Below are 220,858 nucleotides of genomic sequence, written 5' to 3'. Positions count from 1 at the left end.
GTTGTGCCCTCCTGCTGAGTATGTAATGCGGTGATAAGTCCTAGGACACGTTAGGTGTCCACTGCGCGAGCATCTTGTGGGAAACCCTGTGTGTACCTGCCCGCGCAGGGCATCAATTTTCTCGAGAAGTTTTATTGAAACATGCAGGCTACAGTGCTGCCCAGGCTGTTTCCACAGCTGTGGAAACAGCCTGGGGGTACAGGATACGGGATATCCACAGGCTACTAGTGCTCGACCATTGACAAAGTCAATTAAGGTCATGAAACCTGCTGCTCAGGTGGGTATTTGACGAAGTATTAAGGGCAGTGTTTGCATGTGGATGCCCTGTGGGAATCTCTCTCGCTTAGGTTTTCGGGTCACTTGGCCGTTGGAAAATAGACAGCGAGTCGTGCTGGCTAGTCGTAAGCAGAATCTGTCAATCGGGTCGGTGGATAGGTTTGCGTTCAAATGCACGAACTCATCGGCCGCTGGGTGAACTGCCAGATGAGGTAGCTGTATTCGCTGTGGTTCGAGTAAGTTAGCCCAGCAAGTTTGACCTCTATTTCCTATTTCACGTAACGTGGTGTGTCAGTCGGTTTCGACGGGCGGTTTCGTGTGCCCGTCTCCAAGCTGTGGTAGTCAAGACGTAACGTGCGCAGAAGTCATGAGTTTCTCTCGCGCGCGTAGTGACTAGAATGAGAGTGGAGACGGACCTTCGATCCCGACCGTCGGCGGCGAGGCTTTCTCAATCGTTCGAGATTTGCGTCGCGTCATGGTCGAGCCGACTTAACCGACTCGTCGACGAGACCCAACGGAGTTCAACGTGAGCAAGCGCACTTTTCAGCCCAACAACCGTCGTCGCGCTAAAAAGCACGGCTTCCGCAGTCGTATGGCCACTCGTGCTGGCCGCGCTATTCTTGCCTGCCGTCGCCGTAAAGGCCGCGCCAGCATTTCCGCCTGAATCTCCCGGGCAGGATCGTGCTCTCCGCATGTAACCGGCTATGTGAACCTACAGATTTTCACGTAGCGGTAAAAGGCAAGAGAGCAGGTGGAAAACTGCTTGTTATTCATGTTGCTCAGCCTGAGGGCAGACGAAGCCGACCCCCGCGGGTCGGCTTCGTTGTGTCGAAAGCGGTGGGCATTGCTGTTGTGCGAAACAGAGTAAAGCGCCGTCTACGCCATTCTTTGCGTGCACGTATTCCTTCTCTCCCCCAAGGTGTCGACCTCGTCGTTCGAGCTAACCCTGCGTCCGCGCAAGTAGACTTTCTACGCCTTGAGACTGAGCTAGAACGTCTTCTCACTAGGGTGATGAAAGACTTGAATGAAGTTTCAGTGGGTCACAAAAAATCAGTGATGGGTCGATCTGTGTGAGCCCCCTACTAGTCGATCGCTTACGTGGCCTGCTAGCTAGGCCGTTTTTATGGGCGATTCGGGGGTATCAGCTATTTATTTCTCCCCTGATACCCCCTAGATGCCGTTTCTATCCCAGTTGTTCCACGTACATGCTTGTGTCTATTCAGCGTTTTGGTGTGGTCAGGGGGCTTGGGCTGGGGGTCAGACGTTTGGGGCGTTGTCATCCTTGGAATCCAGGTGGTGTTGATCATGTACCTGCGCGAGACGCTAAAAGACGCTCGGTGCGTCAGAATGGAACTATCTCAGACACCACCGACAGGTGATGAAACTTTGACAATAAACTTCGGTCATATCTGGTCTGTAGAGATACCCGAAGATGGAACGAAGAGACCGTAGAGGAAAATATGGAGAGGTCCTTTTTCGAGACGCTGATGCTTCCACTTGAATGGTTTGTCGAGTGGGTGCTGGTTGCTTTCCACAGTCTCTTCTCGTGGGTTGGAATGCCTGCAGAGTCAGGGTGGACGTGGGCGCTATCCATTGGTGGATTGGTTATTGTCATCCGCGTCCTGTTGATGCCCTTGTTCTTTAAACAAATCCAGTCGTCACGTCGTCTGCAGCTCATTCAGCCTGAGATGCAGAAGATTCAAGCAAAATACAAGGGAAAAACTGATCCAGAATCTCGGCAGCGAATGTCTGAAGAAACAATGGATCTGTATCGTCGAACAGGGACCAACCCTTTTGCATCTTGTCTGCCGATTCTTGTTCAGATGCCTTTCTTCTTTGCGTTGTTTAGCGTTTTGAACAACCTTGGTCGAGTTGCTTATGGACAGCGTTTGTCTGCAGGGCCATTGAATCCACAGCTAGCAGGTCAGGCAGATGCATCGACTCTTTTCGGAGCCCCGCTGTCAGCCACATTTATGACCTCTCATTCCATTGAGGCAAAAATTCTTACAATTGTGCTGATTCTGTTGATGTCAGCCACTACGTTTATCACGCAGCATCAGCTGACGATGAAAAATATGCCTGCTTCGGCACTTGACAATCCGATGGCTCGGCAACAAAAAGTAATGTTGTATGTTTTCCCCTTGATTTTTGCGGTTACAGGTGTCAATTTTCCTGTAGGTGTTCTTATCTACTGGTTCACCACGAACGTCTGGTCAATGGGGCAGCAGTTTTGGGTGATTCGCCGGATGCCAACTCCTGGATCGGAAGCAGAAAAAGCATTCCAAGAAAGACGCCGTCGTCAAGGAAAACTGCCGGCAGAAAATCGCATGGATGCAGTAGAAAAAAATATTGCATCAGAGAAAAAACGTTCGTGGTTCAAAAACAACACAGATGTCTCAAACATTGCAGGTGAGTATCGCGATAGCCCTGTAGCGGACAAGCTTCGACAAGGTGGTCAGCGTCAGCAGCCTCGCAGGACCAGCCGTTCGCGGCGAAAATAACTTGTATTCCCGCGCTTTGCGCGGCCAGGCCACACATAATCGATCTGGCAGCGGATAGAACTGCCTATTCATTGGAGGGACAGCATGAGCGAGGGAATTAGTGCTAGCCGCACAGAGGAGCTAGAGCGTGAAGGTGAAATTGCGGCAGACTTCCTCGAGCGTTTACTTGATATTGCCGACTTGGACGGTGACATTGATGTAGATATCGATGGCGACCGGGCTTCAGTTGCCATCGTAGATTCAGAAGATGGTCGAGTACCACGTCGTTTAGTCGGGCAAGATGGCAAAGTTCTCGAAGCATTACAAGAATTAACTCGTATGGCAGTACAGGCTGAAACTGGTGAGCGTAGCCGGGTAATGCTTGATGTAGCTGGCCACCGTGCTGAGAGGCGCGAAGCAGTTATATCTACTGCACGAAAAGTGATCGCTGAGGTAAAAAAATACGGCGAGGCTCGATCGCTCGAACCTATGTCTGCATTTGAACGTAAAGTAGTTCACGACGAGGTGCTTCGCGCAGGACTCGAATCAGAATCCGAAGGCAGTGAGCCTCACCGTTTCGTTGTTGTACTTCCCCTGGTTTAAATCACACCTTCTCTGATGGCAGTGGCAGCTAGGCGCGGCCACTGCCATCATTCGCCTTCTTAACGATGGATCAACCAACCGTGGACAATTCGTTTTCCTCTGAACTTTCCCTTCCTCCCAGGATTGCTCATCTGATCTATAAAGATCGCCTAGATATAGCTGTTAAGTTTTCAGAATTATTAGCTACAACGGGAGTGACTCACGGACTAATAGGTCCTCGCGAAGTTCCACGATTGTGGAGTAGGCACATTCTAAATTGTGCAATTGTGCAAGGTGTACTGGAACCTGGTGTCGCCGTGGCAGATATTGGCTCTGGTGCTGGGCTGCCAGGATTAGCTTTAGCTATTGCACGGCCTGACCTGCAACTACATCTGATTGAGCCACTTGCGCGACGCACAACATGGCTTTCATCTGCTGTTGAGGAATTGGGACTTACAAATGTGGTAATTCATCATGCGCGCGCCGAAGCTTTAGCCGGCCAGCTCGCTGTTCCTGTTGTAACTGCACGAGCAGTCGCTCGTCTTGCAAAACTGGCAATGTGGGCTGCCCCCCTATTGAGCCCGGGAGGCGAACTGGTTGCTCTCAAAGGCGCATCTGCTTATCGTGAACTGGAAGAGGACCGTCAGCAAATAGCTGTCTCTGGTGGCTGTGATAGCAAAGTTGAGCTTCTTGGAGAAGGAACTTTAGAAGATCCTACGACGCTTGTACGTATTCGTTTTATCTCAGCCCAGAAGGGAAATGTTCGAGTGAAAACTTCTGGCAAGAAAAAGTCACGCCATAGTCGCAGAACTCAAAATCAGTAAGGTCTCAGTTAACCTCTCGGCCCACCTAGGTGAGTCGAGAGGTTTTTGATATCCCGAATCTCTCTGTTCCGTAATTGTCATGTCGTCATGTCACCAGAGCTAGCTCTGAGGGTACCGTAGGTCCTTGAAGGCATCGTTCTACGCATGTTTCACGTGAAACTTCTTGTCGGAGGTCTGTTTCTCGTGAAACGCGTTGACGTTAGAGACAAGGAGGAGCTGTGCCCCAGGAGTCACCAGTACTGGCAGTAAAAGATCCTGCTGACCCCTTAGACGAAAAGGAACCAGATGAATCAGCGCCGAACAGGGTCGTTTCCCAGCCGAAGCGGCGTTTGATTCGACCTAAAGGATCTCCCTGGAAGAAACCTGCGCATACCAGGATCATCACTATCGCAAATCAAAAAGGAGGCGTTGGGAAAACAACTACAGCAGTCAATCTTGCAACAGCTCTGGCACTTGGAGGGCAACGAGTATTACTTATAGATTCGGACCCACAGGGCAATGCAAGCACCGCACTAGGAATCGAGCATTCCTCAGAGGTCGACAGTATTTATGATGTTCTGATTGAAGATGCTTCGCTGATTGATGTTGAGCAACCTTCTGCGTTAACCCAAGGACTAACGTGCGTACCTGCCACGATTGAGTTAGCTGGTGCTGAGATAGAACTAGTTTCATTCGTTGCACGTGAAACACGACTGCAAAGAGCAATTGAGTCTTATCTGCTGCAAAAAAATAAAGACAAAGATCCAGTTGATTATGTGATTATCGACTGTCCCCCAAGCTTAGGACTTCTCACGCTTAATGCTTTTGTGGCTGCTCGCGAAGTGCTCATTCCGATTCAGTGTGAATACTACGCTCTGGAAGGTTTGTCGATGTTGATCCGCAATATCGACATGATCCGGCGACACCTCAACCCTGTGCTTCACATTTCGACGATCTTGCTCACGATGTATGACGGGCGCACCAAGCTTTCATCGCAGGTAGCAGAAGAAGTTCGCTCAGTTTTCCCAGATCAGGTACTCAATGCGATGGTGCCGCGATCTGTTCGGATATCTGAAGCTCCAAGCCACGGCGAAACCGTTTTGACTTACGATCCGATGAGTACGGGATCCTTAGCGTATCTAGGTGCTGCTCGAGAGTTTGTTGAACGCGATCCAAGTTTTCAATCGTAAGTAATGTTTCACGGGAAACATATATAGCAGCGAGTTTAGTGAAACGGCTATTAGCTGGTAGTGGGCATGAGGAGGAGGAAGAACGTATGAGTAGTGATCGGCAGCGTGGTTTAGGGCGGGGGTTGGGGGCTTTGATTCCCACTGATGTCCCGCGAGAATCACTTGCAGCTAAACCACGAAGTACAAGGCCCTTGACTGAGTCAGTTCCTGCAGTGCAAACCAGGCCAGCAGATTTATTCTTTGAAAGCGACGTTACTCGGCGCACACGAGAATCTGCTTCTTCATCAGCAGCTGCATCTGGACGAAAAAATAAGTCGAGTGCTCCTACAGATAGTCAGGGACGTCGTGCTGCTTTAGATAAAGCTTTCGAGAGTGTAGGACGCGCAGGGGCTGATGTCAGTTCTTCAGAATCTGATGTAGTTCAAAGTAGTTCTGATGTTTCACGGGAAACCAAAGAACTAAGTAAAATTCATCTCGAATCTGAAGGAGAAATAGCCATAACTTCTACAGAGCCCCGAGAGGGAGTCGTGGTGAAGGATGACTTGTCTCCTGTTCCAGGGATTGAGCTTGCTCAGATTGATATTGATGCAATTCACCCGAATGCGAAGCAACCTCGAACAGTTTTTGATGAGCAAGAGCTAGATGAACTTGTTGCCAGCATCAAAGAAATTGGAATACTCCAACCAATTGTTGTTCGGCATAGTCAAGAAATTGAATCTGGCTATGAGTTAATTATGGGTGAGAGGCGTTGGCGCGCTTCCCGAATAGCGGGGCTGCAATCAGTGCCTGCAATCATCAAAAGCACACCTGATGACGCAATGCTGCGTGATGCGCTTTTGGAAAACTTGCATCGAGTTCAGCTCAATCCTTTGGAAGAAGCCGCTGCCTATCAGCAACTCCTTGATGATTTTGGTTGCACCCACGAAGAACTCGCAGATCGTGTAGCTCGATCACGCCCTCAGATTAGTAATACATTGCGACTTCTGAGGCTTCCGCCTCTTGTTGCGCGGCGTGTAGCAGCTGGTGTTTTAACTGCAGGCCATGCTCGTGCCTTGTTGGGTCTTTCAGATGCAGCAGCGATAGAGCGTCTAGCTCAGCGAATAGTGGCAGAAGGCCTATCTGTGCGAACAGTAGAAGAAATTGTTGCCGTTTCGTCAAATAATGCTAGTAGTAAACCTCGTCGTCCGCGCAGTTCTCAACATAATCAGGGATATGAAGATTTGGCAGCAAGACTTACAGATCGCCTTGATACTCATGTGACCATAAATATGGGGAGAAAAAAAGGGAAACTAACGGTTGAGTTTGCTGGTCGAGAGGACTTAGACCGAATCTTGAAGGCAATTGACTCGACCTGTTTAGCTGAAGAGAGCGAATCTATCCAGGAAACTTAAAATTAACAAGGGTTGGGGTGTTGTTTCACATGAAACAACACCCCAACCCTTGTTATCAGACAATGAAGTCTGCGATTTCGCGGAGCAACTTTGGCTTAGGGTGGGCTCCGACAATTGTTTTCACAATTTCCCCGCCCTGGAAGACGTTCATCGTAGGAATACTTACGATTCCGTACTTAGCTGCAGTTTTCGGGTTCTCATCAGTGTTGAGTTTGATAATTTCGATCGAACCAGCATTCTCGGCTGCGATTTCTTCGAGGATTGGAGCTACAGCACGGCAAGGACCGCACCATGGTGCCCAAAAATCGACAAGAACGGTTTTTTCATTCTTGAGAACGTCAGCTTCGAAATCAGCATCACTGGTCTCTTTAATAGCTGCCATGAAATCTCCTGGTTGATTAACTGACTGAAAGTCAGACTAAAGTGTTATCACTTACCCACGACTGATAGGTCTCATGTATGAGATTAGATAGTTTCCAGATAACGTTCTGCGTCGAGTGCAGCTGCGCATCCGCTACCTGCTGCTGTAATTGCCTGTCGATAAGTGTGGTCTACAAGGTCACCACAGGCGAAAACGCCAGGAATATTAGTGACACTGCTCCGACCTTGCGTTAACACATATCCTCCCTCATCGATCTCAACAGCGTCACAGACGAGTTCATTGCGAGGATCGTGACCAATAGCTACAAAAACAGCACGAGTTTCCATCTCGCGGGTCACCCCAGTTATTGTATCTTTGAGGGTAATAGATTCGACTTTATCGACTCCGTTAATTGATGTAACCGCAGAGTTCCAAAGGAATTCAATTTTCGGGTTATTCATGGCTCTTTGTGCCATGATGGCACTTCCCCTGAGCTGATCACGCCGGTGTATCACTTTGACTGACTTGGCAAATTTTGTAAGAAAAGTTGCTTCTTCAAGTGCTGAGTCACCGCCACCGACTACCACGATGTCTTGATCACGGAAGAAGAAACCGTCACAGGTGGCACACCAAGAAACACCTTTTCCTGAGAGTTCTTTTTCACCAGGAACATGGAGCTCGCGGTAAGCAGAACCCATGGCAAGAATCACAGCTCGAGCACGGTATGAGTTACCGCTTCCATCTGTAGCTGTTTTTATGTCGCCGGATAGATCAAGAGAAACTACATCATCGATGATGAGTTCTGCTCCGAAATGTTCTGCTTGTTTCTGCATTTTTTCCATGAGGTCAGGCCCCAGTATTCCATCGGGAAAACCTGGAAAATTCTCCACCTCAGTGGTATTCATTAGAGCGCCGCCGGCTGCAACTGATCCTGTGATTACGACAGGAGAAAGATTGGCACGCGCTGCGTATATGGCTGCGGTGTAGCCTGCAGGTCCGGAACCAACAATCAAGACGTTGTGGATATCCTCGCTCATGGAAGTCCTCTCAAATAGAAGTATAGCTAGTCAGCGTTTGAACTGTCGAATACTTACAACGCGCTGTAAAAGTTATTTACCCGCTCAACGATTATGAGGGTAGACCTATTCCAGGCGTCTGTTAGATGCGGTGTTCTTACTGTTGGAGACAGGATCTGCTGTTGTTTCCTCTTCCAAAAGGACAGGGCTTCTGAAAACAGGGCATGCTGGATCGATCACGCGCAGGCGTCGTTGCCCTTGGGTGTTTGTGGTGACAAAAGCAGCTGTGATGCCGTTGTACGGTGCGATCTCTACCTGCTCAACTTCATTAACGTCAATACGAAGATGTCTGAGGCAATTAAGTATTTGTCTCGAAAGGATTTGACTATCTTTTGTTGGGGTTGATTGAGAAGTCTCGACAGGTGGAGAGTTATGAGGTGCAGATAGCGCAGCCACAGCTTTGGAAGGTTCCGGGATGGGGGCAGAGCGCTCGGTGAGTGGAATGCCTTCTTGCGCGAGCGTTGTCGTCATGCGACTTTGAGTATCTAACTGAGTCATCCCCGCAGTGACAAGCAGAGTTGTTCCGATAGCTGCAAGTAGTAGTGAAAAGCTCACCAGGAGAGGGACCGGTAACCTAGATCTGCCGTGCAAACGGTTAGGAATAGGTGGTGGTGGGATTTTTCGATTTTGTGAGGATAACTGTTCCTGTGAAACAGCTTTTTTTAGACGTTGGGTGAGGCCTGCGGGCGTTTGAGGCGTGTGTGCTGACGCCAGAAGTCGGCGGATTTCCTCGTCTTCGGGGTAATTGTGCCTCATTCCGTCCTCCTCCCGGTGGTGGTAAGTTTGGGGATTTTCCCCGATCGGTTTCACATGAAGGACGTACAGGCTCTATTCCGGGTTCCCCGAGAAGTGTGCGTGTTAGTAGACCGTGATTTCTGAGATGCTGCCGCGGTATCGGCCGTCTTCTCCTTGGGGCAACTTAGTGAGGAGCACAATCAGGTATTGGGCAGGTTCAGTGCTGCTAGCACGAATATCGCTTTCACCTTTTGGTGCATTTTCTACTTTCCCGATTTCCGTGGCTCCTTCGAGGGAGCTTGAGTTATTCGATAATACAGTGATTGATTGCCCCTGGCGGCCGTTGATTTTTACGCCTTTAATTGATCTCTGATCTTGTAATTTAAGTACAAGTCCTACTCCACGTTTGTTTCCACCAATAATGTCAGGAGAGTCATATCCTTCGGTATGCCACTCAGATGACGTATTTTGATCAGTTGCTCGATGTGTTTGATTTTCGTTCTCTGCCCCGTCGCCTTGGGGATCAAAAGATCTTACATGTGATATAGCGATAGGAGTTGAGTTATCGGTATGAGTAGCTGAAGCATTAGGGGTTGCAGGTTTCGCTGGTGCAGGTGTCGTTGGTGTTGCACTAGTAGTGGATTCCGGAATCGTGTTAATAAGTACGGGTATAGCTGCGGCAGTAGCAAGGAGTATTCCTGCTAAAACTACCGCGACGATAGGGCGCGCATATTTTCCGTCTTTGTATGAGGGCGCAGCAAAACCTGGAGCGATGGCATTTTCGTTGTCGGTGCCAGTGCCGACCGCGAGTGCTTCGCGGATGTTTAGATATGAAGGGTCAGATCGTCGTTCTTCAAGGTCACGTCGTTCTGCAGCAATACGTTCATTTTTTCGGTCTTTTAGGCGAGTGGTGATTGAGGAAGCGCTCTTGTTAGATGGCGTTGCGTCTGGTGTGGTTTCGGTTGTTTTTTCCGTGTTTTTGGAATGAGAAGCTTTAGTGACGCGAACGCTGGACCAAGGACGTAATTGTGCTGCGACTTCAGCAGGAGTTACAGGGCCAGAATTGTGGTTGAGAGTACTTCGGCAGACCGCATCGATTTCAGGAGGCACCGCGCTTACTAGTTCGGAGGGCACTGCGATCGCTGTTCCGACGCGGGGAGCTGTGTCAAGTCCTCGTACAGGACTGGGAAGAGGCCACCGTGCAGTGATGGCTGCATACATGAGGGCAACGATGGCGCAAGCATCAGTGCGTTGTGCATCTTCGGTGTTGAAGTTTTCGTTTCCGCCAGCGATAGCGTCAGCGACTGCAAGTCCCACAATTTTTACGAGTCCGCTGTCTGTGATGCGAATAGCGTGAGGGGTGAGGTGGAGATGGTGAACATTGCGGCGTGCGGCTGTGGTGAGTGCGGTAGCGATTTCACCGGCAATGCGACGTCCCTCTTCGGGGGGAAGAGGACCAGTTTCTAGAAGCTGGGCGAGGGTACGCATGTCTGCGAGAGATTCTTCGACGACCCAACTCATGCGGATATCGGAACCAACATCAAGTACGCGCACAAGTCGGTGATCGGCAATTGCGGCTGAATTGCGTGCGGCTTTGACGATTTCTTGGGCTTGAGGATGCGAGGTTGGAAGAACAGTGACTTCGACTTCTCGTCCTAGGGTGTCATCAGTGGCGGCCCATACATCTATGTCGCCGATTCGGGCTCGACGGTTGTTGAGCCGATACCGTCCTGCAACGACTTGTCCTGCTCCTACGCCCTGCACGGCACCTGCCTTGTCCTAGGTCGATTTCTTCACGGTGCCGCGTCTTGCGGCGGTGTCTTTTTCGACCGCATTGTGGCGGTGGGCCGGAATGGGCGGTCGCGTCCCCTTGCTGGGCTTGTGGGACAGTCTAGGCCTGGCCGTGTGTTGGCTTGCGTTTTGGTAGGCGAGTCGTGATCAGCTGAGTGATTTGTTTTACTTCGTCGATGCGCATCCGGTGTGCCCCGATGAGGTATATCGGGATAAAGATCGCGGAACCCAGGGCGACTTTCAAGGTGGATTCGAGGGCCCGGATGGGGATGATGTTTTCGATAGCCAAGAAAGCAGCGTAACTAGCGAGCGTTGCGGGTATACACGCGACTATGACGCGTACCCATGTGCGGGTAATGCGGTACATGCGGAGACGGCCCATGCGTTGTTGGACCCACATGGTCGCGATGATTGCGCTAATGATGTTGGCAATTGCTTGGGCTCCAGCTGCTGCTACTCCGCGCCATTCATCAGTGAGGAGTAGAGCGGCGATAGTGAGCACTGTTCCGATGCTGGTGTTGAGAACTTGCATACGAAAAGGAGTTCGGGCATCGCTGTGTGCAAGGAAAGCTCGTTGGCAAAGGTAGTAGACGCCGTAAGCGGGCAGGCCGAGCATCATGGCCATGGTGAGGTATCCGATTGCGTCAGTGGCTTCTCGTGAATTTCCGAGGAAGATCAGTCCGGTGAGTGCAGTTCCGATAGCAAGGGTGCCGAACGCGATGGGGATCGTTGTTACGCCGATGAGGTTGGCACCTCGCCGGAGGTCACTTCGGATTGTGTCTCTGTCGTCGATGGCTACGGCTTTGGCCATAGAGGTGAAAAGCGCGGTGGCTAAGGAGACAGTGATGAGTCCGTGGGGAGTCATGAAGAGGAGAAATGCCTGGTCGTAGGCAATTTTTCCTGGATAGTACTGGGCGACTGAAGTGAGGACTCGTGTTTGAATGATGAGGCCAAGTTGGGCGACGGCCAAGGAGGCAAATGTCCATCCGGCGACGCGTCCGACTGCTCCGAGGCCGACTCCTCTGAAACCAAAGCGGGGGCGGTAGCGGAATCCACTTCGGTGGAGAGGCCATATGAGGACGATTGCTTGGAGCGCGACACCGAGTGTGAGGGAGCCTCCCAGAAGGGCGATCATGGCGGGAGTGAAGGTGGTGGGGTCACCGTTTCCGCGCCCGTAGGCGTTGATGAACCATCCCAGGGCGACGATCCAGACAATGTTGCAAAGCACTGGTGACCACATGAACCACCCGAATTTTTCTCGGGCGTTGAGGACTTGACCGAGGATGGCGTAGAGGCCGTAAAAAAAGATGGCTGGCATACAGATGTAGCTGAATGCCACGGAGAGGCCGTAGGTGGGTTCGTCCCAGTTAGCGCTGGAGAGGAGGTTAACGAGGAAGGGAATGAGGGGTATGCAGATGGCGGTTACGCCGAGAAGTACGAGGATAGACAGAGTGATGAGTTTATCGAGGTATTCCTGTCCACCGTCGGGGTTTTTTTGTGCTGCTGCGATTTGTGGAACGAGGACAGCGTTGATAACGCCGCCAGCTAAGAGTGTGTAGATGGTGTTGGGCAGCATGTTGGCGACGGCCCAGGAGTCTCCGGCGAGGGTGAGCCCAAAGACTGCGAGGATCATGGATTGACGAGCGAGTCCGAGTACGCGGGAGACGAGGCTTCCTGATGCCATGAGGGCGCTGGCGCGTGCGAGGCTGCCGTTGGAGCTGCTCATTCCAGGTCGACCCCTTTGATGTCGGCGTCGGTGACGCGTGTGCGGCCTCGGCGGATGGTTCGTGCGAGGCCGAAGGTAAATATGAGCGCAACGAGTATGGCGCCGATAGTGATAGTGATGCCGCCGCTGGGTTGGACTCGTACTTTGACGGTGGCGTCGGTGCCGAGCCTAGTTCCGGCTGCGGTTTGTAAGTGGGTGGAGATGGGGACGAGTCCTGCTGCTATTGCTTCGACGGGTACTTTGACGGTGGTGCGGCTTTTGGGAGAGATAGACAGGGGAGTTGGTTGGGTTATGTGGAGTCTGGGTGTTCGTTGGTCAGGTTCGAGGATGAGTCGTACGTCGTGAACAGCTACGTCGAGGTTGTTGACTATGGTGACTTGGAGTACGCCGGAGTCTGCAAGGAAGTTGACGGTACTTGGTAGGACGTTGACGCCGGTGGTAAGGGTGTGGATGCGGTCGGTGGTTGTGGTGAGTGCGGTGTCGTGTTGTGTGGGGTGTCCTCGCCAGCGGGCTGAGGCGAGGGCGTGTGTGGTGGTCGTGGTGGGAATGAGGGTGGATTTGTTGGTTGGGGTGAGGACGGTTTCGAGGCCGTTGAGGTGGCGCTTGGCGTCGAGAATGTCCTCGATGGTGTTTGGAGTGATGGGGCTGTTGTTGTTGGGGGTGTGGTTGGGGGGTTCTGTGGTTGGTGTTTGGGGCTCGTTGGTGCGGTGAAGGAAGTCGTTGGTGTTGGTGAGGGTGATCCAGGGGGTGTTGGATATGTCGGTTAGGAGGGTGTGGAGGGTGTTGGGGTTTGGGTTGAACCCTCGGGGGGCTGTGACGAGGACGTCGCGGGGTTTGCTTGGGTTTTGGGAGAGGAGGGTGAGTGTTTCGGCGAGGAATTGTTGGGTGATTTCGCCGGTGTGTGTGGGGTTGGTGGCGCGGTTGAAAAGGTTGTTGAGGCCGCTGTCTGATACGAGGAGGGGGTTTCCCTTGGGGGTGCGGCGGGAGGCTGGGCCTGTGCGGTCTGGGTCGGGGTCTATGTGTGTGTTGTCGGTGATGTAGGTGGTGGGATTCTGTTTGTTGCGGGGGTGTAGCGCGTTATTGATGGTGGTTCGCTGTTGAGTGGTGAGGGCGTTGTCGATAGGCCAGGCAAGTAGGGGGGCGGTGTCTGCTGCGCGTGCTTGTTCGGGGGGTGCGCCAGTTTCGGTGAGGAGTTTGCCGAGTTGGGGGTTGGTTTTTCCGATCGCTTTGAGGAGGTTGGGGTTTGCGTCGGTTGTGGTGAGTGGGTCGATGTCTGGGTCGGTGGGGGGGAGTTGCCAGATGGTTGAGGTTGGGGTGGTGATGTTTTTGGTGATGTTTTTGGTGAGTTGTGTTGGTGTGTCGGGGGTGTCTGTGTTTTTTGTGGCTGGTGGGGTGGTGTTTGGGGCTAGGAGGGTGGGGTCGAGTGCGTAGGTGGTGGTGTGTCCTTTGGTGCCGTTGAGGATGTTATCGATACGGCTTCCTGGGCCTGCGAATTCCGTCCAGGCTTTGTCGAGTTCTTCTCCTGTTGCGGTGACGAGGTGGGGGTCTGGGTCGGTGGTGAGTGGTATGAGGAATCCGAGTTGGAGAGGTTGGTATTCCTTGCGGGTGTGGGTGGGCAGGAATGAGCGTGTGGTTGTGGTTGTGGTGGGGTTGGCGGCTTCGAGGATGAGGGGACGTATGTCGTAGGCGTTGGTGGTGGTGATGTTGTTGCCGTCGATGGTGAGGGTGGCGGTTTGGGTTTTGCCAGGTGGGAGGGTGATGGGGGTTTTGCTTGTGGCTACGTGGGTGGTGTCGAGGGGTTTGTTGCTTGTGGTGTAGGTATTGATTTCGCTGCGTGTGGTGAGTTTCTGGTTGCCGAGGAGTGCGCGTATTTGGATGTTGGGTAGTGGTTTGTTTCCGCGGTTTGTCAGTGTTGCGCGGATAGTAATGGGTTCTCCGGGGGTGGCGATGGTGGGAGTGACTCGTGTGAGGGCGAGTTCGAGGGGGTTTTGGGTGCTGTTGCGTTCGTTGGGTGTGGCCGCTGGTGTGGAAATGCTGGTGAAGATGGTGGCCAGGATGAGTGCGGTGAGTGCGCGGTGTGTGTGTTTGCTCATGGGGTTCCGGCGAGTCGTTCCCAGGCGAGTTGGGCGATTCGGCGTTCGTTGGGGAACGTGAGTTGTTCTTGTACGCGGTGGAGGGGGAACCATGCGACGGCGAATGCTTCGTGGTCTGGGTCGTTTTCGACGGTGAGTCCGCCTCCTGTGGCTTCGAGGAGGTAGTGGTGGACTACTTTGTGTACGCGGCGGTCATGGGTGGAGAACCAGTAGTCAATGGTGCCCAAGGTTGTTAGGACGCGTCCTTGGATTCCTGTTTCTTCAGCAACTTCGCGCTCCGCTGTTTGTTCTAGTGTTTCGTCACCTTCTTGGTGCCCTTTGGGAAGGCACCATTCGACGCGTCCTGCGCGGTTGCGGCGTGCGATAACGGCGATATGGGCTTGGCCTTGTTGGACGTCGACGACTATGCCTCCGGCGGAGCGTTCGAGCACTGCGGGGACGCGCCGCACGGGGCGGCTCGGTCGCGGTGCGGTGGTCATCTTTTGATTCTAACGAGGTATTTGGCAACCGCACTCATACGGGCTCTTTGGTGATGAGTTAGTGGCGTATTGGTTGTTGACCTGCTGTTTTGTGGTGGCGTGTGACGCGGTGATTGTGTGTGTTTGTGTATTGAGGCTGTTGAACGGGGCTGGAGTCTGGCTTTGTTGAGGATGTGCTGAGGGGCGGGGGTGGTGTGGCTGCGGCTATCCTTGCGTGCCGTGTCGGTCCACCATATTGATCCTGCTTTGCGCGAGGCCATTTCTCGGCTGACGCCGCATTTGCCTGTTCTTCTCGACCTCGGTGGGAGGTTTGCGGCTGAGGGGTTCGAGTTAGCACTGGTTGGGGGGCCGGTGCGGGATGCTTTTTTGGGGCGTGATGCTCCTGATTTGGATTTGACGACTTCGGCGCGTCCTGATGATTCGGAAAGAATTCTTCGTGCGTGGGGTGATGGTACGTGGGATTTGGGGCGTGAATTCGGCACTATTGCTGCGCGTTTGGGTGATGTGACGGTTGAGGTGACGACGTATCGGGCTGATGCGTATGACCATGAGTCGCGTAAGCCGGTGGTGTGTTTTGGTGACAGTTTGGTGGAGGATTTGGTTCGTCGTGATTTCACGGTGAACGCGATGGCTTTGCGGTTGCCTGGGCTGGAGTTTGTTGATCCGCACGGTGGGTTGGATGACTTACTGGCAAAGCGTTTACGGACGCCATCAGCACCGGAGGTGTCTTTTGCGGATGATCCATTGCGGATGATGCGTGGGGCTCGTTTTGTTGCGCAGTTGGGTTTTGAGCTGGATGAGGGTGTTCGTTCGGCGATGGTGGAGGCTGCTGATTCTTTGGAGATTGTCTCTGCTGAGAGAATTCGTGATGAGTTCTGCAAGTTGGTATTGGCAGAGCATCCGGTTGCGGGGTTGCGGGTTTTAGTTGAGACAGGTTTGGCAGACCGCATGCTTCCGGAGTTTTCGGTTTTGCGGTCGACGGTGGATGAGCATCGGCGTCATAAGGATGTGTATGAGCACACGTTGATGGTGTTGCAGCAGGCGGTGGATTTGGAGCAGGAACCTGGGGAGGGGTCTGTGGTTCCTCGTCCGGATTTGGTTTTGCGGTTGGCAGCGATTTTTCACGATATTGGTAAGCCGCCAACGAGGAAATTTGAGGAGGGTGGGGGCGTTAGCTTCCACCATCATGAAATTGTCGGGGCGAAAATGACGCGTAAACGTATGCGTGCATTGAGGTTCGATAAGGAGACGATTAAGGCAGTTGCTCGGTTGGTGGAGTTGCATTTGCGGTTCCATGGATATGCCGACGGTGAGTGGACCGACTCTGCTGTACGGCGCTATGTGACGGATGCGGGCTCTCTGTTGCAAAGGTTGCATCGGTTGACTCGGGCTGATTGCACTACGCGTAATCGTCGTAAGGCGGCGCGTTTGCGGCAGGCTTATGACGCTCTTGAGTCTCGTATTGAAAAGTTGATGGCCGAGGAGGAATTGAAGGCTGTTCGGCCGGAGCTGAATGGTAATGAGATTGCTGAGTTGTTGGGAATTGAGCCGGGCCCGTTGCTGGGCAGGGCGTATAAGCAGGCTTTGGAGATTCGGCTGGAGGAAGGGCTGATTGGCCGCGAGGCTGTGTCTGAGCGGCTTCGTTTGTGGTGGGCAGATCAGCCAGAGAACCGTGATTGATTTGTGTGAAGTGTGGTGATTATTACTCAAGGATGGCGATGACGTCGCCTTCTTGGATGACGTCTCCTGCTATGACCTTGACTGCGGTGATAGTTCCGTTGTGTTCTGCGATGACGGGGATCTCCATCTTCATGGATTCTAGGAGTGCGATTTCTTGTCCTGCAGTTACCTTGTCGCCTTCATGGATGTTGATGTGAAGGACGTGGGCAACGAGGTCAGAAGAGATTACGAATGTCATGTGATGGAGTCTTCCGTGAGAGGGAGTTACCGCCAAGTATGTGCTGGAGGGCTCCTTTGAGAATGTGGGTTTTCTTGTGTGACGTGTTGTTGGCTGAGTTGCTTTGGGAGGAAGAAGAATAAACGTGGGCGTGCGTTGTCATGATTCGCCGGTCATACTGGGGCGGTTAAGGTAGTTGATCCCTACCTGGGGGTCCGGAGGGGAGTGACGTGAGATCTCGCGTCGTCGTCGGTAGAGGCGGCAAGGTCCGCAAGGGTCGTTTCCGTGCCCTTAAGGTGTTTTCTGCTCTTGTTCTGAGCCTGATTGTTCTTGCAATTGCAGGAGTGGTTTTCGCCTTCGTGGCTATTAAGGTGCCTAATGCCAACGAAGTTGCTAAGCAGGAAACGTCGATTTTCTACTATTCGGATGGTAAGACTGAGATTGGTCGTACCAGTAGCGTAAACCGTGTCTCGGTTACGCAGGACCAGATGCCAAAGCTTCTGCAGAAAGCTGTCTTGGCTGCTGAGGATCGTAGTTTTTATGAAAACCCAGGTGTCTCTTTTATTGGCCTTGGTCGCGCAGTAGTGGCGATGGTTACAGGTGGGCCGACCCAGGGTGGATCTACTATTACCCAGCAGTATGTCAAAAATTATTTCTTGACGCACGATCAGACTTTTGCTCGTAAGGGTAAGGAGCTGGTTATTGCATTAAAGCTTGAGCAGGAGATGTCCAAAGATCAGATCCTGACTGACTATCTAAACACTATTTATTTTGGTCGACTTTCTTACGGTGTTCAGGCTGCATCGCAGGCGTACTTCAACAAAGATGTCAAGAATTTGTCTACTTCTGAAGCGATCTTCTTGGCTTCGATTATTCAGTCTCCGGGAAACTTTGATCCTTCAAATGGGGAGAAGACTGTTGGGCGCCTGAAGAGCCGTATGAAGTATGTGGTTGATGGAATGCTTGAAGAGGGGTGGATATCGGCTGAGGAGGCGCGGAATGTGTCTGTTCCTCAGACAGTTGCCCCTAAGCGCAAGGTTTCTTTGGGTGGCCCGGGTGGGTACCTGGTTGCGTTGGCCCGTGATGAGCTGGTGAGTAAGGCTGGTATTGGAGAGGCAGAGCTGGAGCGTGGTGGCCTTCGTGTAGTGACCACTATCGATAAGAAGGCTCAGGACAATGCTATTCAATCGGTGGAGAATAATAAGCCAGGTGAGGCTCGTATTCGCACGGGTCTGGTGAGCATTAAGCCTGGTGACGGTGCAATTCAAGCTTTGTATGGCGGTTCGAACTTCTCGAAGAACCCATACTCTGCTGCGCATCAGGCGCAGTTGCAGGCTGGATCTACATTCAAGGTTTTTGCTGTCGCTGCGGCTTTGGAGCAGGAAATCAGTACGCGGACAGTGCTTCATGGAGACAGTCCGCATACTTTTGGCTCGGAAATCACGGGCGCGGAGCCGTGGGATGTTCGGAACTATGCAAATGTCAGTTATGGAAATGTTTCTGTTCGGCAGGCCTTGGCTCACTCTGTGAATACAGCGTTTGCTGAATTGAACTTTAAGGTTGGTCCACAAAAGACAAAAGACATGATGGTAAAGCTCGGGATCCCTGAGAATTCTCCAGACTTGGTTGCTTCAGGTTCGAATGTCTTTGGAACAGCTTCCATCCGTGTTATTGACCTGGCGAACGCATATGCAACTATTGCTGCGAAAGGCATGAAGGCGGAGCCGTACATTGTAAAGTCGGTTAACGACAATGTTGGAGTCATGAAAGAGTATGTGGCTTCACCTTCGCCGACTCGGGTGATTAGTGAAGCTGTGGCTGCAGACACGATCGAAGCTATGCGGCGGGTTTTGTCTGACGAAGGTACGGCTAAGAAAGCATCTGGCCTTTGGTTCCCGGCTGCTGGGAAAACAGGAACCACGGATAATTCGAAGGCAGTTTGGTTCGGTGGATTTACTCCACAGGCATCTACAGCTGTGGCTCTGTATATGCCTGATGAGAAGGGTATTCCGCAGCCGATGCATGGAATCGGCGGCAAGGCCGAGCTAACGGGTGGAACTTATCCAGTGAGTATCTGGATGGGCTATATGCGCCGTTTCATGGAAGGGAAACATGTCATTGCTTTCCCTGAACGTGTAGGAATTGGTGACTCTCAGGTGCCGTCTTGGTCGGAGAGCACTCCGCCTGCCACTCCGACAGGGACCGCGACTACTGCTACGACTAAGCCGGGTGAAAGCCCGACAACGGACGACAGCAACGGGAAAGAGCCCAAGCCGACGGGTGTTCCTACAGGAACGCATTCTCCAGCACCGACACGTGGCGGTAGCAGCTCTGACCGCGGTCGAGGTAAAGACAGACCTAGTCGTCCGGACCCGGGTGATTCTGATGGCGAACAGTCACCGCGTGAGCCGGGAGGCTATATCAGCGGTGGGGCCTCCCATTTGGAGGAGTAGTGCTTTGGCTCCGGTCGAGATATCTCGACCGGAGCCAAAGCACTACTGGGGGCTTCTTTGTTAGCAAGTAGGGTTCTTCTATGAGCTCTCAGGGTGATGCGAGCGCCTCGGCGCCTGAGCAGTTGTCATCGGTGCAGGGTTCTCGTGATGAGAACTCGGTGTTAGGTGGTCCACTTGGTCGCTATGCCAGATTGCCTGTTGTTGAAGTGAAGAAGGGGCGATGGTCTGGGCGTTTAGTCCCAGCATGGCAGCCAGTAGCTGCGGTGTTGAGCTTTGTGGCTGCGGTGATGGTGGCTCTGGGAGTGTTGCAGAAGGCGCATTGCTTTACTCATGGCTGGGCTGGGTCGTCGGTTTTTTGGCGTGCGTGCTATTCGGATTTGCCGACGATGTTTGTGACTAGTGGTTTGTCTTCGGCGGCTTTTCCTTATGAAGGTGAGCTGTCGCTGTCAGAACCTTTGGGAACGGGGGTGCTGTTGTGGCTGCTGTCCTTTTTTGCGGTTTCTAGTGGCAGATCGGTGGATTTTGTCGCGGCTTGGTCTGTTGTGGCATCGACCTTGGCGATGGGGTTGGTGGTTGTCACTGTGCTGACAGCGCGGCGCGACCCATGGCGGGTATGGATGGTTGCGTTTAGTCCTTTGCTGATCACTGTGGTTCTTGTTGGGCCGGAGTTGGTCGGGGTGTTTTTGGTTTCGGTTGCTTTGTTTTTTTGGAGTCGTGAGAGAGTTGTCCTCTCGGGGGCAGTGTTTGCTCTTGCAATTTGTTCGCGTAGTTATGCCTTGATTGTGTTGGCGGCGGTGGTGTTCTCTGCTGTGCGGGCGGGAGCTTACGCTGCTGCTCGACGCTTAAGTTTTGTGGCTGTCGTGGGTGCAGCGGCTGGTCTGGGTGTTTTCGCTGTGTGTGGTTTCAGGGTTTTCGGTCCCTATGAGTGGTGGCTTGGTGCTGAGGCAGAGTTTGGTTCATTGCAGTATCTCTTCACTCTTCTTCATGTGCCTTTGTCGCCAGTAGTCGCGTCGGTGGTGGCGATTACAGGATGGGTATGCGCGCTTACGGTAGGGGCTTTCATGATGTTGTCGCTGCCACGGCGTCCCATGATCGCTGAGGTTGCTGCGGTAATGATGGTCGTGGTGGCGTTGTTTTCTAAGGCGCTTTCTCCTCAATGGGCTTTGCTGTTGTTGCCATTGGTTGCTTTGGCGCGTTTGCCCTGGAAGGTCTTTGCGGCGTGGTCTTTGTCTGAGTGCGTGTATTTCGTCATGGTATGGATGCACTTACCATTGCAAACTGAGCCATCGCGGGCTTTGCCTGAGGGGTGGTATGCCTTGTTTTTAGTGGTTCGCGTGGCAGTTCTTCTTCTGGTTGGTTGGTCATGTTTTTCGCGGGCTATCACGCGTCGTTCAGTGCGCCAGGCTCCTGCGAACGATGCTTTGGTGACGGAGCCAGATGATGTTGCTGGTGTGGCAGCGGGGCGTTCAGACAGGCTCGTGATTACTTTTTGAGCCAACGAGGAAATGAGGAGTAGTCAGTTCCCTTGTGGGGTTGTGTGTTTTTCACATGGGGGTGCCGGATTCGTCCGTGGCTGTCTAAGCCAGGTATTCTGGTGATGTTCACTCGTCTCCCTGCCCTTAGGGCCCGGTTGCTTACTCTTCGAATAGGTTGCGCGTGTCGGTAGTCGGAGGTGGCGGCCTCTTCAGTTTTTCTGGTGGGGCTCGGTGCTGATGCTTGTTGGTGCGTCGGTACAGGTGAACAACGCACTCAACCCTCCTGTCACGGATCGACCGTGACCGAACAAGACCAAAGGAGGTGGGTTAACGAGCATGCGTAAGTACGAAATCATGATCATCGTGGACCCCGAGATCGACGAGCGTTCGATCACCGCTTCGCTAGAGCGTTACATCAACGTGATTAAGGCTGGTGGCACCGTCGATAACGTCGATGTGTGGGGCCGTCGTCGTCTTGCCTACGACATTAAGAAGCACTCTGAGGGTGTCTACGTCGTCATCGACTTCACGTCGGAGTCGGCTGTTGCGCAGGAGCTTGACCGTCAGCTCGGCTTGTCTGAGTCGATTCTGCGTACCAAGTTGCTGCGTCGCGACGCAGCCTGAATCGATTCGAAAGGAACCCGCCCATGGCCGGCGAAACAGTAATCACGCTCATCGGCAACCTAACGGCCGACCCCGAGCTGCGTTTCACTCCGTCCGGGGCCGCGGTCGCCAGTTTTACCGTTGCATCTACTCCTCGCACGTTTGATCGCAACAACAATGAATGGCGTGATGGTGAAACGTTGTTCATGCGTTGTTCGGTTTGGCGCGACGCTGCTGAGAACGTTGCCGAATCCTTGGAGAAGGGGCATCGGGTGATTGTTACTGGTCGCCTGCAGTCTCGCTCTTGGGATGACAAAGAAACCGGTGCACGTCGCACTGCACTAGAGCTGCAGGTAGATGAGGTCGCTCCCTCTCTTCGTTATGCTACGGCTAAGGTCACGAAGACCAGCCGCGGTGGCGGTGGCGGTTTTAATAACGGTGGTGGTTTTCAAGGTGGTCACAATGGTGGTGGCGGATTTTCGCAGCCTAGCCGTGGCCCTGTAGACAACGACCCTTGGGCGACGGGTGGTCAGGGTTCTGGTGGGGGTCAGCAGGCTCCTTCCGGTGGCAACCGTGGTGGCTGGAGTAATGGTCCGGCTTACGACGAGCCACCGTTCTGATCGACACTCAATTATTCGTAGTATCCATCCCGGACTGCTATGTCCGGGCTCACCCAGAAGGGAGAGCACCACGATGGCTAAGCCCGTAGTGCGTAAGCCGAAGCGCAAGGCAAATCCGCTTAAGGCGGCGAAGGTCGAGAACATCGACTACAAGGACACAGCGCTTCTTCGTAAGTTCATCTCGGACCGCGGCAAGATCCGTGCTCGTCGCGTCACAGGTGTGAGCGTGCAGGAACAGCGCCTCATCGCGAAAGCAGTGAAGAATGCTCGCGAAATGGCTCTTCTGCCCTACACGAGCTCGGCTCGCTGAGCGAGAGTAAGGGAGGAATAGCTATGAAGCTCATTTTGACGCACGAGGTTTCTGGTCTCGGCGCTGCTGGTGACATTGTCACTGTCAAGGACGGCTATGGCCGTAACTACCTGCTTCCTCGTGGTCTGGCTACGCCGTGGACCAAGGGTGGCGCTAAAGAAGTTGAGCAGCTTCGCGCTGGCCGTGAGGCCCGTGCGATTAAAGATCTTGACCAGGCAAAGAGTGTGAAGGGGCAGCTTGAGGCAACTCCGCTGAACCTGATTGCGCAATCGACAAAGTCTGGTCGTCTTTTCGGTTCTATCACGCAGGCTGATGTTGCTGAGGCGGCTAAGGCACAGCGTGGTATTTCGATTGACAAGCGCAAGGTTGAGTTCGCTACGCCTGTTAAGTCTGTTGGCATGCACACAGCTACAGTGTCGCTGCATCCGGAAGTTAAGGCGACTGTGAAGCTGAACGTTAAAGCTTGATTTATTGCAGCGAGGGGCGTGTCTCTGTCAGCAGGGACACGCCCCTCGTTATGCGGTTTAAGCTCCAGTGATCATCCATGTGTCGGAGTGTGCTCGTGCGTGGAGTGTAGCCGCGCGAGCGGCCATAAAAATCGAGTAGATAACCCACAGTGCTGCGAGTGAAACAGGTGGGCCTGCAGCCTGTAGACCATTTCGGAAAGCAATGAGCAGAAAGATCAGGGGTAGGTAACTAATGAGAAGCAGTATTTGTGTGCGAGCAAGCCATGGGGTGTCTCCTGCTCCGATAAGTATTCCGTCAAGTAAGTAGGCATATGCGGCGATTGGCTGCAGGGCGGCTATAACTAGTAATCCTGCTTGTGCGGCTGTATGAATGTTGTAGTCGGGTGTGAAAAGTGTGGGGACAAATGGTGCGGCGATAAAAGTAAGCACGCTGAAGGTGAGTCCAAGGCGCAGTGCTGCTCGAGTGAGAAGACTAACGGTGTGACGCGCTTTTCGCGTTTCGCTAGCTCCGAGATCTTGGCTGACAAGTGTTTGTCCTGCGATGGCCAAGGAGTCAAGGGCGAACATTAGGAATGTCCATATGGATGTTATGAGTTGGTGAGCGGCTAAGGTGGTGTCACCGAGTTGTGCTGCACTCCAGGTGGTTGCGAGAAGAACTCCCCTCAGTGCGAGTGTTCGAACAAGTAGGGGTGTTCCAGCGAGAGCAGCCTTCAATACGCGTCCAAGGTGGGGTTTTAATGAGATTTTTTCGCCGCTGGTTGTTTTGAAAGATGCATAGACGAGTCCGATTGCCATACCAGTCTGGGATATAACGGTTCCGCAAGCTGCGCCTGCGATGCCCATTTTTAGGCCGTGGACGAAAGTGATATTGAGGATGATGTTGGCGGTGAAAGCGACGGTTGAAGCCACTAGCGGTGTTTGGGTGTCTTTAAAACCTCGAAGTAGGCCTGTTACTGCCAGTATGACGAGCATGCTAGGTAAGCCCCAGGCGGATATCTGCAGATAGATGCTGCTTTGATCTGTGGCAGCGGGAGAAGCGCCAAAAGCGCCACTGATGGGTGCTGCGAAGATGTTGAGAAAGAGACCTGTAGCTATACCAAGTAACAGTGCGAGCCAGATGCCGTCGACACCGCTGTGAAGTGCTTGGTTTATTTTCCCAGCTCCGATGTTTCTCGCCACGACAGATGTAGTTGCATATGCCAAGAAAACAAAAGTTCCTACGGCTGTTGATAGGACAGTAGTGGCAACAGCTAAGCCTGCCAGTGGAGTAGTTCCCAGATGTCCGATGATCGCGGAATCTGCGAGAAGAAAGAGCGGTTCGGCTACGAGGGTGAGAAAGGCTGGGAAAGAGAGTCGCCAAATATCGCGTTTGAGTGCGGCGTCGGAAAGAGGTGGCACGATCCCAGGTTATGTGTGCTTGGCCCGGAGCAGCTGGGTGGATCAGTCAGCGTTGTAGGTAAAGGACGGGTCCTGGGGTAGGAGGCTGTTGATGCCCTGTGGATAAGATGCAATGCTTGTGGGGCTTCAAGGCAGGTATAGAGAAAGACACGCCAGCATCGAAGTTCAGTCTTAAATTCTTGTATTTATGTTTCCCACAAGCTTTTGGGGACATTTATGCACTTGAATGCGTTGTTACTTCGTCTAAGTCAGATGTTTGTCCCACAGACATCCACACTATGTGCACCGAAAGCTGCCGTTACTCCACATGGTATCCACAGCCTTTTCCACAACTGTGGGTGGTTTGTGATGTTGCGTGCTTGAACGGGTGTGGATTGTGCGCCTAAGTTGACGGGGGCGGTTGTTCCCCGCCGTGGTTTGGAGGGTGGTTGTGTCGTTGTCCAAGGTGGGCGAGTCTGCTTTTGATACCGCATCGACAGGTGATGCGGATCGTTTGCCTCCTCAAGACGTGCATGCAGAGTCGAGCGTGCTTGGCAGCATGATGCTTAGCAAGGATGCTATTGCTGACTGCATTGAGGTGGTCAAAGGGGCTGATTTCTATCGGCCCAGCCATGAGATTGTTTATGACGCGATCATTGACCTGTATGGTCGAGGAGAACCTGCAGACGCTATTACCGTCGCGGACGAACTTGGGAAGCGTAATGACTTGGCGCGTATTGGTGGCCAGTCATATCTACATGAGTTGATTTCGTCTGTACCGACCGCTGCTAATGCCTCGTACTATGCCGAGATTGTCGCTGAGCGTGCTGTTCTTCGTCGGCTTGTGAATGCCGGAACTAAGATCGTTCAACTTGGTTATGGACAAGAGGGTGGGGATGTCGAGGAGATCGTCAACGCTGCTCAAGCCGAGGTATATGCCGTAGCAGATAAGCGTGGCGGCGAAGATTATGTAGTTCTTGGTGATTTGCTTGAGGCTGCAGCGGATGAAATCGATAACAATTCAGGGCGGAGTGGTGAGCTTGTCGGCGTTCCTACGGGATTCACTGATTTAGATGAATTGACGAATGGTCTGCATCCCGGACAGATGATCGTTATCGCTGCCCGGCCTGCGATGGGTAAATCTACATTGGCCTTGGATATTGCTCGGGCTGCGGCTATTCATAATGGATTGGCTGCTGTGGTTTTCTCGTTGGAGATGAGTCGCAACGAGATCACAATGCGACTTTTGTCTGCGGAGGCTGGGATTCAGCTTCAGCACATGCGTAAGGGCACGATGCGTGATGAGGATTGGGTAAAGCTGACTCGGACGATGGGAGAGGTCTCCGAGGCACCTCTGTTTATCGATGACTCTCCCAACATGTCGTTGATGGAAATTCGTGCAAAGTGCCGACGGTTGAAGCAGAGGCACAACCTCAAGTTGGTGATTATTGACTATTTGCAGTTGATGAGCTCTGGCAAGCGGGTGGAATCGCGTCAGCAGGAGGTATCGGAGTTTTCGCGTGCATTGAAGTTGTTGGCGAAAGAAATTGAGGTTCCTGTTATTGCGTTGTCACAGTTGAACCGTGGCCCGGAGCAACGTCAGGACAAGAAGCCTCAGGTAAGTGATCTGCGCGAATCAGGTTGTTTAACTGCTGATACGAGAGTGCTTCGTGCTGATACTGGTGCTGAAGTCACACTGGGGTATTTATTTGCTTCGGGTGCGAAAGATGTGCCGGTATGGGCGTTAGATGACAAGTGTCGTTATGTGGTACGGCCGATGACACATGTCTTTTCCACGGGAATTAAGCCTGTGTATCGGTTAACGACATCGAGCGGTAAGACGATTCGTGCTACGGAAAATCACCCGTTTTTGACATACTCAGGTTGGTCATCGTTGGGGCAGTTGGTGTCGGGTGAGCGGATTGCGGTACCGCGGCATGTTCCTGCGCCAGAAGTGGTGGATGCCTCTTGGCAGGACGCTGAGGTAGTTGATCTAGCTGTGGTTGTTTCTGGTCATGTGGATGCTTTGGTGCCTGCTGCGGTTTTTTCGTTGCCTAAGCGTCAGATTGCGCTATTCTGCCGATCCTTTTTTTCCTGTTCGGGTGGAGTCACTTTGTCCGATACGAATCCAGGGGGTGAGATTTTTGCGTTTGCAGATGAGCGTTCGTCGTTGGATTCGGTGTCGCGGCTGTTGTTGCGTTTCGGGATTGAGACTGTGATTTCTGGCGATGAGTCTGGGTGGGTATTAGACGTGGTGGGTGTGGATTCGCAGCGGCGTTTTTTGCAGGAAGTAGGTATTGAGGGGCCGGCAGCTGATGACGCTGGGCGGTTGCTAGAGATTGTGCGTGATGTTTCTGGTGCGAGGGATCCTGGCCCAGGGCAGTTGCCGTTGTGGGGTGAGGTAGCTGAGGTCTTGAAAGGCGAAGATCCTGTTGTTTCGACGAAGGTGGGGGTGAGTGCACCTCTTGGGCGAGTTGTATCAGTGCTTGATGCGGTCGATATGGATCTTGAGGCAGTAAATGATGTGGCTTGGGAAATAGTCACGGGCATTGAGCTGTGTGGGGAAGAAGAGGTTTTTGATGCCACGGTAGTGGGAGCCCACAATTTTGTTGCTGATGGGATAGCAGTTCATAACTCGATTGAGCAGGATGCTGACATGGTGATGCTGTTGCATCGAGAGTCCGTGTATGAGCCAGACTCTCCGCGTGAAGGTGAGGCTGACATCATTGTGGCAAAGCATCGTAATGGTCCTACTGCCACGATTACGGTGGCTTTCCAGGGGCATTTCAGCCGCTTCACCAATATGGCGACAAATTTCTGATCGGTCTTGGGGTCCTCTAGTTATTAGGCGAGGGGCGGGCATATTTGCGCAGGTCGTGGTGTGTGTCAATGAGTCTTTCGGGTGCGATGTGTGCCTGGCGGTGGATTAGACGACGTGCAGCCCGGTTTGTGCGGGGTTGTTGACGGATATGGCGCCTGTGAGAATCCCATTGGTTGCGGCGAAGACAGTGAAGGGTGGTCCGCCGAATGTGTCTCGTGTGATGTGTGCGGTGGATGGATTATGAGGGTGTAGATCGCCTGTGATCTCTATGTGGTAGCCGTCTCGGTCTGTCCCGGACCAGGGTCTTTGTTCTTGTGGTGGTGGTATTCCTGTGATGTCAGCTGCTGCTTGTATTGCGTCGTGTATGGCGCTTTCCCAGTGTTCGTTTGGATGTAACAAGGTTCCGTTGGGGGCGGAGAGTCGGGTGCAGCCGCCGATGGCCCAGATGTTGGGGCAGCTAGTGCGTTGATTGGGGGTGACGATAATGCCGTTATTGGTGGCTATTCCTGCTTTTTCTGCGAGTGTTGTTTCAGGTGTGAACCCTATGCAGGTGATTGCGATGTCGGTGGTGATGGAATAAGTGGTGTTGTCGTTTGCGTGGATGTCAGCGGTGATGTGGGTGTCTGAAGTGGTTATGTGGGTTACGCGCCCGTGGATGAGGTGAGCACCGGCTTGGGCGTGTTGTTTATGTAGCCAGGTTGAAATGGTGGTTCCCAGAAGATTTTCGAGAGGGAGGGTGGGGTCTACAAGCGTGACTTGAGTTCCAGTTGCGCTTGCTGGGGAAGCGGCCTCAGAACCGATCAGACCTGCGCCAATAATGGGATATGTGTCGGTCTTTGCCGAGATATGGTTGCAGCCGCCGGGCGTCTTCGAGTGTGCGGAGAGAGTGGAAAAAGGTGAGTGTGTGTTGAGACTGTGAAGCGGGGTGGGCTGTCCCGCCAGTGGCGAGGACGGTGATGTCACAAGCGAGGTGTGTTCCGTCTGCGAGCCTGACGTGATTTTTTCTAGCGCAGTGACGTGAGTTTGGGTGAGTAAACGGATTTTGTTTGTAGCGAACCACTCTTTTGGTCGCAGCGCTAGCTGCGTTTCTGGTACGTGGCCTAGTAGATATTCCTTTGACAAGGGTGGCCGGTCGTAGAGAAGTTTCCCGGTTTCGATGATGACGATGGGGCCTGAATATTTACGTCTGCGCAGTTCTTACGTCTGCGCAGTTCTTCTGCAAGGGTCACTCCCGCGATGCCCCCGCCGATGATGATGACGTTGCTGTCTCTGTTCATGCAGGCATCTTGCTGACCTTTTTGGGGTGGGTAGCTGTGGAAGCTGGTGAAACGTGAGTGGCTGGGGTAGGGGTGCTGGTGGGAAGTGATCGATGGCCATGCAGTAGTGATCGCTGTAGGTAGGCAGGATTCACGAGTTAGCTATCGAGATCGCTCCAGGTCGTGTGCATCTTGGGATAGAACGACGCACAGGGTGCTGGCATGCTCTGTGCCACCGCGTCGTTAAAAAAGTCGCATCTTGCGATTTGGTGTTCACCGCTAGGTCACTCTAGAGTAGTGATCGTTCGCCCGGCAGGGAGGAACGGAAACGGCTTCTCGGCTGTGGTTAGTCTCGCTTCGAAGTTACCTTCGAGAAAAGCGGGAAGTTGCACCGAGCTGAGTGGCCTGGTAAGATTGCTTCTCGGCTCAAGCGCTTAAGTAGCGCTGGTCGAAGATAGTCGATCGCCTCTGATGGGGAAATTCTTGTACTAGAGTTTCTTAGTCGTGTGCGTCCGATGCTTGAGAACTCAACAGCGTGCCATGAATAATCGATGCCAATTGTTTGTTGGTTGAAGTCAATTCGGACAATAGTCGCTATAAGGAATGTAGTGACATTAATTGTCAGTGTTGTTTCGGCCAGGATTTTCCTGCGTTCGTGGTAACTAGTTTTCTAGTTACGTGTACGTGGGTGTGATTTCTTTTTGGAGAGTTTGATCCTGGCTCAGGACGAACGCTGGCGGCGTGCTTAACACATGCAAGTCGAACGATGAAGCCCAGCTTGCTGGGTGGATTAGTGGCGAACGGGTGAGTAACACGTGAGTAATCTGCCCCTCACTTTGGGATAAGCCCCGGAAACGGGGTCTAATACTGAATATGACCTTTCCTCGCATGAGGTTTGGTGGAAAGTTTTTTCGGTGGGGGATGTGCTCGCGGCCTATCAGCTTGTTGGTGAGGTAACGGCTCACCAAGGCGACGACGGGTAGCCGGCCTGAGAGGGTGAACGGCCACACTGGGACTGAGACACGGCCCAGACTCCTACGGGAGGCAGCAGTGGGGAATATTGCACAATGGGCGAAAGCCTGATGCAGCGACGCCGCGTGAGGGATGAAGGCCTTCGGGTTGTAAACCTCTTTCAGCAGGGGAGAAGCGAAAGTGACGGTACCTGCAGAAGAAGCACCGGCTAACTACGTGCCAGCAGCCGCGGTAATACGTAGGGTGCGAGCGTTGTCCGGAATTATTGGGCGTAAAGAGCTTGTAGGCGGTTTGTCGCGTCTGCTGTGAAAATCCAGGGCTTAACCCTGGACGTGCAGTGGGTACGGGCAGGCTAGAGTGTGGTAGGGGAGACTGGAATTCCTGGTGTAGCGGTGAAATGCGCAGATATCAGGAGGAACACCGATGGCGAAGGCAGGTCTCTGGGCCATTACTGACGCTGAGAAGCGAAAGCATGGGTAGCGAACAGGATTAGATACCCTGGTAGTCCATGCCGTAAACGTTGGGCGCTGGGTGTGGGGTCCATTCCACGGATTCTGCGCCGTAGCTAACGCATTAAGCGCCCCGCCTGGGGAGTACGGCCGCAAGGCTAAAACTCAAAGGAATTGACGGGGGCCCGCACAAGCGGCGGAGCATGCGGATTAATTCGATGCAACGCGAAGAACCTTACCAAGGCTTGACATACACCGGAAAAGTGCAGAGATGTACTCCCCTTTTTGGTCGGTGTACAGGTGGTGCATGGTTGTCGTCAGCTCGTGTCGTGAGATGTTGGGTTAAGTCCCGCAACGAGCGCAACCCTCGTTGCATGTTGCCAGCACGTAATGGTGGGGACTCATGTGAGACTGCCGGGGTCAACTCGGAGGAAGGTGGGGATGACGTCAAATCATCATGCCCCTTATGTCTTGGGCTTCACGCATGCTACAATGGCCGGTACAGAGTGCTGCGATACCGTGAGGTGGAGCGAATCACTTAAAGCCGGTCTCAGTTCGGATTGGGGTCTGCAACTCGACCCCATGAAGTCGGAGTCGCTAGTAATCGCAGATCAGCAACGCTGCGGTGAATACGTTCCCGGGCCTTGTACACACCGCCCGTCAAGTCACGAAAGTTGGTAACACCCGAAGCCGGTGGCCTAACCCTTGTGGGGGGAGCCGTCGAAGGTGGGACTGGCGATTGGGACTAAGTCGTAACAAGGTAGCCGTACCGGAAGGTGCGGCTGGATCACCTCCTTTCTAAGGAGCCCCTCTTAATAGAGGCACCCTTTATGTTCGTCGAGTGTACGAACTGGGGTGTTGCTCATGGGTGGAACATCGATTATGTGGCTTACCTGTTTTTGGTTTTGGAGTACTGCTTCTGTTTCTTTATTGAGACGTATGAGCGTGGAAACAAAGACAGTTTCGGTTAGGTCACGTTTGGCGCGTTGTTGGGTTTTGAGGTATCGGCCGTATAGCTGGTAACTCTACGAATGTGCCTCTCTCGAAAACGGGTAGGTTTTCTACTTGGATTCGGGTGTGGGCTGGTGTTTTGAGAACTGCACAGTGGACGCGAGCATCTGATTCTTTGTGTGTCAAGTTTTTAAGGGCGCACGGTGGATGCCTTGGTACCAGGAACCGATGAAGGACGTAGTAATCTGCGATAAGCCTCGGGTAGTCGATAAACAGGCTGTGATCCGAGGATTTCCGAATGGGGAAACCCGGCTGGAGTCATGTCCAGTCACCTACACCTGAACACATAGGGTGTGTGGAGGGAACGCGGGGAAGTGAAACATCTCAGTACCTGCAGGAAGAGAAAACAATAGTGATTCCGTGAGTAGTGGCGAGCGAAAGCGGATGAGGCTAAACCGATTGCATGTGATAGCTGTCAGGCGTTGTGTGATCGGGGTTGTGGGATCGTGCGTGCACCACTGACATGGTGCGGCGGAGTGATAAATACGTGTCATAGTCGAAACGTCTTGAATGGCGTGGCGTAGAGGGTGCGACCCCCGTAGACGAAATGGCGTGTACTCCGTGTGCGTTTCCCGAGTAGCACGGGGCCCGTGAAATCCTGTGTGAATCTGTCGGGACCACCCGATAAGCCTAAATATTACCTGGTGACCGATAGCGGACTAGTACCGTGAGGGAAAGGTGAAAAGTACCCCGGGAGGGGAGTGAAATAGTACCTGAAACCGTGTGCCTACAATCCGTTGGAGCCTCTTTGTGGGGTGACAGCGTGCCTTTTGAAGAATGAGCCTGCGAGTTAGTGCTTCGTGGCGAGGTTAACCCGTGTGGGGTAGCCGTAGCGAAAGCGAGTCTGAATAGGGCGTTTGAGTCGCGGGGTCTAGACCCGAAGCGGAGTGATCTACCCATGGCCAGGTTGAAGCGACGGTAAGACGTCGTGGAGGACCGAACCCACTTAGGTTGAAAACTGAGGGGATGAGCTGTGGGTAGGGGTGAAAGGCCAATCAAACTCCGTGATAGCTGGTTCTCCCCGAAATGCATTTAGGTGCAGCGTCACGTGTTTCTTGCCGGAGGTAGAGCTACTGGATAGCTGATGGGCCTTACCAGGTTACTGACGTTAGCCAAACTCCGAATGCCGGTAAGTGAAGCGTGGCAGTGAGACTGCGGGGGATAAGCTTCGTAGTCGAGAGGGAAACAGCCCAGATCATCAGCTAAGGTCCCTAAGCGTGTGCTAAGTGGAAAAGGATGTGGAGTTGCAGTGACAACCAGGAGGTTGGCTTAGAAGCAGCCATCCTTGAAAGAGTGCGTAATAGCTCACTGGTCAAGTGATTCCGCGCCGACAATGTAGCGGGGCTCAAGTACACCACCGAAGCTGTGGCAACGAAAGTTGGGTAGGGGAGCGTCGTGTAGCGTGTGAAGCTGCGGAGTGATCCAGTGGTGGATGCTACACGAGTGAGAATGCAGGCATGAGTAGCGAATGACGGGTGAGAAACCCGTCCGCCGAATAACCAAGGGTTCCAGGGTCAAGCTAATCTGCCCTGGGTAAGTCGGGGCCTAAGGCGAGGCCGACAGGCGTAGTCGATGGATAACGGGTTGATATTCCCGTACCGGCGAAACACCGCCAATACTGAGGCCTTTGATGCTAAGCGTGTGATGCTTGCTTATGGCCCTTCGGGGTTGTTTGCGGGTTGAGTGCGTGATCCGATTTGGTAGTAGGTAAGCGATGGAGTGACGCAGGAAGGTAGCCTCCGCGTGGCGATGGTTGTCCACGTTCAAGCATGTGAGGTGCCGGGTAGGTAAATCCGCCCGGTGTGTCCTGAGGTGTGATGATGACCCCTTTTGGGGGAAGTAGGGTGATCCTATGCTGCCTAGAAAAACTTCTAGCGAGGTGTGAGCCGCCCGTACCCTAAACCGACTCAGGTGGTTTGGTAGAGTATACCGAGGCGATCGAGTGAATCATGGTTAAGGAATTCGGCAAAATGCCCCCGTAACTTTGGGAGAAGGGGGGCCGGAGCCCTGAAGACTTTTCTGTCTAGGGGTGATGGCCGCAGAGACCAGGGAGAAGCGACTGTTTACTAAAAACACAGGTCCGTGCGAACATGTAAGTGGATGTATACGGACTGACGCCTGCCCGGTGCTGGAACGTTAAGGGGACCGGTTAGCCCTTCGGGGTGAAGCTGAGAACTTAAGCGCCAGTAAACGGCGGTGGTAACTATAACCATCCTAAGGTAGCGAAATTCCTTGTCGGGTAAGTTCCGACCTGCACGAATGGCGTAACGACTTCTCTACTGTCTCGACCATGAGCTCGGCGAAATTGCAATACGAGTAAAGATGCTCGTTTCGCGCAGAAGGACGGAAAGACCCCGGGACCTTTACTATAGCTTGGTATTGGTGTTCGGTGCGGCTTGTGTAGGATAGGTGGGAGACTGTGAAGCATGCACGCTAGTGTGTGTGGAGTCGTTGTTGAAATACCACTCTGGTCGTATTGGATGTCTAACTTCGAACCATGATCTGGTTCAGGGACAGTGCCTGGTGGGTAGTTTAACTGGGGCGGTTGCCTCCTAAAAGGTAACGGAGGCGCCCAAAGGTTCCCTCAGCCTGGTTGGTAATCAGGTGTTGAGTGTAAGTGCACAAGGGAGCTTGACTGTGAGACGGACGTGTCGAGCAGGGACGAAAGTCGGGACTAGTGATCCGGCCGTGGTTAGTGGATACGCGGTCGCTCAACGGATAAAAGGTACCCCGGGGATAACAGGCTGATCTTGCCCAAGAGTCCATATCGACGGCATGGTTTGGCACCTCGATGTCGGCTCGTCGCATCCTGGGGCTGGAGTTGGTCCCAAGGGTTGGGCTGTTCGCCCATTAAAGCGGTACGCGAGCTGGGTTTAGAACGTCGTGAGACAGTTCGGTCCCTATCCTCTGCGCGCGTGTGAGATTTGAGAAGGGCTGTCCCTAGTACGAGAGGACCGGGATGGACGAACCTCTGGTGTGTCAGTTGTCCTGCCAAGGGCATGGCTGATTGGCTACGTTCGGGAGCGATAACCGCTGAAAGCATCTAAGCGGGAAGCGTGCTTCAAGATGAGATCTCGATGCCTCCTTGCGAGGTGTGAGGCTCCCACTAGACGAGTGGGTTGATAGGCCAGGTGTGGAAGCGCAGTGATGTGTGGAGCTGACTGGTACTAATTGGCCGATGGCTTGATACACACTTTTAAGAGTTTTGTTCGCGTCGACTGTGCGGTTCTTGGGGCATCAGCCCTACGGGATCATGAAGGATGTTTTTCTGATTGGTTCTGTTGGTTTTTCGGTGGTTATAGCGTTGGGGAAACGCCCGGTTACATTCCGAACCCGGTAGCTAAGCCCTTCAGCGCCGATGGTACTGCACTGGGGACGGTGTGGGAGAGTAGGTCACCGCCGGAATATATGTGATGGAAAGGGTCTGGAACATTGTTCCAGGCCCTTTCCCCATACCCAAAAACACTAGTTAAGGGGGTGAGGGGTAAAGCATCTGATGCTTTACCCCTCACCCCCTTAACTCTTCTTCTATTCTGCGTGAGTCGCCTCATCGTAGTGAGTCTTCAAAATATTCACACTCTGTTCGAAAGCGGCGCGCTCTTCCTCATCCAAGTCCAACTCCACAATGTGTTTCACCCCACCACGAGACAAAATGGCAGGCACACCAACAGCCACGCCTTCCTGCCCATACTCACCATCAAGAATTGCGCTCACAGGCATCGTCGCTTTTTCATTCTTCAAAATCGCACGCGTCACCCGAGCCAACGACATGCCAATTCCGTAGCTAGTCGAACCCTTCGCATCAATAATCTCGTAAGCAGACTTCCGCGTCCGCTCAAAAATTTCATCCAAGTCCGACTTCAACTGTGGATCATTCTTAAACTGACGACTCAAAGAACGACCTGCAACCGAAGCTGAACTCCACACAGGCAACTCAGAATCGCCGTGCTCACCAATGATCGTCGCATGTACATTCGCGGTCGACACCTCAAAGTGACGTCCCAAGTGGAACCGCAAACGAGCAGTATCCAACGTAGTACCCGACCCCAAAACCTGCTCACGAGGCAGGCCACTAAAACGATACGTAGCAAAAGTTAAAATATCGACAGGGTTCGTAGCCACCAAGAAAATACCGTCAAACCCAGAAGCCATTACCTGAGAAACAACACTCGAATAAATCTTCAAATTAGTGTCAATCAAATCAAGACGCGTCTGACCAGGCTTCTGCGCCGCACCAGCACAAATAACTACCATGGCTGCGTCTTTACATGCACTGTAATCACCAAAAGTCACATGTACCGGCGCCGGGGCCCACGCCTCGCCATGGTTCAAATCCAACACATCGGCACGCGACTTAGTCTCATTCAAATCAATCAAAACAAGATCTTCACAGATCCCCTGATTTACCACTGCATACGCATACGCCATTCCCACAGCGCCCGTACCAATAAGCACAACCCGATTCGGCACATACTTCACTGCCAAAACCTCCATAACGAAGACACAAATACGATCACCAGCATCCCCCACCCCCCATCATCAAAGCCACCCAGACCACCACCCCACCCACGCCAAATACGCCACATCCCACCCCAGCGCACCCCCGCACTCCCAACAAACAACCACATAAAATGCGGCATTCTGGAACCGGAAGCGCCACGCCAATGAAGGGAACACCCATGACGCTCACCGAGATGCTCGCCAACACCATCGCGACACACGGTGATTGCCCAGCCCTCAGCGACAACACCACCACCCTCACCTACACCCAACTAGGCGAACGCGCCGACACCATCGCACAACACCTCATCAACGCCGGCATCAAACCCGACGACCGCATCGTCCTATCAATCCCAAACACCGTCGAATTCGCAGACTGGTACTACGGAACCCTCCGCGCAGGAGCCATCGCAGTTCCACTCAACCCCGCCCTACACACAACCGAAATCGAAGCACAACTACGCCACGTAACCCCCGCCCTCCTCATCACCCACCCCGACACCCCCAACAGCCACCAAGCCGCCCACAACACACAAACCCCCACCATCACCATCACCCCCGGCCAACCACCCACCACCTACCTCAACACCACCAAACCCGTCACCACCTACCCCCACCGCAGCACAAACGACCTCGCAGTCCTACTCTTCACATCCGGCACCACATCCACACCCAAAGCCGCGATGCTCACCCACAACAACCTCGTCACCAACGCCACCATCTGTGCCGACATCATCAAACTCACCCCCAACGACACCATGCTCGGCTCCTTGCCCCTATTTCACGCCTTCGGCCAAACCGTCTGCCTCAACGTCGTCCTCGCCACCGGCGCACACACCATCCTCCAACCCCAATTCAACCCCCGCCAAGCCCTCAACCTCATCACCAAACACGCCATCACCTGCATCACCGCAGTCCCATCCATGTACAACGCCCTCGCTTTCGTCCACAACCACCCCAACCACACCTACAACCTCAACACCATCAAATGGGGAATCAGCGGCGGCGCACCCCTAGCCCCCGAACTCCACGACCGCCTCACTCACACCCTCGGATTCCCCATCATCGAAGGCTACGGACTCTCCGAAACCTCACCCGTCGTCCTACTCAACCAAGGCACACACAACCGCCCCGGAAGCGTCGGAACCCCACTACCCGGAATCACCATCAACATCATCAACCCCGAAACCGGCGAAACACTACCCATCGGCCACGCCGGCGAACTCACAGTCCACGGGCATGCAGTCATGCGCGGCTACTGGAACGACCCACAAGCCACCAACGAAACCCTCCACAACGGCACCCTCCGCACCGGAGACATCGCCCGCATCAACCACGATGGATACGTCGAAATAGTCGACCGCCGCAAAGACCTCATCATCGTCGGCGGCGAAAACGTCTATCCCCGCGAAATCGAAGACACCCTCTACACCCACCCCGCCGTTGCCGAATGCGCCGTCCTAGGCATCCCCGACCCCACACGCGGCGAAGCAATCATCGCCGCCATCACCACCCACGACAACATCACCACCAACGAACAAGAACTCCGCGACCACGTACGCAAACACCTAGCCCCCTTCAAAGTCCCTCGCCACATCTGGTTCACCACAGAAATCCCCAAAGGAAGCACCGGAAAAATCCTCAAACGCGCTATCGCCATCCCCAAAGAAATACACCCCAACAACTAAAACCCCACACCACCAACCAGAAATAAAAAAACATGAACAACAAAGAACTCCAACAACACATCATCAACGAACTCCACGTAACCAACCCAGCAACATTTGACCCCGCCGAACAAGCCGAAAAACGCATCACATTCCTCACCAACTACCTTCAACACACCCAAGCACGCGGATACGTCCTAGGAATCAGCGGCGGAATCGACTCCACCCTCGCCGGACGCCTATGCCAACTCGCCGTCGAACGCACCCGCAACACCGGCACAGACGCCACCTTCATCGCCATGCGACTGCCCTACAACACCCAAGCCGACGAACCAGACGCCCAAGATGCCCTCACCTTCATCAACCCCGACCAAACCCTCACCGTCGACATCGCCCCCGCCACCGACGCCATGTGGAACACCTGCACCCACGCCGGAATGACCCAACTCACCAACCCCCACTTCATCCGCGGCAACATCAAAGCCCGCCAACGCATGATCGCCCAATACACCATCGCCGCAGCCCACAACATGCTCGTCATCGGCACCGACCACGCCGCCGAAGCACTCGTCGGCTTCTACACCAAACACGGCGACGGAGCCTGCGACCTCACCCCCCTCGCCGGCCTACCCAAACGCCGCGTCCGACAAATCGCCCACCACCTCGGCGCACCCGAACACATCATCAACAAAATCCCCACCGCCGACCTCGAAACAGACAAACCCCTCAACCCAGACGAAACCGCACTCGGCGTCACCTACGACCACATCGACGACTACCTCGAAGGCCACACCATCCCCCCCCACGCCGAAACCACTATCACCAACTGGTACACCCGCACCGCACACAAACGTGCCCTGCCCCTCACCCCAACCAACACCCACTAACCCCACCCCCACCCAAAAACCATCCCCACCACACCCCAACCCTCCCCCCAAAACGCCGCCACTGGGAGTAGACAAGAAACATGACAAACCCCACCCCCACCAAAAACCTCCGAGCCGGCAACACCACCATCCTCATGCCCCAACTCGGCTACGGCACCTGGGAAGTCCCCAACCAAGACGCCACAGACTGCGTCCTGCACGCCCTCAACACCGGCTACCGCAGCATCGACACTGCCGCCATCTATGGCAACGAAGAAGCAGTCGGGCGCGCACTACGCCAAACCCCCATACCCCGCGACCAAATCTTCCTCACCACCAAAGTCTGGAACGACGCCCAAGGCACCCACACCACCAAAAAAGCCCTCGAAGAATCCCTCCGCAAACTCGACACCGACTACGTCGACCTCTACCTCATCCACTGGCCCACCCCCGCCAAAGACGCCTACGTCGACACCTGGAAAACCCTCATCGAACTACGCGACAGCGGAAAAACCCGCGCCATCGGCGTATGCAACTTCAAAGAACACCACCTCCAACGCCTCGCCGAGGAAACCGGAGAACTACCCGCCATCAACCAAATCGAACTCCACCCCTACCTCACGCAAAACCCCATGCGCGCCTACCACGACGCCCACGACATCATCACCGAAGACTGGTCCCCCCTAGGCGCACGCCTCAACATCATCGACGACCCCACTATCACCTCCATCGCCCAAGCACACAACGTCACCCCCGGCCAAATCATCCTGCGCTGGCACCTCCAAATCGGATCCATCGTCATCCCCCGATCCGTCAAAACCACCCGCATCGAAACCAACTTCGACCTCTTCAGCTTCGAACTCAACAACGAACAAATGAACGCCATCAACGCCCTCGACCAAGGAAAACGCTCCGGCCCAGACCCCGACGACATGAACATCGGCGCCTAAAAACCACCCAACCAGGCGGGCCGCCCCCACCCCACCCCACAGCCGCGGCCCGCCTGGCCCATGTCCCCAAACATCAACCCACCACCCCAGCACAAGTACAGTGAACTCCCGAATCGCAGACCCAAAAGACAACCCGTCACAAACCAGGACAGCGATACGTAACAAGCAGCAACAGGCCACACACCAGGAAGGCCACCCACGTGACCACCCACACACCAACAACAGGCCCCACGGCCAAAGAGCTCACCCTCCGCGGCATCATCATCGGTGGCATCATCACCCTCGTCTTCACCGCCGCCAACGTCTACCTCGGACTCAAAGTCGGCCTCACCTTCGCCACCTCAATCCCCGCCGCAGTCATCTCCATGGCGATCCTGCGCTACTTCGCTGACCACACCGTCACCGAAAACAACATCGTCCAGACCATCGCCTCCGCCGCAGGAACCCTCTCCGCCATCATCTTCGTCCTACCCGGCCTCGTCATGCTCGGTTACTGGTCCGGCTTCCCCTACTGGACAACCGCCGCAGTCTGCTTCTTCGGCGGAGTACTCGGCGTCATGTACTCCATCCCCCTACGACGCGCCCTCGTCACAGGCTCCGACCTGCCCTACCCCGAAGGCGTCGCAGCAGCAGAAGTGCTCCGCGTCGGCGACACCGCCTCCGGAGCCCAAGAAAACCAACGCGGACTCACCGTCATCAGCGCCGGTGCACTCTCCGCCATGGGGTACATCCTCCTCGGCAAACTCCGCCTCGTCTCCGAATCCATCTCCCGCACCATCCGCATCGGATCAGGCGGCACCATCATCGGAAGCAGCCTCTCCCTGGCCCTCATCGGCGTCGGCCACCTCGTCGGCATCACCGTCGGCATCGCCATGATCATCGGGCTCATCACCTCCCACGGCATCCTCCTACCAATTCTGAGCCCCGAAGCCATCGCCAACGCAGGCAACGAGCCCCTCGCCGACACCCTTCAACACGTCTTCAAAAACGACGTCCGCATGATTGGCGCCGGCGCCATGGCCGTCGCCGCCCTATGGACCCTCCTGAAAATCATCGGCCCCATCATCAAAGGAATCACAGGAGCCCTCGCAGCCAGCAACGCCCGCGCACTCGGCGAAGAACTACCCCTGACCGAACGCGACATCCCCATCAAACTCGTCGCCACCGTCACCATGGCCTCCATGCTCCCCATCGGCGCGATCCTGTGGCTCTTCACCCGCGGCACCCCCCTCCAAGACAACGCAACCGGCCTGATCATCACCTCCATCCTCTTCATCCTCATCATCGGACTCTTCGTCGCCTCCGTCTGCGGCTACATGGCCGGCCTCATCGGCGCATCCAACTCACCCATCTCCGGCGTAGGCATCATCGTCGCCATCGCCATCGCCTTACTCATCAAAACCGTCCACGGCGCAGGCACCGGAGACACCACCGCAGCCCTCGTCGGCTACACCCTCTTCACCACTGCCATCGTCTTCGGCGTCGCCACCATCTCCAACGACAACCTCCAAGACCTCAAAACAGGACAACTCGTTGGAGCCACCCCCTGGAAACAACAAGTCGCCCTCATCATCGGCGTCGCCTTCGGCTCCCTAGTCATCCCGCCCATCCTCCACATCATGAACACCAGCTTCGGATTCGTCGGAGCCCCCGGAGCCGGACCAGACGCCCTAGCCGCCCCCCAAGCCTCCCTCATCTCCACCCTCGCCAAAGGCGTCCTCGGTGGAGACCTCAACTGGGGACACATCGGACTGGGAGCCGCGCTAGGCGTTGCAGTCGTCATCATTGACGAAACACTCCGCGCTACCAGCAAAAACCGTCTCTCACTACCGCCACTTGCCACAGGCATGGGCATGTACCTACCCATCAGCCTCACCCTCATGATCCCCATCGGTGCACTCCTGGGAATGATCTACGACCGCTGGGCCGAACGCCGAGGAAACCCCGAAAGCGCCAAACGACTCGGCGTCCTCATGGCAACCGGCCTCATCGTCGGAGAATCCCTCTTCGGAGTTCTCTTCGCCGGAATCGTCGCCACCACCAACAATGAAGATGCACTAGCCATCCTTCCCAAGAGCTTCGAACCCGTCGCAGACATCATCGGCGTCGCCCTCTTCGCCATCATCATCGTCGCCGCCTACACCTGGATTCGCTCCGTAGCACTCAAAAACGACGTCCCTACCCCCACCACAAACAACACCCCCACATAACCACCCCCCAAACACCAGCGGCCCGCCACAACAACGTGGCGGGCCGCTGACACATCACCCCAAACTCAGCCGTCAGCCTCTTCCTTCGTGGCATGCCCACCAAACTGTTTACGCATAGCCGCAACCATCTTCATCGCCGGACTATCCTTCTGCTGCGACACAAACCGCGCAAACAACGCCGCCGAAATAGTCGGAACCGGAACACCCAAATCCACCGCAGCATTCACCGTCCAACGCCCCTCACCCGAATCCGCCGCATACCCCTCAATCTTGTCCAAATGCGGATCCGCATCCATAGCGTTATCCATCAAATCAAGCAACCACGAACGAATAACCGTTCCCTCACGCCAACTCTTGAAAACCTCAGGAACATTCACCACCTGCGGAGCCTTCTCCAGCAACTCCCAACCCTCGGCATACGCCTGCATCAACCCATACTCAATGCCGTTATGCACCATCTTCGCGAAATGCCCTGCACCATGCCCACCAGCATGCACAAACCCAAACTCACCCTGCGGGCGCAACGCATCAAAAATCGGCTGAGCCAACGCCACCGCCTCATCCGGCCCACCCACCATCAACGCATAACCGTTCTGCAAACCCCACACACCACCCGAAACACCACAATCCACAAAATGCGCACCCTTCTGCGCCAACAACGCCGCATGCGCCTCATCGTTGTACCAAGGTGAATTACCCCCATCAATCACCAGATCACCCGAGGACAAAAACCCCGCAACCTCCTCAATAACCTGACCCGTCACAGCATCAGGAACCATCACCCACACCACCCGAGGAGACGGAAGCTCAGCAATCATCTCCTCCACCGACGACACATCAGCGATCTGCGGATTTGTGTCAAAACCGACTACCTCATGGCCAGCACGGCGAAGACGCTCCCGCATATTGCCACCCATTTTTCCCAACCCGATCAAACCCAGCTTCATCGCAATCTCCTGTCCGCCTGGCCAAGCACACGAACCACAACCCGCGACACCGCAGTGAACGAGCCCGACCCGTACAACCCACCAACGGCATTGTCGGCAAAATCACATGTGGCAGGATGCGCCACATCCTCCATAAATGATAAAGGGGCCTTGTCAAAGACAGCTCATCCGGACGTTCATAACCGTCCCCGACATCCAAACGAAACACCCCGCGCCGTAACCCAACAGCACCCCAAACAGCACCAATACTGGAACCGTGCCCCCCGCAACACCCACCCCCCGCCACCGCAGTCAACTACTACGCACTGAAGCCGTCCTAGCAACCCGCTTCCTCGTCACCGCCGCCGCGCTCCTGCTCATCATCTGGATCGCCGTTCACATCTACATCGTCACCATCGCAGCATTCCTCGCCTTCGTCCTGGCCTCCCTCCTCTGGCCCATCACCAAGCCCCTCAGCCGCCCCCTCAGCCGCCCCGTCGCTGCCATTCTCGTCGTTCTCACCACAGGACTGCTCGTTGCCGGACTCCTCTGGGCCACCATCATCCAACTCATCAACGCCGCCCCCACCATCTCCACCGCCGCCGTCGGCAGCGTCGAAGCCACCAACAAATGGCTCATCAAACAAGGCTGGGTCCTACCCCAACACACAGTCGACAACCTCCAAAACCAAGTCGCCTCCCGAACAGACCAACTCATCACCAGCCTCAGCGGAGCCGCAATCACCAGCCTCAACATCGCCACCGCCACAGCATCCATCACCGCCCTCGCCCTGGCCGCCACCGTCTTTACCCTCATCGGCGCCGAACAACTCACCAACGCCATCACCCACATCGCCCCACCCCGCTACCAAAACGCAGCCCGCAACGCCCTCCACGAAGCCACCATCACCGCCCGCTGGTGGACATTCGCCTCCACCCTCACCGGACTCGTCAACGGCATTCTCATCGGCATCGGTCTCGAATGGCTGGGAGTCCCTCTCGCAATCCCCCTCGGACTTGTCACCTTCATCCTTGGCTACGTCCCCATGATCGGATCAACCATCGCCGGCGCCATCTGCATTGCCATATCCCTCTTCTTTGGCGGTATCAACCTCGGCCTCGAAACACTCATCCTGGTCACCATCGTCATCGCCACCGAAAGCAACCTCCTCTCCCCACTCCTTATGTCACGCGCCGTCCGCTTCCCACCCGTCATCACCCTCTTCCTCTCCACCGCCGGCGCCGCCGCCCTCGGAATGATCGGACTCTTCCTCTCTATCCCCGTCGTCGGCATCACCGTCGCCGCATACAAAGGCTTCCACCACACAGTGCACACCGCCGCCGACACCATGCCCATCGCCATCCCAGCCATCGAAACCCACCCCCAACCACCACACACCCCCTAAAACGACCTCGCCGCCTCCACAAACGCAAATACCTTCTCCGGATCCTTCACACCCGGACGAACCTCCGCACCACTGGCCACATCCACCCCCCACGGCGAAACCACCCGCACCGCCTCAGCCACATTCCCCGGATGCAGACCACCCGCCAACATCCACTCACCTACCGGGCACTGCGACCCCAACACCGACCAATCCCACGCCAGCCCCTCACCTGGCCGCGGCGCATCCAACACCAACACCTCCGCCCCCCAAGCCCGTGCGTCCAACACCCCCGCCTGCGAAAAAGACGTCGCCCGCCACACCCGCGGAAAAACCTCCGCAGCTGCCACGAAATCCTCAAAACCATATGCACTGCCATGCAACTGCAAAACCGAAAACCCCAATCTCTGCGCAACATCAACAGCCACACGCACAGGCAAATCATTTGTCACCAACACCGTCGACACACGCCCACCCACCGTCTCCACCACCTGACCAGCCACCTCCATACTCACCCCACGCACGCTTGTCCCACTCATCACCACACCCACCGCATCAGCCCCCGCCTCCACCACCACACAGGCATCAACCACCGACGTAATCCCACAAATCTTCACGAACACGACTGCAACGCCTTCTCCAACGCAGGCTTATCCGCCCGATCAAGCTTCAAACCGTACGCCTTAGTCACCTTGATGAACTTCACCGCATAAGCACAATGAAACCCCTTATTCGGCGGCATCCAATCACCCGGCGTCTTATCACCCTTCGACCCATTCGCCGGACCATCAGCCGCCAACAAATTCAACACCGGATCATTCGCGAACTTCGCCCGCTTCGCCGCAGACCACGACGACGCTCCCAAGTCATAGCTGGCAGACAACGGAAAAACATGGTCGATCTGCACCGCCGAAGCCTTCTGCTTAGAGAACCGAATCGTCTTACCCGTATACGGATCATCCAAAACACCCGTCAACACAGTGCAGCCTCGCGCATCCTCCTTAAACGTCACATCACGCAACTGCTGCGCCAACACGTCATTACGCGTATCACAACTGTTGTGCCCCAACTCAGCATCCGTGTTATCACTCCACGCAGGCCCAAATACCTCCCGCGAATACCCCTCCACCCGCCGCCGCGTCACCACAGGCAACTGCTCCAACGCACCCTTAGCCTCCGCCACCTCCGCAGCAGAAACCTTCGCCTGCGCACCCCCCGCCGAACCCACCCCACCCGGAAGCCAATCCTCAATCCCAGGCACCACCACAACTGCCACCCGCCGAAACGCAGCAAACGCCGCAGCTACCCGCGGATTATGCGAAAACAACGACAACCCAATCCCAACCACCACAACCGCCACCACAATGACACTCCACGCCCGCTTACCCACCAAACGCTGCACATACGTCACTTCAGGACACCGGCCCCATCACAAAACCAACACCAAACATGGCCGTGATCTTTTCACCTTCCCGCCATGTGGGCCCTCCAACGTGGGAGTCAAACCCCAATCACCACAACGCCTCCCACACGCGCACACCCCCAACACAACAGCCAACGAATGTGCTTGCCTGTGCAAATGACTTCTCTAATCAACAACCCCGCAGACGTGGTTCCCGAACTGTTGGAAGGAGTCGCGCTCACCCAGCCAGGACTAGCCCTGCTCAAAGACCGCACCATCGCCGTACACGCCGCCACCGCCCACGCCATCGCCCAAGGACGCCGCGACCAAGTACCTGTCGCCATCATCTCCGGCGGCGGCGCCGGCCACGAACCCGCCCACGCTGGATACGTCGCCGACGGAATGCTCACCGCCGCCATCGCCGGAGGAATCTTCGCTTCCCCCAGCGTTGACGCCATCCTCGATGGCATCCGCGCCGTCACCGGCGAGGCAGGCGCACTCCTTGTCGTCAAGAACTACACCGGCGACCGCCTCAACTTCGGTATGGCCGCCGAAGTCGCCCGAAGCGAAGGCCTCAAAATCGAAGTCGTCACCGTCGCCGATGACGTCGCCCTCGCCACCTCCGCAGACAACGCAGGCCGCCGCGGCCTGGCCGGCACCGTGCTTGTCCACAAAATCGCAGGAGCCCTCGCCGCCGCAGGCGCACCCCTCAACGAGGTTGCCGCCACCGCGCGACGCGTCGCCGAATCTGTAGGAACCATGGGCGTCGCCCTCACCGGCGCCACCGTCCCCGGCGCCACCGACGCCGGATTCGACCTGCCCACCGGCGAAGTTGAACTCGGACTAGGAATCCACGGAGAACCCGGCGTCAGTCGCGAGAAACTCACCAACGCAGACGAACTCGTTAAAACCCTCGTTACGCGCATCGCCGCTGATCGCGGCTACGCTCCCGGGCAAAAAGTCGTAGCCCTCATCGGCTCAGCAGGCGCCACATCCGCCCTCGAACTCGACATCGCTACCCGTGCCGCCGCCAAAGCCATCAACAACCTCGACCTCGACCTCACCCGCATCTGGGCCGGACCCGTCATGACAAGCATCAACATGATCGGCATCTCCGTCACCCTCCTAGCCATCGACGAGGAACTCCTCCCCCACCTCGACGCCCCCACAACCTCCATCGCCTGGCCAGGAGCCGGACCCCACAACGCCCGCATTACCTGGATCGAAGCACCCGAAGACCCCACCAGCGACCACTGCGAAAACAACACCGACGAACGAATCCACAACGCCATCGACACCGCTTGCGCGATGCTCCTGGACAACCGCGAAAAACTCGACCACGCCGACCGCAACGTAGGAGACGGAGACCTCGGCTCCACCCTCGCCCGCGGAGCCGCCGCCTGGCAAAAAAACCCAGGAAAAGGCAGCGGAGCAGACCAACTCCGCCGCCTTTGCCACATAGCCCGACGTGACGTCGGCGGAACCTCCGGACCGCTCTACGCCATCATGTTCCTACGCGCAGCCGAAGCCCTCGACCAAGGAACCCCCTGGCCTGAAGCATTCTCCGCAGGCGTACACGCCATGTGTGAACTGGGAGGAGCCAAACTCGGCGACGGAACCATGGTTGACGCCCTCCTGCCCGCAGCCACCGCTGCATGCGAAAAACGCACCTGGAACGATGTCGTCACCGCAGCTGAAGAAGGCGCTGCCTCCACAGAAGAAGGCGTCTCCCGCAAAGGGCGGGCCAGCTACGTCGGTGAACGAGGACGCGGCTACACCGACCCCGGCGCTGTTGCCGTTGCCATGTGGCTCGCCTCGCTACGCGACAGCCTCTCCTAACAAACATGTCCGCGTGGCAAGACCACAACGTCATGCCAACAGCCTTGCCACGCGGACGCACTCACTGATGCGGGGGAGTGGACCCATCATCGAAAACACTCACCGGCCTCACCGACCGCACAATCTGATCCGCGAACGCCGTCACTTCCGGATCAGAAACCTCAATACCCAACACAGACAAGCGCGAGCGCAGCTCTTTTTCCGCTGCATCCGTGGAGGTGAAACCAGCGGCGGTCAGCTCGGTGAGCGTACTTCGAAGCTGCTCAGCTTTCTCGACCCCCACCTCGTCAATAAACGCCTGGTTGAGCTCAAATTGGGTGGCGATGTTTGCGTCGTGGCGCTCGCCCTCGTCACACAGGTCAGGTTTATCCGGCACGGCTAGCTCCTTGCAGTTTGGGGGCAGCGGCAAAACTCCACGACGGGACACCCGCCGCAGAGACGCAGTACATCTCCGACCATCCCATGCCGCAGGGCACCTAGCCGTGATGACGTGGCCGAATGGCACCAGGCATACACATACAAAAAACCAATCTCGGACAAACTTGTGTCAAATAATAAGACGACACTGCTCAGTGAGCTATGAAAACGCATACATGCGTACCGTGTAAGCAAGCGGCACCGTAGCCGCGATACCTAACGACGCAAACTGAGGACGGTCGACAACGTGGTTGATGTAGTTGCAGCGATGGACAAGGCCGGATTGACGAACGCGTCCGTGCGCGAATTCGTCAGTCACTGGGCAGAAATTACCGGAGCGAAAAACGTCGAAGTGGTCAGCGCATCCGACGATGCCCGCCTCATCCAAGAAGCACTCGACGCCGGCGAACTTCAACCCGCAGGCCAAGGGCGTTACTACTCACGCAGCTACTCCAAAGACACCGCCCGATCAGAATCACGCACCATCGTCGCCACTGCCGATGAAAAAGATAAAGGCGTCTACAACAACTGGCGTCACTCCAGTGAGATGAAGCCACTGCTCGAAAACCTCATGCGCGGTGCGAGCGAAGGCAAAACCATGTACGTGATCCCCTACCTCATGGCACAGCCCGGATCACCCCTGGAAAAATACGCCGCCGGAGTCGAACTCACCGACAACCGTGCAGTCGTACTCCACATGATCCGCATGGCCCGTGTCGGCGTTGACCTCATCAACAACCTCGAAGACCCCGACACCTTCGTCCGCGCCGTTCATGTCACCGGCGACCTGGAAAACCTCGGCCAAGGAACCCCAGAAGACAAGCGATACTTCGTCACCGTCGCCGATGAACGACTCATCCTGCACTTCGGATCCTCCTATGGCGGCAACGCCCTCCTGGGAAAAATCGCCCACGGCCTACGCCAAGCCGCCTACGACGGCTGGGCCAGCAAAAAATTCCTTGGCGAGCAGTATCTCCTCCTAGGAATTGAAGACAAAGAAACCGGCAAGAAGTACCACATCACCGGTGGATTCCCCAGCGCATCTGGCAAAACCAACCTCGCCATGACATTGCCGCCAGATGCACTCGGCGACCGCTACAGCGTCAAGTTCTACGGCGACGACATCGCCTGGCTCTGGGTTGACGAAAAGAGCGGAAAACTCATGGGCCTCAACCCCGAAAACGGTGTCTTCGGTGTCGCAAAAGACACCAACGAAAAAACCAACCCCACCGCCATCGCAGCCGTCCAAGAAGGCAGCGGCGCGATCTTCACAAACATTGCCTACAACACCAAAACTCACGAAGTCTGGTGGGAAGGCCGCACCCCAACCCCACCAGCCGACCTCGACGGCTGGTACGACTGGAAAGGCCAGGCCATCGCCGAACGCAGCGAGGCCGAAAAAGACGAACCCTGGGCCCACCCAAACAGCCGCTTCACCAGCACCCTAGCCAACGTTCCCAACGTTGCGCCTGACTACAACGACCCCGTCGGCGTTGAAATCGACGCCATCATCTTCGGCGGCCGTACCCGTGACCGCGAACCCCTCATTCGCGCCATCACCGATCTGGCCGAAGGCGTCTACGACGGCCTCACCCTCGGAGCCGAAGCCACCTTCGCCGCCGAAGGTGTCGACGGGCAACTGCGCTACGACCCCATGTCCAACCGACCCTTCATGTCTTACTCCGAAGGTGACTACGCCCGCCACTACCTCGACGTCATCGGTCGAGCCACAGACAAACCGCTATTCGCCCACGTCAACTGGTTTGCCCGTGACCCTGAAGACGGCCACTACCTTTGGCCCGGATTCCGCGAAAACCTGCGCGCACTGTTGTGGCTAATGGACCTCAAAGCAGGTAAAGCCAAAGGCTGTAAGACCGCCGTCGGGGTCCTCCCCACCCAAGATGAGCTCAACCTGGAAGGACTTGACATTCCCCAGGAAGACCTCGACCGCATCCTTTCCATCGACGTGCCTCGCTGGAAGCAAGAGATGGGCTTCCGTGCCGAGCACCTCGAACAATTCCCCAACCTGCCCGAAGAAATTTGGGAAGCCCACCGCCGCGTCGAAGCAGACCTCAATAAAGAGGACTAAGTAGGCACGCGCGGTACTGGTTCACCTCGTAACTGGAGGTGCGAGGTGAACCATGCGGTGGTCTGCACGGTGCGTTCGAGGAGCCGTGTCGTGCAGACCACCAACTCACTAAGCACCCAAACCCAGAAAGACAGATGCTCGACTCCCGTCACGACACCATCTGGCGAGCCCGACACAGTGTATGGATGCTGCCCATCCTGCTCGGCGCAGGCCTCATCGCCTGGTCAGGGTTCGCCTGGATCGCATTCCGTGCTCGTCGGAAAAGCTGGTGGATCATCGCCGCCGCATACCTGCTAGGCGCGGCCGCGGTTCTGCTTTGGCCTGCAACAGCACGTGGAAAACAAAGCACAGCGCTCCTAGCTCTGTGGGCTTCAGCCATCGTCGTCGCAGCCATTCTGCGCAACCCCTACCTTGAATGCGCCTATAAGCGCCAGGTCAGCTGCGTCTACCACACCTACATATAACAATCTGGCAAGCGCTCTACATGACGAGACCGTCGGCGACACATGTCGCCGACGGTCAGTTCTCCCTCATGCGGGAGGCGTTACTTCTCAGTGATAGTGACCTTCTCTACCTTGTGCACCTTGCTCGGTACACCAGCCTGGTCGCCAGCCTCACCGCCGTCTGCCTCGATTTTCTTCACGACATCCATTCCCTTAGTGACCTGACCAAACAGGGAGTAATTCGGAGGCAGACCCACACCTGCCTCACCAGTCACCACAAAGAACTGGCTCCCGCCAGAGTTGGGCTCGCCTGTATTCGCCATCGCAATCGAGCCAACTTTGTACTCGCCTTGCTGCGGGAACTCATCTTCAATTCGATACCCCGGGCCACCTCGACCAGTTCCTTCATGGTCACCACCTTGGATCATGAAGTCTTTGATTACGCGGTGGAAAGGTGTGGTGTCGTAGTACTTGTTCCGTGCGAGGAACACGAAGTTATTCACCGTTTTTGGTGCTTTCTTCTGATCCAGCAGTACATCGAACTCACCTACGTCAGTTTTCACCGTCGCGGTATACGTCTTTTTGTCATCGATGCATTGCGGCGCTGGCCCAGGGAACTGGGTAGTCCGCTTCTCTGCGCCATCGGCAGGAGGACATTCCACCTTTCCCGTAGGGGCAGCACTGGCTGGTTGCGACGCTGAGGCGCTCTGGGAGGACGAATCTGCTCCGGCATTGTTAGACGACGAGCCGCACGCCGTGAGGGTCAATGCGGCCAAGGACACGACAAGGGCTGTAGTCGAGATACGCACAAAACAAAGGTAGTTGCTGGCAGCGGCCCACGCCGTATAAGCCAGCTACGACGCGCCTGATCTGTTCAGCTAAGAGAAGACTCTCTTGTATTTCATACACGATGAAATACAAGAGACACCTCCCGGCAGAAAACTTGTCCATACACGGTGAGAAAAACTCGATTACCTCAACAAAAAGACCCACGATCTTCGAAAATGAGCGCCCTCAATGCGGTGAAAATAGAGGGTTTGACCTGCGTGTTCACCGGATAAAACAGTTCGTCCACAATGTGGAGAAGGTATGTGGATAGAACAGACTTACGGGATCATTCCGCATCCAGCACAGTTGCCCTGAAAAACCGTCCTGGTCGACTGTCTGTAGCGGCCCAACGCGTGACGCTCACAAATATGCACCCATCGCAGCTAAAGCTTCATTCCCGTATGAACCCCCAAACATGATGGTGTGTACCAACAAAGGAGGAAGCTGATACCACCGCACGCGCGACTTCCAACCGTCCGCTAATGGCGCAACTTCTTCATAAGCAGCAAAAGCCCGCGAACCAAACCCACCAAACAACATCATCATCGCCACGTCGTACTCTCGGTGCCCCCAAAAAACAGCCGGATCCACCAACCAATTCCTGCCATTCACATCAACAAGACGATTCCCCGCCCATAAATCCCCATGCAATAAAGCAGGCGGCTCCACAGCCCCACATAATTCATCTGCCCTTTGTGCCAACCGCTCCACCAAGCCCCGCGCACGTGGATCTAACCTGCCTACCGCTACTGCCTGCTCCGTCAAAGGCACCAGCCTGCGTTCTGCAAAAAACTCCGACCACCGGTCACAGGGGCGCTCATCCAGGCCGACCGTCCCTAAAACCCCCCGAGTATCGTCACTGACCCCACCAAAAAACTCATTCGATGAACCATGCAGCCCCGCCAATCCTCGACCAAACTCCTCCTCAATCGCTGCCGACCCGCGCTCACCTTCATTAACCCACTCCAACACCAACCCCCGCCGCGATGAAGACAGCACCCGCGGCACATTCAAAGATGCCGGAACATGCTCCCGCAATGCCTGTAGTCCCAATGCTTCATGCTCAAACATCCCCGGCACCGGATCTGGCAATACCTTGATAAACACAGCACCATCGGGAGTCTGAGCCCGAAAAGACCTCGCCACATCTCCGCCGCGCACCGCAGTCACATCGAAAAGACGAAATCCTTCCCACACATCCCTGAAATCCCGCAAGCCATCAGGGATAACCCCAATACTCATTCGACTTCCTACCTCGTCTAAGCCGATCAACGCCCACAGCGAGCAACCCTCCGCCCCGCTATGCTGTCCCGATACGCTAAACCGATGGCGGAGAACAGCACAGTACGGATTGACGTGTGGCTATGGGCTGTCCGCGTCTATAAAACACGTTCACTCGCAGCCAGCGCCTGCAAAAACGGGCGAGTCACCATTGATGGAAACAAAGCCAAACCATCCTCCAACGTCAAAATCGGCAGCAAAGTCGAAGTTCGTAAGATTGAAGGCACGCGCATTCTGCAAGCCGTGCAGCTGCTCAATAAACGCGTCGGTGCGCCAGCAGCTGCCGAAGCGGTCATTGATACTTCCCCGCCCGCGCCCCCACGCCAATTCCGCCCCGCTGCAGTAGCCGTCCGGGAACCCGGCGCGGGACGTCCCACCAAACGCGAACGCCGCGAACTTGATCGCCTCCGTGGTCGCACTGGCAACCGCATCCGATAGAGCCCCAATTTCACTGTGCCTGGCGCTTCTTTGCTGCCAACAGGGTGCCGATTGTTTTCCTAAAGCACCCCACCTCAATAGTTGCAGTTTCAACTAAAATGAGATGGAATCCACCCCAACCACCAAGGACACCCCATGGAAAACACCAACCAAGGAAGCTACGTCACCGCAGGAAAACCCTACGAGCGCGACACCCGATACATCACCACCCGCATCACCCGCGACGGCCGCGACGGATACCCCGTCGAACCACACCGCTACCGCCTCATCGTCTCCAGAGCCTGCCCCTGGGCCAACCGCACCATGATCGCCCGACGCATCTACGGACTCGAAAACGTCCTTAGCATGGGGATCGCCGGCCCCACCCACGACAAACACAGCTGGACCTTCGACCTCGACCCCGAAGGCAAAGACCCCATCCTGGGCATCCACCACCTCAAAGACGCCTACGAAAAACGCCACCCCAACTACCCACGCGGAATCACCGTCCCCGCCATCGTCGACACCCACAACGGCGCCGTCGTCACCAACGACTACAACCAAATCACCCTCGACCTCGGCGAAGAATGGCGCCACCTCCACCGCGAAGGCTCACCCAACCTCTACCCCCACCACCAACAACACGAACTCGACCAACTCATCAAATACATCTACACAGAAATCAACAACGGCGTATACCGCGCCGGATTTGCAGGCAGCCAAGAACAATACGAAGCCGCCTACAACCGACTCTGGACAGCCCTAGACACCCTCGAAGAACGCCTCGCCACCACCCGCTACCTCATGGGCCCCCAGCTGACCGAAGCCGACCTACGCCTCTACCCCACCCTCATCCGATTCGACCTGGCCTACCACGGCCACTTCAAATGCAACCGCCAACCCCTCTCCACCATGCACAACCTCTGGAACTACCTCAAAGACCTATTCCAAACCCCCGGATTTGGCGACACCAACGACCTCCTGCACATCAAACAGCACTACTACGGCGTCCACACCGACATCAACCCCACCCAAATCATCCCCAGCGGACCCGACATGAGCGCTCTCCTAGACCCCCACGACCGAGACCGCTTCGACACCAACACCTGGGGAGACCACGGCACCCCACCACCCCCACCACCTGCCACCGAAATCGTTGACCCCACCCATACACCACTCCACATCACAAAAAGATGAAACCTCAAACTTCCACGCAGCCACATGCTGAATACTTACTCAACGTGACCGCCCCGAACCCCGGACCCAACCGCACAGCCGCACGCGAACGAGCCCGGCTCCTCGGAATCAACATCGGAGTTCTACTCCTCGTCGCCGCGATCGTGCTCATCGTCGCCCAACTCCTCCCAGCCCTACCCGCACCCATCTACCCAACCGTCTTCACCGCCGTTGCCGCCATCCTCATCACAACAGGAATCCGCAATGCCCGCCGCGGCAACACCGAAATCGCCCACACCCTCGGCGGCTGGGCCGGCATCCTCACCCTCCTGCTCACCCTCACCTGGTCATCACTCCTAGGCTGGGGCGGCGCACTCACCTCAACCCTGCTCATCGCCATCACCCTCAACCTAGCCATCGCCGCCACCCTCCGCTCACCCATCCACCTAGCCATCACCATCCTCACCGCCCTGCCCTGGGCCGCCATCGCCCACCTCTACGAAATCCCACCCATCCCCGCACTCATCCTCAGCGCCATCGGACTCTTCTGGCTCACCAACATCCAGTACTCCCACATCCTGGCCATCACCACCACACTCACCTTGCCCGTCAGCCTCACTCTCCTCCTACACCCCTGGACCCACGACACCATCGCCATCGACGGCGCCGACATCGCAACCATGGCCGGACTCATCCTCCTGTGCTCCACCCTGGCCGGACTCACCACCAAAAAAACCCCCGACGAGCGCCTCTGGCCCACCACACGCACCACCATCCTCACCGCCCTCATCATCCAAACCCTCGCCGGGGCCGTGCCCGCCATCTCCAGCCATCTCACCCCCACCCACCCCTGGCCAGGCCTACTCCTCGGCGCCGCCTGCGCCCTCGCCGCCTGCGCCCTCGCAGTTCACCACGGCACCCGAACCGGCTGGTGGACCCTCACCGCCCACGCCGCCCTCCTATGGGGATCAGTCCTGACCACCCTGACCACCCCCACCCCCTGGACCACCCTCATCATCGCCATGGCCTACGGAACCCTCCTCATCCGCATCACCCGCCACGCTGGCGCAGACACCCGCACCGGAATTGCCGCCCTCGCCGCCCTCGCCGCCCTCGCCACCGCAACAACCCTCATCACCCAACCTGCCCCCTACACCGCCGCACTCATCCTCGCCCTCATCGGCGCCCTCATCATCACCACAGCCCTAAGCCGCGGCCCCGTACCACCCACCGGCCGCACCGACGGACGAGAGGTCACCCCATGATGATCCCCCGCCGAAACCTCCTCACAGCAGGACTCACCGCCGGAGCGACCCTCGCCGCAGCCAGCGCCGCAGCCCTACGCCACGACTGGGTCCCCACCCCCAACGCCGGCCCCCGACGCCCCACCATCGACAGCTCCGCCACCGACAACCGCACCGAATACGACTACATCATCATCGGCTCCGGAGCAGGCGGCGGCCCCCTCGCCGTCCGACTCGCCGAAGCAGGACACACCGTCCTCGTCGTCGACGCAGGCCCCGCCACCTCATCCCGCGACGTCTACGACGTCCCAGCCTTCCACCTCTTCGCCTCCTCCGACCCAGAAATCAGCTGGGACTTCTGGGTCAAGCACTACACCGACCCAACCAAACACGGCAGCGCATACATCCCCCAACACGGCGGAGTCCTCTACCCCCGAGCCTCCACCCTCGGCGGATGTACCACCCACCACGCCCTGCTCATGCTCGCCCCCGAACTCGAAGACTGGAACTACATCGCACGCCACACCGGCGACCCGTCCTGGAACGCCGCCATCATGAACAAATACCTCCAACGCGTCCGCGAATGGCTCCCCATCGAAACCAGCCCCGCAGCCCTGCTCGCCCGCGACACCACCCTCGCCCGCATCGTCACCGCAACCATCACCCAACACCCAACCCACAACCTCACCCCCGCAGACATCGACCTCAACAACCTCACTGCCAAAGGCACCCTCTTCGACCCCAACGACCCCGCCGCCGTCGAAGCAACACGAACCGGTGCATGCCTCGTACCCCAATCCAGCCGCAACGGACACAGATACGGCACCCGAGACCGTCTCCTCGACGCCGCCCCACGCCTCACCAGACACCTCTTCTTCCAAACCGACGCCCTCGTCGAACGCATCACCTTCGACCGCGGCCGCACCAACCGCCCCCGCGCCACCGGCATCGACCTGGTCATCTCACCCCGCGCCTACGGCGCCAGCCCCATCCAACACCGCATCAACACCGACCAACGCAACAAAAATCGCCGACACATCACCGCCCGCCGCGAAGTCATTGTCGCCGCCGGCGCATTCAACACCCCACAACTGCTCATGCTCTCCGGCATTGGCGACCCCAAACAACTGCAACGCCACGGCATCCAAACCATCATCGCCTTACCCGGCGTTGGCGAAAACCTCCAAGACCGATACGAAATGACCGTCGTCACAGAATTCGACCGCCGATTCGCCCTCCTACGCGACGCAGCCTTCGGCGCCCCCGGCGACCTCGAACTCCAACGCTGGCGCTCCGGCGACCCCAACGCCCTCTATCGTTCCAACGGCCTACTCATCGGACTCAAAGAAAAATTCGACGGCGGCTCCGACCACCCAGAACTCTTCATCTTCGGTGCACCCTCCCACTTCACCGGTTACCGACCCAACTTCGCCGAAGACGGAGTCCGCAGCCGCCGCCACTTCAACTGGGCCATCATCCGCGGATACCAACAAAGCATGTCCGGATACGTCCGCCTCCGCTCCGCTGACCCCACCACCACACCCGACATCAACTTCCGCTACTTCGACGACGGAACCAACACCCCCGGCGCACAAGCCGACCTCGCAGCCATGCGACAAGGCTTCCGCCACGCCCGCTCCGTCAACGACCTCGCCCGCAAACTCCGCTTTACAGACGCCGCCCGCGACCACGAAATCTACCCAGGACCCACCATCAACGGACCCGACCTCGACAACCTCATCCGCCGCGACGCCTGGGGCCACCACGCCTCATGCACCGCACCCATGGGCCCAGACAACAACCCCAAAGCAGTCCTAGACTCCCGCTTCCGTGTCCGCGGCGCCGAAAACCTCCGCGTCGTCGACGCATCCGCCTTTCCTAAAATCCCCGCACTCTTCCCACTCATGGCCATCTACGCCGCCAGCGAACGCGCCGCCGATGTCATCCTCAACGACGCCCGAACTACCCACATCGCATAACCATGACCACAACACCAACAACACCCAACACACACACCACCGGCCCCCACCCCACCTGGCCACGACTCGAAACCGAACACCTCCCCACCGACGCCGACACCGTCATCATCGGCTCCGGATTCGGTGGCTCCGTCGCCGCCGCACGCCTAGCCCAAGCAGGAAAAGACATCCTTCTACTCGAACGTGGCCGCGAATGGATACCCGGCGAATTCCCCGACGACTTCGCCAGCGTCCGCCGCAACATCCGCACCCGCCACAACCCCATGGGCCTATTCGACCTCGCCCTAGGCCTAGACGTAGACCGCCTCATCGCCAACGGTCTCGGCGGCGGATCCCTCATCTACGCCAACGTCATGCTCCCCCCAGAACCAGAAGTCTTCAACGACCCCCACTGGCCCGAAGGCATCAACCTACGCACCCTCACCCCCTACATCGGGCGAGTCCGAGCCATGCTCCGCCCCGAACACGTCCAACGAGCCCCCAAACACGTCGAACCCCTCACCGGCCTAGCCCACCACCACAAACTCCCCGTCAAACCCGTCCCCGTAGCCGTCAACCTCACCCGCCCCAACGAACCCAACCCCCACGGAATCCAACAAAACACCTGCACACACTGCGGAAACTGCGTCACCGGATGCAACGTTGGCGCAAAAACCACCATGCGAGCCAGCTACCTACCCCTAGCCCACAGCGCAGGCGCCCGCATCGTCACCCGCACCGAAGTCCGCACCATCGAACCCTCACCCAACCCCCACCATCGCTGGCGCCTACGCGGATGGCGCCTCAACTACGTCGGCGCCCACTACGAACGCACACCCTTCACCCTCGACTGCACCACCGTCATCCTCTCCGCCGGAGCACTAGGAACCACCGCCCTGCTCCTACGCAGCTCCGCCGCTGGCCTCGCCCTCTCACCCAACCTCGGACACCGATTCTCCGGCAATGCCGACTCCCTCGCCCTCTCCTACAACGCAGGTATCACCCGCCAAGCAGGAATCGGTGCCCGCGACCAATTCGCCCCTGACAGCGAATACGGCCCCACTATCGCCCGCATGATCGACCGCCGAAACGGTGCCCACGGCCACCTCATCCAAGACGCAGTCATCCCATACCCCATCGCAACCATGTTGCGCCGCCTCCTCGCTGGACGCTTTGCCCTCAGCGGAGACGAACGCATCTACTGCGACCTACGCCCTGGCGGATGCCCACCCGGCTGCAGCGCCATCGAACACTCTCAACTCTGGCTAGCAATGGGAACAGACGAAGCCAACGGCACCGTCCGACTCGGACCCCGCGGCGAACCCACCGTCCACTGGCCCGACGCCCACCGCCAAAACATCTACCGCCAACAACAAGACGACTTCGCCCACCTAAGCGAAACCGGAGAATCCATCCACATCTCCAACCCTCGACACCTCGTCCGACGCAGCGGAATCCCCGCACAATCCCCCGTCACAGTCCACGCCCTTGGCGGAGCAGCCATGGGGCCCAACGTCGATACAGGCGTCATCGACCGCGACCACCGCGTCTACACAGGACACGGCAACACCACAGGTACCGCCGTTCACCCCGGCCTCTACGTCATCGACGGTGCAGCCAGCCCAACATCCCTGGGCGCCAACCCCGCACTCACTATCGCTGCACTCGCAGAACGCGCAGCCGAACGCCTCCTCCACCACGAGAACGAGACCCCATGAACACCTTCCTCAACGCCATACGCAACTGCCTACGCGGCAGCTTCCTCGTCCTCGCCCTCATCATCTCCATCATCGCCACAATCCTTCTCGACGCCCGCGACCTGCGCAGCCCAGCCAACGCAAAAACCGACATGCCACCGGCATCAGTCGCCCCCTGGCACGACCCCTCTTGGACACCTTCTACCACCGTCCCCGGATTACACACCCGCCAACTCGACATAGGCGACCTTGCTGGCGGCGGAACCACCCGCGTCGGTGTCCTCGAACCCACCATTCCAGCCGTCGCCGATGTTCTCTTCATCCACGGCCACGCCGACCGACTCGACAACCACCGCGCACTCTTCACCAGCCTCGCGCAACGCGGCATGCGCGTCATCTCCTACGACCTGCCCTCCCACGGCAAATCCCGCCTAGCTCCCATTGACCGCTGGAGCATCGACGACCTCACCGAACTCACAGCCCGAGTCGAACACGCCACCCACACCAAACACCCACTCATCCTCTCCGGATGGTCCTTCGGCGGACTCATCGCCACCCGCATCGCACAAGAACCAACCCGCCTACATCGATTCTCCCGCCCCATTCGCGCACTTATCCTCGAAACCCCCGCCGTCGCCCCTCTGCCCTTCGTCGGAGGCGACGGCATCGCTCGAGCACGCACCCTCACCCACGACACAGACGCTCCCGTAGCCGCCCCACCCACACCCGCATCACCCTTCTATAACCCTCTCTTCGCCACCCGACTTCTCACCGAAGCCACCATTGCTGCAGCACACCCCCTTCCGGTCGGGCTACCTACGCTCATCATCGGATCCGACCCCGAACACGACCGCTATATCGACGCTAAAAAAGTTGCCACGTGGGCTACAGGTGTAGCTAAAAAGACCGGTGCCAACATCACCTTCCGAACCTGCCACGGTGCTCGCCATGGCGTTGACATCGAAGCCTGGCCAATCGGACCAGCCGCCAATCACCACATCACCAACTTCATCGCCAAAACTCTCACCCTCGCTACTGCTGCTACCCGCACCAGCAACTCAACCCCCACACCCACGGAAGTGACCACAGCATGTCGGTGACCACCTTCACAGAAACCATGCGCGGACAAGGGTTCGACCTCTGCCACTTGCGCGTTCGCCTCAACCACCCCGAAAACCATGACCAAGGGTTCACCGGAATCATTGAAAGTGGGAAAGCAACTGGCCCAGGTTTCTCCGGTCCCATCACCGGAGGAGATGTCACCATCCTCGCCCGCGAAGGCAACGCCCGTGTAATGCGTTATCGACTCGACGTAGCCGACCTAAACGGGCCAGTCGAACTTCACGGTGTCAAAACGCTACGAGCTACCCGCCGGCTCCTGCCTAACCCCCTGCGTGTGTGGAAATCCACGACCACCATCACTCTTGAAGCCACACAGAACGGGACCAGAATTTCTACCGGGACCGCACGCGTTCACGTCAGCGACCTTCTGCCCCAACTTTGTTCACTTCACGGTGCAGTACCGAGATTCATTCTCGGATTTCTCACCCGCGTCATTCGCTGACAGTATTTTCAACCCGAAAAATTTGTCACCACGCGAGCCTGTTTGTAGTAGCGTCATACACGAACTATCGCTCGTTATCAGGCTTGTAACTTTCGGCAAAACCTGAGGCGCGCAATCGAGCCGTGCTGCCCGATTAACGTCGTCAACGTCGCCGAGGAAACATGTCCCCCGTACTGCTCCGCCACTCTGCAGGTGTCACCACCCCTGACTGCGATCCCGCCCAGGCAATAGGCACATCCCTGGGATGAGCAGAAGCAGGCGTTTCACCCCCTCATCGCGCATGGCAACGCCCCACCTCGCGGGAGTCGATGCCCCCTTCACAACACCTCACACAGTGCGTTCATATCGCGCCTGATTTTTAAGCCCCAGAGCTGGCTCTTACGCCGCGGCTTCAAGGACCAACAATGTGCACCCATCTCCACACGAGCGATCACATCCCTGAGCGCTTTATCTCGCCCCGAAAATCTGTTTATCGCATTCATCGATCATGAGCAGCTCATGTTGCTCTGTGTCGACGCCGTATGTGAGGACGTGGCCAAGGAACACATCAGCTACGCCGTAATCCCGAAAGCGCTAAAGCATTCACGAATGCGCTCAGTTTCGATGACTGAGCCTGAGAAAGGACAGACAAATGTTGGACCTGCTGCGTAAATGGAAACGACAGATCGTCGGAGAGACGCACATGGAGCCGCACGTTGCGCATGAAGCTTTATATCGGCCGGTACAAGGCCGAGCTGTTGATATCACGGAGGTGCCGGACCCCGTATTCGCTCAAAAAATTATGGGAGATGGCTTCGCAGTTCTTCCGGATGAGGGTGTGTTCCGTGCTCCGGTGGCAGGTGAGCTTGTGCTGGTAGCTGAGACCATGCACGCGTTTGCGATTCGCACGGACGCTGGTGCAGAAGTATTGGTTCACATCGGTATCGACACAGTGGGTCTTAAAGGTGAGGGATTTACGGCGCATGCTCAGGCTGGGCGGTGGGTGCAAGCTGGGGAACCGATCATCTCCTGTGACCTTAGGTCACAGGAGGCAAAGGTTCCATCGATGATTACGCCCGTAGTTGTGACAAACGGTGACCGTTTCACAATGACAGGACGCAATTTGAGCGCTGCGAACGATGGTGCTGTTGCAGTCATCGTGTCGAACTGAGGCGTTCTCTACCGATGGGGTCACAGGTAACAGTTCGGCGGGTTTACAACAACAATGTCGTCCTCGGCGTTGAGGATGGCGCGGAGGTTGTTCTTCTCGGTAAAGGCATTGGATTTGGGCGTAAGCCAGGCGATGAGGTTGACACCGAGGGGGTACAGCGTTTCGTTGAGGAGCTGCCATATAAGGCGGCGCGTGTTGCCGATGTGCTCAGCGGGGCGACGATGGAAGAGACAGAGGTTGCGCGTGCCATCGTCGCCATCGGTAGAGATGCGTTGGGGCTTTCGGTAGGGCAGGCGCTGTTGTTGCCAGTGCTGGACCACCTGTCGGTTGCGGTGAAGCGAGTGAAGATGGGTATCACGGTCGACTTCCCGTTGCGGTGGGAGGTTGGGCATGTGTTTCCGGAGGAGAGCGCGGCAGGCCGTGAGGCGATGCATTTGGCGAATGCGCGCCTGGGGGTGGTGTTACAGGAAGACGAGTGGGTGGCGTTTGCTTTGCACTTTGTGAATCATCGGTGGGCTGGTGGTGATTTGAGTCGGACGTTGAGCATGACTGAAACGATTCGGCGGTCGTTCTCGCTATTGGAGGAGTCGTGGGGGAGGGCAATTGACGAGAACTCGATGAATGCTGCTCGGTTTGTGACGCATATGCGTTATTTATTTGTGCGGGCTTTGGAGAGCCGGCAGTTAGATGATGTGGGTGTGGATTTGTTGGCGCCGGTGCGGGCGCGTTCGCCGGAGGCGGTGCGGGCTGCGTTGGGGTTACGTGAGTTGGTAGAGGAGGCGTTGGGGGTGTCTCTGACTGAGGGAGAGGTGGGTTATTTGGTGTTGCATACGGTGCGTTTGTATGCGGAGTTAGGGATGGAACGTCCAGGTTCTGGTGGGTGAGTTGGGCGTGGTTGGGGTGGTTTTTTCGTGTGTGAGAAGCCATTTTTTGGCTTCGGTGCCGCCTCGGTACTGTCCGGGGTTGCCGTTGGCGCGGATGATGCGGTGACAGGGCAGGAGGAGAGGTAGCGGGTTGGTAGCGCATGCGGTGGCTGCGGCGCGGATAGCTGTGGGGTGTCCTGCTTGGGTGGCGAGTTGGGTGTAGGTGAGGGTGGTTCCGTAGGGGATGGTGGTGAGGTGAGTTTGGATGGTGCGTCGGAAGGGCGTGCTCATGCGGTGGTCTAGGGGGAGGGTGAAGTGGTGGCGTGTGCCGGTGAAGTATTCGGTGAGTTGGGTTCTGGCGGTGTGGAGGATGGGTGTTTCGTGATGTGTGCCGGGGCCGGTGGTGTCGGTAATGCGGGTGAGGGCGGTGGTGTGGTTTTCGCTGCCGAAGGCGATGTAGATGATGCGTTCTTGGGCTTGTGCGATGAGTAGTTCGCCGATGGGGGTGTTGATGGTTATGTAGGTGAAGTGGTGAGTGGTCATGGTGTCAGTGTGCTGGTGGGGTCGGGGTGGTTGGTAGGGGCGGGCGAAGTGGCATGCTAGTCCGGGTAGCCTGGGTGTGTCGGTCATCACCGCACCCGAGAAAGGCCGCAGCATGTCTTCGCCGTCTGTTCCTTCCGCATCATTGTTGAGCGCTGGCTCTGCGTTGGAGGGAAGTTCTGATCCTGTGTATGAAGTTACTTTTATTCCTGGTGGGTCGGCGCTTTCTGATTTTCGGGCAGCTGCGCTGCTTCGCCGTTTGCGTAATGTTGATGAGCGCATTGTTGGTGTTGATGCGCAGTTTGTGCATGTGGTGGCTTCTGATTTGCCGTTGGATGAGGCGGGTTGTGAGCGGTTGGCGTCGATTCTTGAGTACGGGGATGCGTATTCAGGGCCATCAGTGGGTGAGGGCCGGGTTGGTGTGGTTGTGGCGCCGCGGTTTGGAACTATTTCGCCGTGGGCGAGTAAGGCCACGGATATCGTGCACAACTGCGGGATTGCTATTCACCGTGTGGAGCGGGTGACTCAGTTTGTTTTGACGTTGAGTGGGGTGGGTGCAGAGGCTGGTTTGGCTGATGAGCAGTGGGTTGATGCTGCTGGGGTGTTGCATGACCGTATGACGGAGACGGTTTTGCGGGGGGTGGATGAGGCGAGGTTGGTGTTTGCTGAGCGTGAGCCTGCCGATTTGGGGCGGGTTGATGTGTTGGGTCTGGGGCGTGATTCGTTGGTGGAGGCGAACACGGCGCTGGGGTTGGCGCTTTCTGATGATGAGATTGATTACTTGGTGGACGCGTTTGTGGGGTTGGGGCGTAATCCGAGTGATGTTGAGTTGATGATGTTCGCGCAGGCGAATTCGGAGCATTGCCGTCACAAGATTTTTAATGCTGATTTTGTGATTGATGGGCAGCGTCAGGATTTGTCGCTGTTCGGGATGATTCGGCACACCGAGAAGATGAATGGCCAGAACACGATTGTGGCGTATAAGGATAATGCCGCGATTATGGCTGGTGGGGAGGTTACTCGGTGGTTGCCTGCGGTTACTGATGCTCAGGGTGAGGCACATAAGTATTCGGGCCGTATGGGTGATGTGCATGTGTTGATGAAGGTGGAGACGCATAATCACCCGACGGCGATTTCACCGTTCCCGGGTGCTGCTACGGGTGCTGGTGGTGAGATTCGTGATGAGGGTGCTACGGGTCGGGGTTCGGCGCCGAAGGCGGGGCTGACTGGGTTTGTGGTGTCGAATCTGCATCTTCCGGGTACGAATGAGCCATGGGAGGTGGGTGATTGTGATGAGCAGGGGCGCCGTCGTTTCCCGGCGCATGTGGCTTCTCCGTTGGACATCATGATTGAGGCGCCGATTGGTGCGGCTGCGTTCAACAATGAGTTTGGACGCCCAGGTTTGGGTGGCTTTTTCCGTGTGTATGAGCAGACGGTGGATGGGGTGCGCCGTGGCTATCACAAGCCGATCATGTCTGCTGGTGGTTTGGGCTCTATTGATGCTGGTCAGACGGAGAAGGTTCCGTTTGAGGCTGGTTCGCTTTTGGTTCAGCTGGGTGGGCCGGGTATGCGTATTGGTATGGGTGGTGGCGCTGCCAGTTCGATGGCTGCGGGGACGAATGCTGCTGATTTGGACTTTGATTCTGTTCAGCGTGGTAACCCGGAGATGGAGCGTCGTGCGCAGGAAGTGATTAACGCGTGTTGGTCGTTGGGGTCGGGGAACCCGATTTTGGCGATTCACGATGTTGGTGCCGGTGGTTTGTCTAATGCTTTTCCTGAGCTGGTTAGTGATGCCGGTCGAGGGGCGCGGTTCGATATTCGTGCGGTTCCGGTAGAGGAAAGTGGTCTGACGCCGGCGGAGATTTGGTGTAACGAGTCGCAGGAACGGTACGTGTTGGCGATTGCGCCGGAGTCGTTGCCTATGTTCCGTGAAATTGCTGAGCGTGAGCGGTGTCCGTTCGCTGTTGTTGGTGCGGCTACTGATGATGGCCGGTTGGTGTTGGAAGCTGCGGATGTGCTCTGTGCTGAGGCTGGGGGTGACGGCGCGGTTGAGAGCGGTGCGGATGCGCCGATTGATATGCCTCTTGAGGTGTTGTTGGGTAAGGCACCGAAGATGACACGTGATGTGGCTCGGGTGAGGCGGAGTACGCCTCGTTTGGATGTGGCTGCGTTCCACGGGTCGAAGAAGGGTGCTGGGGCTCTTCGGGATGCTGCGTATGCGGTGTTGCGGCATCCGTCGGTGGCCAGTAAGCGTTTCTTGATCACTATTGGTGACCGCACGGTGGGTGGTTTTTCGCATCGTGACCAGATGGTTGGGCCTCACCAGGTTCCTGTTGCTGATGTTGCGGTGACGTTGTCTGATCATTTCTCTTTCGCGGGTCAGGCGATGAGTTCGGGGGAGCGGATGCCGGTTGCGGCGGTGAATGCTCCTGCTTCTGGTCGTTTGGCTGTGGGTGAGGCCATCACGAATTTGCTGGCTGCTCCGGTTGAGTCACTTGAGAGTGTGAAGATTTCGGCTAACTGGATGGCTGCTGCTGGTGAGGAGGGTGAAGACGCAGCGCTGTATGACACGGTTCGTGCTGTGGCGATGGATTTGCTTCCTGAGCTGGGGATTGGTGTGCCGGTTGGCAAGGATTCGTTGTCTATGCGTACGCAGTGGACTGATGAGGTTACGGGGGAGACGTGCAAGGTTACGTCCCCGGTCTCTTTGGTTATTTCTGCGTTTGCGTCGTTGTCGGATGTGCGTGGCACGCTTACTCCGGCTTTGCCGAAGAATCGTGAGACGACGCTTTTGCTTGTTGATTTGGGTGAGGGCGAGCGTCGTTTGGGTGGTTCGATGTTTGCTCAGGTCAATGGTGTTTTCGGGGGGGCTACGCCTGATGTGGTGAGGCCGTCTCATCTTGTTGCCCTGACGCGGGCGATGACTGCGTTGCGGGAAGCGGGAGTGATTGTGGCTTACCACGACCGTTCTGATGGTGGTTTGTGGGCTGCCACGGTTGAGATGGGTTTTGCTGGCAGCACGGGGTTGACTCTCGATGTGCCGGATGTGGCGACGCTTTTCACTGAAGAGCTTGGGGTTGTGCTTGGCATTCCTTCTGAACGGGCAGGTAAGGCTGAGGCTATTCTGGCTGCTCACGGGCTGGGTGAGATCACGCATCGTATTGGTACTACGCGTGGTGACCGGCGTGTTCAGGTTGTTATTGATGGTGCGAAGGTCATGGATGAGGCTTTGGCTGATCTGGGTGCGGCCTGGGATGAGACGTCTGTTCGGATTAGTCAGCTGCGCGATAACCCTGAGTGTGCGCGTCAGGAGCATGAGGCTTTTACGGCGGCGTTGGCTGGTAAACGTGAGGGTGTTACTGAGCTTTCGGTTGCTCCGACGTTTGATCCCAATGATGATGTTGCTGCGCCGTTCTATAACGCTGGGGCGCGTCCACGTCTTGCTGTGTTGCGTGAGCAGGGCGTGAACTCTCATGTGGAGACGGCGTGGGCGTTTGATCAGGCCGGTTTTGACACGTTTGACGTGCACATGACTGATCTGCAGACGGGGCGGATTGACCTGTCGAGCATGGTTGGTTTGGTTGCTGCAGGTGGATTCTCTTATGGAGACACGCTGGGTGCTGGTGAGGGCTGGGCGCGTTCGGTGCTGTACAACCCTCATTTGCTTGAGATTTTCACTGACTTCTTTGCTCGTCCGGACACTTTTGGTTTGGGTATTTGCAACGGATGTCAGATGTTTGCGGCGTTGGCTGACCTTATTCCGGGTGCGCAGGCGTGGCCGCGTTTTTCTCGGAATCTTTCTGAGCAGTATGAGGCGCGTCTTGCTCAAATCGAGGTGTTGGATTCGCCATCGATTTTCTTTGCGGGCATGGCTGGTTCGAGTTTGCCGATTGTGGTGGCTCATGGTGAGGGGCGTGCTGATTTCTCGGTGCGTGGTGATGCTGCCGAGGTGGTGCGTGTGATGCGGTACACGGATGCTAGTGGTGCACCGGCTGTTTCTTATCCCGCTAACCCGAATGGCTCAGTGGAGGGTCTGACTGCGGTGACTACCCCTGATGGGCGTTTCACTGCGATGATGCCTCACCCGGAGCGGGTAGCTCGGAATGTGCAGTTCTCGTGGACGGATCAGCCTGTTGAGGGCACGAGTCCGTGGATGAGGTTGTTCCGGAATGCGCGGGCTCACATCGGGTGATTCGTCGCGTTTGTTTTGGTGAAAGGGCGGTGCAGGGCTCCTTGGTGGTGGTCCTGCACGGCCTTTTCTTTTCGTTGGTGTGGGCTGTTGTTTTTGCGCTGATCGGGTGGGGTGTTCTTCGTTTTGAGGCTGTGGGCGATTCGTTTGCGGCCAAGGTTGCGCGCGGTGTTGATGAGGGGTTTGTTAGGGCGGGGACAGATGCGGTTCGTTCGCATGCTGTTATGCGTGAGTTTTTTGTGGCGTGGCAGTGGCTGAGTGAGCCGTGGCGTGTTTATGCGTGTGGGTTGGTGGTTTTGGGGGTGTTGTGGTGGTGGTGGCGTCGGGCTGGGGTTGTTGGGGTGGGGCATCGTGTTGGGTGTGGCGTTGTGGGAATGATGTGGGCGTGGTTATTGGCTGTGGTTGTGAAGTGGGTGGTGGCTAGGCCGCGGCCGGTGGTGGAGCCGCCGGTGTGGTGTGCGGAGGGCTTTTCTTTTCCTAGTGGCCATGCAGCGAATGCGACTGCTGTGGTGTGTGGTTTTGTGTTTGTGTTGTGGCCGTTTTTGGGCTGGATGGGGCGTGTTGGTGTGTTGGTCGGTGGGGTGATTTTTGTGGTGGTGACAGTGGTGGATCGGGTGATGCTGGGGGTGCATTTCCCGATGGATGTATGTGCTGGGGTAGTTTTTGGTGGTGTTGCGACGTGGATTTTTTACTCGACGGTTAGTGCTCGTCGGTAGGTAGAAAAATCTTGGGGTGGAGTGGGATCTGTGTGGAAGGGGTGGCTTATCTGTCGTTTGTGGGTGGTGGTTGAGGTTGTTAATCGTGTGGCGGGAGTTGGTTTAAGAGGGGTGGTGTGGGCTTGTTGGTGGGGTGTTCGGAGTTTTGGGGTTGGGCGGTTCGGTGGTGGGGATGACGGGAATGATTCCGGTGTAGGTGAATTCGCAGGCGGGTAGGGCGCCGGTTTCGGGTTCTAGGTCATCGAGGATGCTACCGATGGCGGCTTGTGCCTCTTCAGCGTATTTTTCGTCGGCTTCACGGACGAGGCGGCGTGCATCTTCTAGTGAGGTGCCAAGGATCATGTAGTAGTCAACGATGATTGAGCGGACTTGGGCGCGCATGACTTCGGCAGACAGGGGGGCTTCGGCTACGGGGCGTGCGGTGCGGCGCGAGAGGTCCCACATGGTGGATTGGACGTTTTCGCGGGAGCCGCCTTTACCGAAGCAGAGAGCGAGGTCGTCGGAGATGCGGGCTAGTTCAATCATGAGTTGGACGTATTCTTCGGGAATTTCTTCGCCCATTTGGACCGAGATAGTGCCGCGGCGTACGAGGACGCGGGCGTTGCGGACGGCGCGATCCATGGGTTCGAGTGCGTCAGCGATGGTTTTCATTTCTTCGTGTCGGGAGCGGTACCAGGGCAGGATTGTGGTGATTTCGAGGGAGTCGGCGGCGAATCCGCGTAGCGTGGTGAGGTCTTTTTCCATGGCACGGGCTTCTTCGAGGACGTCTTCGGCTGCGTTTCGATCGGCGGTGCGGATGGTTTTGACGCTGCTAAGTAGGAGGCTGCCGAGGCGTTCGAGCAGAAGTGATGCGTGGGAGTTGGGTCTGCGGAACACGGAGCTGGGGACGATGCCTGCGAAGAGCAGACCGATGGATGCGCCGATGAGGGCTTCGCTCCAGCGTCCGGCTGGGGTGGTTGAGCCGGCGAGCATGGCGATGATGAGCCCTTGGATTCCTGCCTGGTTGATCATGAGGGTGGATGCGCCGAAGGCAGAGGCGAGCACCATGGCAATGGCAACGATGGCGCAGACTTGCCAGGCTCCCATTCCGACGGTCATGAAGAAAAGTTCACCGACGAGGGTGCCGATGGCTACGCCAATGGTGACTTCGGCGGCGCGGCTGAATCGTTTGCCGTAGCTCATGCCGAGGGTGAGGATCGCGGCTACGGGGGCGTAGAGGGGTACGGCGACGTTAAAGACGTGTTTAGCAATGAGGTAGGTGGCGCCAGCGGCGATGGAGCATTGCGCGATAAATGAGATTTTGGCGCGTACTTCGCGGGCTCGCTGTTTAGCTTGTCGGCGTGAAAGTTCGGCTGAGTGGTCGATCCAGCGACCACTGCTGCGTATGACGTTGCGTGGTGCGAATCGGAGCATGAGAAGTATTTTCGCGCGTGCTGGGTGTGTGTTCCATCTGGGGTGTGTGGATCCTCTGTGGAGGGACTCGGATTGTATGGCCAAGTGGTGGTGGTTGACCTGCGGTGATGGTGCGGTGTGAAACACATCTGTGTTTTGTTTCCAGGCAGCGTTCAGCAATGGCAGTCTGGTTGCAATTGTCAGACCATTTGCTCCTAGGGGCGCAGAACGGGGGAACTTATGGGCACTAGCCAGTCCGAAAATGCCGGGGTGCTTGCTCCTGAAACTGGTCCACCTCCAGTGGAAGTGGATCCGGCGGCGCGTGAGGCACATGAGCGTGCGTGGCCGGTTAAAAAGATCGCGACGTGGGCGATGATTTCGCTGCTTGGTGGCGTGGCGTGGGTGATGCTCGCGTTTGTGCGTGGCGAGACGGTGAACGCGATTTGGTTCGTGTTTGCTTCGCTGTGTACTTACGCAATCGCGTATCGGTTTTATGCAAAGTACATCGAAGACAAGCTGTTGCGTCCGGATGATTCTCGAGCCACTCCGGCTGAATATGCCGCTGATGGTAAGGATTTTGTCCGCACGGACCGTCGAGTGCTGTTCGGGCACCACTTTGCGGCTATCGCAGGTGCTGGTCCGCTGGTAGGGCCGATTTTGGCTGCGCAGATGGGGTACCTGCCTAGCACGATCTGGATCATCGTTGGTGTGATCTTGGCTGGAGCGGTTCAGGACTACCTCGTGTTGTTCTTCTCGATGCGTCGTGGCGGCCGTTCCATTGGCCAGATGGCTAAGGATGAGCTGGGGCCAATTGGTGGTGCAGCTGCTCTGCTGGCCACGTTGGCGATCATGCTCATCATCATCGCGATCCTCGCGCTGGTGGTTGTGAACTCTCTGGGCGATTCACCGTGGGGTGTTTTCAGTGTGGGGATGACCATCCCGATTGCGCTGTTTATGGGCGTGTACATGCGCTACTTGCGTCCCGGCAAGGTGGGTGAAGTGTCCCTTATTGGCGTGGTGTTGCTGTTGGCCTCGATCATCGCTGGTGGCTGGATCAACGCCAACCCAGGTCTGGCTGAGATTTTCCACATTTCTCGGGGCACGTTGGCGTGGGCGGTCATCATCTACGGATTTGTGGCTGCCGTTTTGCCGGTTTGGATTCTGTTGACTCCGCGAGACTACCTCTCCACGTTCATGAAGATCGGCACGATTGCGTTGCTGGCCATTGGCATTGTCGTGGTGCGTCCTGAGATCGCCACGCCTGCTTTTAGTGAGCTCGCGTTCCGCGATAACGGCCCGGTGTTCTCCGGTTCGCTGTTCCCGTTCTTGTTTGTCACGATTGCTTGTGGTGCGTTGTCAGGTTTCCACGCCACGATCGCCTCGGGAACAACACCAAAGCTGTTGGAGAAGGAACGCCAGGCGCGCATGGTGGGTTACGGCGGCATGCTGGCCGAGTCGTTTGTTGCGATCATGGCGCTTGTCTGTGCGGTTTCGATTGATCGCGGTCTGTACTTTGCTATGAACTCTTCACCGGCTGTCACCCAGGGAACAGTTGAAGGCGCGGCTGCATTTGTTAACTCTTTGGGCCTGATGGGTGTTTCCACCAGTGCTGATGCTCTTGCCGCGACGGCTCAGGCTGTTGGTGAGCCTTCGGTTGTTTCTCGTACTGGTGGCGCTCCAACGATGGCTATCGGGTTGGCGCAGATCATGCACCAGTTCCTTGGCGGGTCGAACATGATGGGGTTCTGGTACCACTTTGCGATCATGTTCGAGGCGCTATTCATTTTGACCAGTGTTGACGCAGGCACCCGTGTGGCACGGTTCATGCTGCAGGACACTCTGGGTAATGTGTGGCCGCGTTTCAAAGATCTTGACTGGTCTTTCGGGAAATGGTTCTGCACAGCAGCGATGGTTGCTGGTTGGGGATCGATTCTTCTTTTGGGGGTTCACGATCCTCTGGGTGGTATCAACACGTTCTTCCCGCTGTTCGGTATCGCGAACCAGTTGCTCGCGGCGATGGCGTTGGCTGTATGCCTGGCGATCGGTGCTCACATGGGCCGCAAGCGGCATTTGTGGATCATTGCTATTCCGCTTGCTTTTGCTGCGGCTGTGACGATCACTGGTTCGATCTACAAGATTTTCAGCCCCGTGCCCTCTATCGGTTACTGGGCACAGCACAATGCTTTCGCTTCTGCGCTGGCGGCAGGTAAGACTCAGTTAGGCACAGCTAAGTCTGTGGAGGCGATGGAAGCGGTTGTGCGGAACACGTTCGTGCAGGGTTCGTTGTCGATCTTGTTCGTAGTGTTGGCTGTGATTGTCATCGTGATGGCGGTGTGGCGGACTGTGCAGGCTATTCGCGGCAAGTCAGTGCTTAATACGGAGGATCCTGTAGTTGCTTCCGAAGTGTTTGCGCCGTCGGGGTTTGTTGCGACTCCGCTGGAGAAAGAGCTGGAGAAGCAGTGGCAGGGGTATTTCGAAAAACACCCTGATATTGCTGCGGCCCACCAGGCGGGTCATTGATGGTTGGTCTTTGTGTTGGAGGTTCTGTCGTGCGTGATGTGTGTGGCAGGGTGCGTGTGGCAGGACGTCTGGCGTGGAAGTCGTGGAAGTCGATTCTTGGCGCAGATAAGTACGAGCATTACCTAGCGCATCACCGCCGATTGCATCCGGGTTGTGAGCCGATGAGTGAGCGGGAATTTTGGGATCGTTACTACCGCGATTGTGAGCGCAACCCTGGTGCTCGGTGCTGTTGAGGCAGCGTGCTCAGTGTTACTCAAGAGTGGGTGGGCAAACACCAACTGGTGTTTGCCCACCCACTCTTGAGTTAGCTGTTGAGCTGTCGCTGGATGTCTCCTCGTTCGCCAGCGGCGAGGCTGTAAGCCATGACGAGGGAGAACAGCAACGGGATCAAGGGGGCGAATGTGCCCCCTGCAGCCCACATGAGGGCGGCAAGCGCCAGTCCGATGATGAGTAGGGCTGGCGCGTTTTTGCGAGAAGTAAGGAGATTCATGATGGGTCACCCTTTCTCGTATGGGAGGGGGCCGGTGAGAGAGCCTCTCCCGTTCTTTAATGAACAGATGTGGTGCGGCTGTGCCGCAGTGTTGGTGTTGCCTCTGGGCGCTGGGGGCGGTGTTTGTCGTTAGGTGGTGCCTGAGTGCGTGGGGCAGGGGTGCCCTGAGGCTGCGGGCATGGTGATGCGGTGATGCTTGTGCCGGAGGGGAAAGGATGCGCCGGTTCGGCGTGGGTGGTGAGGGGTGTGCCTCATGGCGAACGGGCTCCTTTCGGTGGGGCCCGTGAGCGGGCTGAGCCGGAGTGAACGGTTTTGTACTGCTCCGGAGGGGTAGTGTGCCGCGGCGCCACGCAGTAAGGGGGCGCTAGATAATCCCCCTATGTTACGTGATGATTCAGGCAAATGGAAGTGTTTTGGTGGATAACAGTGTTGGGTAGTTCATCTGGGCAGTCTTGAGAGAGTTCCATCCGCACTCAGTGCTACCCCAGCGGTGCGTCGACCTACCTGAAACGTGTAGATCGTTGTAGTTCCGCTGGTGGTGACGCTCATGCTCACGCGGTCGTTGCTTCCTGAGGAGACAAAGGCTGTAGCAATGCGTGCGCTGCGTCCAGACAAGGTCCGAGAGATAACTGGCGCTGCCGATCGGCTGAAGTGGTTTTTCCACATCCAGCCCTGAATCGGTCGAGTTTTCCCTGCAACGATCGTGTTTTTCGTGCTGGAAGCACCAGGAGCGGGCAGGGTGAGCATGGTGGTCTTGCCAGCCACGTTGGGGGTGATTGCGGTTGCTGTGTTCCCTCGTAGTGACACTTTTTGACCGGCAGGGAAGTGCCACATCTGTGCGAATGATGTTGCCTTCGGTGCGGTGGCAGTGTCCACGGTGATGACGATGTCGGGGTCGGACAAGAAGATCACGTCACGTTGTCGTTTCACGCCGTTGAGGGGAGCATCGTTCAGGCGGTAATAGTCAGCCCCAGTGGTGATGGAAGTTTTCCTCAACTGTGTGATCGGTGCGGTTTTCATGTTTGTGACGACGAGCTGATTGTGTGCTGCTGGTCCGGTGTAGAAGTCACGCCAGGCGTCGTCTTCGTAGCGTCCGGTTCCTGGGTCTCCTAGGATTTCTCGGCCGTTGCTGTTCCAGGTGAATGAAGTGTGGTCGTTGTGGCCGTGACCAGCTCTTCTGGGGCCGAACCGCAGGGCGTACATGGCTTCCTGGGCAGGGCGACGTCCTGGGGATCCTGCGGGTGTTCCCCACCCGGAGCGGCCAAAGGCATAGCCTGCGCTGTAGACCTTGACCCGTTGGGGTAGGGGAGCGCCTTGGGTGCCGTTGGAGGCGATCCACGCCTGAGCGGGTGTGCCTGTTGCGGCGGTTTCACGTTTAGTGTCTCCCAATTGAGTCAGGTAGCCGTCTGGTTTGGTGGCGTGGTCGAGGAAAGTCGCCAGTGCTGCTCGTCTGTTTTGGATGGTTCGGGTTGCGGATGTGTTGATGTCGCATTCGGTGATCGCGGCGTCAACATCTCCCCAGATATCCCAGTTCCAGCGCGCATAACCGGTGGATTGTTCGTTGTTGGCGCCTTGGGCGTCGATAACGCGGGAGATTTCTGATGCGAGTTTTGATGCTGCGTAGCTGGTGTAGTCGTGGCGGCGCAGCATGCAGCCCACTCCCATCACGGCCAGGGTCTGCTCGGTGCCCACGTTGTGGTCGGGCCAGGTGTTTTTCTTCAGCCATTCGGCGTGCTGTGCCAGTGAGGCATCTAGCCATGCGGGGATGGGCTTATTGAGTTGGATGAGTCCTGCGCGTAGGCAAGCTATAGCGTCGACGCGAGTGTGAGTTGCGTTACCTGCTCCAGGTCCGGTGGGCCATGGTGAGGGATTGTCTTTCACCCAGTCCTGGGTGATGGCAAGTGCTTTGTCGATACCGGATGGGTCTCGGAATCGGGCTGGGCCGCGCGTGGATGCTTCTACCAGGGAGCCGATCCACATGAGTGAGTGGAACCAGGTGCGCCAGCTTTTGTCTTTATATGGGTCAGCTTTCCAGTTGATGTTCTGCCCGGTACCGACTTTGGCTTTGCGTGTCTCTGGCCAGGAGAAATAGCCGGCTTCTACGCTCTTTTTTGGGTTGTGAGAGGGCAGAGAACCGAACGAGCGGCATACGTAGTGTTGGGACTTTCCTGCCTGGTCATAGTTCATTGCTGCCGAGACATATTGCGAAGTCAGGTGTGTTTGGGTAGCTGATGCCAGGGGCGCAGGGCCTAAGAAAGGTGCTGTTGCTGCTGAGGTGATGATGGCCACAGTGAGGGCAGCTGGCAGTGAACGCTTGCGGACGTGGCGTGGCAAGCGAAAAAGTGTGGTCATGAGGTGCCTTCCGTGGCTGTAAGATCCTGATTCTTAACGCCTTATCGCCCACACAACTTTGCACCTGAGCGCACCAATACAAACGTTTAAGACAGCACAACTTTTCAGCTCACACGATGCGAGTTTCGCCTGTTTACCGGCGTCGTAATCGCACCGTGACGCGATGGTGTCCACAGTGGTACCGACGCACCCTAGCCCACACTCTCCGTGCCGCATACGGTTGGTGTTGTGAGGGCGACTTCCCCCCATCACAGCGGTACTGGAAACGGTGTCGCACTGCACATCCCACCTCACTACGCACCGATCAGGGTCAGCCATGCATCTCCGTTACATCGCGGCAACCGCCGCCGTCGCATTCACCGCTGCAGGTATCGTGGCGCCCGTCGCCACCCCGGCAGCATCCGCCGCACCCGCAGCAGCGACCACTGTCAAAGCCGACCGTCGGGTACCTACCGGTGCGCTTATTTCCGGAACCCCGCTTTCACGCCAGGCAACCAAACCCGGTAGCGGGCGGTCAGCAGGATACGAATGCACCATGGGGCTGCCAGCGCGTAAAGGTAACCAGCACTATCTGATCGTTTCTGGTCACTGTGGTGAATACGGCGAAACGCTGTACACCGCATGGAACAACGGCCGCCGTACCCCCATCGGCAAAATCACCGGTGTTTCCTCGAAATACGACATTGCCGCCGTTCGGACCACCCGTGCCATTGCAGCGAGCGTGTGGTCTAGCCGCGGTGGGTCCAGCTCGGTGAAACGACTCACCGGTGTTGCCGACGCAGTGGCAGGAAGCAAGGTTTGCCAGCACGGTTACCGCTCTGGAACTGTCTGTGGCATCACTGTGCAGCCCATCACCCGTAAGCAGATCGACGCAGGCCTGGTGTTCGGTAAAGCAAGCGCAGGCACAGTAGGTTCACGCCCGGGTGACTCCGGAGGCCTCGTGGTGGACTCCCGCGGCCGAGCTATCGGCATCGTTGCTGAATCGACCGAAGATGGTCAGTGGATCGGTTGGGTCCCCGCTAAGCTCGCCCTTCGCACATGGGGAATGTCCGCTCTGTAATCCCCAATTCCCCGAACGCTGTTGCGGCCCGGCGCCCCTCGCCCAGAGGGAGCCGGGCCGCAACAGCGTTGTCAGGGTTTGTCTACAGGCTCCTCACTAGCCTGCTCGATCAGCTCGTACACCTTCTCCGAAGCAGCCTCTACCTGCGGGACTTCACCGAAAAACTGATCCATGTCTAACGCTGGGAACGCAGAGGGAGGGAAGGAGACCGGCCTAGCCGGGACACCTGCCACCGTTGTATGCGGCGCGACCTCCTGCAAAACCACCGACCCCGCTCCGATTTTCGCGCCCTCACCTACCCGAATATTGCCCAATACCTTTGCGCCCGCTCCGATCATCACGCCTCGACCGATCTTCGGGTGCCGGTCGCCGCCTTCCTTACCTGTTCCGCCCAGCGTCACCTCGTGCAGCATCGAGAAGTCGTCTTCCACTACAGCCGTCTCACCGATGACCACACTTGTCGCGTGGTCAAACATCACGCCTTTACCGATGCGTGCGCCTGGGTGAATATCCACCGCAAACACTTCAGAAATCCGGTTCTGTAAGTACAGGGCGAATGCAGTTCTACCCTCCACCCAATAAAAATGCGCCACCCGATACGCCTGCACCGCATGAAAACCTTTGAAATACAAAAGCGGAGCTGAATACCCCCGAGCTGCCGGATCTCGCGACATCACCGCCTGCAAATCCGCAAGCACTGCCTCCACCAACCCTGGCCCTTGCGCTAACGCCGCCGAAATCAAATCCCGCAACACTAGCGCCGTCATCGCTGTGTTCTCCAACTTCGTCGCTAACAAATGGGTCAGCGCAGCCTCCAAAGAGTCATGCCGCAACACGCAATTGTGCAGAAAACCCGCTAGCGCAGGCTCAGCCGTCGCATCCGCAGCCGCCTCTGCCCTAATCCGCTCCCACACCAGCTCATCAGCCACCAACTTCATACAGCACCAACCCTTTCGCACAAGCCCTCACGAGAGGCACATCACACGAACTACGCCCCAACCACAAGCAAAAGCCATAACGTGGAAAACCGGGCGGAACTTCCCACCCCCGCCCCAAGGCCAGCCAACCCCTCAACCCTAGGAAGGCCCCGATGCGCGGCGGCTAGCAACGGGAAAACAACCACACCACCGACTACCACGGTAACGACCGCATCCTCACCGGAATTATTTGCGGCGTTCTCACCTACTGGCTCTTCGCCCAAACCACCTACAACGTCGCCCCATCGATGCAATCCGACCTACAACTAAGCAGCAACACCCTCAGCATCGCCATCTCTTTGACCGCGCTCGTATGCGGCATCACCATCGTCATCATTGGCCGGTTCGCCGACCGACACGGACGTGTGCGTATCGCCCTGGCCGGTAACGCCTTGGGCTTAGCCGGGTCGCTCATGCTTGCACTAGCTCCCAACAGCCACCCGCTCACCTTGCCTCTGCTCTTGACTGCCCGCACTCTTCAAGGGCTATCCGCCGCCTGCATCATGCCCGCGACTCTGGCCCTTGTGAAACAGTACTGGCACGGCCCCGCCCGCCAACGCGCCGTCTCTCTTTGGTCTATCGGTTCTTGGGGAGGAGCCTCAGTAGCCTCTTTCCTGGCTGGCCTCATGGAACAAACCCCCATCTTGGGGTGGAGAGCAATTTTCCTGACCTCCGCTGTTTTCTCCACAGTTTCTTATTTCGTCATCCGTCGCTGCCCTGAAACCCGTGCCGCCGACCCCAGACACACCTCACCTGACCGCGCTGGCCTACTCGTCTTCACCATCGCAATGATCGCCCTGCAAATATGGATGACTAAAGGTGAAGACATAGGCTGGTCCAGCAGTACAGCTCTCACCCTCCTCGTCATCGCAGTACTGTCCACCACCGCATTCGTCTACATCGAAACCCTCCCCGACAATACCCACCCGTTCATCGACTTCCAGCTCTTCACCAACCGCACCTTCACCGGTTGCCTCATTTCCAACATGCTCCTCAACGGCACAGCAGCTGGCATGGTTCTCGTCGTTTCCCTCGTTCTCCAAACTGCAGGCACCCTCACCGCCCTCCAAGTAGGAAACCTGACCATTGGTTACGCAATCGGCCTCATTCTTTTCATCCGCCTTGGCGAAAAACTTCTCCAACGTTGTGGGCCACGCACAGCGATGATCAGCGATGATCATCGGCTGTGTCATCGCTGCTGTCGGTGTCGCCATGATGCTGCCGACTAACACCCTGCAAAGCACCTATATATGGCTCACCATTGCCGGTTTCTCCCTCTACGGGATAGGCGTCGGCATTTATGCCACTCCTTCTACCGATACCGCGCTAGCCACCCTGCCTGATGCAATGGGCGCAGCCGGGTCAGGCCTATACAAAATGTCTTCCACCATCGGTGGTGCCTTCGGGCTCGCCCTGACCAGCGCTATCTATTTGAACATTCGTGATCGAGGAGAAGGCGCCGACTGGATCACTCATCTCCTTGATTTTGCCGGTAGACAGGACAACCTCGCCAACCGAGAAGGCGCCATGCTTGCCTTACTGCTAAACGTGGTAGCCCTGCTAATAGCAGTCATTTCCGTAGCCTGGGCAGTCCCGAAAGAGCAGAAAACCCTTACCTGATTTCTTTAGGGATGCATCAGCTCCACTGAAAAGCATGAAAAACTCACCCTTGCGCAGGCAAGCTGAATTCATGAACGCGCGCCGCTTCAGCGAATTGGACTGGCCTCGACGTACCCAACGCTTAACCATTCGACCTGCCACCATGGCTGATGCAGACACCAGTTTTGCCCAGCGATCCATACCGCAGGTTGGGCGCTGGATGACCTCCCAGCCTGATAACCGCCAAGCCTTCCAGCAGGCGTTTCGTCTTGGTCTTGAGAACACGCTCATCCTTGAGAGTGACTCTGGGGCTGGCTCGCGTGTCATTGGCGAAATGAGATGTCAGGTCAAAGATGCGTGGGGGCAACGAGAAATTGTCGAACAAGCCCGTCAAAGCCGTGCTGAGCTGGGCTGGTTCATCATTCCGCAAGAGCACGGAAAAGGCTACGGATTAGAGGCAGTTACTGAACTGCTCGCAATCGCTTTCGATGGAGTGGGTGTACGTCGAGTAGAAGCAGGATGCTTCGCGGAGAACGAAGCATCCTGGCGTCTCATGGAGCGGCTAGGTATGCGGCGTGAGGGCCACTACATTGCTGAAAGTTTGCACCGTGACGGTACCTGGCGGGACACGATGATGTACGCGTTATTGGCCAAGGAATGGCGTGACCGGCACAAACACCAGCAGCAATAACCTCAATCGAGGGTGCCTACCTTTGAGCGTGGAACTTTCAGGACTGGCTACCTCCTGAAGAGACAGAGCGATATGTCTGTGCTGATGCTGCGTTCTGCTCGCCGTCGCGGCGCTTTTCAATGATGAGGCGACGGCCCCAGTAATCTTTCTCAGCGATTTCGATACGGGGACGTTGCCCCAGGCGAGCACGCTGGGCGACAACGCGCTCTTCGAGTTTGATGACCTGTGAAACGAGGGAGGCTCGTTTTTCTGCGCTCATTGGTTCGGCCGGGATGGCAGTGCCATCTGGGCGAGAGTCGTAAGGCATTCGGGCAGTTCCGGTGGCTGCCTCGCCACGTAGATTGACGCCAGGGTTGAGGTCAGGGTCGACGTCGATCTGACCGGTGGCTTTCTGGTACCGCCATTCCAAAGTGCGGGGGACGGAAAGAGTGACGTGGTTGGGATGCTCGTGGTAGTGGACTTCTTCAGGAGTTTCCGGCAGCACCGGGTTAGGTGGGTTGGCGGTGAAAGCCGCGACCATAAGCAGCACACGCGCAAGCAGGTTCACAAAAAGCAGCAGCGTGGCGATGGATGCCGCGGATGCCAAGAGTGGGTTTTTACCGACGGAAGATACAAGGGAGGTGCCCAGGGTTACGACGATCTGGACAACGATCCCACCGATGATGGACCCCATCCAGAGATCTTTGCGGGTGGCGTGAACATGCGCGGTGACGATAAACAGGCAAGCGAACGTGCATGCTGCCACTGCCGAAGCGACGAGTAAACCACCTAAACGGGCGGCAGTAGCGATGAGGGGTACACCATCGAGGCCGATGAGAGCAGCGAAAGTCTTGCCCATCGTGCCCGCGGCGGTGCCCAGGAGCGCAGAGAGCACGATCCCAAAAGACATGCCAATGAACCCGAAGAGGTCTCGGGCTTTTTGCAGGGCAATGTTTTCGGCGGGAGTGGCGATACCGAACATGGCCTGCACACAGGTGCGGATGCAGGTCATGATGTTGACTGCTGACCACAGCAAGACCACCGCAGCAATGATCGAGGTGGGATTAAGAGCGCTGTCCATGATCAGCGAGTCTGGATCGATGAGCCCTGCGCCGGAGCCATCTTTGAGGATGTTGGGAAGTACTTGGTTGACGGCACGGATTACTTGGCGGCGTAGGTCAGCATCGTTGCCCAGGGTGGCCATGAAAAAGGTCCAGGCGATGGTGAGGGCTGAGACAATGGAAAACAGGGCGGAGTAGGCGATTCCACCGGCGAGCATCGCGCCTTTTGCTGCGTTGTACCGGTTCATGGACCGCATGGCCCGTGAGTCCATGACGAAGTCGATGAGTTTTTTTATCGGGGAGGGTTTTTCAGGGGTTTGGGGGAGTGATGTGGCGGATTCGTCCACATCTGTGCTCTTCGCTGCGGCCATGGTGTTCACGGTATGTCAGCAAGTCGTGGGAGACCTGTCAGGGCGGGGTGTGTGTGGCGTTCTTTCGTGGGGCATCCACGCTGTGAGCGCGGATAAGGTCAAGATCCTTGGCCCTTGCGTTAGCAGGGGTGTTTTGGATGTTTCTGTACAGAAACATCCCCGTTCCGAAAGGGTGTTTTGATGGCTGCACTTTCCGACGTGCTTTGTGACTCGTCTCGACGTGACCAGGTCGTGGCTGAGGTGGTTTCCACGATTGAGCAGGAAGTGACGGGTAAGTCCGGTATCTCCGGTATGGCGTTTAAGACGGCTTTCAAGGCTGTGCAGAAGATGAGCCCGGATCTGGTGCGTACGGCTGTAGACAGGATGTTGCCGGATGCTGCAGAGAAGTTGGACCCGTTGTGGCAGGAGAAAGGCGCTGTTCCCTTTGGCGACTACTTGTTGTCGCGTTCGGGTGAAGCTGCCGATGCTCTGCTCTCCGTGACGGATGAGAGGGCTGCTCGTCCGAATAACGCTGCGGTGGCCAAGATCTACAACACGGTGCGGCCCAAGGCCAAGTCTCATGTTGTTGAAGCTCTGCCTGCTATCGGGCGTGTGATTGAAAAGCATGCCGCCTGAATTAACTGGTGAATAAGGTGGACGGCTGAGTTCTGCTATGGCAGGGCTCAGTCGTTTGCTGTGTCCAGTGGATTATTGGGTCAGGGCGTGGCCGTAGGGCAGTGAGTCAAGAAAATGGCAGATGGCTTGGGTTAGTGGGGTGGCACGCAGGTCATTGCCGTTGGACCCGCCTTGAATGACGCGAGCTTGCCAGGTGGGTCGTTTGTTTTCGATGCTGCGGAAATGGGTGTAGCCGTTGTAGAAACGGCCGGTGTGAGGGTGTAGCAGCCAGATAGGGATTGTTAGGGCGTCCATACCGATGGCGCTGATGTCTTCGCCTCTGCAGGCGCAATGGCTGTAGGTGTAGAGGGTTTCGAGGGTGGGGGTGCGGAACCACAGGCTTTCTGGGCCAGAACGGATGCTGTGTCGTACTTGGGTGAGTGCTTCTTCACGCAGATCAGTGGGGGACATCCAGTCTTTTTGGAGTGCGGTAGCTGCTGCGTTGACGAACTGGTTGAGGGAGGCTGTGCCGTGCCCGTAGATGTCTAGTCGCAGCCGTTGTGCGATGGAAGACAACACGAAAGGGTCATTGATGAAGGCGAGTAGTTCGGCGTAAGGGGCGGGAGGTAGTGAGATCGGGGCGTCGATGAGACAGGCGGCGCTGACTATCTCAGGTGCGAGCCGAGCGGACCATAAGGCGATATCGCCGCCCCATAGGTGCCCTACGAGTACGAAAGATGTGGTTCCGGTGGCGTTGGCGATGCTGTGCAGGTCCGTTGCGAACTCTGCGGTTTCTCGTAAAGGGGCAGTGCTTTGTCCGTGTCCGCGTAGGTCTAGGGCTAGGACACGTCCGTAGCTGGTGAGTGCCGGAGCGATGTGATCCCATGCCCGCGCGTTGTCGCAGACATTGTGGATAAGAAGGATCGTTGGTTGGTCTATGCCACGATCGCCTCCGAAGTCGCGCACGGCTATGTGGCCAGAAGTGACGCGAATTAACTTGTGTAACGGAAGCATCCTGTCCTCAAGCAGTCGGTTGGTGATGCCTGGACTTTTTCACGGAAGGCAGCAGCGTTCTTTTCCAGATGTGACCGCACTCACGGTAACGGACGGGTAACAATTTTGAAGGCGCTATGGCTGTGCTTTTCTTCCAGCGAATCAAGAATCTTCCTAGAGACCTGTGAAACCCGCTCAGTGATGGACTCTTGCAACTGCGGCAAAGCTTGATTTTTTAATCGCATACCTGGCCGTGAACATGCAGAAACTGTGTCGTTCACTCCAACGAATACAGCTACTGATTCTGAGCATCAGCGCAAAACTCCCAAACGGTACATGTTCGCAAACGGCGAAGCCGCCTCCCATAGCGTGAGATCCCTCAATTTGTAAGCAAACTCGCCTCGTCAATGCCACCTGTAAATACCCACGTAAAAGCACATATCTATCTGCATCCAATACCACACACAGACACGTCTACCCGTTAAATCCAGAAGCTCACCAAAACAACCCCAACCCTGGCTAAGACCACAGATGCCATCCACCGCCACAACCACCGGCCACAATGGATCGAGGCGCTTCACAAGATGCTCACGATTCGGCGAGATGTAAGGCTAAACCCACAAGTTATGTCGCAGACTGCCGATCTACCATGAATACTCGTTGCAACGCGATCTGCGGGGCCATCAGCAAGGAGAGTCCATGAACTCGCTCATGAATGTGTCGCTCGTCAGCGACACCGCGGTCTGGGTAATCCGGATCATCGCGATAGTCGCATTCATCGCCTTGATCGTTAAATGGGGGGCCCTGGCACGCAACACCATCGTTCGCGTCATTCTTCGAGTTATCTCTCTTGTTGTCGTGACCGTCCTGGCTGCGCTCGCCCTCGCTGCACCTATCAACGCTGAATATGGCTGGTACTCCACCATCGCTGACTTCTTTCCAGGCAGCGCCACCTCCAACAGCAGCTCCACCGGCGCCTCAGCCACCCAAGCCCTAGGAAACAACCACTCCTCCAGCCCCCTCATCACCGGAGCTCGCAACAGGCCAGCAGTGAACCTTTCTCCTCGGCCCACCAAAACTAACTCCGGCGCAGGATTCCAAGACTTCACCGTTGCAGGACAACGCAGCGGAGTGACCAGCAAGGTCACAGTCTGGTTCCCCAAGGAATACTTCGAAGACCCCAACGCGACCTTTCCCGTCATTGAAGCCTTCCACGGCATCAAACCCGCACCGTACGCCTACTTCAACGTAGTCCAGATCGACAAAATCATCACCGACCTGGTTGCACAAGGAAAAATGAAACCCTCCATTGTGTTGGTCCCGCACTGGGCCGTCGGTGGTAAAGACAACGAATGCGTCAACTCCGCTGCCGGTGGCAACGTCGAAACCTGGATCAGCGAAGACATCCCAGCATGGGCATACAACACCTTCCGCGTCACCCCCGGCCGGGACTCCTTCTCCGCTTACGGCCTCTCTGCTGGCGGATACTGCGCCAGCATGGTCTCGATGCTTCACCCCGATGTCTTCGCTACCGGCATCTCCCTAGGTGGCTACTGGGCACCCCTGTTCGACCAGCCTTTCGTACCCTTCAAACCCGGCAGCGAACAATGGAAGCGCTACGACCTCATCAACGTCGAGAAAAAGAGCGCACCCCCCGTTGCCCTATGGACGCTCTACGGCGCAGGTGACAACCTCGCCCTCGCCGGCACCGCCGAATTCGCCAAAGCTGTTCGGCCTCCCTCGTCTTTCACCGAAACCAAGCTCTCCCAAGGCGGCCACAACACCTCGGTGTGGACACCCCACGTGCCTGCATCTCTGGAATGGCTCGCTGAGCACTCCCCGGCATTCAAGAAATGACCGATTCCATGAGCACCACCCGCACAACCCCGACCACGGAATCCCAAGCGTCCCCGGCAGACAACACTGCTGACCAGCTAACACCCGAAGAAACACAAAAACACAACAATCGACGCCGCCTACGAGCCCAGGCCACCCCCGCGCAAGAAAACGCTGCCCGCGTCCTCATCGCGGTATTTGCCACCACCTTGGCCCTCACAGTGGTGTTCTACTTCGTCGGAGGGCGACTTAGCGGATTTGCCCTGCGCATCGTCTACGGCACCATCAACATCCCTGCAACCACAAGCCTCGTATCTATCCTGGTGCTTGCTCTGCTTGTCGGTGCTCTTCTCCGGCGTAAACGCATGGCTTTGTACATCGTTGCGTCTTTCCAGATCCTTGGATTCCTCTGGTCAGCTCAACGGCTTGCTTCTGTCCTCGTCGGAACTTTCTCCCCACCCACTGAGGCGATTCGGGTATCACCAGAGCGCCTCATCCTCGTGGACAGCCTTGCGATCATTTTCGGTCTGACCGTCCCTGTGATTCTGTGGTGGGTCCGTCCAGCATTCCCGGCTCGTGTTCAACGCGGATCCTTCATCCGTGCCTCACTCATCGCCATCTGCGGTTCGCTTATTTCTGTCGGCATCGCTTTCGCCATCATGGAAGCCACCGCAGAGGAACGCTCCGTTCTCCGCGCCTTCGGTGCTGTTGTGCGTAACTCTCTGGGCGTTGCCGGAGTCGCTGACCGGCACGTGCTCCACACCGTCGGCCACGGCGTACCCGTTCTTCTCGAGATCTGCCTATCAGCTACTTTCGTTCTGGCTATCTGGGCCTTCTTGCGCTCCTCTGGTTCACCCCAGAACTGGACTGGCATGAGTGAGGTCGCGGTCCGTGAACTCCTTGCCCAACACGGCCAAGCTGACTCCCTGGGCTACTTCGCCACCCGCCGCGACCGCTCCTACTCCTTCTCCGATGATCAGAAAGCCGTCTTGGCTTACCGCGTCGTCGGATCTGTTGCACTGGCCTCTGGTGACCCCATCGGTGAACACACATCGTGGAAGTCTGCCGTTGACAACTGGCTCGAATCCTGCCGTGAATACGGCTGGATTCCCGCTGTCACTAGCGTTGGAGCCGAAGCAGGTCGCTTCTTCGCTGCCCGAGGGTTCGGCATTGTCCCGCTCGGTGACGAAGCCATCCTTCACCCTGACCGCTTCACTCTCGACTCCACCTCCATGACCTCCGTACGGCAGGCCGTTACTCGCGCTCGCCGAGCCGGACTGACCGTCACCATCCGCCGCCACAGCGATCTCACTGAGGCTGAGATGGCCGAAATGATCCATCTCGCCGACTCCTGGCGCATCGGTGGGCCTGAACGTGGCTTCTCTATGGCTCTAGAACGCCTCGGAGATCCTGCCGATGGACGCTGTGTCCTTGTCATGGCTCACACCAAAGACGGCAAACCCGTCGGCATGCTTTCCCTAGTCCCATGGGGACGAACCGGACTGTCACTGGACGTCATGCGTCGTTCGCCTGAGGCGCCCAACGGCGTTACCGAACTCATGGTCGCCGAACTCATGGACCGCGCCGAATCCCTCGGCCTTATTCACGTTTCTTTGAACTTCGCTGTCGCCCGGTCAGTTTTCGCGGACGCAGACGAGCTCGGTGCCTCCCCGTTTACTCGGGCAGGATCTGGGCTGCTGGGCCTTGTTGACCGCTTCACCCAGATCGAAAGCCTCTACCGCAACAACGACCGGTACCGGCCTGAATGGGTGCCTAGGTATGTCTGTTTCGAAGGTGCCGCAGCACTACCCGCCGTGGCTCTGGCCATCGGCGCCGCCGAAGGATTCCTGCCGCTGCCAGGTCGCAACACCAGCGTCGGCAACCAGCTCACCCCCTTCGAACTCGAACGAGCCAGCGAAGCTGAACGGATCACCTTCGAGGTCGCAGCTGTTGAACCACGGCGCAGCAACTCCACCCGTCACCGCATGCGTCATCTCGACGCGCTCTGCGCCGCAGGACGTAACCCTTACACGGTTGGTCGCCCCGGCGGAGAAGCCTTGGCCACACTGAGCGCGCAGACTCCTGCTACCGGTACTGAGGTGCACGTGCACGCGCGTGTACGCAGCGTTCGACGCCACGGAGGAGTCATCTTCGTGACCCTCATCGATAACGGAGTCCAGGCTCAAGCCATCCTCGAACGCGACACTCTCGGTGCTGACCAGATCGAACTGTTTGGTCGCAACATCGATACTGGAGACCTGCTCTCCTTCCAAGGTCACATGGGAACCTCCCGCAACGGCACCTCCTCGATCATCGTCAGCTCTTGGGACATCGCTGCCAAGGCGCTACACCCTGTCCCTTACGGCGGTTTGACAGATCCTGGTCAGCGAGCCCGTGCGCGAACCATGGACCTGCTTGTTCACCCCCAAGCCGCAGCTAAATTGTGTGCCCGCTCGCGGGCCATCGGAGCAGTTCGCTCCGTCCTGCTCGAAGAGGGATACCTGGAAGTCGAGACGCCCATGCTGCAAAGCACAAATGGTGGCGCTACTGCTCGACCGTTCCGGACGTTCTCCAACGCCTATGGAACTGACCTAGTCATGCGTATCGCCCCAGAGCTTGCACTCAAGCGTCTTCTTGCAGGCGATATGGGGCCCGTGTTCGAAATTGGCCGTAACTTCCGTAATGAAGGCGCCGATTTAACGCACAACCCAGAATTCACCGTTTTGGAGGCCTACCGTCCTTTCTCGGACTACAACGGAATGCGGTTGCTCACTCAACGAGTGATCCAAGCTGCTGCGCGTGCTGTGCATGGGGCCGAAGTCATTCCACTGCCGATGGGTCCTGAAGATGAAAACGGCAACCGCACCGTTATCCCGGTTGATATTTCCGGGGACTGGCCAGTTATTTCTGTTGCCGATGCTGTTTCCGAAAAGGTTGGTCAGCGCGTCTCGCACACTACCGACCTAGAAACTTTGCTTGCACTGGCGCGTAAGCATGAGGTCGCTGTAGCCAATGACATGGGGCCTGGGGCAGTTCTTGAGGAGTTGTACGCAGAGCTGGTCGAGGGTGAAACGGTATATCCCACGTTCTATGTGGACTTCCCTGTTGAAACCTCTCCGCTGACTGGTCCGCACCGGTCGATTCCGGGCCTGGTTGAGCGTTGGGACCTTGTCATCCGGGGCGCTGAACTTGGAACGGCCTACTCCGAACTCAATGACCCAATCGAACAGCGTCGCCGTCTTACTGAACAGTCCTTGAAAGCGGCTGCCGGCAACGTGGAGGCCATGGAGGTTGACGAAGACTTCCTAGCAGCTCTCGAGGTGGGAATGCCCCCAGCAGGTGGTCTCGGTATTGGACTGGACCGGCTGGTCATGATGCTCACCGAATCCAACATTCGCGAGGTACTCAGTTTCCCGTTTGTGCGTCCGCGTCAGAAATAGCAGACACAGAATGTAGTTCTGTCTGTGAGGTAATCCATCACACCGCAACGCCCTGTGTGGCGTTGCGGTGTGATAACGGGAAAGTATGCAGCGGGCAAAACCACTTATTAAGGACGACAACACACCGATGCAACGAAGGAGCGTCAATTCGCGCTGCCCCTCCCGCCCTGGAGTGTCAATGTCTTCGTCCACTCGCCAACGTCCGAATGCTCCTGGCCCTGCCGCTGCTGACACGCTAACCGGCGGTACGCGTCGTCGGTCAGTGGCTTCTCAGGCCTCACGCGCACAAAAAAACAGAAACAGACTGCCGAGGAGGTTGCTTCTGCTGTTCGGGCTGAGGCTGCACGGAGGGCGGCATTGTCGCCGTGGTACTTGCGTAAGCGTTATGTTGCTCCGCTTTTTGCTGGTGGTCTGGCTGCGGTGGCTGCTATTTCTTTGATGAGTTCGATTCCGGGGCCAGCTTCCCCGCCGCCGGTAAAAGTAACACCAACGATTGCTACTGCTTCTATTGGCAAACCATTCAAAGACGGCGATATGACTTTCAGGATCCGGTCTATTGCTCTTCCTGGTTCAACAATTGGGGAGACCGTCGCTGCTGAGAAAGCCCATGGAACGTGGGTGCTTGTGACTGTTGACATCACGAATAAAGGCACAGATTCCAATACTATCGACGTTGCTGGACAACGTCTGACAACAGCTAACAATGCTGTTCATGAGGCATCCGTGGTGCCTTCTTTGAGTGGGTGGGATGACGCGTACATCTCCGGTATTGCGCCTAACAGCACTACTACTGCGCAGATTGCGTTTGATATTCCTGCAGGTTCAACTCCTGCAGTTCTTACGTTGCGGGGTGGCCATTCAGGAGTGGGTGCCAAAGTTCCGCTGAGATAAAAGCGGGGTTATGCGGATGGTGTGGGCTGCTGCCTAGGACAGATTTCGTTGTGTTCTGAGTTCGAGTCGTCAGTTCTGTCGTTTGTTGTCTTCGGCCATGAATGCTCGCAAGATGTTGCCGATTCCTTCTGCTGTGACGGCAACGTCTTTATTTGCGTTTGCGATGGCTGTTTCAATGTCGTGGGTTTTTTCTGAGGTAGTGCCAGGCGTGGTGGGGTTGGGGTGTGGGCGCGATTGGTTGTGACTGTGCTGCATGGGGCCTCCTTAGGTTGGTGTTGTTCTTATCGGTCTTTGAGGTGCAGGTTCGAGCGGGTATGTGGGATGGCAAAAAGTAAATTCTGTAATAGATGGCCAAAACAGCTGTGCCTTAACGGGTTTAAGTCCTACGCCTGTGTTCACTGATGTGTGTATGTATTCAAGACGGTGGTCCAGGCGGCTGTCCGTCTATGAGCGGAAGGACGAACCTCCATGTCTGGTAGAAAACTCCGCAGTATTTCTGCTGCGTCTGGTGCGGCATTACTGCTGTTCAGCGGTGGCATGTCAGCGGCGCCGGTACCTGCGCGAGCGTTGGAAACAACGAAGCCGTCAACGGAAACGCTCGCGGGTGATGCCGGGAAAATTGCGTGGAAGCGCTGTAACAAAGGTATGCAGTGTGGTGAGCTAACGGTTCCCCTTGACTATAAAGATGAGAAAAAAGGCACTATTGATCTAGCGATTAGTCGTCGACCTGCTGACGATCAAAAAAACAAACTGGGTGTTTTGTTTGTGAACCCTGGCGGTCCGGGAGGTTCTGCTGTCTCGGCGGTAGGAATGTTTTCCTCCAAGATGGGGCGAGACATCCGTAAAAACTTCGACATCGTGGGAGTGGATCCCCGAGGAATCGGTGGTTCAGATCTTGCTTTATGCAAGATGAAAGCGAATGATATCGCTGAAGAAGGAGAGCCGTATCCGATTTCTCCAGAACAAATCGCAAAAAGAAAAGCGCAGGATGAAAAGAAGCGGAAGGCATGCGAAGATAGTAAGACTCGCATTCTCCCCTACATGACTACTGCCGATGTAGCTCGGGATATGGATCGAGTTCGGGAAGCCTTGGGGCAGAAAGTTATCAACTACTACGGCATCTCGTATGGGACCCAGCTAGGGAACACGTATGCCGCGATGTTCCCAAACCGTGTTCGAACTATGGTGATCGACGGAGTTCTGGACCCAGTGCAGTGGTCAACGGGCGGTTCTGAAGTTGGTTCAAAGGTGCCGTCGACTACCAGGATTCGTAGTGGTGTAGGCGCTCATCAGGCGATGAAGTCGGCTATCTCTGAGTGTGAGCGAGTTGGTTCTGACTGCGAGCAGAGCGACACGATTCGTAATGACTGGAATTACCTGACGTCACGGCTTCGTGGAAAGTCAGTGGTTCTTGAAGGCCCCTTCGGTTCAAAGACTTTCACTTATCAAGATTTGTTCGCCGCAAGTACTTCAATGTTGTATGGGACAGAATCCATCCCTGATCTTTTGGCTTTTATCTCCTCGCTGCGAGCTGATGTGGAGAAAGTGAAAGAATCCTCCTCGCAATCGGCAGGTAAAACTGCTCAGAAAGCTTCAGAAAAGTCAGTTAAGTACTACGGGAAGCTACTGGACCATGAGCGTCGAATGAAGCGCGACTTAATCTCTTATGATCCGCCTGCTCCGATTTCGGACTCGGATAAAGAGGAGGGTCTAGACGTGCCTTTTGGTTTCGAGGGCGTACTATGCTCAGAGACTAATAACCCTTCTACCTTTGAATCATGGCCAGCAGCAGCGAAAATCGCAGAACAGGTTGCGCCAGGATTCGGGCCGCTGTGGACATGGAATTCTTCGATCTGCTCCGGCTGGAAGTTTAAGGGAGCTAACGCCTACAAAGGCCCATACACGAGTTCTCCCGCCGGTGGAATTCTGGTAATGAGCACGTTGGAGGATCCAGCTACCCCATACTCAGGTGCCAAAGCAGTGCGTTCGCTGGTGAAAAACAGTCGTTTGATCACAGTGCCGACATGGGGGCACGGAGTAGTTGATGTAAGTGAATGTGCGGAGAAAGCACGTAATAAATATCTCATGAGTGGAAAGTTGCCGGAGAAAGACATGACATGCCGCCCAGATCAGCGTTTGTTCACACCATTGGATTGATGGTGTTATTTCGCGTTATGCGTTGTATCCGCATTTTTTGCTTTTCGGGATAACACTCTTGAATACAGCGAATGGTGGCGAGATCGGTATATTGACCGATCTCGCCACCATGTAGTTAGGGGCGGGGAGTGTGCCTCGAAACGGAATTAGAAGCAGGTATAAAAACCTGTTTCTGAGCTACGTGTGAGTGGAGTCAGATTCTGGTGTCGGCGTGGTCTTTGCGGTGTTCTCGGGTGCGGTTTCAGCTGTAGCTGCGATGGCAGAACGGGGTTCGGGCTCTGACTGTGTAGTGGCGGAAAGTCCTTCTCGGTCGAAAAAGCGGCGGAGCAGGAAGGTCCCTAGGGCGAGTAGGGCGAGCGCGTAGAAGGTTGACCAGAAACTGACCTGGGTTTCTGCTGTGATCTGTCCTTTTCCTACAGTGTTGGTGAAAATGGAGATCAGGATGAGGGAGAGGTTGTTGGCTACGTGGATGGCGATAGCGGCTTCGATACCGCCGGTGTGCCATACGAGGTAAAGCGCCATGATGGACATGCCAACGAGGTTGGCGACAACCCAGGGGTGTGATGAGCCGTGGAGAGCGGTGAAGACAAAAGTAGATATGGCCCCCGCTATGCAGAAACCCACTTTTGCGTTACTGAAGTAGCTGGAAATTGTCGTGACGAGCAGACCTCGGACGATGTATTCCTCACCGGCAGCTTGCAGGGGGGTGAGGATGAGGGTGAGGGCTACTTGCAGGGCCCACGCTTTCGCGGGGGAGAAGGTGCTTTCACCGGTGACGACGGTTTCGGCAAGATTTCCCACAAGCCAGATAGGGACGGTGGTGGCTAGGCCGGTTGCTAGCCATTTCCAGCGCATTCGGCCGCTGATGGAGTGCAGGTATCCGCCGCTGATGCGGTACACGGCGGCAACAGCGCCGATGGAGATGGGGATGAAAGAAGCCAGAGCGAGGTTGAGGGCTGCTGCTGCGGCTGGGGTTGGTGTTCCGTTGGGTTCGGCTGTGGTGAGAGCGGGTAGGGAGAAGCGTACGGCGGCGACGGCCAGTATGGCGCCGCCGAAGGTGGTTGCTATTGCTGCTGGTCCTTTCCACCAGTGGGTGGTGGCGCGCCGCAGGATGTGTGGGTAACGGATTCCAGTGGTGGTGTGGTTTTGCGGTGGTTGGGTTTGTGGTTCGCGCGGTGAGAGGCGCGAAGAGAGAAAGGAGATGAGAGACATGGCATCAGTGTGGCTGAGTGGAACGCCTGGTGGCATGGCTCTTTCGGTGTAGGCGTAAAGGCTAGGGATGTGATTGTGCTCTCAGTGGCGTCCCATGACATTGCTGCTGAGTTGAGTGATGACTCGATGGTGATGGCTCACGTCGTAGCTAGGTTTTGAATCCTTCGGGCTGTGAAGTATTGGGGCGACCCTTGAGCCTTTTGCCGTCGATAAGGTGTGCGATATGCGCATTTGGAGTCTGCATCCCTCGCTGCTGGATAGAGCCGCTTTGGTAGCGCTGTGGCGGGAGACGTTATTGGCGCAGAAAGTATTGCAGGGGGAGACCAAGAGATACCGCAATCATCCTCAATTGGAGCGGTTTAAAGCATTGGTTGACCCGGTGGCTAGTGTGGCTGTGTATTTGCATGGTGTAGCCGACGAGGCCGATGCGCGCGGGTATCGGTTTGACCGGTCACGGATTGGTGAGGTTGGGGTAGCGCGATTGTCGGTGGCACGTTCTGCAAAGTTTGCGGTGACGGAAGGGCAACTTGTCTATGAGTTTGCGCATCTGCGTGCCAAGGTTGCTGTCCGTGATCTGCAGTGGCTCCCGCGGTTGGATTTGATTACTGGTGTTCCTCCAGCTCACGCGAGTTTGACTATTGTTCCTGGGGGTGTTGAGCCGTGGGAGGTTATCTGATCTCCACTGATTGGATACCTCACGTGGCCCGAACACGACTTTGTATTCCGGCCACGCGGGGCGTCTAGGGGTTAAGGAGTGGCATGTACTGCTGAGGCAATACGGCGCACAGTTTGGGTGGCGCGAGCTTCAGCTCGTTCACGGCTTTCGTTGAAACGGGCACGTAGGCGGTGGCCATCGCGCACTACTGCGGCAGCGAAAGCGAGGCCAGCAGCGATTCCGAACAATGTTGCCAGCACAATAAGTAGTAGTGCAGGGATAGCTCCCAGACCGGTGATGGTGAAACCAGTCCAGCCACCTACTGCGATGAGAAGTAGACCGATAACGAGCGGGATACTGCCGGTGGGTTTAAGGTTGCCGTCACGTGTGGTCAGCGCCCCAATAACGAGGAGTGCGATACCGGGGCATAGCAGAGCAATGAGAGCGGCGATAGTGAATTGCAGGCCGTTGTCTTCGCCGGTCCATGTGGTTTGGCGGGTGGATACCAATACGACTGCGCCTAGAGAAGTGGTTGCTGCGCCTGCGAATGTGGCGGCTAGCGATCGCATGTCTGATCGGTGCCAAAGAAAGTCGATATCGCGAGTGAGCGCGTAAATGGTTGCGGTGGTGGTAACTAGACCGGCGATAAGGAAAGCAGGTGGGAAGGCTGGTGAAGTGAAGCCGGCAGCGATTTGGGTAGTGATGTCGAACAGGCCATGGGGAGTGGACAGTGCTGCGCTGATTCCGGCAGCGGTGATGATTGTTGTAGCTGCCAGGAGCATGTAAGTACGGATTAAGGCGGTGAAGTTCGCAGCGATGAGGGTGAGCCAACCGATCACAGCTGTGGCGATGCCGGTGGTGTTGGACCAGCTGGCCGCGTGGGCGCCTAGAGCGGTCGCCCAGGTGAGGGCGAGTCCGGTGGCGGTGACTGCGGTGGTTGTGGCGCTGTGGACTCTAGGGGAGATGGTCCAGGTGTTGTGGGGCAAACGGGTAATGGCCAGTGTGATGAGGATTGCGGTGGGGGTGAGAGAAAGGGGGCTGTCGCCGAGGCTGCTGGATAGGGCGGTGGCGAGTCCGATGATGGCGAAACCGATGATGAGATGGGCGCCGAGTTGTCGGGTGAGATTGGGTGAAGACGTGGTGTGGTGTTGTGTGTTTACTGATGTCGTGGTCGAACCGTCGCGCATCGGTTGAGGTACCCCCTGCCGTATCGGCTGCGTTGTTTGCTGTGGTGCGTGTGCCGTCCCTACTTATTCTGTCGCGTAGTGGGGGATGGTGTGCAGTTGGCTCGGCGTAGTTTGAGTTGCCATTCGGCAACAGTTTCTTCCGTGATTCTTCAATTGGACGGGTGGTTAGGTTGTTTCGCTTGCGAGTGTTGATTTTTCGGGGGTTTTTCTGATGATGCGGTGGGTACGTGGATGTGGCTGGGGGATTGTTGGTATAGGGGTGCTGGTGGCATGTGTGTCATTGGTGGATGGCGAGCAGTGGAGTTTTGTGCCCTTGTTGCAAGCGTTGGCGCCTGCGTTGGCGTTGGCGGCTGTGCCGGTGGCGTTGGGGTTGTGGTGGATATCGCGGCGACAGGCGCTAGTGATGGCTGTGGTGGGGGTGGTGTTGTTCGCGCCGGTGTTAGGGGATGTGGTTGATCGGCAGCCGTCGGTGCCAGTGACGGTGGGGCAACGTCCGTCAGACATGTTGACGGTCTTGTCTGTGAATACGTATTTCGGGATTGAGGTTCCGGCAACGACCGTTGAGCAAGTGAGGCAGCTGCGGCCGGATGTGTTGGTGTTGGTGGAGGAGTCACCTACGAATTGGCAGGGGTTGTTGAAGGCGGGGTTAAAAGAGTATTTGCCGTATGCGACGGGCACGGTAGGTGGCTCTTCGGCGACAGTGGTGGCGACGCGTGAGCCGATGTCGTGTGTGGATATTGGTGCTCGAGCGCGATGTAACGAGGTGGTGGATGTGGGTTCTGGTGAGGTGGAGCAGTTCGATATGCCAGCAGTGCGGTTGGCTGATGGGACGTTGTTTCGGGGAGTGCATCCGTGGTCACCACGACTTGACCCAGTGAACCGGTGGTATCGGGATCAGGTGGGATTGGTGGACTGGGTGCAGCAGCGTAGTAGTGAGCAGCGGTTGGTGATGGCGGGGGATTTCAACGCTTCGCGCTCGCATCCGGTGTTCAGGAGGTTGTTGAACGGGATGGTGGAGGCTCCATCGGGTGGGGTTCCTTGGACTCGGACGTGGCCGATGGGATGGTTTTTCCCGCCGTTCGTGCAAATTGATCATGTGGTGGCGCGGGGGTTCCAGGTTGCTGCTGCTGGAGTGTTGCCTTCGAAGGTGAGTGATCATGCGGCGGTGTGGGCGCAGTTGGTGCGGAAGTGAGCCGGGATCCAGGCGCGTTCTTATAAGACAGAAGTAGTGAATTTTGTGTTGATAACAAGAGAGTGAGCTATTCATTTCAAGCGATATTTGCGCTTCGTGGTGCGATTTTGAATCGCTGTGTATTCGTGAGCTTTTGGGAAATTTATTATTGAGCTTTTCGGATCCATGTTTTTCTGAATGCATAGTGCGTAGCGAGGGGTGGTCGGCGCAGGATGGGGCAATGAGTTTTGTGTGCGGTGAGGGTTCTGGTCTGCAAGCGTGGAAGGGCCAGGTTGAAGGTGCATATGGGGTGCTATTAGGTGGGTATGTGTGGCGCCCGCGCGGGCAGGTGCGTGGTGTGGTGTATCTGGTGCACGGGATGGCTGAGCATGCGGGGCGGTATGCAGGTGTGGCGGAGTTTTTGGTGGGGTTGGGGTGGGCGGTGTGTGCGCATGATCAGCGAGGGCATGGCCGTTCGGTGGGCGGCTCTGGTCATTTAGGGCATGTGGAGGGTGGCTGGGATGCGTTGGTGGGTGATGTGCAGACGCGGTTGAGGGCGGTTGCAGAAGAATTCCCGGGGGTTCCGTTGGTGGTAGTAGGGCACAGCATGGGTTCTTTCGTTGTGCGTGAGGTAGCTATGCGTCACGCGGTGGCAGATGTGCGGGTTGATGGGTTCGTGTTTGTGGGTTCTGGAGGGCCGCTTGCGGTGCCGGTGCTGTTGACGGATGTTTTGTTGGGCGGGTTGGCCTCGATATGGGGGTGGGCGCGGCCGTGTGGCTTGATGGATCGGTTGGTGTTCGGTGGGTATAACGCTCAGTGTGGGCGCACGCGAACAGGCAATGACTGGTTGAGCGTGCGGTCGCAGGTGGTGGATGCCTATGAGGCGGATCCGTTGGCTGGGCATGCTTCGTCGTTGGGTTTGTGGCGTGATCTGGTCAGGGCTGTTGGTCGAGTGAATCGGCGTGATGGGCGGTATCTGCAGGTGCCGGTGTTGTTTTTGTCTGGGGTAGATGATCCGGTGGGAGGTATGGGTGTGGGGGTGCGTCAGGCTGCTGCGCGGGTGCGGGGCGGGCTGGGTGCGCAGGTGGAGTGTGTGGTGTTGCCTGGTGAGCGTCATGAAGTGCTCAATGGCGGGCCTGGTTGTGCTGCTTGGGTGGTGCTTGAGCGTTGGTTGGGGGCGCATTGGCCTGTCGGGAATGTCGGTGGGGGATAGTGATGCTCAGGTGAGGTGGTGGGAGGATTAGGTGCATGACTTCTTTGAAAGAGCAGTTGCACTCTGATTTGAACGCGGCGATGAAGGCTCGTGATGAGGTGGTCACGGCGACGCTGCGGATGGTGATGACGGCGATTTCGAATGCCGAAGTTGCTGGTAAGGAAGCGCGTTCGTTGAGTGACGACGAGGTGCTCAAGGTGCTGGCGAAGGAGGCGAAGTCGCGTAAGGAGTCGGTGGTTGCGTACTCCGAGGCTGGTCGTCCGGAGTTGGCTGATCGGGAAAGTGCCGAGCTGGCGGTGTTGGAGAAGTATTTGCCAGCACAGTTGGAGGATGCCGAATTGGCGCAGATTGTGGATGAGGCAGTGGCGCAGGTCGGAGCGACTGGCATGAAGCAAATGGGTCAAGTGATGAAGGTGGCGACCGCGGCGGTTGCTGGGCGTGCTGATGGTGGTCGGGTCTCGGCTTTGGTTAAGGCGCGTTTGATGGGTTGATGGTTTTCTTCGGTGTGGGCGGCGTGAGGTGGTGGGCGCCGCTCTCATCGGCTGGTTGACCGGTTGTGTTTGCGTGGGTGACTGGGGCAGAGCGTTTTTGGTGGGTCCGGGTTGCGTGCGTCGAGTTCGTGCATGGTGCTGTATCCGCATAGGGTTCCTCCGACCTGTCTATGTCTCTGTACGTGGCCGATAGGTGGTTCACGTACATGCTTGAGCGCAGTGGAGGAGCCACTTCATGTCGGAGCAGTGCGATGAAACGAGTTCTGTGGGTGGCGGTATCGCGGTAGAGGCGTTTGAGGCGTGTGCGCCGCAGACGTGGGCGCAGGCGTCGTGGCCGTTAGGGGCTCATGAGGCGGGACGGCTGGTGGTGACTGCTGAGGAGATCTTGTCCGGATCGGTGCCGCCGGTGCGGGTGGAGCGTGGGCATCGCGGGTTCTGTGAGGATGTCCCGGCCGAGGAACGGGTGGGGTGCACGTTCGCTGTGTATGCGCCGCGTGCGCAGCGGGTGTTGCTGGAGTTTTACGCTGAGGCTGTTGGGGTGGATGCGGCAGCTGAGTTTGACATGGCTCGAGGTGAAGACGGTGTGTGGCGTGCGCGGGTGCAAGGCCCAGGGCACGGCACGTTGTATGGGTTCCGTTGTTGGGGCCCAAACTGGGTAGTTGATCCGCAGTGGTGTCGAGGTGGTTCAGCGGCGGGGTTTGTGGCGGATGTTGATGAGGTGGGGGACCGTTTCAATCCGAACAAGGTGCTCTTTGATCCTTATGCCCGAGAAATTACGCACAATCTGGCATCGGGTTTGATTAGTGAGCACGGTGGATGCGCGGATGTGTTTGCAACTGGTGGGGTGGAAGTGGATGGGCGTGCACGTCGGGAGCTTGATTCGGGCAGGTGGGCGCCCAAAGGCGTGATTGTTCTCGATGGCACGTCTACGGGGGCGCGGCCATTCACGCATATTTCGGACGCGATTATTTATGAGACGCATCTACAGGGATTTACGGCGCATCCAAGTTCGGTGCGGTTACCGGAGTTGTTGGCTGATGTGGCTGGTTTTGGTGAGGTTGTTGGAGTGCCTGATGAGCTACGGGGCACGTATGCCGGTGCTGCGTATATGGCTCCGTATTTGCGGGCGCTGGGTGTAACGACGATCGAGTTTTTGCCGGTGCAGGAGTCTACGTCTCGTAACGCGCCGGTGGGGCCAGAAGATCCCCGCGAGAATTATTGGGGATACACAACTTTGGCTTATTTCGCGCCGAATCGGGCGTACGCCCATGACCGTTCGTTGGGTGGGCCGACGCGAGAGTTTAAAGAGATGGTGGCTGCGTTCCACGACGCCGGTATCGAGGTGTACGTGGATGTGGTTTACAACCACTCTGGTGAAGGAGGGCACTGGGAAGGGGATCTGGATACGGTCTCGTTCACGTCCTTAGGTGGCTTCTCCACCTCGGAGTATTACGTGTTGACGGCGGAAAACCGGTTGGTTGATGGGGCCACAGGTGTATCAAACCAGATGAATTTCTCCAGCTCATGTACAGCGGCGGTGACATTAGATTCGTTGGCGTACTGGCTACATGACATGGGCGTGGATGGGTTCCGCTTTGATCTAGCGCCGGTGTTGGGGCGTAAACCAGATGAGGCAGAGCGCGACGATTGGGAAGAGCAACGACGATTCTTTGATCAGCATCCGGTGTTGATCGGTATTGCCAGGCTGGGGGAACTGGCTGGAGCGGAAGTTATCGCCGAAGCATGGGATCTGTGGGGTTACGAGGTCGGTAACTTCCCACCGGGGTGGTCTGAATGGAATGGCCGTTTCCGTGATGCGGTGCGACGTTTCACAAAGGGTGATGCGAACACGGATTCGTTCATCGACATGATGAATGGCGATTACGAGCATTTCTACAACGAGAAAGATCCGGGAAAGTCGATCAATTTCGTTACTGCTCATGACGGCTTCACGATGATGGATCTGGTCTCGTACAACGGAAAAACAAATGAGGCCTTGACGTGGCCGTTCGGGCCTTCTGACGGTGGTAGTGATGACAACGAGTCGTGGGATTCCGGTGGTGATCAGGCACTGCGGCGTACCCGGTTGCGAAACTTCCTCGCAATCCTGATGTTTTCTCGCGGGGTTCCCATGATTGTGGGTGGAGACGAGTATGGGCGGGGTCAGAACGGAAATAACAACCCGTGGAACCTGAATTCGGTCGGCATGTGGAACAACTGGGCGCAGGCTGGTTCGAATGCGCCGATGCAGCTTCCGGTTGATCCAGATGACCCGGAAAACGGTGGCATGTACTACGACGTGTTTGGGGTGGCGGATTGTCGAGAAACTGTCAATCCCATTCTCGTTTTCACGCGAGCTCTCACGTGGATTCGGCATACCTCTCCGGAGCTGCGCCAACGGTATTGGGGAGCTTATGCCGGTGAAGAAGAGGTGCAGTATCTGTTCCGTGATCCTTCGGGTCGTCGATGGACGCAGCCTGGTGATCGCGCGTTGCAGGTGCGGTTGGGGACAGCGCAAAGTCCCGACGGTGATTTTGTCTTGTTGATCAACATGGAGGATCACGAGGTCGAGTTCACCTTCCCGAGTCTGGAAGAGCCCTGCGCTGAGGAGACAGAGCTGGTTGAGGAGGAGGCGGCAGGTCCTGGTGATCGGTGGGAGCGCCTCATCGATACGGCACCGTGGGCAGAACGGTTTTACAACGTGTTCGGTTCACTGGCGACTGCGATCCGTGGGCAGGCATATGCCGATCAGGTGCGTGAGGCGATCGCTGAGGCTGAAGCCCAGGGAATGGATGTTCACGAGGCGATTGATTCAGCAGCGGGGGTGGATGCTGATCGGGTGCCGCGTGACTATCTCGATGGTGACCGTTATCGGATGGCTCCGTGGTCGATTGCGGTGGCTCGTCAAACACCTCCTGAGCCTGCGGACGAGGCTGAGGCTGCTGAAGGGCAGCTTGCTGAAGAGTCTGAATTGGTAGAGCAGCAGGAGTAGAAGAAGTCACCGCTCTTTGCGGTTCATATCCGTCTAGGTGGTTGCTGCGTTGCACTATTTGTGGTGATTTTTGTGACATAGCAGGGCTGTTGGTGCAGGCTGGGCTGCGTCCGGCCTGCGCCAACAGCCCGGGTGGGTGTTACCTTCGCTGCGTGTACATCGACATCGACCTGCAGACCGCCACTGTTGTGGTGGTCGGCCCAGAACGCGAAGCGAACTGGGCGGTAAAGCGTTTCGCACTGCTGGCGGCAGAGACGATCGTTGTTGACGATCCTGCTGCCGTTCCTGCTGGCGGCAGCGTCCTCGTTGACGTCACTGGTGGCGCAGCCAAATGGGCTGAGACAGTTGCCGCGTTGCGTGTTGGGCGGGTCACGGTGTGTCTTGATGTTCCGGATAGCGGCGGTCAGATCGTTCTTGTCGGTGCAGGTCCGGGGCATCATGATCAGCAGAGCGTTGCTGTGCGTCGTGAACTGTTTAACGCGGATGTTGTTTTCACTGACAGGCTTGCCACCTATGACGATCACGTCACGATCGCTCGTTTAGCTCCGGCAGCTCGCATTGTTGATGTCGGTAAGCTTCCTGGCGCCCACCGGGTTCCCCAGCGTGAGATTGAGGACCGCATGCTTCAGGCTGCGCAGGCAGGTGACTACGTGGTGCGGCTCAAAGGCGGAGATCCATTTGTGTTCGGCAGGGGTGGTGAAGAGGTCGCTGCGGCGGTGGAGGCGGGTATTGAAGTGCGGGTGTTGCCGGGGATTACTTCGGCGGTGGCGGTGCCAGAGTCGGTGGGCATTCCGGTGACGCATCGGGGTGTTGCGCGTGCGTTCACGGTGGTCAGTGGGCATGAACCTCTCACTGAGGAGCAGAGTCGTGGATTGGTGCAGGCGGGAGGGACGATTGTGGTGTTGATGGGGGTGGCGACGATGGTTCGTTCGATGGGTGCTTTGGTTGCTGCGGGGATGGACCCGGATACTCCGTTTGCGGTGGTGGAGCGGGGGTTCACTGATGAGGAACGTGTGGTGCGGGGTGTGGTGGGGCAAGTGGAGGCGTTTGTTGAGCGGGAGTCTCCGGCTGCTCCGGCAGTCATTGTTATTGGTGGTGTTGCGGATGTGAGCCTGTTGCAGGGTGGGGTTGGTGAGGTTGTGTCATGAATGGGCGGGGTGCCTCACAAATGTGAGGCACCCCGCCCATTCATGTGGAGCTGGTTAGTTACCGGCTGAGGGTGGAGTGTTGCCGGTGTTTTTGTCGTCGTCGGAGCGTTGTGAAGTTTCATTGTTTGTTTCGACGCGTTGCCCGTATCGGGGCTCTTCGGTGGGAGATTGCTGGCCGTATCGCTGGGGTGTTTCAGCCGCAGGTTCAGGTGTAGTGGCCCCGTAGCGTTGGCCTTGTGGCTGGCCCCACTGGTTTGTTTCGGCTTGCCAGGGAGCGTCGATGACGTGCGCTGTGGGGGCGGGGTCTTCTTCGTTGCGGCGGCGGCGTTCATCCAAGTAGAGGATCGACATGAAGCACGCCATGAGCGGTGCAAAAAGGATGTTGAGCAGTGTGCTCAAAATATTTGCGGTGACTGCGCCACCTGAGGTTGCGGGATTGTTCCCGAAGGTTTCTTCCATGGGGGCGCCGAATGCCATGCCTAGCGCGGCTGTCACGATGAACCAGACGATTCCTACAGCGATGTTGAACAGGATCAGACGTCCAAAGACGCGCCAGAAAGCACCTTTAGTTAGGTGCCAAGAACGTCGCAGCGGGTTGAGCCCCTTGCCGGTTTCTAGGGTCAGGGTTGCTAGGTAGAAGCACCAGCGGATAGCAACGTAGGTCACGATGACGGATATCGCTATGAGGGTGATGAGGAGAGCAATCCCGGCGGTGGGGCCTTCTAGGCCGCTTACGCCGATGCCGAACAAGACGGCGGTAAAGAGCACGATTGAGAGCACAATCGCCGCAGTCATAAACGCGATGGTGGGCAGAGCGCGTCGGAAGAGCCCTTTGGTGCTGCGGGAAAGGTCGCGGTATGTGGGGCGGCGGGTGGCTTCAGTTTCGATGGCCAGCACGTACAGCATGCCGTTGATCTTCACAGTGACGGCTAGGTAGAGGAACGCCGAGATGAGGAGAACGACCGCAGCTGCTAGGCCTCCCGCGGCTAGCTTCCCGGAGGAGATGGATACTTTTCCGAGGCTGTCGAAGCTTCCTGCTGCGGTAATCAGGGCGATGAAAGCGACCGCGAGGACGGTGACTGCGCCGATGATCAAGAGCACAGCGTTCGATAGCAGCGAGATACCGATGAACAACCCGGGGCGTTTGCCGAAGAGGGCGAAAGCTTTCGTGAAGGCTGTGGTGGCCTTGATCGGGGAGGGCGGTAGTAGGCGGGTTGGTGGTGGTGTGAGGGGTTCCATGGCTCCACCGTAGGCGACTGGGGGGAGATTGAGATGTGGGGGAGAAGAGGAGTCTGTGGGGCAAAGTGAGCGTGGGTGGGAGTTTCTTTATCCCCCAAAGGTTTCGAGGTGAACCTCCAGTTATTACATATGTAAGTGCGTGGGAGTCCCCACATGTGGTCGGTCGTTTACAAAGCGTGCGCAAGGATGAGGCAGGCTCGCCGGGCCACCCACCTTCGGGATGTGTCAGATGTCGAGGGAGGGGCGAGCTTTTGTGCTTTGTGCCGGGTCAATGACCTGCAAAGCCCTCGCTGAGGGGCGTGAAGTCTAGGCGATCCTGTCTCGTAGTAGATGGCTTACTGCGGGAGGGGGTGGGTGGTCACCTGAACGGTGCCTCCGGCGTGTTGAGGTCATGGCGGTAATGTTCCGGGGTTGCTGACCGTTAAGCATGTCGATCAGTGACGCGCTACACCCCATTGAACGTGGAAGAAAGTGAATCCGGGGGGAACGTGAGTTCGTTTCCGGTCGAAGGGAGGTGCCGGAGTGACAAGAACCCGGCTAGAAGAGCAGGTCCGGTCTGAAGAACAGCCCGTGGAAAGGACTGTTGACGACGCGTTGATTCGCATTCTTCGCGCCATGTCCAGGGAGAGCACGCGGCGTAGCCGCTGCGCGGGCATGCGGCCTGCTTTGTCAAACACGGATGTGTGGCTGCTGGGATTCATCCATGAGCATGAGAATGTGCGGCCCACGGATCTTGCCAGCTGGCAGGACGTGGATAAGTCAACAATCACAATGCAGTTGAAGCGGCTTGTTGCGGCGGGTTTGGTCAAGCGGGTTGCTTCACCGCGGGACCGCCGTTCGATCAACGTCACTTTGACGGTGAAAGGTAAGGCCGCTTTGGCCAATGTGCATGAGCAGGGGATTGGCTTCCTAGCCGATTTGCTGTCCACCTGGAGCGTGGAGGATCGAGGAGAGTTGGCGCGCTCGATCTCCCGGCTGGCAGATGTGATGGAAGCTCGTGTAGCGCCAGTGCGTGATGGCTGTGACGCTGCCTAACTAGTGTTCAGTTGAGTCGTCGTTGTCGTCACGGGTCGGGGCGGCTCTCTCCAAGAGATGGAGAACTGTGACGACGTCGTCGACGGCGAGCTGACCGGGAGCAGAGGACGCGGCCACCCGTGCGAAGGTGGCCGCGCTCCCGAACGCTGCGCCAACAAGTCGGCTGGCGGCGCCGAGGGAGCCCATGGCGATCGTGATCAGGGGGATTTGGGCTTTTTGGTGGCGCAGGCTGGTAGCAGTGAAAAGATGCGCCAGATCCAGCGAGGTGGTGGCTGTGACAGCAAGTTTGGCGATATCGGCGCCAGCATTTTCCATATCGGCAAGTAGAGACACCATGGCGCTCACTTCGGGAGTGGCAGTGAAGTCGTGTGCGGATGCGATGACGAGGGCGCCTTCGGCCTGCGCGACGTGGATAGCGGTGTGTCCTACCGGGTGTCGGTATTCGATATCGATGAAGTCAGCGCCAGCACCTGCAATGGTTTCGATGAGGTGGAGGTAGTCGGTTTCGGTGGCTGACCCGTTTCCTCCTTCTCTCACGGTGCGGTAGGTGAAGCAACAGGGCAGGTCCCGGCCAGTTGAGGCGATGTGCTCGGTGAGCTGGCCGAGGGTGTCTGCGTATTCCTTGACGGAGTGCGCGTGGCGGAACTGGTCGGCGCGCCATTCGAGCATGTCGGTTTCGGTTGCTGCGGCACGGGTGATTTCTTCACGGAGCGTGTCGATGTCAGAGCCAACTAGGGGGGTGATGATGGTGGTGCGACCGGCGCCAATCGCTCCGGCAGCGCGGATGGTGGGCAAAGGTGTGGTGTCCATGATTGGCTCCTGCCAGGTGCGAGGGTCCGTTACCGACATGTGCATGTTTTTCATGCTGAATTCTGTGACGGCTCATACGATGCCAGGCATGACCATGTCTTCTAGCAATGATCACGTACTCATCACTGGCAACGTTAAGCGCCAAGGTCGTCACCGTTCTCGTGCGGCGGCGGAGCAGAGAAAAACTGTCTTACGTGATCCAGAGTCGGTGAATACGGCATTGGTGACTGCTTGCGGACTGGTCGGGGGATTTGCCGCAGCCCAGCAGACGGGCATACGACCCTTGGGAGGTGTGGTTTTAGCAGCGGCTGGACTATATGCCGGGCGTAGCTGGGTAAAGGTGGCTGGTCCGGGTGTTGCCGGTGCGCTGGGCGCGGTGTACATGGGCGCTTTTGGTTTGTCGCATCCGTTGGCGAAGAAGATCGGGGCGTGGCCGTCTGTGTTCGCGGTGACTGCGGTCGCTGCGGGAGCAGCGTGTGCACTATCCGACAGTCGCGCTGAGCGCTGCTGCGTGAAACATCACCGTTCGTGAAATTTTTAAAGTCCTGAAAATCCCTCAGTATTAGGTGTTTTCATCCTTGAGGGTGGAGTGGGTTGTTGATTAGCTCACCTAGTGACCACATAGATACTTCCGTGGTGGCCGTTTCCGCTGTGGCTGTGAGTTACCAAAAATGGTTCTGACTGTCCCTTCAACGTGCCCGGTTGCCGCGGGCGTTTCTGATTTCAGAACCGCACGAAAGGTGAACTGATGCTTGCGCTTGGATGGATCGGCTGGATTGTTATTGGCGGCCTCGCTGGGTGGATTGGCAGCAAAATCATGGGTACAGATGCGCAGATGGGACTGGTTGCCAACATTGTGGTTGGCATTATCGGTGGTCTTATCGGCGGATTTGTTTTGAATCTGGTTGGTGTCAATGTAGCTGGCGGTGGGCTTATTTTTAGCTTCCTGACAGCTCTGCTTGGCGCTGTCATTCTCTTGTGGATCGTGAAGATGGTTACGGGGCGCCGCTGAAAAACCTCTACCTAAACCCGTGTAGGTGTTTGCCTTTTCGAAAAACATCGAGAAGGCAAGCACTTACACGGGTTTATAAAATCCAAAAAGATTCGGAGATTCACTCTGAGTGGAATCCACATCCCTGCCCACCAGCGTGAATACTGTCTCGCTTAGGCCTAGGGTTCCCATGTGACCAAGGGCAAGTTTCAGTCCTTCAACGGAAACGTCTATCAGTTTCCGCGCGGGGGTCGTGACGGCCAGGCCAATCGGCTTGACACCACTAACTCGAGTGAGCAGACCTCGAGCTCTACCGAGCTGCCCGAAGTCGTGACAGCAAACATCACCGCACCCACACAGGATCGACTGGCGTGGAGCGTGCCCCGCATCACGCGCATGACACTGCACGTGCAGCTAGAAAACTCCTACCCCTCTACATGGCGCCGAATCGAGATAGACGCCTCCATACACCTGGATCAGCTACACGAAGTCCTCTGCGCAGCAATGGGATGGGACGGCACGCACCAACACCAGTTCACCTTCCCCCACGCTCCAGATCCTCAACAAGCCACACTCATCCCTCTTACAGAGCTGGAACAGCTGACCCACACACGAACCATCCAGCCACCCCAGCAGAACAGCCACCGCGACAACGACGAGGAATCCCACACCCAGGTGGCAGACGTCTTGCCCGCATCAGGAGCAGTCCTGCAATACAGCTACGGGCTGGCGCACAGACAGCAACACACCATCACTGTCGAAACAATCCAACGAGGCTTTCCCGGCCAACCCCGCGCCCGCCTCATCGACGGAAACCCCGACCGGTTCGAAAAAGAAAAAGCAGCACGGCGAGTCCAAAACGTAGACCTACTGGAACAACCTCCGCCAACACCAATGCTGGAATGCCTCGATCCTGCCGTAACCGACATCGCAGGCATCGTCGACAGCCACGGATGGCAAGCCTTACGTCACCTCATTGGAGCATCACGGTTAGATACCTCATCCCTGATCCACGAGTATGTCCTGACCGCCCAAACAGATGTGACTGACATCTCACATATATGGACAGTGGACAGTAATCCCACCGAACTACCTACCTACCTCGATGAGCAGACCTGTGCCCTCATGGTTGAGCCATTTGCTCAACTCTTACGTCAATGCGGCGACCCCCACGGGTGGGCCCTGGGGGCCGACACAACTCACCGCGGCCCCTCCATTACCGGCCTCGACGCCGAACTGCTTGACGCCGCAGTTGGACTACGCCTCATACACATCGTGGACGATCACGCCTACATCCACCCAGAACTTCCCTACCTAGACACTCCCCGCGACCTAGCAGAAATCATCGCCCGCAGACTGCCCCTAGGCGGATCCGAACATGCCTGCGCAGCAGGTGTTTTGGCACTACTTACCGCAGCATCAGGAGTGGTTAGTCCCGCCCTGCTAGCCGACCCCACCGCCCAAGACCCCTACACCCACCACGCAGCCCGCATCGCGCGGCTATGTCTGGATGTTGTGCACGGCCTCGGGTGGGACCCACGCGAAGGGGACCTCCATGACCCCACCGTTGCGTTCTGGGGTGCCCAGACATGGTCCGTCATCGCGATCCTGTCCGGAGGAAACGGCATAGCTGGACGAATGCCAGAAGCATTCCCCGGCACATTCCCCGCCTCCGATCTTGCCGAAAGCGTTTCCCTGCTAGCGCGCTCAGCATTACGCATGTGGTGACAAGGCATAGTTCGCGCGTTCCACACACCCACCCACGGTGAACGGTCACATACTGTCGAGGTGCATGTCCTGTAAAAGTAAGACGGGGCGAGCATGGTCTGTGAGGAGTGAGTTGCATGCCCGGAAGGCTCTTCATCAACGCCAAGGTGTTCACGGGCCGTGGTGAGGATGATTTCGCTAGCGCCTTCCGTATTGACGGAGGACGCTTCTCATGGGTGGGAGGCCCGTACCGCGAATACACCGAACCGGCAGACATCCCCGAGGCAGTACGGGACGTTCCCACCGTCGACCTCCAAGGCGCCACCGTCGTCCCTGGATTCCTCGACGTGCACCAGCATCCGGTACTCGTCGCCACCCTCGCCGCAGGCCCCTCACTGATGCCGCCCTTGGTGCGCACCATCCCGGACATCATCAAACGCCTGCGCTATCACGCAGACCTAGCCCCAGAAAACGAATGGATCCTCGGCTGGGGCTACGACGAAATGTACCTAACAGAGCGTCGCCAACTCACCCGCAAAGACCTCGATCTCGTTAGCCGCGACCGGCCAGTATTCGTTCGACGCTCAGACCTACACACCGCCTCCTGTAACTCCGTAGCACTACGAATGGCAGGCATCACCCGAGACACCCCCGACCCCGAAGGCGCCCGCTTCGAACGACACAGCAACGGCGAACCCAACGGCATCCTGACCGAATTCCGTGCCGTAGAAGCCGTAGCCTCAGCCATCCCACCCATGGGACGTGACCACCTCATCCGCGAACTGCTCGCCGTAGGAGACCACCTCACCCGTCACGGCATCGTCGGCGTGGGTGATGACCTGGCTGCCGTCGCAGCTACCGACATACTCGACATTCTCCGCGAAGCGCAACAAGCCGGATTCGCCCAGCACGTCAACATCTACCTGCCATGGACCGTCCTGTCCGATGAAATCGCCGCCGGCAAAACCCGCGTCCTCACCGACGACGACAGATTCGGCCGCATCAAAATAGCTGGTACCAAAGTCTTTATTGACGGAGCCATCTCCAACGCAACCGCCTGGATGGCCCGCCCCTACCGCGGCACCTTCGACCAATTCGGCCGCCGCACAATCAACGCAAAAGAACTCCGCGCCGCCGCCGAATGGGCCCGCGACAACCGCGTCCAACTCGCCGCACACGCCATGGGCGATGCCGCACTCGAATTCCTCATCGACGTCGTCGGCGACATGGATCCCTGGATGACCGACGTACCCAGCGTCCAAGTGGAACACGCCAGCATCCTGCCCGAACCACTACAACAGCTCATGCTCCGCTCCCGCATGAACTTTGGCATCGTCACCCACTCCATCTTCGACTTCGCCGAAATGGACGTCTACAGCGCCAACCTCAGCACCCGCGCCCTCGTCGACGCCTACCCCCTGCAACGCATATACCGCTCCTTCCACGCCTCATGCCTGTCCTCAGACAGCCCCGCCACCACCTGGATGGACGCAGACAACGTCTTCACCTCCATCCAAGCCGCCGTGGACCGCACCGCCAGCAACGGCACCACTCTCGGATTCGCCAACGCCCTCACCATCCCTCAAGCCATCCTCATGTACACCTCACGAGCAGTGCGCGTGGCACCCCATACCGGCCTAGGACGCATCGCTCAAGGCGCCTTCGCCAACTTCGTCATCCTCGACCGCGACGTCTTCACCACCCCAGCCAAAGAACTCGGCCAAGTGCGCGTCGCCTCCACCTGGATCGACGGCGAACGCGTCTACCGCCGCGACACCTAAAACACAGACCACCACCAGTCGATGCATACACCCCACCTGCCAGCCCCACCCCAGCAACCATGAATATCAGCCGCACTATTCAGCCGCGCCACCGACAAACCGATTGGGCACCAGGGAACCCCGATGAGGTGCACACACCTCACCTATGAACACAACCCAGGGAAGGTGCCATGCCTCAGTCCGCCACACCACACCGAAGCATCCATGAAGCAGGCACCGACAGCGTCCTGACCCCCAGCGACGCCCAACGCCTCTCCTCCGAAGGCCCCCGAAGCCCCCGCGTCAATCTGCTCATCCTCGGAGCCTCCGGCGATCTCACCCGGCGCCTCCTCCTACCTGGACTGGGCACTCTCCTCCTAGCCGATCCCGAACGACGGGTCCGCATCCTCGGCGCCGCCGCCGATGACCTCTCCGACGAAGAATGGCGCTTACGCGTCCTGCAAGCTCTTGCCGAAGGAGGCTGCGGACAACGCGGTGCCTCCCGCCTGGCCGAACGATCTAGCTACACCAAAGTTGACCTACTCAGCTCCGCCGCAGTCCGCGACCTCATCGCCGAACTAGGCGACGAGCCCGCCATCATCTACTTCGCGCTGCCCCCACGCATCACCCGCAAAGTTCTTGAAGTGCTCGCCACCATAGGCATCGGCCCCAACATTCGCCTCGGCCTAGAAAAACCCTTCGGCAACGACCTGCAAACCGCACGCGAACTCAACGAACTCCTACACAGCTTCGCCGACGAATCCCAGATCTACCGAGTAGACCACTTCCTTGGCCGATCCGGAGTACTCAACCTTCTCGGATTCCGATTCGCCAACCGCGTCTTCGAACCCCTCTGGAACTGCACACACATCGAATCCGTCGACATCATCTTCGACGAATCCCTCGCCCTCGAAGGCCGCGCCGCCTACTACGACCACGCCGGCGCCCTCATCGACATGATCCAATCCCACCTCCTGCTCATGCTGGCCCTGACTGCCATGGAAGACCTCTCCCGACTCGAAGAACTCGAACTACGCGACCTACAAACCCACCTCCTACGCTGCGTATCTCTCTGGGACGAAGACCCCGCCCAATCCTCCCGCCGTGCCCGCTACTCCGCCGGCGTTGTCGAAGGCAAGAAAGTACCCGCCTACGTCGAGGAAAAAGGCGTCAACCCCGACAACATGACCGAAACCCTCGCCGAGGTCACCGTCCGCATCAACAACGAACGCTGGGCAGGAGTGCCCTTCCGCCTGCGCAGCGGCAAAGCCCTAGGAAAAAACGACCGCCGAATCGTCCTGCACTTCAAACCCGTCGGACACCTACCCACCGGATTCGGCCCCGCCCCCGGCGCCAACACCCTCACCATCTCCCTGTCACCAGAAGAACTCCAACTCGACATCGCCACCAACGGCTCCGGCGACAAATTCAAACTCGAACGCAGCCGCATGACCGCAGTCCTTGGAGAAAGTGCCATTCGCCCCTACGGCGAAATCCTCGGCCACATCATGGACGGTGACCAACTCCTATCCGTCCGCGGTGACACCGCTGAAGAGATGTGGCGCATCCTCACCCCCGTCGTCGAAGCCTGGCGCAACAACGAAGTACCCATGCACGAATACTCCGCAGGCACCCACGGACCCGACGAATGGGACACCTTCGTCTAACACCACCACGAGGGCCGACGAGCCTTAACCCGCCGTCGGCCCTCGTCATTTAGCCTTCCACCATGGCTCGTTATCTCGACATCCACCCCATCGACCCCCAACCGCGCCTCATCGCCCAAGCAGTCACCATCCTGCGCGAGGGCGGAATCATCGCCTACCCCACCGAGTCCGGATACGCACTCGGCTCAGCCATCGGAAACGCCACCGGGAAACAACGCATCAGCGACATCCGCAAACTCGGCAAAGAACACCAGTACTCACTCATGTGCAGCGACTTCGCTCAACTAGGGCAACTGGTCATGCTCTCCAATAGTCAATTCCGTCTCGTCAAAGCAGCCACTCCCGGCCCCTATACCTTCATCCTCAAAGGAACTTCCGAGGTGCCACGCAAACTTCTAGACCCCAAACGCAAAACCGTCGGTGTACGCATCAGCGACCACAAAGTCGTCCAGGCACTACTCACCGAACTGGGCGAACCTATGCTTACCAGCACACTCATCCTCCCCGACGAAACCACCCCCATGATCAACGGTTGGATGGTCAAAGAAGAACTTGACCACCTCGTCGACGCCGTTATCGACGCCGACGACGCTGGCATCGATCCCACCACTGTTATTGATCTCACCAGCGATATTCCCGAAATCCTGCGCCGCGGAGCCGGAGACACCGCCCTTTTCGACGCATGAGCAAACCCTCAGCCGCAATAGCCACCACGACAGGCCTAGACTTGCTCCATGAGTACGCCCCTGGATGTCATCACCCCTAAAGTCTCCGCCGCGATCGCAGCTGCCCTCGGCGACGAATACGCAGGCGCAGACCCCGTACTCCGACCAAGCCAATACGCCGACATCCAAATCAACGCACCCCTCGCACTGGCCAAAAAAGCAGGCAAGAAGCCTCGCGACGTCGCCGAAGCCATCGTCGCCAATCTCGACCTGGCTAACGAAACAAGCAACATCGAAGTAAGCGGCCCCGGATTCATCAACCTGACCTTCTCCGACGAATGGCTCGCCACCCTCGTCACCGACCTCGCCCAAGATGAGCGCCTGGGTATTCCCGCCCAAGAACCCACCAACATCCCGATCGACTACTCCGCCCCCAACGTCGCTAAAGAAATGCACGTCGGGCACCTACGCACCACCGTCGTCGGTGACTGCCTTGCCCGCACCCTCGAAAAACTTGGGCACAACGTCATTCGCCAAAACCACATCGGCGACTGGGGAACCCCCTTCGGCATGCTCATTGAGCACCTCCTGGAAGTCGGCCTCGAATCCGAAGAAGCAGCACTGCTCAAGAACAACCCCAACGCCTTCTACCAAGCTGCCCGCGCCAAGTTCGACGGCAACGCTGAATTCGCCACCCGCTCCCGCAGCCGCGTAGTCAAACTGCAAGCCGGAGACCCCCAGACCCTTGAACTGTGGGGAACCCTCATCGAACTATCCAAGGCCTACTTCAACCGCATCTACACCGCCCTGGATGTCACCCTCACCGACGATGACCTCGCCGGTGAATCCACCTACAACGACGAACTTCCCGACGTCTGCCACCAACTCGAAACCAGCGGCATCGCAGTCGTCGATGACGGTGCCCTGTGCGTCTTCCTCGAAGAATTCACTGGCCGTGAAGGCAAACCCGTACCACTGATCATCCGCAAATCTGACGGCGGATACGGCTACGCAACCACCGACCTAGCCACCATTCGCCACCGCGTCCGTAACCTCAAAGCCAGCAGAATTCTCTACGTTATCGGCGCACCTCAGGCACTCCACCTCAACATGATGTTCGCCACCGCTGCCAAAGCTGGCTGGCTGCCCGAAGACGTCGAAGCCACTCACATCAAGATCGGTAACGTGCTCGGCGAAGACCGTAAGATCCTGCGCACCCGCTCGGGGGCTCCCCTGCGCCTCATGGACCTTCTCAACGAATCCGTTGCCAAAGCTAAACGTCACATCGATTCTGCCCGTCCCGAGCTTGCCGAAGAAGAACGCGCAGAAATCGCCCGGCAAATCGGCATCGGCGCCGTCAAATACGCAGACCTCTCCGTCGCTCACGACTCCGAGTACGTATTCGACCTAGACCGCATGCTCAACCTCACCGGCAACACCGGCCCCTACCTGCAATACGCCGCTACCCGTCTACGCTCCATCTTCCGCTCCGCCGACGAAGCTGGAATCGCCGTGGCAGACACCATCTGCCTACAGCAACCCCACGAACGCGCCCTAGCACTACACCTGCTCGAATTCGGTAGCACCGTCGCCGCAGTCGGGGCTCTATGCGAACCCCACCGCCTCGCGGCATACCTGTTCGACCTGGCCCAACTCTTCAGCGCCTTCTACGAAAACTGCCCCGTCCTGGGCGCCGAGGACGAAGATATCCGCGCATCCCGCCTAGCCCTGTGCAAAGTAACCCTCGAGGTACTCATTACCGGCCTAGACCTCCTGGGCATCCGCGCACCCGAACGCATGTGACCCCCAGGGGCGGGCGACGGCTCCCTGGCCCGCCCGCCCCTGGCAATAACCCCATCCACCGGGACAACAAAACCCGGCGAAATGTGCGTCATATCCCACCGACCTCAGAACCCTAGAGACAGCGCACCGCCCCCACATACCCTGCAGTATGGCGACGGTGACCCAAACTATGCGTCAGCTGCAAAATCCGCAGCTCACAAGCACTCTGAGGGATTTATGCATACAGCATGAAATCGCCCTACTCATGCTCCACGGCACCTGTGTGACCAGCACCACTGACGCTCCCCGACTCGACCTGGCCTACCTACCCACCCACCAAAACATCGACCACCTCCGCGTCGTCACAGCCTTCCTCGCCATCCTTCCCACCGAACGGCTGGACGTCATCGCGCTCAACTGGGATGACCCCATCGCCGCCCACACCGCGTTCGAAAATGGACGCCCCCTCTACGAAAACGAGCCCAACCTCTTCACCACACTGCGCCATCAAGCCGCCATCGACTACGCCCACTCACACTGGCTCCACGATTTCACCCTCCCCAACCGCACCCCCTACTGGGAAGCGTGACCTACCACCAAAAATCGCCTGTTAGCCTGGACACGAATCCATCACGACCGGCTGAGGGACTGGACCGATGATGCCGGGGCAACCACGCCAAACCCCTGCGCGCACGGTGCCACATCCTGCGGCCTTCACCCGAAAGCCGACAGATGGACTCAACCGCGCACGAATGCGGACATGGATGTGGCCTCCTACGCACAGAACACATCCATGAGAGGCCGCACGCACATGCACGACATCTCACCGATCACCCGCGCCATCCGCACCGGCATCGCCGAAGACCCCAACCACGGCGCCGTTATCCCACCGCTATACCTCAGCACCACATACACATTCGAAGGCTTCAACACCAAACGCATCCACGACTACAGCCGCGACACCAACCCCACCCGAGACATCCTCACCCGCGCCCTCGCCACCCTTGAAGAAGGTGTAGGCGGTGTCACCACTTCTTCGGGAATGGGCGCCATCACCACCCTCTTATTCATGCTGACCAACAGCGAAGACCACATTCTCGTCCCCGCCGACTGTTACGGCGGAACCTGGCGACTCTTCGAATCTCTCGCCGAACGCGGACACTTCACGTGTACCACCGCCGACTTCACTGACATCAACGCAGTACGCGCTGCCCTCCAGGCCCACCCAACTGCACTTGTGTGGATCGAAACCCCCTCCAACCCCACCATGCGCATCACAGATATCGCTGCCGTCGCCGCCGCGGCCCATGAAGCAGATGCTGTCGTCGTCGCCGACAACACCTTCCTGACCCCACTGCAACAGCGACCCCTGAGCCTTGGTGCTGACTACGTCATGCACTCCACCACCAAGTACATCAACGGACACAGCGACGTTATCGGCGGAGCCATCATCGCCTCCACCCAACAAGGCGCAGACAACCTACGCTTCTGGGCCAATAACCTCGGAACCGCCGGCAGTGCCTACGACAGCCACATGATCATGCGCGGACTACGCAGCATCGGTCCCCGTATTGCTGCACACCGCACAAACGCCCAAGCAATCGCCGAAGCACTCCAAGCTCACCCCGCAGTAGAACGTGTCTACTACCCAGGCTTGCTCGACCACCCTGGACACGATTTGGCATCCCGCCAACAAGACGGTTTCGGCGCCATCGTCAGCTTTGATTTGTGCGGTGGCCTCACTGCAGTCAAAGCCTTCTTAGACGGCCTCCAACTGTTCACTTTCGCCGAATCGCTTGGCGGCACCGAGTCCCTCATAGAACACCCCACCACCATGAGTCACGCGACCATGACCGAACAGGCACGCCAAGCCGCAGGAATCACCGAAGCAATGCTGCGCCTAGCTGTGGGGATCGAGGACATCCAGGACCTGCTGACAGATCTCACCATGGCACTCGATCGTGCCCATCGGTCCTGAGGACAGCAATGCACCAACTCACGTGGCGGCACAGGAACACCGAACGCACCTTGCCGTCACGTGAGTGGCAAATTCACCTTCGAAATCACTATAAAAATTCCCGCCGTGGCGATAGAGCAGCAGGTAAGGCGGCTGTCGCTGCTGTTGCTGACCCCGGTGCGTGGTACGTAAGTTGTGGCATCCAGGCCATGTAGGCCCCTTGTGCCTCGGGGTTAATAGAGAGAGCACATTTGCAGTAGTCGTCGGGCTCTTCGAAGTATGTATCGAAAGCCATGATGTCGCGATTGGCGTACATCCACCCATATGCGTAATGAATGTATTGAGGGTTATCTCCGCCGGATTCCTCTGATCCCCGTATGACACCCCACTCGGGAAGAGCGAACTTTTTGCCGTGCGTGCGGGCAAACGTGCCCCAGTAGTCCCAGCCTTGCGGACGTGTCCTGTGTTCTTTCCACCCTTTCTGGTCGTACGGCGGGGACCAGTCGTAGGCGTCGATACCGACAATGTCTACGACGTCGTCTCCAGGCCAGGCAGTCGTTGCATCAGGCAGCGAATTTCCGCGACCCTCATTGGGGTTCCAGACAATCCGAAGGTCGGGACCGCCGGATTTAAGCGAGGTTGATGCCTGCCGAAAAGCTGTTTTAAAGGTGCCGACATTGGACGGTGTTGCTTTCCAAGGCCAATTCACGATGTTGAATTCCCACCCAGGGCGGACATACGCATTGGGGTACTTCGTGGCGATCAAAGCGCCTAGTCGTTTGAAATCTTCGTTGTATGCGCCTTGGGCGGCTTTCTCTAACGTCCCGTCTTTAGGGAAGAGCTGCACAGAGATGTTGAGTGTTCCGGAGAAACCGGCAGGAATGGTTTTCTCGGTGAGCCACCAGTCGCTGAGGTGTTCCTCCCAGCTTCCGCGGGTAGGGGACACGCCCAAGACATCTAGTTTGTGTCCTCGCATTTTTTCAAACGCGCCAGTGATTTTCGGATCATGTCCAAATACGCCGCTGTCCCAGAGAAGTCCGCTGGGTCTGGGAGTGTATCGATAGTTCTTATTGGGTGATCTGTCGATATCGTCAGGAATTCCAGAAGAAGAACAAGAAGAGACTGCAATTAACGTTGCGAGAAGCGTTGCGATAGTAGCTGTTACGCGTACCCAGCGGCCGCGGTATTTAACGACGCATGATGTAGCTGTCATGAGACCCCCGGGTGTGTGCCGTGACGTAGTGGAGCCCCCCGCTCCGACCCTTGTCCTTTTCGACGATACCGGGGGAATCTGGATATATACAGAACACAGATATGACTTCTGTTGGGATACGGGCAAGCGCGAGGCATCTCTGCTGGGTCAAGGGCTCTACGATGAGTTGTCATGGACATATCCCGACAATCAAAGGGTCGCCTCGCGAACAGCCCGGCGACCCTACGTCCGGTCGTTCTTCTTTCACCGATAACAACCGTGGGGGTTCACCACGGTGAGGGTGGCCGATGACCTCTGCATGGTTCCTCCTCGGTATTTTGATTTTGTTGATTGCTGCGAATGCATTGTTCGTTGCGGTGGAGTTTTCATATATCACCGTTGACCGATCTCGAGTGCAAAAAGCTGCGGCTGAAGGAGATCCGACGGCGCAACAAGTCGAGCGCGGTCTGGGTAAGTTGTCCGAACAGTTGTCGGGAGCTCAGTTAGGTATCACAGCCTGCAGCCTGATTACTGGATATGTGGCTGAGCCTTCTGTAGGTCAGCTTCTGGCTGCTGCCCTGAATGCAACAGCCCTTCCGGCCTCGGTGTCGATGGCTGTATCCGTATCCGGAGCCTTCATTATTGCCACTTTTACTCAGATGGCTTTCGGGGAACTAGTTCCTAAAAGTTGGGCGATTGCTGAACCAAACCGCGTAGCCCGTTTGGTTGCTTATCCGCAGGCTTGGTACATGCGTTTGTTTGGTTGGTTGGTTCGTTTTTTTGATCGAGCCGCCGAACGAGTGGTGCGCGCGTTAGGTATGGAACCCGCAAGCGAATTAGATCAAGCTCGTAGCCCCGCAGAATTGACTGCACTGGTGCAGTACTCAGGCGAAGAAGGCACACTCGATAAAGCCACAGCAGAGCTGGTGGCGCGGTCAATTGAATTCGGTGACCGCACAGCCGCTGAAGTGATGGTTCCGCGCCCACGTGTGAACTTCGTAGAACGAGAAACCACAGTGGAAGAGCTGATCGCCCTTGTTATCGAATCAGGACACTCCAGATTCCCCGTCCAAGGTGATGACGTCGATGACATTGTGGGCATCGTTCACTACAAAGCCACATTGGGAGTACCCATCCAGATGCGCGCGCAGCGTCGTGTCGAAGAGTTCATGGTTGCGCCGTACGTAGTCGCCGAAACGATGACGCTGGATCCGCTCATGCGTGAATTGCGTGAGCCTGGGCTGCAAGCAGCAATCGTGATTGATGAATATGGCGGTACCGCAGGTCTGGTGACTTTGGAAGATCTCGTTGAAGAAATCGTTGGTGAGATTCGAGACGAACACGACCAATATGTGCGCAGATATCGGCGCACCAATGACGGCGGATGGATGATTTCTGGTTTGCTCAGGCCAGATGAAGCCTCAGCAATTATTGGCCTAGAAATCCCCGAGGGTGAAGACACCGACACGATGGCCGGTCTCGTAGTGGAGCAGCTGGATCGGATCCCAGAGCCAGGAGACCAGACCGTTCTTGAAGTGAAAGACCCACAACGTCTTGATGACAAAGAACGAGCCGTGCCTGCGTGGATCAGATTGACGGTGGTGAGCCTGGATGGCCATCGCGTGGATCGGATGATCGTGCACCGCTTCGACGAAGATCCGCGCGTATCTGAGCTTGGTCATGGCGACTCGTCTGTGGAGTCCGAGAACACGGCTAACGACGTTGAGGGTGGTGCACGATGAACGAAGGTGCCGCGCTGGCGATCATGCTGGTGTTTCTCGTGTTTAACGCGATCTTTGTGGCTGCAGAGTTTGCACTGGTTTCAGTTCGCCGCGACCAGCTAGAGCCACTAGTCCACGAAGGTAAATGGTCGGCGCGAATCACCATGAAGGTGGTTAAAGACGTCAACGTCGCGATTGCCGGCACCCAGCTGGGTATTACAGCCTCGTCGTTGGCAATTGGTGCAGTAGGTGAACCTGCACTGCATCACCTCATGGCGGCTCCGTTTGCATTCATGGGGGCGCCAGCGTGGCTGGTAGGACCGGCAGCGTTGGTGTTGTCTTTGGTCATCGTTATCTACCTGCACATGGTGTTGGCAGAGATGGTCCCCAAGAACATTGCATTGGCGGGGCCTTTGAGGGCTTCGTTGGTGCTGGGACCTTTCATGTACTTTTTTGACTTCCTCGCTCGACCGTTTTTGTGGTTGATGAATGCGACGGCGAATGTGGCGCTGAAACTAGTGCGGGTAGAGCCTAAGAATGAGGTGACGGCGGCCTTCGATCGGGATCAGGTGCGGTCTTTCATTGAAGAGTCAGGGCGCGAAGGCGTTCTGGATGAAGATGAGACGGCGCTGCTGGCGCATGCCCTTGACTTCGAAACGGGTGTGGCCTCGGACGTGGCATTGCCTGCTGACTCGTTGAGGACAGTCCCGGATTCAGTGTCGATTTTAGAGCTGGAACAGTTGGCTGCCCAGACAGGATTCAGTCGCTTCCCGGTGGTGGGGGGCAAGGGCATGTACATCGGTTACGTGCACGTCAAAGATGTATTGGGGGCCCCGGATGCCTCGCAGCCAGCAGTGCCGCGGTACTTGAGCCCGTTGCCCTCGATTCCAGCGGACATGGGTTTGCGCGAGGTAGTCAGGCGTATGCAGCGTAGCCAAGTGCATTTGGCAGTGCTGACCGGGGAGGAGGGGGTTCCGGCGGGCTCTCAGGGCGCGGTAATTGCGTTGGAGGACGTGCTGGAAGAGCTGGTCGGTGATGTGCGAGAGGCGATTGCGGTGCCTGATGCTGCATCGGCGGGGCGTGGGCTGCAACAGAATGTGTAAATAGTTTTACGACAAACAATGTCAGGGGCTTGGCCATAACAAATGATGCGTTATGACCAAGCCCCTGACGTTGTTGCTTGGGGTAACCAGCTCCGGATTAGCCGTGCTTGGCGTGGAGGGCATGTGCCTCGGCGAGGTGTTTTTCGAGTTCTTTGTGTTCTTCTACCAGGTGTTTGAAGCGGTCATCGATGCTGCGCAGGCTGCGCTCTTCGACGAGCATTTTCTGGTAGGTCTCTTCGCGGTATTCGGCGTCGACATCGCTGTCCAGGTCGATGTAGGTCATGGCGTGGCGGTTGGTGTTGTTGATCAAGGAGACCGCTTTGCCCTTGGGGGACAAAAGGGAAGCGATGACCGTGATCGCTAGAACGCCGATGATGACGCTTAGAGATAGGCCGATGCCTACCTCAGGTACATGGATGGGTTCGCCGTTGTTGAGCCAGGGCAGGTTGTTCTCGTGCATGGCGTGCAAAATCAGCTTGACCCCGATGAAGAACAGGATCGTGGAAAGGCCCCAGCTGAGGTAGATGAGTCGGTCCAGGAGCCCATCGATGAGGAAGTAAAGCTGGCGCAGCCCCATGAGGGAGAAGGCGGTTGCCGTGAAAACGTTGAAGACGTTTTGGGTTAGGCCGAAGATCGCCGGGATTGAGTCCAAAGCAAAGAGTAGGTCCGTGCCACCGATAGCGACCATGACCAGCAGCATGGGAGTGAGGTGGCGTTTTCCGTCCACCATCGTGGTCATGCGGTCGCCGTCGTAGTAGTCGGTGGTGTGGAAGATCTTACGTGCGATGCGGACGATGATGTTGTCGGCTTCTTCGGCAGGGTCTTCTTCTTCACCGCTGAGTTCGCTTTTAACCATGCCGAATGCGGTCCAGATGAGGATGGCGCCGAAGATGTAGAACACGGCAGCGAAGGCGTTGATGGCTGCGGCGCCGACGAAGATGAATGCGCTGCGGGCCAAGAGCGCGAAGACGATGCCGAAGAGCAGAACTTTTTGTTGGTCTGCCCTGGGCACTTTGAAGCTGCTCATGATGATGAGGAAGACGAAGAGGTTGTCGACGCTCAACGCTTTCTCGGTGATGTATCCGGCGAACCATTCCCCGCCCATTTCGGCGCCGCCGATTACCCATACCGCTGCTCCGAATGCGACGGCGATGCCCACATAGAGAGCCGACCAGATCGCGGCTTCTTTGAGTGTTGGTATGTGTGCCTTCCGGATGTGGAAGAAGAAGTCATACGCCAGGAGCGCGACGATCAGAGCGATCGTTCCCTCCCACACGATGGCGGGGATATCCACTTGCTGCCCTCTCTCGAGTCTGGGTCGGTAAGCCACGAAGGAAGCACACGGGGGGCGATCTGTAGGGTGTTGTCGTGGAACACCCTCGCCGAAGCAGCAGGGGACGGAGCTGGTCCGGCCTCTGGGCCTGTGGCCCCCGTAGCGCTGCCGACACCGGGACGAGCGAGAACGTCGTCGCATGTCGGTGATCCGTGTGGCGATTCCGCGGACCCGGTCCACGCAAACACCAGAGCTCGTTACGTGCCGGTACCCCGGGCAGGGTGTCGGTCGTTCTCGAACTCGTCTTCGCGAACAGGGATGTGACTTGAGCCTACACGGGAGTTTGTGCGGCGTTGAAGATGGTGCAAGCCAACCTTTAGCGCGGGTCGTCTCCAGAGAGCTGGTGGTGCAGGCAGGTCAGTAGGTGCTGGCTGCTTGTGCGGGGTTTATCGGGGCGTTCCTTCGAGGCGGTTTCGTGCTTCTTGCACGATGCGTGCTGCGGCGGCCAGGGCACGGCTTTCGGCGTCGTCTCGGGCTTGTGCTGCGAGCATGTCGGCGCGTAGGCCGCGTAGCAGGGTTGGGAGTGCGTGGCGTACGTCGAGGTCGTCGGTGGCGACGATTTCGCAGGTTGCGAGGTGGTGGACGAGTGCGGTGAGGCTGGTGCGTGCCACTGCGGTGCCGATGTATTTGTCGATGCTTGGTTGGGTTCCTGACTCGAGGCTGTCGAAGAGTGCCCCTCCGGCGATGGATAGGGGGCCGCGGTTTTCGTGGGAGCGCATGAGGGCTATGGCGGCGATGAGCCCGGATTCGTAGCGCACGCACATGGCGTTGGACATTGCTTCGGCGAGAGCTTCGTGGGGGTCGCCTTGGGCGCGGGGGGTTGCCTCGATTCCGCTGTGTCGGGTGGTTTGCCACAGGGTGCGTTGGATATTTCGGTGGGAGCGGACGAGGCGGGTCAGGTCGGTGCTGGAGATGTTGAGGTCCAGTAGTCCGGCTATGTCTGAGATGAGTAGTTCGCTTCGGCGGGCCCAGTGGTGGTGTTGGGGGACGTCGATGGAGAAGAGGAGGTCAAGCAGTACGCGGCGGCAGATTGTGGCCGACTCGTGTTCAGCGAGGACGTTCAAGGCGGTGCGTAGCCGTTCTGCGAGCTGCACACCTGTGGTTCCGGGGAGTGCGGTGCTGCTTGTGGGGCCGGTGGGGGGCCGTTCGGTTCCTGTGGTGGGGCAGTGGTTGTCGTATCGGTTGCTGCGTTCGAGTTTGGTGAGAGTGCTGACGGCGTCGAGGCGTAGTGCGTCCAGGCCTTCGAGCTTCAGCTGGGTGATGGTGGGGTCGGAGCGGTAGGCGTCTCGCATCAGGACGTGCAGGCGCGCGAGTCTGATGAGGCATTCGGCGTCGGCAGTCGCGATGAGAGGATTGCGTATACGCACGATGACCTCGCGGGGCAGCAGCGGACATGGGCAGGGTGGGCTTCGCTGGAACGTCACGCCCGTGTGAACCGGTCCCCTATTCCGGTGTTGCTACCGCTGCGGCCCGTTGTCTGGACCTCGAGCACTTCGACGATGGGCGAAGCTAACAGCAATCTCGTTAGACCAGTGGTTTGCTCGCGACCTGGGTTGGGTCGCGGCCGCTGGAACGATAGTTGCGGTCACTCTGTGAGTGAGCCTACTCGTCGTGTGTCCCACGGGGCTGAGGCGTGGCTTTCTTGGTGGTCAAGATCGGGTAAATGAGTTGTCTGTTATGGGTTGGTTTTTTGGGTGTCAGAAAGCTTCTTTCCTGGTGAGGAACGGGGCATGATGGGGGTGTGGGCGTGGCTATGGCCTCGCATGGATTGTGTTCTGGCTGAAGGAGTCTGCTGTGCAAAGTGTGCGTAGGTCGCTATACAAGATGGGTTTGGTCCGCGACACGGACCGTGGCTGGCTGGGTGGAGTGTGTGCTGGCCTGGCAGGCAAGTTTGGTATGGACGTGAAATTGATGCGGGTGTTGGTGTTTGCGGGCATGGTGGTGGTGCCAGGAAGCCCAGCGGTGCTGTATCCGATTATGTGGGTATGTATGCCACGCCAGGACTGGCGTCCTGGCGTGGTGGGTGGGCATTCGATGCCGGTTATTGGCCATAGTCCCCAGGACTACGTGCCACCTCGCCGTTGACCTGTGCGCTGGGTGGGGGTAGGGGCGTTGGTTTTTAGCAGCGGCGTAGTACTGACACGAGGAAGTTTCCGTTTTCGTACGGTTGGAGATCCCAGCTGGCCAGGTTCAGGGATGGGGTCAGCCCTGCTTGGGCTGCGTCGTGGAAGAATTCGTCGAACTCGTATCCGCGTCCTGCGCCGAATCCGATGACCGCTCGTCCAGCGGGTGTCAGGTGTGCGGCCAAGCGGGTGAGTACGCGCTGGCGAGTGCTGGGGGCTAGGAAGGTCATGACGTTGCCAGCGCACACGATCATGTCGAATGGGTCAGTGATCTCATGCGCGGGCAGGTCGAGGGCTGCGAGGTTTTCGGTGATCCAGGTGGCTTGGGGGTAATCCTGGCGTGCTGCCTCGATGAGGACAGGGTCGCCGTCGACGCCAACTATGGTGTGCCCGTGTTGGGCCAGGTAGCCGCCGACGCGTCCGCTGCCACATCCGGCGTCCAGGATGCGGCAGCCTCGGGTAGCCATGGCGTCGATGAGTCGGGCTTCGCCGAAGATGTCTTCACCGTTGGCGCTCATGGTGCGCCAACGGTCGCGGTACCAGATGGAGTGGTTGGGGTTCTGGGCAATGATGTTGTCCCAGGCGCTGGGTTCGTAGTCGTTGGCGGGCGCGGTCATGGAGGCCTCTTTTCGTAGGGGTAATGATTGGTTGCTGCGTTGCACCCTACGTGGATGTGTTGGGTGGTTAGCGGCGGTGTATCTGTCCCACGGTGAGGTCGCTCAGGGTGCGGGTGGCGGCTTTGATTCCGGCGAAGAGCTCACGGATTTCGCCTTCGGCCCATTCAGGTGAGGTGTTGGTGGTGTCGTCAGCGATGCCGATGGCGTCAATGCCGGCGGCGCGGGCTAGGGCCACAGCGCGAGGTAGGTGGAAGCGTTGTGAGACGACGTACATCTGGGTGATTCCAGCCTCAGCGGCGTTACGCATGGAGGCGTAGGTGTTGATGCCGATGGGGTCGTGGTCGATTTTGTCTGCAGGGATTCCGTGTTCGCGTAAGTAGTTGGCCATGGTGGTGGTTTCGCCCAGTCCCCCGGAGTTGCCGTCGCCGGTGACGAGGATGCGTTCGGCGAGGTTGGCGTTCCACAGTTGTAGAGCAACATCCAGGCGGGCAGCCAGGAACGGGCTGGGGCGCCCTTCGGGATATGCCTGGGCGCCGAGAACCATGACGGTGGCTGGGTGTAGGCCCTCGCTGGTGGTGCGGTCGGTTGTGATGCCGAGTTGGTGGGCGGAGAAAACACGCCATTGGGAGGCTCGATAGATCCACAAGCTGGATCCGGCCATCGCGAGGCTGATGCCTCCAAGCGTGACGCCAGTGGTGAGCAGGGTGTAGATGAGGGGTTTTGGCAGTGCGGTGTTTTTCATGGCAGGTGCGTTCCGGCAGGAACGGTTCTAGCTCCGTCGTGTTCAGTGGCGGTCAGGGTGGTTGTTCCGGTGATGACGATGTCGTTTTCGAATGTCCAGTCACCTTCAATGGTGAGGGATTCTGCCTGGCATAGGGAAGGCGGTCCGGCGGGGAACCGTGCTTCGAAATCAGCGATTTTCTTGTAGTGGTTGGGGTCCAGGGTGATGGTGGGGGCGGTATCGGCGGTCATGACCAGGTGTCCGTGTGCGTCTCGGTGGTAGACGTCGGAACGGATGAGCAGGAGCTCGTTGGTGGTTTTGACTGGAAGGAAACGGGACCGGGGGACTTCGATGGCGGTGGCGTCGTCAAAGATTTCGATGGCTGCGCCCATGGCAGATTCGATTTGGATCACGGGGGTGGTGGTGGCGTCTTTGGGGTCGACCGTTTTTCGGTTGGCGATCATAGGTAGGCCGATGGCGCCGTTTTTGTGTTGGAGGGTGCGCAGAAGTGCAGGTAGGTGGAGCCAGAGGGTGTTGGTGTTGAAGTAGGCGTGCTTGGTGATGTCTTGGAAGTCATCGAGGTCTTCGGGCAGGGTTTGAGCGACTTCGCGTAGGACGAGCCGGTTGTCGCTGAGGCGTTGGGCGAGGTGGCCGCCTTTGCGGTCCATTTGGGTGCGTTTGCACACTTCCATGGCGAAGGCTGAGCCGGTGGAGGCGAACCAGCCTGCTAGTTGGGCGTTGGGTGCGGCCCCGAGGTTGTCTGCGTTGGAGACGTTGGCGTATTCGTATCCGGCTTCGATGAGTTGTTCGAGGATACCGGTGTCTAGTAGTGAGGGGTAGAGGTCACCGTGGCCAGGTGGGCACCATTCGAGGGCGGGGTCGGTGGGCCAGCTGACTGGTTCAAGGGTGTTGGCGTGGAGTTTGGGTTCTTGGGACTGCAGGAAGTCAATAGGTAGGTTCTCGACGGCCAGGTGAGGATATTTTTTCAGGGCCTGGAGGGTATCGGTTTGGGTGTTGAAGCTGTTCATGAACAGCAGGGGGAGAGGTGCTGCGTAGGTTGCGCGGGCTTTGGTGACTTGGTCGACGATGATGTCGAGGAAGTTCATACCCTCACGCACAGGCAGCAATGTTTTGGCTTTGTCTAACCCCATGGAGGTGCCTAGACCGCCGTTGAGTTTGATGATGACGGTTTTTTTCAGGGCGGCAGCGTCGGCTTCGGGGTCGGTGCTCCTCTCGGCGAGGGTGGGCAGTTCCCGGATAGGGGTGATGCTTTCTTCGGGGATGAGTCCGGTGCTGCCGGAAGCGAGTTGATGGTAGTAGGACTCGAATGTGGCGATCGCTGCGGGGCTGGCTCCGGCGTCCTGCATTTTTTGGCGTGCGTGCTGTAGTCCGGGAGGCGTGATCGCTGTCATGGCCCGATCTTAGGTGTGGATTGGTGGTTTGGGCGGGGGTCTGCTGGTAGGTCAGGGTGTGTTGCGTGGGGAAGCGGTGCGCTGCATCCAGCGCAGCACAAGAATGGGCAGGATGAGAGGTAGGAGTAGGTATCCGATGCCGTAGTAAGACCAAACGGTGGCGCGAGGAAAGAGCTGGGGTTGGAGGATGCTCAGGGTGCCGATAATGAGCACGCCCGCTAGCTCGATGAGGCATATGGTGCGCAGCGCGGCGCGGGAGCCGGGGTGCCCCCAGCGCAGGAGAAGCACCAGCGCGATGACGTAGATGGTGGCCGACAGTGCCGAGAGAGTGTAGGCCAATGGTGCTTGGGCGGCGTTAGTAGCTAGTTGGTAGACGGCGCGTGAGGTGGCGCCAACGGCAAAGACGCCATAGATGAGGGTGAAGAGGCGTCCGGGGCCGGAGGTGGTTTCGGTGGTGTTCATCAGTGACTCACGTTGAGATAGCCGAATGGGATTCCGAGGGTTTGAACTTGGCGGATGAGCATGAAGGTGGCGATGAGGGTAGCGACGCCGATGATCACCAGTCCCCAGCGGTCGAGTTTTTTGTAGGTGAGGGCGAAGCCAGCGGGAACGATCAAAGGGGTGCTGATGAGATAGCTGATGTGCGTTGCGATGCTGGGGATGTGGTGAGCTTCGCCGGTGATGAGGGCGATGATGTCGACGATGACACCAGCAAAGACCACGAGGGTGCAGATAGCGGTTATTGCCAGGCCGATAGGGCGGGGAATGGCAGGTGGAATAGCCAGCAGGAGGGTCAGGCCAGCCAGGCAGGCGGTGATGATGGAGATGATTTCGAGGGCTGCGATCATTGCGGCGCGGCTCCTGCGTGTGGATGGGCGGGGTAGTCCCCACTGTACGTCCGAAAATTAGTGAAATTTTTTCTTGGACGGGTGTAACACTTCGACGGCAGTGCCGATGTAGAGAGTGTCAGCGCGGGCGCGGCTACGGGGAAGCGAAGTCGTTCGTGTTGATGTGAGTCAGTGACGTAAGGGGGATCGCGCCACTGGTTCTACTGGGAGGGGAACGTGACGGCCCGGCTTAGCTCGGTGGGGGAACCGAGTTAGCCGGGCCTCACACGTATTGATGGGGTGATTAGACGCCATCAGGTCGTGCTGTCAGCACGATCGGGCCTTCTTCTGTGATGGCGATGGTGTGTTCAGAATGGGCACCGCGGGAGCCGTCTTTGCTTCGCAAAGTCCAGGTGTCTTCTGGGTCGGTGTAGATCTCGTGGGTTGTGGCCATTAGCCACGGTTCAATCGCGATGACCAGACCGGGGCGCAATTTCAATCCGCGGCCGGGGCGGCCATCGTTGGGCACGTGCGGTTCTCCGTGCATGGTTCGGCCTACCCCATGTCCTCCGAACTGGGTGTTCACGCTGTACCCCTGCGAGCGGGAGTACTCCCCGATAGCTGCGGAGATGTCACCGAGTTTGTTGCCCACACGTGCTTTGTCAATCGCGCGGCAGAGAGCTTCTTCGGTGGTGGCGATGAGTCGTTGGTCTTCTTCGCGGGGGGTTCCCACAATGATCGAGCGTGCCGAGTCAGCCACCCAGCCATCGACAGATACCGCGAAGTCCAGGCTCAACAAATCTCCGTCTTGAAGTACCTGGTTCCGGGGGCGCCCATGCAGGACAGCGTCGTTGACCGACAGACAGATCACGTGACCGAACTTCGAACCACCGAAGCTGGGGTGATAGTCCAAGTAACAGCTCTGCGCGCCCCGCTCTTTAACCAGTTCGTGTGCACGTGCATCAATGTCGAGCAGGTTGTCTCCCACTCGCACTTCGGCGGCTAGCGTCGCCAATGTCGCGGCAACGAACTCACCAGCTGGACGCATCGCCTCGATCTCGGCAGCAGTGCGGTACTCGAGCATCCACATTCCCTTTCTTATGGTTCATCACGCCCCACCTAGCCGCTCGCGGCCAGCCCAACTTTGTGCGCGGTTGCTGTGGCAGACAATTCCGGCGCATTCAGGCCCCCATATCTTTATGTGGGTGCATCGGGGATAGACCACTGCCCGGCGGCCTCACTAGACTCCAATACGCTGCTCACGAGATGCGAGCAGCTAGCCGCCCGAACATGATCCTTGTGTCTTACGGCGGTATGAATGGGGTCGTTATCACCAGGCTACGCGGGGGGAGCGCGCTGGTGAAGACCCACTCACCAGCGGGGGAATGGACGGTATAGGTGCGCAAACTAGCAACGCGTGCAAGCTGGAATCTGATTGACCAGGGGATCTACTCACTGGCCAACATGTTCCTGAGCATCGTGGTGGCGCGCCACGTCGGTGACGAATCTTTTGGTGCCTTCGCCATCGGTTTCCTTATCTACGGCATCGGAGTAGCAGTAGCGAAGTCTGCCTCCGGGCAACCCCTGCAAATTCATCACAGCGCAGACAGCATCGAACAGTTCCGAGAAGCAACCGCCCGCGCCAACGGAGCCACTCTCGCGATGGGGCTGCTCGGCTCAGCTATCTGCCTGCTGGCCGGGCTCGGCATCGGAGGGGCAGTCGGTCACGTACTCCTCGCACTGGCGCCATGCTTACCCGCCCTTATGGTGCAGGACAACTTCAGGATGGCGTTCTTCGCCAACGGGCAACCCCACTTGGCTGCCCTCATCGACGTCATCAAAGCGGTCCTGCAGTTCGGATTCCTCTTCGCTCTCGTTGCCCTGGGCTGGACCGAAGTTGGCATCCTCACCCTCAGCTGGGGAGTAGCTGGAGTTCTGTCAGCCATCGTCGGCGCGTTGCTTCTGCGTAGCTGGCCTCGACTCAGCGCCACCGGCGACTGGTTCCGCGACAAACGTGACCTGGTCAAGTACCTCTTCGGCATGTATGTCCTCGGACTCGGCGCAGCACAGCTAGGGCAGCTACTCATCCCCGTTTTAGGCAGCACCCGTGACTCCGGCTCAATCCGTGGTGTAGACACCCTGCGCGGCCCACTCAATGTTCTGGGCCAGGCTGCGCTCGCATTTGCTGTGCCGGAGATTTCTCGTCGCGCAGAGATGGGACCCAAAGCCCGCATGCGCGGAATGTGGGCGCTGTCCATCGGGACAGGGCTTCTTTCAGCGTTCTACGTGACTGTTTTGCTGCTTATCCCGCACGATGTGGGCTTAGCCCTCTTGAACGAAACCTGGGATGGCACCCGCGAAGTGATCCTGCCTATGGGTGTCCTTTCTGTTGTAGCGAGCTTTACTTCCGGGGCAGGTGCGCTGCTGCTGGGTATGGGGCTAGCCCGCCGCACCTTCCGCATCAATGTGTTTAAAGCCCCGCTTTTGCTGGCGATGCTCATTCCGGGAACATACTTTTGGGGGGCGTTCGGTGCGGCCTGGTCGATGGCGCTAGCAGAGATCATCATCATGCCGTTCTGGTATTGGGCTGCCATCCGGGGTGCTTACGGGCACTATGACCATGAGATTGAGCGTGACCACGTCTCTGAGGCTTCTGCTGAAAAAGCGAAGGAAGACAACGCCTCCTGAGCGAAGGGCTCGGCGCGTCGATAGCGGCGCTACGGCATCCGCTAACGTTGCATGCATACCCTTCCCGTGTATAGACGATGACACGGGAACAGGTGATTCACGATGGAGACCCCCCTCAACGACACGCCTACGCTCACCCGCCGCGCAGTGATCAGCGGAGCCTTAGGACTAACTGGTCTGGCATGCCTAAGCGCCTGCGGAGCAAACAACAAAACCGCAGACCAAGGCACAAAAGGCCACAACGACTCCTCTTCTACACAAAACCCAACAAACACCCCCGGTACACCTGCCCAAATGGCAGCCCGAACCATCGTTCCCGTCCTGTGCTACCACCAGGTCCGTGACTGGACCAGCGAAGACACCGAGTACACACGCAGCATCCTCGTGCTTCCCCCAGACAGGTTCTCCGCACAACTAGACGCCATCAAAAACGCTGGCTACACCACCATTTCTGGCGACCAATACCACCAACACATCACGACAGGTGCCCCGCTACCACCCAAACCAGTGATGCTCACTTTTGATGACGGCAAAGACAACCAACACGCACACGCCTTCCGCATCCTCAAAGAAAAAGGCATGACCGGCACCTTCTTCATCATGACCGTCGTTATCGGCAACAACGGATGGGTCACCAAAGCCAACATCAAAGAAATGGCCGACGCCGGAATGACCATCGGCGCCCACACCTGGGACCACCACCGCGTCGACCAATTCACCCAAGCCCAGCTGCAACAACAACTTCTCGGCCCCAGACAAACACTGGAAAAAATCACCGGGAAACCTGTTCTCGACCTCGCCTACCCCTATGGAGTCTGGGACGCTGACGGCGCCGACCTAGTGAAAAAAGCCGGATATCGGGCGGCTTATCAACTTCAAGACAAACCCGTTGACCCAACCCGGCCGCTCTACACCATCCGCCGCCAGCTCGCTGGCGCCACAATCACTGCCGAAAACATGCCAAAAACCCTGCAAGGATTCGCCACCGCCGGGAAAGACTCTCGCTACAGCGGCTAGGGCATGAGCGCAGTTCTGCCGGATCAACATCGAAACCTGCGGGCTCGGCCCCCAGCACAACGACCTTCGCTCCGAGATCGAATCAGCCATAGACGAAGAATGCGCCAGGCGTCGGTAACCCAGATTCCAGAGCTAGCCCAGTCGAGGGCCACTTTTAACCTGAACTGACCGACTGCGGCAGAAGAAGACGGCGGCGGTCAAGAATCGGCCGTCCGAGGCGAACACAGAACCACGACAGCACAGTGCCCCTTCTCGACCACGCGGGCATTTGGCAGACACCCCTAGCCCCCATCAAGGAAAAGAAATGACAGGCCGCCTCAGCTTCCCGTAGCGGCCCACCACGATCAAGCAGTAGCAGGCGGGTTAGCGGACTGCACTTCAGGACCCGTCGACTTGCCCAGATCCTCAGCGTTTTCGTCCCACTCCTGCCACGTCTCGTGACGTTTCTCATCACTTTCGGCCAGAGCACCCTGCAACGCATCTTCATCCAAGTGATCGACATACAAAATGCCGTTCAAATGGTCGATCTCATGCTGCAGGCAGCGAGCAAACAGCCCCACACCCTCCAGATGAATCGGGTTACCCCGAATATCGAAACCATCTGCACGCACCCGCGTAGGACGCGTCAACTCAGCAAACGCACCCGGAACAGACAAACAACCCTCTTTGTCTGTCACCGTCTCGTCCTCATCCAGCACCGTGTAAGTCGGGTTGCACATGTGACCCACATGCCGCACCTCATACGCGTCCGGGCAGTCATACACAAACAGCCGCAACCCCACACCAACCTGCGTGGCAGCCAACCCCACCCCGTTAGCGCACTCCATCGTCGCGAACATGTCATTGACCAGTTCGCGCAACTCCTTAGACCCAAAATCAGTGACGTCAGCAGCAGGCTCGTGCAGCACGCTCTCCCCACGCACCGTGATCCGCAACCGCTTACCTCGCCGCACCTCCACCAGAGGATCCGGCAGCTTATTCACAGGCTCACCCATGAACCGAGGCCGAGAATCCCGACCTCCCACCAGCGACGATGAACGCGACTGGTCACGGCTGAACGATCCAAAAGAGGAAAAGCTGGGGCACATGTAAACCATTGTCCCCGATCCGTGCCCCACGGGAAGACCAGCACGAGCGCCGCGCCGACAACACCTCTAACCAACTCGCCCAAGCCCGGCCAATCCCCTAGAAGTTCGCAAGATCTACATGCCACTGGGCGTATGGCACACATTCCGCAACGGACGCCCCTGACGCAGCGCCATCACGTTCTGCACAATCAACTCATCCGCGCCCAACGGCCGCCCACCAGCAGCATGCGGCGTAATAAACACATTCGGCGCACTCCACAGCGGTGAATGCGATGGCAACGGCTCCACCGAAGCAACATCCAACGCCGCACCCCCCAAACGCCCCTGACGCAACGCCGCCACCAACGCATCCTCATCCACCGTCGACCCACGCCCCACATTCACCACCAACGCCGTATCAGGCAACAAATCAATCACCCCCGCATCCAACGCCTTCACTGTCGAAGCAGAATGCGGCAACACCATCACCAGCACATCAGTACGCGGCAATACCGACGCGAACTCATCCGAGGTCACCACCGGAAAACCCGCACGCTCACCAGCAGAACGCGCAACCCCCGTCACCTCTGCACCCAACGCCCGCAACACCGGCGCCAACGTCTGACCAATGCTGCCAAACCCCCACACCGTCACCCGCGCACCAATCAGCGTGGTTGCCCGACCGTCTTCACGACGCATCGTCTGCACGCCACCAATGTCGTCATTCCACTCACAACGCTCCTGGCTCACCCACGCTTGCGGCAACTGCCGCAGCAACGCCAAAACCAGCGCAAGAGCATGCTCGGCCACCGGACGATCATGCAGACCAACCCCGGTGCAAACCGTCACCTCCTCCCCAAATCCCGCAGCCAACACCGCATCCGGACCAGCCGCTAACGCTTGCACCAACTGAAGATCGGTCATGGTGGCCGCAGCATCTGCCAACAGCTGTGCCCCCTGACCCCACACCACCAACACCTGCGCATCACGATGCTGCGGCGGCACCCCACCAGATCCGGAATATCGCACCACCTCCACCCCAGAACCAGCTGGGAAAATCGGCGCGGGACCGGTGTATTCCACAGGAAGCAAAACCTTCATCAGTGAACTCCTCACTCAGCAACGTTGCATCAACCACGTTCGCCCCCCACCCCACACCGCACGCAATAGACACGCCCACAAACACGACTGCACACCACGCACAGCGTGGCCACCGCAGTACGCCCGGAGGTCGGTAGGCTGAGCGGCGTGCTGACGATGCAAGACGCCCTCATCAAGCTCAACGAATACTGGACCGAGAAAGGCTGCCTTACATGGCAGCCAAATAACACCGAGGTCGGTGCCGGAACCATGAATGCCGCCACCGTTCTACGTGTACTTGGCCCCGAACCCTGGGACGTCGCATACGTCGAACCGTCAGTGCGCCCCGACGACTCCCGCTACGGCGAAAACCCCAACCGTCTCCAAACCCACACCCAATATCAAGTCATCCTCAAACCCGAACCAGGCGACCCCCAAGAGCTCTACCTCGGCAGCCTCGAAGCTATCGGCATCGACCTGGACGCCCACGACGTGCGCTTCGTCGAAGACAACTGGGCCCAACCTGCCATCGGAGCCTGGGGACTTGGGTGGGAAGTCTGGCTCGACGGAATGGAAATCACACAATTCACCTACTTTCAGCAAGTAGGTGGCCAAACCCTGGACCCCATCCCTGTCGAACTCACCTACGGGATGGAACGCATCATCATGGCCCAACAAGGCGTCACCGACTTCAAAGACATCGTCTACGCCATCAAACCCAACGGCGAACACATCACCTACGCGGACGTATTCCTCCAACAGGAATACGAAATGAGCCGCTACTACATCGACGAAGCAGACGTTGAGGCTAACCACGCCCTCTATGAGCATTACGTCGCCGAAGCCCAGCGCATGATCGACGTGCGCCTTCCCGTCCCGGCACACCAGTACGTGCTCAAATCCAGCCACGCCTTCAATATCCAAGACTCTCGCGGAGCAATCTCCACCACCGAACGAGCCAAAGCCTTCGGCACCATGCGTCGTCTTATGCGCGACACCGCGGCCCTATGGATCGAACGCCGTGAAGAACTCGGCCTACCGCTCATGCGTGAAACCCCACGCAGCGAATTCACCCGCGAACCCCTCGACACCACCAGCCTGCCATCCACGCCTCAAACCCTCGCTGTGGAAATCGGTGTCGAAGAACTACCCCCGCATGTTCTTCCCCAAACCATCGACGCGGTCCGTGAAGCTCTCACCACAAAACTCGCCGCCACTCGCCTGAGCCACGGCGACATCACCGTTGAAGGCACCCCTCGCCGCATCGTTGCCATCATCAACGACCTCGCCGCCGTTGAACCCGACGCCGAACAACTACGCAAAGGCCCCAAGTGGAGTGCTGCGTTCGACGCCGAGGCAAACCCCACCCGCGCACTGCAAGGCTTTATGCGCGGTCAAGGAGTCACTGAAGAACAGATCATCAAAGCCAGCATCGGCGGCAACGACCACGCCGCCGTCGCTGTGAAAATCGCTGGCCGGGGTGTACTTGAGGTCGCCAGCGAAATCATCACCGAAACCATCGAATCCCTCCGCGCTGAAAAGAACATGCGCTGGAACGACCCCAACCTGTCGTTCTCCCGCGCCATCCGCTGGCTTGTAGCGCTCTGGGGATCGAGCGTCGTACCCGTCGACGTCTCCAACGTGCACTCCGGACGGCGCACCTACCTGCAACGCACCACCGCAAGCACCGCCGTCACCGGCCGCCGCGCAGACGGAGCTGCCGTCGGATGGGTCGACATCCCCGACGCGAACGCACTTACCAGCACCATCTGCGCCGGGCACATCGAGCTATCCACCCAAGCGCGCCGCGACGCCATCATCGAACAAGCCACCGCCCTTGCCGCCGAAGTCGGCGGAACCATCGACTTCGATACCTACGCCGAACTCGTCGACGAAATCACCAACCTTGTCGAAGACCCCCACGGCGTCCTCGGGCACTTTGACGAGCGCTATCTAGACCTACCCGAGAAGGTACTCGTCACCGTCATGCGCAAACACCAGCGCTACCTGCCTGTCTACGGACCCGACGGCACCCTCAAACCCCACTTCGTCACCATCGCCAACGGTTTATGCGATGACAATGTCGTCCGCGCCGGAAACGAATCCGTCATCCGTGCCCGCTACGAGGACGCCCTATTCTTCTGGAACAGCGATCTAGCCGAAGACACTCTCGAATCATTCATCCCCGGCCTAGAAAAACTCACCTTCGAGAACCGCCTCGGCTCGGTAGGTATGCGCGCCCGCCGCATCGCCGATGTGGCCACCGCGCTGAGCACACGTTTGGAACTCGCTGACACTGAACGAGACACCCTCACCCGCGCAGGAACACTTGCCAAATTCGACCTCGCCAGCAAAATGGTTGTCGAAATGAGCTCACTAGCTGGGTTCGTTGCCCGCGAATATGCCCGCATTAAAGGTGAAACCGAGGCTGTAGCGACTGCCCTGGCTGAAATGGAAGAGCCGCACACCTCCGCGGACCCAGTACCGGCTACCCTGCCCGGAAGCCTGCTGGCCCTGGGGGATAGGTTTGATCTGCTGGCAGCCATGTTTGCCGTCGGAGCCAAGCCCACCGGTTCCTCAGACCCCTATGGACTACGCCGCGCCGCACTCGGCGTGGTTCGCATTCTGCGCGAGGCAGCAGGTACCCCGCTTGCCGGAATCACCATTGCCGACGGCCTGGCAGCTGCGCTGGAACGGCTACGCGAACAAGGAATCGAACCTGTTGACGGTGCCGCCCAAGCCGCGCTGGACTTCACAATCGGCCGTTACGCCCAGCTGCTCCGCGATGAAGGTATCCCCGCGGAGGTCATCACCGCGATCCTGCCCGCCGCGAATGCACCCGGACGAGCCGCTGAACTCCTCAACCAGATCACCGAGCTCATGAACTCCGATAGCACCAGTCACGAGTTCGCTGACGTGGTCGCAACCATGGTGCGCATCGTGCGTATCATCCCCGCCGGAACCAACACCGGGATTGACCACGACCACCTGAACGAACCCGCTGAAAAAGCCCTCGCTAACGAGGTCCAATCCCTCCAGAGCGCCGGACACTGCCCCGCCAGCTCCTCGCTCACGGATTTCGTGCACTCCGCAGGAACACTCGTCACAACAGCGGCAACATTCTTCGACGACATCCTCGTCATGGCCCAGGATCCAGCAGTGAAAGCAGCCCGCCTAGGACTGCTCGCTAGCGTTCTTGACCTCGCTCCCGAAGGCATCGACTGGAAAGCCGTAGACATCGCTCTCACTCAACGCGGATAACCAGCCCAAAAAAAGGGGGGGATCCATGGATTCCATGGATCCCCCCCCTTGGGCCCAGAAAAACTTCTTCAACAAGCCCCCGAGCACCACCGGCCTTAAATACAACCCACCACCCACACAGCTCGCGCTATGAAACTGCATTTGCCCACGCCAACCACATAGAGCCGCCACAGACACGACATCCTGAAAAGACACCCCGCAATTTATATGCGAGTTGGATACGACAATACGGGACTCAAACGCCCTCACCCCGTTGAATGGTGAAAACCACCAGGGACAAGTCGTGAGGGGCTGACACAGCTGATGTTGGGCGGATTCGCACGTAACCGAAAAAACCACGAGGACCGTGCCGCGGACGCACATCACGCGAAAACCACCAGCGATCACAACCTCAACGAAACCAGCACCCCAGCCACACCCAACACCAAAATCATCAAACTCACCCGCGGGCACATCAGCGGAGTAGTAGCAGGGCTCGCCGCAGCGGGCATCGTCACCACTGGCGTGCTCAGCGTCGGAGCAGCCACCACCACTCCACCGCCAGCCACATCCCCGGCCACCTCTACCTCACCGGCCACCACCCCCAGCGGGCATCCCCTCACCCCCGTAGAAGCAGCACAACTCATCCAAGCTGCGATGAAGACCGCCTCCGCCGCAGCCGTGCCCCCAGCAAGCAAAGTCACCGCTGCCCCCGTGAACGGCACCATCCCCGCACGCATGGTCCTGGCCTACAAACGGGGCGAATACCTCGCTGCTAAACGCGCACCTTCCTGCAAAATGCCCTGGTGGCTCCTCGCCGGAATCGGCCGTGTCGAATCCGGACACGCATCCAACGGCGACGTCGACGCCAACGGAGTCACCCGAACCCGAATTCTCGGCCCACGCTTAGACGGCCAAACCCCAGGAATCGCCCGCATCAACGACACCGACCACGGTGCCCTCGACGGCGACACACTCTTCGACCGAGCAGTTGGCCCCATGCAATTCATCCCCGGCACCTGGAACGCAGGTGCCGGCACAGACGGCAACGCAGACGGAACCGCAAACCCCTCCCAAGTTGACGACGCTGCTGCCAGCGCCGCCCTATATCTATGCGGCGGCGGCGGAAAAATGACTAACAGCACCGACCTCGCTAAAGCCATTCTGCGCTACAACAACTCAAGCCAATACGTTCAAGACGTCATCGCCGGAGCCATGGCCTACCGAGATGGCCGCGTCCCAGTCACGCCACCGCGTGAAGTCCACGCAGTACCAAGCAAAACCACAGACACCACCGCTTCGGAAACTCACCCCGCCCCCACAGCCACAGCTTCTCCCACGAGCACCAAACCCACTGCCACCAGCAAACCCAGCACACCTACCAAGAATCCCACCACACCTATCACCACACCCACCACGCCGCGCCCGCCAGCCACAACACGGCCCAAGCCAACACCTACCACGCCCACACCCACCACGGCGAGGCCTACCCAACCAGCTCCCACTTTCACCACACCAACTAGCCCCAACCCCACCTCCACCACTACGCCCAGCACCCCCACCACGCCCATGCCAACTTGCCGTCCCAACCCCACTGCCAGCCCGACGTGGACCCCTGGTCCAGGGGAACCCACCATCGACTGGACAGAACCTGACCACGCGAAACTGCCTGTCTGTGAGAAGGATCAACTTCCCTTCCCAGCTCCCACAGCTTCCGCCTCCTCAAGGTGACCTGAATAGGCTCAGGGATGTCTCAGAAACGCTTGTAGCAGCGACGCTACCTCCACCGCGTATTCCAATATCCGAGAAGATACGCCGTCAATCTCGATATTGACTTGCCCAGCGCACAGGCGAACTGGGACCAGGGTTCCGTCAAACCGCCACCTGCGGGTAGGTTGGCCCCGAAAAACTTCCATGCACCGGATGTGACTGCTCGATTCCCCCGGTGCCCGCTTTGTGCTGTCTCATCGCCCTTCCCTCACAGGTGGTCGACGAACCAACTCAGGCGGAATCGAGCCAGGAGAAGAAATGCAAGAGTCTGACGAAGTCACCAGGCTAGGGGAGAGCGACACCTCCAACAGGCGCGGGGGTCGACGCAAAGCCCTCGCGATCGGGGCCAGCGCTATCGCAGTTGTCGTGACAGGAGGCCTGGTCGCCGCCGCATTCGCGGATCGAACCGAAACCCCCCGATCCATGCCCCGCGCCAGTAGCACCCCCCACTACGTCGCTCTATCTTCATATGGCCATCCTCTGTCCATCACCGACAGCAAAGTCAAACAAACCCTCAAAGACGCCCAAGGCGCACTAGCCGGAAATATCACCGCACCACAAAACGCCAACAACTCTGGCCCCATCCCACCCCGAGCCTTGGCCGCCTACCGCCGCGCAGAAGCAGCAGCAAACACCGAATTCCCCCGCTGCCACGCCGCCTGGTGGATGCTCGCAGGCATCGGAAAAATCGCCAGTGACCACGGCGCAGGAACCACCTACGACGCCGCAGGCACCACCGTCGCCCAAATCCGTGGCGTACGCCTGGATGGCCGCAGCATCGGCACCGCCCTGGTTCTTGACACCGATTCCGGAAAACTCGACGGAGACGGCAACTACGACCGACCCATGGGGCCACTGCAATTCCTACCAGGCAGCTGGTACCTCGACGCCCACGATGGCAACGCCGACGGCACCGCCAACCCCGACAACATCGACGACGCTGCATTCACCGCCGCCGCCGCGATTTGTCGAGGCGGAGACGACCTCAACAACGCTGAAGGACTCGCCCGCGGCCTCTACCACTACACCAACGACCCAGCCACCGTAGGAGCCATCCTCTCCTGGGGAAACCACTACAAGAACACCCTGCACCCCGACCCAGCCACCTCCGTGCCCTCCACCGGCACCCGGGCACCCAACGTGAGCACCAGCCCTCGCCCCAGCGACAACGACAACACCTCCTCGGGTAAAGAAACGAATAAACCCAAAGGAAAACGTCCCGACATCATCGCCCCGAACGAGCCGCCGGTACCCGGACGCCCCACTCGTCGCCCCACTCCGCCGCGCCCTGAAGGTTCACGGCCCAAACCACCTTCCTCGCCCCAGACCCCCAGGCCGCCACGCGACAAAACTCCCGACGACCGCTGGACGCCCCCGCCGCCACGGGACAATGTTCCGCCACCGCCACCCCCGCCGCCGGCGGAAGACGACCCGCCTTACAACCCGCCGGAAGCCTCCCCGCCCCGCTCCAAAACCCCTGTAGTACCAGCAAACTCGCAATCTCCAGGGAATCTGAGCGGACAGATTTAAAAAAACCGAAAACTCACTCCGGTCATGCGGTCAACCACTCGTACAGTTGACCGCATGACCGACGCCACCAACCACCGCCTGCGCACCCGACCCGCCCTCGAGGGAGTCGTTTCCTACAAACCCGGCCGCCCCCCTCAGCAGGCAGATGGTGTCGACGCATTCAAAATGAGCAGCAACGAAAACCCTTACCCCCCGCTGCCATCTGTCATCAACGTCATTAACCACGCCGTGGCACACCTCAACCGATACCCCGGCATGGACATGCACGACCTACGCACCGCCCTAGCCACCCGCTGGGACGTCAGCCCCGACCACATCATTCCCGGTGCCGGCAGCTCTGGAGTACTCCAACAACTCGTCACCGCCACCGTAGAAACCGGAAAAGAAGTCATCTACGCCTGGCGCTCCTTCGAGATGTACCCCATCCTCATCGCCCTCGCCGGAGGACGCTCCGTCCAAATACCCCTCCTAGCTGACGGACGCCACGACCTAGAAGCCATGGCCGCTGCCATCACCCCCGAAACCAGCCTGATCCTGCTCTGCACCCCCAACAACCCCACCGGCCCCATCATCACTCACCGCGAAGCCATCGACTTCCTCGAACGCGTCCCCTCCGATGTGCTCGTCGCCATCGACGAGGCCTATATCGAATTCAACCGAGACCCCGCCGCCATCGACAGCAGCGCCCTCCTACGCAAATACCCCAACGTCATCATCCTGCGTACCTTCAGCAAGGCCTACGGACTTGCTGGCCTACGTATCGGCTACGCAGTCGTCTCACCCGCATCCGCAGACACTCTCACCAAAACGCGCCTGCCATTCGTCGTCACCGATATCGCCCACGACGCTGCAGTCGCCTCTCTAGCCGCCGACGAAGAACTCACCGAACGTGTCGATACCATCGTCGCCGAACGCGAACGCGTAGAAGCAGCCCTGATTGACATGGGCTGGAAATTCCCCCACTCCGAAGCCAACTTCGTCTGGCTTCCCCTCGGCAACGCCACCGAAGCATTCGTCGCCGCCTGCGAAGCAGCCCATCTCACCGTCCGACCCTTCGCCGGTGAAGGCGTGCGCGTCTCCATCGATATCCCCCAAGCCAACGACACATTCCTCACCGTCGCCCGACAATTCGCCGACCAAGGTCTGCTACCCACCGACGCAAGCACACCCATCACCCGCACCAACTAAAACTCAGGTGGGTAGCCTCGGTTCGTGGCCGAGGCCACCCACCTTGAACCAGGTACCGCTACGCCTCACCAACCTCACCCACAACGTCCTCATCCACGATCGGCGCCGACTCCAATACCCGCCGCATCCAACTGACCATGAACCCGGTGAAACACACCGCCAAAAACACCAACAACACCGCATCTGACACGGCACTCCACCCGGCCACATGCAACACCCCGCCACGCTCCACCACCGACAACTCATTCCCCTGCTGCGGAGCAAACAAACCCGGATCGTGAATCACCCGTATCTGACCACCAGGCCACTGCGCCCGACACACCCCATCCACACACCCCACTGACCGTGCTGTCACAACATCATTGGCCGACAGCCACGACACCGCCGACCACGACACCACCACCGCGCGCATCCACAACAGCGCCGTCAATAACGACACCACGAACAACATCACCACCGGCAATGCTCGAGACACACGAGCACCCAAAGACCTGCGAGCAAGACGCAGACGGGACACAGACATACGCCCCTATCGGCTCAGCCACCCACGCCGTCAAGACGAACAACAGACCTGCGGCCTGCTCAGACTTAGGGTGGGAACATGCCTATCCCGCCCCACAGCAAAGACAAAGCCACCACCCGCCCCGGGGCGCAACACCACCCAGGCACTCCCTTTGCCACTATCACCACCGCCAGCCTGATCACCTGGCCTGTCGCCGTGTTGGCCACCATCCTCGCCGGATGGCTCGGCGGAGCCCTCGCCGGTGTCCCCGGCTTCGCCGACGGTGGACCCACTGCTGTGTGGGGCGTACCGATCGCCAAAACCATTCACGACATCAGCGCTGCTATCACCATTGGCCTACTCCTGATGGCTGGAACCATCATCCCAGAACGGGCCACTACCCAACGCCGTCGCACCGCCTGCCGTATCGCTGTCACTACTGGCATCGTGTGGACCCTTTCTGGCGGCATTCATATGCTTCTTCTGCTCTCTAACGTTTCTGGTGTTCAGCTCTCCTCTCCTCTTTTTGCTGGACAGCTGCCCTTCCTGTGGGAGATCGACCTTTTCCGCGTCTACTTGTTCTCCTGGGGATTCGCCATCGGCGCGACCGCCCTAGCCACATGCGCACGCACCGTGAACTCCATTACCTGGGCAGCTGCCCTAGGGGTTATTGCCCTGGCTATTCTTTCTTTGGCCGGGCACGCCGCAGGCGCCGCTGCTCATGACACGGCCGTTAACTCTCTAGCAGTTCACATCATTGGTGCCTCTGTATGGTTCGGCGGTCTGGTGGCTCTAGGCATACTGCGGCCACTGCTCAACCGTGATTTCGGCACGTCGGTACGCCGCTATTCCGCTTTGGCGGGTTGGGCTTATTTTGGTGTGCTCGTCTCGGGAATTTTGGCGGCATCTTTGCGGCTGAACGGAATCGGTGACCTGAGCAGTCAGTATGGGCTTATTCTCCTGGCCAAGTTGGTTTTGGTGGTGGTGCTTGGCATTGCTGGCTGGATGATGCGCAAGCGCATCATCGCTGAAGTTCATGACGGTGACTCTTCAGCAAAAGCCTTCGTGCGTTTGGCCATGACCGAAATTGTGCTCATGTCAGTTGCGATGGGTTTGGGGTCGGCGCTTAGCCGTACAGCTCCTCCTGTTGCTCAAGCAGAATCTCCTGACCCAGCTGTTTCCATTACTGGGTATCCACTTCCTGCCTCGCCCCTTACCGGATCGACATGGTTTACCGCTATCCGGATTGATTGGCTTTTCCTTACGGTGGTTGTTCTCGCCGTGGGGTTGTATTACGCCGCTGTAGCGCGGTTGCACCGTCGGGGGGATCGGTGGCCAGTTGGTCGCACGATCTGGTGGACCCTTGGATGGTTGTTTTTCTTCTGGGTGACCAGTGGTGCACCGGCCATATACGGGCGGATTATGTTTTCTGCGCACATGCTGCAGCACATGACTTTGACGATGGGGATTCCGTTGTTCTTAGTGCTGGGTGCGCCGTTGACGTTGGCGTCTCGGGCATTGAAAGCGCGGCGGGATAAAACGCTTGGGCCCCGCGAGTTTTTGTTGTCGACGGCGCATTCGCGCTGGATGGGATTTTGGACCAACCCGATTGTGGGTGCGGTGAACTTTGTTGGTTCGATCTATGTGTTCTATTTCACCGACTTGTATGAGTTGGCGTTGACCACTCACGTGGGGCATATCGCCATGGTTGTGCACTTCATGGCCGCTGGGTATGTGTTTGCTTGGTCGTTGATTGGTATTGATCCGGGCCCGAATCGGTGGGCTCCGAGTCTTCGTTTGGTGTTGTTGTTTGCCACGATGGCGTTTCACGCATTTTTTGGGGTGGCAATTATGACGGCGGCGAATGTGATTGCCGGGGATACTTTCCGGGCATTAAAGGTGCCGTATGTGACTGACCTGATTGCCGATCAGCGTGTAGGTGGTGGGATCACCTGGGCTATTGGTGAGATTCCGATGCTGATTTTGGCGTTGGCGGTGGCAGTGGTGTGGATGCGAGCTGATGAGGGGGAGGCGCGCCGTAAGGATCGTCAAGCGGATCGGGATGGCGATGCGGAGTTGCGTGCCTATAACGAAAAGCTTGCGGCGTTGCGTGGCCGTGGTGGTCAGGGGTGAGGCAGGTGTGAGGGGTTCCTTGTTTATGGGGTGCTGTTGTCGGTGGTGTCGGTGTGTGGTTGTTGTGTTTTCTGGGGGCCGATGAGGGCTCCTAGCAGGGGAGTCCAAAAGATTTGCCCAGACCATAGCAGCCATAGGCACATACCAATTAGTGGTTGGAAGGGGGAACTGTTGCTAGTGGTGGCTAGCAGAGGGATGGTTTCGAGGATGCCGACGGCCAGGGCGCAGGCGAGTAGGACGGCGGCGTTGGTGGTGGCGAATTGTCGTCGGCTGGCGCGCCACCAGTGGGGGTGTTTGCGTGAGCGGAACCACCACGCGATTAGGACTGGTCCGGTGATGATGGGGGATACGGGCCAGGTGCTTAATAGCAGGCTGGTCATGAGGTTGGTGGTGATGAAGCTTGGGTTGGGGCTGGCGAGCAGGGCGGTTCCGATGGCTAGGAGCCATGCTCCGGTGAGGGTGAGGATGGCGCGGGCGAGGTCGGGTATGCCGGTGGTGGTGCGCGGTGTGGTCCCCACGTGGTGTGTCTCCGCTCGGGATGTGGTTGAAAGGTTGGTCGTGTGTAGGACCGGTTGAGGTGGGGGTGGTGTTCCCGGTTAGTAGCGGGGTTTGTGGGGTTCGATGTGTTCGATCCAGGCGAGGATGCCTCCTTGGAGGTGCCAAACGTCGTCGCGGCCGGTGTTGAGGAGGGTGGTGAGTGTTTCGCTGGAGCGGGTGCCGGATTTGCAGAAGAGGATGGCGGGTTGGTGGGTTGGGACGGTGGTGGGGTTGGTGATGATGTCGTTTTTGGGGATGAGGGTGGCGCCGTCGATGGTGACGAGTTCGTGTTCGGTTGGTTCGCGGACGTCGATGAGGGTGAATTCGATAGTGCCGTTGGTGCGGTCGCGTAGGAGGGTGTGTAGTTCGGTGGGGGTGATGGTGTGTTCGGAGATGAGTGGTTGTGGGGGTTGGGTGCAGGTGGTGGGGTAGGTGGTGAGTGTGGTTGTGGTGGTGCGGTTGGGGTCGGGGTGGATGGTCAGTTCTTTCCAAGTTCCGGTGAGGGCGTTGTGGATCATGAGGCGGCCGATGAGTGGGGTGCCGATTCCGGTGATGAGTCGGATGACTTCCATGGCCATGGCTGATCCGATGGAGGCGCAGAGGGCTCCGAGTACTCCGGCTTGGGCGCAGGAGGGGATGCTGTTGGGGTCGGGGGGGTCGGGGAAGAGGTCGCGGTAGACGGGGCCTTTACCGGGCCAGAAGGTGGATAGTTGGCCGTCGAATCGCAGAATGGCGCCCCATACGCAGGGGGTGTTGAGGATTTCGGTGGCGTCTGCGATGAGGTAGCGGGTGGCGAAGTTGTCGGTTCCGTCGACGATGATGTCCCAGCCGGTGAGGATGTCGAGGGCGTTTTCGGGGGTGAGTCGTTGGTTGTAGGTGGTGATGTTGATGGTGGGGTTGATGTTGGTGATGGCGGTGCGGGCGGAGTCGACTTTGGTGGTGCCGATGTTGTTGGTGGTGTGGATGATTTGTCGTTGGAGGTTGGATAGGTCGACGGTGTCGTCGTCGATGATGCCTAGGTGTCCGATGCCAGCGGCGGCGAGGTAGAGGAGGATGGGTGATCCTAGGCCGCCGGCGCCGATGACGAGGACTTTTGCGTTGAGTAGTCGTCGTTGGCCGAGGGTGCCGAGTTCGGGGAGGATGGCGTGGCGTGCGTAGCGTTGGGCTTGGTGGGTGGTGAGTTCGGGGGCGGGGTCGACTAGTGGCGGGTAGGTGTTCATGGTGTAACCATGCCTGTGGTGGGTGAGGACGCGTGGGCGTGGATGCGTTGGGGGATGCGTCCGGCGTGGCGGGCGAGGTAGCCAGCTTCGACGGCGTGGGCGAAGGCGCTGGCCATGTGGGTGGGGTGTTGGGCGCGGGTGACTGCGGTGGCAAGAAGGACGGCATCGCAGCCTAGTTCCATGGCGCGGGTGGCGTCGGAGGCGGTTCCGATTCCGGCGTCGAGGATGACGGGCACGTGTAGGCGGTGGGTGATGAGTTCGATGTTGTGGGGGTTGAGGATTCCCAGGCCGGTTCCGATGGGGGCGCCTAGGGGCATGACGGCGGTGCAGCCGAGGTCGGCGAGGCGTTGGGCGGTGATGGGGTCGTCGTTGGTGTAGGCGAAGACTTTGAAGCCGCGGTTGACGAGTTGTTCTGTGGCGTCGATGAGTTCGATGGGGTCGGGGAGGAGGGTTTGGTCGTCGGCGATGATTTCGAGTTTGATCCAGTCGGTTTCGAGTGCTTCGCGGGCGAGTTCTGCGGTCAGGAGTGCTTCATGTGCGGTGCGGCATCCGGCGGTGTTGGGCAGGATGCGGATGTTGAGGGAGCGTAGGAGGTCGAAGAGGGATCCGGTTTGGGTGGGTGTGTAGCGGCGGATGGCGACGGTGGTGAGGTTGGTGTGAGAGGCGATGAGCGCTTCGCGGAGGATGTCGAGGTTGGGTGCGCCTCCGGTTCCGGTGATGAGTCGGGAGGCCAGGGGGGTGTTGTCGATGGTCAGTGGGGGGATGGTGGGGGTCATGGTTTTACCCTCCTTGGACGGCGGTGACGATTTCGATGCGGGCGTTGGGGCCGGGGATGGTGGTGGCCCAGTTGTTGCGGGGGATGATTTCGTTGTTGAGGGCTATGGCGATGCCGAGGCTGGTGCCGGTGGGTGTGCGGCCTTCGGGGGTGATGGTGTGGCCGGTGATGTGGGTGATGATGTCGCGCAGGGTGGTTTTGGTGGGCAGGGTGTGAGGTTCGCCGTTGATGGTGATGGTGGTGTTCATGGGGTCCTTTGGTGGTGGGTGGTTAGGGGTTGGTGGTGAAGCGGTGGGGTGTGAAGGCGGTGATGTCGGGTAGTGGGTGGGTGGTTGGTGGTGTGGTGATGGTGGCGGTGATGGCGGCGCCGATGGCGGGGGCTAGGAGGATGCCGTTACGGCCTAGTCCGGTGGCTAGGGTGATGGTGGTGCTGATGGGGCCTAGGAGTGGGGCGTTGTCTTTGGTGACGGGGCGGGGTCTGGCGATGGTTTCGGTGATGGTGAATTCTTCGATGCAGGGGAGGAGGTGGATGCCGTCTCGTAGGAGTGTGTGGATGCCGCCGGCTTGGACGTGGGGGGTTTCGTTTTCTCGGGTGGTGGCGCCGAGGATGAGGTTTCCGTTGGTGCGGGGGACGATGTATATGGGGTTGCCGTTGACATGTCCGCGGATGATGTGGGTGAGGTTGTGGCGGAGGTTGGGTGGGGGTGTGAGGCGGATGACTTCGCCGTAGGCGTTGCGGATGAGGCTGGTGAGGTTCAGGGGTAGGCCGCTCAGGTTGGTGGCGTTGGTGGCGTTGGCGATGATGGCGTGGTCGGTGGGGATGGTGTGGCCGTTGGTGAGGGTGATGCCGGTGACGGGGCTGGTGGGGTCGCTGTTGTCGGTGTGGGTGATGCCGGTTGCTGGGGTGGGGTGGATGGGGATGTTTGCGTTGGTCAGGGCGGTTAGGAGTGCGTGGGCGAGGAGGCGGGGGTCGACTTGGTGGTCGTGGGGGGCGTGCAGGGCGCTGGAGATGGTGGGGGTGAGGAGGGGTTCGAGTTTGCGGGCTTGGCGGGTGGTGAGGGGGGTGAGGGTGAGGCCGAGGCTGTGTGCGTAGGTGGCGAGGTTATGGAGGGTTTCTCGGTCGGCTGTGTCGGTGCCGATGTGGAGGGTGGGGGTGTTTTGGTGTCCGGTGGGTAGGTTTGTGGTGGTGGTGAGGCGGTGGATGAAGTGGGGGTAGAGGGCGGCGGAGGCGAGCATGAGGGGGGTGAGGTGGTGTTCGTTGTAGGTAGTTTCGCTGGTGGCTGCGAGCATGCCGGCGGCTGCGTGGGTGGCGCCGTTGGCTGGGGTTGGGTCGATGAGTTCGACGTGTGTGCCTGCTTCGTGCAGGTGCCATGCGATGGATAGTCCGATGATGCCGGCGCCGATGATGGCGATGCGCACAGCTTCCTCCCTTCGCCGGTGTTAACCGGACAGGTTCGAGCGGTCGGTGGGCGCTTTGGTTGCGTGCCACCCTCTCAGCCCGTTTGTGGGGCTCCCGCGGATGCTGCGGTTTACCGTACCTGCATGGCTTCTTGTGAGGGTGTCGGGTTGGAGAATTCGGGTGTGGATGTTGTTCGTCGGCTCGGGCGGGCGCGGTTGTATTTGTGTACGGATGCGCGAGATTCGGCGGGGGAGTTGCGGGATTTTGTGCGGCGGGTTTTTGCCGGTGGGGTGGATGTTGTTCAGGTGCGGGATCGGTCGATTTCGACGGCTGATGAGGTGGAGGCGTTGCGGATCGTGCGTCAGGAGGCGCGTGCGGCGGGGGCGTTGTGTGCGGCGAATGATCGTGCTGATGTGGGGTTGGTGGCTGGGGTGGATGTGGTGCATGTGGGGCAGGAGGATTTGTCGCCGGTGCATGTGAAGTCGGTGTGTCCGGGGGCTTTGGTGGGGGTGTCGACGCATTCGCGGGAGCAGTTTGTTGCGGCGATGGCGGCGCCGGAGGTGGATTATTTCTGTGTGGGGCCGGTGTGGGCGACGCCGACGAAGCCGGGTCGTGCTGCGGTGGGGTTGGGTTTGGTGGCTGAGGCTGCGCGGGCGGGGGTGGGTAAGCCGTGGTTTGCGATTGGGGGTGTTGATGTCTCGTCGGTGGGGCGGGTTGTGGATGCTGGTGCTGAGCGGGTGGTGGTGGTTCGGGCGTTGACGCAGGCTGATGACCCTGAGGGTGCTGCGCGGGCGTTGCGTGCGTGTTTGCCTGGGGGGTGAGTGTGGGTGGTGGCGGCTGGTTATTGCGGCGGACTTCTAGCAGTTATTTGCGTTGTGACGCAATGAATTTGCCAAAGATTAAGAAGATCGTCCGATAGGGGTGGTCAACTGACCGACTCGCAACTAAAGTTAGGCTTACCTTAATGAGGAGGCGATACATGGCCGTCAACCCAACACCGAGCATCTGCTCCAACGCGCGAGCAACGTCCCTGGCACGACGTCTCGTGGGTGGCGAGGGTGCGGCAACGCTGATGCGCTATCGGATCGACCCCGAGTCCTGCCTCGAGGTCGCAGCGCATGGTTTGGATTCAAAGGGCCGGATCCTGCTCGCCTTCTCGCGTCATTCCGGCATGGGTGCCCCATCGACAGACGTGCTCGAGGAGGTCCGAGTCGACATCAGACTCGAATCCCCTGACCCGCGCGTACGAATCCTCGCGGCAACACTGCACTACCTGGGGGTGTTGCAGTGGATCCCCGAGGATGAACGCGACGGGTGGGCCAATAGTCCTGGGATTCCGGAAGACGTGGCCGCGGTAATCGAGGCCGGCGGCGCGCTCGCAGTCGTGAACATCAATCGGGTGCTAGTTCATGACAGCGCGGGAGTGGCGCCGGTCTCGGCCATCGCGATGAAAAACTACCCGGTTTCACCATTGTGCGGATCGGGGGTGATGGGCAGCCTCGAGGCTCACGATGCTGTTTTATCGTTCCCTAACCATGAACTTCGAGCCGTCATTACTGCTGTGGTGGAAGGTCTTGCTGATGGTGATGTGCTTGATGAACGCCCATCTCATGGGGGCTGTGAGCACACCCAGGATCGCGTCTATTGCGTAGATGTTGATTCCACCGGCATTACGCTCATGCACATTGGTCCGCTTGGGGGAATGAGCCGGATCGTTCACGTCGAACTTCCCACTGCTGCCACGGTTGATGATGTCCAATCCACGTTGGCAGCAGCGGTTTCTCAAACTCGATCTCATCGCGTCCATCCGCGCATGTGATTGAGATCAAAAGTGTGTGGCCTCCCACGCTGGTGGGGGCCACACGCTTTTAGGCACCTGTTTTTATGACGCCAGTAATTTCGGCTGTGAGGGCTCAGGCGTTGCTGTAGTGCTCGCAGGTCGCGGTGTCACCGCCGACGCTGATGGCTTCGGCGGTGCACATCAGGTCAGTGTTGTGGGTGCATTCCAGACGCTGGCATGCCCCGACGCGGCCGTTGGCGTCAGTGAGTCCGCCACGGGCGTCGAGGGCAATGAAAGTGCCGCAGGAGGCGGTGCCGTTTGTGCCACCAACGGTGATTGCGCCAGCGGTACAGCCGGAGTCGTTGAAGGAGCAAGAAGTGGTGGTGCAGGAGGAAATGATTGGAAGCGTGGACATGGTGCCTACTTTCTGAGAAAGGATTGTGCTGTCCGCAGGTCTGTTGTTTTCAGGTTAGGGAACCGTTTTCGCAGCGATAGTGAGGTGAGGCTGCCCTCAATGCTGCTGGCGGGCGGTGTGATGGGGTTCGTAAGTCTCTGAGCTGGGTGCATATTCGGGCAGTGGGGTGGCTAATTTTCCGTAAAGTGAGCTAGATCACAGATGCATCCATCGATGTATAGACGTGGGGCGGTGTTGCCACAATACCCGCGACAACACCGCCCCACGTAGCACTTACAGGCAGATCAGGATTCCCTTGGGGTCTCGTCCTCAAGCGAAGGCTGCTGGCGACCATGCTGGGGAACCAAGGTGAAATACGCGATCGTGAGTAGGGCAACCCAGATCAACCCCACCCACAAAGCCACCCGCGTATCAGGGAACCAACCAATCACGCCCACTACGAACACAAGAAACGCGAATGTTGCCCATGTTCCGACAGGGTGGAATGGCACCGGATACTCGGACTCCTGTAAACCCCGCTGCTTGATCTCCCGGCGCATTGCCAAGTTAGACAACAAGATCATCAGCCACACAAGCACCGTCGCGAACGTTGCAATCGAGGCGATTATTTTGAATACGTTCTCGGGAATAACCGCATTAAGTACAGCTGCTACCGCTAATGCTGCACACATGACCACTACGGTCATCCATGGGACACCATTCTTTGATACTTGAGCAAACACTTTCGGTGCCTGTCCCTGCTTAGCCAATCCGTATAGCATGCGGCCAGCACCGAAAGTATCTGAATTAATTGCAGAAACTGCAGCCGTAATAATGATCACGTTAAGAATCGAAGGCGCAGCGGGGACTCCAAGCGTAGAGAAAATCTGCACAAATGGACTCGAGTCACCCGTAATTCGATTCCATGGAACTAGTGACATGATGACAACCATGGTGAGTACGTAAAAAATCAAAATACGTACCGGAACAGAGCCCACTGCCCGCGGAATTGCTCGCTTAGGATCAGATGCTTCACCTGCAGTGATGCCAACATTCTCTACTCCGCCGAAGGCGAAAACCACAATCGACAAAGATGCGATAATCCCAGCCATTCCTGTAGGGCTGAAGCCGCCGTGGTCAAAAAGATTGTGCGGTCCCACGGCTACGCCGGGTTCGAAGGTGATTCCTTTAAACATGAGGAATGATCCACCAATAATCATCGCGACAATCGCACTGACCTTCACGATCGTCAACCAAAACTCGAGCTCACCAAAAACTTTGACGTGCCGAGTGTTCACAGCTCCGATAAAACAGATCACAGCTGTGACCCAAATCCAGCGAGGCGTCTGCGGCCACCAAAAAGCCATATAAACAGAAAAAGCAGTCACATCTGCGACCGCAACGACAAGCATCTCGAAGGCATACGTCCACCCGGTTAAAAACCCAGCAAACGGCCCCATGTAGCGAGCTGCGTACTGCCCAAAAGATCCCGAGACAGGGTGCCGGACAGCCATCTCACCCAAAGCACGCATCACCATATACACGGCAGCGCCTGAGGCGAGATACGCCAAAATTACCGCAGGGCCAGCAGCCTGAATAGCCGCGGCTGAACCGTAAAACAGGCCTGTTCCGATAGCCGAACCGAGCGCGATGAAAGTGATGTGTCGCAGGGTGAGGCCGCGCGTAAGTTCGCCATGCTCATGCACCGTCGTGGCTGTGGTCGTGGCGTGTGTTTGTCCACCGTTGGGGTTGTTCGGTTTGGACATGTGGGCCCCCTCTCCAATGAATTGACACGATGCGATCGTTCGACAATTTCTACCGCTCCCAGCAAATACACACTGAGATCGACCAATTCTGTGCCGTGAACTCGTTATCGTGCGGATGATGTCGCACCAGAACACGGTCGGCAACATGAAAACAACGTAGGGAGTTCGTGTGGCTCAAGTTCCCGCCGCGATGAGTGCTCTTAGGATTCTGCGCTATTTAGGGACGAGGCGGGGACCTGTTTCAGCTGCGTCAATCGCAACAGCACTTTCTTTGCCTCGATCCAGTGTCTACCACCTGCTTGCCGCACTCATCGAAACCGGTTTCGTTGTCCACCTCGAAACCGAACATCTCTACGGAATAGGACCAGCTGCAGCTGAACTTGGAACCGCCTACTCCCGGCAAGTACCCATCGCCCGTATCGCCACCCCGGCTCTCGATGCCCTCGTTGAACGCATAGGAGAAAGCGCTCACTTATCGGTCCTTCTAGGCCAAAACGTTGTCTACGTATCCGAAGTACGTGCCCCCCGACGTCCCATGCTCGTCTCAGAAACAGGTGTACGCCTACCCGCGCACCTGACCGCCAGCGGCCGGGCAATCCTTGCTGCACTACCTGCCAAACAAATCCGCGCTCTCTATCCCGATGCCGCAGCCTTTCCGCATAGCAGCGCTGACAAAACCAGTTGGTCTCCAGGGCGTCTGCGTACCACCCTCCAAAAGGTCCGCGCCCGCGGCTGGGCCGTTGAACGAGGTGAAATCACCGCTGGCATGAGTAGCGTCGCGGTTGCCATACATGACCACCTTGGATGGCCTTGCGCAGCACTGGCTTTCACTGTCGAAGATGAACGCCTTCCTACAGAGCGCGAGCCCGTTCTCATTAATGCCCTACGTGCCGTCGCGAACAAACTTGAAAACACTCTCTGCGCAGAAAACTCACCCAGGGCCCACCCCAGTGCTTAAGGCAAGTCTGAAATACGAGACAGCAAAACAGTGTTGATCCACCATCAGTGTCCCAACCAATGGTGGGATACGGTCAGCCGCGGTCTGCCAACGTCGGGAGACTGAATGCCGGGTAGCCCGCGACCACAGCGTGTATACACCACGAAAGGGACGTCATGGGCAAAGACCAGGCTCTGCGCGCAAGTCACCTCGAAGCAGCCGCCGCCACCATCGCAGCCGCAGCACACGTAGGAGACCGCAGCGGCGTTGAGACCATGACCACCTACCTCGAACGCTTCTACCACCACGTCGCTACCGAGGAACTCCTCACCCATACCCCCGAAGAACTCGCCGGCGCCGCAGCATCCATGCTCGCCACCGCCCATCAACTCACTACCACCACCCGCGAACGCGTCCGCGTCTTCACCCCCACCGTTGAACGTGACGGTTGGGCAAGCGGCCACACCGTCGTCCACGTCGCCACCGACGACGCCTCCTTTCTCGTTGACTCCCTACTGGAACACCTCGAACACACCAAAACCCGCGTCCACTTCATTGCTCACCCCCAGATCTACGTACGCCGCGACGACGAGGGCACCCTCACCGACGTCGTCGATGTTGCCTCTGGGGCACAAACAGACCCCACCCCTACCGACGCCCTGCGCGAATCTTGGATCCATATTGAAATCGACCGGCTCAACGACCACGCAACCGAAGAAAATCTCGCCGCTGAACTCCTCAACGTCGTCCGCGACGTCCACGCCGCCGTCGACGACTTCGATGCTCTCCAAGCCCGCGCCATAGAAATCCGCGACAACCTCACCGAAAACATTCCCAACGTTGACCCCGACACCGTCCACCGCGCCCGATCTCTCCTGGACTGGGTCGCCGGAGGGCAATTCATTTTCATCGGCGCCGCCGACTACACCGTCGAACGGAAGCAAGACGGCCACGGTCGCGACACCGTCGAACTACGTCGCATACCCGAAAGCGGTCTAGGCATCCTCTCGCCCCGACGCTCACCCGAAACCACCATCGACCACGCCAAGAGCCTTACTGGCGTTGCTGCACAACTTGCACTCAAACCCGTCGCCTACGTCTTCACAAAAGCCAATGCCACCTCCACCGTCCACCGGCGCGTGCGCCTCGAATACATCGGCATCAAACAATTTGACACTGCCGGAAACGTCACCGGCGAACGTCGCATCATCGGCCTATTCACCGCCCCCGCCTACGTCTGGTCCGTCACCTCCCTGCCTTACGTCCGCGACAAAGTCCAAGCTGTCATCCACGAAGCCGGCTACGTCCCTGACAGCCACCTCAGCAAGGATCTCCTCGCGGTCCTAGAGTCCTACCCCCGCGACGACCTCTTCCACGACACTGTCGAACACATCACCGCAGTCGCCACCGCCGTCGTCCACCTGAGAGAACGACGACGAACCCGACTCTTCCTGCGCCATGACCCCTTCGGCCGCTATGTCACCGCCCTCATCTACCTACCCCGCGACCGCTACAACACAGACGTACGCATCCGCATCCAAGACATCCTCATGTCCGCCTTCAATGGCGACGAAATCGAATACCGAACCCGAGTCAGCGACGCCTCCCTTGCACAGATTTACGCCATCGTCCACGGCGTCGACGCATCCGATGCGCGCCAAATCGACCTCAACGAACTCGAAGCCCGCATCGTTGAAGCCACTCGAAACTGGGACGAAGGCTTCGCCGAAGCCGCCACCGCCCGCTTCGGCGAAGGACCCGCTGCCGCCATCATCGCCCGCTACGGGCGAGGGTTCGATCAGGTCTACAAAGCCGATGTGGCTCCCCGCGTCGCTGTGGCTGATGTCGTGGCCCTCGAAGCCTTCGAACACGAACCCGAACGTTCTATCCGCCCCGTTGTCCACCAAACCCCCGGCGCACCTAATAACCAGCGCCGCATGAAAATCTACGCTCGTCAAGAAGTCTCTCTATCCGACCTTGTTCCTATCCTCCGTGACACCGGCGTACGCGTCACCGACGAACGTCCCTACCGCCTTCACCGCGCCGATGGAACCTCTTTCTACGTTTACGACATCGGCCTATCTATTCCCGACAACGTCATCTGGCGCCGTGGCACCGGACGCGTCACCGCCAGCCGTGAAACCTCCACCCTGGCCTTCGAAGACCTCGTCGCTGATGTGTGGGCAGGCCGAGCCGAATCAGACGCACTCAACGCCCTCGTCCTACGAGCAGGCCTAACTGGCGACGAGATCGCCGTGCTGCGTGCCATCACCTCCTACATCGCCCAAGCTGGATCGACCTTCAGTCGCCAATACGTCGAACAAGTTGTCCTCGACAACCCCGAGCTCGCTGCCACTTTGTTGCGCTACTTCGAGGCCCGTTTCGACCCAGAGGCCTTCCCAGGCGGCACCGACAACCCGGGGCGTATCGACGCCGTTGCCGCTATCGAGAGCGAACTCATTGACAACATCGCTCACGTAACCTCCCTTGATGAAGACACCATCTGGCGTCGCCTGCACTCCGTCGTTGCATCCACCGTCCGCACCAACCGATATGCTCACCGCCGCGTCGACACCCTCGCCTTCAAACTTCACCCGGCAGGCATTCTCGGCATTCCTGAACCCATTCCTGCCGTAGAAATCTGGGTCTACAGTCCTCGCGTTGAAGGAACTCACTTGCGCTTTGGTCCCGTTGCCCGCGGTGGGCTGCGCTGGTCAGACCGCCGAGAAGATTTCCGCACCGAAATTCTGGGCTTGGTCAAAGCCCAAATGGTCAAAAATGCCCTCATCGTCCCCACCGGCTCCAAAGGCGGTTTCTACGCTAAGCGCTTACCAGCTGCGACAGACCGTGATGCCTGGATGAATGAAGGAATCGCTGCTTACAAGCTCTTCGTTTCCTCCCTTCTAGATGTCACAGACAACCGCACTGACGAGGGAATTCACACTCCTGCAGGTGTGCTCCGCTATGACGAAGAAGACCCCTACCTCGTTGTCGCAGCGGATAAAGGCACAGCCCGCTTTTCTGATATCGCCAACGACATCGCCGTTGACTATGGATTCTGGCTTCAAGACGCCTTCGCTTCTGGTGGGTCAGCTGGATACGACCACAAAGGAATGGGCATCACCGCACGCGGCGCCTGGGTCTCTGTGCAACGTCACTTCCGTGAACTAGGCATTAACGTTCAAACCCAAGATTTCACTGTTGTTGGTATCGGTGACATGAGCGGTGACGTCTTCGGTAACGGCATGCTGCTGTCTGAACACATCCACCTCGTCGCTGCATTCGACCACCGCCACATTTTCTTGGACCCCACTCCCGATGCAGCGGCCACATACGCTGAACGGCGGCGCATCTTTGATCTCTCTCGCTCTTCCTGGGATGACTTCGATCGCAGCCTGCTCTCTGAGGGAGGGGGGATCTACCCTCGTACCGCTAAGCACATCGACATTAGTGAACAAGCAGCCGCAACTCTCGGACTGGAAAACACGAGCTCACTGACGCCCTCCGAGCTCGTCGCGGCTATCTTGCGCGCACCCGTTGACCTCCTGTGGAACGGCGGTATCGGTACCTACGTCAAAGCCACTACCCAAACCAACGCCGAAATCGGTGATCGCGCTAACGATGCAGTTCGTATTAATGGCAACGAACTACGAGCACGTGTTGTCGGAGAAGGTGGAAACCTCGGCTTGAGCCAGCTTGGCCGCATCGAAGCAGCCCGCAACGGTGTTCTTCTCAACACCGACGCTATCGACAACGCTGCTGGTGTCAACACATCTGACCACGAGGTCAACATCAAGATTCTGCTGGGTGATATCGAACGCACCGGAGATCTCACCCGAAAACAGCGCAACGAACTCCTTGAGTCCATGACTGAGGAAGTCGCCGCAGCCGTCTTGCACGATAACTACGAACAAAATGTTCTCTTAGGCAACGCGCGTATGCAGGCTCCGGCTATGGCAGGAGCACACGCTCGTCTCATGGACGCTTTGGAGAAAACCGGACAACTTGACCGTAACCTCGAATTCCTTCCATCGCACGAAGAATTCGCTGCTCGGCTCAGCCGTGGTGAGGACCTTACTTCACCTGAGATGAGTGTCCTTGTCGGGTACGCCAAAATCTCCCTCAAGAACGCGCTCGGCAACTCCCGTTTGCCGGATGACCCGTGGCTTGATCGCTATGTAGAGAAGTACTTCCCTAAAGCACTACGAGAACGATACGGAGATCGTTTTTCTGAGCATCCGCTTCGCCGCGACATCATCATCAATGTTCTTGTTAATGGCCTGGTTAACCGCGGTGGCGTTACGTTCGTGCACCGGTGCCAGGAAGAAACTGACGCGACAGTTGAACGTATCGGCGCGGCCTATGTGATCGCCTCTGAAGTTTTTGGGCAGCGTGCTTTCGCTGAACGTGTCCAGGCGCTAGACAATGAGCTTGCTTCCACTGCTCAGACCACACTTCACCTAGAGTTCCGGCGTCTCATTGATCGAGCGGTTCGGTGGATTGTCACTAACCGGCCGCCGCATTTGAACATCGGTGACGAGATCGAGGCATTTGCCCCCGTCGTGGAGTCACTGCGTGATCGGGTACCGGATCTTCTTACTGGGCCTCAAATCGATGAGTTCCGCGAAGACGTCTACGCCCGCATCGATAGTGGTCTTCCTGAGGATCTTGCCCGTGATGCTTCAGCCTTGATCTTTGTTTTCTCGTTGCTCGATATTGCCGAGATTGCTGTGAATACAGGTGTTGATCCAGCTGAGGTGGCCTCGATCTACTACGCGGCGCTTGGCCAGATCCGTGTTGGTGAACTGCTTGTTCGGGTAGGAGCCCTCGATCGTGATAACAGGTGGGACTCCCTGGCCCGCCAAGCTCTGCGCGATGATCTTTATGACGTGCTTCGCAGCATCACCACAGTTGTTCTGGAGTCTGAAGCTAGCGAGGGTGGTGCAGCTGATGCTCATGAACGTGTGCGTACTTGGGCTCAGGTCCACGCTGATGTTCTTTCTCGTCTAGATGGGATCATGGATGCTATTGACACGATGCCCGAGGCTGGTCTTGCACCTGTTTCGGTGGCTGTCAGAAGTCTGCGTGGGGTGATTCGCACTACATCTGCGCGGTGAAAGCTCTGCAAATGTAAAAGGAGATCCGCACCACTGGTGCGGATCTCCTTTTAATCGAGCGAGTGACGGGAATCGAACCCGCGTATTCAGCTTGGGAAGCTGATGTTCTACCATTGAACTACACTCGCATGCCTGTTCGATTCCAAAACTTTACCAGTCTATCTAGTGGATTGTCTTGGTCTCGAAGGTTTTTCTTCAGCACAGATGTGGCGATCGCTGAGTGCTCCACACCGTTTAAAGCTAGGCGCCAGTCTACAGCTAGCTCACTGGTGGTACATCCACGCCAGAAAAAGGCGGCGATACTTTGTCACCTCACTCATCCGCGCATCAGCGCCACGCCATGAGGTAGTAGAGGACCGGTGACATGACTGCCATCAGTATTCGATACGTTAAACAACGCGCCCGTAAATGTGCTGGACGCATTTTGCGCTGCGTTCAAGGAGCTAGCCGTCGCAATCCCTCGTACGAACAGAAACCACTTGTTCCGGCCCCTCGAACTGTTGGAACCAGCATTCTTTATCTTCATCACAGCACTGGTGAGAACGTGTGGAAGGGGGGCGTGCCTGAACTTCTTGCCGCGCACAACAGCGAGCACGGTACTGCGTACAGCATCACCAAAGCTGCATACCCGCACTGGCCACACTCGTGGACTAATGATCCTTTCGATTACTGGCGTGCCTGGGTGAAGCATCGCGGGAAGCGGCGCTTTTTCCGTCAGGAAACCCTCGATGAGTTGTGTGCCTCGTACGACGTTATTGTCTGGAAGCACTGTTTCACTGCTGCTCAGATTGCTGCGGCGGATGCCCCCGGAGCCAAAAGTGAAGGGGATGTGCGTTCTGCGTTGAAAACATTGCCGAACTTTAAAGCGCAGTACATGGCGCTTCGTGAGGTAATGCGGGCGCATCCTGACACCACTTTTGTGGTCTGGACAGTGCCGCCACGAGCCGTGGAAGACACAACTGCAGAGGAAGCGGCGCGTGCTGAAGAGTTCGCGCGCTGGGTACGGCAGGAATGGGATGAGCCGGGGGACAACATCCACGTGTTCGATTACTACGGGTTGGCTGCCCCTGGTGGGGTGTTGCGTTCGGACTATGCGGTGGCACCGAATGATTCGCATCCGAGTGAGGAGTTTTCACGGCAGGCCGCTGCCGCGCTGGTGGCTCGACTCACTGCGGTGTTGGAGGGACGTCAAGGGTGAGGTGTTGCGGCCGTGCAGTGTTGCGCTGCCCGGCCGCGTATCAGTGGTCTAAGCGGTGCGAGCGGAATCCCGGCGGACGGTCAGGCCGGTAAGCAGCATGGTTGCTCCCAGGATGGCGCCGACTCCTTCACCTGCTCGGATGCGAGCGTCGATGAGGGCTTCGAGGCCAAGTTCTTGAAGTACTGCTTGGTGGGAGAATTCGCGGCTTACTTGTCCTGCTACGAGGTAGGCAGCTACGCCGGGTTCTTCGCGGGCGGCTAGTAGTGCAGGGATGGAGGTAGCTAGACCGTCGAGGACGACGATTCCGGACTTCTCGGCGGTGCCGAGTATCAGGCCGTAGAGGTAGGCGAATTCTCCTCCGCCGAGGTGGGTGAGTAGCTCGGCGGAGGTAGTAGATGCGGGGGCCTTTTTTCCTTCGGGTAGGCCGATTCGTTCGAGGGCGGCGCGAACTACGTGGGTTTTGCGTTCGAGCATGGCGGTGTCAGAGGCGGTTCCTAGACCGACGGCTTTGTGTGCGGGGAGGCCGACTGTCGCTGCGGTCAAGGCGGCGGCGATGGTGGTGTTGCCTAGGCCAACTTCGCCGAGGAGGACTAGACCTTGGTCTGCGAGGGTGTTTCCACGTGTGCGGCCAGCTGTGATGAGCATGTCGACGTCGCGGGGGGTCAGGGCGTCGGTGTGCATGATGTCGCCGCGGGGCCCGGTGGGGCGGTGGGTATGGTCGGCGGCGGTGATGGGGGAGGAGTCGCTGCTGGTGCCTACTCCGCAGTCGATGATGATGGAGTTAAACCCGTTGGCGGCGGCCATGGTTGTGCCTACTGCTTTTCCGGCGATGCCTGCTTCGGCGACGACGCGAGTGATGGAGTTGGGGAAGGCAGTAACGCCTAAGTCGTGCACGGGGTGGTCGGCGCATGCTGTGACGAGGGTTGCGGTGGTGAAGTTGATTCGTCCAGCGGTGATGATTTTGTTGATGGCTATGTCGAGTTTGCCTAGAGACCCGGGGGCGGTGAGGAGAAGATCGGCTTCGTCGTAGGTGGCTACGTGTGCGTTTTGGTCGGGGGCGTGTAGGTGTGAGGTGGGTGCGGGGGTGGTGTTGTTCCACCGTTCTCGCATGATGAGGGGTTCGAGGGGGAGGCGTTTGGACCAGGCGCGGCGTTCGAGGCCTGGGCTGGGGGGAAGTTCGTCAGGCCAGCCGATGCATAGCCAGCCGAGTGGTTCTACGTTCTGGGGTAGGTCGACGAGTTGGGCGAGTTCGTCGGGTTCAAAGAGAGTTACCCATCCCATGCCTAAACCTGCGGCGCGGGCGGTGAGCCACATGTTTTGCATGGCGGCGGCGCAGGACCATAGGTCGGCGTCGGGGAAGGTTGCTCGGCCGAGGACTCCGGGGGCTGGGGTGCGGCGGTCGCAGGCGACGATGATGCCGATGGGGGCTTCGCGGATGCCTTCGACTTTGAGGTCGAGGAGTTGGGAGCCGCGTTCGGTGGTCATGGTTTGTGCTTGGGCGATTTTTGCGCGTTCGGCCATGAGGGCGGCGTGGTCGCGGGTGCTGGGGTCGGTGACGATGATGAAGCGCCAGGGTTGGCTGTGTCCGACGGAGGGGCCAAGGTGGGCTGATTCGAGGATGTAATGGATGAGGTCTTCGGGGATGGGGTCTGGGCGGAAGCGGCGTACATCGCGTCGGGAGGTGATGATGTCGCGTAGGGCTCCTTGGGCGCTGGTGGGGTAGGCCCAGCCGTTGAGGGTTTCGGCGCGTTGAGCAGCCGAGGAGGTGTCGCCGATGTTGGGGACTGGACGTTCCCAGAGGTGTTGGGTGGTGCTTGTCTGTGGCGGCGTGTTCCTCGGCTGCGTCATGTGTTCCACGCTAGTGGTGTGTTTGCTGTGTTCTTTGTCGTGGCTGGGGTGAGGTGGTGAACGCCTCAGTGATTGGGGTTACTTGCAACCGACGAGGGTGGTGGCGGCTTGGTCGATGGCGATTCGGGTTGCTCCGATGTTCGTGACGTTGTTGACAAGGAAGGCAAAGGCGTAAGTGCGGCCACTGCGTGCTTTGGCGATTCCGGCGAGCGAGACGACGTCGCCGAGGGTGCCAGTTTTTGCGATGACGGCGTTGCGGGCGCAGCGTTGGCTGGGGATGGTGAAGCGGTTGGCGAGGGTTCCGGTGCTGCCTGCGCGGGGCATGGCGCTGATGTCGAATGCGACGGTGTTCATGCTGGGGGTTCTGTGCAGTGTACGGATTGTTCCGGTGAGGGTGGCGACGGGCATGCGGGTGCCGCGAGAGAGACCGGAGCCGTCTTTGATAGTTAGGCCGGTGGTGTTAATGCGGTATTTGGTGAGGGATTTGTGGGCGTTTGCGGTGGCGGCGTCCCAGGTGGGCACCATTCCGCGGGTCGCTGCTGCGTGGCGTAGGAGGTATTCGGCGTAGGTGTTGTTACTGGTGCGCAGCATGGTGGCGACCATGGTTGAGGTGGAGGCTGACCAGGATGCTGAGAGTTGTTGGCTAGCTGCGGGGGCAGTTGCTCGGGAGAGGGTTTTGACGGTGATGCCGTTGGCGGTGAGGGCTTTGCTCAGGGCGCGTCCGGCGGCGAGGTCGTTGTCGGCGCCTTTGTATCCGTAGAGGGTGAGGCCGCGGACGGGTTGTACCTCGGCGGGGACGTAGCTGGTTTTCCAGCCGGAGGCATTGGTGGGGGCTGGGAATGCGGAGGAGTCGACGTAGAGGTTGATGCTGGTGTGTTTTTTGTTTTTGAGGGCGGTTGCTGTGCGTTGGGCAAGGGTGGTGAGTCGTTCGGAGGTCAGGGTGGGGTCGCCTGCGCCTTTGAGGTAGATGTTGGTGGGTTTGGCGGTGCTTTGTGTGGTGGTGGTGATGAGTTGGGTGCCGTTGGGGATGGCGTCGAGGACGGTCAGGGCGGTGATGAGTTTTTGGGTTGATGCGGGCAGGCGTTTGGTGGCGGCGTTGTGGTTCCAGATGCGGGTGTTGGTGGAGATGTCGGTGACGTATCCGGAGAGTTTGCCTCGGAGGTACTGGCTGCTGGCTGCGCCGTTGAGGGCTTTGGCCAGGGCGGGGTTGGGGGCTGCTGTGCGGATGATGGGGGTGGCGCTGTTGGTGTGGCTGGCGGCTTCGGTGGAGGTGGCTCCCAGGGAGGTGACAGCGGTGAGGCTGAGCGCGGTGGCCAGAGCGAGTGTGGTGCGGGAAGGCATGCAGTTCCAATCGGTGGCGCGGGCAGGACTCGGGGGTGTCCTGGCGGCGCGGTGCGCGCGCACTTTCTCCCATCGACTGGTTGATGCTTTTGTTGAGTGGGGTTGAGTAGCAATGTTTGTCGCGTTTTGGGTGGTTGTTTTTTCTGGGAGTGGGTGTGGGGGTGACCTAGCCTTGTGTTGTGTTGCTCTCAGACGGTGATATTCGTGCTCAGTTGGAGTCGGGTCGGGTTCAGATCGATCCGTTGGATGTGGGGATGGTGCAGCCGTCGAGTATTGATGTGCGGCTGGACCGTTTTTTTAGGTTGTTTGATAATCACAAGTACCCGTTCATTGATCCGGGGGCGGATCAGCCTGAGTTGACGCGGTTGGTGGAGGTGGAGGAGGGGGAGCCATTTGTGCTGCACCCTGGTGAGTTTGTTTTGGGGTCAACTTTTGAATCGGTGACGTTGCCTGATGATGTGGCTGCGCGCGTGGAGGGTAAATCGTCGTTGGGGCGTTTGGGGTTGTTGACGCATGCGACGGCAGGGTTTGTTGATCCTGGATTCATGGGGCACATCACGCTGGAGTTGAGCAATGTTGCGACGTTGCCGATCAAGTTGTGGCCGGGCATGAAGATTGGTCAGTTGTGTTTCTTCCAGCTGACTTCTCCTGCACAGAACCCGTATGGGTCGGCGGCTACGGGTTCGCACTATCAGGGGCAGCGTGGGCCGACGCCGAGTCGTTCTTTTGAGAGGTTTGTGCGTTTCTGAGGCGTGTTGGTTGGGGTGGGCTGGGTGAGAAGGTTTCAGTGTGTGAGGCCTGTTCCGATGGGGTGTGGGTGGTCTGTGTTTGTCGTGCGTCATTTTTTGGGCGATAGCCGGAACTATTTATAAGCCAGTGTTTGTTGTGTCATAACGTAAACAGTTGTTTGGTGGCGGTTGTCGCTTGTGTCGCTGCCAGACGCAGGGGAGTGAGGCTGTGAGTCTCGTTTAAAGGAGGGGTTGGCATGGCTGTCTATAACGACGTCACGGAACTGGTTGGTCGTACGCCTTTGGTGCGAGTCAATCGCATTTTTGATGCCAAGGCTGCGGGCGTGACTGTGGCTGCGAAGTTGGAGTTCTATAACCCGGCGAATTCGGTGAAAGACCGTATCGGTGTGGCAATCATTGATGCGGCGGAAAAGTCGGGGGAGTTGAAGCCGGGAGGCACGATTGTTGAGGCGACGTCGGGTAATACCGGTATCGCGTTGGCGATGGTGGGGGCAGCGCGCGGGTATGACGTTGTGCTGACGATGCCAGAGACGATGTCTAAAGAGCGTCGGGCGCTGTTGCGTGCGTATGGTGCTGAGCTCGTGTTGACCCCTGGTTCGGGCGGCATGAAGGCAGCGGTGGAGAAGGCCAATGAGATTGCAGACCAGCGTGGTGGGGTTCTAGCTCGTCAGTTCGCGAATGCGGCGAATCCGGCTATTCACGCGGCGACGACGGCTGAGGAGGTGTGGAGTGACACTGATGGTGAGGTGGATATTTTTATTGCGGGTATCGGGACTGGGGGGACGATTTCGGGTGTCGGCTCTGTGCTGAAGCAGCGTAAGCCTGGGGTCCAGGTGATTGGGGTTGAGCCTGCAGAGTCACCGATTCTTAATGGTGGCGAGGCTGGGCCGCACAAGATTCAGGGTCTGGGGGCCAATTTTGTGCCTGAGACGTTGGATCGTGGCGTGTATGACGAGATCATCGACGTTGATGCTCAGACGTCGGTGCAGTGGGCGCGTAAGGCGGCCACAGATGAGGGGCTGTTGGTGGGTATTTCTTCTGGTGCGGCGCTTGCTGCAGCGAATGAGGTTGCGTCGCGCCCAGAGAATGCGGGTAAGTTGATTGTTGTAGTGATTCCTAGTTTTGGTGAGCGCTACCTGTCGACGGTGTTGTTCGAAGATATTTTGGACTGACTCTGTGGACGGCAAGGTCGTGGTGTACTGCCTTTTGAGTTATTTGCGGGTTCGAGGGTTGGCTCTTGGCTGTGTTCAGGTAACGTTAGGTTTGTACGCCGCGACTGTTCGTTTCGGTGTTGGAGGGCTCGCATAGTGGCCTAGTGCGACGGTCTTGAAAACCGTTAGGGGTGCAAGCTCCTCGTGGGTTCGAATCCCACGCCCTCCGCGTAGTTCCGCACGTGTTTCGTGTGAGCAAGGTGTGAGTGCAAGAGAGCGTCAGTTTCCTGTGAGAGGGGGCTGGCGCTCTCTTTCCTGAGGGCCCGCTGTGGGGGAATGCGTGGTGCTGTGCCCTGCGGGGCTGTGGATGCTCACAGGAGTGGCACAAAAGCAAAAAATTGCGCAACCATATGTGCATGGGTTCCGTGACGATGACAACTGTGGCCCGCGAGGCGGGCGTGTCGGTCAGCACCGTATCTCACGTCGTTAACGGTACTCGACCTGTAGCGCCGGAGACTAAGCGGCTGGTGCTGGAGGCAATGGAAAAGGTGGGGTTTACCCATCGTCCGGTGGCCCGGTCTCTGGCCGCAGGGTCTACGACAACAATCGGTGTGGCTATGTCGTTTCTGGCAAGCATTTATGGCCAGGAACTTGTCGCCGGTATTGAGGAAGAGGCGTTGCGTCACGGGATGCAACTGCTGTTTGCCGATACCCGTGATGATGCTGAGCGTGAAGGGCGTGTGATTGCGAACCTGCTTGCTCATCACGTGGCCGGAATGATCATCATGCCCAGCCCGTCATGGACGGGGACTGCGTTGCGTTTGTTGAATGAGCACGACACGCCGTTTGTTGTGGTTGATCGCCATCAGGATCTTGATGTTGATCAGGTGTGTGTGGAGAACGAGCAAGCCTCAGCAGCGATCGTCGACCACCTGTTGCAGATTGGGCATACGCGGGTCGGTTTTATTGACGGTATGGCTGGGTTGGCGACGTCGGCGGAGCGTAGGGATGGGTATTTGCTAGCCCACAAGCGTCGCGGTGTTCCGGTGGATGAGTCGCTGATGGTCAATGGTGGTTCGACTGAGCATGATGGTCGTAAAGCGATGCAGCAGCTGCTGGCGATGCCTGCCGGGACTGCTCCGACTGCTGTTTTTGTCTCGAATGACGCGATGAGTATTGGTGCGGTGCGGGCGCTGCGCCAGGCGGGTATGCGGATTCCTGATGACATGGCCTTGGTGTGTTTCGATGAATTTCCGTGGGGGGACTTGTTGACTCCGCACCTGACGACGATTGCGCAGCCGTGCTATGCCCTAGGGGCTCGTGCCGTGCAGTTGTTGTTGCGTCGTTTGCAGCAGCCGGAAGTGCCTGGGCGCACGATCCGGCTTGCAGGTGAAATTAGCCACGGGACCTCATGTGGTTGCCGGGGTATTTCTGGGGGGATTGTTTCGCCGCATGCCAAAGCTGAGGCGGCTTCTCGCTGAGGGGGAGTGGGGTGGGTGTGTCGCGGCGTGTTCAGCGTGTTCTTGGTTGTTTGGCGCCACGAAGAACATCTATAGATCGAAGATCTACTGTTGTCAGACTGGTGCGTGCTAGGCTGAAACTGGTTGCAAGAGCAGTTCCAAGCAATGTTCCAAGCAGTTTTGCACGGTGACATCGACTCCCCGGTTCCGGGTAAGTCTGGATTCTGGTTTTCGGTGTTTGTTTTGCACGCAGGGCTAGTGGCCCTTCGTGGGATGGTTCGGCAGCCTCGACCTCGCGCAGTGCGAGGTCTTCCGGCCACCAGTAAATGAGGTTTTTCCCATGGCACAGGGTACCGTCAAGTGGTTCAACGCTGAAAAGGGCTTCGGCTTTATCGCCCAGGACGGCGGCGGCCCCGACGTCTTCGTGCACTACTCGGCTATTCAGACGAACGGTTTCCGCTCCCTCGAAGAGGCGCAGCGTGTGGAGTTCGAAGTCACTGAGGGCCCCAAGGGTCCCCAGGCCGACAACGTTCAGCCGCTCTGATCTGACTGATCTTTCTCGTTCGTGCCGTTTGTGACGGCGCGTTCGTAGACAATGCCCGGTGGCTGCGCTTTGCGCAGCTGACCGGGCATTGTCGTGTGTGGGGCATCCGTATGAGTGGGGGCGCCTGTGAGGGAGGCAGGTTATGCGGGTGAGGTTTCGTTATGAGGGGAACTCGGGATGGGCAGCAGCATTATGTGGGATTTCGCTGTCGGTAGTGGCTGTTTACCAGGTGGTGTCGTTGCTGGCCAGGCCGGTGCTGTTGGCATTGTCGCCTGCAGTATTGGCGATGTTGACTGGTTCGCGTACTGCGCTGGTTGCCTTGGGGGTGCTTGCAGCTGGTCGGGGTGAACCGTGGTTACTGGCACTGGTGGTGAGCATCGCCTCGATCATGAAGTTTCACTGGGTGTATTGGTGGGCTGGTGCACTGTGGGGTGAGAAAGTGATGATCGCCCTGGCGGGAGGCTCACCGCGGGCAGTCAAACGAGTGGAACAGGCTGAGGCGGTGGTGCGTCGGTATCGCGTTCTGGCAGTTGCGCTTGCGTATGTCCCGTTGCCGCTTCCGCGTGAGCTGATTTATGCATTGCTGGGGCAGTCGCGAGTGCGATTATGGATATTTGTTGCGGTGGATGTCGTGGCAGCGGTGGTGACGCAAGTGAGCTTTTTTGCTGCCGGTGTTGCGTTGGGAGAGGCAGCGCTGCCGTTGATTACTTTTTATGCCAAGTGGGTTGGTGTTTTTGCCGTGGCAGTGATGGCGTTGGCTGGGCTGCGTTGGTGGTGGGGTAGAAGCGATAAGAAGGTGGTTTAGCAGGCTGCTGCTGCGTCAGTGTCTGTAGCGTCCTCAATGGGAGTGGCTGGGGCAGGTGTGGTGGTGGATGAGGTGCTGGTGCTGTTTTCTGGGGTGGGGGAGGGGGTTGGGCGGCTACGGAAGGCTGGTGGAACGGCGCGGCCGTCAGTGTAGGTGGGGGTGGGGAGAGGCTGCCCGAACATGGATGCCTGGATCATTTCGCGGATGTGTTGGTAGTCCGGATTTGCCACATTTGTGTTTGATGCGTTGAGGCCGAAGCTGCGAATTTTCCCTTTTTGCATTTTTTCGACGAGATCTGCCCAGGCGGGTAGATGGTCTTGGGGTACATCGGTGTGGATGTGTTCGTTGATGACCGCTGCAACTTGGGGGAAACGGTCGATCATCGTCCATGGGTCGACTTGTTTAACGAGGGCGTTGACCATGCAGCGTTGGCGTGCGGTGCGGTTGTAGTCGTCGGTGGTGGCGCGGCCACGGGCATACCACATGGCGTGATAGCCGTCGAGGTGTTGTACGCCGGGTTCTATCCAGCCTTTGATGGACCCGGGGACGATATTGCCGTTAGTGACTTCTCCGCCAATGGGGATGCGGTGTTTGACGTTGATGTCGACACCACCCATGGCGTTGACGAGTGCTTGGAAGCTTTTCATGTCGATGACGACGGAGTAGTCGGGAGTGAGCCCAGTGATTTCGGAGATGGACTCTTTGAGGGCTGTCAGGCCAGGGCGTGGGTCGCCGGGGTAGAGGTGTGCGTGTTCTTCGCCTTCTGTCCATACCTCGTTGAGTAGGCATTCTTCTTTGCAGCGGAAGCCGTTGGGGTGAATTTTGGCTAGAGGGCTGCTGCTCGGGAAGGGTGCGTTTTCGAGGTTGCGGGGAATGGAGACCAGCAGGGTGTCTCCGGTTTGGGTGTCGATGCTGGCCATCATCATTGAGTCGGTGCGTACACCAGGGCGGTCTTTTTGCGCGTCGGAGCCGACGAGGAGCACGTTGACGTGGGGGATCCCGGCCCAGGGGTCTTTGCCGATGCCTACTTCTTTTCCTTTAGGAGCTGACGCGGAAAAGACGTTACCGACGAGGTTTGAGGTGATGAAGACGTATTGCATGGCTCGTGCGGTGGGGGCGATGAGGGCCGCGATGAGAAGGAACGCAGTCAGTCCTGCGAGGATTTTTTTGGTGCGTCCTGCTGGTGAGGGCCAGTTGAGGTCAGCGGTCCAGATGAGGCTCGCGATGAGCAGGAGGATGAAGAATCCTGCCGCGATGGCTAGAGGAATCAGGAGGGTGGGGTTGGTGGCTACGAGAATTGCGGCTTTGGTGGGGCCGATAGCGATGGCTGTTAGGGCGCTTGCGACGATGCCCAGGACGAAAAGGCTGAGGAATAGGCCACCGGCGAGGGTGCGGCCGCTGAGCATGAGTCCGGCACCGGGAAGGATGGTTCCTGCCAGGATTCGTGTCATGAAGGTGCGTAGGCGGCGGGGCTGTGCCGCAGGGCGGGGAATTACCGTCTGACGCACGTTCGGGGTTTCCGTCATCGTTTCCTGTCTTGCCGGTTTGAGGAGAGCTTGGTGGTGAATTCGTCTATTCTGCCGTCCGCTGTCTTCTGCAACGTGTAACTGTACGTGTGGAATTCCGGCGTCAGGGTGGATGAATGTATACGAATGCTGGAAAGGAAGCTGGTTGGTGTGCCCAGTGGTGAGAGGTTTTGGGTGAGTGTGTGCCTCGTTTTGAGTTTGGGGTGTCTTGGCGGGTAGTGTGGTGGTGCTGTGATGCAGACGCAGGTAAGAGTTTTCTTGCCTTGTAAGTGTCATATGCGTGGAGGTGTCGCCTAGTCCGGTCTATGGCGCCCGCCTGCTAAGCGGGTTTGGGGGTTAAACCCCATCGAGGGTTCAAATCCCTCCACCTCCGCCACATTGAAGGCCCGAAACTTTTTGCGCATTAAAAAGTTTCGGGCCTTTGTGTTTTGGAGCTTCGGGGTAGGGGGCAGGAATAAGGCCTTCAGTCAGGTGGGTTGTTGCGGCATGGGTGAGAGGTGAGTATGCCGCTGTTGATGGAAGTGCTGGCGGTCATGCGGGTCGGTCTCTGGGTTTTTCTTTGTGTTGTTTTTGCTGGCGGCAGGCGTGTAGGTGCAGATTCAGGGTTTGCTGGTCACTCGATTTGGTCTTTTCTGCTCAACTCGAGTAATGTCTTCCTTGTTGCGAGCGAGCGACAAGCACCCGTAGCTCAACGGATAGAGCATCTGACTACGGATCAGAAGGTTTGGGGTTCGAATCCCTACGGGTGCGCCACAGTAAATCGGAACCGATCATCGGTTCCGATTTTTTGTTTTGTGCTCCTGCCTGCCAATCGTTGTGTAGCGACAAGTCGAGAAAATACAGGCGCGCATTGAGGGGGATGGGCCGTATCAACGGCCCATCCCCCTCAAAATAATTACTCGCTAGCTTATTCCTGGCGCGGATTAGCGCGGGGAGTAGAAGAAGACCTCAGCATTCGGGTCGTGACGCATGATTGCGTTGAGCGGCTGGTTCAGCTTGTCAGCAGAGTGGTAGGTCACCAACAACCCGAAGGCAGTAACACCGGTCACCACAGCGCTGTGGCTAATGCGGTTGTTCTTCGACCACTTGAACTGCACGATGTCGCCAACCTTGGCGTTTGCCGGATCACGGAACATCACAGCCCGATCCGGGTTAGCGCGCATGAAGTCACCCAACTTCGAGGCGTTAATCCAGCTCAAGCTTGTCTTCACCGACTGGGGGCTTGGGTTCTGAGTGCCACCCTTGAAGTACCAGGCCTTATCGCTGTTAAACGCACCCGGAATGTTCGACCATCCACCGGCATTCAAAACCTGCGATACAAAGTTGGTGCAGTCAACGTTGCGCCACGTCGGGTACTGCTTCTTGTTGTGGAAGTACACGTGCTTCCAGGCATACGCGACCGCTTTCTTACGGTCGTAGACACTGCTCGTCTCACCAGGCTTGTCTCCAGGTTTTTCGCCTGGTTTTTCACCTGGCTTTTGGCCATCGTTGCCAGGCTTGCCCGGCTTATTTCCTGGGGTTTTATCTGCCCGACCCGGAATCTTAGCTAGCTTGGCAACAATCTCAGGAGAGTCAGGCTTGCCTTTGAACTTCTTCGCAGTGCCAGCGGGCTTAGAAGGAAGCTGCCCCAGCACATCGGCTGCTGCAGGGCCAGCCATCTGGCGCTGCTCTGGGGTCATGTTGTCAATTTCTTTTGACCCCTCCAGCTGCCATGTGCCGTTCACTCGCTTAAACGTGTAGCAACGCTGACGAGATTCCGATGCGTAATCACCCACACCCTGGTTGGGGTTACGCAGCTTCAAACGCGTGGTGTCTGTGGTGTTCACGGTGGCTGTGTCACCGTTGGTCTTGATTTCATCGACCTTCACGTCCACCGTGCTGCGGTCGAACATCTTGTCGCTGTCAGTGTTCTGCTTCAGCTGACCAATTTCGTTCTTATCTTGGTTGAGGCTCTTCAAAGCCTCCTGCGAGTACCGGTTCGTCGGTAGAGCCTGCTGTGATTTCTGTTCCGCGGTGGCGGTAGCCGTTCGGTTTTCCTGATAATTCTTAATCACAGATACGGCGAGCTCAGCGGTGAGGTTTTCACCCTGATTAGTTGACGCATGCCCGGCTGATGCCGGCAAGGCGGCGAGAAGAAGTGCTCCGGCTGCTGTCGCTGCAATGGTTCGACGCACATGTACTCCTACGAGGATATGTGAGGTGTATGCCCTCCCCGATCGGGTGGCATGAGGGTCCCAGGCGGTCTTCAACATCCCCCCAACTCCCTTTCAAGCCGGAACATTACGCCGCAGCACAGGAAAGCCCAGGGCCCCACATGTGGGTGCTTTTCTCAAGCGTTTCAACCAAACACAAAACCCGGCATCTGAGTTGTTATTGCAGTTGAGAAGCTGTTTGCAGCCTCAAATAAGGTCTTGGCAAACTGCGTATATTCGTAATCCGGTACTGAGATCACCCATATATGTGGGTTACGTGGTACCCACCCGGTGATATGTCACTCAGGTAGCACTCATGAAAAGTGCAGATTTCAGGCGTTACTCATTCACCGAAAACCCGACTACCTGAATCAGTGCAAAGTGCTTTCCATCCCAAGGAAAAAGCACAGCAGTAACAAACCGCCCCTCACACATCCGCCTCTGGCCGAAAACCCAGGTCTCCAGCCAAGCTAACCGCGCAACCGGCTTAAACTAGTTTCTCTGGGAAAAGCTGCAGCACAAGCAGATTCATGCATATACCCATCGCCTTGACTGCTTCCCACCAACCCAACTTTTACGCCTGAGGTGGGGCCACGCCAACCCGGTGGCCCCACCTCAGGCGTACCTCCTTCACACCGCCGGACTCCTTGCCTTACTCAACGCTCACATCACAGAGGAACACCATGAGCTACAAACGACACATCACCCGACGCACCCTCATCGCCGGAGCCGTGACCCTCGGAGCCAGCCTCACCGGAATAAGCACCGCCACAGCCAACCCACCCAAACCCAGCACCCCAACAAGCCCCCCTCCCACCGCACAAATCGGCCCAGAGTGGACACTCATCCCCGCCCTGAGCGATAACTTCGCAAACTCCTCCAGCTCCAGCCGCTGGAAACGCGGCCTGTGGTACCCCACCTCCAAAGCCGGCACCTTCAACGACAACAACGTCACCTTCGCCAACGGCGCCCTACAGCTGAGCGCTAAACGCGAAGGAAACAGCTACTCCTTCGGCGCCGTTGAATCCACCTTCGACCTACCCGGCATATGCACACTCGTTGAATTCCGGGCCCGCGCACTCGACCGCCGCGCCAACGTCCTATCCGCAATCTGGCTCCAATCCTCCAACCACGACCACGTCGACCGCCTCCTCACCGGCGCCGACCCCCATCCCGAAATCGACATCATGGAGACCTTCTCCTTCTCCCAAATGAACATGGCCACCCATACGTGGGCATCCACCGGACACATCGCCCACGGAGGAAAAAACTACGAAACAGGCCTGCCCGACATCAGCGCCGCTTACCACACCTACGGCCTCGAACGCCGCGACGGCAAACTCCGGTTCTACTTCGACCGCAAACTCGCCTGGGAAACCCCAGCCCCCCACCCCTCCATGGCACGCATGTCCCGCCACGCCGTGCTCAGCCTCGAAGGGCACCTTGGCGCCCCCAACCCCCAATTCCTCCCCGCAGCCTTCCACATCGACTACCTGCGCACCTACTACCACACCGCCACCACCCGACCTGACCCAGGAAAATACCGAATCATCAACGCATCCAACGGCAACGGCCTGACCGTCAAAAACGGCGACCTCACCGACGAAGCAGGCGCAAAAGACACCTTCACCATCGAACGGCTAGAAGACTTCACCTACCACATCCGCCACACCGACAGCGCAACTATGCTCACCCTCCACGACGGTCGAGGACAGATCGGTGTGCCCGTAGACGCCAGCACATACGCCCCCACCACCGTCGACTCCGCTGGAAGCCGGCGCCGCTGGCACATCCACTCCACACCCGGGGGGACCTACAGCATCTGCTCCCGATTCAGCGGACTCGCCCTGGCCAACACAAACGGACGCCTCACCCAACAAGAACCAGCCAACGAAAAAAACCAGCACTGGAAACTCGAACGCGCCTGATTACCCCTTATTGCGGCGCCGATCCTGCCTCATCACGATCGGCGCCCCCACAAGCAATCCGACGCGCCCTGTCGGCAACACAACAATGCGTTACGCCCTGCGCGCCCTACCCTGAATACATGAGCGACCTCACCGGCATGACCATCGCCATCAACGCAGGCGATACAAGCGAGGTACTCGACTTCTACACGCGCGTATTCGGACGTGGCCCCGACACCGCCCCCATGGATGACTTCCTCGAATGGCAAATCAGCCCTGGAACCTGGCTACAACTCTCCACCGGCCACGACCGCCCCGGAGCCAACAACGCCCGCGTCCGCCTCGAAGTAGCCGACGTTGAAGCAGCAGCCGAACGCATGCGTACCGCCGAAGTGCCCATCGGTGATGTCGTCACCGTGCCCGACGTCGTCGCATTCGCAAACTTCTCCGACTACTGGGGAAACGCCCTCGGCTTCTACCAACTCCTCACCCCCAGAAGAATCCTCACCCCCGAAGAACGCGCGGAACAAGAACGCGAACACGAACAACGCCTCGCCGCCCGCAACGCCGAAGAAGAAACCCCACCCAACCTCAACACAGACGAACGCCTCCCCAGCGTTCCTGACGATGGTTCAGTCATCGGCAAAACAGGACCCACCCCCGGGCGCCTCGAATAACCACACCAAACCTCAACGTTTCCGCCGCCGCCCGTACTTCTTCAAAAGCGGTCCTTCACCCGGCTCAATCTGCTCAAAAACACCAGATCCGCCCTCACCAGCGATAATCGGATCCGACACAACCGGAACATCCGGATGAGCGCGCCGCGACTCCGCAGGAACATCGTCCTCACGTGGCACACGCCGCCACTGCGAAGGAACTTCAAACGGCTCAGTGATCGGCTGAGTCGGCGGAATAATCGGATGCATCGGAGTCACATCCTCATACCCGATCTCAAAAGCAGGGCCATCATCGCCACCCCCCTCAGCGGAGGGAACGCTCTCACTCGAATCTCGACTTTTCTTACCAGAGCCATCACCCATCGACTGCCTGATAATTTTCCGATACAAATCATCAGGCTGAGGCAACGGATGCACATGATCAAATGCCTGATCCTGCCCCGGCGTCTCAAACCGAAAATCACCAAATCCCAGCAACCTACCTAGCACCGAACGGTTGTACTTAATATCGGTAACCTTGCCCAACGGCATCATGGCCACGCTACGTACCCAAATACCGGTGATAAGTAACAACCGCTGATCAGTGCAGATAAACCACTGTCTCCGCCACTCAAACCACCGCCACGCCCACCGGGTCAACACAGCAAACCACGCCCACCACAGCAGATCACCCGCCGAGGAACTGTTAGTGGCGTTAAACCACACACAGAGCACCAACGACAGCACCACCGTGGCAACAGGCTCAGCAATATTCACCCAGTGCATATTCGTGGCAAGAACCACTTCTTCATCATCGAGAAGAAAAGCCGAAGCATGACGAAGGCCTCGTTCTCGCTGAAGAACTTGCTCCTCAGAGCCCATAACCCAGCCGCGCTATCAGCGACGCATCACACCCTGTAAAAACTCACTCAATGCCCGGAAACCGTTGATGATGATGTCGAAAAGTGCCCGCACAACTTCGGCGGACTGATTCGGTGAAGTAAAGATCGAATACACAATGAAAATGATGAACAGCCACCAAAGGACTTTTTTCCAGTCGATGTGCACAGTCGGTCCTTGACTCTCGAGAGGGGAGGTGGAGAGACACTCAACAGCACCGGCTCAAATACGTAAAAAGCCGGGCCGAAAATCTTTTCGATATATGCAAACACATAGAAACCTGACAAGACGGGGCGACTCGCCTCACGACAAGGCGCCACCGACATATCAGTGAAATGTCTCTCTCTGCGGGTCACGGGGTGTTAAAAACAGCGCAAAGAACGCAAAGAATATGTGGAAAACCGGTCAGCTACCGTGATGAACCACCCCGTAAAGACGATCACCAGCATCACCGAGACCAGGAACGATGTAGCCGTTCTCATCCAACTTCTCATCGATCGCACCCAACACGATCTTGATATCTGCCTCGCCCTCTGCCTGAGCGCCATACTCCTTCAACAGCTCCAATCCCTCAGGAGAGCCGATAAGACAGACACACGTAATGTCTTTGGCGCCACGAGCACGCAGGAAGTCCATCGACATCACCAGTGTGTGTCCCGTCGCCAGCATCGGGTCCACGACAAAAACCTGACGACCCTCAAGGTTTTCAGGCAAACGGTTCGCGTAAGCACTCACATCGAGCGTTTCCTCATCGCGCACCATCCCAAGAAACCCAACCTCAGCTGTCGGCAGAATGCGAACCATGCCTTCAAGCATCCCCAAACCAGCCCGCAAAATCGGGACCAGAACAGGCTTAGGATCTGCCAAACGCACACCGATAGTGCTGGTCACAGGGGTATTGATTTCCATCGGAGCTGTCCGGATATGCCGCGTCGCCTCATAGGCCAGCAGCGTCACCAGCTCCTCAGCGAGGCGACGGAACGTAGGGGAATCAGTGCGTCGATCCCTCAAGTAAGTGAGCTTGTGCTTGATGAGCGGATGGTCGGCCACGTGTACCTGCATGGTCGAAACTGTACGGGGAGTCGACGGTCGGGTGTGAGCTCGGCACGAGAGAGGAAGCCATGAAACCCGAAGAAACCCCACAACCCGTAGGGGAAGAACCCACCGGTTTCACAGCCGCACTTGCTGACCGCGCCGCCATGCACACAGCCCTAGAACTTGCCCGCAAAGCTGCTGCACACGGCGATATTCCGGTCGGCGCTCTCGTCCTGGATCAAAACCAAAAAATCCTCGGACACGGCAGAAACACAAGAGAACTTGAGAAAACTCCGACGGGGCACGCCGAAATCGTTGCGCTCACCGCAGCGGCAAAAACAATCAACTCCGGCCGCCTAGACGGATGCACACTCGTGGTCACCCTCGAACCATGCGTCATGTGTGCGGGAGCAGCAATGTCAGCCAGAATCGCCCGCATCGTCTTCGGAGCATGGGACGACAAGGCCGGCGCCTGCGGCTCTGTATGGGACCTACCCCGAGACCCACGCGCACTACACCGCATCGAAACCATCGGTGGCCTTTACGCCCACGAATGCGCCCGCCTCCTCACCACCTTCTTCGAAGCGCGACGATGATCCACCTCACCCAACACTGGAGGAACCTGAACGCAACGGATTTCGCCGAACGGGGCTCTCTCGTTTAACGTAGTTCGCGGTGGCGTGTCCGAGCGGCCGAAGGAGCGCGCCTCGAAAGCGCGTGAGGGGGCAACTCCTCCGTGGGTTCAAATCCCACCGCCACCGCCATAAAAAAGGTGAGCCGGTTCCCACAGGAACCGGCTCACCTTTTTGTTCCCCTACAAACATCCCCCCGCCCCCCAACTAGCTGCCAAACAACCACGTCGTAGCCTGGAAGTAACAGCCACCACCTCCACACCTCAATGAACGGCGGCATGAATGAACAACCAGTCTGAGCAAGCACAGACAACAAGCCCCAACACCCAACCCTGGGCACAAGGACGCCGCACAGTCCACGACGTTCCCGCCCACCTCGTACCCGCTCTAGTCGTTGCAGACATGGACGGCTCACTCCTAGACAGCAACGGCAACATCCCCGACACCTTCTGGGACGTCCTCACCCGTATGCGCGAACGCGGCATCGCTTTCGCCCCCGCCTCCGGACGACAACTCGCGACTCTCCGCAAACTTTTCGCCCCCGCCGGCGACAACCTCTACACCATCGCCGAAAACGGCGCCTACGTCGTCCACGGCGATGAAGAAATCTCCTCAGTCACCCTTGACCACAACACCGTCACCACCGCCATCAACATCGTGCGAAACACCCACGAAAAAGGCCACCGCCTCGGCGCCGTCGTCTGCGGAAAACGCTCCGCCTACGTCGAATGGAACCACCAACCATTCCTCGACCAATGCCGCGTCTACTACGCCGCCCTCGAACTCGTCGAAGACCTCCACACCATCGACGACGACATCCTCAAAGTAGCCATCTTCGACTTCGGCCCAGCCGAAGAGATCGCCCACCACTTCAACCCCCTACGCCACACACACCAAGTCGTCATCTCTGGCCCCAACTGGATCGACGTCATGTCCCACGGAGTACACAAAGGACTCGCAGTCCAAGAACTCCAAAAAACACTCGGAATTGACCGAAAACACACACTCGTATTCGGCGACTACTTCAACGACGCCCACATGCTCGACACCGCCGAGCTCTCCTTCGCCATGGCCAACGGCCACCCAGAAATCATCCAACGCGCCAACTACATCGCACCCCCCAACACCGAACACGGCACCATCACCGTCCTAGAAACCCTCCTCAACCGCTAAAACCACCACAACTCACACCGGATCAACCGGATCAACCCTCCCCACACCACCACGCCGCGGACACGCCGAAGCCCAATGCCCCACCTGCAAACACCGACCACACCGCGGCCCCCGCTCCACCGGCAACGCAGGCAACGGCTTACGCACCGGCCGAGCAAACGAACCCGACCCCGGCACAGGCGCCACCGGAGCAGGCGGCGGAATCAAATCATCAAAATACGTCGGCACCCCCACCGACACCGCCAACGCCCTCAAATGACGCACATGCCCCGACCTCAACACCTCCACATTCGCAAACGCCGCCTGCCTCACCAACTCCAAAAACCGCTCCAACGTCCCCCGAATCGCCTCCGCCGAAAACCCCGAACGCACCGCCGAACGATTCAACAACCGCACCTCATCTGCAACAACACGCCCCCGCGACAACAACGTCACCAACGCATCCGTATACGCCGCAGCCCGCGCATCATGTAGCTCAACAACCCCCACCGACATCGAACGCAACACCTGCGTCAACCAGCCATCCACCACCGGTGCAGGCGGCAACGCCGACCGCGGCCTACCCACACCCGCCACCGCCTCCCGCGAAACCTCAGGCAACACCGGCACCGGAAACACCACCCGCCCCATCTGCCCCGGCAACAACACACTCGCCACCTCACACACCGCAGCGGCCTCCGCCACAGCAGACCCATCCGGCCGATGCCGCGTACCCAACCGCGCCGCCACTGTCCCCAACCGATGATTCGGCGTATCCACCATCAACTGAGACAACCGCCCCAACGACACCGCAGGCACACTCGGCGCCAACAACCCCGCCCGCAAAAACTCCGCCCGCAACACCTCCTCCACAAACTCCGCGTTATGCGCCACCACCACCGCCCCACCCAACATCGCCACCAAAGCCCCCGCCACATCCACAAAACCCGGCGCACCCGCCACCTCCCGGGCCCCCAACCCATGCAACGACGAACCACCCACCTCCACCCCTGGATCCACCACACTCGACCACGCAGACACCTGCCCACCTGGCCCCCCAAAACGCACCACCGCCACCTCCACAACGCGATCCTCATGCGAATTCAACCCCGTCGTCGCCACCGCAACCGCTGCGAAAGGCCCACCCAACACAAACCCTCCACTGGCCACTCCCACCGCCCGCACCCCATATCCAAAAAACGCAGTACCACCCGAAGAACGCCCCCCACCCCCCAACGCCACCGGACGCTCAACCCGAACACTGCCACCCACCCCACGCGAACGGCCACCCACACCCAAAAACACCCCCACCAACACCACAGCAGCCACCAACACCACCAACACCACCAAACACACCCCCAAACAACTCCACAACAAACACTCACCTATCGATCGACCAGCCACACCACCGACTGAGACCCACCACCACCGCAAAAACCAACCCAACCCCACCCAACACGGCATCCTGGAACACGCACGCCAAAAGAAAGGCTAAACACGTGGGAACCACACCCGACTACACCGACCGCGCAGCAGGAACCCTCTCAGGAACCCATCTGGGACTCGTCCTAGGCGCCATCACCCACGGCCTCACCCGCACCCAAGCCACCACCACACTCAACGACGCCTTCCCCGACTTCACCACTGCCCACCCCACCACCATCGACATCGAAAACCTCGCGACCGCCTACGCAACCCACTCACCTCCCCCCACCCCCGCCTCCCACCCACTCCCAACCTGGATACCCATTGCCCTAGCCACAGGACTCACCCACCCCTGCGACCCCATCGCAACCCTGGCAAACCACGTCGGCAACCACCTCCCACCCGAACACCGCGGACGCCTCACCTACGCAGCAGCAGCAGCCACCGCCACCCTCATCTCCGCAGCCCTCGAAGGAGTCCCCTGGACACAAGCCTTCGCCCTCAGCCTCTCCGCCGCCGACACCATCGAAAACGCCACCCCCACGCCCACACCCCACCACCAAGCAGGCCCCAGCATCAGCGCCCGACTCACCTGGGCACACGCACTAGCCACCAAAGCCCCAGAAGCCCCCGCAGACATCATCACCCTCCTCATCGGCACCTCCAACGCACCCCAAGAAACCCTCCCCGCGGCATGCGCAATCATTGGCATGCTCACCCACAACGACACCCCACCCAACCCAGTCCAAGCCGTCCGCGCCACAGCCCAACTTGGCGGCGACAGCACCCACACCACCACTCTCGTCGGAGCCATCACCGGCGCCCTCAACGGACAAAACGCCATCCCCACCCACCTGCACCACCCCAACCCCAACCTCAACACCCTCAACCACATCACCACCACCCGCACCCACCACCCCTGACGCATACGAACCTCCACCCTAAAAAACCACCACTACCTACGATTAACCACACCCCAAAAAACAGGGCGACACCGTAAATACACCGCCTGTATCGCCGGCACCACCCCGAGGACAGGACACACCATGACCAACCCCAACACCCCCATCAATGGACACATCCTCCACACCACCAACACCCCCACCCCCCACCCCACACCCGACCTACTCATCATCGACCTTGGTCGCCGAGGCCTGCGCGCCCACCGCACCGGCACTAACCCCACCGCTGCCCTCAACATCCCCGACCTAGCCCACACCACCCTCGACACCGACACCCTCATTACTACCTGTCAACCCCTCCTCGCCACCGGCTCCACCCCACCCCAGCACGTCATCGCCGCCATCGACCCCACCACCCACCCGCTAGACCTGGGACACCTTCACACCCGCCTCACCCATGAAACCAACGCCCCCACCCTCGTCGTCGACTCTCTGCTCACCACTCTCTTCGGCGCACTCGAAAACGTCCACGCAGGTGTCATTGTCGACCTCGGCGCCACCGCAGCCGGACTAGCAACCAACCTCAAAGACACCTGGCAACGACTCGACGGATGGGGCAACCTCCTCGGCGGACGAGGCTCCGCCGCATGGATCGGCAAAGAAGGACTCTGCGCAGCCTTACGCGCCCGCGACGGCGTACCCAATGGCTCTGAGACACTCCTGGACCTGGCGCGCAACGCCTTCGGCACCGAAAACGCATGGCCACAACTATTCAGCACCCCAAGAACACACGACCTCCTCGCTGACTTCGCTCCCCTCGTAGCGCGTGCCTGCGTCGACGGCGACCCAATCGCACAATTCATCATCCGCGCAGCCGGAGAACATATCGCCGACACCCTCACCGCTGGAACATCCCTCGTCCCCGACAGTGCAATAACCGTCACCGGTGAACTGCTCATGATCGAAGCAGTAAAAATAGCCATCGCATCAGCTCTCGGAAAAAGACGCCTCTTCCTCGTCCCCGCCCTGCACGACTCCCGCTACGGAGCAGAAAAACTCGGTGAATGGCTCTGCGAAGGAAACCAACTCCCCCACAAACCACCGTTCGTGCATCGGGGTGACCACCGCGCACTGTCAGCCACATGAGCTCCACAGGCGCCCGCACGCACAAAAAAAGGAGAGGCACCCAAACGAGCACCTCTCCTATGGCGGAGGATAGGGGATTTGAACCCCTGAGGGTGGTTAACCCAACACGATTTCCAATCGTGCGCACTAGGCCGCTATGCGAATCCTCCAACGACAACGTTACCCGACAAAGGCGGCCCAACCGAAATCCTTAGCTCAACAGCTGTTCACCGCCTGCTCGCACCCCTGCTCCCATAACCCCAAAACCTTCACAAACCCAGCAAAAACAGCATTGTTGGCATCCCCAGGGGCAGCTGCGCTAGCCTTAAGGCAGACCCCTCGTGTGGTGGTACCTCACTGAACTCCCCCAGGGCAGGAATGCAGCAAGGGTAGGTGTGCTCTTCCAGGTGCGCGAGGGGTCCCTTCATGCCCTGGACACACACCACACGTGTGAATCCCCTCCACATATCAAGAACCAAAAACCCGATACGCGCCGGTCAAAGCCCCCAACAAAAACAACGTACCCACCCCAACGGTGCGGGCAAGAAAACCATCCGGCCACGGGCAGCTAACCTCAGGTACGTGACACAAGCCCTGTACCGCCGCTACCGACCCGAAACGTTCTCAGACGTCATCGGACAGGAGCACGTGACCGAACCGCTCATGAACGCGTTGAAGTCCGGCAGGGTCGGGCACGCCTACCTGTTCAGCGGTCCACGCGGCTGCGGTAAAACTACGAGCGCTCGCATCCTCGCCCGATGCCTCAACTGTGAAAAAGGCCCCACCCCTATTCCATGCGGCGAATGTTCCTCTTGTAAAGCTTTGGCCCGCGGCGGAGCAGGAAACGTAGACGTCATCGAAATTGATGCTGCAAGTCACGGTGGCGTTGATGATGCCCGAGAACTACGAGAAAAAGCGTCCTATGGGCCAGCAAACTCCCGTTACCGCGTTTACATCATTGACGAAGCGCACATGGTTACCCCCCAGGGATTCAACGCACTACTGAAGATCGTTGAAGAACCACCCGAACACGTGAAGTTCATTTTCGCCACCACCGAACCGGAGAAAGTGATCGGGACTATCCGATCCAGGACACATCACTACCCATTCCGTTTGGTCCCGCCCATGGCCCTGCAGACATACCTGGAACAGGTATGCACCCAGGAACAGATCGAAGTGGAGCAAGGAGTGCTCTCCTTCGTAGTTCGTGCAGGAGGTGGCTCAGTACGTGACTCCATGTCAGTTCTCGATCAGTTAATGGCTGGATCAGGCGGTCGAATCACTTACGCAGGTGCCGCCGCACTACTGGGATTCACCGAAGGAGAGTTGCTCGACGCCACTGTTGATGCGATTGCGGCTCAAGACGGTGGAGCAGTTTTCAGGCAGATCGACAGGGTGATCGAGACCGGACAAGATCCTCGTCGATTCGTTGAGGACCTCTTAGAACGCTTCCGCGATTTGATCGTTATTGCGGCGCTCAATTCCACAGAGTCTGCTTCGCAAGAGACCCTCTCAGCTGTGTTGCGCGGTATGCCGGTGGACCAGATTGCCCGTCTACGGGAGCAGGCAACCGCATTCGGCACAGGTGAGTTGTCTTATGCAGCAGATGTCGTTAACGAGGGTTTGAGTGCTATGACCGGGGCTACGGCACCTCGGCTGCAGCTGGAGTTGCTGTGTGCACGGCTATTGTTGCCTCGCTCAGCTGGTGAGGATGGTGTTATTGCTCGTGTGGGGCGCCTAGAGCGTCGGCTTGAGCTCGGGGGCGCACCTGCTTCAGCTAGGAGCGAAACATCCAGTGCTACAGCTCGTCCCTCAGGTGGTTCTGACGATGCCCAAGATGTGGGCGCTTTGCGTTCACATGCACAAGAAATCAACACTCCTCATAGTGCTGATGGGCCTGCTTCAGCTGCTGTTGGTGATGTAGTGCCCACACGACCAGAGCCAAAGATGTCAGTCCGTCAGCGAGGCGCTGGTCAAACAGGGAAGGCGAGCTTGCCCCAACAGGCGGCGCCGACCAGCAAAAACGAGGAGTCACCACAGCAAGGTGCGCTCGCAGGGGTGGATACGGATGCGATTCGTCGGGCATGGCCAGATGTGTTGGCCGTTATTTTTGGGATGAGACGAGCGACATGGACCTTTTTGTCGCAGCACTCACAGGTGCTTGATTTTGATGGTCAGCGTTTGCTTCTTGGTATTAATTCGCGGGGGCTTGCTCGTACGTTCGTGCAGGGCAGCCATGCTGAGGTGGTGCGTCAGGCGCTTATCGAGGCCCGGGGAGTGGATGTCAGGGTTGAGGGCGTTGCCATGGAAGACCGTGGTGAGGTGACTGCGGCAGGATCAGTGCGTTCTCGTGGTGTAGGCAGGGCTAGACGAACTGCACAGGCAGCGAACAAGCGCGCGCCGGTTAATGCGCGCGGTGGCGGCGCACAAGAGACGGTCAGCAGAGACGCGGCAACTGTTGCTGCAGCTCGTGCTGTGGATGCGCGGCCAGATGTCTCGGTGATAGGAGATTCGCGCCTTGAGGTGCGATCGAGTGCTGCGGTAGAAGCGGCGCAGCCATCGAAGTACCCGGATGATTTGCCACCAGAACCGGTGGAATATGACGAAGGTCCGGGAGATCCTTTTGCTTCAGGTGCGCATGAATGGGGTTCTGCAGCTCCTGTTTCTTCACAGCGACGGGATGAGCGTTTCCAGTTTCGCTCTGCAGAGTGCAAACCGCAGGTAGATGAGACTGTTCATCAGGTTGAATCGGTGGAGCCTAATGAGCAGACAGAGCCTCATGAGACGTCTGTGATAGGGCCAACGTCCGTTGTGGAAGAGGTTGCAGAAGAGACGGTGCCTGTTCCATCGGGTGCGGGGTCGTTGTCGGCAAGTACATCTGCACCTGCTGTGTCTGGAGATGGGGCGACGCGACCACACTCAGGGCACGAGGCTTTTCGTGCGGCGATGGCAGCTAGAAAGGCGAAAACAGCTGGGACAGGAGTGGGTTCTTTTGGCGCTTCCGAGGTTTCTTTAGAGGATGAAGATTCGTTTGAATCTGGTGCCAGTGCTGATGATGAAGATATTTCGGATTTGTCTCAGGTGGGGCAGCCTGTAATTGCCGAAATACTTGGTGGTGTGGTTATTGCCGAGCTGGATGAATGAGTTTTGTAGCGGTTTGCCTCCACGGCTGTTTGGTGAATTGCAAGTGAGAGTATGCGCTGTTAGTGAAGTTTTTAATGGAGGGGGGAAGTTAGGTGTGGTATGAGCTGGGGCGTAAGACGGTTGGCCCTGTGGGCCGTGCACTTTTGCGGCCGACTGTGCTGGGTAAGGAGAATATTCCTTTGCGCGGTCCGGTGATTTTGGCGAGCAATCATTTGTCTTTTTTAGATAGTTTCATTATTCCGATGACAACGCCTCGTGAGATCGCTTTTTTAGCTAAGAAAGAGTATTACACGGGGTCGGGGATTTCCGGTTTTGTTAGCCGGACTTTCTTTACCAGTATTGGTGCGATCCCAGTTGATCGGGATGATCCGCGTGCAGCTCAGAAGTCCTTGGAACTGCAGTTAGAGGTACTGGCGCGCGGTGGTGCAGTGGGTATTTATCCAGAAGGGACGCGTTCGCGGGATGGGCGTTTGTATCGGGGGCGTACAGGGGTTGCTGAGCTGGTGATGAAGTCGGGGGCAGTGGTGGTGCCGACCGCTTTGCAAGGAACGGAGAATTTACAGCCGGTGGGATCGCGGTTTATACATCCTGCGAAGGTGTGTGTGCAGTACGGAAAGCCGATGAATTTTGCGGATAGGTTCGTTGGCGTGCCTAAGGGGGTGGTGCGTAGAAGTATTACGGACGAGATTATGGGGGCGATTCAGGCGATGAGTGGTCAGGAGTTGGCGGGTGCGTATAACGAGAGACCTGGGGTGGCATCTGCCGGATGAGAGCTCTCGGAGTTAGGGGGTGTCGGGGGCTAGGCTGATGGTGTGTATGAAGGCGCGGTTCAGGATCTAATTGACGAGCTGGGGCGGTTGCCCGGGGTCGGCCCGAAGAGTGCTCAGCGGATCGCGTTTTTCCTGCTTAGCGCTGATGAGGCGGATGTGCAGCGGTTGGCTGAGGCGATGCTGCATGTGAAGGAGACTGTTCGGTTCTGTGAGGTATGCGGCAATGTCGCGCAGGAGCAGAAGTGCCGGATTTGTGGGGATCCGCGGCGTGATGCCTCGAAGATTTGTGTGGTGGAGGAACCTAAAGACGTGATTGCGATTGAGCGCACGCGTGAGTTCCGGGGGCTGTATCACGTCTTGGGTGGGGCGATTAATCCAATGGAGGGCATTGGCCCGGGGGACTTGTCTGTAGCGCAGTTGTTTTCGCGTCTTGCTGATGGGGTTGTGCAGGAGGTGATCATCGCGACTGATCCGAATTTGGAGGGTGAGGCTACGGCTACGTATTTGGCTCGGTCGATGGGGTCGATGGGTGTTTCAGTGTCACGTTTGGCTTCTGGCTTGCCAGTCGGGGGCGATCTTGAGTACGCGGACGAGATCACGCTCGGCCGCGCCTTCGAAGGGAGGCGGATGATTCATGTCTGAGTCGGTGCAAGGTGCTGGTAGTTCTGGTGGGCAGGTGCCTGATGATTTGGTGGTTCTTGCTGAGGAGACGGCGTTGGAGGCGCGCACATTCTTGGCGGCTGCTCGTGGTGTGGCTGGTGGTGCTTCGCCGGAAACGGCGATTCCGTTGCTGTTACTTGCGGTGTCGCAGGTTTTGGTGACGGGTGCGCGGTTGGGCGCGATTATGGATGTTGTGCCGTTTGAGCGCTTTGAGCCTGATTTGGGTAGTCAGGAGGATGTTGATGACATCCGGGATGGGCTGGCGGCGTTGTTGCGGGGAATTGATGAGTATGTGGATGTGGTGGATCCACTGCTGCGTGGGGACGTAGTGAGTGGAAGTTTGAGTGGCGATATCGCCGACGTGGCCTCGGGTTTGATGCATGGGTTGCGCCATCACGCTGAAGGGGCGGTATCGGAGGCGTTGTGGTGGTGGCAGTTCAGTTATTTGGCGACGTGGGGGTCGCGGGCGGCGAGTGCGTTGCGAGTGTTGCAGTCGTTGTTGGCGCATATTCGGTTGGATGCCGATGAAGACGCGATTGCGCAGGCGCAGTTTGAGGCTTTGCATGCTGATGAACAGCAGGGTTGAGTCTAGTTCGGCCCGGTTCCGCGGTGGCGGTGCCGGGCTTTTTGCTGCCGGGGGTCAGGTGTTGGTGGGGGCGTGGTGGATGGTGTGTTCGCCGTATGCGGCTGGGCCGGGGATTTTGAGTCGTCGGGTGGTGTAGGCAGTGGCGGTGGCGCCTATGAGAGTCCAGATTGCCAGAGAGATGGGCCAGTGTGGTGTGAGTTTTTCTGCTTGTTGTGTGGTGGTGCGGTGTTGTTCAGTGATGGTTGCGCGGATTTTTTCAGTGGGGGTGGGATGTGTGTTTTGTGTGTGTTCGGTGGGGCGGCTGGGCAGGGGGCATTCGTCGATGGTGGGTGGGGTGGGTGGGGTGGCGCGAGTGGTGCGGATTGCGGTGCGTAGGGCGGTGAGGGGCTCGAAGGCGAGGGTGCGGGGGATGTGGGGGGCGGCGTCGGCGAGGGTGATGAAGGGTTGGGGGAGTAGGAGCCACCAGATGTGGTCGGGGCGGTTGCGGTGTCGGGTGGTGTTGGTGACTGTGCAGGTGATGAATTGTTCGGGGTGGTGTCCGTTGGTGGTGTGCAGGGGGGTGCTGGTTGCGACGTGGGCGTTGGTGGCTTCGTTGGTCAGGGGTAGGAGTGCGGAGAAGAGGAGTACGGGGGTGAGTATGAGTGCGCCGGTGATGGTGATGGCGGTGAAAGAGGCGAGGGCGCGGTGGGCGATGAGGGTGGCCGTTGCTGAGCCGAGGCAGGTGAGGGTCCATCCGGTGATGGCGAGGGTGAGCAGGGTTCCGGTGAGGTCGAGTGGGTTGGCGTTGCCTAGGAGGGTGCCGATAGCTAGGGCGGGGGTAGCGATGAGGAGTAGGAGTGTGTATTGGGTGGTGGTGGCGAGGGTGGTGCCCCAGGAGATGGTGCGAGGGGTGAATCCGGTGAGGCGGAACATGTCGAGTAGGCCGGTGGCGCGGGTACGGGCCAGGGGGGTGACGCCGAGGATGGGGGCGAGGATGAGGGTGGTGATGAGGGTGGTCGTTGCGGTGATGCTGTGTAGGAGGGTGGGGGCGTTGGTGCCGGTGGTGGCGAGTGCGAGCAGGAGGAATCCGTAGATGAGTGCGGTCCAGGTGGCGGTGATGGTCCAGGTGAGGCGGGTTCGGGCGGTGGTGCGTAGTTCGAGTGCGGCGATGTGTGTGATGGCGGTGAGGGTGTGTCGCCGGGCTGGGGTGTTTAGGGGTGGGGGGATGGGGGTGCGGGGTAGGGCGTCGGTGAGGCGGGCGATGCCGGTGTGAGGGGTTCGGTTGTCGCTGCGGGTGGTGGCGGGTTTGGGAGTGTGTTGGGTTTTGCGTTGGGTTTTTTCTGCTTTGCGGCGGTCGGTGGTCCAGCGCCATTCGCGGGTGCGTTTGGTGCGTTTGGGTAGGCGTAGTTTCACGGGGTGGCCTCGTGGCCGTGGATGGTGGGGGTTTCGTTGAGTGGGGTGTGGGTGGTGTTGCTGGGGCCGAATCCGTAGACGGGTACGCCTGATCGGGTGAGGGCGTTGAGTAGGGCGGTGGCTTCGCGTTCGTGGGTCATGGCGACGTCGACGGCGGCGCGGTGGGTGAGGCGGCCATCGGGGGTGGGCACGTCTTCGTAGTCGACTCCGTTGGCGTTGAGGGTGGTGCGGAGGATGTCGCCGTCGAGGCTGACGATGCGCCAGCGGTGACCGTTGGTGGTGTGGAGTTCGTGTGATCCGGTGATGCGGCCGTGGTCGATGGTGACGCAGCGGTGTGCGACTTCGTCGAGGAGCCAGGAGTCGGGGGCGGTGGCAAGGATTGCTGTTCCGCGGTGGGCTTCGGCGCGTAGGTGGTCGGCGATGTGTGCGCGGTCGTCGCTGTCGAGTCCGGTGAGTGGTTCGTCTAGGAGGAGGACGGCGGGGTTGTGGATGGTGGCGCAGGCAAGCATGAGGAGGGTTTGGGTTGCCAGGGGCAGGGTGCTGGCGTGTGTGTCTGCGACGTGGGTGAGGTTCATTCGTTCGATGAGTTCGTTGGTGCGTAGGCGTCCGGTGCGTTCGGGTAGGCGGTGTCCGATGGTGAAGGTGCGTAGGAGTTCGCGGGGGGTGACTGGGCCGAGGTTGGTGCGGGTGGCTGGGAGCCAGCCGGTGTGTGCGCGGGCTTGTTGGGGGTGTGTGGTGGGGTCGATGCCGGCGATGCGGATGGTGCCGGAGGTGGGGCGTAGGATTCCTGCGGCTACGCGCATGAGGGTTGTTTTTCCGGATCCGGCTGGTCCGGTTAATGCTGTGATGGTGCCGGGGAGAACGCCTAGGCGGGTGTGGTCGAGGATGGTGCGTTTTCGGTGGGTGAGCACGATGTTGGTGAGTTGCAGGCCGGGTTCGTCGGTGTTTCCGCTGGTGTGGGTGCGGGGTTCTTTCTCGGCGACGTTGTTCATGCGACCTTCTGAGGCGTGAGGGTCTCCCCTGACCGGGTTTGTGGTTCATGTGTTTATCGGCGGGGTGTTGTTGTGTGTGAGGGTTTTTGGTGGGTTTTTTGGATGGGGGTGGGTGGGGTTGGTTGGATGGTCAGGCGGTGGTGTGAATTGTGTGGAGCTTTAGACTTGGCGCGAATTGTCGCGTTGTCTGCGTTGGAGAGGCGTGTAGTCCATGAGTTTGGTGGTGCAGAAGTACGGCGGTTCGTCGGTGGCGGATGCTGAGAGTGTTAAGCGTGTTGCGCGGCGGATTGTGGAGACTAAGCGCGCAGGCAACGATGTGTGTGTTGTCGTCTCGGCGATGGGGGACACGACGGATGATTTGATGGATCTTGCGCAGGAGGTGACTCCGCTTCCTCCGGCGCGTGAGCTGGATATGTTGCTGACTGCGGGTGAGCGCATTTCGATGGCTGTGTTGGCGATGGCTATTGAGGCGTTGGGGCATTCGGCGCAGTCGTTTACGGGATCGCAGGCTGGTGTGATCACGGATGAGGTGCATGGTCGGGCGAGCATTATTGATGTGACCCCTGGCCGGATTCAGTCGGCGTTGGCTGAGGGCCATATCGCGATTGTGGCTGGTTTCCAGGGAGTTTCGCAGACGACGAAGAACATCACGACGTTGGGTCGGGGTGGTTCGGATACGACGGCGGTGGCTTTGGCTGCGGCGTTGGGTGCGGATGTGTGCGAGATCTATTCGGATGTTGATGGTGTTTTCACGGCTGATCCGCGGATTGTGCCGAAGGCGCGTCGTCTCGAGCGTGTCTCCACAGAGGAGATGATGGAGATGGCGGCTTCTGGCGCGAAGATTCTCATGTTGCGTTGTGTGGAGTACGCGCGTCGTTTCAATGTTCCGATTCACGTTCGCTCGTCGTTCTCGCATAAGACGGGCACCATCATCACTGACGAGCCTCGAGGAGGAGACGCTGTGGAGGAGCCGTTGATTACGGGGGTGGCGCATGATCGTGGCCAGGCAAAGGTCACGATTACTGCGGTGCCGGATATTCCTGGGAAGGCTGCGAGTATTTTCCAGGTGGTTTCGGAGGCGCAGGGCAACATCGACATGATTGTGCAGAATGTGTCTACGTCGAAGGCTGGTACGACGGATATTTCGTTCACGTTGCCGATGGCTGATGGTGACCGGACTGTTCAGGCTTTGGATCAAGTGCGTGAGCAGATCGGCTTTGAGAACATTTTTTACGACGACCAGATTGGTAAGTTGTCGCTGGTGGGTGAGGGTATGCGTTCTCACCCGGGTGTTTCTGCAACCTTGTTTGCTGCGTTGGCTTCGGCTGGGATCAACATTGAGATGATTTCGACCTCGGAGATCCGTGTTTCGGTGGTGACACGGGATGATCAGTTGGATGAGGCTGTGCGTGCTGTGCATTCAGCGTTTGGTCTCGATGATGAGCAGGTTCAGGCGGTCGTGTACGGCGGTACTGGTCGCTGATTTGGTAGTAGCTGTGTGAGGCAGCGGTGTCGCGATAGTTCGTGGCGCCGCTGCTTCGTTGTGTGGTGGCGGGCTATAGGTACATGGATCCGCCAAGGATCGCGGTGCGATGGGGTGGTAGGTGGAAGGCTTCAGCGCGGCTGCCTGCGTTGCGGTTGAGAAAGATGAACAGGCCGCGGCGGATGCGGGTGAGTTTGTTGTAGTTGTGGTTGGGGTGAATGTGCAGTACGGAGAGGAAGTAGCGGGCTTCGTCGGCGTCGTAGGTGAAGTGGGGGTCTTTGCCTGCGCTCCAGGCGAGGTTGTGGGGCACATCGCGGGAGTCGTTGAAGCCTAGGCGGATGCGTATGGTCACGATGCCATCGTCTTCGGTGCCGATGTCGGTCACGGTGACCCGGTCGTTGTGGCGTACGTGAGGGATGTTGGTGGTTTCGACGGTGACGATGGCGATGTTTTCGTGAAGGACGTGGTTGAAGCGGAGGTTTTCTTTGAGGGCTAGGGGAACGGTTTCGAGGTTGTGGTGTAGGTAGATCGCTTGTCCTGGGACGCGGGGGATGCCTTTGTCGGAGATTTTTTCCAGCCAGGTCAGGAGATTGGTTTCGAGGCTGGCTCTGCGCTTGTTGGCCAGGTGGGCGCCGCGCATCCAGGTGGTCATGATGATGAGGATGATGGTGGCGATGACGATGGGTAGCCAGCCGCCGTGGATGACTTTGGTGAGGTTGGCGGCGAAGTAGAGCAGTTCCAGGCTGCCGATGAGTGTCGTGATGGGGGCGATGACCCAGGCGGGCCAGTTCCAGCAGCGGTGGGCGAGCATGGTGAATAGGACGGTGGTGAGGATAAGGGTTCCGGTGACGGCTAGGCCGTAGGCGTTGGCGAGGGCTGCGGAGCTGCGGAAGCTGAGGATGAGGATGGCTACGCCGATGGCCAGGGTGGTGTTGATGATGGGTACGTAGATTTGTCCGCCTTCTTCTCGGGAGGTGTGGCGGATGGCGAAGTGGGGTAGGAGGCCGAGGTTGAGGGCTTGTTGTGATACGGAGAAGGCTCCGGAGATGACGGCTTGGGATGCGATGACGGTGGCTGCGGTGGCGAGGATGACTACGGGGATGAGCAGTGGGGTGGGGACAAGGTGGAAGAAGGGGGAGTCGATGGCGGCGGGGTTAGTGAGGATGAGGGCGCATTGGCCAAGGTAGTTGAGTAGGAGGCAGGGAAAGACGATGAAGAACCAGGCTTTGCGGATTGGGGGTGCGCCGAAGTGGCCCATGTCGGCGTAGAGGGCTTCGGCGCCGGTGATGGTGAGGACTGCTGCGCCGAGGGCGATGAAGGCGACGGCGGGGCGGTCGAGGGCGAAGTGGATTGCCCAGGTGGGGGAGAGGCCTTGTAGGACGGCTGGGTGGGTGAAGATGTGGGGGATTCCGAGGGCGGCGATGGTGAGGAACCAGAGCATCATGACTGGTCCGAAGGCTTTGCCGACGGCGTGGGTGCCTTTGTGCTGTAAGGCGAAGAGGATGGTGAGGATGATCAGGGACAGGGGCACTACGAGGGTTTCGGCGGTGGGGTCGATGACGGCGAGTCCTTCGACGGCGCTCATGACGGAGATGGCGGGTGTGATGAGGGAGTCGCCGTAGAAGAGTGCGGCGCCGAGGATGCCTAGCAGGGTGGCGGTGTAGATGTGTCGGGGGTTGCGGTAGATCCTGCGTAGGAGCGCGGTGAGGGTGAGGATGCCGCCTTCGCCGTTGTTGTCGGCGCGCATGACTAGTGCGATGTATTTGATGGACACCACGATGGTGATGGACCACACTACGAGGGAAAGCACTCCGTAAACGTCTTCGGTGGTGGCTGCGACAGCGTTGTGGTCTGTGGAGAAGACTGTTTGGAGGGCATAGAGGGGGCTGGTGCCGATGTCGCCGAAGACGACGCCGAGAGCGCTCAGGAGAACGGTTACGCCGTGTTTGTGAGGCGTGGTGTCCTCGTTCTCTGTGGTGTTCACTGCTGCATGGTGTCACTGAGTGCGATTAGTTGCTGCTCATGTTGGGTGTGCTTGTGTGCAACGGTGCGGTGGCTGGGGGAGCGAGTCTGCGCAGAAGGTGTTTTTATCTGCGGCACGATTAGCAATTGTGTTTACTCACACTGTTATTCCTGTTGTTGAGCGGGTTGCTCCGGTTGTCGCTTTCCTTGTGACGGTCACTGTCTTGGCTGATGTGGCTCAGCGTGTGGGTGTTTTTGATGTTGCTGCTCGCTGGATTGCGGGGTGGGGGCAGGGTCGTACGTTTCTTTTGTGGTGGTTGTTTTCTGTTTTTGCTGTCGTTACTACTGTTTTTCTTTCTCTTGATACGACGGCTGTGTTGTTGACGCCGGTGGCGCTTGCGCTGGCTAGGCAGGTGGGTGTGCCGGTGCGGCCGTTTGTGGTGACGACGTTATGGGTTGCCAATACGGGGTCGTTGTTGTTACCGGTGTCGAATTTGACGAATCTTATGGCGGTGGATCGTTTTGCCCGGTGGGGGTTGGGGCATGGGGATTATGTGGCGTTGGCGTTATGGCCCGGGTGTGTGGCGATTGTGGTGACGTTGGTGTGTGTGGTTGTGATGTATCCGGCGCTGGTGTCGGGCAGGTATGGGGTGGTGCCTGCTGGTGAGGGGTGTGATCGGGTTTTGTTGCTGGTGGGGTTTGTGGTGTGTGGGGCAGTGGGGCCTGCGTTTGCGGTGGGGGTGGAGCCGTGGTTGGTCTCGTCGGTGGGCGTTGTGGTGTTGGTGGGTGCGGTGTTGGTGCGGGATGCGGGGTTGTTGCGTGGGGTGGGGGTGCCGTGGGGGATGGCGTTGGGGTTTGTGGTGTTGTCGGTGCTGGTTGGTTGGGTTGAGGGTGTGGGTGGTTTGGGTTGGTTGGGTGGGGTGTTGGGGTCTGCAGAGGGTGTGGGTGGGTTGTTGCGGGTGGCTGGTGTGACGGCGTTGTTGGCGAATGTGGTGAACAATTTGCCTGCGTATTTGGCGGTGGAGGGGGTGGTTCCGGGTGATGCGGTGGGGTTGATGGCGGTATTGGTGGGGGCGAATGTGGGGCCGTTGGTGACGCCATGGGGGTCGTTGGCGACGTTGTTGTGGCTGCAGCGGTGTTCGGCTGCGGGAGTGAAGTGGAATGTGTGGCGGTTGGGGGGTGCTGGGGTGGTGTGTGCGGGGTGCGCGGTTGTTGCGGCGACGGTGGTGTTGGGTGTGGTGGGGTGAGGGGGTTATTTGGGTTGGTTGGGTGTGGTGGTGCAGGCGGCCCAGAGGCCGCGTTGTGCTTTTTGGGCTTCTTTTTGGGCTGCGGTGTAGGCGGGTTGGTAGCGGTATGGGGGTTTGGTGGTGGTGGCGTGGACGTATCCGTCGTTGATGAGGTTTTGGGCGACGTTGGTTCCGTCTGAGGTGAATATGTGGCGTAATAGGTGGCCTTGGGGGTCGCGGTTGCTGTAGGTGGGGTCTGCCTCGAGGCGTACGGCGGTGGCTTCGATGAATCGGCGTATGCGGTTGGTGGCTTCTTGGGTGTAGCAGCTAGTGCCTGGGGGAGTGCTGATTCCGATGAGACGGATGTGTTCGGTGGTGCCGTCGAGGTCAACTTTGATGATGTTGCCGTCGGTGATGCCGGTGACGTGGGCGAGGTGGTCGGTGCTGGATGCGGCTGAGGCGATGGGGTTGATTTTGCAGGCGCTGAGGAAGGCGAGGCTTAGGAGCGCGGTGGTAGTGCAGAGGAGATGTGTGTTGTTCGCCTTCACTCTTTAACTCCATCACATCGCGTGTGCGGGGTAACCGGTGTGGTTCGGGTGTGGGATGGGTTGGGCATCAGGATGCTGAAAGGGCCCCTCACCTAGGTGAGGGGCCCTTTCAGAGTTGGTCGGGGTGACAGGATTTGAACCTGCGACCTCTTCGTCCCGAACGAAGCGCGCTACCAAGCTGCGCCACACCCCGAGGATGCTGTGGACTTAGTCCCAGCGACTCCCAACGTTAACGCACGTGGGTGCTTTTCTCCCAATCGGTCTGCTTTGGCAGCAGATGACGCTGTTCAGTGCTCTCGTGGGGTAAGAGTCAACAGTGATGCTTCGGGACGTGCCGCGATACGGATTGGAACGAACGGGGAGGTACCCAATCCGCCGGAGACATGAAGCCAGGCTGCTTCGGCTGGTGCGTGGGAAGAATCGATTCCGTTCGCTCCCTCCCACCAACGCGACAATCCTTTAACCCGGCGCGTATCCAAGTCACAGTTAGTGACGATGGCGCCGTAGCCCGGAATTGCTAACTGCCCGCCGTGGGTGTGGCCAGCGAACATCAGGTCCACTCCTTCGGCGGTCATCGCCTCGAGCACACGTGTGTAAGGGGCGTGAAGTAGACCTAGTTTTAGATCTGGGGTCGGATGTTCTGGTGCGGCCGGAATCTGGTGGAACATGTCGTACTTCAGGTGGGGGTCATCGACACCGACCAGCGCGATTTCTACGCCTTTGACGGTGAGGTGGCCGCGAGCGTTCGATAGGTCACGCCATCCCATCTCACCTAGCCCAAGAACAAGTGCCTCCGTAGGTAGACGTTTCGAACTTGGTGTTGGCTCAGACTTCAGCAGATATTTCATTGGATTGCGCGCAGCAGGGGCGAAATAGTCGTTCGACCCCAACACGAACGCACCAGGCAGGCGCAGTAATGGCTCTAGCAAATCCAGCACCACAGGGACTGAGTCAGGGTGAGAGATGTGATCACCGGTGTCAATGACCAGATCAGGTTCCAGGTCAACGAGACCGGCGATCCATTCCTGCTTGCGCAGCTGCCAAGGCATCATGTGGATGTCAGACAGATGGAGAACTCGGATCTGTGGTGCCCCGGGTGGAAGAACAGGCACCGTGAAACGACGGAGCGTGAAATTGTTGCGTTCTACAAAAGCTCCGTAGGCGGCAGTTCCAACGGCTGCGGCCGCCAAAGCAGCGGCTCCTCGCATGAGTGTGTTCATCGTTAACCATCTTGACAGATGTAGTGATGGGGGCGCCTACACCGATAGGTGCCAGCGCCCCCAAACTGCATCTACACGTTATCTACACGTTATCTACACGTTTTTTCTTTTGCGGGTTACTCATCAGCTCCGCTGGAGAGCGTGATGGTGACTGTGCTTCCGCGGCTAGCTTGTGAGCCTGCCATTGGTGTGATCTGAGCTACGCGGCCGTAGTCAATGTTGTCCGAGGGCATTTTCTCGGAGTTGATCTTGACCTTGAAGCCTTCGCTTTCGAGTTGCTTCTTAGCCGAGTTCAGGGTCCGCCCCACCACGTCTGGGACCTCGGCGGTCTCGGAAGCAGGAGTGCCTTGTCCTGGTTTGTTGGGGTTTTGCTGGAAGTCGAGCTTGGGCATGCCTTTGGAGGCTTCGTTCATCACTGCGGTCCAGATCGGACCAGCGAAGGTAGACCCGTATACGTGTGGTTGAGGCAGCTGCGCGTTGGGGCGTCCGACCCACGCGGCAGTGGCCAGCTGAGGAGTGAACCCGGCGAACCAGGTGTGCACACTCGCGTCGGCGGTTCCTGTTTTACCTGCCGCGACTCGGCCATCTGCCAGGGCCATCTGTTCACCGGTAGCTCCGGGAGAGATGACGGATTCAAGGATGCGGGTGGTGTCGTAGGCGACTTTTTGGCTGATTGCTTGACGACAGTTCGCGCCTCGAATGGGGAAAACTTTGCCGTGGAAGTCACTGACTTTCGTTACGGGGACTGGCTCGCAGTATTTGCCGCCGGCTGCCAAGGTGGCGTAGGCCGAGGCCAGGGTTAGGGGAGAAGCGTTGTCTGCGCCGAGGATGACGTTGGGGACGAATTTGGTTCCGTACTTCTGCCCGTATCCGGTGTGTAGGCCCATCCTTCCCATGACATCGACGATGTTGCAGACCCCTACCTGGGAGGCCAGTTCCACGAAGGCAGTGTTCACGGATTTTTGGGTGGCTTTTTTCAAGCTCATGGGGCCGAACTCGTTGCCCTCGTGGTTCTTGGGCTGGAAGGGACGGCCAATGAAGCCACACTTGTTTCCACCAAGTTGGGAGACCGAGTATGGCGTGTGGTTAGGAGGCACTTGAAGGACAGTGTCCGGGGACATGCCTTTCTCTAGAGCAGCGACTAGGTTGAAAGGCTTGGCAGTTGAACCGATCTGGAAACCGCCGGAAGCCCCGTATTTGGCGTCTACGCTCCAGTTCACGGTGGTCTCTACGCCAGCTTCGCCAGAGCCTTGCCCGTAGTTGGTGTTTTGGGCGGTGGCAATAACTTTTCCAGTTCCGGGTTGTACAACAGCAACGGCAGCCCCGCGGCTCTTGCTGTCTTCTACGGGGGCGCGTTTGATGAGTTCTTCTCGGGCGAAGGCAGCGAGTTTGGGGTCAAAAGGTGTCTCGATTTTCAGCCCTTTGCGGTAGAGGGCATTGCGGCGGCTCTTGCGGTCTTTGCCCAAGGAGGGCTGGTCCAGAAGCCAGTTGACGACGTATTCGCAGAAGTACGGGGACCCCGAGGCATTACAGGACTGTTTTGGCAGACTTGGTTTAAGTCCTAGGGGTGTGTTGATTGCTTCGTCGTGTTCTTCTGCGGTGATGACGTGAGAAGAAAGCATTCGGTCTAGTACGGCGTTGCGGCGTTTGAGTGTTTCTTCGGGGCGTTCGAATGGGTTGGTGTAGCTGGGGCGCTGCACTTGGCCTGCGATCATTGCGGCTTCGGGCAGGGTGAGTTTGGAAGCGCGTTTGCTGAAGTAGCGTTGCGCTGCAGCTTCGACGCCGTATGCTCCTGCACCGTAATAGACGAGGTTGAGGTAACCCTCGAGAACTTGTTCTTTGCTGAGGTTGTCTTCCAGGGCGATGGCGTATTTCATTTCCTGGAGTTTGCGGACGATGCCAGCAACGCCGCCGCGTTCTAGGGCTGCTGCGACGCCAGCCTCGTTGTCGGATTTCAGGGCAGTGGTGACCAAGGTTTGGCGGACGTATTGCTGTGTGATGGTGGATGCGCCCTGGGTGTCGCCGCGCAGTGTGGCGAATAGGGCTCGGGCTACGCCTCGGGGATCAACGCCACTGTGCTCGTAAAAACGTTCATCTTCGATCGCGATCTGTGCTTTACGCATGATCGGGGCGATTTCATCTAGGGAGACCACTTGACGGTTGTCTTCGGCCAGGGTGGCGATGGTGGAGCCGTCTGCGGCCAGGATGCGTGTTTGTTGTGAGGCGGGGGAGGCCGTGAATTCTGCGGGCATGGCGTCGAACGAAGCCACGATGGATTTAGTAGCTAGACCGCCTGCTCCAACAACAGGCATGAAGATTCCTGCGACGAGGACTCCTAGAACAGTTGATCCGGCGACAACTCCACCCAGTAGACGGAACGCGGAATGAAGCCCCTCGCGTTGCTCCGGCGCCGCATTCTGCTCGTGGTCAGACGCGGGGACGGTGGGGTCATTCGTCATGTAGTAAAGGTTACGTCCCGTCGGAGGTGGCGTCCCTTTTGGATGATGTCGTGTTGCGCCGCGGCAGTGGAGTAATAAGCCGAAATAGGCCATGCCTAGGCATCATTTATACCCCTATAAAGCGTTAACTGTGATCTAGATCACATTAACTCTAAGAGATGCTGGGGCACTCTCTCACAGTTCTATCGCCTATGGGGACTTTCAGGGCAACCTGTATTGCAAATCCCTCCCAGTCTGTGTCTAAGATCGATTTCACAGCGCGAAGCGTCAACGCGGCCGCCAGCGTATTGAAGGGTTGAGTTGTGATTACTGAAACGCCCGAAACAACGTTCGAAGAGTCTATCGAGCATTGGTCAGCAAGGGCTTGGTGCAGGACCGTTGGTCCGGATGAGCTTTTTGTGGAAGGAAAAGCTCAACAACGCGCTAAGAGGATCTGCCGCAATTGCGAAGTAGTCGTCGATTGCCTCGCAGAAGCCCTGGATGAGCGCATTGAATTCGGCGTTTGGGGAGGTATGACCGAACGTGAACGGCGCAAGATGCTGCGCCTACACCCAGAGGTCACTGACTGGAAACGTGTCTTCGAAGATACCAATAGCACCGCCAAAGTGGCTGGCTGAATATAACGATCACGCGAGTTACTGAATCCCAGATGTGCGATTAGCAGCGCTCGTTCTGTTCTGCGGAAATCGATAGGCTTGCTTCATGAAAAAATGGGAATATGCGACCGCGCCGATCATTCCGCACGCGACGCAGCAAATTTTGAACAACTGGGGTATTGATGGTTGGGAACTAGTCCAGGTCGTCACTACCGATACCGGAAATCTCGTGGCTTATTTCAAACGTCCTCTAGAGGAGGACTGAACATGAGTTCCGTTGAACAACGATTGCAAGAGATCGGCTTAGCCTTACCTGAAGTAGCACTTCCCGTAGGTTCATACGTTCCCGCCAAAGCCGACGGACGACGTATCCACACCTCCGGCCAACTTCCTCTCGTCAATGGGGCCCTTCCCATCACAGGAAAAGTAGGTGCCGAGGTATCCGTTGAACAAGCACAAGAGCTAGCGCGAACCTGCGTGCTCAACGCCATCGCCGCAGTCAAATCAGTAGTGGGCGACCTCGACCAGGTCCAGAGCGTTGTCAAAGTTGTTGGCTTCGTCGCCAGCGACCCAACATTCACCCAACAGCCCGCCGTCATCAACGGCGCCTCCGACCTGCTCGCACAGGCCTTCGGAGACATCGGCGTGCATGCACGCAGCGCTGTTGGAGTGGCAGTCCTACCCATGGATGCCCCCGTCGAAGTCGAAATCGTCGTAGCACTACGCGAGGAATGACCCTGCTCGAACAGTCACAAAGCCCCGGAAACGGAGCACCATCACCGTTTGTGACGGTGCTGCGTGCCCCGAACCCGGGGCCCATGACACTCGAAGGAACCAACACCTACATCCTTCGCGCCCCAGGTAAAAAACACAGCATCATCATCGACCCCGGCCCCGCCGACCCCACCCACATCGCCACCATTCTCACCACCGCTACCAGCGACGAAGCCGAAATCTCTCACCTACTGCTCACACACCATCACGCAGACCACGCAGCCGCGATCCCCCTGATCGAAAAAGCCACCGGCCTACAAGCCTTATCCATCGGCACCTCCACTCTCACCGACGGGCAAACACTGCACGCCGAGGGGCTCACCCTGCACGTCATCGCCACCCCTGGCCACACAGCAGACTCCACAACCTTCCGACTTCACGAAGCACCCCTGCTATTCACCGGTGACACCATCCTGGGCCGCGGCACCACATGGCTGGACTACCCCGACGGAACCCTCACCGACTACCTACGTACACTCCATCTACTCAGCGACCTCCTGCGAGACAAAGGCGAGCACACACTCCTGCCCGGGCACGGCCCCACGCACTCCTACACCGCCCCCATCCTGGACGCTTACATCCAGCACCGCACCGCCCGCCTGCGCCAAATCCGCGCTGCACGCGATAGCGGAGCTGGCACTGACATCGAAGCCATCACCAACATCGTCTACCGCGACCAACCCGAAAGCGTCCTAGCCGCAGCACGCATCTGCGTAGCAGCTCAGCTCGACCATCTCCGCCACCATGACACCCTGTGACCTATACCCTCTGTGAGCAGCAACAAATACGACTCCGCAGCCACCAAAACCACTGCTACGCTGAGAAAGCCAGTCGCCCACGGGGCCAGGGAATCCGGTGCAAAACCGGAACTGACGCGCAGCGGTAAGGGAGACGGGCGGGGCACACACGCCACTGGAACACTCTGGGAAGGCGCCCCGCACCGAGGGACCCCAAGTCCGAATACCTGCTGGTGATCGCCCCGTCACCTGCGGGCGCGGATCGAGAATCAGGCCTCGCGACCCAGGCCCACCGGTCCCAGGAGCCACACCGTGCGCCCACACCCCCACCACATCACCGTAGCCGCCTGCATCCTCCTGCTTACCGCCTGCGCTGGCGCCCCCACCACACCCACCAACACCAGCAGCAATACCGCACCCATCACCTTGACTAACTGCGGCGAAAAAATCACCGTCACCACCCCACCACGCAGACTCGTCACCCTCAACCAAGGCGCCACCGAAACAGCACTCGCCCTTGGCCTGGCCCCCCGCATGGCAGGCACTGCCTACCTCGACGACACCATCGCCCCCACCTACAAAACCGCCTACGCAACCGTCCCCGTCCTCGCCAAGGAATACCCCAGCAAAGAACAATTCCTCGCAGCCAAACCCGATTTCGCCTACTCCGCCTACGCCAGCGCCTTCACCGACAAAGCCGTCGGCACCCGAAACGAACTCACCTCCGAAGGCATCAACACCTACACCAGCCCCTTCGGATGTCCCAAAGGCACCCCCACCGCCGAGGCCACCTTCGAAAACGGCTGGAACGAAATCGCTGAAATCGCCAAAATATTTGCCGTCACCCCCACCGCCGACGCCCTCATCACCACCCAGAAAAAACACCTCGACGAAATTCGCACCAAAGCCACCGGCAAAAACCACACCATCTTCTGGTAAGACTCCGGCGACAAAACCCCCACCGTCGGCGCCGGAGCAGGCGGCCCACACCTAATCATGAACGCCGTCGGCGCCACCAACATCTTCGACAACCTTCCCGGAGGCTGGAGCGAAGGCTCATGGGAAAAAGTCGTCGCCGCCAACCCCGACGTCATCGTCCTGGCTGACGCCAGCTGGAACACCGCCGAAAAAAAGAAAAATTACCTCACCAACGACCCGGTCCTATCCCAACTCGACGCCGTAAAAAACAACCGATTCATCACAATCCCCTTCAGCGAAAGCACACCCGGAGTCCGCCTCGTCGACGGCGCCCGCTCCATCAGCAACCAACTCGCCCAACTCGACCAGTGACCCGCTTCATCTACACCGCAGCCACCCTCACCCTCCTCCTGGCTGCCAGCAGCATCATCGTCCTAGGAATCGGATCCGTCCCCATCCCACCCACCGACGTCATCGACGTGATTGCCCGCCGCGTCCACCTCATTCACGGCGACCACGTCACCATCTTCACCGACCGAATCATCTGGGAACTACGCCTACCCCGCATCATGGCCACCATCGCCGTCGGCGCCGCCCTAGCCCAATGCGGATGCATCCTCCAAGCACTCACCGGCAACGACCTGGCCGACCCCTACCTCCTGGGCATCTCCAGCGGAGCAGCCGTCGGCGCCGTCGCTGCAATCATCCTCGGCTGGACCATCCCCGGACTACCCCCAGCAGTAGCCACCACCGTCACCGCCTTCACCGGCGCAATCGCAGCTCTAGCCCTGGTTCTGGGTCTTGCCACCGGCCGCTCCGGCGCACTCCCACCCGGACGAACCATTCTCGCCGGAATAGCCATCAGCCAACTCGCTGGCGCATTCACCTCCTTCGTCGTCATGATCTTCGGCGGCTACTCCGGAGCCCGTGAAGTCATGACCTGGATGCTTGGCTCCTTCAGCGGAATCCGCGCACCACATGCTTGGCTCATCACCATCACCACCCTGCTCGCCACCACAGCGCTCATCACCTCCGCCCCCGCCCTCGACGCCTTCGCCTTCGGAGAAACCTCCGCTCGCTCCCTAGGAATCCGCGTCGAACACACCCGCTGGGCACTCTTCACCGGATGCGCCCTACTGACCGCAACCACCGTCGCCACCGTCGGCCCCATCGGCTTCGTCGGACTGACCATCCCACACATCATGCGCCTGATCATCGGACCAACCCACCGCCGCCTGCTCCCCGCATCCGCCCTCGCAGGCGCACTCCTGCTCCTGTGGTCTGACACCGCAGCCCGCGCGCTCAACCCCGGCCAAGAAATCCCCATCGGAGTCATCACCGCCGCTATCGGAGCCCCTGTCCTCGTCGCCCTCCTGAGAAACCACGCCCGCCACTCATGAACATCACCACACGCAACCTCAGCTGGAACACTCACGGACGCGACATCGTCGCCCATCTCGACTTCACCATCCCAGCCGCCACAACCACCGCCATTGTCGGCCCTAACGGATGCGGAAAAACCACCACCCTTCACCTCCTCGCTGGCATACGCCGCCCCACCACCGGAAGCATCCACTTCAACGACGACGACGTCACCCACATGCCACCACGCCACCGCGCCCGCCTCTGCGCACTCCTGGAACAACACCCCCACACTCCTCTAGACCTCACCGTCCGACACATCGTCGAACTCGGACGCACACCACATCGCGGACGATGGCACAACCCCCACGACACCGACGCCGTCACCACCGCCATGCACACCGCAGGCATCACCCACCTCGCCGACCGAACCTGGCCCACCCTCTCCGGCGGAGAACGTCAACGCGTACAGCTGGCCCGTGCTCTGGCCCAAGAACCTCGCATCCTCCTGCTCGACGAACCCACCAACCACCTCGACCTACGCCACCAAATCAGCCTCCTTCACACCGTCTGCGCATTGAACCTCACCGTCGTTGCTGTCCTGCATGACCTCGACCTCGCCGCCGCCTTCTGCGAACACATCATTGTCATGAACCACGGACGCATCATCGCCACAGGACCCACCCGCACCACCCTCACCACTGAACTCATCGCCGACGTCTTCGGCATCAACACCCGCATCCACCACGACGAACGCACTCACATCGCCTGGACAGGACTTACCGGAAAACAACCATGACCACACTCGTCCTTGTCACCATCGACCTCACCAGCCCCCACCCCGAGGCCACCATCAGCCACGTCGCCACTCACCTACACGCTCAGGTCGCCGCCCTCCAAGGCAACGACCACACCTCACTCACCCACACCCTGGACACCCTCGAAGCGCAAAACACCCAACAGGTGCTGCTCATCCCTATCACTTTCGACGCTGCCCCCACCGGACCCTCATGGGTACGCCGCGTGGCCGGACACTGGAAACGCACCCGCAACTCCAGCATGGACATCGACGTCATCACTAAGCCCGTACACGACCTAACCACATACAACCTCGACGAGCAGCCACGACGAGCTGTCACCGGACAAGAAGCCCCACTACACAACCCCACCTGGGAACAACCACCACCCCACACCCATCACGTTTTGCTCTGCCGCGGGCCACGCTGTAACGCCCAAGGAGCCGACGCCATCGCCACCCGAATACGCGACGAACTACGCCACCGCGACCTGCTCGACAACGGCGTACTCCTGACCCAAACCGGCTGCCTCTACCCCTGCAACCGTGCCCCAGTCATCGTCACCCACCCCGACGGAACATGGCATGGACCAGTCGACGAGGACGACATCCCCGTCCTCGTCGACCAGAACCTCACCGAAGCAACACAACCGCCTCAGTGAGCTCGACGGGTCAAACGCTCCACGTCGAGAAGTACCACCGCACGGGTCTCCAAACGGATCCACCCACGCGTCGCGAAATCAGCAAGCGCCTTGTTCACCGTCTCGCGAGAAGCACCCACCAACTGAGCCAACTCTTCCTGCGTGAGATCGTGCGGAACCAGAAGACCATCGTCGATCTCTTGACCGAAACGGTGCGACAAATCAATGAGAGCCTTCGCCACCCGGCCCGGGACATCTGTGAAAACAAGATCAGCAAGAGAATCGTTCGTACGACGCAAACGACGCGCCAATGAAGCCAATAGCGCTGAAGCCACCTGCGGGTGATCAGGCAGGAACGCAGCCAGCTGCTCGTGCGTAAGACCAATCAGTTCCGTGTTGGCAATCGCTGTGGCCGTCGCGTTACGGTCACCCGGATCAAACACCGTCAACTCGCCCAAAAGCTCACCCGGGCCGAGCACAGCGACGAGGTTCTCGCGCCCATCGATGCTCGCGCGTCCGAGCTTGATCTTCCCGGAGACGATGACGTACAGACGGTCGCCGCGGTCGCCCTCACGGAAGAGGACTGAACCGCGCGCCACATGCGTCGAGGTCATCATCGACTGAAGTGCATGGACATCGGTGTCGCTCAGCGCCGAGAAAAGAGGCGCCTGCCTGACAAGATCGTTGAGAGCCACGAGGTAAGTGTGCCAGACCAGCGGTGTTCGTGAGCATGACGTGCATCGACACGAAAGCTCCCGAAAGCCCTGGCAGACAGCAAAAACTGAGGCGTTAACCACAAACACGCCATAACGACGAGGGAGAATGTGATGAACGGAACGGTCGCGTGGGCGCCGTGGGGCCTGGTGGTCGATGCCGTCGTCCTTCTCATCCTCTGGACCTCAGTAACGAGCGGATGGCGACGAGGATTCATCGGAAGTCTTTTCGGTGCAGCAGGATTCGCCGCCGGAGGCATTCTTGGTGTTGCTGTTTTGCCCGGAGCGCTCGCCAATAAGCTCCCTGCACAGTGGGCTGCCTCTGAGGCGGCCATTCTGGTCATGCTCATCCTGGTCCTGGCAGCGATCACTCAAGGCATCCTCGAGCGTATAGCGATGCCGCTCATCAGCTGCATTCGAGCTTCCTGGGCGCGCTACACCGATGCATTCGGCGGCGCGGCTGTGCAATTCACCGTCGCCGCCGTGGCGCTCTGGGTAGCCACTGGACTGCTCGCACTCTCGCCTATCCCAGCGCTCAAAGATGGAATCTCTGCCTCCCGGTCATTGCACGTGGTGGACAACGTCATTCCCGCCACTCGAGACGCTGTACTGGAGCAAGCACTTGTCGCTCTCGATGCTTACCAATTCCCCAGAGTCTTCACCGACCAAGAACCACCTGACGTTCGTAGCGTCCAACCCCCAGACAAAGCCATCGCATCCAATGAGGCACTCCGAGCTGCCAGTGAATCCATCTATCGAATCGATGCGCTTGCGCTGCGATGCAACCGCTCTCAAGAAGGCACAGGATGGGCACTGACCTCCGACACCATCGTCACGAACGCCCACGTCGTTGCTGGAGCTGACCGCATCAGCGTCCGAGTGAAAAACGAACGCCATTCGGCTCATCTCGTCGCTTTCGACCCAGCCCGTGACCTAGCACTGCTCAAAGTTGAAGACTTGCAAGCCCAACCGTTACCAAGAGCAGAGCGAGTTTCCCGCAAAGAAGCACTCTTTATGGCCGGATATCCACTCGGAGGCCCTTACTCCACCCAGCCAGGGCGTATCGCTACCCGCATGAATGCCCGTGGCGCCGACATCTACGGCCAAGGTCAAGCGATACGCCAGATCTACGTTGTGCGTGGTGATGTACGTCCTGGAAACTCCGGCGGCCCGGCGCTGACCGTGGACGGTCGTGTTGCCGGAGTCGTTTTCGCTCGTTCAACGACAGAGAACGAAACCGCCTATGTTCTTACTCTCAAAGAACTCGACGAATTCCTTACCGAACGTCCTGCTCCGCCAGCTCAGACGCTTTGCGCTGCGTAAAAGACTCAACACGCCGGAGAGCGGTGCATTCGCGCGCGTGCACCCATGCCCCTACAATCACTTGTGCTGGATCGCCGGATCAGCCCCCACATCTTGGGGTTGAGAACGCGGTACCGTGAAGAGCCCCAAAAACAATTCAGGGCCTTCCCACAGCGGCCAGAGGGAACGACAGGCGAAACAAAGCACCAGCCCACCAGCTAGGAGCAACGCCCAGTAGACGAACGCACCACGCGATCGCCCCCCAACCGCGAACACCCACCAGCACCCCGGGTCCGCCCGGTTATCGGCCAACGGTCGCGCAGGAAACCGGGCGCGTTATTGCGCACGCCCTCCCTCGTGACCCCGCTTTGAGGAGAGAGCATGTCGACCATCGAAACCGCAGAATCACTCACCGTGTACAGCAAGCCCTCCTGTGTCCAGTGCAACGCAACCTACCGCGCCCTTGACAAGGCAGGACTTCCCTACGAAGTGGTCGACCTTACCGCCGATGAGAACGCTCTCACCCACGTCATGTCCCTAGGCCACACCCAGGCCCCGGTAGTCATCCACGGCGACGAACACTGGTCCGGCTACCGACCCGACCTCATCAAAGCCGCCGCAGCCCGCGCAAACGCAGCCTGAACCCATGGACGCGCCCGCACCGGGCGCGGACACCCCGGCGACCCACCTGGTCTATTTCTCCTCGACCTCGGAGAACACACACCGATTCGTGCAGAAACTCGGATGCACAGCACAACGCATCCCCCTACGACCCGGTGAACCTCACCTTCAGGTGACACAGCCGTACGTTCTAGTACTGCCCACCTACGGAGGCGGCCGTCACGGCGGTGCCGTGCCCAAACAAGTCATCAAATTCCTCAACGACCCCCACAACCGACACCTCATCCGAGGGGTGATCGCCGGAGGCAACACCAACTTCGGTGCCGCCTACGGCCTCGCCGGTGACATCGTGGCCGCCAAATGCCACATCCCACTCCTGTACAGATTCGAACTCATGGGCACACCCGACGACGTCGAGAAAGTCCGCGAAAGGCTGCGCGCACAATGACCTCCACCCTCCTCACCGACACCGGCTCCGAGTCCGTCTCATCTACCGCCGCCGACTACCATGCCCTCAACGCCATGCTCAACCTCTACGACGAGCACGGCAACATCCAGTTCGACGCTGACAAACAAGCAGCCCGCCAGTACTTCCTCCAGCACGTCAACCAAAACACCGTTTTCTTCCACTCACTCCAGGAAAAACTCGACTACCTCGTCGAAAACGGCTACTACGAAGCCGGCGTCCTCGAGCAATACGACTTCGAGTTCATCAAATCCCTCTTCAGACGCGCCTACGACGCCAAATTCCGGTTCCCCACCTTCATGGGCGCATTCAAGTACTACACGTCCTACACACTCAAAACCTTCGACGGCACCCGCTACCTCGAACGCTACGAAGACCGCGTCTGCATGGTCGCCCTCACCCTCGCCGACGGAAACCGTGAGCTCGCACCCCGCATCGTCGATGAAATCCTCACCGGCCGTTTCCAACCCGCAACCCCAACCTTCCTCAACGCTGGAAAAGCCCAGCGAGGAGAGCTTGTCTCCTGCTTCCTCCTGCGCGTCGAAGACAACATGGAGTCAATCGCCCGCGCCATCAACTCCTCACTACAGCTATCCAAACGCGGTGGAGGTGTTGCCCTAAGCCTGACCAACCTCCGCGAATCCGGCGCACCGATCAAACGCGTCGAAAACCAGTCCTCCGGTGTCGTTCCCGTCATGAAACTCCTCGAGGACTCCTTCTCCTACGCCAACCAACTCGGCGCACGCCAAGGTGCCGGCGCCGTATACCTCAACGCCCACCACCCCGACATCCTCACCTTCCTAGACACCAAGCGCGAGAACGCTGACGAGAAAATCCGCATCAAAACCCTCTCCCTGGGTGTCGTCATCCCCGACATCACCTTCGAACTGGCCCGCAACAACGAAGACATGTACCTCTTCAGCCCCTACGACGTAGAACGCGTCTACGGGAAAGCCTTCAGCGAGATCAGCGTCACCGAGAAATACCGCGAAATGGTGAACGACTCCCGCATCAGCAAACGCAAAATCAGCGCCCGCCGCTTCTTCCAGGTACTCGCAGAAATCCAGTTCGAATCCGGATACCCCTACATCCTCTTCGAAGACACCGTCAACGCAGCCAACCCCATCGACGGCCGCGTCACCATGTCCAACCTCTGCTCCGAAATCCTCCAGGTCTCCACACCCTCCACCTACAACGAAGACCTCAGCTACCAGGAAATCGGCAAAGACATCTCCTGCAACCTCGGGTCCCTAAACATCGCAAAAACCATGGACTCCCCTGACTTCGCAGGCACCATCGACACCGCCGTCCGTGCCCTCACCGCAGTCAGCGACCACTCCAACATCGCCTGCGCACCCAGCATCGAAAAAGGCAACGCCCAAAGCCACGCCATCGGCCTAGGCCAAATGAACCTGCACGGATACCTGGCCCGCGAGCGAATCCACTACGGCTCAGAAGAAGGCCTGGACTTCACCAACATGTACTTCTACACGGTGACTTTCCACGCCATCGCCGCCTCCTGCCGCATCGCCCAAGAACGCAACATCACATTCGAAGGATTCGAACGCTCCGCCTACGCCAGCGGCGAATACTTCCGCAAATACATCGACAAAGAATGGACGCCCCGCACCCCACGCGTCGCCCAGCTCTTCGCCGACTCCGGAATCCACATCCCCACACCCCAAGACTGGAAAGAACTCGCCGAACTAGTCGCCAAACACGGCCTCTACAACCAAAACCTCCAAGCCGTTCCACCCACCGGGTCGATCAGCTACATCAACCACTCCACCAGCTCGATTCACCCCATCGTCGCCAAAGTGGAAATCCGCAAAGAAGGCAAAATCGGTCGCGTCTACTACCCCGCGCCCTACATGACCAACGACAACCTCGAGTTCTACGCCGACGCCTACGAAATCGGCCCCGAAAAAATCATCGACACCTACGCTGAAGCCACCCAGCACGTTGACCAGGGCCTATCCCTCACCCTGTTCTTCCCCGACACCGTCACCACCCGTGACATCAACAAAGCGCAGATCTACGCCTGGCGTAAAGGCATCAAAACCCTCTACTACATCCGTCTGCGTCAGCTCGCCCTCCAAGGAACCGAAGTTGACGGCTGCGTCAGCTGCATGCTCTGACCCGCCGCCTGCAACCGATTGGAACCGCACATGACACGCAAACTCACCCTCGACCGCGGCATCCATGCCATCAACTGGAACCGCATCGAAGACCAACTCGACCAAGAAGTCTGGGACCGCGTCACCGGTAACTTCTGGCTCCCAGAGAAGGTGCCGCTCAGCAACGACATCCCCTCCTGGCGCACCCTTACCCCCCAAGAACAGGTCATGACCACCCGCGTCTTTACCGGGCTCACCCTGCTCGACACCATTCAGGGCACCGTTGGCGCCGTAGCCATGATCCCCGACTCCCGCACCCCCCATGAAGAAGCAGTTTTCACCAACTTCGCCTTCATGGAATCCGTGCATGCCAAGAGCTACAGCTCGATCTTCTCCACCTTGATCTCCACCGAAGAGATTGACCAGGCCTTCCGCTGGAGCGAAGAGAACGAACACCTCCAACGCAAAGCCCAGATCATCCTCGACTACTACTACGGAGACGACGCCGAAAAACGCAAAGTCTGCTCCGTCATGCTGGAATCGTTCCTTTTCTACTCCGGGTTCTACACCCCCATGTACTGGAGTAGCCGCGCCAAGCTGACAAACACCGCAGACCTCATCCGCCTCATCATCCGTGATGAAGCCGTCCACGGTTTCTACATCGGGTACAAGTGCCAGCAGGCACTAAAAGAGGCCGACCAGGCACGACGTGATGAAATCAAGGAATACACGTTCGACCTGCTCAACGAGCTCTACGACAACGAAGAGTCCTACGCTGAATCCATGTACGACGAAATCGGATTCACCGAAGACGTCAAAATGTTCATGCGCTACAACGCCAACAAAGCACTCATGAACCTTGGCTATGAGGCACTGTTCCCGCCGAGCGCGACCGCTGTCTCACCGTCAATCCTGGCCGCGCTTTCCCCCAACGCTGACGAAAACCACGACTTCTTCTCTGGATCGGGATCGTCCTACGTCATGGGTAAAGCTGTCGACACCACCGACGACGACTGGGACTTCTGAGTTGCCCTCCCATGCTGTTGCCTAACAATCGCTAGAAGGCTTGGTTCTGCAGAAAATCTGCAGAACCAAGCCTTCTACATGTATGCACGAACTATCTATTCGTCCACAAGCACAGCCAGGCCTAAACCCCGCGCGCCTGAGCAGACAGAAAAACTCACTAGAGTCAGCGCCCCCAACAACGCCCACGGCCCGCCAACCATAAGGTTGACGGGCCGTGTCACAACGGATCAGACAGCTCGGTCACGATCCTGAACGCACTGCGGAATAACTCCCATTCAGTGGCGGATCTCAGGCGAGGAAGAAGCGTTCTCCAATCGCGCAGTGAAAGAAGAAGTCGCACCCGAAGCAAACGCATCCTGACGACGCACCGCAGCAGTGGCCTCACCAGACTTCGAACGCTTCAACGAGTCCAGCGTGTCCTTCGTTGTCGCCACCGCACGCTTAGGCGTCGGGTTCACCTCAGAAACCTTCGACTTACCGATGAATGCCACTCCAGCGGCCGCGCCAAACAGCAACAACGTGACGATCAGGTAGCCCAGCCACGGAGCCAGCCCCAACGCAACCAAAGCCAGCGCAAGAGTGTGCAGCAAAAACACCAACCCGAACACAGCAAACACGGCCGCGACGATGAACATCGCCGCCCCGACAACAGCCTTCTTCAAATCTTTCGTGATCTCGAGCTTGGCCAACTCGATCTCACTACGCACCAGGCTGGATACATCCTCCAGCGCGGAATTAATGAGACGCCCCAGCGACGGGTCCGCTGGACGCGACGCCTCAGGCTTCTCAGTGGGGGGAATATTAGTGGGCATATAGTGTCTCCTCGTTTGTGAGCCAATCGGTGCAGTTCCATCGATCCGTAGGAGCCCGGGCGCACAACTCTGCGAGGGACGTCAAGCGGACGAACCGAAGCGTCTGCATACAAGTCTGATCAATACTGACAATAACGAGTCAAACCACCTCCGGCGAGTACATGGACCCGCCATCCCATACACAGTGCCCCTCCTCAGACACAACAAGACTCGCCCCAACACCCAAACCCCAACACCTCGCGCGCCTCCACTGCACGAATACTCGTCTAACTCCACCTGCACAAGCGAACATAGAAACCAGAGAACACCCGGTCCACGCCGCAGCGGAACGAGATAGCAGTGAACATAGACCAACACGACCCCCACACCGACGCTCCTTGCCGCATCGCCATCCTTACCAGCGGGGGAGACGCCCAAGGCATGAACGCTGCCGTCCGAGCTGTAGTCCGCACCGCCATCCACGCCGGCGCTGAGGTCTACGCCATTTGGGAGGGATACCAAGGCGCAGTCGAAGGTACCATCACCCCCATCCAATGGGATGACGTCGGCGGTATCCTCGCCAAAGGCGGCACTATCATCGGCACTGCGCGCTCAGCCGACTTCCGCACCCGAGAAGGCATGCGCCGCGCTGCCAAGAACCTCCTACAACTTGGCATCGACCGCATCGTCGCCATCGGAGGCGACGGATCACTGGCCGGAACACACGCCTTCCGCCACCACTGGCCCGAACTACTCGAAGAACTCGTCGCTGCCGGAGAAATCGACCAAACCACCGCAGATGCACACCCTGCACTCATGGTCGCTGGCCTAGTCGGCTCTATCGACAATGACCTCATCGGCAGCGATATGACCATCGGTGCCGACTCCGCCATGCACCGCATCCTCGAAGCCATCGATGCGATAGCGTCCACCGCCGCCAGCCACCAACGCACTTTCGTCATCGAAGTCATGGGACGCCACTGCGGCTACCTTCCCCTTTTCGCTGCCATCGCTGGTGGCTGCGACTACGTTTTCGTCCCTGAAGCACCACCTGAACCCGGATGGGAAAACGACCTCGCCACAAAAATTCGTGACGGCCGCGCCGCAGGACGACGCGACAGTCTTATCCTTGTCGCAGAAGGAGCCCAAGAACGCGACGGCACCCCCATCACCTGCGAGCGCGTCCAAGCCGCAATCCACGACACAACAGGTGAAGACGCAAAAATCACCATCCTTGGACACGTTCAACGAGGCGGAACTCCCAGCGCCTACGACCGATGGATGTCCACCCTGCTTGGTTACGCCGCTGCGCAAGAAGTCCTCGAAGCAACCCCTGACCAACCTGCCCACATCATCGGAGTCCGATCAGGGCGCATTGCCCGCATCGACCTTGTCGAAGCCGTCACCGCTACCGGCAACATCGCAGCCACCGTTGCCGCAGGCAACTACAGCGACGCCGTTCGTGCCCGCGGAACCGAATTTCTCGAAGGTGTCGAACTGTTCCGTCGTCTCTCACGCCCTGAAGACGGCCCTCGTGAAGACCGGCCCGGGTACGGAAAACGCCTAGCCATCATGCACATTGGTGGCCTCGCCCCAGGCATGAACGCTGCCGCCCGAGCCGCTGTCCGGTTAGGTATGCAGCGCGGGCTGACCGTTCTAGGAATTACCGGCGGGGTGCCTGGTCTGCTCGACGATGACATCCACGAAATTTCCTGGGCTGACGTCGATTCATGGGTTGGCCTTGGAGGGGCTGAACTTGGCGTCCGACGCATGGTGCCTGACCTTGAACACCTCTACGCCATCTCCCGCACCCTGGAAAAGAATGACGTCGATGCCCTCATGCTTATCGGTGGATACAACGCCTATCTCACCGCTCACCGCATGCTCACCGAATCCGAACGCTACCCAGCACTTGCCATCCCAATCATGTGCGTGCCAGCCAGCATCGATAACAATCTGCCTTTCTCTGAACTCTCAATTGGTTCAGACTCTGCCCTAAACCGCGCTATTTGGGCACTCGATGCCATCAAAGAATCCGGCACTGCCTCGCAGCGTTGTTTCGTCACCGAAACCATGGGGCGTAAATGCGGCTATCTGGCTCTCATGGCAGGCATTGCTACGGGTGCTGAGCGTGTCTATCTTCACGAAGAAGGAGTCACTCTCGATGACCTCACCCGCGACGTCAAACACATGATTGCCGCTTTCAAAGACGGACGACGTCTCTTCCTAGCAATCCGCAACGAACGTGCTAACGAACGCTACACGGCTGACTTCATGGCTCGTTTGTTCGAGCAAGAAGCACACGGTCTCTATGACGTTCGCACTGCGGTCCTTGGTCACATTCAGCAAGGCGGCAGTCCCTCTAGCAATGACCGTATTCTTGCTGCCCGGCTCGTTGAGGGAGCAATCCGCGACATTGTTGAGCAGCTTTCAGCAGGTCGTCACGAAGGCCGTTGCGTCGGGTTGCTTGAAGGTGAAGTTCGTCTTAACCGTCTCGACCGCATCATGGAACATCTCGACGTCGTCAATCGCAGGCCCAAAGAACAATGGTGGATGGGGCTGCGTCCAGTCATCACTGCACTCTCTGATCCTGATGCGGTGTGGAGCGGAGAACACATCCCGGTGCTGCGTGAACGGCCAATCAATTCGTGAAGCATTCCGTTACAGAAGGAGTGGGCAGGCATAAGTGTTGTTCATGCAAAACTCCCTCCTTCTGTAACAGTGCTTCTCAGCGTGCGCTTACTGTGATCGTGAGCGCATGTTGGTGCTGATGAACTCCATCACGGAGGAATCTGCCAGAGTGGTGACGTCACTGACTTCGCGGTTTTCTGCCACATCGCGTAGCTCTTCAACGAGACTCTTTTCCTCTGGTCCATCTACCCTTGCGCGCAAGATCACGAATGTGGCGACAGCCTGACCAGTCATCTCGTTTGTGGCTCCGAATACGGCAGTTTTTGAGCTCACTGCGTCATGGCTGACTAAAGCTGACTCAATCTCAGAAGTGGAGAGTCGGTGTCCGGAGACGTTCATGACGTCGTCGACGCGGCCAAGAATCCAGATGTTTGCGTTGGTGTTTTTCTTAGCTCCATCTGCGGCGAAGTACATGCCTTCAAGACGTGACCGGTAGGTATCGATACAGCGTTGTGTATCTCCCCAGACTTCACGGGGCCATGGATGGTCATGTTTGGTGATGATGAGGAATTCTTGGGTTCTGTCTTCAACGGGTTGGGCAATGTTGTTGAGGATCTCTACGTCTATGCCGGGAATGGGGTGTTGGGCGCCACCTGGCTTCAAGGTGGTGATACCGGGTAGGGAGAGGTCATGATGGCGCCGGTTTCTGTTTGCCGCCATGTGTTGGCGGCCCTGCAGACTTTGTTTTTGAGGTCAGGGTAGGTGATGTTGCGGGTGTCGCCGGGTTCACTGTCGATGAACCATTGGACAAGTGGCGAGTTGCTCCAGTCGAGGACGTTTTCGAAATCTTTGTGCCAGGTGATGGAGGTTCGGGCTTGTTGTGCCCAAATGCCTCAAAGTCGTTTTTGCTTGTCAGTAGGGGTCTGCGTGGGTGTTGGGTGCCTCGGCTGCCGCTGGGGCTCCTGTGTCCGTGAGGTGACCGGGGTGTTGTGTGGGGCCGGTGTGTCTCGATGAGGTCGGATGACACAACGCAGGCACGCCGGATAGGCATCGTGTGCAGCACAGTGTGTTTCGTCTTGCATGTGGCACTTTTCACGCGCCTCGCTGCATGTGAGAGCGTGAATGGCCCGCCGAACCACGGCGTTAGGGTCTAAACGTGTCGCAGATCCCCCTACTTGTTGCAGAGGCAGCTTCGCTGCCTGAGTTGCGCTCCCAGGTGGCCCAGGCAGCTGGTGCGTGTTCGCGGCTTCGGTTCCATGAAGGTTTGCGTCGACATTTACCGGAGATCATGTTTGAGTCGCGTGTTCGCGGTGCGCATGGGTCGGCTGCGCTTTCTGAAGGTCGTGCTTCCGTGGATCGGGTTCGGCAGTTGTCGGTGCCGGGGGCGTTGTGGCCTCCTACTACCGACCCGTCGAATCGGGTTACTCGGGCGGCGATTGCTTTGACGGCTGAGGTTGACCGTTTGGATAGCAAATTTGAGGATGCGCCACGTCAGGCAGTGGCGCGGTTGCATGCGGTGGCGGGTAATGCGCTTGCGGTGGGGCAGGTTGGTCGTACGCGGGTGGCGGGGGAGGGGTGTAGTGAGTTGCTTAGTGCGTTAGGTCGTGAGCCGGAGGCTGATGATGCGCGCGCTAGTTTATTTGCGCTGCTTAATGAGTTTCGGCAAGGGGTTACGTCGCCGGTGTTGTTGGCGGCGCTTGTGCATGGTGAGGTGTTGCGCTCTAGGCCATTTCCGTGTGCGAATGGGCTTCTTGGGCGGGCGTTGGAGCGATTGTTGTTGCGTTCGCGTCATGTGGATTCCACGCGTGCAGTGGTGCCTGAGGCTGGGCATTTCGCGATGGGGGTGGATGACTATTTCACGGCTGCTGCGGCGTATGCGCGCTCTAGAGATAGGGGTGACATGGATGGTGTTGTGGTTTGGGTGCAGCACTGTTGTCACGCTATTGCTCACGGTGCTGCTGAGGGAGGGCGGGTTGCTGATGCTGCGCGGGCTGCTGCTGTAACTCGTCCTGGACAACGGTGACATTATTTGCGCAAAAATAAATGCGTGTTGATGTTGAATCATCAGATTCACGTGTTTTGGCGATAGATATCCGTCACTAAAGAACAAGAAAAAAAGGGAAAACGCCCAGATCACAACGGTATTCTCGGCAGTAGTAGAGAAGAAGAAATGACAGGGTCAGGTAGCTGCCAAGGCGTTACAGGTTCATGCAAACTTTTTTCCGCGCCCCGTTGCATACCGTCGCCAAGCTCGACACAATAAATGCAGCGCTCCCTTCGGGTCGTAGCGCGGCGCACCAGCTCCTCCCCCCGGGGCTAGGCGCGTTCCTTGGTGAGTCCCCGCTGTCCCCCCAGCGGGGACTCACCCATTTACCGGGAAAATCACCGCAAAACCGCCGCCTATCCACAACACCCCACCTACCCGCCCCACAATCCACAAACCCCATCCAGCCAACGCCACTGACCACCCTCATGCCGACACGATGACGACATGAGCGGAAAAGCACCCACCATCGCCTTCACCGGCGCCTCCGGCGGCCTCGGCACCTCATGCCTCCTCGCCGCCACCGCCGTCGCCGCTTCCGCCGCCGGATACCGCGTCGCCTGCATCGACCGCGACACAGCAGGAGGCGGTCTAGACACCATCTTCGGGCTCGACCACCTCCCCGGTGCACGCTGGCCCGACCTGCTTGGTGCACATGGCCACCTACCCGCCGACCTCCTCATGCGCGAACTGCCCAACGAAAAAAACATCTGGGTGCTCTCCCACTCCAACAACCTCATCACCGACATCCCAGAGGAAGCCGACCACACCACCCTCGAAGCACTCACCACCGGAACCGACCTCGTCCTCATCGACGCTGGTCGCCCCCGCCCAGCACCCCCTGCCGACGACACCACCCCCCACGCCACCACCCTTGACCCCCGCCCCTGGCACGGAGCCGACCACATCGTCCTCCTCGTCGGCCACAGCCCTCAATCCCTCGCCGCAGCAACAGCCATCACCAACACTGCCCCCGAAACCGGCCCCACCTGGTGGCTAGCCCAACGCACCCCCAAAGGGGCCACCCACCTACCCGAAACCATCCAATCCACCCTCGGCCTGGCCCTAGCTGCCCGCGTCACCGACGACCCCCGCTGCCACCGCGACCTCCTCCACGGCGAACCACCAGGACAACGCGGACACCTCGCCAAAGCAGCAAACCAACTCCTGAGCACCCTTCTCACCCAAGGACACCCAGCCGCATGAGCGCCCCCACCACATCCACCAGCATCTGGAACCACATCCGTGCCGGCCGAGGGCCCACGGCCGCACGCGTCGACGCCGTCGCCCACGACGAAAGCCGCCTGCTAGGAGAACAAGGCGCTGCCCACGCCCGAGACGCTCTACGGGCCGCCACCCTCGGACTTGGTCCCCTCGAGCCCCTCCTGACCACCCCCGGCGTCACCGACATCCTCGTCAACGGCACCGACACCGTATGGATTGACCGAGGAAACGGCCTCGAAACCACCGAGATAGAGATCGGCGACCCTGACGCAGTCCGCCGACTGGCAGTGCGCCTTGCTGGACTAGCCGACCGCCGCCTCGACGAAGCCAGCCCATACGTCGACGGCCTCCTGCCCGGCGGAATCCGACTCCACGCCGTCCTACCTCCCCTCGTCGACTCCGCCGCACACATCAGCCTGCGCATCCCCCGCGCCGACGTCGTCTCTCTTGAACGCCTCGTAACCCTCGGATCTATGCCGCCTGAATGGGCCGACATCCTGCGCGCCATCGTTGCTGCCCGCTGCTCCTTCGTCGTTTCCGGCGGCACCGGCACCGGAAAAACAACCATCCTCGCCTCACTCCTGGCCCAAGCCCGGCCCGACGAACGCATCCTCGTCGTCGAAGACGTCCGTGAACTAGCCGTCCATCACCCCCACGTCGTACGCATGCAAGCCCGCCCAGCCAACGTCGAAGGTGCCGGCGCCGTCGACATGGTCGCCCTCGTCCGTCAATCCCTGCGCATGCGCCCCGACCGCCTCGTCGTCGGTGAAGTTCGCGGCGCCGAAGTCCGTGAAATGCTCACCGCACTCAATACTGGGCACGAAGGAGGCAGTGGCACCATCCACGCCAACAGCGCCCACGACGTCATCACCCGCTTCGAAGCACTCGGCGCACTTGCCGGAATGACCCCAGCTGCCGTCCGCGCCCAACTCGGATCAGCCCTGTCCGTTGTCATTCACCTACGCCGCACACCTACCCACCGCATTGTTGAAAGCATCGGCCTCCTCCACGCCGAAAATGACGAACTCCACGTCCGCACTGCGCTACGTAACCCACACCTGGGCGACACCTCCAACCAACACCACACCCCCCACACACCTCGCGGAGCCCAAGAACCAGGTTGGACCCTCCTACAAGAACTTCTTGCCGAGCACCTCACCCCTGCACCGCTACCTGAGACACCCGCCACTCACACACCCCACACCCCGGCAGCGCCCACCTCACGACCCCAACGTCCAACCCCAGCAATACCCCTCACCAACCCCACCTGGCTCAGGAGAACCCCATGATCTCTGCCTGGATACCCGCGCTGCTCGCCGGAACAGCCATCACCCTCTGGCCCACCCAACATCCCACCAACACCCACCCAAACCACATCCCTACCTCGCCGCGACACGCTTTCACCGCCTGGAAAAAGCAACGCCACCGAGACAGCCACACCGGAATCGAAAAAGATCTCCTCAACGTTGTTGAAGCACTCAGCGGAGCCCTCCGCGCAGGACTACCACCAGCAGCAGCCCTCGCACTGGCCAGAGAAGGTATCACCGGCAAACTTGGTGACGCCCTGACCACCGTCGAACACCGCGCACGTATGGGAGAAGGCCTCGCCGCAGGCTGGAGCGAAGCCGCACACCGCATCAACAACCCCGAACTAGCACTCCTAGCCCGAGCCTGGTCTCTCTCCGAAGAAACAGGAACCCCCCTGGCAGAGGCAGCTCACACCGCTACCCGAGTGCTGCGCGACCGCCGCGACCAACGTGAACGCACACGCTCAGCCATCGCCGGCGCCAAAGCCACCATGACACTTCTTACTCTCCTACCCGCAACAGGACCCCTGCTAGGCCTACTCCTGGGCGTAGATCTTCTCCACATCTACAGCACCACCCCCCTCGTCTGGGCAGCCCTGGCAGCTGGCATCATCCTCATCCTTATCGGCCGCACCTGGGTCAACCACCTCATCACCCACACGCTTGCAGGACCGGTACTCACATGACCCTCGTCATCGCCACCCTCACTGCCCTAGCCCTCCTGGCCTGGCCCACCCACAACCGCCACCTACAAGCGCTCGCACGCCACACCCAGACCACCCAGAACACAGCACCCCCCGTTGGAGCCGACGCACTCGCAGGCACTGTCATGCTCCTTGCCATGACTCTACGCAGCGGCAAAGGAGTCATCGAATCCCTCGAAGCGGTCGGCACCAGACAACACGATGCGATTGGTGCTCACTTACTCTCTGTGGCTTCAGCTCTCCGTTGGGGAGTACCTGATCGCGAAGCGTGGGCAGCGCTGCCTGAGGCATGGACTCCCGTTGCTCGCGCTTTCCTCCTGGCTCGCCGCGCAGGCGTCGCCCCGGCAGACCTTCTCTTGCGCGTTGCCGACGACCTTCGACAAGCCGAGCAAGCCCGCCTAGAACTAGCCACCGCCAAACTCGCAGTCCGAGTTGTTCTCCCCTTGGGGCTTGCCTTTCTCCCCGCCTTCATCCTCACCACGGTCGTCCCCATCGTTATCGCCATCACCGGAGACGTCCTCAGCCATTAAGACTCTCCAGCGCCTTCGGATGTGCACAACCCGCCCCGCTATCCCCAGAGACAGCTAAGCCCAGCATTCCGACGCCCCGCGCAACCAACCATGGACTTTGTGCCCTTCGAGTTGGGCACAAGAAAATTCCGCGGCCACCGCCGCGCAACCCACATCAGGAGAACACCATGACCCTCGCATCTGCCGAGAGCACCACAATCCGCTCCCGTCTCGACCAAGCCGTGGCTACTAGCGCTGCCACGGTCACTACCTATGTCCATTGCGCCGTCGAACGCTTCCGCAACCGCGATGACGCAGGCATGACCACCGCTGAATACGCCGTCGGCATCCTCGCTGCCGTTGCATTCGCCGGTGTTCTCCTGGCCATCGTCAAGTCCGGAACTATCCAGGCGGAGCTACAGAAAGTAATTACCGGCGCTATCAAATCCAAGGGCAAGTGAATTAACCGATGAAAAGCACCGCGCAGGACCTCAACCACACAAATCGACGCGATGCTGGCTACAGCACCGCTGAACTGGCGCTGGCCACACCCGCCGTGATGATTCTCGTTACCGTTGTTGCGGTCCTGCTCGGTGTTCTTATGGATCAGGTGCGATGCATTGATGCCGCCCGTTCTGGCGCGCGTGCTCTGGCACGTGGCGACAACGCAGCTGTGGCTGTGCGGCTAGCTGAACAAACCGCGCCGACGGGATCTCGTATCAGTGTTGCGCGAGGCAAAGAAATGCGGGTGACTGTTACTGCTCCCGCTCGTGTTGCATGGGTTCAGCAGCTTCATGCTGGTGCTAGCGCCAGCGCTCCAGATGAATCGGTAGGTATTTCTGGTCGTCGTCTCGGCTCGGCAGTTCTTCCTACTGATATTTCGTGGCTGGGTCAGGTGTGAATTCGATGCTGACTCAATCGTTGAGGCAAGCTGCTGTTGATGCACGAGATCGTGGTTCAGGCACCGTTCTTGTCCTTGGGATTGTTGGACTAGTTATCACGGTTTTTTTGGCTTGGATGATGGTCGGCGCTGCCGTCATTGCTTCGCATCGTGCGACTGCAGCTGCAGATCTTGCTGCTGTAGGGGCGGCTAAGTCTCTTGTTCTTGGTGGTTCTGGAGCCGATGCATGCCGTCGAGGTCGCAGTATTGCTCAGAAGAATGATGCGCGTCTGTCTTCCTGCCGGGTGAGTGGGAAAGAGGTGGCGGTGACAGCTGTCGTTAACTTGTCTGGTTCATTGCCGCATTTTGGTTTTTATCAGGCTCGAGCTGAAGCGCGGGCAGGCGTTCGCTGAGCTGGAGCCGGGGATGAATTGTGGTTGGTGGGGACGTTTGAGCCAGATGTTTTCTTTGTGAGACGAGAGAGAAGCTGCTGAGGCAGCGAATGTGGGTGGTGTTTTGGGGTGCGATTTTGGTGGCCGCTTGGTGCTGTCGGCTACCGAATCGTAAACTTCGTTGGTCGTCGTGTCTGGTGGTGCTGGTCGTCGCCGGTGGCCAGTTGGTCTGTTTACGTTGGAATTCCAACGTTGCGGCAGTGTGTGGAGCGTGTGTTTTTTCTCATTCGTTCGTGCGGTGTCGAGTGTATGACCGTTCGACGGCTATTGATTTGAGTGGTCAAGCCTCTGTGCCACTCCCGCTTCGTGATGAGGGAGTTCTCCTCGTGCCTGTCGGGCTGTTTTTGTGGCCGGGCGTAGGGCTGCGACTGGTGTGCGCAGAGCCGCGACTGGTGTTTCGGCTGTTGCTTTCCGTCGGTGCCCGTAGGTGGCCGGGTGCAGGAGACCGTGTCGCGAAGGCACAGACTGCGGTTTGCGCAGTGCATCAGGAGTCTCTTTTCAGGTATGGGCACTTTCGATTTCGCTGAGTTTGCGTTGGAACTTTCGTCGGCGGACGGCACAAGAGGGGCGTTGCGCACCGCTTTGGAGACGATCCGGGAGGTCGTTGAAGCTGAGCGTGGTGGCGCAATGTTGGTTGTTAAACGTCATGTAGAGGCTGCGGAGGCTGATGATGAGTTGGCTTCTCAGGCTGATCGGTTGCAGTTGGATTTGGAATCGGGGCCGTGTTTAGAGGCCATCGGTGATGAGGCTGTGTATTTGATTGTCGATACGTTGACGGACCCGCGGTGGGAGCCTTGGTGTCGCGGGTTGGCGCAGTTGGGTATCCGAAGCGTGTTGTCGCTGCGGTTGGCGACGTTGAATGGAACTTTGGGAGCGCTGAATCTCTATCACTCGGTTCCTGGTGCTTTTGGGGAGTCTCATGGTGTAGTCGGGGCAAGGTTGGCCTCGCAAGCTTCGGTTGCGATTGCTGCGACGAAAACGGAGGAGGGGCTTCGTGAGGCGATGGCTGGGCGGCATGTGATCGGTTTAGCCCAGGGCATTTTGATGGAGAGGTTTGGGCTGGATGAGGAAGCCGCTTTTTCGGTGCTTCGGAGGTATTCACAGGATCTGAATTTGAAGTTGCGGGTGGTGGCGCAGGAATTGGTTAAGAGCAGGGCGTTGCCGTCGTTGGATGCGCAGGGGCGTCATCGTCCGACGGAGGGAGGTCGTGCATGAGTGGTAGGTGAGGGTGCGGTGAGCCGTGGTGAACTGTGTGCATGAGTTTTGTTCCGCCGGTTGTCGTTCCTGAGTTGGTTGCTGCTTTGCGCGCTGATTTGTTGGCGTGTGATTTCACGGTTGAGGGCGTGGAGTCATATTTGGGGACAGTGGCTTCGGCTGCGTTGCGGCGTGGTGAGGTGTTGCCTGCGGAGTTGAAGACTCGTGAATGTGGTGGCGCCACGGGTGTGGTGGTGCGGTTGTTTACGTTGGGTTTGGAGGTGGATTTCGCAGAGGTTGACGCTGCTCTTCCTTCTGTTGGTGGGGATGGCTTGCTTCGGTTGGGGTTGGTGCGTCGTGCGGGTGCGGCGTTGCAGGCAGGGGTGGATCTTCGTCCGTATGGCGATGAGGAGAATGTGTGGTGGGTGGTTTCGGATGTGACTGGTGCTTTTGGGTCCGGGCCGTTGGCTACGGATCATGTGGTGGGTGTTGGTGGCGCGTCGGTGACGTTGGCGCAGTGGACGTCGCGTCCGCGAGTTGGTCGTGCTTTGGACTTGGGTACGGGTAGTGGGGTGCAGGCGTTGCATTTGGGTGCGCATGCCGATGAGGTGGTGGTGACGGATGTGTCGGAGCGGGCGTTGGCGTTTGCGCGTTTTACGGCGGCGTTGGCTGGTGTGGAGTGGGATGTGCGTTGTGGTTCGTTGTTTGAGCCGGTGGCGGGTGAGCGGTTCGATTTGGTGGTGTGTAATCCGCCGTATGTGATTACGCCGCAGGTGGCTGGGGTGCCGGTATTTGAGTATCGGGATGGTGGTTTGGCGGGGGATTCGGTGATGAAGACATTGGTGGGGCAGGTTGGTGAGTTTTTGAATCCGGGTGGGGTTGCTCATTTCATTGGGAATTGGGAGATTTCGCAAGGTCAGGTGTGGTCGGATCGGTTGCAGGAGTGGTTGGCTGGGACGGGGTTGGATGCGTGGGTGGTGCAGAGAGATGTGCAGGATCCGGCGGAGTATGCCTCAACGTGGGCGCGTGATGGTGGGTTTGTTCCCGGTTCGTATCAATATGAGTCGTTGTATTCAGCGTGGTTGGAAGATTTTGCTCAGCGTGGCGTAGAGGGGATTGGTTTTGGGGTGGTGATGTTGGGTCGTCCTGTGGGTGAGCGTGAGCCATTCCGGGATTTGATGGAGGTGCGTGGGCCTGTGTCGTTGCCGATGGGGGAGTCGGTGCGGGATGGTTTGGCAGTCCGGGCGCGTTTGGCGGAGTTGGATGATGAGGCTTTGTTGGAGGTGCGTTTGAAGGTTGCTGGCGATGTGACGATTGAGAAGCATATGTTGCCTGGGTGTGGTGATCCTGCGGCGATTGTGGTGCGTCAGGGAGGATCATTGCGTCGTGCGTTGGGTGTCTCGCCACAAGTGTGTGCGGTGGTGGACGTGGCTGATGGTGATTTGACGTTGCGGCAGTCAGTGGTAGCGATTGCGGCTTTGATGGATGAGTCTGTGGAACAGGTGTGTGCTGAGGCGTTGCCGGTGGTGCGTGAGCTTGTGGCAGGTGGTTTTCTGCGTCTGTCTTGACGTGTTTGTGCGGTGTATGCGCTCTACTGTGAGTGCAGTTGTGTGGTTTGTGAGCGTGTCGCCGCAGTGTCTGCGGGGGTGCGAAGGCGTTACGGTCGTTGTGCGTTGACTAGTCGTGGCGTTGTTTCGTCCGGGGGCGCGTGTGTTTGTGAGAAGAGCTGAAGTGTTCGTGAGAAGTTTCTGCGGGAAGTGGGAAGTGGATCGTGGCTGAGTCTGGGACCAAGTTGGTCATCGTGGAGTCGCCTGCTAAGGCGAAGACGATCGCCGGGTATCTCGGTGCTGGTTTCGAGGTTGAGGCCTCGGTGGGGCACATTCGCGATTTGCCGACGCCGAGTCAGTTGCCGCCTGCGGAGAAGAAAGGGCCGTTCGGGAAGTTCGCGGTCGATGTAGAGAATGGCTTTGCTCCGTATTACGTAGTGTCTTCGGAGAAGAAGACGAAGGTTGCGGAGCTGAAGCGGTTGTTGCGCTCTGCCGATGAGTTGTATCTCGCTACCGATGAGGATCGGGAGGGCGAGGCGATTGCGTGGCACTTGTTGGAGGTGCTAAAGCCGAAGGTTCCGGTTAAGCGCATGGTGTTCCATGAGATCACCAAGGATGCGATTACGAAGGCTGTGCAGAACACGCGTGATCTTGATCATGACCTGGTGGATGCGCAGGAGTCGCGTCGGATTTTGGATCGCTTGTACGGGTATGAGGTTTCGCCGGTGTTGTGGCGCAAGGTGCGTCCGGGGCTGTCTGCTGGGCGTGTCCAGTCGGTGTCGACGCGTTTGGTGGTTGAGCGTGAACGTGAGCGTATGGCGTTTGTGGTGGCGAATTATTGGGATGCGTCTGCGCGTTTTGTAACGCGTTCGGGTGGTGGGGAGGATTTCACGGCGAAGTTGACGGGCGTGGGTGGCGTTCGGGTGGCTTCGGGGCGTGATTTTTCTGATGCTGGTGAGCTGACGGGCAAGGGTGTTCGTCATTTGGGTGAGGTAGAGGCTCAGGCTATTGCGTCTGCGGTTTCCGGTGGCGTGGGGACGGTGACTTCAGTTCAGGAGAAGCCGTATACGCGCCGTCCTGCGGCGCCGTTCACGACGTCGACTTTGCAGCAGGAGGCAGGGCGTAAGTTGCGCTTGAGTAGCCGTAATGCGATGAGGGTTGCGCAGCGGCTGTATGAGAACGGCTATATCACGTATATGCGGACGGATTCGACGACGTTGTCGGAGTCGGCGTTGTCTGCTGCGCGTGGTCAGGCGCGGGATATGTATGGGGCTGAGTTCGTTCCAGATAAGCCGCGTCGGTATGAGAAAAAGGTGAAGAACGCGCAGGAGGCGCACGAGGCAATCCGTCCGGCGGGTGATGTTTTCCGTACTCCTGCTCAGGTGGCTGGGCAGTTGACGGGTGAGGATTTTGCTCTGTACGAGCTGATTTGGAAGCGGACGGTCGCTTCACAGATGGCTGATGCTCGTGGGTCGACGGCTTCTTTGCGGGTGTCGGTGCCGGTTGCTGGTGTTGAGGTTGCTGGCGAGTCTGTTGAGTCGGCGGAGTTTTCGGCTAGTGGAACAGTGATTACGTTCCGGGGGTTCTTGGCTGCTTATGAGGAGGGCCGGGATGAGGACCGCCGGGGTGCTGTTGAGCACAGTGCGGAGCGTCGTTTGCCGAAGTTGGGTGAGGGCGTTGAGTTGGATTGTGCTGATGCTCAAGCTGAGGGGCATCAGACAAACCCGCCTGCGAGGTATACCGAAGCTACGTTGGTTAAGGCAATGGAGGAGCTGGGCATTGGGCGCCCATCGACGTATGCGGCAACTGTAGCGACGATCCAGGATCGTGGCTATGTCAATAGTCGTGGTCAGGCTTTGGTTCCTACGTGGTTGGCGTTTGCGGTGACGCGACTGTTGGAGGAGCATTTTCCGACGTTGGTGGACTATCAGTTCACGGCGCGGATGGAGGAAGACCTCGATGCCATTGCTAGTGGCGATGAGGGTCGGGTTGAGTGGCTGACGCAGTTCTATTTCGGTAACGATGGTGTGGTTTCGGATGACCGTGAGCCGCATGAAGGGTTGGCGGAGCTAGTTGCGAACCTTGGCGAGATTGATGCGAAAGGAATTTCGACCATTGATCTCGGTGAGGGCATGGTGGTGCGTGTGGGCCGGTATGGCCCGTACGTAGAAGAAGTTGCCTCTGCAGATGGAGAGCCAGTTGACGGCGCTGCGGGGGAGGGGGATTCCTCGA

At 58.2% G+C, this 220,858-nt stretch carries 186 protein-coding genes, 7 tRNA genes, 3 rRNA genes, 1 other RNA gene, 1 pseudogene and 3 riboswitches (1 of these 201 cut by a window edge); of the genes and pseudogenes, 128 read left to right on the top strand and 70 right to left on the bottom strand.

Going from position 1 to position 220,858, the window contains the following annotated elements; all coding sequences use genetic code 11:
• The first annotated feature begins 802 nt into the window (after positions 1–802).
• From rpmH to AC2T9U_RS11605, 8 genes are all read left to right on the top strand, one after another.
• Positions 803–940: a 50S ribosomal protein L34 gene (gene rpmH, locus AC2T9U_RS11640; RefSeq protein ID WP_084441032.1), complete on the top strand. Its 138-nt coding sequence runs from the start codon at positions 803–805 to the stop codon at positions 938–940.
• A 17-nt stretch (positions 941–957) separates the two neighbouring features.
• On the top strand, positions 958–1,350 hold the full coding sequence (gene rnpA, locus AC2T9U_RS11635) for a ribonuclease P protein component (protein WP_115031991.1): 393 nt from the start codon (positions 958–960) through the stop codon (positions 1,348–1,350).
• A complete protein-coding gene (gene yidD / locus AC2T9U_RS11630) occupies positions 1,347–1,655 on the top strand; it encodes a membrane protein insertion efficiency factor YidD (RefSeq protein ID WP_493696201.1) in 309 nt (102 codons plus the stop codon). Before rnpA ends, yidD begins: the two co-directional genes overlap by 4 nt.
• An 81-nt stretch (positions 1,656–1,736) precedes the next feature.
• A complete protein-coding gene (gene yidC, locus AC2T9U_RS11625; protein ID WP_493696200.1) occupies positions 1,737–2,777 on the top strand; it encodes a membrane protein insertase YidC in 1,041 nt (346 codons plus the stop codon).
• A gap of 84 nt (positions 2,778–2,861) precedes the next feature.
• Positions 2,862–3,359 carry a Jag family protein gene (locus AC2T9U_RS11620; RefSeq protein WP_493696199.1) on the top strand — a complete coding sequence of 166 codons (498 nt, stop codon included), beginning with the start codon at positions 2,862–2,864 and terminating at the stop codon, positions 3,357–3,359.
• Positions 3,360–3,439: 80 nt separating this feature from the next.
• Entirely contained in the window at positions 3,440–4,162 is a 723-nt protein-coding gene (gene rsmG / locus AC2T9U_RS11615) for a 16S rRNA (guanine(527)-N(7))-methyltransferase RsmG (protein WP_493696198.1), read from the top strand.
• 218 nt (positions 4,163–4,380) lie between these two features.
• The gene (locus tag AC2T9U_RS11610) at positions 4,381–5,331 is read left to right on the top strand and encodes a ParA family protein (protein WP_493696197.1); all 951 of its coding nucleotides are present in this window, start codon (positions 4,381–4,383) and stop codon (positions 5,329–5,331) included.
• Between the two features lie 191 nt (positions 5,332–5,522).
• Positions 5,523–6,722 (top strand): ParB/RepB/Spo0J family partition protein, encoded by a 1,200-nt coding sequence (locus AC2T9U_RS11605; protein WP_493696196.1) that lies wholly within the window; start codon positions 5,523–5,525, stop codon positions 6,720–6,722.
• 55 nt (positions 6,723–6,777) lie between these two features.
• Here AC2T9U_RS11605 and trxA read toward each other — a convergent pair whose 3' ends face one another.
• The 7 genes from trxA to AC2T9U_RS11570 form a co-directional block, all read right to left on the bottom strand.
• The gene (trxA, locus tag AC2T9U_RS11600; protein WP_493696195.1) at positions 6,778–7,104 is read right to left on the bottom strand and encodes a thioredoxin; all 327 of its coding nucleotides are present in this window, start codon (positions 7,102–7,104) and stop codon (positions 6,778–6,780) included.
• Positions 7,105–7,187: 83 nt separating this feature from the next.
• The gene (gene trxB, locus AC2T9U_RS11595) at positions 7,188–8,120 is read right to left on the bottom strand and encodes a thioredoxin-disulfide reductase (protein WP_493696194.1); all 933 of its coding nucleotides are present in this window, start codon (positions 8,118–8,120) and stop codon (positions 7,188–7,190) included.
• Between the two features lie 105 nt (positions 8,121–8,225).
• Positions 8,226–8,915: a hypothetical protein gene (locus AC2T9U_RS11590; protein WP_493696193.1), complete on the bottom strand. Its 690-nt coding sequence runs from the start codon at positions 8,913–8,915 to the stop codon at positions 8,226–8,228.
• Positions 8,916–9,017: 102 nt separating this feature from the next.
• Positions 9,018–10,658 (bottom strand): protein kinase family protein, encoded by a 1,641-nt coding sequence (locus tag AC2T9U_RS11585; RefSeq protein ID WP_493696192.1) that lies wholly within the window; start codon positions 10,656–10,658, stop codon positions 9,018–9,020.
• Between the two features lie 127 nt (positions 10,659–10,785).
• The gene (murJ, locus tag AC2T9U_RS11580) at positions 10,786–12,411 is read right to left on the bottom strand and encodes a murein biosynthesis integral membrane protein MurJ (RefSeq protein ID WP_115032009.1); all 1,626 of its coding nucleotides are present in this window, start codon (positions 12,409–12,411) and stop codon (positions 10,786–10,788) included.
• Positions 12,408–14,504, bottom strand: coding sequence for a DUF6049 family protein (locus AC2T9U_RS11575; RefSeq protein ID WP_493696191.1), 2,097 nt, complete (start codon positions 14,502–14,504; stop codon positions 12,408–12,410). Before AC2T9U_RS11575 ends, murJ begins: the two co-directional genes overlap by 4 nt.
• A complete protein-coding gene (locus AC2T9U_RS11570; protein ID WP_028327202.1) occupies positions 14,501–14,983 on the bottom strand; it encodes an NUDIX hydrolase in 483 nt (160 codons plus the stop codon). Before AC2T9U_RS11570 ends, AC2T9U_RS11575 begins: the two co-directional genes overlap by 4 nt.
• A 219-nt stretch (positions 14,984–15,202) precedes the next feature.
• Here AC2T9U_RS11570 and AC2T9U_RS11565 point away from each other — a divergent pair, with 219 nt between their 5' ends.
• Positions 15,203–16,663, top strand: a complete 1,461-nt coding sequence (locus tag AC2T9U_RS11565) for a CCA tRNA nucleotidyltransferase (protein WP_493696190.1) — start codon at positions 15,203–15,205, stop codon at positions 16,661–16,663.
• 22 nt (positions 16,664–16,685) lie between these two features.
• Here AC2T9U_RS11565 and AC2T9U_RS11560 read toward each other — a convergent pair whose 3' ends face one another.
• Positions 16,686–16,901 (bottom strand): biotin/lipoyl-binding carrier protein, encoded by a 216-nt coding sequence (locus AC2T9U_RS11560; protein ID WP_115032013.1) that lies wholly within the window; start codon positions 16,899–16,901, stop codon positions 16,686–16,688.
• Positions 16,902–17,110: 209 nt separating this feature from the next.
• Here AC2T9U_RS11560 and AC2T9U_RS11555 point away from each other — a divergent pair, with 209 nt between their 5' ends.
• The 6 genes from AC2T9U_RS11555 to rplI all read left to right on the top strand — a co-directional run bounded on the left by AC2T9U_RS11555 (position 17,111) and on the right by rplI (position 22,808).
• A complete protein-coding gene (locus AC2T9U_RS11555; RefSeq protein ID WP_493696189.1) occupies positions 17,111–19,333 on the top strand; it encodes a transglycosylase domain-containing protein in 2,223 nt (740 codons plus the stop codon).
• 80 nt (positions 19,334–19,413) lie between these two features.
• Entirely contained in the window at positions 19,414–20,826 is a 1,413-nt protein-coding gene (locus tag AC2T9U_RS11550) for a hypothetical protein (protein WP_493696188.1), read from the top strand.
• Positions 20,827–21,144: 318 nt separating this feature from the next.
• Positions 21,145–21,432, top strand: coding sequence for a 30S ribosomal protein S6 (gene rpsF, locus AC2T9U_RS11545; protein WP_028327198.1), 288 nt, complete (start codon positions 21,145–21,147; stop codon positions 21,430–21,432).
• 23 nt (positions 21,433–21,455) lie between these two features.
• Entirely contained in the window at positions 21,456–22,031 is a 576-nt protein-coding gene (locus AC2T9U_RS11540; RefSeq protein WP_028327197.1) for a single-stranded DNA-binding protein, read from the top strand.
• Between the two features lie 73 nt (positions 22,032–22,104).
• A complete protein-coding gene (gene rpsR / locus AC2T9U_RS11535) occupies positions 22,105–22,341 on the top strand; it encodes a 30S ribosomal protein S18 (protein ID WP_028327196.1) in 237 nt (78 codons plus the stop codon).
• A 23-nt stretch (positions 22,342–22,364) separates the two neighbouring features.
• Complete coding sequence (gene rplI / locus AC2T9U_RS11530) at positions 22,365–22,808, top strand: 50S ribosomal protein L9 (protein ID WP_493696187.1); 444 nt, start codon at positions 22,365–22,367, stop codon at positions 22,806–22,808.
• Positions 22,809–22,865: 57 nt separating this feature from the next.
• Here rplI and AC2T9U_RS11525 read toward each other — a convergent pair whose 3' ends face one another.
• Positions 22,866–24,206: an MATE family efflux transporter gene (locus AC2T9U_RS11525; RefSeq protein ID WP_493696186.1), complete on the bottom strand. Its 1,341-nt coding sequence runs from the start codon at positions 24,204–24,206 to the stop codon at positions 22,866–22,868.
• Positions 24,207–24,642: 436 nt separating this feature from the next.
• On the opposite strand from AC2T9U_RS11525, the gene dnaB reads away from it, so the two are divergent.
• Positions 24,643–27,006, top strand: coding sequence for a replicative DNA helicase (gene dnaB, locus AC2T9U_RS11520; protein ID WP_493696185.1), 2,364 nt, complete (start codon positions 24,643–24,645; stop codon positions 27,004–27,006).
• Positions 27,007–27,111: 105 nt separating this feature from the next.
• Here the strand turns inward: dnaB and AC2T9U_RS11515 are convergent, their stop codons facing one another.
• A complete protein-coding gene (locus tag AC2T9U_RS11515) occupies positions 27,112–28,164 on the bottom strand; it encodes an FAD-dependent oxidoreductase (RefSeq protein ID WP_493696961.1) in 1,053 nt (350 codons plus the stop codon).
• 796 nt (positions 28,165–28,960) lie between these two features.
• Here AC2T9U_RS11515 and AC2T9U_RS11510 point away from each other — a divergent pair.
• The 3 genes from AC2T9U_RS11510 to rrf all read left to right on the top strand — a co-directional run bounded on the left by AC2T9U_RS11510 (position 28,961) and on the right by rrf (position 34,099).
• A 16S ribosomal RNA gene (locus AC2T9U_RS11510) occupies positions 28,961–30,481 on the top strand.
• A 333-nt stretch (positions 30,482–30,814) separates the two neighbouring features.
• Positions 30,815–33,885, top strand: a 23S ribosomal RNA gene (locus AC2T9U_RS11505).
• Between the two features lie 97 nt (positions 33,886–33,982).
• Positions 33,983–34,099 (top strand): 5S ribosomal RNA (gene rrf / locus AC2T9U_RS11500).
• Together the 16S, 23S and 5S rRNA genes form the textbook arrangement of a ribosomal RNA operon.
• 123 nt (positions 34,100–34,222) lie before the next feature.
• Here the strand turns inward: rrf and AC2T9U_RS11495 are convergent.
• Complete coding sequence (locus AC2T9U_RS11495; RefSeq protein ID WP_115032027.1) at positions 34,223–35,188, bottom strand: L-lactate dehydrogenase; 966 nt, start codon at positions 35,186–35,188, stop codon at positions 34,223–34,225.
• Positions 35,189–35,373: 185 nt separating this feature from the next.
• Here AC2T9U_RS11495 and AC2T9U_RS11490 point away from each other — a divergent pair, with 185 nt between their 5' ends.
• The 4 genes from AC2T9U_RS11490 (at position 35,374) to AC2T9U_RS11475 (ending at position 40,887) form a co-directional block, all read left to right on the top strand.
• Positions 35,374–36,882: a class I adenylate-forming enzyme family protein gene (locus AC2T9U_RS11490; RefSeq protein ID WP_493696184.1), complete on the top strand. Its 1,509-nt coding sequence runs from the start codon at positions 35,374–35,376 to the stop codon at positions 36,880–36,882.
• A 32-nt stretch (positions 36,883–36,914) separates the two neighbouring features.
• A complete protein-coding gene (gene nadE / locus AC2T9U_RS11485) occupies positions 36,915–37,748 on the top strand; it encodes an NAD(+) synthase (protein WP_493696183.1) in 834 nt (277 codons plus the stop codon).
• A gap of 80 nt (positions 37,749–37,828) precedes the next feature.
• On the top strand, positions 37,829–38,677 hold the full coding sequence (locus tag AC2T9U_RS11480) for an aldo/keto reductase (RefSeq protein WP_493696182.1): 849 nt from the start codon (positions 37,829–37,831) through the stop codon (positions 38,675–38,677).
• Between the two features lie 200 nt (positions 38,678–38,877).
• A complete protein-coding gene (locus AC2T9U_RS11475) occupies positions 38,878–40,887 on the top strand; it encodes an OPT family oligopeptide transporter (RefSeq protein ID WP_493696181.1) in 2,010 nt (669 codons plus the stop codon).
• A 65-nt stretch (positions 40,888–40,952) separates the two neighbouring features.
• Here AC2T9U_RS11475 and gnd read toward each other — a convergent pair whose 3' ends face one another.
• Positions 40,953–41,834 (bottom strand): phosphogluconate dehydrogenase (NAD(+)-dependent, decarboxylating), encoded by an 882-nt coding sequence (gnd, locus tag AC2T9U_RS11470; protein WP_115032038.1) that lies wholly within the window; start codon positions 41,832–41,834, stop codon positions 40,953–40,955.
• A 256-nt stretch (positions 41,835–42,090) separates the two neighbouring features.
• On the opposite strand from gnd, the gene AC2T9U_RS11465 reads away from it, so the two are divergent.
• Entirely contained in the window at positions 42,091–43,218 is a 1,128-nt protein-coding gene (locus tag AC2T9U_RS11465; protein WP_493696180.1) for an AI-2E family transporter, read from the top strand.
• Here the strand turns inward: AC2T9U_RS11465 and AC2T9U_RS11460 are convergent.
• Both AC2T9U_RS11460 and AC2T9U_RS11455 read right to left on the bottom strand, forming a co-directional pair.
• Positions 43,215–43,814, bottom strand: coding sequence for a phosphoribosylanthranilate isomerase (locus tag AC2T9U_RS11460; RefSeq protein ID WP_493696179.1), 600 nt, complete (start codon positions 43,812–43,814; stop codon positions 43,215–43,217). The genes AC2T9U_RS11465 and AC2T9U_RS11460 overlap by 4 nt on opposite strands.
• Positions 43,811–44,608 (bottom strand): HNH endonuclease family protein, encoded by a 798-nt coding sequence (locus tag AC2T9U_RS11455; RefSeq protein WP_493696178.1) that lies wholly within the window; start codon positions 44,606–44,608, stop codon positions 43,811–43,813. The genes AC2T9U_RS11460 and AC2T9U_RS11455 overlap by 4 nt, the downstream gene beginning before the upstream one ends.
• Before the next feature lie 168 nt (positions 44,609–44,776).
• On the opposite strand from AC2T9U_RS11455, the gene AC2T9U_RS11450 reads away from it, so the two are divergent.
• Entirely contained in the window at positions 44,777–46,438 is a 1,662-nt protein-coding gene (locus AC2T9U_RS11450; RefSeq protein ID WP_493696177.1) for a dihydroxyacetone kinase family protein, read from the top strand.
• A gap of 61 nt (positions 46,439–46,499) precedes the next feature.
• On the opposite strand, the gene AC2T9U_RS11445 is transcribed toward AC2T9U_RS11450, so the two are convergent.
• Entirely contained in the window at positions 46,500–46,814 is a 315-nt protein-coding gene (locus AC2T9U_RS11445; protein ID WP_493696176.1) for a hypothetical protein, read from the bottom strand.
• A 288-nt stretch (positions 46,815–47,102) separates the two neighbouring features.
• On the opposite strand from AC2T9U_RS11445, the gene AC2T9U_RS11440 reads away from it, so the two are divergent.
• Both AC2T9U_RS11440 and AC2T9U_RS11435 read left to right on the top strand, forming a co-directional pair.
• A complete protein-coding gene (locus AC2T9U_RS11440; RefSeq protein ID WP_493696175.1) occupies positions 47,103–48,944 on the top strand; it encodes a phosphoenolpyruvate carboxykinase (GTP) in 1,842 nt (613 codons plus the stop codon).
• A 185-nt stretch (positions 48,945–49,129) separates the two neighbouring features.
• Positions 49,130–49,408, top strand: a complete 279-nt coding sequence (locus tag AC2T9U_RS11435; RefSeq protein ID WP_493696174.1) for a hypothetical protein — start codon at positions 49,130–49,132, stop codon at positions 49,406–49,408.
• Between the two features lie 80 nt (positions 49,409–49,488).
• On the opposite strand, the gene AC2T9U_RS11430 is transcribed toward AC2T9U_RS11435, so the two are convergent.
• Both AC2T9U_RS11430 and AC2T9U_RS11425 read right to left on the bottom strand, forming a co-directional pair.
• A complete protein-coding gene (locus AC2T9U_RS11430; RefSeq protein ID WP_231935425.1) occupies positions 49,489–49,950 on the bottom strand; it encodes a peptidylprolyl isomerase in 462 nt (153 codons plus the stop codon).
• Between the two features lie 625 nt (positions 49,951–50,575).
• Positions 50,576–51,457: a fructosamine kinase family protein gene (locus AC2T9U_RS11425; RefSeq protein ID WP_493696173.1), complete on the bottom strand. Its 882-nt coding sequence runs from the start codon at positions 51,455–51,457 to the stop codon at positions 50,576–50,578.
• An 84-nt stretch (positions 51,458–51,541) separates the two neighbouring features.
• Here AC2T9U_RS11425 and AC2T9U_RS11420 point away from each other — a divergent pair, with 84 nt between their 5' ends.
• From AC2T9U_RS11420 to AC2T9U_RS11380, 9 genes are all read left to right on the top strand, one after another.
• Positions 51,542–51,934 carry an RNA-binding S4 domain-containing protein gene (locus AC2T9U_RS11420; protein WP_493696172.1) on the top strand — a complete coding sequence of 131 codons (393 nt, stop codon included), beginning with the start codon at positions 51,542–51,544 and terminating at the stop codon, positions 51,932–51,934.
• Between the two features lie 135 nt (positions 51,935–52,069).
• Positions 52,070–53,110 carry a glutathione S-transferase family protein gene (locus tag AC2T9U_RS11415; protein ID WP_493696171.1) on the top strand — a complete coding sequence of 347 codons (1,041 nt, stop codon included), beginning with the start codon at positions 52,070–52,072 and terminating at the stop codon, positions 53,108–53,110.
• Positions 53,111–53,154: 44 nt separating this feature from the next.
• A complete protein-coding gene (locus tag AC2T9U_RS11410) occupies positions 53,155–54,354 on the top strand; it encodes a hypothetical protein (RefSeq protein WP_493696170.1) in 1,200 nt (399 codons plus the stop codon).
• Positions 54,351–56,312 (top strand): GMC family oxidoreductase, encoded by a 1,962-nt coding sequence (locus AC2T9U_RS11405; protein ID WP_493696169.1) that lies wholly within the window; start codon positions 54,351–54,353, stop codon positions 56,310–56,312. Before AC2T9U_RS11410 ends, AC2T9U_RS11405 begins: the two co-directional genes overlap by 4 nt.
• A 2-nt stretch (positions 56,313–56,314) precedes the next feature.
• On the top strand, positions 56,315–58,009 hold the full coding sequence (locus AC2T9U_RS11400) for a GMC family oxidoreductase N-terminal domain-containing protein (protein WP_493696168.1): 1,695 nt from the start codon (positions 56,315–56,317) through the stop codon (positions 58,007–58,009).
• Positions 58,006–59,088 (top strand): alpha/beta hydrolase, encoded by a 1,083-nt coding sequence (locus AC2T9U_RS11395; RefSeq protein ID WP_493696167.1) that lies wholly within the window; start codon positions 58,006–58,008, stop codon positions 59,086–59,088. Before AC2T9U_RS11400 ends, AC2T9U_RS11395 begins: the two co-directional genes overlap by 4 nt.
• Positions 59,085–59,552 carry a hypothetical protein gene (locus tag AC2T9U_RS11390; RefSeq protein WP_493696166.1) on the top strand — a complete coding sequence of 156 codons (468 nt, stop codon included), beginning with the start codon at positions 59,085–59,087 and terminating at the stop codon, positions 59,550–59,552. Before AC2T9U_RS11395 ends, AC2T9U_RS11390 begins: the two co-directional genes overlap by 4 nt.
• A gap of 631 nt (positions 59,553–60,183) precedes the next feature.
• Positions 60,184–60,702, top strand: coding sequence for a PTS sugar transporter subunit IIA (locus AC2T9U_RS11385; RefSeq protein WP_208304209.1), 519 nt, complete (start codon positions 60,184–60,186; stop codon positions 60,700–60,702).
• A gap of 14 nt (positions 60,703–60,716) precedes the next feature.
• The gene (locus AC2T9U_RS11380) at positions 60,717–61,586 is read left to right on the top strand and encodes a PRD domain-containing protein (RefSeq protein WP_115032066.1); all 870 of its coding nucleotides are present in this window, start codon (positions 60,717–60,719) and stop codon (positions 61,584–61,586) included.
• Here AC2T9U_RS11380 and AC2T9U_RS11375 read toward each other — a convergent pair.
• A complete protein-coding gene (locus tag AC2T9U_RS11375) occupies positions 61,554–62,195 on the bottom strand; it encodes a methylated-DNA--[protein]-cysteine S-methyltransferase (protein ID WP_493696165.1) in 642 nt (213 codons plus the stop codon). The genes AC2T9U_RS11380 and AC2T9U_RS11375 overlap by 33 nt on opposite strands.
• 25 nt (positions 62,196–62,220) lie before the next feature.
• Here AC2T9U_RS11375 and purL point away from each other — a divergent pair, with 25 nt between their 5' ends.
• Both purL and AC2T9U_RS11365 read left to right on the top strand, forming a co-directional pair.
• Positions 62,221–66,297, top strand: a complete 4,077-nt coding sequence (purL, locus tag AC2T9U_RS11370) for a phosphoribosylformylglycinamidine synthase (protein WP_493696164.1) — start codon at positions 62,221–62,223, stop codon at positions 66,295–66,297.
• A gap of 29 nt (positions 66,298–66,326) precedes the next feature.
• Entirely contained in the window at positions 66,327–67,010 is a 684-nt protein-coding gene (locus AC2T9U_RS11365; RefSeq protein ID WP_493696163.1) for a phosphatase PAP2 family protein, read from the top strand.
• A 102-nt stretch (positions 67,011–67,112) separates the two neighbouring features.
• Here the strand turns inward: AC2T9U_RS11365 and AC2T9U_RS11360 are convergent, their stop codons facing one another.
• Positions 67,113–68,423, bottom strand: coding sequence for an FUSC family protein (locus tag AC2T9U_RS11360; RefSeq protein ID WP_181816127.1), 1,311 nt, complete (start codon positions 68,421–68,423; stop codon positions 67,113–67,115).
• 219 nt (positions 68,424–68,642) lie between these two features.
• On the opposite strand from AC2T9U_RS11360, the gene AC2T9U_RS11355 reads away from it, so the two are divergent.
• Positions 68,643–70,922 (top strand): carbon starvation CstA family protein, encoded by a 2,280-nt coding sequence (locus AC2T9U_RS11355; RefSeq protein ID WP_493696162.1) that lies wholly within the window; start codon positions 68,643–68,645, stop codon positions 70,920–70,922.
• Positions 70,922–71,155: a YbdD/YjiX family protein gene (locus AC2T9U_RS11350; RefSeq protein ID WP_115032076.1), complete on the top strand. Its 234-nt coding sequence runs from the start codon at positions 70,922–70,924 to the stop codon at positions 71,153–71,155. Before AC2T9U_RS11355 ends, AC2T9U_RS11350 begins: the two co-directional genes overlap by 1 nt.
• Positions 71,156–71,226: 71 nt before the next feature.
• Here the strand turns inward: AC2T9U_RS11350 and AC2T9U_RS11345 are convergent, their stop codons facing one another.
• Positions 71,227–71,412 carry a hypothetical protein gene (locus tag AC2T9U_RS11345; protein ID WP_028327460.1) on the bottom strand — a complete coding sequence of 62 codons (186 nt, stop codon included), beginning with the start codon at positions 71,410–71,412 and terminating at the stop codon, positions 71,227–71,229.
• Between the two features lie 438 nt (positions 71,413–71,850).
• Positions 71,851–73,764, bottom strand: coding sequence for a heparinase II/III domain-containing protein (locus AC2T9U_RS11340; protein WP_493696161.1), 1,914 nt, complete (start codon positions 73,762–73,764; stop codon positions 71,851–71,853).
• 316 nt (positions 73,765–74,080) lie between these two features.
• Between AC2T9U_RS11340 and AC2T9U_RS11335 the strand changes: the two genes are divergently transcribed.
• Entirely contained in the window at positions 74,081–74,824 is a 744-nt protein-coding gene (locus AC2T9U_RS11335; RefSeq protein ID WP_493696160.1) for a chymotrypsin family serine protease, read from the top strand.
• 71 nt (positions 74,825–74,895) lie between these two features.
• Here the strand turns inward: AC2T9U_RS11335 and cysE are convergent, their stop codons facing one another.
• The gene (cysE, locus tag AC2T9U_RS11330) at positions 74,896–75,762 is read right to left on the bottom strand and encodes a serine O-acetyltransferase (protein WP_208304218.1); all 867 of its coding nucleotides are present in this window, start codon (positions 75,760–75,762) and stop codon (positions 74,896–74,898) included.
• A gap of 287 nt (positions 75,763–76,049) precedes the next feature.
• On the opposite strand from cysE, the gene AC2T9U_RS11325 reads away from it, so the two are divergent.
• The 3 genes from AC2T9U_RS11325 to AC2T9U_RS11315 all read left to right on the top strand — a co-directional run bounded on the left by AC2T9U_RS11325 (position 76,050) and on the right by AC2T9U_RS11315 (position 78,091).
• Entirely contained in the window at positions 76,050–77,030 is a 981-nt protein-coding gene (locus tag AC2T9U_RS11325) for an MFS transporter (protein WP_493696159.1), read from the top strand.
• Entirely contained in the window at positions 76,975–77,421 is a 447-nt protein-coding gene (locus AC2T9U_RS11320) for a hypothetical protein (RefSeq protein ID WP_493696158.1), read from the top strand. The genes AC2T9U_RS11325 and AC2T9U_RS11320 overlap by 56 nt, the downstream gene beginning before the upstream one ends.
• A gap of 70 nt (positions 77,422–77,491) precedes the next feature.
• Entirely contained in the window at positions 77,492–78,091 is a 600-nt protein-coding gene (locus AC2T9U_RS11315; protein ID WP_115032087.1) for a GNAT family N-acetyltransferase, read from the top strand.
• Between the two features lie 37 nt (positions 78,092–78,128).
• Here the strand turns inward: AC2T9U_RS11315 and AC2T9U_RS11310 are convergent, their stop codons facing one another.
• Entirely contained in the window at positions 78,129–79,502 is a 1,374-nt protein-coding gene (locus tag AC2T9U_RS11310; RefSeq protein ID WP_493696157.1) for a YihY/virulence factor BrkB family protein, read from the bottom strand.
• A 180-nt stretch (positions 79,503–79,682) separates the two neighbouring features.
• Between AC2T9U_RS11310 and AC2T9U_RS11305 the strand changes: the two genes are divergently transcribed.
• Positions 79,683–80,117 (top strand): DUF6918 family protein, encoded by a 435-nt coding sequence (locus tag AC2T9U_RS11305; RefSeq protein ID WP_493696156.1) that lies wholly within the window; start codon positions 79,683–79,685, stop codon positions 80,115–80,117.
• Positions 80,118–80,189: 72 nt separating this feature from the next.
• On the opposite strand, the gene AC2T9U_RS11300 is transcribed toward AC2T9U_RS11305, so the two are convergent.
• Positions 80,190–81,062 carry an alpha/beta fold hydrolase gene (locus AC2T9U_RS11300; RefSeq protein WP_493696155.1) on the bottom strand — a complete coding sequence of 291 codons (873 nt, stop codon included), beginning with the start codon at positions 81,060–81,062 and terminating at the stop codon, positions 80,190–80,192.
• Between the two features lie 726 nt (positions 81,063–81,788).
• Here AC2T9U_RS11300 and AC2T9U_RS11295 point away from each other — a divergent pair.
• The 3 genes from AC2T9U_RS11295 (at position 81,789) to AC2T9U_RS11285 (ending at position 87,256) form a co-directional block, all read left to right on the top strand.
• Positions 81,789–82,946 carry an alpha/beta hydrolase gene (locus AC2T9U_RS11295; RefSeq protein WP_115032093.1) on the top strand — a complete coding sequence of 386 codons (1,158 nt, stop codon included), beginning with the start codon at positions 81,789–81,791 and terminating at the stop codon, positions 82,944–82,946.
• Between the two features lie 8 nt (positions 82,947–82,954).
• Entirely contained in the window at positions 82,955–86,365 is a 3,411-nt protein-coding gene (gene lysX / locus AC2T9U_RS11290; RefSeq protein WP_493696154.1) for a bifunctional lysylphosphatidylglycerol synthetase/lysine--tRNA ligase LysX, read from the top strand.
• A 357-nt stretch (positions 86,366–86,722) separates the two neighbouring features.
• Entirely contained in the window at positions 86,723–87,256 is a 534-nt protein-coding gene (locus tag AC2T9U_RS11285) for a DUF4352 domain-containing protein (RefSeq protein WP_493696153.1), read from the top strand.
• A 69-nt stretch (positions 87,257–87,325) separates the two neighbouring features.
• Here the strand turns inward: AC2T9U_RS11285 and AC2T9U_RS11280 are convergent, their stop codons facing one another.
• On the bottom strand, positions 87,326–87,511 hold the full coding sequence (locus AC2T9U_RS11280; RefSeq protein ID WP_493696152.1) for a hypothetical protein: 186 nt from the start codon (positions 87,509–87,511) through the stop codon (positions 87,326–87,328).
• A 213-nt stretch (positions 87,512–87,724) separates the two neighbouring features.
• Here AC2T9U_RS11280 and AC2T9U_RS11275 point away from each other — a divergent pair, with 213 nt between their 5' ends.
• Positions 87,725–89,413: an alpha/beta hydrolase gene (locus tag AC2T9U_RS11275; protein ID WP_493696151.1), complete on the top strand. Its 1,689-nt coding sequence runs from the start codon at positions 87,725–87,727 to the stop codon at positions 89,411–89,413.
• A gap of 177 nt (positions 89,414–89,590) precedes the next feature.
• Here AC2T9U_RS11275 and AC2T9U_RS11270 read toward each other — a convergent pair whose 3' ends face one another.
• Positions 89,591–90,625, bottom strand: a complete 1,035-nt coding sequence (locus AC2T9U_RS11270) for a CPBP family intramembrane glutamic endopeptidase (protein ID WP_493696150.1) — start codon at positions 90,623–90,625, stop codon at positions 89,591–89,593.
• A 9-nt stretch (positions 90,626–90,634) separates the two neighbouring features.
• Between AC2T9U_RS11270 and AC2T9U_RS11265 the strand changes: the two genes are divergently transcribed.
• Positions 90,635–90,784: a hypothetical protein gene (locus tag AC2T9U_RS11265; RefSeq protein ID WP_493696149.1), complete on the top strand. Its 150-nt coding sequence runs from the start codon at positions 90,635–90,637 to the stop codon at positions 90,782–90,784.
• 64 nt (positions 90,785–90,848) lie between these two features.
• Positions 90,849–91,301: a pyrimidine dimer DNA glycosylase/endonuclease V gene (locus AC2T9U_RS11260; RefSeq protein WP_493696148.1), complete on the top strand. Its 453-nt coding sequence runs from the start codon at positions 90,849–90,851 to the stop codon at positions 91,299–91,301.
• Between the two features lie 71 nt (positions 91,302–91,372).
• On the opposite strand, the gene AC2T9U_RS11255 is transcribed toward AC2T9U_RS11260, so the two are convergent.
• On the bottom strand, positions 91,373–92,467 hold the full coding sequence (locus AC2T9U_RS11255; RefSeq protein ID WP_493696147.1) for a hypothetical protein: 1,095 nt from the start codon (positions 92,465–92,467) through the stop codon (positions 91,373–91,375).
• Between the two features lie 274 nt (positions 92,468–92,741).
• Here AC2T9U_RS11255 and AC2T9U_RS11250 point away from each other — a divergent pair, with 274 nt between their 5' ends.
• The 5 genes from AC2T9U_RS11250 to cobA all read left to right on the top strand — a co-directional run bounded on the left by AC2T9U_RS11250 (position 92,742) and on the right by cobA (position 99,482).
• A complete protein-coding gene (locus tag AC2T9U_RS11250; RefSeq protein WP_493696146.1) occupies positions 92,742–93,659 on the top strand; it encodes an endonuclease/exonuclease/phosphatase family protein in 918 nt (305 codons plus the stop codon).
• Positions 93,660–93,879: 220 nt separating this feature from the next.
• Positions 93,880–94,851: an alpha/beta fold hydrolase gene (locus tag AC2T9U_RS11245; RefSeq protein WP_493696145.1), complete on the top strand. Its 972-nt coding sequence runs from the start codon at positions 93,880–93,882 to the stop codon at positions 94,849–94,851.
• A gap of 35 nt (positions 94,852–94,886) precedes the next feature.
• Positions 94,887–95,342 carry a GatB/YqeY domain-containing protein gene (locus tag AC2T9U_RS11240; RefSeq protein ID WP_493696144.1) on the top strand — a complete coding sequence of 152 codons (456 nt, stop codon included), beginning with the start codon at positions 94,887–94,889 and terminating at the stop codon, positions 95,340–95,342.
• A gap of 235 nt (positions 95,343–95,577) precedes the next feature.
• Positions 95,578–98,334, top strand: coding sequence for an alpha-amylase family glycosyl hydrolase (locus tag AC2T9U_RS11235; RefSeq protein WP_493696143.1), 2,757 nt, complete (start codon positions 95,578–95,580; stop codon positions 98,332–98,334).
• Positions 98,335–98,486: 152 nt separating this feature from the next.
• The gene (gene cobA, locus AC2T9U_RS11230; protein ID WP_493696142.1) at positions 98,487–99,482 is read left to right on the top strand and encodes a uroporphyrinogen-III C-methyltransferase; all 996 of its coding nucleotides are present in this window, start codon (positions 98,487–98,489) and stop codon (positions 99,480–99,482) included.
• 54 nt (positions 99,483–99,536) lie between these two features.
• Here cobA and AC2T9U_RS11225 read toward each other — a convergent pair whose 3' ends face one another.
• The gene (locus AC2T9U_RS11225; RefSeq protein ID WP_493696141.1) at positions 99,537–100,721 is read right to left on the bottom strand and encodes a glycerophosphoryl diester phosphodiesterase membrane domain-containing protein; all 1,185 of its coding nucleotides are present in this window, start codon (positions 100,719–100,721) and stop codon (positions 99,537–99,539) included.
• A gap of 522 nt (positions 100,722–101,243) precedes the next feature.
• On the opposite strand from AC2T9U_RS11225, the gene AC2T9U_RS11220 reads away from it, so the two are divergent.
• A complete protein-coding gene (locus AC2T9U_RS11220) occupies positions 101,244–101,756 on the top strand; it encodes a MarR family winged helix-turn-helix transcriptional regulator (protein WP_051277609.1) in 513 nt (170 codons plus the stop codon).
• Here AC2T9U_RS11220 and aroD read toward each other — a convergent pair whose 3' ends face one another.
• Positions 101,757–102,566 (bottom strand): type I 3-dehydroquinate dehydratase, encoded by an 810-nt coding sequence (gene aroD, locus AC2T9U_RS11215; protein ID WP_493696140.1) that lies wholly within the window; start codon positions 102,564–102,566, stop codon positions 101,757–101,759.
• Positions 102,567–102,654: 88 nt separating this feature from the next.
• Here aroD and AC2T9U_RS11210 point away from each other — a divergent pair, with 88 nt between their 5' ends.
• The 9 genes from AC2T9U_RS11210 to metB all read left to right on the top strand — a co-directional run bounded on the left by AC2T9U_RS11210 (position 102,655) and on the right by metB (position 113,116).
• On the top strand, positions 102,655–103,098 hold the full coding sequence (locus tag AC2T9U_RS11210) for a hypothetical protein (protein ID WP_493696139.1): 444 nt from the start codon (positions 102,655–102,657) through the stop codon (positions 103,096–103,098).
• 216 nt (positions 103,099–103,314) lie between these two features.
• Positions 103,315–103,578 (top strand): GlsB/YeaQ/YmgE family stress response membrane protein, encoded by a 264-nt coding sequence (locus AC2T9U_RS11205; protein ID WP_115032119.1) that lies wholly within the window; start codon positions 103,315–103,317, stop codon positions 103,576–103,578.
• 171 nt (positions 103,579–103,749) lie between these two features.
• A complete protein-coding gene (locus AC2T9U_RS11200) occupies positions 103,750–105,285 on the top strand; it encodes a plasmid pRiA4b ORF-3 family protein (protein WP_493696138.1) in 1,536 nt (511 codons plus the stop codon).
• A gap of 116 nt (positions 105,286–105,401) precedes the next feature.
• Positions 105,402–107,045: an amidohydrolase gene (locus AC2T9U_RS11195; protein ID WP_115032123.1), complete on the top strand. Its 1,644-nt coding sequence runs from the start codon at positions 105,402–105,404 to the stop codon at positions 107,043–107,045.
• Between the two features lie 170 nt (positions 107,046–107,215).
• Positions 107,216–108,691 carry a glucose-6-phosphate dehydrogenase gene (locus AC2T9U_RS11190; protein ID WP_115032125.1) on the top strand — a complete coding sequence of 492 codons (1,476 nt, stop codon included), beginning with the start codon at positions 107,216–107,218 and terminating at the stop codon, positions 108,689–108,691.
• A gap of 62 nt (positions 108,692–108,753) precedes the next feature.
• The gene (locus AC2T9U_RS11185; RefSeq protein ID WP_115032127.1) at positions 108,754–109,377 is read left to right on the top strand and encodes an L-threonylcarbamoyladenylate synthase; all 624 of its coding nucleotides are present in this window, start codon (positions 108,754–108,756) and stop codon (positions 109,375–109,377) included.
• 48 nt (positions 109,378–109,425) lie between these two features.
• Positions 109,426–111,159, top strand: coding sequence for an arginine--tRNA ligase (gene argS / locus AC2T9U_RS11180; protein WP_493696137.1), 1,734 nt, complete (start codon positions 109,426–109,428; stop codon positions 111,157–111,159).
• Between the two features lie 262 nt (positions 111,160–111,421).
• Entirely contained in the window at positions 111,422–111,727 is a 306-nt protein-coding gene (locus AC2T9U_RS11175; RefSeq protein WP_493696136.1) for a hypothetical protein, read from the top strand.
• A gap of 35 nt (positions 111,728–111,762) precedes the next feature.
• Positions 111,763–111,877, top strand: a riboswitch (SAM riboswitch).
• Positions 111,878–111,931: 54 nt separating this feature from the next.
• Positions 111,932–113,116 carry a cystathionine gamma-synthase gene (metB, locus tag AC2T9U_RS11170; protein WP_493696135.1) on the top strand — a complete coding sequence of 395 codons (1,185 nt, stop codon included), beginning with the start codon at positions 111,932–111,934 and terminating at the stop codon, positions 113,114–113,116.
• A gap of 88 nt (positions 113,117–113,204) precedes the next feature.
• On the opposite strand, the gene AC2T9U_RS11165 is transcribed toward metB, so the two are convergent.
• A complete protein-coding gene (locus AC2T9U_RS11165) occupies positions 113,205–114,047 on the bottom strand; it encodes a glycoside hydrolase family 26 protein (protein WP_493696134.1) in 843 nt (280 codons plus the stop codon).
• 548 nt (positions 114,048–114,595) lie between these two features.
• Here AC2T9U_RS11165 and AC2T9U_RS11160 point away from each other — a divergent pair.
• Positions 114,596–116,029, top strand: coding sequence for a hemolysin family protein (locus tag AC2T9U_RS11160; RefSeq protein WP_115032134.1), 1,434 nt, complete (start codon positions 114,596–114,598; stop codon positions 116,027–116,029).
• The gene (locus AC2T9U_RS11155) at positions 116,026–117,111 is read left to right on the top strand and encodes a hemolysin family protein (RefSeq protein WP_493696133.1); all 1,086 of its coding nucleotides are present in this window, start codon (positions 116,026–116,028) and stop codon (positions 117,109–117,111) included. Before AC2T9U_RS11160 ends, AC2T9U_RS11155 begins: the two co-directional genes overlap by 4 nt.
• Before the next feature lie 97 nt (positions 117,112–117,208).
• On the opposite strand, the gene AC2T9U_RS11150 is transcribed toward AC2T9U_RS11155, so the two are convergent.
• The gene (locus tag AC2T9U_RS11150; protein WP_493696132.1) at positions 117,209–118,405 is read right to left on the bottom strand and encodes a TerC family protein; all 1,197 of its coding nucleotides are present in this window, start codon (positions 118,403–118,405) and stop codon (positions 117,209–117,211) included.
• A gap of 425 nt (positions 118,406–118,830) precedes the next feature.
• Positions 118,831–119,811, bottom strand: coding sequence for a hypothetical protein (locus AC2T9U_RS11145; RefSeq protein WP_493696131.1), 981 nt, complete (start codon positions 119,809–119,811; stop codon positions 118,831–118,833).
• Between the two features lie 427 nt (positions 119,812–120,238).
• On the opposite strand from AC2T9U_RS11145, the gene AC2T9U_RS11140 reads away from it, so the two are divergent.
• Positions 120,239–120,529, top strand: a complete 291-nt coding sequence (locus AC2T9U_RS11140; RefSeq protein ID WP_493696130.1) for a PspC domain-containing protein — start codon at positions 120,239–120,241, stop codon at positions 120,527–120,529.
• Positions 120,530–120,563: 34 nt separating this feature from the next.
• Here the strand turns inward: AC2T9U_RS11140 and AC2T9U_RS11135 are convergent, their stop codons facing one another.
• From AC2T9U_RS11135 to map, 6 genes are all read right to left on the bottom strand, one after another.
• Complete coding sequence (locus tag AC2T9U_RS11135; RefSeq protein ID WP_493696129.1) at positions 120,564–121,184, bottom strand: class I SAM-dependent methyltransferase; 621 nt, start codon at positions 121,182–121,184, stop codon at positions 120,564–120,566.
• Positions 121,185–121,251: 67 nt separating this feature from the next.
• Positions 121,252–121,926 (bottom strand): SanA/YdcF family protein, encoded by a 675-nt coding sequence (locus AC2T9U_RS11130; protein ID WP_493696128.1) that lies wholly within the window; start codon positions 121,924–121,926, stop codon positions 121,252–121,254.
• Positions 121,923–123,317: a UTP--glucose-1-phosphate uridylyltransferase gene (locus AC2T9U_RS11125; protein ID WP_493696127.1), complete on the bottom strand. Its 1,395-nt coding sequence runs from the start codon at positions 123,315–123,317 to the stop codon at positions 121,923–121,925. The genes AC2T9U_RS11130 and AC2T9U_RS11125 overlap by 4 nt, the downstream gene beginning before the upstream one ends.
• 51 nt (positions 123,318–123,368) lie before the next feature.
• Positions 123,369–123,779, bottom strand: coding sequence for a hypothetical protein (locus tag AC2T9U_RS11120; RefSeq protein WP_493696126.1), 411 nt, complete (start codon positions 123,777–123,779; stop codon positions 123,369–123,371).
• Entirely contained in the window at positions 123,779–124,165 is a 387-nt protein-coding gene (locus AC2T9U_RS11115) for a hypothetical protein (RefSeq protein ID WP_493696125.1), read from the bottom strand. Before AC2T9U_RS11115 ends, AC2T9U_RS11120 begins: the two co-directional genes overlap by 1 nt.
• Positions 124,166–124,448: 283 nt before the next feature.
• Positions 124,449–125,228 (bottom strand): type I methionyl aminopeptidase, encoded by a 780-nt coding sequence (gene map / locus AC2T9U_RS11110; protein WP_493696124.1) that lies wholly within the window; start codon positions 125,226–125,228, stop codon positions 124,449–124,451.
• A gap of 380 nt (positions 125,229–125,608) precedes the next feature.
• On the opposite strand from map, the gene AC2T9U_RS11105 reads away from it, so the two are divergent.
• Both AC2T9U_RS11105 and AC2T9U_RS11100 read left to right on the top strand, forming a co-directional pair.
• Positions 125,609–126,832: a hypothetical protein gene (locus tag AC2T9U_RS11105; RefSeq protein ID WP_493696123.1), complete on the top strand. Its 1,224-nt coding sequence runs from the start codon at positions 125,609–125,611 to the stop codon at positions 126,830–126,832.
• Positions 126,833–126,934: 102 nt separating this feature from the next.
• Entirely contained in the window at positions 126,935–127,849 is a 915-nt protein-coding gene (locus AC2T9U_RS11100; protein ID WP_208304251.1) for a polysaccharide deacetylase family protein, read from the top strand.
• Positions 127,850–128,193: 344 nt separating this feature from the next.
• On the opposite strand, the gene def is transcribed toward AC2T9U_RS11100, so the two are convergent.
• Both def and AC2T9U_RS11090 read right to left on the bottom strand, forming a co-directional pair.
• Positions 128,194–128,832, bottom strand: coding sequence for a peptide deformylase (gene def, locus AC2T9U_RS11095; protein WP_258553281.1), 639 nt, complete (start codon positions 128,830–128,832; stop codon positions 128,194–128,196).
• A gap of 219 nt (positions 128,833–129,051) precedes the next feature.
• A complete protein-coding gene (locus AC2T9U_RS11090; RefSeq protein WP_493696122.1) occupies positions 129,052–130,017 on the bottom strand; it encodes an NAD(P)-dependent oxidoreductase in 966 nt (321 codons plus the stop codon).
• A 156-nt stretch (positions 130,018–130,173) separates the two neighbouring features.
• On the opposite strand from AC2T9U_RS11090, the gene AC2T9U_RS11085 reads away from it, so the two are divergent.
• The 4 genes from AC2T9U_RS11085 to hisC all read left to right on the top strand — a co-directional run bounded on the left by AC2T9U_RS11085 (position 130,174) and on the right by hisC (position 137,724).
• On the top strand, positions 130,174–133,257 hold the full coding sequence (locus AC2T9U_RS11085) for a glycine--tRNA ligase (protein ID WP_493696960.1): 3,084 nt from the start codon (positions 130,174–130,176) through the stop codon (positions 133,255–133,257).
• Between the two features lie 303 nt (positions 133,258–133,560).
• On the top strand, positions 133,561–134,967 hold the full coding sequence (locus AC2T9U_RS11080) for a lytic transglycosylase domain-containing protein (protein ID WP_493696121.1): 1,407 nt from the start codon (positions 133,561–133,563) through the stop codon (positions 134,965–134,967).
• 297 nt (positions 134,968–135,264) lie between these two features.
• Complete coding sequence (locus tag AC2T9U_RS11075; RefSeq protein WP_493696120.1) at positions 135,265–136,536, top strand: lysozyme family protein; 1,272 nt, start codon at positions 135,265–135,267, stop codon at positions 136,534–136,536.
• 54 nt (positions 136,537–136,590) lie between these two features.
• Positions 136,591–137,724: a histidinol-phosphate transaminase gene (hisC, locus tag AC2T9U_RS11070; RefSeq protein ID WP_115032911.1), complete on the top strand. Its 1,134-nt coding sequence runs from the start codon at positions 136,591–136,593 to the stop codon at positions 137,722–137,724.
• A gap of 58 nt (positions 137,725–137,782) precedes the next feature.
• Here the strand turns inward: hisC and AC2T9U_RS11065 are convergent, their stop codons facing one another.
• Positions 137,783–138,247 carry a phage holin family protein gene (locus AC2T9U_RS11065; protein ID WP_493696119.1) on the bottom strand — a complete coding sequence of 155 codons (465 nt, stop codon included), beginning with the start codon at positions 138,245–138,247 and terminating at the stop codon, positions 137,783–137,785.
• A gap of 78 nt (positions 138,248–138,325) precedes the next feature.
• On the opposite strand from AC2T9U_RS11065, the gene AC2T9U_RS11060 reads away from it, so the two are divergent.
• The gene (locus AC2T9U_RS11060; protein ID WP_493696118.1) at positions 138,326–140,359 is read left to right on the top strand and encodes a bifunctional copper resistance protein CopD/cytochrome c oxidase assembly protein; all 2,034 of its coding nucleotides are present in this window, start codon (positions 138,326–138,328) and stop codon (positions 140,357–140,359) included.
• 23 nt (positions 140,360–140,382) lie between these two features.
• On the opposite strand, the gene AC2T9U_RS11055 is transcribed toward AC2T9U_RS11060, so the two are convergent.
• From AC2T9U_RS11055 to thiO, 5 genes are all read right to left on the bottom strand, one after another.
• Entirely contained in the window at positions 140,383–140,877 is a 495-nt protein-coding gene (locus tag AC2T9U_RS11055) for a hypothetical protein (RefSeq protein WP_493696117.1), read from the bottom strand.
• Between the two features lie 78 nt (positions 140,878–140,955).
• On the bottom strand, positions 140,956–142,116 hold the full coding sequence (moeB, locus tag AC2T9U_RS11050) for a molybdopterin-synthase adenylyltransferase MoeB (protein WP_493696116.1): 1,161 nt from the start codon (positions 142,114–142,116) through the stop codon (positions 140,956–140,958).
• A complete protein-coding gene (locus AC2T9U_RS11045; RefSeq protein ID WP_115032177.1) occupies positions 142,113–142,892 on the bottom strand; it encodes a thiazole synthase in 780 nt (259 codons plus the stop codon). Before AC2T9U_RS11045 ends, moeB begins: the two co-directional genes overlap by 4 nt.
• Positions 142,893–142,896: 4 nt before the next feature.
• Positions 142,897–143,139: a sulfur carrier protein ThiS gene (gene thiS, locus AC2T9U_RS11040; protein WP_208304261.1), complete on the bottom strand. Its 243-nt coding sequence runs from the start codon at positions 143,137–143,139 to the stop codon at positions 142,897–142,899.
• Positions 143,140–143,161: 22 nt separating this feature from the next.
• A complete protein-coding gene (thiO, locus tag AC2T9U_RS11035; protein ID WP_493696115.1) occupies positions 143,162–144,310 on the bottom strand; it encodes a glycine oxidase ThiO in 1,149 nt (382 codons plus the stop codon).
• Positions 144,301–144,418: riboswitch (TPP riboswitch) on the bottom strand. (Overlaps the previous gene by 10 nt.)
• Positions 144,419–144,433: 15 nt before the next feature.
• Between thiO and thiE the strand changes: the two genes are divergently transcribed.
• Positions 144,434–145,111, top strand: coding sequence for a thiamine phosphate synthase (thiE, locus tag AC2T9U_RS11030; RefSeq protein WP_115032913.1), 678 nt, complete (start codon positions 144,434–144,436; stop codon positions 145,109–145,111).
• A gap of 158 nt (positions 145,112–145,269) precedes the next feature.
• Entirely contained in the window at positions 145,270–146,109 is an 840-nt protein-coding gene (locus AC2T9U_RS11025; RefSeq protein WP_115032182.1) for a hypothetical protein, read from the top strand.
• Between the two features lie 94 nt (positions 146,110–146,203).
• Here the strand turns inward: AC2T9U_RS11025 and AC2T9U_RS11020 are convergent, their stop codons facing one another.
• Together AC2T9U_RS11020 and AC2T9U_RS11015 are read right to left on the bottom strand one after the other, a co-directional pair.
• On the bottom strand, positions 146,204–146,485 hold the full coding sequence (locus AC2T9U_RS11020) for a DUF1540 domain-containing protein (protein ID WP_493696114.1): 282 nt from the start codon (positions 146,483–146,485) through the stop codon (positions 146,204–146,206).
• A gap of 284 nt (positions 146,486–146,769) precedes the next feature.
• Positions 146,770–148,230 (bottom strand): amino acid permease, encoded by a 1,461-nt coding sequence (locus AC2T9U_RS11015; protein ID WP_493696113.1) that lies wholly within the window; start codon positions 148,228–148,230, stop codon positions 146,770–146,772.
• Between the two features lie 169 nt (positions 148,231–148,399).
• Here AC2T9U_RS11015 and AC2T9U_RS11010 point away from each other — a divergent pair, with 169 nt between their 5' ends.
• Complete coding sequence (locus AC2T9U_RS11010) at positions 148,400–149,188, top strand: IclR family transcriptional regulator (RefSeq protein WP_258553282.1); 789 nt, start codon at positions 148,400–148,402, stop codon at positions 149,186–149,188.
• Between the two features lie 155 nt (positions 149,189–149,343).
• The gene (locus AC2T9U_RS11005) at positions 149,344–154,284 is read left to right on the top strand and encodes an NAD-glutamate dehydrogenase (RefSeq protein ID WP_493696112.1); all 4,941 of its coding nucleotides are present in this window, start codon (positions 149,344–149,346) and stop codon (positions 154,282–154,284) included.
• Positions 154,285–154,341: 57 nt separating this feature from the next.
• Here AC2T9U_RS11005 and AC2T9U_RS11000 read toward each other — a convergent pair.
• Positions 154,342–154,412 (bottom strand) — tRNA-Gly (locus AC2T9U_RS11000).
• Between the two features lie 431 nt (positions 154,413–154,843).
• On the opposite strand from AC2T9U_RS11000, the gene AC2T9U_RS10995 reads away from it, so the two are divergent.
• Positions 154,844–155,482: a hypothetical protein gene (locus tag AC2T9U_RS10995; RefSeq protein ID WP_493696111.1), complete on the top strand. Its 639-nt coding sequence runs from the start codon at positions 154,844–154,846 to the stop codon at positions 155,480–155,482.
• A 48-nt stretch (positions 155,483–155,530) separates the two neighbouring features.
• On the opposite strand, the gene bluB is transcribed toward AC2T9U_RS10995, so the two are convergent.
• Both bluB and AC2T9U_RS10985 read right to left on the bottom strand, forming a co-directional pair.
• A complete protein-coding gene (bluB, locus tag AC2T9U_RS10990) occupies positions 155,531–157,330 on the bottom strand; it encodes a 5,6-dimethylbenzimidazole synthase (protein WP_493696110.1) in 1,800 nt (599 codons plus the stop codon).
• A 78-nt stretch (positions 157,331–157,408) separates the two neighbouring features.
• Positions 157,409–158,671 carry a D-alanyl-D-alanine carboxypeptidase/D-alanyl-D-alanine-endopeptidase gene (locus AC2T9U_RS10985; protein ID WP_115032192.1) on the bottom strand — a complete coding sequence of 421 codons (1,263 nt, stop codon included), beginning with the start codon at positions 158,669–158,671 and terminating at the stop codon, positions 157,409–157,411.
• Positions 158,672–158,850: 179 nt separating this feature from the next.
• On the opposite strand from AC2T9U_RS10985, the gene dcd reads away from it, so the two are divergent.
• From dcd to AC2T9U_RS10960, 5 genes are all read left to right on the top strand, one after another.
• A complete protein-coding gene (gene dcd / locus AC2T9U_RS10980) occupies positions 158,851–159,420 on the top strand; it encodes a dCTP deaminase (protein ID WP_115032193.1) in 570 nt (189 codons plus the stop codon).
• A gap of 236 nt (positions 159,421–159,656) precedes the next feature.
• Positions 159,657–160,592: a cysteine synthase A gene (gene cysK, locus AC2T9U_RS10975; RefSeq protein ID WP_115032195.1), complete on the top strand. Its 936-nt coding sequence runs from the start codon at positions 159,657–159,659 to the stop codon at positions 160,590–160,592.
• A gap of 121 nt (positions 160,593–160,713) precedes the next feature.
• A tRNA-Ser gene (locus tag AC2T9U_RS10970) sits at positions 160,714–160,800 on the top strand.
• Positions 160,801–160,987: 187 nt separating this feature from the next.
• Positions 160,988–162,052, top strand: a complete 1,065-nt coding sequence (locus AC2T9U_RS10965) for a LacI family DNA-binding transcriptional regulator (RefSeq protein ID WP_115032919.1) — start codon at positions 160,988–160,990, stop codon at positions 162,050–162,052.
• A gap of 319 nt (positions 162,053–162,371) precedes the next feature.
• Positions 162,372–162,575, top strand: a complete 204-nt coding sequence (locus AC2T9U_RS10960) for a cold-shock protein (protein ID WP_028327516.1) — start codon at positions 162,372–162,374, stop codon at positions 162,573–162,575.
• Between the two features lie 222 nt (positions 162,576–162,797).
• Here the strand turns inward: AC2T9U_RS10960 and AC2T9U_RS10955 are convergent, their stop codons facing one another.
• On the bottom strand, positions 162,798–162,965 hold the full coding sequence (locus AC2T9U_RS10955; RefSeq protein ID WP_258553338.1) for a hypothetical protein: 168 nt from the start codon (positions 162,963–162,965) through the stop codon (positions 162,798–162,800).
• Between AC2T9U_RS10955 and AC2T9U_RS10950 the strand changes: the two genes are divergently transcribed.
• Positions 162,901–163,380 (top strand): DedA family protein, encoded by a 480-nt coding sequence (locus AC2T9U_RS10950; RefSeq protein ID WP_493696959.1) that lies wholly within the window; start codon positions 162,901–162,903, stop codon positions 163,378–163,380. The two genes, AC2T9U_RS10955 and AC2T9U_RS10950, sit on opposite strands and share 65 nt — an antisense overlap.
• Here AC2T9U_RS10950 and AC2T9U_RS10945 read toward each other — a convergent pair.
• A complete protein-coding gene (locus AC2T9U_RS10945; RefSeq protein ID WP_493696109.1) occupies positions 163,377–164,906 on the bottom strand; it encodes an LCP family protein in 1,530 nt (509 codons plus the stop codon). The genes AC2T9U_RS10950 and AC2T9U_RS10945 overlap by 4 nt on opposite strands.
• Positions 164,907–165,188: 282 nt before the next feature.
• On the opposite strand from AC2T9U_RS10945, the gene AC2T9U_RS10940 reads away from it, so the two are divergent.
• Together AC2T9U_RS10940 and AC2T9U_RS10935 are read left to right on the top strand one after the other, a co-directional pair.
• Positions 165,189–165,282 (top strand) — tRNA-Ser (locus AC2T9U_RS10940).
• 301 nt (positions 165,283–165,583) lie between these two features.
• Positions 165,584–165,659: transfer RNA gene (locus tag AC2T9U_RS10935), tRNA-Arg, on the top strand.
• Positions 165,660–165,829: 170 nt separating this feature from the next.
• Here the strand turns inward: AC2T9U_RS10935 and AC2T9U_RS10930 are convergent.
• Positions 165,830–167,080, bottom strand: a complete 1,251-nt coding sequence (locus tag AC2T9U_RS10930; protein ID WP_493696108.1) for an amidase domain-containing protein — start codon at positions 167,078–167,080, stop codon at positions 165,830–165,832.
• Between the two features lie 701 nt (positions 167,081–167,781).
• Here AC2T9U_RS10930 and AC2T9U_RS10925 point away from each other — a divergent pair.
• Both AC2T9U_RS10925 and AC2T9U_RS10920 read left to right on the top strand, forming a co-directional pair.
• On the top strand, positions 167,782–169,026 hold the full coding sequence (locus AC2T9U_RS10925) for a family 16 glycosylhydrolase (protein ID WP_493696107.1): 1,245 nt from the start codon (positions 167,782–167,784) through the stop codon (positions 169,024–169,026).
• Between the two features lie 119 nt (positions 169,027–169,145).
• A complete protein-coding gene (locus AC2T9U_RS10920) occupies positions 169,146–169,682 on the top strand; it encodes a VOC family protein (protein WP_115032205.1) in 537 nt (178 codons plus the stop codon).
• A gap of 12 nt (positions 169,683–169,694) precedes the next feature.
• On the opposite strand, the gene AC2T9U_RS10915 is transcribed toward AC2T9U_RS10920, so the two are convergent.
• From AC2T9U_RS10915 to upp, 3 genes are all read right to left on the bottom strand, one after another.
• Complete coding sequence (locus AC2T9U_RS10915; protein ID WP_493696106.1) at positions 169,695–170,543, bottom strand: PH domain-containing protein; 849 nt, start codon at positions 170,541–170,543, stop codon at positions 169,695–169,697.
• Positions 170,544–170,558: 15 nt separating this feature from the next.
• Positions 170,559–170,729 carry a hypothetical protein gene (locus AC2T9U_RS10910; protein ID WP_169714598.1) on the bottom strand — a complete coding sequence of 57 codons (171 nt, stop codon included), beginning with the start codon at positions 170,727–170,729 and terminating at the stop codon, positions 170,559–170,561.
• 237 nt (positions 170,730–170,966) lie between these two features.
• Positions 170,967–171,623 carry a uracil phosphoribosyltransferase gene (gene upp / locus AC2T9U_RS10905; RefSeq protein WP_115032209.1) on the bottom strand — a complete coding sequence of 219 codons (657 nt, stop codon included), beginning with the start codon at positions 171,621–171,623 and terminating at the stop codon, positions 170,967–170,969.
• 59 nt (positions 171,624–171,682) lie between these two features.
• Between upp and AC2T9U_RS10900 the strand changes: the two genes are divergently transcribed.
• From AC2T9U_RS10900 to AC2T9U_RS10890, 3 genes are all read left to right on the top strand, one after another.
• A complete protein-coding gene (locus AC2T9U_RS10900) occupies positions 171,683–172,192 on the top strand; it encodes a nucleoside deaminase (protein WP_493696105.1) in 510 nt (169 codons plus the stop codon).
• 78 nt (positions 172,193–172,270) lie between these two features.
• Positions 172,271–172,360: transfer RNA gene (locus tag AC2T9U_RS10895), tRNA-Ser, on the top strand.
• A 150-nt stretch (positions 172,361–172,510) separates the two neighbouring features.
• Positions 172,511–173,401, top strand: coding sequence for an HAD family hydrolase (locus AC2T9U_RS10890; protein ID WP_208304275.1), 891 nt, complete (start codon positions 172,511–172,513; stop codon positions 173,399–173,401).
• A 12-nt stretch (positions 173,402–173,413) separates the two neighbouring features.
• Here AC2T9U_RS10890 and AC2T9U_RS10885 read toward each other — a convergent pair whose 3' ends face one another.
• Positions 173,414–174,784, bottom strand: coding sequence for a 3'-5' exonuclease (locus AC2T9U_RS10885; RefSeq protein ID WP_493696104.1), 1,371 nt, complete (start codon positions 174,782–174,784; stop codon positions 173,414–173,416).
• Between the two features lie 95 nt (positions 174,785–174,879).
• On the opposite strand from AC2T9U_RS10885, the gene AC2T9U_RS10880 reads away from it, so the two are divergent.
• Both AC2T9U_RS10880 and AC2T9U_RS10875 read left to right on the top strand, forming a co-directional pair.
• A complete protein-coding gene (locus tag AC2T9U_RS10880; protein WP_493696103.1) occupies positions 174,880–175,728 on the top strand; it encodes an ADP-ribosylglycohydrolase family protein in 849 nt (282 codons plus the stop codon).
• Between the two features lie 123 nt (positions 175,729–175,851).
• Positions 175,852–176,853 (top strand): BadF/BadG/BcrA/BcrD ATPase family protein, encoded by a 1,002-nt coding sequence (locus AC2T9U_RS10875; protein WP_493696102.1) that lies wholly within the window; start codon positions 175,852–175,854, stop codon positions 176,851–176,853.
• A 60-nt stretch (positions 176,854–176,913) separates the two neighbouring features.
• Here the strand turns inward: AC2T9U_RS10875 and AC2T9U_RS10870 are convergent.
• A tRNA-Ser gene (locus AC2T9U_RS10870) sits at positions 176,914–177,002 on the bottom strand.
• Positions 177,003–177,162: 160 nt separating this feature from the next.
• Between AC2T9U_RS10870 and ffs the strand changes: the two genes are divergently transcribed.
• The 5 genes from ffs (at position 177,163) to AC2T9U_RS10845 (ending at position 181,992) form a co-directional block, all read left to right on the top strand.
• An RNA gene (gene ffs / locus AC2T9U_RS10865) (signal recognition particle sRNA small type) lies at positions 177,163–177,259 on the top strand.
• A gap of 155 nt (positions 177,260–177,414) precedes the next feature.
• Positions 177,415–179,976 (top strand): DNA polymerase III subunit gamma and tau, encoded by a 2,562-nt coding sequence (locus AC2T9U_RS10860; protein ID WP_493696101.1) that lies wholly within the window; start codon positions 177,415–177,417, stop codon positions 179,974–179,976.
• Positions 179,977–180,104: 128 nt separating this feature from the next.
• Positions 180,105–180,746 carry a lysophospholipid acyltransferase family protein gene (locus AC2T9U_RS10855; protein WP_493696100.1) on the top strand — a complete coding sequence of 214 codons (642 nt, stop codon included), beginning with the start codon at positions 180,105–180,107 and terminating at the stop codon, positions 180,744–180,746.
• 42 nt (positions 180,747–180,788) lie between these two features.
• Positions 180,789–181,388, top strand: coding sequence for a recombination mediator RecR (recR, locus tag AC2T9U_RS10850; protein ID WP_115032223.1), 600 nt, complete (start codon positions 180,789–180,791; stop codon positions 181,386–181,388).
• A complete protein-coding gene (locus tag AC2T9U_RS10845) occupies positions 181,381–181,992 on the top strand; it encodes a DUF5063 domain-containing protein (RefSeq protein ID WP_493696099.1) in 612 nt (203 codons plus the stop codon). The genes recR and AC2T9U_RS10845 overlap by 8 nt, the downstream gene beginning before the upstream one ends.
• 54 nt (positions 181,993–182,046) lie before the next feature.
• Here the strand turns inward: AC2T9U_RS10845 and AC2T9U_RS10840 are convergent, their stop codons facing one another.
• Both AC2T9U_RS10840 and AC2T9U_RS10835 read right to left on the bottom strand, forming a co-directional pair.
• Positions 182,047–183,384: a hypothetical protein gene (locus AC2T9U_RS10840; protein WP_493696098.1), complete on the bottom strand. Its 1,338-nt coding sequence runs from the start codon at positions 183,382–183,384 to the stop codon at positions 182,047–182,049.
• Positions 183,381–184,376: an ATP-binding cassette domain-containing protein gene (locus AC2T9U_RS10835; protein WP_208304276.1), complete on the bottom strand. Its 996-nt coding sequence runs from the start codon at positions 184,374–184,376 to the stop codon at positions 183,381–183,383. Before AC2T9U_RS10835 ends, AC2T9U_RS10840 begins: the two co-directional genes overlap by 4 nt.
• 211 nt (positions 184,377–184,587) lie before the next feature.
• On the opposite strand from AC2T9U_RS10835, the gene AC2T9U_RS10830 reads away from it, so the two are divergent.
• Positions 184,588–185,859: an aspartate kinase gene (locus tag AC2T9U_RS10830; RefSeq protein WP_115032231.1), complete on the top strand. Its 1,272-nt coding sequence runs from the start codon at positions 184,588–184,590 to the stop codon at positions 185,857–185,859.
• 73 nt (positions 185,860–185,932) lie between these two features.
• On the opposite strand, the gene AC2T9U_RS10825 is transcribed toward AC2T9U_RS10830, so the two are convergent.
• A complete protein-coding gene (locus tag AC2T9U_RS10825) occupies positions 185,933–187,843 on the bottom strand; it encodes a potassium transporter Kup (protein ID WP_493696097.1) in 1,911 nt (636 codons plus the stop codon).
• A 127-nt stretch (positions 187,844–187,970) separates the two neighbouring features.
• Here AC2T9U_RS10825 and AC2T9U_RS10820 point away from each other — a divergent pair, with 127 nt between their 5' ends.
• On the top strand, positions 187,971–189,068 hold the full coding sequence (locus AC2T9U_RS10820) for an ArsB/NhaD family transporter (RefSeq protein WP_493696096.1): 1,098 nt from the start codon (positions 187,971–187,973) through the stop codon (positions 189,066–189,068).
• A 5-nt stretch (positions 189,069–189,073) separates the two neighbouring features.
• Here AC2T9U_RS10820 and AC2T9U_RS10815 read toward each other — a convergent pair whose 3' ends face one another.
• The 4 genes from AC2T9U_RS10815 to AC2T9U_RS10800 form a co-directional block, all read right to left on the bottom strand.
• Positions 189,074–189,595, bottom strand: coding sequence for a thermonuclease family protein (locus AC2T9U_RS10815; protein WP_115032236.1), 522 nt, complete (start codon positions 189,593–189,595; stop codon positions 189,074–189,076).
• A 116-nt stretch (positions 189,596–189,711) separates the two neighbouring features.
• A tRNA-Pro gene (locus AC2T9U_RS10810) sits at positions 189,712–189,788 on the bottom strand.
• Positions 189,789–189,882: 94 nt separating this feature from the next.
• A complete protein-coding gene (locus AC2T9U_RS10805; protein ID WP_115032238.1) occupies positions 189,883–190,815 on the bottom strand; it encodes a metallophosphoesterase in 933 nt (310 codons plus the stop codon).
• A gap of 116 nt (positions 190,816–190,931) precedes the next feature.
• Positions 190,932–193,274 (bottom strand): penicillin-binding protein, encoded by a 2,343-nt coding sequence (locus tag AC2T9U_RS10800; RefSeq protein ID WP_115032240.1) that lies wholly within the window; start codon positions 193,272–193,274, stop codon positions 190,932–190,934.
• Positions 193,275–193,576: 302 nt separating this feature from the next.
• Between AC2T9U_RS10800 and AC2T9U_RS10795 the strand changes: the two genes are divergently transcribed.
• The 8 genes and pseudogenes from AC2T9U_RS10795 to AC2T9U_RS10760 all read left to right on the top strand — a co-directional run bounded on the left by AC2T9U_RS10795 (position 193,577) and on the right by AC2T9U_RS10760 (position 199,119).
• Complete coding sequence (locus AC2T9U_RS10795) at positions 193,577–193,891, top strand: WhiB family transcriptional regulator (protein WP_341746883.1); 315 nt, start codon at positions 193,577–193,579, stop codon at positions 193,889–193,891.
• An 85-nt stretch (positions 193,892–193,976) separates the two neighbouring features.
• A complete protein-coding gene (gene sp36 / locus AC2T9U_RS10790) occupies positions 193,977–194,135 on the top strand; it encodes a Sp36 family protein (RefSeq protein WP_115032242.1) in 159 nt (52 codons plus the stop codon).
• A 2-nt stretch (positions 194,136–194,137) separates the two neighbouring features.
• Positions 194,138–194,605, top strand: a complete 468-nt coding sequence (locus tag AC2T9U_RS10785) for a RidA family protein (protein ID WP_115032244.1) — start codon at positions 194,138–194,140, stop codon at positions 194,603–194,605.
• An 83-nt stretch (positions 194,606–194,688) separates the two neighbouring features.
• Complete coding sequence (locus tag AC2T9U_RS10780; protein WP_493696095.1) at positions 194,689–195,402, top strand: MBL fold metallo-hydrolase; 714 nt, start codon at positions 194,689–194,691, stop codon at positions 195,400–195,402.
• Between the two features lie 53 nt (positions 195,403–195,455).
• Positions 195,456–195,630, top strand: a riboswitch (cobalamin riboswitch).
• A gap of 285 nt (positions 195,631–195,915) precedes the next feature.
• Positions 195,916–196,671, top strand: a pseudogene (locus AC2T9U_RS10775) (ABC transporter substrate-binding protein).
• Positions 196,668–197,699 (top strand): FecCD family ABC transporter permease, encoded by a 1,032-nt coding sequence (locus AC2T9U_RS10770; protein ID WP_115032250.1) that lies wholly within the window; start codon positions 196,668–196,670, stop codon positions 197,697–197,699. The pseudogene AC2T9U_RS10775 and the gene AC2T9U_RS10770 overlap by 4 nt, the downstream one beginning before the upstream one ends.
• On the top strand, positions 197,696–198,460 hold the full coding sequence (locus AC2T9U_RS10765; RefSeq protein ID WP_493696094.1) for an ABC transporter ATP-binding protein: 765 nt from the start codon (positions 197,696–197,698) through the stop codon (positions 198,458–198,460). The genes AC2T9U_RS10770 and AC2T9U_RS10765 overlap by 4 nt, the downstream gene beginning before the upstream one ends.
• Complete coding sequence (locus AC2T9U_RS10760; RefSeq protein ID WP_493696093.1) at positions 198,457–199,119, top strand: (2Fe-2S) ferredoxin domain-containing protein; 663 nt, start codon at positions 198,457–198,459, stop codon at positions 199,117–199,119. Before AC2T9U_RS10765 ends, AC2T9U_RS10760 begins: the two co-directional genes overlap by 4 nt.
• On the opposite strand, the gene AC2T9U_RS10755 is transcribed toward AC2T9U_RS10760, so the two are convergent.
• Positions 199,113–199,793 carry a Crp/Fnr family transcriptional regulator gene (locus AC2T9U_RS10755; protein WP_028327542.1) on the bottom strand — a complete coding sequence of 227 codons (681 nt, stop codon included), beginning with the start codon at positions 199,791–199,793 and terminating at the stop codon, positions 199,113–199,115. The genes AC2T9U_RS10760 and AC2T9U_RS10755 overlap by 7 nt on opposite strands.
• A gap of 132 nt (positions 199,794–199,925) precedes the next feature.
• On the opposite strand from AC2T9U_RS10755, the gene AC2T9U_RS10750 reads away from it, so the two are divergent.
• The 5 genes from AC2T9U_RS10750 to nrdF all read left to right on the top strand — a co-directional run bounded on the left by AC2T9U_RS10750 (position 199,926) and on the right by nrdF (position 205,343).
• Positions 199,926–201,134 carry a MarP family serine protease gene (locus AC2T9U_RS10750; RefSeq protein ID WP_493696092.1) on the top strand — a complete coding sequence of 403 codons (1,209 nt, stop codon included), beginning with the start codon at positions 199,926–199,928 and terminating at the stop codon, positions 201,132–201,134.
• Positions 201,135–201,494: 360 nt separating this feature from the next.
• Positions 201,495–201,755 (top strand): glutaredoxin-like protein NrdH, encoded by a 261-nt coding sequence (nrdH, locus tag AC2T9U_RS10745; RefSeq protein ID WP_115032254.1) that lies wholly within the window; start codon positions 201,495–201,497, stop codon positions 201,753–201,755.
• A 4-nt stretch (positions 201,756–201,759) separates the two neighbouring features.
• The gene (nrdI, locus tag AC2T9U_RS10740; RefSeq protein ID WP_208304287.1) at positions 201,760–202,182 is read left to right on the top strand and encodes a class Ib ribonucleoside-diphosphate reductase assembly flavoprotein NrdI; all 423 of its coding nucleotides are present in this window, start codon (positions 201,760–201,762) and stop codon (positions 202,180–202,182) included.
• Positions 202,179–204,338: a class 1b ribonucleoside-diphosphate reductase subunit alpha gene (gene nrdE / locus AC2T9U_RS10735; RefSeq protein WP_493696091.1), complete on the top strand. Its 2,160-nt coding sequence runs from the start codon at positions 202,179–202,181 to the stop codon at positions 204,336–204,338. The genes nrdI and nrdE overlap by 4 nt, the downstream gene beginning before the upstream one ends.
• A 30-nt stretch (positions 204,339–204,368) precedes the next feature.
• Complete coding sequence (gene nrdF / locus AC2T9U_RS10730; protein WP_028327546.1) at positions 204,369–205,343, top strand: class 1b ribonucleoside-diphosphate reductase subunit beta; 975 nt, start codon at positions 204,369–204,371, stop codon at positions 205,341–205,343.
• A 275-nt stretch (positions 205,344–205,618) separates the two neighbouring features.
• On the opposite strand, the gene AC2T9U_RS10725 is transcribed toward nrdF, so the two are convergent.
• Positions 205,619–206,155: a phage holin family protein gene (locus AC2T9U_RS10725; RefSeq protein WP_051277639.1), complete on the bottom strand. Its 537-nt coding sequence runs from the start codon at positions 206,153–206,155 to the stop codon at positions 205,619–205,621.
• A 339-nt stretch (positions 206,156–206,494) separates the two neighbouring features.
• Between AC2T9U_RS10725 and AC2T9U_RS10720 the strand changes: the two genes are divergently transcribed.
• Positions 206,495–208,786 (top strand): 6-phosphofructokinase, encoded by a 2,292-nt coding sequence (locus AC2T9U_RS10720; protein ID WP_493696090.1) that lies wholly within the window; start codon positions 206,495–206,497, stop codon positions 208,784–208,786.
• Positions 208,787–208,873: 87 nt separating this feature from the next.
• Here the strand turns inward: AC2T9U_RS10720 and AC2T9U_RS10715 are convergent, their stop codons facing one another.
• Complete coding sequence (locus AC2T9U_RS10715; RefSeq protein ID WP_493696089.1) at positions 208,874–209,485, bottom strand: AMP-binding enzyme; 612 nt, start codon at positions 209,483–209,485, stop codon at positions 208,874–208,876.
• Positions 209,425–209,628, bottom strand: coding sequence for a hypothetical protein (locus AC2T9U_RS10710; RefSeq protein ID WP_493696958.1), 204 nt, complete (start codon positions 209,626–209,628; stop codon positions 209,425–209,427). Before AC2T9U_RS10710 ends, AC2T9U_RS10715 begins: the two co-directional genes overlap by 61 nt.
• Positions 209,629–209,921: 293 nt before the next feature.
• Between AC2T9U_RS10710 and AC2T9U_RS10705 the strand changes: the two genes are divergently transcribed.
• The 11 genes from AC2T9U_RS10705 to topA form a co-directional block, all read left to right on the top strand.
• Complete coding sequence (locus AC2T9U_RS10705; RefSeq protein WP_493696088.1) at positions 209,922–210,788, top strand: Fic family protein; 867 nt, start codon at positions 209,922–209,924, stop codon at positions 210,786–210,788.
• Between the two features lie 468 nt (positions 210,789–211,256).
• Positions 211,257–212,015 carry a CpaE-like family protein gene (locus AC2T9U_RS10700; RefSeq protein WP_115032261.1) on the top strand — a complete coding sequence of 253 codons (759 nt, stop codon included), beginning with the start codon at positions 211,257–211,259 and terminating at the stop codon, positions 212,013–212,015.
• Positions 212,012–213,322: a TadA family conjugal transfer-associated ATPase gene (locus AC2T9U_RS10695; RefSeq protein WP_493696087.1), complete on the top strand. Its 1,311-nt coding sequence runs from the start codon at positions 212,012–212,014 to the stop codon at positions 213,320–213,322. Before AC2T9U_RS10700 ends, AC2T9U_RS10695 begins: the two co-directional genes overlap by 4 nt.
• Positions 213,319–214,026 (top strand): type II secretion system F family protein, encoded by a 708-nt coding sequence (locus tag AC2T9U_RS10690; protein WP_493696086.1) that lies wholly within the window; start codon positions 213,319–213,321, stop codon positions 214,024–214,026. The genes AC2T9U_RS10695 and AC2T9U_RS10690 overlap by 4 nt, the downstream gene beginning before the upstream one ends.
• Complete coding sequence (locus tag AC2T9U_RS10685; protein WP_208304294.1) at positions 214,023–214,574, top strand: type II secretion system F family protein; 552 nt, start codon at positions 214,023–214,025, stop codon at positions 214,572–214,574. Before AC2T9U_RS10690 ends, AC2T9U_RS10685 begins: the two co-directional genes overlap by 4 nt.
• 167 nt (positions 214,575–214,741) lie before the next feature.
• Positions 214,742–215,014, top strand: a complete 273-nt coding sequence (locus AC2T9U_RS10680) for a DUF4244 domain-containing protein (protein WP_493696085.1) — start codon at positions 214,742–214,744, stop codon at positions 215,012–215,014.
• A gap of 8 nt (positions 215,015–215,022) precedes the next feature.
• Positions 215,023–215,454, top strand: coding sequence for a TadE family type IV pilus minor pilin (locus AC2T9U_RS10675; RefSeq protein WP_493696084.1), 432 nt, complete (start codon positions 215,023–215,025; stop codon positions 215,452–215,454).
• Between the two features lie 5 nt (positions 215,455–215,459).
• Positions 215,460–215,846, top strand: a complete 387-nt coding sequence (locus AC2T9U_RS10670) for an Rv3654c family TadE-like protein (RefSeq protein ID WP_493696083.1) — start codon at positions 215,460–215,462, stop codon at positions 215,844–215,846.
• A gap of 543 nt (positions 215,847–216,389) precedes the next feature.
• Positions 216,390–217,100 carry a GAF and ANTAR domain-containing protein gene (locus AC2T9U_RS10665; protein ID WP_051277643.1) on the top strand — a complete coding sequence of 237 codons (711 nt, stop codon included), beginning with the start codon at positions 216,390–216,392 and terminating at the stop codon, positions 217,098–217,100.
• Between the two features lie 41 nt (positions 217,101–217,141).
• Entirely contained in the window at positions 217,142–218,647 is a 1,506-nt protein-coding gene (locus AC2T9U_RS10660; RefSeq protein ID WP_493696082.1) for a DUF7059 domain-containing protein, read from the top strand.
• A 200-nt stretch (positions 218,648–218,847) separates the two neighbouring features.
• Positions 218,848–220,858, top strand: partial view of a type I DNA topoisomerase gene (gene topA / locus AC2T9U_RS10655; protein ID WP_115032267.1) — the 5' portion only. It continues 776 nt past the right edge of the window; the window shows 2,011 of its 2,787 coding nt (coding positions 1–2,011); its start codon is at positions 218,848–218,850; its stop codon lies off the right edge, out of view.

The sequence above is a fragment of the Dermatophilus sp. B7861-1 genome, from assembly GCF_058996045.1.
This window is presented reverse-complemented; position numbering and strand designations above follow the sequence as displayed.

Bases quoted from the DNA above. Each gene is read 5' to 3' on its own strand.
- yidC (WP_493696200.1), top strand. From the start codon at position 1,737: ATGGAGAGGTCCTTTTTCGAGACGCTGATGCTTCCACTTGAATGGTTT.
- AC2T9U_RS11620 (WP_493696199.1), top strand. From the start codon at position 2,862: ATGAGCGAGGGAATTAGTGCTAGCCGCACAGAGGAGCTAGAGCGTGAA.
- trxA (WP_493696195.1), bottom strand. From the start codon at position 7,104: ATGGCAGCTATTAAAGAGACCAGTGATGCTGATTTCGAAGCTGACGTT.
- trxB (WP_493696194.1), bottom strand. From the start codon at position 8,120: ATGAGCGAGGATATCCACAACGTCTTGATTGTTGGTTCCGGACCTGCA.
- AC2T9U_RS11590 (WP_493696193.1), bottom strand. From the start codon at position 8,915: ATGAGGCACAATTACCCCGAAGACGAGGAAATCCGCCGACTTCTGGCG.
- murJ (WP_115032009.1), bottom strand. From the start codon at position 12,411: ATGAGCAGCTCCAACGGCAGCCTCGCACGCGCCAGCGCCCTCATGGCA.
- AC2T9U_RS11575 (WP_493696191.1), bottom strand. From the start codon at position 14,504: ATGAGCAAACACACACACCGCGCACTCACCGCACTCATCCTGGCCACC.
- AC2T9U_RS11570 (WP_028327202.1), bottom strand. From the start codon at position 14,983: ATGACCACCGCACCGCGACCGAGCCGCCCCGTGCGGCGCGTCCCCGCA.
- AC2T9U_RS11560 (WP_115032013.1), bottom strand. From the start codon at position 16,901: ATGACATTCGTAATCTCTTCTGACCTCGTTGCCCACGTCCTTCACATC.
- AC2T9U_RS11550 (WP_493696188.1), top strand. From the start codon at position 19,414: ATGAGCTCTCAGGGTGATGCGAGCGCCTCGGCGCCTGAGCAGTTGTCA.
- rpsF (WP_028327198.1), top strand. From the start codon at position 21,145: ATGCGTAAGTACGAAATCATGATCATCGTGGACCCCGAGATCGACGAG.
- AC2T9U_RS11540 (WP_028327197.1), top strand. From the start codon at position 21,456: ATGGCCGGCGAAACAGTAATCACGCTCATCGGCAACCTAACGGCCGAC.
- rpsR (WP_028327196.1), top strand. From the start codon at position 22,105: ATGGCTAAGCCCGTAGTGCGTAAGCCGAAGCGCAAGGCAAATCCGCTT.
- rplI (WP_493696187.1), top strand. From the start codon at position 22,365: ATGAAGCTCATTTTGACGCACGAGGTTTCTGGTCTCGGCGCTGCTGGT.
- AC2T9U_RS11495 (WP_115032027.1), bottom strand. From the start codon at position 35,188: ATGGAGGTTTTGGCAGTGAAGTATGTGCCGAATCGGGTTGTGCTTATT.
- AC2T9U_RS11490 (WP_493696184.1), top strand. From the start codon at position 35,374: ATGACGCTCACCGAGATGCTCGCCAACACCATCGCGACACACGGTGAT.
- nadE (WP_493696183.1), top strand. From the start codon at position 36,915: ATGAACAACAAAGAACTCCAACAACACATCATCAACGAACTCCACGTA.
- AC2T9U_RS11480 (WP_493696182.1), top strand. From the start codon at position 37,829: ATGACAAACCCCACCCCCACCAAAAACCTCCGAGCCGGCAACACCACC.
- gnd (WP_115032038.1), bottom strand. From the start codon at position 41,834: ATGAAGCTGGGTTTGATCGGGTTGGGAAAAATGGGTGGCAATATGCGG.
- AC2T9U_RS11450 (WP_493696177.1), top strand. From the start codon at position 44,777: ATGACTTCTCTAATCAACAACCCCGCAGACGTGGTTCCCGAACTGTTG.
- AC2T9U_RS11435 (WP_493696174.1), top strand. From the start codon at position 49,130: ATGCTGCCCATCCTGCTCGGCGCAGGCCTCATCGCCTGGTCAGGGTTC.
- AC2T9U_RS11425 (WP_493696173.1), bottom strand. From the start codon at position 51,457: ATGAGTATTGGGGTTATCCCTGATGGCTTGCGGGATTTCAGGGATGTG.
- AC2T9U_RS11420 (WP_493696172.1), top strand. From the start codon at position 51,542: ATGGCGGAGAACAGCACAGTACGGATTGACGTGTGGCTATGGGCTGTC.
- AC2T9U_RS11415 (WP_493696171.1), top strand. From the start codon at position 52,070: ATGGAAAACACCAACCAAGGAAGCTACGTCACCGCAGGAAAACCCTAC.
- AC2T9U_RS11405 (WP_493696169.1), top strand. From the start codon at position 54,351: ATGATGATCCCCCGCCGAAACCTCCTCACAGCAGGACTCACCGCCGGA.
- AC2T9U_RS11400 (WP_493696168.1), top strand. From the start codon at position 56,315: ATGACCACAACACCAACAACACCCAACACACACACCACCGGCCCCCAC.
- AC2T9U_RS11395 (WP_493696167.1), top strand. From the start codon at position 58,006: ATGAACACCTTCCTCAACGCCATACGCAACTGCCTACGCGGCAGCTTC.
- AC2T9U_RS11385 (WP_208304209.1), top strand. From the start codon at position 60,184: ATGTTGGACCTGCTGCGTAAATGGAAACGACAGATCGTCGGAGAGACG.
- AC2T9U_RS11380 (WP_115032066.1), top strand. From the start codon at position 60,717: ATGGGGTCACAGGTAACAGTTCGGCGGGTTTACAACAACAATGTCGTC.
- AC2T9U_RS11375 (WP_493696165.1), bottom strand. From the start codon at position 62,195: ATGACCGACACACCCAGGCTACCCGGACTAGCATGCCACTTCGCCCGC.
- purL (WP_493696164.1), top strand. From the start codon at position 62,221: ATGTCTTCGCCGTCTGTTCCTTCCGCATCATTGTTGAGCGCTGGCTCT.
- AC2T9U_RS11360 (WP_181816127.1), bottom strand. From the start codon at position 68,423: ATGCTCCGATTCGCACCACGCAACGTCATACGCAGCAGTGGTCGCTGG.
- AC2T9U_RS11355 (WP_493696162.1), top strand. From the start codon at position 68,643: ATGGGCACTAGCCAGTCCGAAAATGCCGGGGTGCTTGCTCCTGAAACT.
- AC2T9U_RS11350 (WP_115032076.1), top strand. From the start codon at position 70,922: ATGGTTGGTCTTTGTGTTGGAGGTTCTGTCGTGCGTGATGTGTGTGGC.
- AC2T9U_RS11345 (WP_028327460.1), bottom strand. From the start codon at position 71,412: ATGAATCTCCTTACTTCTCGCAAAAACGCGCCAGCCCTACTCATCATC.
- AC2T9U_RS11340 (WP_493696161.1), bottom strand. From the start codon at position 73,764: ATGACCACACTTTTTCGCTTGCCACGCCACGTCCGCAAGCGTTCACTG.
- AC2T9U_RS11335 (WP_493696160.1), top strand. From the start codon at position 74,081: ATGCATCTCCGTTACATCGCGGCAACCGCCGCCGTCGCATTCACCGCT.
- cysE (WP_208304218.1), bottom strand. From the start codon at position 75,762: ATGAAGTTGGTGGCTGATGAGCTGGTGTGGGAGCGGATTAGGGCAGAG.
- AC2T9U_RS11325 (WP_493696159.1), top strand. From the start codon at position 76,050: ATGCAATCCGACCTACAACTAAGCAGCAACACCCTCAGCATCGCCATC.
- AC2T9U_RS11320 (WP_493696158.1), top strand. From the start codon at position 76,975: ATGATCATCGGCTGTGTCATCGCTGCTGTCGGTGTCGCCATGATGCTG.
- AC2T9U_RS11315 (WP_115032087.1), top strand. From the start codon at position 77,492: ATGAACGCGCGCCGCTTCAGCGAATTGGACTGGCCTCGACGTACCCAA.
- AC2T9U_RS11310 (WP_493696157.1), bottom strand. From the start codon at position 79,502: ATGGCCGCAGCGAAGAGCACAGATGTGGACGAATCCGCCACATCACTC.
- AC2T9U_RS11305 (WP_493696156.1), top strand. From the start codon at position 79,683: ATGGCTGCACTTTCCGACGTGCTTTGTGACTCGTCTCGACGTGACCAG.
- AC2T9U_RS11295 (WP_115032093.1), top strand. From the start codon at position 81,789: ATGAACTCGCTCATGAATGTGTCGCTCGTCAGCGACACCGCGGTCTGG.
- lysX (WP_493696154.1), top strand. From the start codon at position 82,955: ATGAGCACCACCCGCACAACCCCGACCACGGAATCCCAAGCGTCCCCG.
- AC2T9U_RS11280 (WP_493696152.1), bottom strand. From the start codon at position 87,511: ATGCAGCACAGTCACAACCAATCGCGCCCACACCCCAACCCCACCACG.
- AC2T9U_RS11275 (WP_493696151.1), top strand. From the start codon at position 87,725: ATGTCTGGTAGAAAACTCCGCAGTATTTCTGCTGCGTCTGGTGCGGCA.
- AC2T9U_RS11270 (WP_493696150.1), bottom strand. From the start codon at position 90,625: ATGTCTCTCATCTCCTTTCTCTCTTCGCGCCTCTCACCGCGCGAACCA.
- AC2T9U_RS11260 (WP_493696148.1), top strand. From the start codon at position 90,849: ATGCGCATTTGGAGTCTGCATCCCTCGCTGCTGGATAGAGCCGCTTTG.
- AC2T9U_RS11255 (WP_493696147.1), bottom strand. From the start codon at position 92,467: ATGCGCGACGGTTCGACCACGACATCAGTAAACACACAACACCACACC.
- AC2T9U_RS11245 (WP_493696145.1), top strand. From the start codon at position 93,880: ATGAGTTTTGTGTGCGGTGAGGGTTCTGGTCTGCAAGCGTGGAAGGGC.
- AC2T9U_RS11240 (WP_493696144.1), top strand. From the start codon at position 94,887: ATGACTTCTTTGAAAGAGCAGTTGCACTCTGATTTGAACGCGGCGATG.
- AC2T9U_RS11235 (WP_493696143.1), top strand. From the start codon at position 95,578: ATGTCGGAGCAGTGCGATGAAACGAGTTCTGTGGGTGGCGGTATCGCG.
- AC2T9U_RS11225 (WP_493696141.1), bottom strand. From the start codon at position 100,721: ATGGAACCCCTCACACCACCACCAACCCGCCTACTACCGCCCTCCCCG.
- aroD (WP_493696140.1), bottom strand. From the start codon at position 102,566: ATGGACACCACACCTTTGCCCACCATCCGCGCTGCCGGAGCGATTGGC.
- AC2T9U_RS11210 (WP_493696139.1), top strand. From the start codon at position 102,655: ATGACCATGTCTTCTAGCAATGATCACGTACTCATCACTGGCAACGTT.
- AC2T9U_RS11205 (WP_115032119.1), top strand. From the start codon at position 103,315: ATGCTTGCGCTTGGATGGATCGGCTGGATTGTTATTGGCGGCCTCGCT.
- AC2T9U_RS11195 (WP_115032123.1), top strand. From the start codon at position 105,402: ATGCCCGGAAGGCTCTTCATCAACGCCAAGGTGTTCACGGGCCGTGGT.
- AC2T9U_RS11190 (WP_115032125.1), top strand. From the start codon at position 107,216: ATGCCTCAGTCCGCCACACCACACCGAAGCATCCATGAAGCAGGCACC.
- AC2T9U_RS11185 (WP_115032127.1), top strand. From the start codon at position 108,754: ATGGCTCGTTATCTCGACATCCACCCCATCGACCCCCAACCGCGCCTC.
- argS (WP_493696137.1), top strand. From the start codon at position 109,426: ATGAGTACGCCCCTGGATGTCATCACCCCTAAAGTCTCCGCCGCGATC.
- metB (WP_493696135.1), top strand. From the start codon at position 111,932: ATGAGAGGCCGCACGCACATGCACGACATCTCACCGATCACCCGCGCC.
- AC2T9U_RS11160 (WP_115032134.1), top strand. From the start codon at position 114,596: ATGACCTCTGCATGGTTCCTCCTCGGTATTTTGATTTTGTTGATTGCT.
- AC2T9U_RS11155 (WP_493696133.1), top strand. From the start codon at position 116,026: ATGAACGAAGGTGCCGCGCTGGCGATCATGCTGGTGTTTCTCGTGTTT.
- AC2T9U_RS11135 (WP_493696129.1), bottom strand. From the start codon at position 121,184: ATGACCGCGCCCGCCAACGACTACGAACCCAGCGCCTGGGACAACATC.
- AC2T9U_RS11130 (WP_493696128.1), bottom strand. From the start codon at position 121,926: ATGAAAAACACCGCACTGCCAAAACCCCTCATCTACACCCTGCTCACC.
- AC2T9U_RS11125 (WP_493696127.1), bottom strand. From the start codon at position 123,317: ATGACAGCGATCACGCCTCCCGGACTACAGCACGCACGCCAAAAAATG.
- AC2T9U_RS11120 (WP_493696126.1), bottom strand. From the start codon at position 123,779: ATGAACACCACCGAAACCACCTCCGGCCCCGGACGCCTCTTCACCCTC.
- AC2T9U_RS11115 (WP_493696125.1), bottom strand. From the start codon at position 124,165: ATGATCGCAGCCCTCGAAATCATCTCCATCATCACCGCCTGCCTGGCT.
- map (WP_493696124.1), bottom strand. From the start codon at position 125,228: ATGCTCGAGTACCGCACTGCTGCCGAGATCGAGGCGATGCGTCCAGCT.
- AC2T9U_RS11105 (WP_493696123.1), top strand. From the start codon at position 125,609: ATGTTCCTGAGCATCGTGGTGGCGCGCCACGTCGGTGACGAATCTTTT.
- AC2T9U_RS11100 (WP_208304251.1), top strand. From the start codon at position 126,935: ATGGAGACCCCCCTCAACGACACGCCTACGCTCACCCGCCGCGCAGTG.
- AC2T9U_RS11090 (WP_493696122.1), bottom strand. From the start codon at position 130,017: ATGAAGGTTTTGCTTCCTGTGGAATACACCGGTCCCGCGCCGATTTTC.
- AC2T9U_RS11085 (WP_493696960.1), top strand. From the start codon at position 130,174: ATGCAAGACGCCCTCATCAAGCTCAACGAATACTGGACCGAGAAAGGC.
- AC2T9U_RS11080 (WP_493696121.1), top strand. From the start codon at position 133,561: ATGTTGGGCGGATTCGCACGTAACCGAAAAAACCACGAGGACCGTGCC.
- AC2T9U_RS11075 (WP_493696120.1), top strand. From the start codon at position 135,265: ATGCAAGAGTCTGACGAAGTCACCAGGCTAGGGGAGAGCGACACCTCC.
- hisC (WP_115032911.1), top strand. From the start codon at position 136,591: ATGACCGACGCCACCAACCACCGCCTGCGCACCCGACCCGCCCTCGAG.
- AC2T9U_RS11065 (WP_493696119.1), bottom strand. From the start codon at position 138,247: ATGTCTGTGTCCCGTCTGCGTCTTGCTCGCAGGTCTTTGGGTGCTCGT.
- AC2T9U_RS11060 (WP_493696118.1), top strand. From the start codon at position 138,326: ATGCCTATCCCGCCCCACAGCAAAGACAAAGCCACCACCCGCCCCGGG.
- moeB (WP_493696116.1), bottom strand. From the start codon at position 142,116: ATGAACACCTACCCGCCACTAGTCGACCCCGCCCCCGAACTCACCACC.
- AC2T9U_RS11045 (WP_115032177.1), bottom strand. From the start codon at position 142,892: ATGACCCCCACCATCCCCCCACTGACCATCGACAACACCCCCCTGGCC.
- thiS (WP_208304261.1), bottom strand. From the start codon at position 143,139: ATGAACACCACCATCACCATCAACGGCGAACCTCACACCCTGCCCACC.
- thiE (WP_115032913.1), top strand. From the start codon at position 144,434: ATGGCTTCTTGTGAGGGTGTCGGGTTGGAGAATTCGGGTGTGGATGTT.
- AC2T9U_RS11025 (WP_115032182.1), top strand. From the start codon at position 145,270: ATGGCCGTCAACCCAACACCGAGCATCTGCTCCAACGCGCGAGCAACG.
- AC2T9U_RS11020 (WP_493696114.1), bottom strand. From the start codon at position 146,485: ATGTCCACGCTTCCAATCATTTCCTCCTGCACCACCACTTCTTGCTCC.
- AC2T9U_RS11015 (WP_493696113.1), bottom strand. From the start codon at position 148,230: ATGTCCAAACCGAACAACCCCAACGGTGGACAAACACACGCCACGACC.
- AC2T9U_RS11005 (WP_493696112.1), top strand. From the start codon at position 149,344: ATGGGCAAAGACCAGGCTCTGCGCGCAAGTCACCTCGAAGCAGCCGCC.
- bluB (WP_493696110.1), bottom strand. From the start codon at position 157,330: ATGACGCAGCCGAGGAACACGCCGCCACAGACAAGCACCACCCAACAC.
- AC2T9U_RS10985 (WP_115032192.1), bottom strand. From the start codon at position 158,671: ATGCCTTCCCGCACCACACTCGCTCTGGCCACCGCGCTCAGCCTCACC.
- cysK (WP_115032195.1), top strand. From the start codon at position 159,657: ATGGCTGTCTATAACGACGTCACGGAACTGGTTGGTCGTACGCCTTTG.
- AC2T9U_RS10965 (WP_115032919.1), top strand. From the start codon at position 160,988: ATGGGTTCCGTGACGATGACAACTGTGGCCCGCGAGGCGGGCGTGTCG.
- AC2T9U_RS10960 (WP_028327516.1), top strand. From the start codon at position 162,372: ATGGCACAGGGTACCGTCAAGTGGTTCAACGCTGAAAAGGGCTTCGGC.
- AC2T9U_RS10955 (WP_258553338.1), bottom strand. From the start codon at position 162,965: ATGATCGAGGCGATGCTCACCACCAGTGCCAGTAACCACGGTTCACCC.
- AC2T9U_RS10945 (WP_493696109.1), bottom strand. From the start codon at position 164,906: ATGACGGAAACCCCGAACGTGCGTCAGACGGTAATTCCCCGCCCTGCG.
- AC2T9U_RS10925 (WP_493696107.1), top strand. From the start codon at position 167,782: ATGAGCTACAAACGACACATCACCCGACGCACCCTCATCGCCGGAGCC.
- AC2T9U_RS10920 (WP_115032205.1), top strand. From the start codon at position 169,146: ATGAGCGACCTCACCGGCATGACCATCGCCATCAACGCAGGCGATACA.
- AC2T9U_RS10915 (WP_493696106.1), bottom strand. From the start codon at position 170,543: ATGGGCTCTGAGGAGCAAGTTCTTCAGCGAGAACGAGGCCTTCGTCAT.
- upp (WP_115032209.1), bottom strand. From the start codon at position 171,623: ATGCAGGTACACGTGGCCGACCATCCGCTCATCAAGCACAAGCTCACT.
- AC2T9U_RS10900 (WP_493696105.1), top strand. From the start codon at position 171,683: ATGAAACCCGAAGAAACCCCACAACCCGTAGGGGAAGAACCCACCGGT.
- AC2T9U_RS10890 (WP_208304275.1), top strand. From the start codon at position 172,511: ATGAACAACCAGTCTGAGCAAGCACAGACAACAAGCCCCAACACCCAA.
- AC2T9U_RS10875 (WP_493696102.1), top strand. From the start codon at position 175,852: ATGACCAACCCCAACACCCCCATCAATGGACACATCCTCCACACCACC.
- AC2T9U_RS10845 (WP_493696099.1), top strand. From the start codon at position 181,381: ATGTCTGAGTCGGTGCAAGGTGCTGGTAGTTCTGGTGGGCAGGTGCCT.
- AC2T9U_RS10835 (WP_208304276.1), bottom strand. From the start codon at position 184,376: ATGAACAACGTCGCCGAGAAAGAACCCCGCACCCACACCAGCGGAAAC.
- AC2T9U_RS10830 (WP_115032231.1), top strand. From the start codon at position 184,588: ATGAGTTTGGTGGTGCAGAAGTACGGCGGTTCGTCGGTGGCGGATGCT.
- AC2T9U_RS10805 (WP_115032238.1), bottom strand. From the start codon at position 190,815: ATGAACACACTCATGCGAGGAGCCGCTGCTTTGGCGGCCGCAGCCGTT.
- AC2T9U_RS10800 (WP_115032240.1), bottom strand. From the start codon at position 193,274: ATGACGAATGACCCCACCGTCCCCGCGTCTGACCACGAGCAGAATGCG.
- sp36 (WP_115032242.1), top strand. From the start codon at position 193,977: ATGAAAAAATGGGAATATGCGACCGCGCCGATCATTCCGCACGCGACG.
- AC2T9U_RS10785 (WP_115032244.1), top strand. From the start codon at position 194,138: ATGAGTTCCGTTGAACAACGATTGCAAGAGATCGGCTTAGCCTTACCT.
- AC2T9U_RS10780 (WP_493696095.1), top strand. From the start codon at position 194,689: ATGACACTCGAAGGAACCAACACCTACATCCTTCGCGCCCCAGGTAAA.
- AC2T9U_RS10765 (WP_493696094.1), top strand. From the start codon at position 197,696: ATGAACATCACCACACGCAACCTCAGCTGGAACACTCACGGACGCGAC.
- AC2T9U_RS10760 (WP_493696093.1), top strand. From the start codon at position 198,457: ATGACCACACTCGTCCTTGTCACCATCGACCTCACCAGCCCCCACCCC.
- AC2T9U_RS10750 (WP_493696092.1), top strand. From the start codon at position 199,926: ATGAACGGAACGGTCGCGTGGGCGCCGTGGGGCCTGGTGGTCGATGCC.
- nrdH (WP_115032254.1), top strand. From the start codon at position 201,495: ATGTCGACCATCGAAACCGCAGAATCACTCACCGTGTACAGCAAGCCC.
- nrdI (WP_208304287.1), top strand. From the start codon at position 201,760: ATGGACGCGCCCGCACCGGGCGCGGACACCCCGGCGACCCACCTGGTC.
- nrdE (WP_493696091.1), top strand. From the start codon at position 202,179: ATGACCTCCACCCTCCTCACCGACACCGGCTCCGAGTCCGTCTCATCT.
- nrdF (WP_028327546.1), top strand. From the start codon at position 204,369: ATGACACGCAAACTCACCCTCGACCGCGGCATCCATGCCATCAACTGG.
- AC2T9U_RS10725 (WP_051277639.1), bottom strand. From the start codon at position 206,155: ATGCCCACTAATATTCCCCCCACTGAGAAGCCTGAGGCGTCGCGTCCA.
- AC2T9U_RS10715 (WP_493696089.1), bottom strand. From the start codon at position 209,485: ATGGCGGCAAACAGAAACCGGCGCCATCATGACCTCTCCCTACCCGGT.
- AC2T9U_RS10700 (WP_115032261.1), top strand. From the start codon at position 211,257: ATGAGCGGAAAAGCACCCACCATCGCCTTCACCGGCGCCTCCGGCGGC.
- AC2T9U_RS10695 (WP_493696087.1), top strand. From the start codon at position 212,012: ATGAGCGCCCCCACCACATCCACCAGCATCTGGAACCACATCCGTGCC.
- AC2T9U_RS10690 (WP_493696086.1), top strand. From the start codon at position 213,319: ATGATCTCTGCCTGGATACCCGCGCTGCTCGCCGGAACAGCCATCACC.
- AC2T9U_RS10685 (WP_208304294.1), top strand. From the start codon at position 214,023: ATGACCCTCGTCATCGCCACCCTCACTGCCCTAGCCCTCCTGGCCTGG.
- AC2T9U_RS10680 (WP_493696085.1), top strand. From the start codon at position 214,742: ATGACCCTCGCATCTGCCGAGAGCACCACAATCCGCTCCCGTCTCGAC.
- AC2T9U_RS10675 (WP_493696084.1), top strand. From the start codon at position 215,023: ATGAAAAGCACCGCGCAGGACCTCAACCACACAAATCGACGCGATGCT.
- AC2T9U_RS10670 (WP_493696083.1), top strand. From the start codon at position 215,460: ATGCTGACTCAATCGTTGAGGCAAGCTGCTGTTGATGCACGAGATCGT.
- AC2T9U_RS10665 (WP_051277643.1), top strand. From the start codon at position 216,390: ATGGGCACTTTCGATTTCGCTGAGTTTGCGTTGGAACTTTCGTCGGCG.
- AC2T9U_RS10660 (WP_493696082.1), top strand. From the start codon at position 217,142: ATGAGTTTTGTTCCGCCGGTTGTCGTTCCTGAGTTGGTTGCTGCTTTG.